Origin of the sequence: Pseudomonas oryzihabitans (genome assembly GCF_032027545.1) — a bacterium.
In the GTDB taxonomy this organism is placed as follows: Bacteria; Pseudomonadota; Gammaproteobacteria; order Pseudomonadales; family Pseudomonadaceae; genus Chryseomonas; species Chryseomonas oryzihabitans_F.
The window spans coordinates 57,672-281,025 of sequence record NZ_JAVSJB010000002.1; the positions used below are offsets into that span (position 1 = coordinate 57,672).

The following is a 223,354-nucleotide window of genomic DNA, read 5'->3' on the forward strand; positions in this document are numbered from 1 at the left end:
GGCCAGATCGCCCTGGCCCTGCCCGAATTGCTCTATGGCGGCGTGATCGCCGCGGGTATCGGCTACACCCTGCAGGTCTTCGCCCAGCGCGGCGCCATCGCCTCCCATGCAGCGGTGATCTTTTCCCTGGAAGCGGTGTTCGCCGCCTTCTTCGGCGCCTGGCTGCTGGGAGAATCCCTCAGCGGCCGCGGTTATCTGGGCTGTGCCCTGATGTTCGCCGGCATGTTGGCCGCGCAACTCTGGCCGCGGCAGGCGCCGGTTGAGGTCAAGCCGGTCAACTAGACCGCAGAGCCATCAGGTGCTGGCTGGCCGGACTGTCCACCGCCAGCGGCAGGTGGTGCTTGGCATCCAGATAGCGCTCGCTGAAGACGTCCAGATAGGCCTCCAGCAGGCGTCCGGCCGGCGCCTCTCCGGCCAGTTCCAGGCACAGCGCCGCCACCTCGGCGGTGCAGAGGTGCTCGCCCCGGGTGGAGCGTCGTAGCCGATAGCGCGACAGCGCCGAGGGCTGGAAGCTCAGCACCGGCAGGGCATCCAGATAGGGGCTCTTGCGGAACATCTTGCGCGCTTCGGTCCAGGTGGCATCCAGCAGCACGAACAGCGGCCGTTGGCCAGGCGCGAGCGGCAAGGTCTCAACCACCCGCTCGGACGCGGCGTACTCGCCCGGAAACACCAGCAGCGGCTGCCACTCGGGTTGCTCCAGCAATGTCGGCAGACGCGGATCGACGGCGGTACGGCTCCAGCCGAAGGCATGGGTGTCGGCCACCACGTCGGCAATCAGCCAGCCGGTGTTGCTCGGCTTGAGCGGCTCCACGTCATGCATCAGCAGACACATCCCGGCACGGGTCTGGCGTAGTGGACGCAGCTCGCACAGGCAATGACTCGGGGCCAGGCGGCAGTTCGGGCAACGCGCCATGCGTGAGCCCCGCGCGACGAAAGGCTTGATGCTGCGCGCCAGGCGCTCCTGGCGCAGGCGAGCCACGGCATGGAGGGAGGTATCTGAGGTCGGGGTCATGCCGGGCTCTTGGGCAAAAACGCAGTTTACCAGAGCGACCGGGATGCTCGCGGCGGCCAGGCAAGGTACCCTGCGCAGACGCCTTGCGAACCCCCGCCCGCGACCACGGTCGAAACGGGCTTCCCCACGCTGGAGAACACGATGCCTCGTTTTGCCCTGCTCGCCCTGACGCTCGCCCTGCCCTTCACCGCCCAGGCGGCCGAGTCGCTCAAGGACACTGAGCTCAACCAGATGCTGCGCAAGGTCGCCGCCGAGAGCAGCCAGGGTACGCCCCGCGCCATCAACGAAGACATCCTCGACCGTGGCTACACCGTGCAGGGCAAGCAACTGATCGACCACCTCAGCGTGCGCCCGGCCCATGCCGCCCGCATGCGCGAGAATCCGGCGACGGTCCGCGTCCAGCTCGCCGAAAGCGTCTGCCAGAACAACGGCTACCGTCAGTTGCTGGCTCGCGGCGCCACCCTGGTCTATGACTTCACCGAATACCAGACCAACAAGCCGATCATGGTCGAGCGCTTCCAGGCGGCCGACTGCGGCCTGGGCAAGTAACGGGAGTTCGCGTCATGACCGAAGACAGCGACGACAGCTACCTGGCCCGCCACGTGGAGCCCAGCGCCGCCGATCTCGGTCAGCGCCTCGACGAGTTGCTGGAGCACGCCCTGCCCGGCGGCAGCCCCAACCTTGGCCTGTACCGCGAGATGCTGGTGACGGTGGTGCGCATGGCGCAGACCAATCCGGCGCGCTGGGACGCCAAGATCATGCTGCAGACCCTGAAGGAGCTGGAGCAGGCCTTCCGCACCCTGGAACGCTTCCGCCGCCGACGCAAGGTCACGGTGTTCGGCTCGGCGCGTACCCGTATCGACCAGGCGTTGTATTCGCTCGCCCGCGAGCTGGGCAGCGCCCTGGCCCGCCGCGACATGATGGTCATCACCGGCGGCGGCGCCGGCATCATGGGCGCGGCCCACGAGGGCGCCGGACGCGAAGCCAGCCTCGGCTTCAACATCACCCTGCCCTTCGAGCAGCGGGCGAATCCGACCATCGAAGGCACGGATCACCTGCTGTCCTTCCACTTCTTCTATGTGCGCAAGCTGTTCTTCCTCAAGGAAGCCGATGCGCTGGTGCTCTGCCCCGGCGGCTTCGGCACCCTGGACGAGACCTTCGAGGTGCTCACCCTGATCCAGACCGGCAAGAGTCCGCTGGTACCCCTGGTGCTGCTGGACACGCCCGACGGTCACTTCTGGGACGACGCCCTGGCCTATCTGGAGCGCAACCTGCTCGATGAAGGCTACATCCTGCCCGCCGATCTCAAGCTGGTCCGCCTGGTACGTTCCGCCGAGGCGGCCGCTGCCGAGATCGAGCAGTTCTATGGCAACTACCACTCCACTCGCTGGCGTGACCAACGCTTCTACATCCGCCTGAAGCACGCGCTGACGCCCGCCTGCCTCGAACGTCTGGCCACGGCCTTCGCCGACCTCTGCCGCACCTCGGGCTTCACCCAGCTGGCACCAGGCGAAGGTGACCCCGACGAGGCGGAATTCGCCCACCTGACCCGTCTCACCTTCGACTTCCACGGTCGCCACTACGGCCGGCTGCGCGAACTGGTGGATGAACTCAATCGACCGGAACACTGGGTGGCCTGAAGCCGCGCACGGATTGGCGTCGAGCCTGGCGACGTCAACCCGTCTTACCACCCTGCCAGGCCTGGTCCTACCTCCTGGAGCTACATTCACGGTCGCGGCTGCCGTCCAGCCGAACGGGCCTGGCAGCCCTACCGCCGGCTCAATACCCGGTTGATCCCATCCATGGCATAGCCACGGTAGGCCAGGAAACGGCCTTGCTTGGCACGTTCCTTGGCATCGGCGGGTGGCGTACCGAACTTCTTGCGCCAGACGGCTTCCAGCTGTCCTTGCCAGTCCACGTCCGCTTCGCGCAGCGCCGCCTCTATCTGCTCCCGCTTCAGGCCGCGCTGGCCCAGTTCCTCGCGGATGCGCAGGGGGCCATAGCCGGCGCGGGCACGGCTGGTGATGTAGCTATCCAGATAGCGACTCTCGTCGAGCAAGCCATCTTCGGCCAGGCGATCCAGCACCGGACCGAGCAGACTCTCCTCGGCCCCGCGCCGCCGCAGCTTGCGCGACAGCTCTTCGCGCCCGTGCTCACGCCGCGCCAGCAGGTCCATGGCGGCCAGGCGGATGGCGGCGGTGGTGTCCAGTGGATTGCCCATGGTGGATCTTCCTTAGAGCCTGTTCAAAGGCTGCTGCGCGTCGGCCAAACTGCGTTAAAAATGGCCTGGAAGGCCAGCCCCGTCGGAATGCTCATTTACCACGCGTAAACTCCGCTTCCTCAGCCATTTTCGCCCTGTTTGGCTCTAGCTCGCGAGACTTTGAACAGGCTCCTATACGAAAACCCCCGCACGGGGCGGGGGTCGTCTCAAGCGTGGGTACGCGATCAGAAGTCGACGTCGGCGTCTTCTTCTTGCGCCACTTCGGCTTTCTGGTTGCTCGGCTGGCTCAGCAGCTTCTCCCGGATCGCCTTGTCCAAAGCGCCCTTGACCTCGGCATTGTCCTCCAGGAACTTGGCCGCGTTACCCTTGCCCTGGCCGATCTTGCTGCCCTGGTAGCTGTACCAGGCACCCGACTTCTCGATCAGCCCCAACTGCACGCCGAGGTCGATGATCTCGCCGTTCAGGTAGATACCCTTGCCGTAGAGGATCTGGAACTCGGCCTGGCGGAACGGCGGTGCTACCTTGTTCTTGACCACCTTGACGCGGGTTTCGCTACCGATCACCTCGTCGCCTTCCTTCACTGCGCCGATGCGGCGGATGTCCAGGCGGACCGAGGAGTAGAACTTCAGGGCGTTACCACCGGTGGTGGTCTCGGGGTTGCCGAACATCACGCCAATCTTCATACGGATCTGGTTGATGAAGATGACCAGGCAGTTGGCATTCTTGATGTTGCCGGTGATCTTGCGCAGCGCCTGGGACATCAGACGTGCCTGCAGGCCAACGTGCATGTCACCCATCTCGCCTTCGATCTCGGCCTTGGGTACCAGGGCCGCCACGGAGTCGACGATGATCACGTCGACCGCGTTGGAGCGCACCAGCATGTCGGTGATTTCCAGGGCCTGTTCGCCGGTGTCCGGCTGGGAGACCAGCAGGTCGTCGACATTGACGCCCAGCTTGCCGGCGTAGTCCGGGTCCAGCGCGTGCTCGGCGTCGACGAAGGCGCAAGTGGCGCCCTGCTTCTGGGCCTGGGCGATGACCGACAGGGTCAGGGTGGTCTTGCCCGAGGACTCGGGACCGTAGATCTCGACGATCCGGCCCTTGGGCAGGCCGCCGATGCCGAGGGCGATGTCCAGGCCCAGGGAGCCGGTGGAAATCGCCGGGATGGCCTGGCGCTCGTGATCGCCCATGCGCATCACGGTGCCCTTGCCGAATTGCTTTTCGATCTGTCCCAAGGCCGCGGCCAGGGCGCGCTTTTTGTTGTCGTCCATTAGATTCCTCTCGAAGAAAGAAGGGGCCAGACGGCCGTGGATAACTGTATAAGTGAACAGTATTAAACCATAGTCGCCACCCGGTTGCTACACCTGAGCGGCTTTTTCCTCATCCAGAAGCGCCAGCAAAACCTCCAGGGCGCGGACCTGGGTCTGATGGCGAACCGCCGCACGATCACCGGCAAAGACCTGCCGTTCGGTGCGCAGCTTTTCCCCGTCCACCCAAGCCAGCCAGACGGTGCCCACCGGTTTGCCCGGCACCGCGCCCCCGGGTCCGGCGATGCCACTGACGGCCACGGCGAAGCGGGCATTGGCGCGCCGTTGGGCGCCACGGGCCATGGCCGTCACTACCTCTTCGCTGACGGCACCGACCTGCTGGAACAGCGCGACCGGGACATCGAGTTGCGCCGTCTTCTGGCGATTGGAATAGGTCACGAAACCGGCCTCGAACCAGGCGGAGCTGCCCGCGATACGGGTGATCGCCTCGGCGATGCCGCCACCGGTGCAGGATTCGGCAGTGGCAACCTGGGCACCGGTGGCCTGCAGGGCTTCGCCCAGGCGGGTGGCGAGACTGTCGATGGCGTCCATCGGGACCTCTCTGGCATAGGCAGACATTAAGAAGGTGACCACCCCAGGCGAAGGGCTGCGGCGACCACTGGTCGGCAGGCACCTTAGACCGGCTTGCCCACCAAGGGCAGAAAAGATTTACTGAAACCGGTTTCAGGCACCTACAAAATTCTAACAGCGGTACGCCATGAACGACTTCTTTGCCCCCGTCACGCGCACCTCGCGCGCCACCATTGCCGAAGTGGCCGCCGCTGCCGGCGTATCCAAGGCCAGCGTGTCCCGCTACATCGGCGGTGACCGCCGCCTGCTGTCGGACGCCCTCGCCACCCGTATCGAGGCGGCCGTGGCCGCCCTGAATTTCCAGCCCAACCAGATGGCGCGCGGTCTCAAGCGCGGACGCAGTCGGCTGATCGGCATGCTGGTGGCCGACATGCTCAACCCCTACTCCACCGCGGTGATGCATGGCGTGGAAACCGCCTGCCGCCAGCAGGGCTATTCGCTGCTGGTGTGCAACACCGACCAGGATGCCCAGCAGGAGCCCCAGCAACTCGCCGCCCTGCAGTCCTACAGCATCGAAGGCCTGATCGTGAACACCTTCGGCCAGCATGCGGCCGATCTCCGACAACTGGGCAGCCGGCTGCCATTGGTGCTGCTGGATCGTGAATTGCCAGGGGTCGACGCCGATCTGGTCGGGCTGGATAACTACCAGGCCATCGCCACCGGGGTCGGGCATCTGCAGCAGCAGGGCTATCGCGACCTGCTGCTGGTGAGCGAACCCCTCGACGGCACCAGTTCCCGCGTCCAGCGTTTGACCGCTTTCGAAGCCCTGTTGATCGACCATCCCAGTTGCCGGGGTATCCATTGCACCAGTGCCGGCGATCCCCAGGCACTGCAGACCGCGCTCGCCGACTTCATCGCCAGACCCGGTCCGGGCCCCAAGGCTGTGCTCACCGCCAACGGCGTGGCCACCCTGGCGACCACCCTGGCCCTGCAGGCCCTGGGCGAGCCCCTGTTCGAGCGCCTTGGCCTGCTCGCCCTGGACGATCTGGACTGGTTTCCCCTGGTCGGCGGCGGCATCAGCGCCCTGGCCCAGCCGACCCATGCCCTGGGCGTGGCGGCCTTCGAGCGCCTGCAACGGCGAATCGACGGTGATCGCAGCGCGCCGGTCCGGCAGACCTTCGCCGCGGAACTATGCGTCCGTCGGTCCACTCATGCGCGGACCTGAGGCACCTTTCGCCCTTTTGCCCGTCTTTTTATGAAACCGGTTTCAGGAGAACAACAATGCCACCGGAGATAGCCATCACCACCTCGGCCTTTGGCGCCGACGTGGTCCGCTCCCAGGGCCAGGCTGCCTGGCTCGACCTCATTGCCGCCGCCGGTGCCTCCCACGTGGAGATTCGCGCGGAGCTGTTCGACGGCGAACCCGATTTCGACGCCCTGCGCGACGCCATCGCGGCCGCCGGCCTGGGCTGCGTGTATTCCGTACCGCAGGAGCTCTGGCCTGCCGCCGGCGCGACTTTGTCGCCACGTCTGCCCAATGCCCTGGAAGAAGCCCGGCGCCTGGGCGCCGATACCCTCAAGGTCTCGCTCGGTCACTATCGACCTGCCGCTGACCTCACAGCCCTGGCTGCCTTGCTGGCAGGCGATGGTCCGCGGTTGCTGGTGGAAAACGACCAGACCGCGCAGGGTGGCCGTCTCGAGCCCCTGCGCGCCTTCATCCAGGCCGCGCGGGTCGCGCAACTGCCGGTGGGGCTGACCTTCGACGTCGGCAACTGGCGCTGGCAGGAGGAGGACCCGCTGCAGGCCGCCCGCCTGCTCGGCGCGGACGTGCGCTATCTGCACTGCAAGGCGGTCCGCCGTCGTGCCGGCGGGCTGCATGCCGTACCGCCGGAAGCCACCGACCTGCTGGCCTGGCAGGGCCTGATGGGGTACTTCCCCGCAGGCCTCCGACGAGCCATCGAGTTTCCCCTGATGGGTGCCGATCTGCTTGCCGAAGCCCGCCGCCAGGTGGCGACGCTGCGCACCTTCGATAGCCAGCAGCAGGAGGTACGCCGCCATGGCTGACGTCGACATCCTCGCCTTCGGCGAAACCATGGCCATGTTCGTGGCCGAAACCCCGGGCGACCTGGCCAGCGTCGGCCACTTCGGCAAGCGCATCGCTGGTGCCGACAACAACGTAGCCATCGGCCTGAGTCGGCTGGGCTTCAAGGTCGCCTGGCTGTCCCGGGTCGGCAACGACTCCTTCGGCCGCTTCGTGCGCGCCAGTCTCGAAGCCGAGGGGCTGGACTGCACCCGGCTCAAGGTCGACCCCAGGCACCCCACCGGTTTCCAGCTCAAGTCCCGCGTCGCCGACGGCAGTGATCCCGTGGTCGAGTATTTCCGCCGTGGCTCCGCGGCCAGCCATCTCAACATCGACGACGACTACGATGCCGGCCTGCTCGCCGCGCGCCATCTGCATGCCACCGGCATTCCGCCCGCGCTGTCGCCCAGCGTGAGGGCCTTCAGCCGGCACCTGCTGGAAGCCATGCGCGGTGCCGGGCGCAGCATCTCCTTCGATCCCAATCTGCGGCCCTCGCTGTGGGACAGCGAAGCCCAGATGCGCCGAGAACTCAACGAACTCGCCAGCCTGGCTGACTGGGTACTGCCCGGCCTGGCCGAGGGTCGCCTGCTGACCGGCTACGACACCCCCGCCGACATCGCTGCCTTCTACCTCGACCGCGGCGCCCAGGCGGTGGCCATCAAGCTCGGCCCCGAGGGTGCCTATTGGCGAACCGGTACTTCCGACGGTGAGGTAGCCGGTGTTGCCGTGGCCGAGGTGGTCGACACCGTCGGTGCCGGCGATGGCTTCGCCACCGGCTTCGTCAGCGCCATGCTCGACGGCCTGGACGTGGCTGCCGCCGTCGCCCGCGGCAACTGGATCGGCGCCCGTGCCGTCCAGGTGGTCGGCGACATGGAAGGCCTGCCTTATCGCCACGAACTCCCCTGATCCACTCCACACCCTGACAAGAACAATCAAGCAGGTGATCCCATGAACGCTTCCCCTCTCGCTCCGCGCCGCTGGTGGTATCTGATGCCGGTGGTCTTCATCACCTACAGTCTGGCCTACCTCGACCGGGCCAACTACGGCTTCGCCGCCGCCTCGGGCATGGCCGACGACCTGGGCATCACCCCGGCGATGTCATCGCTGCTGGGGGCGCTGTTCTTCCTCGGCTACTTCTTCTTCCAGGTGCCCGGCGCCATCTACGCCGAGAAGCGCAGCGTCAAGCGGCTGATCTTCTGGAGCCTGATCGCCTGGGGCGGCCTGGCCACCCTGACCGGCCTGGTGCCCAACGTCACCCTGCTGATCGCCATCCGCTTCCTCCTGGGCGTGGTGGAAGCCGCAGTGATGCCGGCGATGCTGGTCTATCTCTGCCACTGGTTCACCAAGCGGGAACGCTCGCGGGCCAACACCTTCCTGATCCTCGGCAATCCGGTGACCATCCTCTGGATGTCGGTGGTCTCGGGCTATCTGATCCATGCCCTGGACTGGCGCTGGATGTTCATCATCGAAGGCCTGCCGGCGGTGATCTGGGCCTTCATCTGGTGGCGCCTGGCCGCCGAGCGACCCAAGGACGCCAACTGGCTCGACCAAGCGGAAAAGGCGCGCCTGGAAGCGGCCCTGAAAGCCGAACAACAGGGCATGAAGCCGGTGAAGAACTACGCCGAAGCCTTCCGCTCGCCCAAGGTCATCCTGCTGTCGCTGCAGTATTTCTGCTGGAGCATCGGCGTCTACGGCTTCGTCATCTGGCTGCCGTCGATCCTGCGCCAGGGCGCCCACCTGGACATCGTCCAGGCCGGCTGGCTGTCGTCCCTGCCCTATCTCGCTGCCGTGCTGGCCATGGTCGGCGTCTCCTGGGCCTCGGATCGCCTGCAGAACCGCAAGCTGTTCGTCTGGCCGCCGCTGCTGATCGCTGGCCTGGCCTTCCTCGGCTCCTTCGCCCTGGGCAGTCAGCACTTCTGGTGGTCCTACGCCCTGCTGGTGGTCGCCGGGGCCTGCATGTACGCCCCCTATGGCCCCTTCTTCGCCATCGTCCCGGAGATCCTGCCCGGCAATGTCGCCGGTGGCGCCATGGCGCTGATCAACAGCATGGGCGCCCTGGGCTCCTTCGCCGGCTCCTACCTGGTGGGCTATCTCAATGGCGTCACCGGCGGTCCCGGCGCCTCCTTCGGTTTCATGGGCGGCTCCTTGCTGGTGGCGGTGGTCCTGACCCTGTTGCTGCGCCAGCAGCCGGTCACCCGTACCGCGGCGCTCAATCCCGCCACCAGTCATTAAGAGGAATGCCACGCGCATGAAAAAGAAGGTGATCCACTACAAGGCCCTGTCCCCGGCCCTCACCGCGCGCCTGGAGGAAGCCTGCGACCTGGAGTATGTCGATCTCAAGGCGCCGGGCGGCGAAGCCCGGCTGCGCGAGCGCCTGCCCGAGGCCCAGGGCCTGCTCGGCTCCAGCTTCAAGCTGACGCCGGAGTTGCTGGACCTGGCACCCAGGCTGGAGGCCATCGCCAGCGTCTCGGTTGGCTTCGACAGCTACGACCTGCCCTATCTGGAACGCCGCGGCATCCTGCTCTGCAACACCCCGGACGTACTCACCGAAAGCGTGGCCGATGCCGCCTTCGCCCTGTTGCTGGCCACGGCGCGGCGCATCGTCGAGCTGGCCGACTGGGTGCGCGCCGGCCAATGGCAGGCCAGCCTCGGCGAGGCGCACTTCGGTTGCGACGTCCACGGCAAGACCCTCGGCCTGGTGGGCATGGGGCGCATCGGCCAGGCCATCGCCCGCCGCGCCTACCTGGGCTTCGGCATGCAGGTCACCTACACCGCCCATGCCGCCAAGCCCGCGGTGGACGAACGCTACGGCGCCCGTTTCCTGCCCCTGCCGGAATTGCTGGCGGGCTGCGATTTCCTCTGCGTCACCGTGCCCCTGAGCGAGGAGACTCACCACCTGCTGGGCGCCGCCGAACTGGCCCAACTGCCGGCCCACGCCATCCTGGTCAATGTCTCACGTGGGCCGGTGATCGACGAGACCGCATTGATCGCGGCCCTGCAGGAAGGGCGCCTGCGCGGCGCCGGACTGGACGTCTTCGACCGCGAACCGGTGGCGCCAGACTCACCGTTGTTGCAGTTGTCCAACGTGGTACCTACGCCGCACCTGGGCTCGGCGACCCACGAGACCCGTGAGGCCATGGCCCGCTGCGCGGTGGACAATTTGCTCGCGGCGCTGTCCGGCCAACGTCCGGCCAATCTGGTGAATCCCGAGGCCTGGAAGAAGGGCGAGTGAGTCTTGGCCGTCATTTATGGTCAGACAAGTAACATCCCCCACGGAGAACGCCCATGACCGCCTTCGACGATCCCCAAGCCTTCGTCAACCGCGTGCGCGAACAGGCCGCCGCTGCCGAGCGCACCGGTGACATTCCGCGCCTGCTGCAACTGGTCGACGAACTGGCGAACGCTTTCGAGCGCCAGGCGCAGAGCACCGCGCGCGACAACGCCGACGTCGCGCGGGCGGTGGAAGAATACGAACGCCACGAAGGTACCTGAGCGACCCGCGCCTTTCATTTACCTCTCAGGTTACGCGCAGGATCAGCGTCCCGAGGTCTAGGATTCCGTGCCCATCTTCACCCCCACCCTGCTCGGCCGGCTGCTGCAGCTGGCCCCGCGGGACGCCCCCGCGCCCCTGCGTTACCTCGGCGCCGCCCTGCTGATCGGCATGGCAGCGGCCATCCGCCTGAGCCTGGACATCGACAGCCTGCCCTATCTGCTGTTCATTCCCTTCATCATGGCAGCGGCCTTCTGGTTCGGCCTGGGTCCCGGGGTGTTCGCCACCCTCTTCGCGGTACTGCTGGCGGAGACGCTGTTCGTCAAGGCACCCGCCTACTTCGCCCTGTTTTCCGAGCGCTGGGTGTCCCATGCGCTGTTCGTCTTCGTCAACGTCGTCATGGCGGTGGTGTGCGCCGCCCAGCGCCGTAGTCTCGAATCCCTCTACCGCTTCGCCGACAGTCTCGATGAGCAGGTTACCTTACGGACTCGCCAACGCGACCTCATCTGGCAGGCCAGCCCCGACCTGCTCTGCACGGCGACCCCGGAAGGCAGGCTGCTCGACCTCAACCCGGCCTGGACCGCCACCCTCGGCTGGACGGCAGAAGAGCTGCGCCGCGAGCCGTTCATGGCCTTCATCCATGTCGAAGACCGCGAGCGCACCGAGGTCGCCGTGAATGGCCTGCTGGCCGGCGAGCCCCTGTTCGGCTTCGAGAATCGCTATCGCCACCGCATGGGCGGCTATCGCTGGTTATCCTGGAACGCCGTCCTGCAGGACGGCCTCATCTATGCCACGGTGCGCGAGGTCACCGCCATTCGCGAGCAGCAACAGGCCCTGCAACAGGCCGAGGAACAGTTGCGCCAGAGCCAGAAGATGGAGGCCGTGGGCCAACTTACCGGTGGCATCGCCCATGACTTCAACAACCTCCTGACCGGCGTGATCGGTAGCCTCGACCTGCTGTCCCTGCGTCTCGACCAGGGGCGTTTCACCGATCTGCAGCGCTACGCCAGCTCGGCCAAGGGCGCGGCGGAACGCGCCGCCGCTCTCACCCAGCGCCTGCTGGCCTTTTCCCGCCGCCAGGCCCTCGAACCCACCGCCACCCACGCCAACGACCTGGTACTGGGCATGGAAGACCTCATCCGGCGCGCGGTGGGTTCACACACCCAGATCCATACCGAACTGGCCGCGGATCTGCACCTCACCCTGTGCGATCCGCATCAACTGGAAAACGCCCTGCTCAATCTGTGCATCAACGCGCGCGATGCCATGCCAGGCGGCGGCCTGCTACGCATCGTCACCGCCAACCGCCGGCTGAACGAGGCCCAGGCGACCACCCTGGAGTTGCCGGCCGGCGACTACGTGACCCTGGCAGTGCTCGATAACGGGTCGGGTATGCCGCCCGAGGTGCTGGCGCGCGCCTTCGATCCCTTCTTCACCACCAAGCCGGTCGGCATGGGCACGGGCCTCGGCCTGTCGATGATCTATGGCTTCGCCAAGCAATCGGGCGGATTGGCACAACTCGCTTCGGTACCCGACGTGGGGACCACAGTCACCCTGTATCTCCCCCGTCTCGTGGCAGCACCAGTTGAGTCGGTCGAAACGCCTCCTCCAGCGACACCCCATCGCGCCTCCGGCCTGACGGTACTGGTGGTGGACGATGAACCCATGGTGCGCATGCTGGTGGACGAAGCACTGCGCGAGCACCACATCCAGACCCTGGAGGCGACCGATGCCGCTACCGCGCTGAGGGTACTGGAATCCACGACGCCACTGGACCTGCTGATCGCCGATGTGGGCCTGCCCGGTGGCCTGAACGGCTGCCAGCTGGCTGCCCTGGCCAGAGCCCGGCGCCCGGCCCTAGATATCCTGCTGATCAGCGGCTATGCCGAGACGCAGCTGCCTGGTGAATCTGCCGCCCTGACGGGCATCGAGGTGCTGACCAAGCCCTTCACCCTCGAGCGCCTGCTGGCCCAGATCGACCTGCTGCTGAGCAGACGCGGCAACCGGCCGCCCCGGTGAAACCCGCCGACTGAACGATCCGGGGCCGACAAAAGCCGCGAGTTATTGGACAATACCCGGCTATCCACTAGGCAACCGGATCGACCTACCCGCATGAGCGACCTCTCCGCGCACACGCCCATGATGCAGCAGTAGTTTTATCTAGTCGCTGGAGGTCGCTCTGCTGCTGGCTTCGCTCCGAAATCTGTCTAATCCGGTTTCGCCGATTTGGGCGAGTTTGACCCAGTATTGGCGCGGTTTCCCGAGTTTCAATTAGACAGCTTTTCCGCTCCTCCGGCGTTCTGCCGACACCTAATCCCCTACCGCTTTCCCTGCAGCCAGCTGACCTGGCTGCGCAGCCGATCAGCGTCCATCTTCTCGTCGATGGCCATCGCCCTGGCCGTGGCCAGCTCCTGGCGAAGGTGCTCGCTCTCCTTCTGGCAGATGTCCACCGCCAGCAGCAGCTCGTGATACTTCACGTCGATCTCTTCCAGCGCAGGCGCCGGGGCCCCATCACCTCCGCCGGCCATCCACTTCTGCACGCTTAGCTGCTTGAACCCTCGGATGATACGGACCTCGGTCCATAGCTCGTCGCGCTCGGCCAGGATGGTCAGAAGGTTCTGGCGAAGGCGCCTCATCACTCCGCGCATGATCTCGATCTCTTCGATGTAGAGATCGCGCTCGTTCCTGATCATCTCCAGGCTGTCCGGGTCGAAGTCGTCATTCCCGAAGCTGCCGAACTCGTCTTGTTCCATGGCGAAACCTGATACCTGTTTTTTTATACAGTATTCAGGTTGAGATGGGCCCACAAGATTGACAGCGACGAACGGTGTTCACTGGCAACTGGCCACTGCTGCCACCAGCTCCCGCTCGTAGCCGATCCGCTGCCGGCGCTCAGCCAACAGCGCGCGGACCTTCACCTCCAGGCTGTCCCCCTTGCGCAGCCCCGCCGCGGCCCAGGCCGGTACCACCGGCGCCTCCACCCGGCACGGCACCGGTACAGGCACCTCTACGCGCACCACGCGCGGCTCCAGCTCGGCAACGGGCTGGGCGCCGCATCCCGCCAGCGCGACCACCATTCCAACGATGATCCACCTCATAGGCCCAACTCCTTGTCGATGATGGCCGCGGCGGCTGCCGCCGGGTCGCCTCCGGTGCGTTCCTGCTGCAGGCGGTTGGCTGCCTGGTAGTCCTCGCCGGCTGCCTTGGCGGCCTGCTTCTGGAACGGCTCGGCGTCCTTGGCGCGCTTCTCGGCGGTCAGGCGGAGATCGGCTAGCGCCAGGTTCTGCTGCCCTACCTGCCCTTCCAGCGTGCTGCTAGTGGTGCGGCAGGACGCCAGGGTGCTGGCTGAGGACTCGACCTTGTCCTGCAGGTCCGTGACGATGGGCCGGTAGTGGCCGGCGGTGAGCCAGTAGGCAGTGCCGGCGCCGGCCAGCGCGCCCAGGGCGAGCAACACGACTGCGGCGACCGCGAGCACGGCCGTCCTGTACTGCTCGAACAGCGCGTTCACGCCAGCACCCCACCTGCACGCTGGTAGGCGGCCACCAGGGTCTCCAGTCGATGCTCCGGCTGGCCATAGCCGGCGCCAGGCAGGGACGCCCACAGGTTGCTCACCTTCCCCACCGCCAACTCGAAGCGGCCGGCGATGATGTCGGGCAGCGCCCGGCGCTCCTTAATCAGCTGGATGGCCCAGCGATCCTGGGCGACGGGGCCGAACGAGGTCAGGCGCAGCAGATCGCGATAGTGGGCCCAGTCCTTCAGCATGAACTGGTATCGGCCGGCGGCATTGCTCGTCAGGCCCTTGCTGTTGATGACCTTCGACTTGCGGCCATTAGCGAACGGGTGAGTCGAGTAGTCGGTGAAAATTTCGTCCTTGCCGTCAATGCCAGTCACAATCACGTCGTAGCCGTCGTCGCGGGTGGCCTTGCTGGTGGACGTCCCTTCCGAGCGCGCCAGCATGTCCAAGAAGGCGAGCACATTCCGGCCGCCAGCGGCAGCCTCATCAATTCGAGCCATGGTTTTCTCCGGGCACAAAAAAGCCCGCGCGGGGCGGGCTGGTGAACTACCGAATTTTCTTAGGTAGTTGGATCAGGTGGTGCTGGGCTCGGCCAGGGCTGGCAGCTCGGCCATGAAGGCATCCAGCGCCGGGATCTCTCGCTCGCCCGCCTTCACCTTGGCCAGCTCCTGGTAGGCGTAGGCCCAAACCAGAGATCGCCAGGCGCGGAACGCCTTGCCGTCGTCCTGGAACTTGGGAACGGCCGGCTCCTCGGCGTAGCTGATCGCCGTGGAGATAGAGTCATAGCCTCTAGCCCTGGCGGCGCCGTCCAGGTGCGCCTGAATCGCCGTCTCGAACGACGCCTGCAGCATCTCCTGGCTCACTGGCTCGGCGCTGAAGGCGGTGCCGTCGTACAGGTCGCCGATCTTCACGGTGTTCCGGCACAGCACCCACACCAGGCTCTCGTGGAATCTTCCCTTAGGGTTTTCAGTGGTTGTCTCGGCCACCCGGTCGTTCTCGATTCGCGCCCACATATCAGCACCACTCCACAAGAATCAAGCCTGGCGCACCCTGGCCACCGTTACGGGTTCCAGTGCTGCCATCGGGTGCAGACTCTGGGCCTATGCCGCCGCCAGCGCCGCCACAGCCGCGCGTGGTGGCGTTCTGACCGTTGGAGGAGTAGATGCCATTGGGGCCGCCGAAGCCGCCGCCATTCCCACCGATGTAGCGGGTCGTGTCGGTACCTCTAACGCCGCCCAGCCCCCCAGGGCCTGTACCCAGATTGATGTCGCCGCCGACGCCCACGCCGGAGTTTCCCGCCTGGCCGTACCCTAACGAGGTACCGCCAGTGGCGGAGCAGAACGAGCCGAACGAACTGGTTCCGCCATTACCACCCGCCCCACCGTCGCCCTGGTTCTTCACGCCGGCGGAGCCGCCCGCACCGATGGTGACAGCGATGCCCTGGCCAACCGTTGGGTTGTAGATGGTCTTGATCGCGATCCCACCTCCCCCACCACCGCCACCGGCATTCCCGGAGAGGGCGCCAGAGCCCCCAGCGCCACCACCAATGACCAAGACGCGTAGCATCTTGCAGCCCGTCGGAACCGTGAACGTGTCGTTGACAAGGTAGAGGGCCACGTTGCCTAGGGATCGCACGCCCAGGAACATCCTGTACAACTCTTCGAAGTTTAAGTTTACTTTGTCGAATGCAGTTTTGCCTGGGTCGCCACGATAAGTACCGTGGTCCGTGGTAGTGTCGATTATTTGCCGTGACATGCCTATTCCTCTGAGAAACAGAAAAAGCTACGCGCCATAAATGAGGGGAAATTGCAGTGAATTTGGCCGAGCCTGTTAAATAGTTTCCAGAGAGGCAAAGACCTGAGATTTATCTGCCGCGCGGTGACCAATAGAAAGCGAGCAACTGTTGTAACTCGTAACTCCGTTTACAACAGTTCGATATATCCCGCGCATGAAGTGACTAGCCAGGAAATAGAAACCAGTTGATGGCCAATTGGCGTTGAAGTGGTAGTAGTAGTTCTGTCCTACCCGTCCGCTCCCCACATAGCTCCAAGCCTGCGTGCCGCCGTAAAAACGAAAGAACTTGTACCCTGTATCGGCAAGCACTCGGCTGCTGGCATCCAGCACACGTAATCCCCAGCCGGCCCTTGCTGGCGGAAACGTTCCCGTAGCGATGTAGCGGCCCGAACGCGAAATCGCCGTTAGGTCGTAGGTGTTCCAGTTGAAGGTGAAGCCGGTCCAGTTTCCGGCCGATCCGGTATGCCTGAAATAGCTCAGGTAACCCGCGCCATCCAGATTGATCCATACCAGGGGCGGCTGACTGGTGGCGATGGGGGCGGGATAGGTGACGGAGCCGGAGGAGTCGACGATCCCCGTGGCCATGACATGGCACAGGCTATTGGTGTCATCGATGATCGTCTGGTCCTGGTCGCCGGTGAACAGGGCACCGAAGCTCATTTGAACCTCACTCGCTGAACGATTAGCACAGAGCTGGCACTACCGGCGTCGAATACCAGGCTGGTTCCGCTAAAGGTGTAGAACGGCACCCCGTTGTTCGAGGGGGTCTTCTCGTAGACGAAAACCATCTCCTTAGACGCATCGAAGCCGGCGCCCAGGTCATAGGTAGCCCCTGGGCCCGACACGGTGATCTCTGCGTAGCTCATGGTGCGTAGGGAGTTGGCGCCGCTATCGAAATAGACGGTGCCGCCTGCATCGCGAAGTTGAAGGCCGAAACTCATGCGCTCAGGTCTCCTAGCTGAACCCGGACAACCCCGTTGCCATCCCAGATCTTGATGGCTTGGGCGGTCTGCTGCATGCGGCCGCCGGCGCCCGCGCTGTTCATCGAGAACCCGCTGGTTTTGCTCAGCGACCAGAGCGGCGCACCATTCGTCCCCACCGCGGTGGATTGGATGGTGTCCCCGATCTTGGCGTTGGTGATGGTGCCGTCGCCGATGATCGCCACGTTGATGATGGTCTGGCCGTTCTGGATCAGAAACGGCGTCGTAGTCGTGCTTCCATCGGTATTGAGCACGGCGAACCGGGTCGCCATCACCAGTAACTGGCTAGTGACGTCACCGCCTGAGTAGTCGACGCCCAGGGCTATCCCCGCCGCATACCGTTGCCCATTTGCGGTGATCTCGGTCTTGATCGAGTAGGACGAGGAAATCTTAGTGGCCAGGCCGCTGAGCGAGTTGCCTTGCTGCACTATCGCCTGCTGCGCAACCTGCACCGCCGCCGTGTTGTCGCCGACGACGGATGTCAGGGTGTCAGTTCTGCGCGCCTGCGCGAAATTGTCATCGGCGGCGACCGACTGCACCGTGATGGTACCGGCGTAGACGTTGACATCCCCGGCGCCCCAGTCAGTGTCACCAGCCCCATCAGGGGTGATGCTAGCCACCAGCCCGCTGACGCTTTCGGCCTGCGCTTTCACCCGCCCATCAAGGTCGCTGATGCTCTGGGTGTTCTTGTTGACCTGGGCAGCTACGGCGCCGGCCTGGGCAATGCCCGCGCCTGCGTCCAGCCAGTTCGTCCCGGGCGGCGTCTCGTTGCCGTCGGTATCGCTGTCCCAGGCATAGAGGCGGCCGTCGGTGTAGACCACCGTCTGGCCCTTCTTGTAGGTGGCGTCGGCTTTCCACACCAGCGGCACCAGGGTTTCGGCAGCGCTGATCGGCGTGAGCAGATCTTGGCTCAGCTGGGTCTTGGTGATCTTCCCAGTCATCCCTTCCAGGTAGGCCGAGACGTCATTGCTGGTGGCGGTGCTGACCTTCAGGAAGTCGCTCACGCCATAGGCGTTGCGGGTCCGGACGAAATAGAAATAGTTGGTGTAGAACGCCAAGCCTGTGTGGGTGAAGCTCAGGCCCTGGCCCAGGTACGACGCCTGGGCAGCCGAGGCCGTGCTGCTGGTGCTGAACCAGTACTCGTAGGTGCCGCCGTTGAGTCCGTGAGTCGGGTTGCTCGGCACCAGGGTGATCTGGTCCAGGGTGGCGTAGACGGCCACGGCCTCTGGGATCGGCGGGCCGTTGATGCTGACGGTGATCGACACCTCGCCGGAACGCGCCAGCGGGCCTATGGCGGCCACGCTCATGGTGTAGTTGCCCGACTGCAGGTCGTTGAAAGAGATCTGCAACGAGTCGGCGGCCAAGGTCTTGGATTGCACGGCCTTGGTGCCCTGGCGGACGGTGACCACGTAGCCCTGGACGCTACCCTGAGCCGGCGGCGCCCACGACAGAACGCCCTGACTGACCTCCGCCTGGTCAGCCGGCGTCCAGGTCAGGTTGGTCGGCGAGCCGATTCCGCCGGTGGGCAGGCTGATGAAGCCGATCGGGTTGTAGGGCTGACCGACGGCATCGCCGAACATCTCGGCATCGTACTGGGCGACGTTGACCGTGCAGCCGCCGGTGGCGGTCATGGTCCAGTCCTGGACGATGAACTCGCCATCGATATTCAGGCTGGGCAGATAAACGCGCACCACCCGCCCGGGGCGGCAGTTGTAGCCATTGAAGTTCAGCGGGATCGACAGCGAGCCCCCGGCCCGGCGCCGGCGCAGCTCCATGTTGGCCAGGCGCTGCATCTGGTAGGGATCGGTCACGTAGGTGGACGACAGGGACTCCGCAGCCTCACCGCCGTCCTCGGTAACCCACTCCTCGACGCGGACCTCAGGGTAGTCGGTATCGGCCCAGGCCTGGGCGGGATCGACGAAGGTGCCGCGGATGATGTTGATGGCCGAGTCGTTGCTGACCTCGGTGGATCCGCTCACGGTGCCAATCACCATGTCCTCGGTGACGGTGAAGTCGTAGGGGCCGTAATAGGCGCCGACCTGCAGCGACCACTTGCCGCCCACGCGGATCAGTTGCCCGCCGCAGGCCTGCTCCAGCTTCTGCAGGACCTGGGTGCGCTGCTCGTCCGCGCCGATGACGCACGAGGTGCGATAGCGGGCGCTCGACGATCCGTCGGCATTGCTCACCGACTCATCGCAGACGTTGGCGCCGTCGGCGAAGGTGGAGAAGATGATCTCGTCGTCCGGCACGTTGCAGCGGTTGCGCAGGAACCAGAGCAGGTGCAGCGCGGTGTTGGGGCTGTATCCAGTCACGCCATTGCGCGGGTCGTAGATGTCGGTCCGGCCGCGCACGATGAAGCGCACATCGGGGATGCCCGAGGGGAAGCGCTCGGCGCTGTAGCGCAGGGACAGGCGCACGTAGCTCAGACCGCGGCCGATCTGGCTGTTCTTCCAGTCCGGACAGTTGGCCAGCAGGAAGGCATTTGGCTGGGTGGGGTTGATCACCACCTCGTAGCTGACCTGATCGCCGAACGCGCCGATGTCCTCCTCACCCAGCAGGATCTGGTCGACACCGGCAATGGCGCCCTCGGCCAGCACGTAGACCAGGTGCAGCCACTCGCCATCGCCCTGGTCGCCCTTCTGCTCCTGGGCCCAAGCCAGAAGGCCGCCGGTGCTCACCCGGCCGAGCAGATAGCGGCACGCCGCCTTGGAGCTGCGGACGGTCTGGGCGGAGGGCTCCTGTTGCGCAACCTTATCGGTATTGAGCTTGGCTTGCTGGTTGGCCGAGTACAGGGCCAGGCCGGCGCCAATGGCAGCGCCCCAGGGGCCACCGCTCATGAAGCCTACGACGGCGCCGACAGCAACCTGGGCGACCTTGCTGACTCCCTGCCCCATTACTCGACTCTCCAGGCTGCCTGCGGCGTGCACTCGACACGCGCGACCCCGCCCTCACAGGCGGACCAGTATTCGTTTGCCCAGCGCACGGCCACGCTAAGGCCGTTCGGGCCCTGGTAGGTCACCAGGTCGCCGCGGTGGATGAAGGCCGGATTGATCCGGGTGAAGTAGGCGTCCAGCACGCCCTCGACACTGCCGTGGCGTTTGATGATGGCCTTCTTGGCGCCGCGCTCGGTCTTGTACTTGCCGCGGTAGGCTTCGGCCGGGTCGACGCCGCATACCGCCAGGGCGCAGTCGGCGGCGAAGGTGCAGCAGTCAAATTCGCCCCATGAAAAAGGCCGCTCGGAGGCGGCCTTGATCGTCTTGCTCAGCTGTAGAGCCCAGTCGGGATGTCGCATAGCGCTACTCGTAAGTGAAGCTGGGTGCGTCCTTGGCGGCGCCCCAGTACAGCGGCCAGCTGGCAAGCTGTGCCACGGCGAAGAAGAAGCGATCGCCATCATGGCGCGCTCTGTGGCTCTCGTCCGTCCAGCGCTCGGTGCCGGTGCGGCTCCACTCGGCCATGCGGTCGATCAGGGTGACGGTGATCTTGTTGCCGTCCTCACCGTTGCCGCCGTAGGCGATCTGCGCGGCGTCCATGCGGCCGGAGAACAGTACGTCGGCGGCGTAGTTGCCCGACTCGTCCATCACGATGAACAGCAGGCGCGCCGGGCGGCCGCGGCAGCCCTTGATGGTTGTCGAGCTGAGGATGGCCGTGTCCAGACCGTTGAGCGTGAGCTCAATGCTCATCGGCGAGCTGCTGTTGCTGCTCTCTTGGCTCTGCCCTACCTCGCCGAACTTGCCCACGCCCTGGTAGGTGATGCCGTCAACCACCAGGTCGCCCAGGCCGGTATGGGCGTAGACCATGCCGTCGACGAAGTCGAGCTGGGCGGCGTAGACCGCGCGGAAGTTGCCCCGCGCGATGATGTCCACCACCGCCTGGCTGAAGGGGAAGCTGGTCGCCATCAGAAGGCCTCGCGGAACTGCAGGCTCAGGCTGGCCACCATGGGCTGCACGCTGGAGCTGTTGGTGTTGTCGACCCGGCGCATCTCTGAATAGGGATTGCGGTATTCCACGACAGCACCGGCGGCCAGAGCCTTGCGAATCGGCTTGTTGACGGTGACCGTGGCCTTGCCAGCCGAGTCGCTGGTGACGTCCTGCACCACCTCGAACATCTCGCCGGCCACAGTCAGGTAATCGCCCTGGCTGAAGACCCTCTTGCTGGCGGTCATGCCCTGCAGCTGAAGGAACGTGGCGAAGGCGGGGCCGGCAGCAACCACCGGGGCGCCGATGTCATCGGTGCGTTGGCGATCCCAGGCCGGCACACGGACGGTGCCGGTCATGCCGCGCAGCCGGCCGAGCATGGCGGTCAGCAGCCGGTGGCGGTCACGAGTCAGCCCAGAGAACGAGAGCTGGCACTGCCAGTAGTCGCCTGGGTAGCCCACCACCTGCTGCGCATTGGACAGCGTCGAGGTGAAGGCGCGGTTGTTGTAGACGCAGCCGAAGGTCATCTCGTTAGGCACGAGATCGGCGGGCCAATCGATAGCCATGGTTACTCCTGATTATCCGCGCCTGAGCATCTGCCGGGCCGGGCCGTTGCGGCTGAGGTCCTTCAGCACCAGCTGATAGCCCTGCTCAGCTGCTCTAGCTCCAGCCTTTTCGATCATCTGCACGGTTTGCGGGCTGACGTCGCCGTTGATATGGAAGGTCTGGCTGACACCGCCGACGTTCGTCGGGACAGACCCAGCCACGCCGGTACCGCCGCCGGCCAGGGCTTTCACGCCCAGCGACCCATCGGCAGCTCGGGTCAGCGGCATGATGGCCTCCGGACCAGCCTCACCCATCAGGCCAAGACCACCGCTGTGTGCGAAAGCGGTAGGAGTCGCCACCACCTGATTGGTAAAGGCTCCGCCATTCGCAAACTTCTGAATACCGTTTTCCCATGCTCCACCATTCGCTTGCGCAGCGCTAAATAGGGAAGAAAAGCCACCACCATAGGCGTTATAGGCGGCACTCAGACCGGAAACCAAGGCCTGCCTGACTTGGATCCGTATCAGGTCGGTTATTATGGAATTCGCCAGATCAGAAAATGACAACTTCCCCGTCTTAACGAAGTTCACAATTGCATCTTCAGCACCAGAAAATGCAGTTCTGAACAGGTCCTGAGTTTGTTTAGCTACGTTCTGGGCCTCTGAAACGTAGTTATTCCAAGCATCACCGGCGCCCTTCGTCCAGTCTTGGTTGAGCTGGTCAAGCTGCGAGTAGTAGGACTCATGACTTCTAAGAGCGTCGTTCAGGCCCGCCTGGATCTTCTCGACAGCAGCGCTGTACTGCTCACTCCCAAGAAGGTCTTTCGGCGTGGCCTTGTCCAGTTGCTCGCGATAGCGCTGAAATTCTCGATAGATCGACTTCTGCTGATTCAGGCGCTCTCGATACTGGTCGCCCATGCCGGCACCGCCTAACTGGCGGCCGTACTGCTCCTGCTGCGAGGCCAAGGAGTTGGCAATCGAAGCATCCAGCTGGGCTGCACGCTCCGTGAGCCTTTGCAGCTCCTGCTTCTGGGCGATCTCCTGTTCGATAGCGGCATTTTTCTGCAGCTGCGCTTTGATCTGGTCCCGGCTGGCTAACAGGCTCTGCTGATCGGCCGTCAGCGTCTGCTTGGTCTTCAGGTCAGCGATCTGCTGCTCGAACTGCACCAGCTTCTGCTGTGCGCCGGTCAGCTTGGTGGTGCTGGAAAGCTGCTCTTCCAGGCTGCTCTGCTGCTGACGCAGGGCCAGTAGAGTCCGCGTGGCTTCGTCGTCGGTGTAGGCCTTCGCCCGCGGGGCCGCCTTCTCTTTGTATTTGTCCTCAATACCAGCGCGTGCCGCAGCGTAATCGCGCTCGATCGCCGCGGTATCGACATTCGCTCCCTTCAGGGCCTGGATGCGTGCCTGGTCGAGCTTTTGAATCTCGAGCTTTTTCTTGCCTTCCTTGTCGAGGTTGGAGAGGTAACTCTGGTGGAGCGTGTTCACCGCCTGGATGGCGTTGCGCTCGGTTTCCGCAGACTCGCCCTGCGCCTTCGACTCGGCATTGGCCGCGTCTCTCTGCTTGATTAGCAGATCCAGCTTTGCCTGGTACGCCGTGTTGTCGTAGCCGCCGAGCTTCTGGCGCTTCTCGATGAATTCGCTGAGCTGGGTGATCTCCTGCTGCAGCGACTTCTCGCGCCCGATGTCGAGCATCGCATCCCAGGCCGACTTGGCTGTGCTGGTGATGCCTTTCCAGGCCACCTCGATGGTGCCGAGGTTCTCCTTGATGCCCTTGGCGCGCTCTTGAAGGGCACCGGCATAGGTTGCCTCGGCCAGGTTGGCGGCAGCCGTCTTATTGCCCTGCTCCTCCAGCGCCTGGATCTGCTGGTAAACCGCGGCGGTGAGGTAGTTGTACTGCTCGTTCAGCGCTGCTGAGGCCTTGGCAGGCTCGTCGGCCAGGCGCTTGAACTCGGCAACGGTGTCGGCCACGGCCTTCCCGGTAGCGGACTCCCAGGCCACGGCGGCGATCGCCATGTCCTTGAACTGATCGCTGGTCAGCGACCCGGTGGCCACCAGCTGCGCAAGAGCGTCGGCAGCGGCGCCGGTGGTGCCGGTCACGCCACTGACCTCTTTGGCCAGGTCCGCCATTTGCCCGGTGTTTTTCCCGGCCAGGTTGCCGGTGGAGACCAAGGACACACGGAAGGCGTCTTGCTCAGCACTTCCCTGCTTGTAAGCGAGCGCCAGCACCCCGGCGGCTGCCGCAAGCAGCGTGAACGGGTTGACCATGCCTGCGACGTACCCGCCCAGGGCGCGAGCCGCAGGCCCGATACCGCCGAACATGTCTTTAAGCTGGCCACCCTGCTGCAGCAGCACCTGCAGCGGCTGCTGGCCGGCCTGAAGGCTGACCACGATGTCGGTGAACTGGGCAGGCACGCCACGCAGTGCCGCGGCCTGGGCCTTAGCGCTCATGGTGTACTTTTCGTTCGCCCCAGCCGCGCCGGTCAGGCCGTCCCGCATGGCGTTGAGCTTGCCCAGATACTCGGCATAGTCATCAGCCGGCAGGCGGTTGGCTTTGCGATGGGCGGCCAGCTGCTGCTCCATCTTGTCCAGTTCGCCCAGGCGCCCCACCACCGGATCGATCCTGCCCAGCAGCTTTTCCAGGTCGTTCTGCTGCTTGGTGGTCTCGGTCTTGAACCGCTGCATGGAGCGCGAGGCACGGTCCATGCCCTGCTCGAAGCCGCCGGTCTTGGCGACCAGGTCAAGCGTCAAACTGCCGAGGGAGCGGGTTGCCATATTTTCTCCACCAATAAAAAACCCGCCGAAGCGGGTTTATTTCAACTAGCGCCAAGTGAGTTTAGAAACCCCTGTATAGCGTTTCTATCTTTATTCCCGTTCGCCTCGACCTTTCTTACTTGTCCGCCAGGCATAACGCTTTCCACCCACGGATATGCGACAACCCTTACATCATCCCCAACTTGCACTGGGACAAACTTCACTTTCATCTGAGGGGTAGTGCTATAGCTATTCGAAATAGCTATCTGTGTGAAAGATGCCTGAAGGCCATCAAGCTCCCTGGAGCAAACTATCTGGCCGGCTCCAGAATCTTCAATTTGAAGACCCTTATTGATACAGCCATTTATAATTTTGCTCCTTACGTCCGCTGTCGAGGCGGTTTTGAACATGCCTTCCGGGTACCCCGACTGCGTCTGCTTGCGGACAGCCTCCTGAGCACACCCTGTGAGAACCAGAGCCGCTAGGGCCAACGAGATAATGCGCATTTCTGACCTGCCTTCCATGTGATAACTAGCTCACAAACGGTAGACCAGCTACGAATTGTCTTACAAGTCACAGGCCATACCGGCGGCGTGATCCGCCGCCTAGGTGGTTCAGTGCCAGATTTCCCGCGCCCGCTCGACGGAGATGCTCGACCAGTCGTCCTGCTCCTGGGTCAGAGCCGACTCGTAGGGCATGAAAGCCTCCATCTCGACCTCGCCACCATGGATCCTGCTCAGCACCGTGGCCAGCATGGCGAAGCCGTGCTCCAAGCGATTGCCCAGGTTCAGGCTACCGCGCCGGCGGATGTAGGCGTACCAGTCCATCGCCTCGGCGTAGGTCAGCCGCTCCTTCGCCTCGAGGATCGTGCACCCGCCGATGCCGTGCAGCACAAGCTCGTGCCACACCTCATCGGCGGGGGTCAGTTTTTTGCTGCGCCCTTCCCGATGCCGTTGACCTCGTGCACCGCATTGAGCAGCGCGAAAGCCAGGTTCGGTTCGAGGTTCAGCGCGTCCTCGTAGGGGATCTGCTCGTCGCCCTGCTCACCCAGCAGCACGCATTCGCTGATCAGTTTGGCGTTGCGGCTGCGCTTGGCCACAGCGGCCTCGTCTTCACCCTCGGCCGGCGCGTAGAGCTTCTCGATCACGCCGAAGGACTGACGCTTCACCAGCACGGTGAACTCGTCGATCACCGGCTTTTCCTCGGCATCCAGCTGGCCGCGGTCCCACTGGATGGTCTTCTTCACCGGCGCCGCTTCGACAAAGGCGCCGGCGGCTTTCAGGTCTTTCAGCTTCATGGCGATTCCTTAGCTGGCGCTCTTGGGCGTCCAGGCGCCGGGGCCGGAGCGCTGGATGGTCAGAGCGGTGCTCACGATGGTGTTGGTGGCGAAATCGAACGGGAAGTCGGAGACGTAGCCGTCGAAGGTGAACCAGGTGCGGGCTGGCGGCAGGGTGAAGTCGCTGCCACCGCTGGCAACGGTCGGCGGAACGGTACCGTCCGAGAAGCCCACCGCGAACTTCAGATTGGCGTCGCTATCGTCGGCGGCGAGCTGCGCCAGGCGGACGTGGCTGGCCTTGGCCGGATCAGCCTGGACAGTGCCAGTGGCGCTGCCCGGAGTGCGCAGGCCTTTCATGAAGGTCCGGGCCTTGTCCTTCAGGGTGGTGGTGTCGATTTGATCGGCCGGCGAGCCACCGGGGTTGAAGGCGGTCAGGCCTTCGATCTCCAGCACGGTGTTGGCACCGGTGCCGCTGGCGGGCGGGACCAGGACATAGACCTGGGTTCCTTGGGTCTTGATGGACATGGAGCGTCTCCTGCGGGCATGAAAAAACCCGCCGGAGCGGGTCGAGGGGGTATTCGGTGAAAGGTCAGCGGAGCACAGTCCACTCGAGATCGAAGCTGACCCGATAATTCTTGGTGTCGCGGTCGCGGTTTTCGCCGTTGTAGGCCACCACATAAGCCACACCTTCCAGCGCGTCGCGCAGGGCGGTGGCGGCGGCGCGGGTGCTGGCAGCGGTGGTGCCGTAGACGTCCACCTGGGTGCGGAAGCCATCCACGTCCGGCTTGCCGGACAGGTAGTTCTCGGGGCTGCCGCTGATGACCTGCCATGCGGCATACGGCAGCGCGGTGCCCTCCTCGGCCTCGCCGAAGGGATAGACCCGAACAGGATCACTGCCCAGCAGCGCCTTGACCTCGGCGGATGCCGCCGCAGCCTTGAACAGAGGGGGAAACATCAGACCAACTCCTTGTTCAGCTCGTCGTCGAGCACATCGATGAAGGTCTGGATGACGTCCGGCACGTTGTTATCCAGCGCCGGCCGCATGAAGGGCCTGGCCCGCGAGCGCTCGGTGCCAAGCTCGACGAAGCGCCAGTAGGTGGGGTTCGGAGAGTTCTTGTCGTAGCGGGCGCCGCCCATGACGCCAACCCGCATCACGATCCCGCCCTCGCGCCTGCCCTTGATCGTGCCCTCACGGATCACGATGAAGTCGGCGATGTTCATCGGCGTTTCCGGGTCATCCTGCTGGTTGGCCCGGTCGACAGCCTCGTCGCGGACGATCTTCATCGCCGCCCGCGCGGCCCGGCGCACCGAAGACCGCTGAACCTTTTCGGGCAGCTGGGTCAGCCGCTCGATCGCATCGTCCACGCCCTTGAGGGTGAAGGTGATCATGGTCAGCCCTCGTCGAGTCCGCCCGAAACCATCAGGGTGAGGTACTCCCGCCCGGAGTTCTTGTCCGGCAGGACAGCCTCGATGTTGTAGATCACGCCGCGGTGCACAGCGCGCATGGCGGCGGTCACCCCAGCGCGGTACCGGATCACCATCCGGGCCGTGACCTCGTTCTGGGTGGCCTGGCCGGCGATGAACTCGCGGCCGCTCACCGGTTCTACGGAGCCCCGGATGGGCTTCGCCGTCAGGTTCGCCCAGCCGGTGATCATCTCGCCGGTTTCCGGGTCTTGGACCCTTCCCGGCTTCTGCAGGTTGATGCGGTGCCTAAGCCGTCCCGGTTCCATTGCCACCCTCCACCGGCAGCGGGCCGCCGTACCAGTTTCGGCAGCTGAAGAGCATGGCCTTGGCCGCCTTGTTCTCGTAGAGCTGGATCTCCGCCTGGCTGGATCGGTGCTCGTAGAAGTCGGTGAGCACCAGCAGCATGGCGGTAGCGACCTGGGCCGGCACCTGAGCGGGCACGGTCCAGGCCGGTTCATCGCAGAACCACAGGCACCAGCCCAAGGCCGCCGATGCGTACAGCAGGATCAGGGAGTCCTCGCTGTCGTCATCGCTGTCGATGACCAGGTGCTCGCGCATCCGCTCGATCGACACAAGGTCCGTGGGCTGGATGCTCATTGCGGGTCGTCCTTCTTCCGGGTGGCCGGCTTGGTCTTCACCTCGGGCTTGGCTTCGGTGGTGACTTCCTCGGCCAGTTCCATACCCACCAGGGCCTCGGCGACATCGTCGGCCACCGGGCGGGTCTCGCCCTGGTCGAAGTTGCCAGCGTGGTAGTGGGAGAACTGACGCAGAGCGCGAATCGTCTTCATGGCGGTACCGGGGCAGTTGCCTGCCCCGCCTCGTGTGATCAGCTGCCGGCCGGAGCCGCGAAGGTGCCCTTGATCTCGGCGGTCGGCCGGTAGTGGGCCAGCGCCAGGCGCTCTTCGCAGAGGATGGTCAGCATGTTCTTGACGAAGTTGTCGCGGTCCTCGCGGCTGACCTCGACGGTGGCGTCCATGCGGTCCCAGACCTGGGAGGCCAGGTCGAAGGCGCCGACAGTGAAGGTGCCCTGGGCCTGGGCCTTGGTGGCCACGACCGGCAGGCCCCACATCACGCGGGCGGCGAACGCTGCCGGGCCACCGAAGATGTAGCGGCCTTCGGCGTCCTTGAGCAGCGAGATGGCATGCCAGTCACGCGGGTTGAGGATGATGCCGGAGGCCTCGAACTCGGACTCGGTCACCTGGAAGATCGCGTGAGCGATCATGTCGGCGCGGGTGTCGCCGGTGGCGTTGAGGCCGGTGTCGTAGGCGGTGGCCACCTTGTTGATGCCGACCAGGTTGTCACCGGTGCCGTCGCCGTTGAGCAGCTGAACCTCTTCCGCCAGCGCCAGGCCGTACAGCAGACGATTGTTGACGTAGGACTCGAGCATCGGCGCATCTTCCATGATCTGGCGCGAAGCCTGGATCCAGTGGGCGATGGTCTTCACGTTGGCCGATTCTTTGGTGAAGGTCAGCTGCGACTCGGGCTTGAGGGTGCCTTCCGGCGCAATCGCCGCCGAGTTGGTGAAGACGTTCTCGCGCACATACTCCAGGGAGTTCGAGCTGATGCGGCCCTGGGCCAGGAGGTCGCGGATGGTCAGGCGACGCAGGCCCGGCATCAGGATGCCTGCATTGCGCTGGGGCTCGACCAGGGAACCGGCCGAGGCGGCGGTGCTACCCAGGGCCTTGTCGAAGGACTTCACGTCGACCTTGGCCGAGCGGCCGTCCCAGCCCTTCATGATGTCCGCAGCGGTGCGCTCGGCGAAGGACTTCTGGGTGGTCGGATCATCGATCTTATTGCCGGCCAGCTTCTGCTCCAGATCGAACAGGCGAGTGCCGGCCGCCTTGAGCTCTTCCTGGACGGTGGTCAGGTCGCCCTGCAGCTGCTTGCTGACAGCGCCGGTGGCCTGGATTTCGGTTTTCTGGGCGTCGAACAGCTCCTGCATGCGGGTCTGCGCGGTCTCGATCGCCTTTTGGATGACTGCCAAATCGGACATGGGGGGTTCCTCAGTTCACGGAGGGGAAGGTTTGAATGCGCTGCAAGAGCGCGGCGATTTCGTCGCCGCCTTCGGACTCGCTCCGAACTGCGGACTTGATGCGGGCGATGAACGCCTGCGCCTCGGATTTGGAGAGGCCAGCTGCATCTCGCAGCCAGTGCTCCGCGTCGCGAATGCTTTCGATGCCGTCCATGCTCTTGAGCGAGGCCACGGTGGCCTGCTCATTGGCCGGCATGGTGCAGATGCTGATTTCGCTCAGCCGGGAGACGTTCTTGAACGACATTCCGGTGGCGATGGGTTCGAAGTCACCCTTGGCGGCCAGGAACCCGACGGACATGCCCGCGACGGTGCCGTGCTGCATGGCGGCCTTCAGGGCCTCGGATTGAGGGTTGCCAGGGGTGAGCTCGCCGCGAGCCAGCAGGCCCTTGCTGTCCTCTTCCAGGTGCAGCCACTTGCCTACCGGGATCTCGTGGCGGCGGTGGTTGAAGAACATGGCCACCGAGCGGGTCTGGGATTTCAGCGCGTTAGCGAAGGCTCCCGGCTGGATCACGTCGCCATCGCTGTCGGTCACGCCGAAGACGCTGGCATAGCCTTCGAAGATGCCCTGGGCGCCATTGCCGGCGAACTTCACCCCGGCCAGTTCGAAGTCCAGGGTCTTGCAGATGTTGGGCATTGCAGCCTCCAGATAGATCAAACCCCGCTCGGGGCGGGGCTTGTTTGGCCAAGTTGGGTGATCGGCACGTTCTGCGATTGCCGGGTGGCGACGTCGCCGCCAGGCAGTGGCGGTCGGTTGTCGAGCCGCCGGCCCTCGTTGATGGTGAGCAGGCCGCTGTTGACCAGCTGGGTGAGGAACTGGGCCCGGGCCGTCGAATCGCCGCGCAGCAGGCCTTCCAGGTTGTGCTCGGCATGCAGTCGGCTGATGTCGGCGGGCTTCACTAGCCAGCGCCAGATAGCCTGCTCCCAGCGCACCAGGTACGGCGACAGGGTGTACTGCAGGAATCCCAGGTTCTGCTGCTCGATGCCGGAGCCCCAGCTGGTCGACTTCTCCACGTCACCCACCAGGTGGGGCGGCACGCCGAAGAAGCGCGCCAGCTCGCTGACCTGAAATTTCCGGGCGGCCATGGTCTCGGCGTCCTGCGGCGTCACGCCGATGGCCTGGGTGGTGAAGCCTGCCTCTAGGATCCAGAGCCGCTTCTTGACCGGGCCGCCGGCGATCTCCTTAAAGTTCTCCTCCAGCTGGTCGCGCTGCTGCTTCTTGAGCACGTCCGGGGTCATCAGCAACTGCGGCGACTTGGCGCCGTTGCCGTAGAAGTCGCGCTGCTGGTCTTCCATCGAGACCGCCACGCCGGCGGCGCGGGCCGCGAAGGCGATCGGCGACAGCCCCACCAGCCCGTTGAAGCCGAAGCCCTTCAGGTGGAAGATTTCGCGCTGGCTGAAGTTGGCGTACTCACTGTCTCGGCGGTAGCGGTAGACGACCTTCTTGCCCTCCAGCCGCACGTCCATGTTTGCCGACAGCAGCGGCAGCAGGGAGATGACGTCGCCGGCGCTATTGCGCTCGACCAGGGCATAGGCGTTGCCGTAGAAGCAGAGCTGCATGGTCATCGCCTCGCGAAACTCGACGGCGGTCATGAAGCTGTTCGGGCTGTAGCGCAACAGGCGCGCCAGCGGCTGGTCCAGGCCCACCTTGTGGCGGTCATCGCCCTTGGTCTCGAAGACATCCAGCGGCAGGCCGGCGGTCACGCTGGAAATCAGCCGGACGCAGGCGTAGACGGTGCTGATCTGCAGGGTTCGCTCATCGCTCACGACCGAGTCGCCCACCACTCCGGACGCGGAGATTGGGCCGGTCACGGAGCCTTTTTCCGGCGAAACCAGGCGCCCACCGACGAAGAAGCTCGCCATGCGCGCCCAGAAGGGGCTGCGGGTTCGCAGGTCGATGCTGTAGTCGGTGTCTGCCATTACGCGCTCAGGATATTGTCCAGGAAGGAATCGATGCTGCGGGGCTCGGCCGCTGCCGGCATTGCTCGCCCCACCGCCATGATCAGCGCCACGGCGCCGTCGATCTTGTTGTCGTTGCCCTGCTTGATCGGCCGGACGATGTCGTCGTTGCCAGGCACCGTCTTGCCGATCACGTTGGCGATACACCAGGTCATGATCGGATTGCCGTCGTGATGGAAGCGGCCAGACTCGATGGCGGCTTCCAGCTCCTTCATCGGATCCGACATGTGGGTGTAGTTCTGGACGATGGTGACCGGGGTCAGGCCCTCGTCATCGAGCTGGTGGCTCAGGTTCGTCGCGCCATGCGGGTCAATCGGGCACTCCAGCACCGGGGCGGCCAGGTTGGCCTCCTTGGCTTCCTCGAGGATCTCGCGATAGTCGATTTCCGCGCCCGGGGTGACCTGCAGGTGCCCGGTGTTGATCCAGGCCTGGAAGCGCTCGGCCATCCGCCGGTTGTCGTCGTTGAACGCCGTGTCTTCCGGCACCCAGAAGCCCGGGGCGACGCTGTAGTAGTGGATCCGGCCGTCGATTACGCGCCAGAACAGCCGGGCCATGGAGTTCATGTCCAGCTTTCGCGCTAGGTCGAAGCCCAGGATGCACTCCTGACCCTCGAATTGCTCCAGGGTCAGGCTCTTGTCCTCACAGGCCTTCCAGTTCTCGACGTTGAAGAAGCCCGCCTTCGCGCTCACCCAGAGGTTCAGGTGCTTCGTCTTGAAGGTGTTGGTGAAGCGCGCCGACCGGATCGCCCGCGCCAGCTGGCTCTCTAGGTACTCCTGGTAGACCGACACCCCCATGCAGGGGTTGGCCTTGGCCAGGTTCTTCGGGTCGGTCCAGTCGTCACCCTCGTCCAGCGTCCAGATCCAAGCGAACAGCTCAGGATCAGGCACCGAGCCTTCCAGCATTTCGATGGACTGGCGGCGCTTGTCGTAGCACGGGCCCTCGATGTTGGCGCCGGCGGTGGTGATGATGAACATCAGCGGCTGCCGGCGGGCGCCCATGCCGGTCAGCATGGTGTCGTACTGGGCCGAGCTGTCGTGCTCGTGAAATTCGTCGATGATCGCGCAGCTGGGCGACGCACCATCGCCGGGATTGCCGATCAGGGGTTCGAAGCGCGAGCCCTGGGCGGGCACGTTCATGTTCGAGGCGTTCACCTCGATCCCGGCCGCCTCGATCAGCATCGGCGAGCGCTTCACCATCAGCCTGGCCGGGCGGAAGACCTCCCAGGCCTGCTTCTCGGTGGTGGCGCCGCTGTACACCTCGGCGCCGAACTCGTTGTCTGCGACGAACATGCTGATCCCGACGCCCGCGGCGATCACCGACTTGCCGTTTTTCCGCGGCACCTCCCAGTAGCTCTCGCGGAAGCGCCTGTAGCCGTCCTTCTTGCGCAGCCAGCCGAAGGTGCAGGCCATGCCGAACAGCTGCCACGGCTCCAGGGTGATGAGCTGGCGCTTGAACGCCCACTCGCCCTTGGTGTGAGGCATCAGCTGCACCAGGCGCAGCTTCTTCTCCGCCTGGGCAGCGTCGAATTTGTAGGGAAAGCCCTTGCCGCGGCTTTCGGCAACGTCGTCGAAGTGCCGCTGGATCGCCAGGTGGATAAACCGGCACGCCGGCACCCTGCCCTTGAGGACAGACCGCGCCCACGCCATCGCCTTGTCGACGTTGGGTGTGGGGGTCTTGGCCATCAGGAACTCAGGAGGGAAGCGAACTCGTTGGTGGATTTCTGTTTGTTGCCGCCGATCAGGCGCGTCCGGCTGGCGGGATCGAGCCCAAGCAGCGAGCCGAAGGTCACCATCTGGCGCATGGTTTCGTTGGCGGCGGTCAGGGCCGGGTTCTTCATAGGGCCGCCCTGGGCGCCCTCCACCACTATGCCGTGGGTGTTGATCGATTCCTGCGCCAGGCGCCAGTTGCCATAGGCCGTGCAGAAGGCCTCGACGTTGTGAAGGTCGGTGAGCGCCAGCACGTTCTCGCGCAGCAGCTCGGGAATGATCATCTTCCACATGTCAGCCGCTCGGTCGTTCAGCCACTCGGGCGGATCAACGTTGGTGACCGTGGAGAACTGGGGTTCGGCCTTGTTCAAGGCCCGCTTGCCGGGGTTTCCGGCGAGCTGTTTCTTGGCCGTGGGCTTGGGCTTGCGACCTCGGCCAGCGACCGCCGCTGTGCCGCCCATGGCGCTACTCCTGAATTTTTAATTTCGCGGGCGTGAAAAATTGACTGGGCGGGCGGTCAGGAAGGCCATCGGCCCAGAGTTTTGACCCACCCCCTGGCCTTCCGCAGGACGCACCCTAGGACGCCAATCCGCGGCTGTCTGATGCCGTCTTGCGCTTATGGCACTCGTGGTTGATCGCACGCAGATTGCTGAGCGCATCGGTGCCGCCTGCCGCCTTCGGCACCTTGTGGTCTACCTCGTGTGCAGTGCGAACCCTGCCCAGCGATTGGCATTCTTCGCACTGGCAAAGGTACCCATCACGACGCAGCACCTTCTCCCTGAGCTTCTGCCAGCTGTAGCCGTAGCCTCTGGATGTGGTACTGCCCGCCGCGTCCTGCCGCCGCGCCCAGCCGCTGCTCTGGCTGGTGTGCTCATCGCAGTAGCCCCCAGCGTTGCGGGTCAGCGCGTTGCAGCCCCGGGCGCGGCATGGCTTGTTGGGTCGCAGCGCCATCAGAGAGGCTTTCCTGCCAGGTCAAAGCGCGGATTGCCGAGGTCGCCGCCCTCATCCTGCTGATCGGCCAGGTAGTCCACCATCTCGCGGTTGCTCTCGGCCAACAGCCTGTTGCTCTCGGCCAGCTCCAGCATCGCCTGTGTCTGGCGTGCCAGCGCGGCCATCAGCTCTTGGTGCTCGGTCATTTGCCATCCCATCCCAGCTGCTTGAGGTCGCCTTCCACGCGCTTGATCCGCTGGCTTATCAGGTCAAGCACCGGGCGGAGTGCTACAGCGTCCATCTCGTCATCTTGATAGCTGCCAATGACGGCGACACGGAAGCCACCCTTCCGCTCAGCATCGTCGTAAAGCTTCTTCAGCCGGTCGCGCTCGTGGAACAGCGCCAGGGCCGTCTTGATCTGCTGCTGATTCATCCCCTGCCCCTACGGCGTTCGCTGCCGTCCCAGCGCTCAAAGCCAGCCGGCCAGATCTTGGCGACGTTGCCGCGGGCCTGGACGACCAGCGCCAGGCTCAGGCCGTAGAATGCCGTGTTGTACCAGGACACCACCGGGAGATGGCTCTCCATGATGATCCGGGCGGTGATGCTCATGAACTGCATGCCAGTCGTGGCGCACAGGGCAAAGGCGATTACCGATACGCCCAGGCGATACCGTGAGTCAGGATCAGGTCGGTAGACGAATCCGATCATGATGAAGATGCCGGCGCAGAACAGCGCCTGCAGGATTGCGGCCATGGGTCAGCCCCCTTTGCCGAAGCGAATGCTGAACACCCACCGCAGGAAGCGCGGCATGGTGCCCGTTTCAACCCATTCGACCAGGCCGGCAAGGAAGACTACACAGACAGCGCCGCAAGCCATGGCCACAAGGCCGGTAGTTCTCGTCCATTCCTGCCCGATCGCCTCGGCGGCAGCGAAGTAGCCACCGATCCAGCCCACGAACAGGTAGCCCACACGCCGGAAGAACGGCATGTCCTTGGCGAACACCACGTAGAAGAAGGCACCGCCGAAGGCGCCGACCAGCGCAGCAGGATCAAGGTCGGGGAACACCGCACCCAGGCCCAGACTAGCGAACAAGCCGGCCAGCCCGATGCTCGTGGATGAGGGTTCGCCCATTGCGATACTCCAGAAATGCGAAAGGCCCGCCGAAGCGAGCCTTGAGAATTGACGCCCGTTGCCAGGCGGACCCGAGGGCCATGTGCCCCTGAGGGGCTGCCTACTGTCATCACGACGTTGGCGTTTGGATCAGGGGGCTGGTCCCGCTCCCAGCTCTGGGCCTCCGGCATCAGCCAGAGCATTCCCCTGAAACGAAAAAGCCCCGGCACTAGGCCAGGGCTTCGGAGTCGTCTGCATCTTCATCACGCGCAGAATCGACAAGATAGGGAAATAGTCGCTCAGCCGCTCACTTCCGTCAAGCAGCGATGTGAACCAGTAGCCCTTCCTCTTCGATGATGGCTTCGGCCCGACGCAGTGCCTGGGTCACCAGTTCCTCGCAGCGCTTGCCGATGCCACCTCGCCAGCGGCGCCGAGTCTGTTCGGGGCGGGCGTCAGGGTCCCAACCATTCATGTCGTAGAAGCGGGCATCAAGCACGATCATGTCGGTGGAGCGCTTCACGTACTCATCACGCTTCACCTCCTCGACGTCGATTTTCTCAACATGGCGATTCTCTTCGGCAAATCGCTTGGCGGCCCAATTGGATAGCGCCTTGAACTGCGCATCCTCTCTTGCTGACCGGCTCGCCAGCTCCTGCCCATTCGACACGGCCTTGCCCGGTAGCTTGGGGATTGCCCAGGCGGTGACGGCCTTAGAGACGAACAGCCGCGGCGCGGGTGACTCGACACGCGGGATCATGAAGCCGATGGCCTCGATCTTGCGCGCTTTGTGGGTGCTGTACTTGGCCACCAGCACCGCCCAGTCCAGAGGGGACAATTGGCGGTGCAGCCTGGCATGCAGCAGGCAATCCATGTCGCGCTGCTCCTGAGGACTCAGGCCGCTGCCACAGCGCGCCTCCGGGTAGCCGGCTTCGTACAGCTTCTGCCAAGCCTGCTTGCTGGTGTTGTCGATGGTCTCGGCGGACAGGCAGCGGACGACTGCGCTCAGGGTGTCGCGGTAATAGCTCATGGTCAGTCTCCGGTGTAATGCGAGAAGCCGGCGCCGCGGCGGTTGTTCTCTTGGGTCGGCTGCGTCCGCTGCAGAGTTGCTATCTGGTTCCGTAGGTCTCGAATCTTGCGTGCCAGCGTCAGGGCAACCTCGCCTTCAGGGATGGGCGATCCATCCGAAGCCAGGACCGCACCGGCTGCCAGGCACGAGGGGCATTCCCACTCGTAGCCCGTTATGCCGACGTAGGTGCCGGCACCGAAGCAGGCTGGGCACTGGACGGTCGGCTGCACCTGCTTCTTGAAGTCAGGCCCGTGCTTGCGCATTGGCCCTCCGGTCGATCTCCTTCTGGATCTCCTCGCGCTCGCCCAGGGCGCGTGACATGTCACGCTGGGCTTTCTCCTGGCCGGCGCGGTTGACGCTGCAGCTGTCCTTCCAGATGCGCCCACCCAGGCGGGAACCAGGGCGACGGGCCGACTGGTAGCCGCGGCAGGCCTGAGCGGCACTGGCCGCGTTCGTGTACAGCTCCTGCAGCACCATCCGGCGCCGGCGCAGGTCCTCATCGCTGGCGGTGGCCAGGCGCTTGGCGGCCAGGGCGTTCATCTCGGCGATCACCGCATCGGCGTCATCAGGCGCTGCCAGGCGAGCCTCGTCGTGGTGGCTCAAAAAGACGACCAGTGATTGGCCGAGGATCTGCCGGGCCAGGCCGGCCAGGTCGTGTGCTGGGTGGCTCATTGAATGACCTCCGTCTTGGGAAGGCGCATGTAGGCCCTGATGTGCTCCTCGGCGTCGTGCACTCCACGGCACACGATTGCCAGGTAGCCCTGGTCGTTCAGCAGCTGCAGGGTGGCCTCCTGATTCGCCGCTACGTCCGCATCCCGCGGAGGAGTCGCTTTGAACTCGATCCGCATGCCGTGCCAGCCGCCGCGGGGAATATCGATGTTGATATCCGGCATCCCCGCCCTCACGCCCTGGGCCTTGAGCTTCTTCGCCGTCAGCATGTGGCGGTCGCCGCCATTGGGGACGTGGTAGATCAGCTTCGAATCCTTCGGGTACTGGAGGTCGATCCAGCGGAACAGCGCGGCCTGCTCCTTGCCTTCCCAGTCGACCGGCTTCTTTTTCCGAGTGCGAGCCTCGCGCGGGGCGGCCCAGGACTTGAGGGCGGCGGTCATGCGGCACCCCTGATCGTCATCAGGCCGTCACGGATCCAGATAGCCTGAGTCTCGGCCAGAGCCCGGATGACATCGCGCTGATCCAGCTCGCCCTGGCGTCGGCCGTCCAGCAGGTCATGGCAGCAGCTGCAGGCAAACACAGCCATGTTGTCCGGGCTCTTCAGGCCCATGCCCTTCTGGCCGCAGGCGATGTGCGCCAGCACCGTCGTCTCGGGGTTGCCGTTGCAAACGCCTGGGATGCGCAGGGTGCAGTCCTGGCCGCGCGCGCTGTCGCGAAGTTTCTTGGATTGGACGCGGCTCACTGCTCGTCCCTCCGCCCCTGGATGTCGCCCAACATGTCGCCGAACGGGCGGCGCGGTGCCGGCGCCTCGCGCTTCACCGGACGGGCCAGCTCCTGCTCCCGGAAGTGCTGATAGGGCTCCGTGGCGATCAGCGAGGGATTACAACCGGTACCGCGACCAAAGCCCTTGTCGTATGCCAACTCCAGCTCTTCCTTGAACTGGGCTTCGGTGAACGATCTGGTCATGCTGCGGATTTCCTCAGGTCACGGATCTTTGCCCGGTATTGGGCCTTGATGGCTTGCAGGTCTTCGATGGTGTAGTGCTTGGCCTCATGGGGCCCTTCCAGCCACTCCACCTGGGCGGCGCCGAGCTTCTGCACCAGGGTGGCCCGGTAGTTCACGATGTCGCCGGACTTGTGGTTGTTGCAGGGTGCGCACTGCTTCCACACGTTGAGAGGTTCGAAGCGCAGCTCGGGGGCGCTGGCGACGGTGCGGTAGTGGCCGGCGTGGTACTGACCATCGTGGTGCCGGCCACAGCTGATACAGGGCTCTGCGGCGTCGCGCAGGCGGATCCACTGGTTGAAAATGGCCTGGGTCTCGCGCAGGTAGTCGGCCCTGGACTTCAGCCGTTGCTTGCGGACGCGGATCTCGCGGCGCTCCACCTGCTCGATGGCCTTGCGCTGCTTCCGCTTCTGGTTCTCGGCATGGGCCAATCCGCACTTCAGGCCACAGACCTTCTGCAGGCTGCGCACCGGGACGAACTCGACCTTGCAGACTGAGCACGCCTTGGGCTTTCGGGGCTTCGCCGTGGTCAGCGTCATGCGGCGATTCCCCAGTGGTCGGCGGTGGTGAATCTCACCTGGCGCTCAGCGGCGAATGCCTCCATCACCTCGAACATGTCGCTGAACCAGGCCTTGCTCTTCTGCCGGGTGGATACGCCCAGGACGACGAAGCCACCATCCAGGCCAGGGACAACCCGCTGCTGCTCGACCGAGGCACTGAACACGTGCTTCCAGTCCTCTTCGCTCAGGCGCTGGCCGTGCCATTCGATCTGGCGGGAGATGTCGCGGAGCATGGCCCACATGCGGCGGTTCTGGGCGTCGGTGCGGACCTCCTCACGCATCGACCAGGTCCAGCCGGCGGAGAGGTCAACGCGCTGCAGCAGAGCGATGGCGCGGGCGCGGTCGGCTTCGGTGCGGAGTGGGAATGCGGGACGGTTCATGGCTTGGCCTCCTGGTGGCGACGAACCGCCTCCATCTGGTGATCGACTCGTGCCTTCAGGTCATCGGTCACGCGCATGACCTCCTGGCGTCGCTGCAGCTCCTTGGCCTGGCGACCCTTCCTGAGGTCGTCGCGGATCTCGTTCAGCTTCGCCTTGACGTCCACGGTGGGAGTGCCGGCGTTGCCGGTGATCAGGCCAGCGATGGCGATCCCGTTGCCGGTGGGCGCGTCGTAGGCCAGGCGCTGGCGATGTTCCTGGGCGATGGCCGGGGTGATGCGCCCCATCCGCTCGGCCTGCTCGACCGCCTCGATGCGGCGCTGGGCGTCATAGCCGAGGGAAACCGACCAGGCGACGGGCATGGCTTCCGACCGGGCCTGCTGGACCAGGCGCTCGTAGGCGGACAGGAACGCCATCCGGGCGCCGACCTTGTCGCCTACCCGCAGGATCGGCAGCGCGGCCGAAAGGGCCTGCTGGATCTCCTGGGTGAGCACCACGGTGTCGAACTCATCGGTCGATGCCAGGGCGATGGACCAGGCCTCGTCCTTGCCCGGGCGGCCATCGGCGGCGTCGATGCGCTGAAGCACAGCGGCCAGGGTCAGGCGGCCAGTCAGTTCACGGCGGCAGGCCTTGAGCGCGGCGCTCACGACCGGCACTGGGTACTCGGCCAGGTCTTCGGCCATCATCTCGGCGGCATCGGGGGTGATGGTCTGGCCCAGCACCTCGGCGGTGGCCACGATGGCCAGGGCCAGCTGAGCGACATGCTCGGGGCTCATGCGGTCACAGGAAGTCATTCGCGCGGCGCTCCTCGCGGCTCAGGATGCGCTGGGCAGCCTCCTGGCCAGCGTTCAGGTTGGCTTGCTTGCGCTCCTGCTGCTGGGCAGTGGTCGCGTTCATCTGGCGGTTGGTGGCCCACTGGGTGTGATAGGCCTCGGCGCGAACCAGCAGGTCGCCGATGCTGTGGCAGCCGTTGATCAGGCGGGAGTCGTTGATACCGACGAAGTAGGCGGCGACGTGGTGGGCGATATCGGCGCCAAGGCGATCAACCAGCTGACCGATCTGGCCGGCGACCTTGGCGTTCCACACCGGCCAAGCCTGGTAGCGCTTGCGGTAGGCCATGGCGTAGTTGGCCCAGGCCTTGAACGTTTTGCAGGATTGGTCTTTCGGGCCAGGCATGTCGGCGGGGATGTCACACCGCGGCTGGTCGACCACCAGGGTCAGTGCGGCGGGTTGGGACTGCGCAGCGGGACCGGCCTGCAAAACCTGACTGGTACCCTGATTACTGGTTACCTGATTACTGGTTTCATGATTTGTCGGAGATTTTTCCGACCCTGCTCGGATTTTTTTCCGAGGTTGGGTCGGATTTTTTTCCGAGGTAGGTCGGATATTTTTCCGAGGTGCATCGGATATTTTTCCGACCTTCGCAGTGGTAGAGGTCGGATATTTTTCCGACCCATCCAGCTTGCGATTCCACTCCTTCCCCTTGCGGGTGATGCGCACCAGGGTGATGGTCGCGGTGTGGGAGATCTCGATCAAACCGATGGCGTCCAGCTGCTTCAGCAGGCGATACGCGGTGTCGGGCTTGTCGGTCAGGATCGGCAACTCCTCGATGATCTTCGCCTTGCTCAGGGCGTAGAACTCACCGTCGTCGGTGCGCATCATCCTGGCCCAGGACGGGCACTCGTAGACGAACGCGAACAGCAGGGCCTGCTGGGGGTTGAGCCCCCATTCGACCGACTTCGCCTGGTTGATCGTGATGGTGTACTGCATGATCAATCCCAGCCCAGGGGTCCCGGGCGCTTCTTCTCGGCCTTCAGGCCAATGCGTGCCATGGTTTCGAGCGCCGACAGGTAATCCGCCGTCACCACCACCGCGTCATCGGGGACAACGCGCAAACCAAGCAGCGCCAGGACCTTGGCCCAGCGCTGATACTCATCCTCGTTCCATCGAGAAACGGTGGACTCGCTGCAACCGACTTCCAGGGCGATCTGCTTCTGACTCACACGCGAAATCCGCTGCAAGATCAGCGTTTCGATCTCCCGTGCGATGTCATTCCTGCTGGCGCTTAATGCGAGTGTGCTCATGGTCAGGCCGCCGGAGCTTGGTCTTCGTGGCCCGGCTCCGGGAACACGTCAGACAGGTTGCACTTGGCGCCCAAGGCGTTGAGTCCGGCCACGATGCGGCGGCTCATGCTCAATCCGGGCGTGCGGCGGCCAGTCTCGTAGTGGGCGATAGCGCCTTGAGTGAGACCGACCTTCTTGGCGAGGGCGAGCTGGGTAATCCCAGACTTCTCGCGAACTTTCTTCAGGGTCGACATAGGGGTGATCTCCGGTTGGATACGGAGATATTACGTTCAGTAATTTTTATGAGCAAGGGATTATTACGGCATGTCGCTGGCAGAGCTGAATACAGCGCGTAATGTTGCGCCCATGGAAAAATGGAACGAGCTGGCCAAGGCCAGAATGAAAGAGCTGAAGCTCACTCAGGAGAAGCTGGCGGAGTCGCTCGGCGTCACGCAGGGAGCTATTGCTCACTGGATGAGCGGAAGGCGCGAGCCTGACCTCGCGACGATCAACGCCATCCTTACGAAGCTCGCCCTGCCTACCTTGCAGATTGCTCGCGAGTCGAGGCAGTCGAACATCGAGATAGTGCCGTCCGGCCGCCGCCAGATCGCCTACCCCGTCATCAGCATGATCGCCGCCGGCGAATGGGCTGAGGCCGTCGAGAGCCATCCGGTGGGCTTCGGTGATGAGTACCTGTCGACCGACTACGAAGGGTCCGGCATGTGCTTCTGGGCGAAGGTGAAGGGCGACTCGATGACTTCGAACTATGGGCCCAGCTTCCCAGATGGCAGCTACGTGCTGGTCGATACCGGCCTCGCCGCGACACCTGGCGCCCTGGTGGTGGCCAAGCGCGTCCAGGATGGCGAGGCGACCTTCAAGCGGCTCGTCGAGGACGCCGGCCGCCAGTACCTGCGCCCCCTCAACCCGGCCTTCGAGATGCTACCCATCGACGAAGAGACCCGGATCATCGGTGTGGTCAAGGAGATGAGGCAAAAGCTATGAGATATGCAGTGGCGGCGATGTTGATGGCTTTTTCGGCGGCAAGTCACGCGTTCACCGGCACGGAGATCACGGCTTGGGCTGTGAATGCCCAAAAGGAACCCAGGGGTTCAGACGCTATGGCTCTTTCAGCCTATGTCGCGGCTGTTGTGGACGGCCGGAACAACGTAGATTTCTGCCTTCCCTCGCATGCGACCTATCAAGACGCTATCAACCTGGTAAAGCCTTTCGCGATGGACTGGCCAGTGTATGCAACTGGCTCAGGCGCATGGTTGGTGACGAACGCGATAAGGACGAAGTACCCCTGCAACTGAAGCCATTCGTCGCTGACACTCCGCAAAGATGGCACCTTGCCGCCTCGCTAGCTATCGTAATACTGTATATGCGAACAGCGTCACAGGGAGCTAGCCATGCCGTCCACCGCACATCAAATGACCAGCTACGAGCTTCTCGTGGCTCGGACAAGCCTCATCCTGTCATCGCCCCGTGCGCAGATCCAGCGACAGGCGAGCATCGAGCGTCTGCATCATGAGACCGACGCTGACTGGGAGCGCTTCCTGGAAGAGTTGGGCGCTGAGCTGACCGTGACCACTACCCGCCGCGCTGATGGCGGAGTCGACGTCTCGTGGGAGACCCCCGCCATTTGATCCAACTACCCAGGTTTCCTTGGTAGTTCACCAGCCCGCCTAGTGCGGGCTTTTTTGCGCCTGGAGGTATTTTTATTACGAGACGTATTGACTCGTGTAATTACACAGCGTAATTTTAACCCACCGCCAGCCACGCTGGCCCGGCCAGACCACCGGCCCTGCTCTTTACACAACCTGGGACCCCCGCGAGCCGATCCGCCTTCTGGCGTACAGCGCGGGCTACAAGTTTCGGCTCCCGAGCTGGTGCGGATCACCAGCCATGCAGGCCCATGCGCTGCATGCAAACTCAGCCAGTCACCGCGACCGAGCCAGTAGCTCATAGCGGCAGTCGGGAGGACCCGCGACAGGGAAGGCTGAGGGAAATAGACGTTTTCTTCGATGCGCTTCGATGAGGCGCATCAGGGAAAACAACGGGAGATGTAAATGAATACGCCTACACGAGAAGAAGCAATCAGCGCCGAGATCAGCTCCTACGAAGCGATGCTCGCTCGGAAAGTCGAGATTCGGAAAGCTCTAGATGTAGCAATTTCTGAGCTTACCCAGGCCTACACAAACATTGTCGGTGCCAAGCAGATTTTTGAAGAGGTCAAGCGCGAAAACATTGAAGAACTTCGCCTGTATCGCCAAACGATTCGACGCGAAGCATCAGAAATCGCTCAGGCCTCTAACGAAATCAGGAATGCACTGAAGGGATCAACCATCGCTGATCTTCGCGAGTTTGTGTCGCTATGCGAGCGGATGAGCGCGCTTAAGGAGAAGGGCTTCAAGTTCCCTGCTACCGAATAAGAGCCACACCGATAGGACAACCCTATGGACCCCATGACCTACGCCCACAAGCTGGCCCGAGCCATGGGTCAGCGCTGGCGGGCCAGCACCCCCTTCCACTACCAGCAGGCCTTCCGGGTCTGCCTGCGTATCGCTAACAAGCGTCTCAACGTCGCCTAGGCATCCTTGCAGGCCTTCGCCGAGGGCCTGACGGTATGCTTCCCCAGCATCACCCCGCCAGCTACGGCTCACCCCTTCCACTGTCGGCCTTATTCCCGCGCTCCGGCGCACATTCGAGACCTTACCCATGACCCTCGCCATTCAGCATGAGCGGGCGCTCGAGTGCGCCCACGAGCATCTGCTGCAACTGCAGCACGACATCGACACGGCCAACCCCGACACGATGTTGGCCTACGCCACGCACTGCGACCTGGAGCTGGACCCGGCGCTGCCGGTGGCCCTGCTGGAAGCCCTGGCCGGGCTGAAGGCCAGCCAGTGGTGGGAGGCCTACATGCTGCTCAGCAGCGCCGCCCCTGCCCTGGCCGTTGAGCTGCGGCGCTGGCGCCAGCACGTGGATGCCCAATACACCCCCTTCTTCGACGATGAACTGCGGAACCGCCGCAAAGGAGCGCGAGCGCTATGAGAACGGATATCGAATGGATGCGTGAAAAGGCCACCTCGGTGCTAGACGCCGAAGTGCGCTGGCTCACCGAGTCGACCAACCCCCGCCCGCGGACGGACCACCTCCAAGGCCTAGTGCAGGCGTATTACGCCGTTAATCTGATCACTATCCGCCAGCTCAGCGACTACGAGCGCTTCATCCACACCATCGACCGTGATGCCACGCAGAAGATACGCGCCGCGGCCCTGAGCAAGCTTGGGAGAGCAGCATGAACGAACAATTCGACTACCACGCCAAGACTCCTCATGCATTCCCATTCAGCCAGGAAATGGCAGGCGGCCGGGTCGATAACCCGGGCATGGAGCTGCGGGACTACTTCGCGGCCAAGGCCATGCAGGGCTTCAGCGCCAGCTCCGACGAGCAACTGATCAAGAAGACCTTCGACGAGATCGCAAGCCTGGCATACCGGCAGGCTGACGCCATGTTGAAGGCCAGGGAGGTGCAATCGTGACCACCTCCCCCGTCCCCGCCATCACCGACGACCAGCTCGAAGAGCTGGCCGGGCGCCGCCTCGGCGACGTGCTGGCCCAGGTCATCCGCTACGGCCTGGACGCCCAGCCGTACCGCATGAGCCGCGAGCGCAATCCTCAGGGCGACATGCTCTGGATCATCAAGGTTCGGCGGCCAGCTCTGGCCACCCACGCCTAAACCCTCAACCAAACCTCAATCGGCTGCATGAGCGGCCAGGGACGCTATCGCCATGACAAACCAGCAGATCATCACCGTCGACGACATCAGCTCCGAGAACGCCGCCGCCATCTATGTGCAAGGCGGCCTGGCCCAGTTTGTCGAGCTAGCCCGCGCAGAGGTATCCAGCGAGGTACCCGACCTGAGCACCAGGAAAGGTCGCGAGCGCATCGCCAGCCTAGCCGCCAAGGTCAGTAAGTCGAAGGTCGCGGTCGAGAAGCCTGGCCGGGACTACCTGAAGCGGCTGAAGGAGATGCCCAAGGTCGTTGAGACCGAGCTGCGCGAGTTCGTCACGGCGATGGATGCCCTGCGCGATGAGACTCGGCGCCCGTTGACCGAATGGGAGCAGGCCGAGCAAGAACGCGTCCAACACCACGAGGAACGCATCGACTGGCTACGTAATCGTGACGACCTGCTAGCCGAGTTGGACGCCGAGCAAATCAGCGCACGGATCGCTGAGGTGGAAGCGGTCGCGCTGGGCGACCAGTGGGAGGAGTTCGAGGCGGAGGCGGCGCGGGTCAAGGACGCGATGCTGACCAAGCTGCGCACAGCTCTCATCGTCCGCGAGCGCTACGACCTTGAGCAGGCCGAACTCGCACGCCTCCGTCAGGAGCAGGTGGAGCGCGAGCAGCGTGAACGGGAGGAGCGTATCGCCCGTGAAGCAGCAGAGCGTGCCCAGCGTGAGGCCGAACATCGCGCCCAGGTCGAGCGTGAGGAGAGCATCCGCCGCGAGCAGCAGGCCCAGGCTGCGGCAGAGCGCCGCGAACTGGAGCTGAAGCTGCAGGCCGAGCAAGCCGAGCGGGAGCGAATGGCCGCCCAGCAGCGCGCCGACCAGGCGGAACGTGACGCTGCAGCACGCGCAGAGGCTGCAGCGCAGGCTGAACGCCAGCGCCAAGCCGATGAGCAGGCCCGCATCCAGCGTGAGGCAGCTGCTCGCGAAGCTGACAAGAAGCACAAGGCGAGCATCAACCGCACGGCCATGGAAGCCTTCATTGCTGGCGGGCTATCCGAAGAGTGCGCCAGGCAGGCGGTAACGCTGATCGCCAAACGCTCGATTCCCAACGTCCAGATTTCCTACTGAGGTTTCCATGAGCACTGCATTGACGCCGCTCCTCAACAAATTCGCCACCCGCTACGAGATGGGCACGACGCCTGAAGAGGTAGCAAACACCCTAAAGCAGACCTGCTTCAAGGGCCAGGTCAGCGACTCCCAGATGGTCGCCCTGCTGATTGTATCCGACCAGTACAAGCTCAACCCCTTCACGAAGGAGATATACGCCTTCCCGGACAAGAACAACGGCATCGTGCCGGTTGTGGGAGTCGACGGCTGGGCACGGATCATCAACGAGAACCCGCAGTTCGACGGCATGGAATTCTCGATGGATCCGCAGGGCACTGAGTGCACCTGCAAGATCTACCGCAAGGACCGCAGCCACCCGACCAGCGCGACCGAGTACATGTCCGAGTGCAAGCGCGGAACCCAGCCCTGGCAGTCCCACCCGCGGCGCATGCTTCGCCACAAGGCAATGATTCAATGCGCTCGCCTGGCCTTCGGCTTCGCTGGAATCTACGACCAGGACGAAGCCGAGCGCATCGTGGAGAAAGACCTGGGCACCGGTGAGCCAGTCGAAGAGATCACAGCCGAGCTACAGGCCATCCAAGCGGCCGAGAGCATGGATGAGCTGCAGGCAGCATTCACCGGGGCTTGGAAGACCTTCAAGACGAAGCGAGCCAGGGATGCCCTGACCACCGCCAAGGATCAGCGCAAAAAGCAGCTGCTCGATCAGCCTATCGACGCCGAGTACTCGGAGGTGCCGAATGGAACAGCGCAGTGATGAATGGTTCGCCGCCCGCCTGGGAAAGGTTACGGCTAGCAAGGTGAAGGACGTGATGGCGAAGGGGCGTGGCAGCGCGCCCTCTGCCACCCGGGCCAACTACATGATGATGCTGCTATGCGAGCGACTCACTGGCGTCCCGGGCGGCGAGGACCTGTCGCGCAAGCCGGCAGTACAGCGCGGCGTCGAGTTGGAGCCGGTCGCGCGCTCAGCCTACGAGGTCGATCAGGGCGTTATGACGATCGAGTCAGGGCTGATTGTTCATCCGCGGATGCCTGAGTTCGCAGCATCTCCCGATGGATTGGTTGGTGCAGATGGGCTTTTGGAGATCAAGTGCCCTAACACCGCCCAGCACATCTCGGTCATCCAATCCGGAAAGCATGACACGCAGTACGAGTGGCAGATGTTCGCTCAGATGGCCTGCTCCGGGCGTGAGTGGGTCGACTTCGTCAGCTTCGATGACCGCCTGCCAGAAGAGCTTCAGTACGCCAGATTCCGCCTGTACCGCGACGAGAAGCGCATTCTTGAGATGGAAGCGGAGATCCACGACTTCCTGGAAGAACTTGCCGAGCTGCAGGCCGACATGATTGAGCGCATGGGCAGGCAGTCAGCATGATCCGGATAGCCAACCCCTGCGGCGTCTCCCTCGATGAGCAGCAGGCCGCCCGAATCTACGACGTCACCGGTGCCTGGGCGCACGTTGAGCGCACGCAAGCCGCATAGGGATCCCACGTGCCCGCCTACTACAACGAAATCGAACCGTATGCGGCCGCGTGGCTGCGCACCCTAATTTCCGCCGGGCACATCGCGCCAGGCGACGTCGACGAGAGGGACATCCGCGATGTTCGACCAGACGACCTCAAGCCCTACACTCAGTGCCATTTCTTCGCCGGCATCGGGGTGTGGTCCTACGCTCTTCGCCGCGCCGGCTGGCCAGATGATCGACCTGTTTGGACCGGTTCCTGTCCTTGCCAACCTTTCTCCCAGGCAGGCGCGGGAGCTGGGTTTGATGACGAGCGGCACCTCTGGCCGGACTTCCATTGGCTCATCCGCGAGCGCCAGCCTCCAGTCGTCTTTGGAGAGCAGGTTGCGAGCAAAGACGCAGACCCTTGGATCGACCTTGTACAGGCTGACCTGGAAGCCATGGCGTACTCCTTCGGGGCCGTCCCGTTCCCGGCTGCGGGCGTCGGTGCTCCGAACATCCGCGATCGAGCCTACTGGGTGGCCCACCGCAACAGCGACCGACGCGCTTCGGCATCCAGGCTTCAGGTTCACAACCAGGAACATCACCCTGAACCACGCAGCCGTTCTAACCGGATGGGGAACACCGACGGCGAACGAATGCGGCGGAACAGCAGAGCGCTTCCTAGAGCGGAAGAGTCAGTTGGGCGGTCGGTGCGGGGTGAGCCTGACGCCTTTGAATCTCCAAGTGCAGCTGGCTGCCTGGCCAACACCAAACGCAGGAACGCCGCAGAGCCTCAGGGGATATGGACAGGACCCAGAGCGCCGCAAGGAGCAAGGGCATCAGATCAACCTCAAGGACGCGGTGCGCTACCTGATCCACGACCAGCCGGCCCGGCTAACGGCTTCTGGTCAGATGCTGACTGGCTCTTCTGCCGGGATGGCAAGTTCCGGCCAGTTGAACCCGGCACATTCCCGCTGGCTGATGGGGCTCCCGCCCGAGTGGGACGACTGCGCGCCTACGGCAACGCGATCAACGCGGAAGCGGCCATAGCCTTCATCCAGTCCGCAATGCCATCCCTGCCCTAACCCCTCCCCGCGCGCCACCCCCTGGTGCGCCGACCACAGGTATTGATCATGAACGACGAGAAATTCGAGCTGACCATCAGCGATCTGGCTGGGTCCGGCACCTATTACGCGGATATTGCTGACGAGCTGCGTGCCCGCGACACCGCCCAGCGCGAAGCCCTGGCGCGGGTGGAGGCGGAGCGGGATGCAGCGCTCGCCCATGGCAATCATCAGGTTGCCGGACGGGCCTGGGCAATGCAGGAGCGCGACACCACCCAGGCGCAGCTGGATGAGGCGGTGCAGTACCGGCTTCTACGCGTGGGCGAGATCATCCAGGCGACTGACGAGGTGCTGCGGGACGACTGCGTGACCTGGACGCCTATGGGAGAGGATCGACAGCTAGGTATCGGCTGGAAGTGGCACGAGGGGCTGATGCCAATGCGCCGCGCCAATGACGCCATGCCCGCCCAAGCCGACGAAGGGGGTGTGTGATGTGCAGACGCCCTTGCAAGCAGTGTCCTTTCCGCAAGGACTCGCCGCTGGCCTATGACGAGTTCGCCGATGAATGCTTGTCGGGCGGCCTGGAGCCAAGCTGTCATGCCGTGGTCGGCACCGATCACGTCTTCGACGAAGGCCCTGGCGTCACCGAGCAGAGCCGTTGCATCGGCCATGACCACTGGCGCGCCGGCGATGAAGGCTTCAGTCGGCCTCGGGTATTCGCGCAATGAAAGGCTCCATGTCCCGCTTCTCCTTCCAGCACTCCACATCCATCTGCGAAATCTGCAATCTTTGGGATAAGGATCGCAAGTCATGAGCAAACTAGTTTATGGCGTCGGAATTAACGATCTTGCCAGTGAAGAGGGAAAGACGGATTTCTATCGAAAATGGGTCCGCATGTTGGAGCGCTGCTATTCAGCCAAATACCTCGAAAAATACTCAAGCTATAAGGGCTGCTCGGTATGCGCTGAATGGCTGACCTTCTCCAACTTCAAAACATGGATGAAAGATCAGGATTATGAAGGCAAACATCTAGACAAGGACATCTTGATACCTGGCAATCGGATTTATTCGCCAGAGACATGCGCTTTCATTAGTTGTCAGCTAAATCTCTTCTTAATTGAAGGGGGTGCAAGAAGAGGTGAATATCCAATAGGCGTCGACTTTCGTAGAAAGATCAATAAGTTTCGCGCGCAGTGCAATGCCAGCGGCAACCGGAAGACTCTTGGTTATTTCGATACGGCTGAAGAGGCCCATGCTGCCTGGCTCGAATACAAGCTTTCCCAGGCTCGCATTCTCGCCGCTCAGCAGCCCGACCCACGCATAGCTGCTGCTCTGATAGCACGCTATGAAAACTACAAGGACTCTGCGGCCCGAGCGGCATGACCGCTGCTCGAAGATCCGCCAGCAGATGAACTCCTACGGAGACACCTCATGTCCCGACCAGCAATCCACAAAGCGCGCGTGATCGAAATGCTCCTGGCCGGCGTAGCTCCTCGGGAGATCATGCAGGTCACCGGCTGCTCCGAGTACACCGTCTTGAACTATCGCCGCCGGCTGAACCTTCCGCCGTTCAGCCAGGGCGGCCGGCCGCGCAAGACCGCCTGATCACCTACCCCTACCCCACACATGAACCTGCGCCCTGGCGCGGGATGAGGACTGTCATGTCTACGGAAAACGAAAGCTACGAAGCCCGCGTCGCCAGCACCTGCCAGAACCTTTCCTACCGGCTCAGCTACGAAGAGTCGCCGCTGGAGCGCGATCTAAAGCACGCCCTGGTGGAGGCTGCTCACGCTCTGGACAGCCACTCGGTCCGGATTAAACGGGAGGGAGCGCGCGTCGAGGTGGTCAATGCGCGCGGCAAGGCTCGTCAGCTGACCATCCGCGAACGCCTGGCGCGCCGGTTGCTGCGCGGCAATATGGAGATCCGGCCATGACCATCCTCGTACGGGAGCTGCGCGAGCGCGCCAGGCGAGCTACTCCAGGCCCCTGGGAGCTGCAGACCAGCAACAGCTGGCGGCGTATCGGTACCGCTGGAGGCCGGTTCGCCGATGGCGATGTCCTGGCACCGACCACTCACCGCGGCGACAACCACCCTGACCTGGCTGGACGCCAAGAGGATCTGGACTTCATCGTCGCGGCTGATCCAACCACCGTCCTGGCCCTGCTGGATGAGATCGACCGCCTACAACACTCACTCCATACCGCGAGCGCCAATCGAGACCATCTAGCTCGCGAGTTACGGCATGCATTGGATGAGCAGGATCGGCTCAAGGCGGAGAACGCGGAGCTGAAGGATGGCATGAACCGGATCATCTGCGAGACCGGGCTGGGTGACGTGGCGTTCGGCATCGCCTGCGAGGTGATGGGAGAGCTTGGCGTCCAGCAGGAACCAGAGGAGCAGCAGCCATGAAAGTTAAAGACATCTTCGAAGCTTTCATCCCGCGCAATGGGGCGATAGATGAGCGCGATGCTGACCATGAGGTGCGAATCGTGGTTCATGCCCCGGGAAGTATAGGCGGGACGCCTTCTGTGCCTCTTTCCAACCGCGGAATACAGGTCGGTTTCGACTGGGACCACGGCAAGCTTCTTCTATACCCCGAAGTGCCGCTCACGCGCCTCACGCCCGAAGATGTGGCGGCGATCCATGAGTCAGTCAAGAAGGGCCAATCCTGGCACGCATATCAAGCCCACAAAAAGACCAAGGAGAAGCACTCCGAGCAGTTACAGCAGTGCAAAGAGGAGATCGCCAGGCTGAAGGGGGAGAACGCGGAGCTGAAGGCGCAGGCAGGGAAAGCGGTGGGGCCGCTGACCCTTGGCATCCGCGGCAAAGCCTTCGACCCACCTGGCACCTGTCGCGCCTACACCTATGACGAGCAGCCGGACAACGTAGGAGCCTGGCGGCTTGGTGCGGCACTGGTAGAGGCGCACGCAGCGCCAGCGGGCGACCATATAGACGGTGGGCTCGGGCTTCTCAAGGAGCTCCAGCTGCGCGGCTACGGCGTCTTCGAAATGGACCAGACTATGACCAGGGAGCAGCCATGAGCGATTCGAGAGAGCAGTTTGAGGCGTGGGTTCGGGAAAACTGGCCCGAGCAATCGCTTGCCAGGTTCAGCACCGGCGAATACCAGGGCTTCACCGTTGACCACTGCTGGAATGCCTGGCAGGCATCGCGCCAGGCGCTGGTGGTGGAGCTGCCAAGCCGCTCGGACAGCAAGTACATGGAGTACTTCCCAGATGTTGAGGGTGGCGCCTTCAACGAACAAGCCTATCTGACTGATTTCCGCTCGGCTATCGAAGCCGCCGGCGTGAGGGTGAAGCCATGTTCCTGACTGAAGAAGAGGTGGCCGAGCTGACTGGCTACAAGCGAGCGCGGGATCAGGTGCGCTGGCTGGAGCGAGAGAGGTTCGGCTTTGTGATAGATGGGAACGGCCGGCCAAAGGTGCTGCGCGAGGTTGTGCTGGCGCGACTTGGGTCAGTGTCGTCAAAACGGAAGGAGCCGCAGCTGCGGCTGGCATGAGGGGATAGGAGAATGCGCCGACGCATGAAGGACCGGCACCTGCCGGCGTGCATGTACCAGAAGCACGGGGCCTACTACCTGGTGCGCAAGAACGTATGGACACGGCTCGGCGTGGACTACCAGGAAGCCCTGATCGCCTACGCTAAGGCGATGGACCCGAAGAGCCAGGGCGGGATGCCTGCGCTCATCGACAAGGTGCTGGAGCACATGACCCCGCGGCTAGCGGTGAACACGGTCAAGCAGTACCAGATCGCCGCGGCGAAGCTGAAGGAGACCTTCGCCGAGTTCGAGCCGCGCCAGGTGCTGCCGAAGCACGTCGCCCTGCTGAAGATGCACATGGCCGACACGCCGAACATGTGCAACCGGATCCTCTCGTTCCTGCGGGTGGTCTTCCAGCATGCCCTGGAGTGGCAGCTGGTTGACTCGAACCCCTGCGTGGGCATCAAGCGCCACGCCGAGAAGAAGCGCGAGCGCTATGTCACCGATGAGGAGTTCCACTGCATCCTGGCCGCGGCCGGGCCGAACATGCGGGTTATCTACGAGATGTGCTACCTGACCGGCCAGCGCATCAGTGACGTACTGGCCATCCGCCTGGCCGACATCTCGCCAGAGGGCATAGCCTTCAAGCAGCAGAAGACCGGCGCGCGCCTGGTGGTGCGAATGACGCCCGATCTACAGGCGGTGATTGATCGAGCCAAGGCGCTGCCGCGGCCTGTGCGCGGGCTGACCCTCTTCTGCACGGCTCGGGGCGGACGGCCGGTGAACTACCAGACCGTCAAGCAGATGTACCAGATCGCCTGCGACCGCGCCGGCGTGGCTGATGCCACCCTTCACGACCTGCGCGCCAAGGCGCTGACCGACACCAAGCGCCAGGGCAACGATGCCCAGAAGCTGGGTGGCCACACTGACCCCAAGATGACCGCGCGTTACATCCGCAACCGGGAAATCGACGTCGCAGAACCGCCTCGTATGCCGACAAAAGGCGCCTAAGTATTAGACAATAGGCCATTGTCAAATAGACGCCCTCTCCAGAAAGCCAGCAATGACCGATCTTTCCGCACACACCCCGATGATGCAGCAGTACCTCAGGATCAAGCAGCAGCATCCCGAGCAGCTGCTGTTCTATCGCATGGGCGATTTCTATGAGCTGTTCTACGACGACGCCCGGCGCGCGGCCAAGTTGCTCGACATCACCCTGACCGCCCGCGGCGCCTCGGCCGGCAAGTCCATCCCCATGGCCGGCATCCCCTTCCATTCCGCTGAGGGCTACCTGGCCAAGCTGGTCAAGCTCGGCGAGTCGGTGGTGATCTGCGAGCAGATCGGCGATCCGGCCACCAGCAAGGGCCCGGTGGAACGCCAGGTGGTGCGCATCATCACCCCCGGCACCGTCAGCGACGAGGCCCTGCTCGACGAGCGTCGCGATAACCTGCTGACCGCCGTGCTGGGCGACGAACGCCTGTTCGGCCTGGCCGTGCTGGACATCGCCAGCGGCCGCTTCACCGTGCAGGAACTGGCCGGCTGGGAGACCCTGCTGGCCGAGCTGGATCGTCTCAATCCGGCCGAACTGCTGATCCCCGACGACTGGCCCACCGGCCTGCCTGCCGAGAAGCGTCGCGGCGTACGCCGCCGGGCGCCCTGGGACTTCGATTGCGATTCGGCGCTCAAGAGCCTCTGCCAGCAGTTCGGCACCGGCGACCTCAAGGGCTTCGGCTGCGACAAGCTGGGCCTGGCCATCGGCGCGGCCGGCTGCCTGCTGGCCTACGCCAAGGAAACCCAGCGCACCGCCCTGCCGCACCTGCGCAGCCTCCGGCACGAGCGCCTGGACGATACCGTCATCCTCGACGGTGCCAGCCGCCGCAACCTGGAGCTGGACGTCAACCTGGCCGGTGGCCGTGACAACACCCTGCAATCGGTGGTGGACCGCTGCCAGACCGCCATGGGCAGCCGCCTGCTGACCCGCTGGCTGAATCGCCCGCTGCGCAACCGCGGCCTCATCGAGGCGCGCCAGGATGCCATCACCTGCCTGCTGGAAAGCTATCGCTTCGAGGCCCTGCAGCCGCAACTCAAGGACATCGGCGACCTGGAGCGCATCCTCGCCCGCATCGGCCTGCGCAACGCCCGCCCGCGCGATCTCGCCCGCCTGCGCGATGCCCTGGCCGCGCTGCCGGCGCTGCAGGAGGGGCTGACGCAGATGATCGCCCCGCACCTGCTCGACCTCGCCAGGAGCATCCAGACCTATCCCGAACTGGCCGCCACCCTGGCGCGCGCCATCATCGACAATCCGCCCGCGGTGATCCGCGATGGCGGCGTCATCAAGCGGGGCTACGACGCCGAGCTGGACGAGCTGCAGACCCTCAGCGAGAACGCCGGTCAGTTCCTCATGGACCTGGAGACCCGCGAAAAGGCCCGCACCGGCCTGCAGGGCCTCAAGGTCGGCTACAACCGCGTGCACGGCTACTTCATCGAGATCCCCAGCCGGCAGGCCGAATCGGCGCCGGCCGACTACATCCGCCGCCAGACTCTCAAGGGCGCCGAGCGCTTCATCACCCCGGAGCTCAAGGCCTTCGAAGACAAGGCGCTGTCGGCCCAGAGTCGCGCCCTGGCACGAGAAAAGGCGCTCTACGAAGCCCTGCTCGACGAACTCATCGGCCACCTGGCACCGCTGCAGGACAGCGCCGCCGCCCTGGCCGAACTGGACGTCCTGGCCAACTTCGCCGAACGCGCGCTCAACCTGGACCTGAACAAGCCGCGCTTCGTCGCGGAGCCCTGCCTGAAGATCGGCCAGGGTCGCCACCCAGTGGTGGAGCAGGTACTGGACACGCCCTTCGTCGCCAACGACGTCACCCTGGACAACGACACCCGCATGCTGGTGATCACCGGCCCGAACATGGGTGGTAAATCCACCTACATGCGCCAGACCGCGCTGATCGTGCTGCTGGCCCACGTTGGCAGCTTCGTCCCGGCCGCCAGTTGCGAGCTGTCCCTGGTGGATCGCATCTTCACCCGCATCGGCTCCAGCGACGACCTGGCCGGTGGTCGCTCCACCTTCATGGTGGAGATGAGCGAGACCGCCAACATCCTGCACAACGCCAGCGAACACAGCCTGGTGCTGATGGACGAGGTCGGCCGCGGCACCAGCACCTTCGACGGCCTGTCGCTGGCCTGGGCCGCCGCCGAGCAACTGGCGCGGCTGCGCGCCTGGACGCTGTTCGCTACCCACTACTTCGAGCTGACCGTGCTGCCGGAGGGCCAGCCGAGCGTGGCCAACGTCCACCTCAACGCCACCGAGCACAACGACCGCATCGTCTTTCTGCACCATGTGCTGCCCGGCCCGGCCAGCCAGAGCTATGGCCTGGCGGTGGCGCAACTGGCAGGCGTCCCGGAGGACGTCATCCTCCGTGCCCGCGAGCATCTCGCGCGCCTGGAAGCCGCCAGTTTCAACGGTGAGGTAGGAACGCCGCTGCCGGTGAGCGCCCCGCCCAGGGACCGCCCCCTGCAGGCCGATCTGTTCGCCAGCGCCGCTCATCCTCTCATCGAGGAACTGGAACGCGTGCAGCCGGACGACATCACACCCAGGAAAGCCCTGGAGCTTATCTACGAATGGAAAAAGCGTATCTGAGTTAACGGATACGAGGGTTCTGGCAATGCTGCTAGAATCCGCCGCCTTAGCCTGAGGAGAACGAGCAGATGACCTTCGTCGTCACTGACAACTGCATCAAATGCAAATATACCGACTGCGTGGAAGTCTGCCCCGTGGACTGCTTCTACGAAGGCCCCAACTTCCTGGTGATCCACCCGGACGAGTGCATCGACTGCGCCCTGTGCGAGCCCGAGTGCCCGGCCCAGGCGATCTTCTCGGAAGACGAGGTGCCCGCCGGCCAGGAAGCCTTCATCGAACTCAACAGTGAATTGGCCAACATCTGGCCGAACATCACCGAGAAGAAGGACGCCCTGCCCGATGCCGCGGAGTGGGATGGCAAACCCAACAAGCTCGCCCAACTCGAGCGCTAGGCCTCGTCTCCAAATTCCAGGCAATAAAAAGGGGGCGGATCGCTCCGCCCCCTTCGTCCCTGTCCCTGAATTCCTGTCACCGTCCTGGTGAACTTCGTCCTGAAGTGCTCCTGATCCGCATCCTGCCGATCCGTGTCGTCCCAGACACAAAGCCGATACTATCCTGATATCCGAGACTGGCAATCTGCCATGATAGGGTTCACCACCCCGTTCCGGTGTTTTGCCGGAAACAAAAAACCGTTATGCAGCAAGCACTTGGCTAATGGTCTTGCTGATCGAGCGGTGCTATCCCGCAGCTTCCCACGCCTCATGCTTACGCAGTCTGTAAGCCCTGACTTACAACAGCACGCAGAAAAAAGCCCGGAAAATCCGGGCTCCATTTGGCTGACATTCAGCTATCGACGATCAGAACAACGCATCGCTGCACAGCCCATTGCGTTCGAAGATCTCCCGTAGCCGCCTGAGCGCCTCGACCTGGATCTGCCGGACCCGTTCGCGGGTAAGCCCTATCTCCTGGCCCACCTCCTCCAGGGTACTGGCCTCGTGACCGCGCAGGCCGAAGCGGCGTACCACCACTTCGCGCTGCTTCTCCGGCAGCTCCAGCAGCCACTGATCTATGCTCTGGTTGAGGTCGGAGTCCTGCAGCAATTCACAAGGGTCGGTAGGTCTATCGTCGGTGAGGGTATCGAGTAGGGTCTTCTCGGAGTCCGGCCCCAGCACCATGTCCACCGAGCTGATGCGCTCGTTCAGGCCCATCACCCGCTTCACATCCGCCACCGGCTTCTCCAGCAGCGCCGCGATTTCCTCCGGGGAGGGTTCGTGGTCGAGCTTCTGGGTCAACTCCCGGGCGGCACGCAGGTGAAGATTCAATTCCTTCACCACATGGATCGGCAGGCGAATGGTGCGGGTCTGATTCATGATCGCCCGTTCGATGGTCTGTCGGATCCACCAGGTGGCATAGGTGGAGAATCTAAATCCCCGCTCCGGATCGAATTTCTCCACGGCGCGAATCAGGCCCAGGTTGCCTTCCTCGATCAGATCGAGCAGCGACAAGCCACGATTGATGTAGCGCCGGGCGATCTTCACCACCAAACGCAGGTTGCTTTCGATCATGCGCTTGCGCCCGGCAGGATCGCCGCGTTGCGCAAGGCGAGCGAAATGCACCTCTTCCGCAGGCGAAAGCAGTGGTGAGAAGCCAATTTCGTTGAGATAGAGCTGAGTGGCGTCCAGTGCCCGTCCGTAGTCGGCCAGCTTGGCCCCGCGGACGACCTGGTTGCCGCGCCCGGAGAGCGCCTTGGTCATGGCGGTATCGGCAGATTCCTCACCGAAGGGATTGGAATCGAGAAGCAGGACATCGTCGCCGAGGTCGAACTCGGTTTCCTGTTTGTTCTGGATCATCTTGAGTAACCCTTGCTCGTCTGTGCTTCGAGCCAGGGCGTATCGATACGTTGCCGATGCGCCATGACTCGCCCCCAAAGGACTGCGAGATCGAGTCGGCGCCTAGCGAATCAGCGATTGGGCAGGAACTGCAAGGGATCCACCGGTTTGCCCTGACGGCGGATCTCGAAATGGAGTTTGACCCGATCGGTACCGGTCGAACCCATCTCGGCAATCGTCTGCCCTATCTTGACACGCTCACCTTCCCGAACCAGCAACCTACGGTTGTGACCGTAGGCACTGACGTAGGTTTCGCTGTGTTTGACGATAACCAGTTCACCATATCCCCGTAGACCATTTCCCGCATAGACCACGGTGCCGTCGGCGGCGGCCATCACGGGCTGCCCTTCCTGGCCGGCGATGTCTATTCCCTTGTTCAGGCTGCTGCTGGCCCCGAAGCGACTGATCAAGGTACCTTTCGTCGGCCAGGCCCAGCCAGCGGCGGATTGGGGGACATCACGGGTGGGGGTCTGGGCCGGCGTCACCGGAGTCGGCGGCGGCGCAGCGGGCAGATTCGAGGTCACCACCGGAGTCGCAGCGGTGGGATTCGAGGTGACCGGCGGCGGGATAGGAACCGGGGTGGCAACCGGATTACCCGCTGCCGGAGCGGAAGCCACGGTCGCTGGACGCCGGATGATGCGGCTGGAGCTGCTGGCGGTGGCGGACGAACCGCTGCCGAAGCGGATGACCTGGCCGACGTGGATCACATAGGGCGCGCTAAGGCCATTCTGGGCCGCGAGGGCACGCCACTCCCAGCCATTACGGGAGGCGATGGAGAACAGGGTGTCACCGCGCTTGACCCTATATTGTCCGGAAGTGACCTGGGGCACGCCGCCGCGGCCATCGCCGCGTTCGACCACCGGCGCTCGCGAACCCGAGGTGGAGCAACCCGTCAGCAACAGCGCCACGAGCAACCCTGCCAGCCAAGCCGCTCGCCCTCGTCCTGGAAATCCTTGCGCTCGGGCCTTCACCCGTTCCTCCCGCCGTGTCTGATCTCGTACCGTCCGGTCATCCGGCCGGCCTCAGAACCTGTTCACGATCTGCTGCGCGTCGGCCAAACGGCGTTGAAAATGACTTCGGAATGCTCATTTACCCTTTGTAAACTCCGCTTCCTCAGCCATTTGATTCGCTGGCGCTCACCCTACGGGCCAGCCATTGGCTGTTACTCCCGTTGGTCGTTGCGCCTTGTTTGTCTCTCGCTCGCGAGAGCGTAAACAGGTTCTCGGGCGACCGCAGCCGTCTGGCTGCCTTGGAGCCTGGCGTACCGGTAACGTTCCCGGGTCTCTCACTGGGCCAGGGGCCCGTTGAGCAGCGGGACGAAACGCACCGCGTTGAGTTCGTGGCGCACGAAGCCATCGTCCTGCCGTACGATCAGCAAAAGCTTCTGCTCCTCGTCCACGCCGACCGGAATAACCAGTCGACCACCCGGAGCCAGCTGGTCCAGCAGCGCCTGGGGCACCTCGCGGGCCGCGGCGGTGACGATGATGCCATTGTAGGGTGCCAAGGCCGGCCAACCCTCCCAGCCATCGCCCCAGCGGAACACCACGTTGCGCAGATTGAGTTCGAGCAGGCGCTCCTTGGCCCGGTCCTGCAGCGACTGGATGCGCTCCACGGAAAATACCCGCTCCACGGTCTGCGCCAGGATGGCGGTCTGGTAGCCGGAACCGGTGCCTATCTCCATGACCTTGTCCAGCGGGCCGCCGGCGAGCAGCAGCTCGGTCATGCGCGCCACCATGAAGGGCTGGGAGATGGTCTGGTTGTGGCCGATGGGCAGCGCGGTATCCTCGTAGGCCCGATGGGCCAGGGCCTCGTCGACGAACAGGTGACGCGGCGTCCGGCGGATCACCTCCAGCACCTGGGCGTTGGACAATCCCTCCTCGTAGAGGCGCTGGATGAGCCGCTCCCGGGTGCGCTGGGACGTCATGCCGATGCCGTGTCTTTGCATATGCTCTTGCCCCTGATTCATGCCAGCAGCTCCGTGAGTGCCGCCAGACCGGCGAAGCCCTCGCGGAAGGTGCGATCGAACTGCAGTGGCGTGACCGACACATAGCCTTCCAGCACGGCATGGAAGTCGGTGCCCGGTCCGCCATCCACCGCATCACCCGATACCGAGATCCAGTAGCCCGCCTTGCCGCGTGGATTGATCTCCCGCACCGGCGGCTTGGCCTGGGCGCGATGGCCCAGGCGCGTCAGCTGCAGGCCCTTGATCTGATCCAGCGGCAGGTCCGGGATGTTGACGTTCAGGACGGTGCGCGGCGGCAGGTCGAAACGTTCGTGGACGGCGACGATGCGGGCGGCGACCTCCGCGGCCACCGCCATGTTGTCCGCACTGCGCGAGACCAGCGAGAAGGCGATGGCCGGACGGCTGAGGAAGCGCCCTTCCATGGCCGCGGCCACGGTACCGGAATAGAGGACGTCGTCGCCCAGGTTGGCGCCCAGGTTGATACCGGCCACCACCATGTCCGGCGTCTCCTCCAGCAGGCCGTTCAGGCCGAGATGGACGCAATCGGTAGGCGTGCCATTGACGCCCAGGTAGCCATTGGGCAAACGCTGCGGGTGCAGCGGCCGGTCCAGCGTCAGGGCACTGCTCACGCCGCTCATGTCATAGAGCGGCGCGACCACCTGGCACTCGTAGTCCGCACGGGCGGCGAGCGCGGCATGCAGCGCGGCGATACCGGGGGCCAGTACCCCATCGTCGTTGGCGATCAGAAGTCGCATGGATGTTCCGTCTGCCCTGCCTCGCCGAGCGTTACCAGCTCGCGAACCACTGCGGTGGCGAAACAGCCGGCCGGCAGGACGAATTCGAGTTGCAGAATGTCAGGAGCGGGATAATGCCACGTCAGGCCGCCGATGGGGAGGCGCAGGATGCGCCGTTCATGCGAGAGGCCGGCACCGGCCAGCCAGGCGGGCAGCTCTCCGGCAGCCTTCGCGACGTTCTGCTCCAGCGCGGCAGCCGGTCCCTGCACCGGCGACTCCCCCTGGCCCCACAGCGGCCCGGTGGGGTGCAGGTCGAGGGCTACCAGACGCGGGTCCGCCAGATCGGCGGCGGTCGCCGGGAAATGGCTGCGGCTGTCGGTGAAGGCCAGCAGGTCGCCCTCCAGGGCGCTGTTCCAGGAACCCGCGGTGACCCGCTGCGCCAGGACCTGATTGAACAGCCAGCTGCGCGCGGCGGACAGGGTCCGCGAACGGCGATTGCGCTGCTCCGGCAGACGCTGGTCACGGGCGCACTCTTGGGCATCGGCCAGGTTGCCGCCTTGATAGCCGAAGCGCTGTGGACCGAAGTAGTTGGGTACGCCCTGGGCAGCGATGGCCTGCAGCCGAGCCTCCAGCGCCGCTGGATCGCCCTGGAGTCCGGTCAGACGCAGACGAAAACCGTTGGCGGCATGGGCGCCACGCTGCAGCTTGCGGCGGTGCCGGCCCTGCTGGAGGATCACCAGCGTCTCGTCACAGGCCGCCGTGAGATCGGGATCGGTCTTGCCGGGCAGGTGCAGGCTGAACCACTGGCGGGTCAGCGCCTGGCGATCCTTGAGTCCGGCGTAGCTGATCGCCCGTTGCGGCACGCCAGCAGCCCGGGCCAGGCGACGCACGGCCTCTTCGGTATTGAGGCCCCGCTTCTCGACCCACAGCCAGAGGTGCTCGCCATCGCCGCTGAGCGGGATGTCCAGCACTTCGTCCACCTGGAAGTCCTCGGCGCTGGCCTTGAGGATCGCCTGGCCGCAAGGCGCGCCATGGGCACGCGGCCCGAGCAGTTGGTCTTCGGTCATAGTGGCAGCAGCAGGGCCACGGCGTGCACGGCGATCCCCTCTTCGCGCCCGACGAAACCCAGGCGCTCGGTGGTGGTGGCCTTGACGTTGACCTGGCCCAGCTCGACCTGCAGATCCTCGGCGATGGCCTGGCGCATGGCCTCGATGTGCGGCGCCATCTTCGGCGCCTGGGCAGCGATGGTGCCGTCGACGTTACCGACCTGCCAGCCCTGCTCCCGCACCAGGCCGACCACGTGGCGCAACAGTACCCGGCTGTCGGCGCCCTTGAAGCGCGGATCGGTGTCGGGGAAGTGCTTGCCGATGTCGCCCAGCGCTGCCGCGCCCAGCAGCGCATCGGCCAGGGCGTGCAGCAGGACGTCGCCGTCGGAGTGGGCGACCAGGCCATGGTGGTGGGGAATGCGAATGCCGCCGAGGGTGATGAAGTCGCCCTCGCCAAAGGCGTGAACGTCGAAACCGTGACCTATGCGCATGAAGAAAGACGCCCTGGAAAATGACAGGGCGTCGATTCTACCGGCTGGCAACGGCTCCCGTCGCCCTTAGGCTCTGTACCAAAAGTGCCTGCACTCGGTGATGCTTCGTTGAAAAACGCTTCGGAATGCTCATCTACCACTCGTAAACTCCGCTTCCTCAGCGTTTTGATTCGCTGGCGCTCACCCTTCGGGCCAGCCTTTGGCTGTTACTCCCGTTGGTCGTTGCGCCTCGCCTGACCTTCGCTCGGCGACTTTTCGTACAGAACCTATGGGGCAGACAGGGCCGCCGCATGGTGCCGCAGATGGTCATCGATGAAGCTGGCGACGAAGAAATAGCTGTGGTCATACCCCGGCTGCAGGCGCAGCTCCAGCGGGTGACCCGCGGCTTCCGCCGCCCGTTGCAGGGCCTGGGGCTTGAGCTGTTCGGCAAGGAAGCTATCCTGTTCGCCCTGGTCGACCAGCAGCGGCAGGCGCTCCTCGGCCTTGGCCAGCAGCGCGCAGGCATCCCACTGCGCCCAGCTGCTGCGGTCGTCGCCCAGATAGTTCGAGAAAGCCTTGTGGCCCCAGGGGCAATCCAACGGATTGACGATAGGCGAGAAGGCCGACACCGAGCGATAGCGTCCCGGATGGCGCAGGGCGCAGATCAGGGCGCCATGGCCGCCCATGGAGTGACCGCTGACGCCGCGGCGATCCGAGACCGGGAAGTTGGCCTCGATCAACGCCGGCAATTCCTCCACCACGTAGTCGTGCATGCGGTAGTGCTTGGCCCAGGGCTGTTGGGTGGCGTTGACGTAGAAGCCCGCCCCCAGGCCGAAATCCCAGGCCTTCTCGGGATCGTCCGGTACGCCTTCGCCGCGCGGACTGGTATCCGGCGCCACCAGCACCAGGCCCAGCTCGGCGGCCAGACGCTGGGCGCCGGCCTTCTGCATGAAGTTCTCGTCAGTGCAGGTCAGGCCCGACAGCCAGTAGAGCACCGGCAGGTCACTGCGCGCCTCCGCCTGGGGCGGCAGGTAGACGGCGAAGGTCATGTCGCAGTCGAGACTGCGGGCGCGATGGCGATAGCGCTTGTGCCAACCGCCGAAACTCTTGTTGCTGGAGAGCAGTTCGAGACTCATGGTCATCTCCCGTGCAGAGGGCGCCCAGGGGCGCCCTCGCAGTGATCAGTAATGGACGACGGTGCGGATGCTCTTGCCTTCGTGCATCAGCTCGAAGGCTTCATTGATCTGCTCCAGGCCCATGGTGTGGGTGATGAAGGTATCCAGCGGAATCTCGCCGCTCTGCGCCTTGCGCACATAGCCGGGCAATTCGCTACGACCCTTGACGCCACCGAAGGCGCTGCCGCGCCAGACGCGCCCGGTCACCAGCTGGAACGGGCGGGTGCTGATCTCCTGGCCGGCACCGGCCACGCCGATGATCACCGACTCGCCCCAGCCCTTGTGGCAGCACTCCAGCGCCGCACGCATCAGGTTGACGTTGCCGACGCACTCGAAGCTGTAGTCGACGCCGCCATCGGTCAGCTCGACGATGACTTCCTGGATCGGCTTCTGGTGATCCTTGGGATTGACGAAGTCGGTAGCGCCCAGTTCACGGGCGATGTCGAACTTGGACGGGTTGATGTCGATGGCGATGATGCGGCTGGCCTTGGCCATCTTGGCGCCGATGATGGCCGCCAGGCCGATGCCGCCCAGACCGAAGACGGCCACGGTCGCGCCCTCTTCCACCTTGGCGGTGTTGAGCACGGCGCCGATGCCAGTAGTGACGCCACAACCCAGCAGGCAGACCTTTTCCAGGGGTGCGTCCTGGGGAATCTTGGCCACCGAGACTTCCGGCAGCACCGTGTACTCGGAGAAGGTGGAGCAACCCATGTAGTGGTAGATCGGCTCGCCGTTGTAGGAGAAACGGGTGGTGCCGTCGGGCATCAGGCCCTTGCCCTGGGTGGCGCGCACCGAGCTGCACAGGTTGGTCTTGCCGGATTTGCAGAACTTGCACTGCCCGCATTCGGCCGTGTACAGCGGGATCACGTGATCGCCCACGGCGACCGAGGTCACGCCCTCGCCCACCGCCTCGACGATGCCACCGCCCTCGTGGCCGAGGATGCAGGGAAAGACACCCTCGGAGTCCTGGCCCGACAGGGTGTAGGCATCGGTATGGCAGACGCCGGTGGCGACGATGCGGATGAGCACCTCGCCGGCCTTGGGCGGCTCGACGTCCACTTCGACGATCTTCAGGGGCTCGTTGGGCGCGAAGGCTACGGCGGCGCGGGACTTGATCATGCTCGACTCCAGAAGGACGGAAAAACGAAGGAACCAGTTTAGACGCCAGAAACCCTGGAACAATCAGGCATACTGGAATTCATTTTTGCCATAGGGAAACAATGATGAGCTGGGAAGGCATCGATGAATTCGTCGCCGTGGCGAGCACCCTGCACTTCGGCCAGGCCGCCGATCGCCTGGGTACCTCGACCTCCCACGTCAGCCGCCAGGTCGCGCGCCTGGAAGAACGCCTGCAGGCCCGCCTGCTCTATCGCAGTACCCGCAGCGTGGCGCTCACCGAAGCCGGCCACACCTTTCTGCAACACTGCCGCCGACTACAGGAGGCCCGCGACGAGGCCCTGCGCGAGGTGAGCGATCTCTCCAGCCAGCCCAAGGGACTGATCCGCATGACCTGCGCCGTCACCTATGGCGAGCGTTTCGTCGTGCCCCTGGTCAACGACTTCCTCGCCCGTTATCCCGAGCTGAGCCTGGAACTGGATCTGACCAATCGCACGGTCGATCTCCTGCACGAAGGCTACGACCTGGCCATCCGCCTGGGGCGCCTGGCCGATTCGCGTCTGGTGGCGACCCGCCTGGCGCCACGGGAACTCTATCTGTGCGCCGCGCCGAGCTATCTGGAGCGCTTCGGCGCGCCCCACACCCTGTCCGAACTGAGTCGCCATCGCTGCCTGGTCGGCACCAGCGATATCTGGAGCTTTCGCGAAAACGACCGCGAGGTACTGCACCGCGTCCAGGCCGCCTGGCGCTGCAACAGCGGCCAGGCGGTACTGGACGCTGCCCTGCGTGGCTTCGGCCTGTGCCAGTTGCCGGACTACTACGTCCTGCCGCACCTGGCCCGTGGCGAGTTGCGTGCCCTGCTGGACAATCGCCAGCCACCCAATAGCGCGGTCTGGGCGCTCTATCCGCAACGGCGCTTCCTTTCGCCAAAGATACGGCTGCTGGTAGAGCACCTGAAACAGGAGCTGAGCAGCCAGCATCCACGCGGTCGCCACCCATCCGGAAGCTGAGCGCAGCGGAGGAACCGGGTCTTTCGACCGGTCTTCGAAAGGGGTATCGGACGCCGCGCCACCGCCGCTTCGGCAGCGGCGCGGCGTCTCTAGCAGCCGGAGGCCCCATGAACGACACCCTCGATCACTACGCACTCGCCGCCTGGATGAAGGCGGCGACCCCGCCCTGCCTGTCCCTCTATTTGCCCACCGAGCGCGCCTTTCCCCAGCGCGAGCAGAATGTCATCCGTTTCAAGAATCTGCTGCGCCAGGTGGAGGCGGAGCTAGGTGAACGCTTTCCCGAAGCGGATACCCCCGCCCTGCTGGCGCTCCTGACCGCCCTGATCGACGATGCCGACTTCTGGCGTCACCCGCGCGGTGGCCTGGTCATCCTGCGCGACCGCGATCATCTGCACCTGCTCAAGGTAGCCGGCGGTGTACCAGAGACGGCGATGGTCAATCACCACCTCCATTTGCAGCCGCTGCTGCAACTGGCCCAGGGGACTGATCGCTACCAGGTGCTCTGCCTGTCCCGTGATCACGCCCGCCTGTTCGAAGGCAGCCGCGCCAATCTGGTGGAGATCGAATTGGCCACCGGTGTGCCCCGGACCTTGGAAGAAGCCCTGGGTAGCGACCTGACCGCCGGTAACCAGCGCGGCCTGCCCCAGGGTTCTGGCCGGGCGGGCGAGCGCGGCGACGCCATGCAGCACAATGCCGGCGGCATCGGCAAACATGACGAACAGAACGCCGATCGAGAACGCTATTTCCTCGCCCTGGATCGCGCCCTCACCCGCGAGCACTCGCAGCCAAGCAAGCTGCCGCTACTACTCGCCGCCCTGCCGGAGCACCAGGCGGTCTTTCGCCGGATCAGCAACAATCCCCTGCTGTTGGCAGAAGGCCTGGTGGGCGATCCGGGTCCACTCGACAGTGAAGCCCTGAGACATAAGGCCTGGGCGGTCATGGCGCCGCGTCTGGATCGACGCCTGGCAGACCTGTTGGACACCTACGCCCAACGCCAGGGCCAGGGCCTGTCGTCGGATCGGCTGGATGAGATCGGCGGCGCCGTGCTGGACGCCCGGGTGGATACCCTGCTGGTGGAAGCCGAGCGACGCATTCCCGGTCATCTGGACGTCGACCGCCGCCTGCTGGTGCCTTCCGATCCAGCCGGCGCCAACACCGAGGACCTGTTGGACGAACTCAGTCTGCAGACCCTGCAACAGGGTGGGCAGGTGTTGGTGCTGCCGCGTGAGCGGATGCCGAGCAGGACCGGCGTCGCAGCCATCTATCGTTTCTAGGTAGGAGAACTGTCGGCGCCCGCCAGGGCATCGAGCTGCCAGCTGCGGCGGAGCCATTCCAGATCTTCCGGCCGGGTGATCTTGAGATTGTCCGGCCGGCCTTCCACCAGGCGCGGCGCCAGGCCCGCCCACTCCATGGCCGAGGCCTCGTCGGTCACCGCGACGCCAGCCGCGAGCGCATCGGCCAAGGCCCGGCTCAGCGGCCCGAGGCGGAACATCTGCGGCGTATAGGCCTGCCAGACCAGGCTGCGATCCAGGGTGGCAGCGACCCGGCCATCGGCGCCGGCGCGCTTGAGGGTGTCCCGCACCGGCACCGCCAGCAGTCCGCCCACGTCGTCGGCAGCCAGGCTGGCGAGCAGGCGATCGATATCACTGCGCTGCAGATTGGGCCGCGCGGCGTCGTGCACCAGCACCCAGGCATCGTCCGCTACCCCTTGCTCGGCCAGCAGCAAGAGCGCCGACAAGACCGAACCGGCCCGTTCGGCACCCCCTTCGGCGCGGCGAATGCGGGAATCCTGGGCGATGGGCAGCTGGGGCCACCAGGGATCGTCGCTGGCCAGTGCCACCACGATGCCCAGGGTGCCGGAATGCTCCAGAAAAGCCGCCAGGGTGTGCTCGATGACGCTACGACCGGCCAATTCGAGGTACTGCTTGGGCCGATCCGCGCGCATGCGCGAACCAACGCCCGCGGCCGGCAGGACGGCCCAGAACGAGGGTACAGGAGTCATCTATTTGGATTGCAGAAAGAGGGTTTCGCCCTGTTTGACCATGCCGAGTTCGTGGCGGGCACGCTCCTCGACGGTCTCCATGCCTTTCTTGAGCTCGACGACCTCGGCTTCGAGGATTTCGTTGCGCTCCAGCAGGCGCTTGTTCTCGCCGTTCTGGTCGGCGATCTGCTGCTTGAGTTCGCGAACCTGGGCGAAGCTGCCATCACCGATCCACAGGCGATACTGGAGACCGCCGAGCAGCAGGAGCAGGAAGGGAAACAGCCAGTAGGGACTTCGCATGGGAGGTAACGGATTCGCGGAGGGCGGATGCCGCTATGAGGCGGCGGCAAAGACGAAAACAGGATAGAAGCCCAGCTCTACGCTTGTAAACTGGGCATCTATCCTGTGGTTCGTCAGACGATTCAGGAGGCGACGAACCGAATCCTCGCCTCCACGCTCGCGCAGCCCTTAGCTACGGAACTCGGCACGGCCGCGGTAAGGCGCCTTGGCACCCAGTTGCTCTTCGATACGCAGCAGCTGGTTGTACTTGGAGACGCGATCGGAACGGCACAGCGAACCGGTCTTGATCTGGCCGGCGGCAGTGCCCACGGCCAGGTCGGCGATGGTGGAATCTTCGGTCTCGCCGCTGCGGTGGGAGATCACCGCGGTATAGCCGGCGGCCTTGGCCATCTGGATGGCTTCCAGGGTCTCGGTCAGGGAGCCGATCTGGTTGAACTTGATCAGGATCGAGTTACCGATGCCCTTCTCGATGCCTTCCTTGAGGATCTTGGTGTTGGTAACGAAGAGGTCGTCGCCGACCAGTTGCACCTTGCTGCCGATCTTGTCGGTCAGGGCTTTCCAACCGGCCCAGTCGGACTCGTCCATGCCGTCCTCGATGGAGATGATCGGGAACTGCTCGGTCAGGCCGGCCAGGTAGTCGGCGAAACCGTTGGCGTCGAAGGCCTTGCCTTCGCCGGACAGGTCGTACTTGCCGTCCTTGTAGAACTCGCTGGAGGCGCAGTCCAGGGCCAGGGTGACATCGGTGCCCAGCTGGTAGCCAGCCTTCTGTACGGCTTCGGCAATGGCGGCCAGGGCGTCGGCGTTGGAGGCCAGGTTCGGCGCGAAGCCGCCTTCGTCGCCCACGGAGGTGCTCAGGCCACGGGCCTTGAGCACGGCTTTCAGGTGATGGAAGATCTCGGCGCCCACGCGCAGGGCCTCGGCGAAGCTCTTGGCGCCGACCGGCTGGACCATGAATTCCTGGATATCGACGTTGTTGTCGGCATGCTCGCCGCCGTTGATGATGTTCATCATCGGTACCGGCATGGAGTACTGACCGGGGGTGCCGTTCAGGTTGGCGATATGGGCGTAGAGCGGCAGGTCCTGGTCTTCGGCAGCGGCCTTGGCGGCAGCCAGGGACACGGCCAGGATGGCGTTGGCGCCCAGCTTGGCCTTGTTGTCGGTGCCGTCCAGCTCGATCATGGCGCGGTCCAGCGCCTTCTGCTCGCTTGGGTCCTTGCCCAGCAGCAGGTCACGGATGGGGCCGTTGATGTTGCCCACGGCCTTCAGGACACCCTTGCCCAGGTAGCGGCTCTTGTCGCCGTCGCGCAGCTCCAGCGCCTCGCGCGAACCGGTGGACGCGCCGGACGGCGCGGTGGCGCGACCGACGATGCCATTGTCCAGGATCACATCCGCTTCAACGGTGGGGTTGCCGCGGGAATCCAGGACTTCACGTCCCTTGATGTCGACGATCTTAGCCATTTTTGTATCGATCTCCATGTTACCGGTCATTGACGGATCAGCCTTCGGCTGTGCCAAGGGCTTTTGGTTCAAGCCGCCACTACGAGCCTGTCCAAAATTTGCTACGCGTTGGCCAAACTGCGTTGAAAATGCCTTCGGAATGCTCATTTACCACTCGTAAACTCCGCTTCCTCAGACCTTTTCGCCTTGTTTGGCTCTAGCTCGCAAAATTTTGAACAGGCTCTCAGGCAGTTTCGATCGGCGTGAACGACTTCACCAGTTCGTCCAGCGCCTTGAGCTGGGCCAGGAAAGGCTCCAGCTTGTCCAGGCGCAGGGCACAGGGGCCGTCGCACTTGGCATGTTCGGGATCCGGATGGGCTTCGAGGAACAGACCGGCCAGGCCCTGGCTCATGCCGGCCTTGGCCAGGTCGGTGACCTGGGCGCGGCGGCCGCCAGCGGAATCGGCGCGTCCGCCCGGCATCTGCAGGGCATGCGTCACGTCGAAGAACACCGGGTAGCCGAAGCTCTTCATGATGCCGAAGCCGAGCATGTCAACCACCAGGTTGTTGTAGCCGAAGGAAGAGCCTCGCTCGCAGAGGATCAGCTGGTCGTTACCGGCTTCTTCGCACTTGGCGAGGATGTGCTTCATCTCCTGGGGCGCGAGGAACTGCGCCTTCTTGATGTTGATCACGGCGTCGGTCTTGGCCATGGCCACCACCAGGTCGGTCTGCCGCGAGAGGAAGGCCGGCAGCTGGATGATGTCGCACACCGCCGCCACCGGGGCGGCCTGGTAGGGCTCGTGGACGTCGGTGATCACCGGCATGCCGAAGGTCGCCTTGAGCTCTTCGAAGATGCGCAGGCCGGCTTCCATGCCCGGACCGCGGTAGCTGGTCACCGAGGAGCGGTTGGCCTTGTCGAAGCTGGCCTTGAAGACATAGGGGATGCCCAGCTTCTCGGTCACCTTGACGTATTGCTCGCACACCTGCATGGCCAGGTCGCGGGATTCCAGCACGTTCATGCCACCGAACAGCACGAAGGGCTTGTCGTTGGCGATCTCGATGTTGCCGACGCGGACGATCTTCTGCACGGTCATGCTCAATCCTTCTTGGCGTAACGCAGGGCGGCGTTGACGAAGCCGCTGAACAGCGGGTGGCCGTCACGCGGGGTGGAGGTGAACTCCGGGTGGAACTGGCAGGCGACGAACCAGGGATGATCCGGGGCCTCCACCACTTCCACCAGGGCGCCGTCGCCCGAGCGACCGGAGATCTTCAGGCCGGCGGCCTGGATCTGCGGCAGCAGGTTGTTATTGACCTCGTAGCGATGACGATGGCGCTCGACGATGACGTCCTGGCCATAGCAGTCGTGGACCAGGGTGCCACCGCTCAGCTGGCATTCCTGGGCGCCCAGGCGCATGGTGCCGCCCAGGTCGGAGCCCTCGGTACGAATCTCGGTGGCGCCGGTGGCATCCTGCCATTCGGTGATCAAGCCGACTACCGGGTGGCCGCTGGACTTGTCGAACTCGGTGGAGTTGGCGTCCTTCCAGCCCAGCACGTTACGGGCGAATTCGATGACCGCCACCTGCATGCCCAGGCAGATGCCGAGGTAGGGAATCTTGTTCTCGCGGGCGTACTGCACGGTGGCGATCTTGCCTTCCACGCCGCGCAGGCCGAAACCGCCGGGGACCAGGATGGCGTCGACGCCCTTGAGCAGGTGGGTACCCTGCTGCTCGATGTGCTCGGAATCGATGTAGCGCAGGTTGACCTTGGTGCGGCTCTGGATGCCGGCGTGGGTCATGGCTTCGATCAGCGACTTGTAGGCGTCGAGCAGCTCCATGTACTTGCCGACCATGGCGATGGTGACTTCCCGCTCGGGGTTGAGCTTGGCGTCCACCACGCGATCCCACTCGGACAGATCGGCCGGCTTGCACTCCAGACCGAAGCGTTCGACGACGAACTCGTCCAGGCCCTGGGCATGCAGCACGGAGGGAATGCGGTAGATGGTGTCGACGTCTTCCAGGGAAATAACCGCCCGCTCTTCGACGTTGGTGAAGAGCGCGATCTTGCGCCGGGACGAGCTATCGACGGTGTGGTCGGAACGGCAGATTAGCACATCGGGCTGCAGGCCGATGGAGCGCAGTTCCTTGACCGAATGCTGGGTCGGCTTGGTCTTGGTCTCGCCGGCAGTGGCGATGTAGGGGACCAGGGTCAGGTGCATCAGCATGGCCCGGCGGGCGCCGATCTCCACCCGCAGTTGGCGGATGGCTTCGAGGAAGGGCTGCGACTCGATGTCGCCGACGGTGCCGCCGATCTCCACCAGGGCCACGTCGGCATCGCCGGCACCCTTGATGATGCGGCGCTTGATCTCGTCGGTGATGTGCGGGATCACCTGCACGGTGGCGCCCAGGTAGTCGCCACGACGCTCCTTGCGCAGGACGTCCATGTAGATGCGGCCGGTGGTGAAGTTGTTGTTCTGGGTCACGGTGGTGCGGATGAACCGCTCGTAGTGGCCCAGGTCCAGGTCGGTCTCGGCGCCGTCATGGGTGACGAACACCTCACCGTGCTGGAAGGGACTCATGGTACCGGGGTCCACGTTGATGTACGGGTCCAGCTTGAGCATGGTGACCTTCAGCCCTCTCGCTTCCAGAATGGCGCCCAAGGAGGCCGAGGCGATGCCTTTCCCCAAAGAAGAAACAACACCGCCCGTGACGAAAATAAAGCGCGTCATGAAAATTCCTAGAATCTGCGTTGAGGCGGAGAGCCGCCGATGAAAGCGAGAGCGGTCGGCCTGGCGCCGGACCAATGCACACCGTCCACTCGGAGCGAGCGGAAAATGCGGTACAAGACGGGAGCGTAGTCTAGCCTAAAGGTCATGGCAGCTCAAACCCGGCCACACCGTCTGCGGGCTGCCACGCAAGCCGCCCGCCCCCTGGCAGGCCGTCCAGCCCTGCAAGATTGGCCACCGCCAGCAGTTCGTCGCCACGCCAGAGCAGCGGCAACCGCCCGCGCAGGAAGGTCGGCACACCGCGCTCGTTGAGCAGGCGCTTGAGATCACGACGACCACGCCCGGGTACGACCAGTTGCTCACCACCCTGGCGATAGGCGATCCGCCAGCCGGGTTGTGCGTCCTCGCCGACGAAGCGCAGCCGACCATTGCCGGCCAGGTCCAGAGTGGTTTCCTGCGTCCCGATCGCCAGAGGGCGCAGCCCGGCCTGCCAGGTATCGGGCACCCACCAGATCCGCCCTGCCCCGCGCCGCACCTCGCCCCCCTCCAGCCGCCAACAGGGATCGCTCGCCTCGTTGCCGTCACGCAGCGCCTGCCAGCTGACCCAGTGGGCGCTATCGGGCTGCCGCGTCAGGGGCGCCAGCCAGGTGCGCAGGAGATTGCGTTGGCGCGCTTCGCTCAGGCCCTGCAAGGGCGTCAGCGCCAGGCTGGGCAAAGGGACCCAGGCGAACGCCCGCTCGCCGACCTGGGCCTGCCGCAGATCGAGGCGCGCCAGTTCGCCCAACAACTCCTCGGCCTCGGCCAGGTGCCGGGCACTGCGGGCCATGACCCGATCGACGCCGGGCCAGCGATTGCGCAGCCGCGGCAGTATCTCGTGCCTCAGGTAGTTGCGATCCAGCCCGGTATCGACGTTGCTGGGATCTTCGATCCAGTCCAGCCCTTCGGCCTCCGCGTAAGCCAGCAGCGCGGCCCGTGGCTCGTCCAGCAAGGGACGCCAGAGGCGGCCCGCGGCCAGGGGGCGGGTCTCCGGCATGCCGGCCAGGCCCTTCACACCGGCTCCGCGCACCAGGCGCTGGAGCAACGTTTCCAGCTGGTCGTCACGATGCTGCCCCAGCAGCAGGCAGCCGCCGACCGGCAAGACCTCGGCGAAGGCAGCGTAGCGTGCCTCCCGGGCGGCGCGTTCGAGGCTGGCCATCTTGTCGGTACGGACGTGGCGGGTGGCGAGGGGTACGTCGAGCGCTGCACAGACTCGCCCGCAGTGCTCGACCCAGGCGTCCGCCTGAGGCTGCAAACCGTGGTGGACGTGCACCGCCTGCACTTCACCCGTCAGGCCTCGCTCGCGCAGCCGGACGAAGAGATGTAGCAGGACGGTGGAGTCGAGTCCGCCGGAGAAGCCCACCCGCCAGTGACGGGTAGCCGGCTGCCGCGCAAGGCGAAGATGCAGCCGGTCCAGCAGACTCATAGCAGCGGGATCAGGAGATGCCGTAGCTCATCAGGCGCTCGTAGCGACGCTCCAGCAGCGCCGGCACGTCATAGCCCTTGAGTTCGTCGAGTTGTTGCAGCAGCGCGGTGCGCAGGCTAGCGGCCATGGCCTGGGGATCACGATGGGCGCCACCCAGGGGCTCGTCGATCACCTGGTCGACGATATTCAGGCTCTTCAAGCGTTCGGCGGTGATACCCATGGCTTCTGCAGCCTCAGGGGCCTTCTCGGCGGTCTTCCAGAGGATAGAGGCACAACCTTCCGGCGAGATCACCGAATAGGTGGAGTGCTGCAGCATGTTGAGCTGGTCGCAGACACCGATGGCCAGGGCACCACCGGACCCCCCCTCGCCGATCACGGTGGCGATGATGGGGGTCTTCAGGCGCGCCATGACGCGCAGGTTCCAGGCGATGGCTTCGCTCTGGCCACGTTCCTCGGCATCGATGCCCGGATAGGCGCCGGGGGTGTCGATGAAGGTCAGGATCGGCATCTTGAAGCGCTCGGCCATTTCCATCAGGCGGCAGGCCTTGCGATAGCCTTCCGGACGCGGCATGCCGAAGTTGCGACGCACCTTCTCGCGCACTTCACGGCCCTTCTGGTGACCGATGATCATCACCGGACGGCCTTCCAGGCGGGCGATGCCACCGACGATGGCCGGATCGTCGGCGAAGTGGCGATCGCCGTGCAGCTCTTCGAAATCGGTGAAGAGATAGCCGATGTAGTCGAGGGTGTAGGGACGCAGCGGATGACGCGCCAGACGAGCCACCTGCCAGCTGGACAGGTCGCTGAAGATGTTCTTGGTGAGCGCCTGGCTCTTCTCCTGCAACCGGGCGATCTCGTCACTGATGTTCAGCGCATTGTCGTTACCGACCAGCCGAAGTTCTTCGATCTTGGCCTGGAGATCGGCGATGGGCTGTTCGAAATCGAGATAGTTCGGGTTCATGGGCATCCGTTTTGCGTTCTGCAAGCTAAAGGGAGAGCCAGGGGCCGGGGCGCATACCTTAAGGGATAGCGCGCAACAGGTCGAGACTGCGGCCGTACGAGACGGCCAGCCGACTCCTGACGGAAACGGGCAAGGAGCGCGCGTGGCGCTCCGCATCAACGATAGTTGAGAAAGACGTTCTCCCTGCCGAACTGGTCACGCAGGGTTTGAATCAGGCCGTCGGCCGGGTCGATCCGATAGTTCTCGCCGAACTGCAGCAGCGCCCGCGCGGTGGGCCCCTGGTAGTCGATGGTGACCGGACAGGCGCCACGGTGACGACCGCACAACTCGCCCAGCCAGCGCAGCCGATCCCCGGCCAGGGCTTCGCTGCGCACCGCGATCCTCAGGCTTTCCGCCAGGGCGGTACGGGCCTCCTCCAGGCCCAGCACTCGCTTGGCGCGCAGACGCAGGCCGCCGGAGAAGTCGTCCTGGCTGACTTCGCCCTCGACGATCACCAGGGCGTCGGTCTGCAGCAGCGCCTGGGCGGCGTTGAAGGCCTCGGCGAACAGCGAGGCCTCGATGCGCCCGGAACGGTCGTCCAGGGTGACGAAACCCATCTTGTCGCCGCGCTTGTTCTTCATCACTCGCAGGTTGACGATCAGCCCGGCCACGGTCTGGGTCTCGCGCGACGGCTTGAGATCGACGATGCGCTGGCGCGCTAGGCGGCGCACCTCGCCTTCGTATTCCTCGATGGGGTGACCGGTCAGGTACAGCCCCAGGGTCTCCTTCTCGCCGCGCAGGCGCTCCTTGAGATTGAGCTCCCGGGCCCGACGATGATTGACATAGACGTCGGCCTCGGGCTCGGCGAAGACGCCGCCGAAAAGATCCACGTGACCGCTATCGTGACTGCGCGCGGTCTGTTCCGCGGACGCGATGGCCTCTTCCATGGCCGCCAGCAGCACGGCGCGATTCTGGTCGATGGTGGCCTGGTAGGCCTTGATCTCGTCATGGTAATGCGGCCCCAGCCGATCCAGGGCGCCGGAACGGATCAGGGCTTCCAGGGTGCGCTTGTTGATGCGCTTGAGGTCGACCCGGGCGCAGAAATCGAAGAGGTCCTTGAACGGCCCCTCGGCACGCGCCTCGACGATGGCCTCCACCGGCCCCTCGCCCACGCCCTTGATGGCGCCGAGGCCATAGACGATGCGCCCGCCTTCGTTCACGGTGAACTTGAACTCGGAAATGTTCACGTCCGGCGTGTCGATGCGCAGCTTCATGTGGCGGCATTCCTCGATGAGGATTACCACCTTGTCGGTATTGTGCATATCCGCAGACAACACTGCCGCCATGAAGGGCGCCGGATAGTGGGTCTTCAACCAGGCGGTCTGGTAGGAGACCAGGCCATAGGCGGCCGAGTGCGACTTGTTGAAGCCGTAACCGGCGAATTTCTCCACCAGGTCGAAGATGTTGCCTGCCAGATCGGCATCGATGCCGTTGTTGGCGCAGCCTTCGATGAAACCGCCGCGCTGCTTGGCCATCTCCTCGGGCTTCTTCTTGCCCATGGCCCGACGCAGCATGTCCGCCTGGCCCAGGGTGTAACCACCCATGACCTGGGCGATCTGCATCACCTGTTCCTGGTAGAGGATGATACCGTAGGTCGGCGCCAGCACCGGCTTGAGACCTTCGTACTGGTAGTCCGGGTGCGGATAGGCCAGCTCGGCGCGACCGTGCTTGCGGTTGATGAAGTCGTCGACCATGCCCGATTGCAGCGGACCGGGACGGAACAGCGCCACCAGGGCGATGAGGTCTTCCAGGCAGTCCGGCTTGAGCTTCTTGATCAGCTCCTTCATGCCGCGGGATTCCAGCTGGAAGACGGCAGTGGTCTCGGCCTTCTGCAACAGGGCGTAGGTCGGCTTGTCGTCCAGCGGGATGAAGTCGATGTTGAGCGGCTCGCGCCCTTCCGCCACTTCCGTGCGGTTGATGGTTTCCAGCGCCCACTTGATGATGGTCAGGGTGCGCAGTCCGAGGAAGTCGAACTTGACCAGGCCGGCCTGCTCGACGTCGTCCTTGTCGAACTGGGTCACCAGGCCGTTGCCGTCCTCGTCACAGGCGATGGGCGAGAAATCGGTCAGCTTGGTCGGCGCGATCACCACGCCCCCGGCGTGCTTGCCGGTACCCCGGGTGATGCCCTCGAGCTTCAAGGCCATGTCCCAGATTTCCTTGGCGTCCTCGTCGGTCGCCAGGAAGTCGCGCAGCACCTCTTCCTGCTCGTAGGCCTTCTGCAGGGTCATGCCCACTTCGAAGGGGATCATCTTCGACAGGCGATCGGCCAGGCCGTAGGACTTGCCCTGCACCCGGGCCACGTCGCGCACCACCGCCTTGGCCGCCATGGTGCCGAAGGTGATGATCTGGCTCACCGCCTCGCGCCCGTACAGGTCGGCCACGTAGTCGATCACCCGGTCGCGACCATCCATGCAGAAGTCGACGTCGAAGTCGGGCATGGAGATCCGTTCGGGGTTGAGGAAGCGCTCGAACAGCAGGTCGTAGGCCAGTGGGTCGAGATCGGTGATCTTCAGTACATAGGCCACCAGGGAGCCGGCACCCGAGCCTCGGCCGGGGCCGACCGGCACGCCGTTGTTCTTCGCCCACTTGATGAAGTCCATCACGATGAGGAAGTAACCGGGGAAGCCCATCTGGATGATGATGTCGAGCTCGAAGTTGAGCCGGTCGACGTACTCCTGGCGCTTCTCCTCGTAGTTGGGCGTGGTCTCCCGCGGCCAGAGCACGGCCAGGCGTTCTTCCAGCCCCTCGAAGGACACGTGGCGCAGGTAGTCGTTGATGGTCATCCCGTTGGGAATCGGGAAGTTGGGCAGGAAGTACTTGCCCAGCTGGATCTCGATATTACAGCGCTTGGCGATCTCGACGGTGTTTTCCAGCGCCTCCGGCAGGTCGCTGAACAGCTCGGCCATCTCGGCCGCCGACTTCAGGTACTGCTGGTCGCTGTACTTGCGCTCGCGGCGAGGGTCGTCCAGCGGGCGACCTTCACCGATGCAGACGCGGGTCTCGTGGGCTTCGAAATCCTCGGGCTTGAGGAAGCGCACGTCATTGGTGGCCACCAGGGCACCGCCGCAGCGATCGGCCAGGGCCACGGCGGCATGCAGATGCTCCTCGTCCCCGGCTCTTTCGGTGCGCTGGACCTCCAGGTAGAAGCGATCCTGGAAGACTGCCTGCCATTCCGCGAACAGCCGATCGGCCAGGGCCAGATCACCTTCGAGCAGCGCCAGGCCGATCTCCCCTTCCTTGGCCCCGGACAGGGCGATCAGGCCCTCGCTCGCCTCCTTCACCCAGTCACGCTGGATGATGATCTGTCCTTCGCGCTGGCCTTCCTGGAAGCCGCGCGACAGCAGTTCGGTGAGGTTGCGATAGCCCTTGGCGTTCATCACCAGGAGGGACATGCGGGTCAGGGGCGCATCGCTGTCCAGGCCGGCGAGCCAGATATCCGCCCCGGCGATGGGCTTGATACCCGCGCCCATGGCGGCCTTGTAGAACTTGACCAGCGAACAGAGGTTGCCCTGATCGGTCACGGCGACCGCCGGCATGCCGGCCGCTTCGGCGGCCTTGACCAGCCCCTTCACCCGCACGATCCCGTCGACCAGGGAATATTCCGTGTGCAGACGCAGGTGGACGAAGGATGCGGACATGGCAGAGACCCCTTGATGCGTGAGGCGCGAGATTGTACCGGATAGTCGAGCCTGGGCTGGTCTGAAAAGTAGTCGAGCGACGGTCAGGCTAGGCAAAAACCCATGAGGAAGCGGAGTTTACGAATGGTAAATGCGCATTCCGATCAGACTGGCGACCCAGCGGATTCTAAACGCTGCATGACCGGGCACAGGCACTTTTCAGACAAAAGCCCAGGGGCAGACCGCTGCGACGGCTGTCAGTAGGTCGCGACGATCTGGGTCGAGGCCTGGGTCTCGAGCGCCAGCCAGGCGTCCCGCACCGGCGCGAAGGAACGGCGGTGGATGGGTGTCGGCCCCAGGCGCCGGAGGGCGTCCAGATGCTCGGCCGTGGGATAGCCCTTGTGGCCGGCCAGGCCATAGCCGGGATAGAGCGTATCCAGCACCTGCATTTCGCGGTCGCGGCTCACCTTGGCCAGGATCGAGGCGGCGGCGATCGCCGGTACCTGGCTGTCACCCTTCACCACTGGCGCGCTGGGCACGGCCAGCTTGGGACAGCGATTGCCGTCGATCAGGGCCAGCCGCGGCTGTACCTGGAGGCCTTCCACCGCGCGCTGCATGGCCAGCATGGTGGCGTGCAGGATGTTCAGCTGGTCGATCTCGGCGACCTCGGCCCGGGCGACGCACCAGGCCAGGGCCTTCTCCTGGATCTCCTCGAACAGCGCCTCGCGCCGACCCAGCGACAGCTTCTTCGAGTCGTTCAAGCCAAGGATGGGCCGACCCGGATCGAGGATGACCGCCGCCGTCACCACGGCGCCACAGAGCGGGCCACGGCCCACTTCATCGACCCCGGCGACCAGCGCCTCCACCAGGTTGAAATCCAGGCCCATCTGCATCAGCCGCGCTCCCGCAAGAGCGCCAGCACGGCGCTGGCGGCCTGCACCGACGCATCGCGCCTGAGGCTGTGGTGGATGGCAGCGAAACTGTCGGTCTGCTGCTCCGGCCGCTCCAGCAATGGCAGCAGCTCAGCCACCAGGCGTTCCGGCGTCGCCTCGTGCTGGATCAGCTCTGGTACCAGCTTGCGCCCAGCCAGCAGGTTCGGCAGGGAAATGTAGGGGCTCTTAACCAGTTGCTTGAGGATCAGATAGGTCAAGGGTGCCACCCGATAGGCGACCACCATGGGTCGCTTGAACAGCAACGTTTCCAGGGTCGCGGTGCCCGAGGCGATCAGCACGCCATCGCAGGCGGCCAACACCTCGTGGGAACGACCATCGGTCAACAGCAGCGGCAGCGTTGGCCGCCCTTCCAGCAACAGCTCCACTTGCGCCCGCCGTGCGGCATTGGCACAGGGCAGCACGAAGCGCGTGTCGGGACGCTTGGCCAACAAGAGCGCAGCAGCATCCAGGAACAGTGCACCCAGGCGCCCGACCTCGCCACCGCGACTACCGGGCAGCAGGGCGATAACCTGCCCCTCTTCCGGCAGTCCCAGGGACTGCCGGGCCGCCAGGCGATCGCTGTCGAGGGGAATGGTATCGGCCAATGGATGACCGACGAAGCGCACCGGCACCTGTTGCTCTTCGTAGAAGCGGGCTTCGAAGGGGAACAGGGTCAGCATCAGGTCGCAGCCGTCGCGGATCTTCAGCACCCGCTTCTGCCGCCAGGCCCAGACCGAAGGACTCACGTAGTGCACGGCGGGTATCCCGGCACGATGCAACTGGGCCTCGATCTCCAGGACGAAATCCGGGGCATCGATGCCGATGAAGACGTCCGGCCGGGCCTCGAGCAACTGGGCGATGAGCGCCTTGCGGCGACCGAGCAATTCCCGCAGCCGGCCGAGCACCTCGACCAGCCCCATGACCGCCAGGCGCTCCATGGGAAACTCGGACACCAGGCCCTCGGCCTCCATCCGCGGTCCGCCGACGCCCATGAATTCGATGTGCGGATGCTGCGCGCGCAACGCCTGCATGAGACCAGCGCCCAGCAGATCACCCGACGCCTCTCCTGCCACCAGCGCCACCCGCAGGGGACGCTGGGCGAACTCAGCGGGTGATGCCACGCGTGGCACTCAGGATGGAATCGCGGAACACCGCCACCTCGGGAAATTGCTGGGCCATCGGCTCCAGCTCGCGCAGGGCTTCGTCGACGGTCAGGCCTTGGCGGTAGACCACCTTGTAGCAGCGCCGCAGCGTCTGGATGGCCTCGGTCGAGAAGCCGCGCCGACGCATGCCTTCGAAGTTCATGCTGCGCGCTTCGGCCGGATTGCCGAACACCGTCACGTAGGCCGGTACGTCCTTGCCGATCGCGGTACCCATGCCCGAAAAGCTGTGGGCGCCGATGCGGCAGAACTGATGCACCAGGGTATAGCCGGACAGGATCGCCCAGTCGTCCACATGCACGTGTCCGGCAAGTGCGGTGTTGTTGACCAGGATGCAATGGTTGCCGATCACGCTATCGTGACCGATATGCACATAGGCCATCAGCAGGTTGTGGTCACCGATGGTGGTCTCTTCGCGATCCTGCACCGTCCCGCGGTGGATGGTGACCCCTTCGCGGATGACGTTGTGATCGCCGATACGCAGGCGCGTCGGCTCACCCCGGTACTTGAGATCGGGGGTGTCTTCGCCAATCGAGGAAAACTGGTAAATCCGGTTGTGACAACCAATGACGGTCGGCCCCTTGAGGATGACGTGCGGACCTATGACGGTCCCCTCGCCTATCTCGACGTCCGGCCCGATGATCGACCAGGGGCCGACCTGGACATCGGCGGCGAGCCGTGCCTGGGGGTCGACGATAGCCCTGGAGTCGATCAACGTCATAGCTTGCGTTCCGCGCAGATGATTTCGGCCGAGCAGACGGGCTTGTCGTCCACGCTGGCCTGGCATTCGAACTTCCAGATGCCACGCTTGGTGCTGAGGAAACGGGCTTCGAGGACCAGTTGGTCGCCCGGCGTCACCGGCTGGCGAAACCGCAGCTTATCCGATCCGACGAAGTAGTACAGGGTGCCATCGGCGGGTGAGGAATTCATCATCTTGAAGCCCAGCACGCCAGCGGCCTGGGCCATCGCCTCGACGATGAGCACGCCCGGCATGATGGGGTGCTGCGGGAAATGGCCGGTGAAGAACGGCTCGTTGATGCTGACGTTCTTGTAGGCGCGAATGCGCTTGGCTTCGATATCCAGCTCCGTCACGCGATCCACTAACAAAAAGGGATAGCGGTGCGGGAGATATTCACGGATCTCGTTGATGTCCATCATGGTCGGGGAAGGCCTGTTCAAAAAGGGGAAACATCCGATGCGCAATCAAGCATCAGAAGCAGCGTCATCCCGCGAGGTCACGGTGGCAACGATTTTTTCCAGATGTTGCAGACGGCGAGCCATGTCGTCGAGGTGGCGAATACGCGCCGCACTCTTCTTCCATTCCCCGGCCGGCTGCATGGCCGTACCGGAGGAATAGGCGCCTGGCTCGGTGATGGAGCGGGTCACCATGGTCATGCCGGTGACGAAGACGTTGTCGCACACCTCGATGTGACCGACCATGCCCACGCCACCGGCGATGGTGCAATGCTTGCCGATCTTGGTGCTGCCGGAAATGCCGACGCAGGCGGCCATGGCGGTGTGCTCACCGACCTGGACGTTGTGCGCGATCATGATCTGGTTATCCAGCTTGACGCCGTCGCTGATGACGGTGTTGGCCAGGGCGCCCCGATCGATGGTGGTATTGGCACCGATCTCGACATCATCACCGATCAAGACCCCACCCAGCTGGGCGATCTTCTGCCACTGGCCGCGCTCGTTGGCGAAACCGAAGCCTTCGGCCCCGATCACGGCTCCCGACTGCACCACGACGCGCTCGCCGAGGACCACGTCGTGATAGAGGGTGACCCGCGGCGCCAGCCAGCTGTCGGCGCCGATGACGCTCCGGGCACCCACTACGCAGTGGGCACCCAGGCTGACGCCGGCCCCGATCCGTGCCTGCGCCTCGATCACCACATAGGGGCCGATGGCTGCGCTTGGATCGACGACGGCATCCGCCGCGACCACGGCCGTGGGATGGATGCCAGCCGCACTACGCGGCTTGCGGTCGAACAAGTGGGACAACCGCGCGTAGGCGAGATAGGGATTGGCCAGGATCAGGGCGTCGCCGGCATAGCCGTCGGCGTCCTTTTCCGACAACAGCACCGCAGCGGCCCGGGTATCGGTCAGGTAGCGGCGGTACTGCGGATTGGCGAGAAAACTCAACTGGTCGGGACCGGCTTCCGGCAGGGTGGCCAGGCCGGTCACGACGCGCTCGGGCGATCCACGCAACTCCGCGGTCAACTGGCGGCTTTCCAGCCACTGCGCCAGTTCGCCCAGCGTGAAAGTCGTATGGCTCATCAACGACCTGCGTTCATCCGCTCGATCACCTGGCGGGTGATGTCGTACTGCGGCTTCACGTCGACCACGGCGCCACGTTCGAGCACCAGATCGTAATCACCCTTCTTCAGCACCTCTTCCACGGCCTTGTCCAGGCGCGGCTTGAGCAGCTTCAGCATGTCGCGATCGGAGGCAGCCTTGGCGTCGTTGAGTTCCTTGGACTGGAACTGGAAGTCGCGCGCCTTCTGACGGAAGTCATTCTCCAGACGGGTACGCTCGGCCTCGGCCATCTTGTCGCCACCCTTGTTCAGCCGATCCTGGATGTCCTTGGCGGAGCTTTCCAGGCCCTTGAGCTTGTTCAACTGGGGACCGAACTTCTTCTCGGAATCGACCGCGTACTTCTTGGCGGCGTCCGATTCCAGCAGGGCCATCTGATAGTTGAGGACCGCGATCTTGGTGTCGGCGAATACCGGAGCAGCGACGAGAACGGCAGCGAACAAGGCGTAACGGGTGTACTTGTGCACAGTTGACTCCTGCGTGAAGCGCAAAGATGTAGCCTGGGTCAGAACGTCTGACCCAGCGAGAACTGGAAGACCTGCGGATCGGAATTGCCCGGCTTCTTCACCGGCACACCGAGGCTGAAACTCAGCGGACCCAGGGCAGTTACCCAGGTCAGGCCAACGCCGACCGAGCTCGCCATGTTCGAGAAGCTGACGTCGCCGCAATTCTGCGTGGTGCTCAAATAGCACTTGGTGCTGAACACGTTACCCACGTCCCAGAACAGCACGGTACGCAAGGACTTCTGATCCTTCACGAAGGGCAGCGGGAAGAGATATTCCACGCCGCCGGTGATGAGCACGTTGCCACCGAAGGCTTCGGACTTGTCGCGATCGCGGTAGCCCTGGCCCTGGGCGCCATAGGTCGGCGGATTCCCCGGCGGCGTGGTGCGTGGGCCCAGGCTGCTGTCTTCGAAGCCGCGCACGGAGTTGAAACCACCGGCGTAGTAGTTCTCGTAGAACGGCAGGCCATCGGTGCTGCCATAGCCGTCGCCATAACCCAGCTCGGTATGGAAACGCAGTGCCGTGTTGTCGGTGAGCGGGGTGAACAGCTGGCCGCGATAGTCGAGCTTGTAGAAGCTCAGGTCGCTGCCGGGGATGGTGATCTGCCCGGTCAAGTTCTGCGAGGCGCCACGGGTGGGCAGCACGCCGCGGTTCAGCGTCGAACTCGACCAACCGATGCTGGCCTTGAAGTTGGTGAAGTCCTTGCCTTCGCGCTGGACGAAATCGTAGATCTCGTCAGCACTGTAGGTGCCCGGGTTGATCTCGTCGTTCTGTACGCTCAGACCATAGGTCAGGCGCGAGGTCTCGCTGATCGGGTAACCCAGGGTGACACCGGTACCCAGGCTGTTGATCGAGTAGTAGGAGACGTCACTGTCGTACAGTTTGCTGTAGTCAGTGCTGCGATAGAAGATGTTGTAGCCCAGGCTCACGCCGTCGGGCGTGAAGTAGGGATCGGTGAAGCTGAAGTTGTAGCGGCTCTGGTACTGGGAACGGGTCAGACCGATGCTGACCTGGTTGCCGGTACCCAGGAAGTTGTTCTGGCTGATGGAACCACCGAGGATCAGACCGGCGCTCTGGGCGAAGCCGATGCTGGCGGTGATGGAGCCGGAAGGTTGTTCCTCGACGTTGTAGTTCACGTCGACCATGTCGTCGGTGCCGGGCACCTGAGGCGTCTCGACCTTGACTTCCTTGAAGTAGCCCAGGCGTTCCAGGCGAGTCTTGGACTGGTCGATGAGGTAGGTCGATGCCCAACCGCCCTCCATCTGCCGCATCTCGCGACGCAGCACCTCGTCCTCGGTCTTGGTGTTGCCGCGGAAGTTGATGCGATTGACGTAGGCGCGCTTGCCCGGATCGACCACGTAGGTCAGGGACACGCTGTGATCGTCGTCGTGGGGCTCGGGCAGACCGTTGACGTTGGCGAAGGTGTAACCCTCGTTGCCCAGGCGGCGAGTGATCAGGTCCGAGGTAGTGGTCATCACCTTGCGCGAGAAGACCTGGCCCGGCTGGACCAGCATCAGCTTGCGCAGCTCTTCTTCCGGCACCTTGAGGTCACCGGAAAGCTTCACCTCGCGAACGGTGTACTTCTGCCCTTCGTTGACGTTGACCGTGATGTAGACGTGCTTCTTGTCGGGCGTGATGGACACCTGGGTCGAGGTGATGTCCATGTTGATGTAGCCGCGGTCGAGGTAGTAGGAGCGCAGTCGCTCCAGGTCACCCGACAGCTTTTCCCGGGAGTACTTGTCATCGTTACGGAAAAACGACAGCCAGTTGCTCGGCTTGAGCTCGAACAGCGAGGTCAGATCGTCCTCGGGGAAGACCGTATTGCCCACCACGTTGACGTGGGAGATGGTCGCCACCTCGCCCTCGTTGATGGTGATCTTCAACTGCACGCGGTTGCGTGGCTGAGGCACCACCTCGGTGTCGATGCTGGCGGAATAACGACCCTGGGCGACGTACTGGCGCAGCAGCTCGTTGCGGACACCTTCCAGCGTGGCGCGCTGGAAGATCTCGCCCTCGGCGAGGCCGGCCTGCTTGAGGCCCTTCATCAGGTCATCGGTGGAAATCGCCTTGTTCCCTTCCAGGGTGATGCTGGAAATGGACGGACGCTCGACGACGTTGACCACCAGGACGTTGCCGTCACGACCCAACTGGATGTCCTGGAAGAAACCGGTGCGGAACAGCGACCGGGAGGCCTCGGCCAGCTTGTTGTCGTCGACGGCCTCGCCTACGTTCAATGGCAGGGCACCGAAGACGCTGCCGGACGATACACGTTGCAGTCCGTTGACGCGGATATCGGAGATAGTGAAGGACTCGGCGTGTACCTCGCCGATCATCAGCGCGGCTATTACCGCAGGTAGCAGCAGGCGTTTCATGAGTCCCTTTTATTCCAACTGGCAAATAAAGAATCTGCCGCACTGGGCGGCAGATTCGGCAATCAGCAGAGTGTCAGAGGCGACCGAGGTCATTGACCAAGGCCAGCAGCATCACACCCACGACGAGGCTAATACCGATCTGCATGCCCCAGGTCTGCACGCGCTCGGACAAGGGCCGCCCGCGAATCCACTCGACGAAGTAGAACACCAGGTGACCACCGTCGAGCACGGGGATCGGCAACAGATTCAGAACCCCCAGGCTTATGCTCAAGTACGCCAGGAAATTGAGAAAATCCCCCAGGCCCGACTGAGCGGAAGCGCCCGCCACTTTAGCAATGGTTATCGGCCCGCTCAAGTTTTTTACCGACAGCTCTCCCAAGAGCATCTTCTTCAGGGAAACCAGCGTCAGCACGCTCATCTGCCAGGTACGGGCAACACCCTCGCCCACAGCTGCCACAGGCCCATAGCTGATTTCGCGAACCATTTCCGCAGGCCACTTGACCGGGGCAACACCGGCACCGAGGTAGCCTGCCTCTGCGGTATCGACCCGCCGCGCGCCCAGGCGCAAGGAGACATCGCGCTGTTGGCCCTGGCGCTCGTAGGTCAGTTTGATCTGACGATTGGGATGAGCCCTTACCCACTCCACGGCCTGCTGCCAATCGTCGATGGCCACGCCGTCCAGGGCGACCAGCCGATCGCCGGCCTGCAAACCGGCCGCCTGGGCAGGACCCGCCGGATCGAGTTCGGCGAAGACCGCCGGCATGCGGGGCCGCCAGGGTCGCAGCCCCAGGGCCTGGATGGGGTCCGGATCCTCGGCGCCACGCAGCCAGGACTGCAGTTCGATGATGCTATGCTGCTCCGCCGTGGTGCCAGGAAGGAGGTAGTTCAGCCGCAGCGGCCCGCTCTCGCCCAGCCGATCGACCAGCCGCAGATTGACCGCCGCCCAACTGTCCACGGGCTCATCGTCGACCGCGGTCAATTCGGCACCGACCGGGATACCGGCCTGGGCCGCCGGCGTGCCGGCAACGACCGAACCCACCACCGGACGCGGCTGCTGGGAACCCAGCATGGCCAGCAACCAGAAGAACAGGATGGCCAGCAGGAAGTTGGCAATGGGCCCGGCGGCGACGATGGCGATACGCTGGCGAACGGTCTTACGATTGAAGGCGGCGTGCTGCTCTTCTGGCGGGACCGGCGCCTCGCGTTCGTCCAGCATCTTGACGTAGCCACCCAGGGGAATGGCCGCGACCACGAATTCGGTGCCGTGACGGTCGTGCCAGCGCAGCAGGGGCTTGCCGAAGCCTACCGAGAAGCGCAGCACCTTGACGCCGCAGCGCCGCGCCGTCCAGAAGTGGCCATACTCATGGATGGTCACCAGGACGCCGAGGGCGACCAGGGTTCCCAGAATCGTGTACAGGATGGACATTGGCTGCCTCCGCTACCTCAGTGTGCAGATTCTGCGGACTCGCGGACCGGGTGTCGAGGCGCCGGATCAGCGACTCGACAGCCAGGCCTGCGCCAACCGCCGAGCGGTGGCGTCGGCCGCGAAGACCACGTCAAGATTGTCCGCCGGGCACGGTGCCGTGCGCTGGAGCACCGATTCGATCAGCCGCGGGATGTCGGTGAAGCCCAACCGACCTGCGAGGAAGGCCTCGACGGCGACCTCGTTGGCCGCGTTGAGCGTCGCCGGCAAACAGCCGCCCGCCTGGGCTGCCTCGCGCGCCAGCCGCAGGCAGGGAAAGCGCTCTTCATCGGGTCGTTCGAACTCGAGCCGGCCGATCTCGAACAGATCGAGCGCCGCAACGCCCGAGATTATGCGCTCCGGCCAGGCCAGCGCATGGGCAATGGGCGTACGCATGTCGGGATTGCCCAGTTGAGCCAGCACCGAGCCGTCCACGTAGTCCACCAGGGAGTGGATGACACTCTGGGGATGGATGACCACCTCGACCTGCGCTGGGGTGGCATCGAACAACCAGCAGGCCTCGATCAGTTCGAGTCCCTTGTTCATCAGGGTCGCGGAATCCACCGAGATCTTGCGCCCCATGGACCACTTGGGATGGGCGCAGGCCTGATCGGGGGTGACATCCCGCAATAGCTCGGCAGGCGTCTGGCGGAAGGGGCCACCCGAGGCGGTCAACAGGATGCGACGCACTCCCTTGGCGGCCAGACCCGGTGAGGCCGGATCGGCCAGGCATTGGAAGATGGCATTGTGCTCGCTGTCGATCGGCAGCAGCGTCGCGCCGCTGGCGCGCACGGCATCGATGAACAGCGCGCCGCTCATGACCAGCGCTTCCTTGTTGGCGAGCAGTACCCGCTTGCCGGCCTTGACCGCCGCCAGCGTGGGCTTGAGGCCCGCTGCACCGACGATCGCCGCCATGACGGTATCGACCTGCGGGTGGGCGGCGATGGCCTCCAACCCGGACTCGCCGACGAGGATGTCGGGCAAGGCGTCGGCCGCCTGGAGCAGGCCCTGCAATCGCTCGGCGGAAGCCTCATCCGGCACCGCGACGCAACGCGGGCGAAAACGGCGGCAGAGTTCGGCCAGTTCATTCAACCGGCGATGGCCGCTGAGGGCGAAGATCTCGTACCGCTCCGGATGCTGTGCCACCACATCCAGGGTACTGGCGCCGATGGACCCGGTGGCGCCAAGGACGCACAGGCGCTGGAGGCTCACTGCACACCCCAGCCAGCCCACCAGAGCAGTAACGCGAACAGCGGTACCGCGGCCGTCAGGCTGTCGATGCGATCCAGCACCCCGCCATGCCCCGGCAGCAGCTGGCTGCTGTCCTTGAGTCCGGCCTGGCGCTTGAACATGCTTTCGGTGAGATCACCGACGACGGAAATGAGCACCACGCAGGCGGCACCGATGAGCGCCTGCAGCAGATCGCCCAGCCCCCAACCCCGGACCAGCCCGAGCACCAGGGTCGCGATCAGCGCAGCGGCCAGGCCACCATAGAGGCCTTCCCAGCTCTTGCCGGGGCTCACGGCCGGCGCCAACTTGCGCCTGCCAAAGGCCCGCCCGGAGAAATAGGCGAAGATGTCGGCCAGCCAGACCAGCATCATCACTTCGAGAATCAGCAGGTTGCCGCCCGGTGCCGCCTTGAGCAACATCAGGCCCTGCCAGGCCGGGACCAGCACCACCAGCCCGATGAGCAGCCGCCGCCAGGGCGCCTGCCAGGTGCGAGCGCTGTCCGGATAGGTCAGCACCAGCACGGTCGCGTACAGCCACCAGGCGAGGCTGATGAACAGCAGTCCATGAGCACCCGCGGGAAGCGTCCAGCACACCAACAGCGCCAGCGCGACGATGGCGGCATAGGCACAGCGCAGGGGCTGCGCCTCGAGACCGGCCAGGCGGGCCCACTCCCAGGCACCCAGTACCACCACTGCACCGATGAAGAGCGCGAACGCCGCCCCTTCCAGCCAGAAAAACCCGGCCAGGGCGATGGGCAACAGCACCATCGCCGTGATAACTCGCTGTTTCAGCATTAGGCGCGTAGCTCCGCTTCCACCTGTTCGCAGGTCCGGCCGAAACGCCGCTGGCGAGTGGCGAAGTCGGCCAGCGCTGCCTGCATGGCTTCGTGCTTGAAGTCCGGCCAGAAGAGGTCGGAAAAATACAGCTCGGCGTAGGCGATCTGCCAGAGCAGGAAGTTGCTGACCCGCCGCTCGCCACCGGTACGGATGCACAGATCGGGCAATGGCAGGTCAGCGGTCGCGAGACATCCCTGCAGCAACTCCGGCGTGATGTCCGCCGGCTGCAGGCCACCCTGCTGAACCTGCAGCGCCAGTTGCTGGGCAGCCTGGGTGATGTCCCACTGGCCGCCGTAGTTGGCGGCGATCTGCAATACGAAGCGAGTATGATGGGCCGTGAGCGCCTCGACTTCCGCCATGGCGGCCTGCAGCTCCGGGTGGAACAGCGAGCGGTCGCCGATGATGCGCAGGCGGATGCCGTTCTGATGCAGCTTCTTGGCTTCCCGGCGCAAGGCGGACAGGAACAGCTCCATCAGGGCGCCGACCTCGTCGGCCGGGCGCCGCCAGTTCTCGCTGGAAAAGGCGAACAGCGTCAGCACCTCGACGCCCGCGTCACCGCAGACCTCGATGACCGCCCGCACGGCATCGACCCCGGCCTTGTGACCGGCGACACCGGGCAGCAGCCGACGGCGCGCCCAGCGATTGTTCCCGTCCATGATGATCGCCACGTGACGCGGCACCACCTTGCCTGGCTTGCTCATGCCCATGCTACGTCCCAATCGTTGTCAAACGGCCATCAGGTCGGCTTCTTTGGCCTCCAGAGCCTTGTCCACCTCGGCGACGTACTTGTCCGTCAGCTTCTGGACTTCGTCCTGCGCACGGCGGTCTTCGTCCTCGCTGATTTCCTTTTCCTTGAGCAGGTCCTTGAGCTGGGCCAGGGCATCGCGACGGATGTTGCGCACCGACACGCGCGCCTGCTCGGCTTCGGCACGGGCCTGCTTGGTGTAACCCTTGCGGGTTTCCTCGGTCAGCGCCGGCATCGGCACGCGGATGGTGGTGCCAGCGGTTGCCGGATTCAGCCCCAGGTCCGAGGTCATGATGGCCTTTTCCACGGCCTGGATCATGCTCTTGTCGAACACGCTCAGCGCCAGGGTGCGCGAGTCCTCGACGGTGACGTTGGCCACCTGGCGCAGCGGCGTATCGCTGCCGTAGTAGGAGACCATGACGCTATCCAAGATGCTTGGATGGGCACGTCCGGTACGGATCTTGGCAAAGGTGTGACCCAGGGCTTCCAGGGTCTTGGTCATGCGCGCCTGCGCGTCCTTCTTGATCTCGTCGATCATGCTGCTCCCTCCTCGATCAGGGTACCCTCGCCGCCACCCACTACGATGTTGAGCAGGGCACCGGGCTTGTTCATGTTGAAGACCCGCAGGGGCATGCTGTGGTCACGGCAGAGACAGATGGCCGTGAGATCCATGACGCCCAGTTTGCGGTCGAGCACCTCGTCGTAGGTGAGACGCTCGAATTTTTCGGCATTGGGATCCTTGAAGGGATCCGCCGTGTATACACCATCCACCTTGGTGGCCTTGAGCACCAGGTCCGCCTCCACCTCGATCGCCCGCAGACAGGCGGCGGAGTCGGTGGTGAAGAAGGGGTTACCAGTACCCGCGGAGAAGATGACGACCTCGCCATCCTTCAGCTGGCGCAGCGCCTTGCGGCGGTCGTACTGGTCGGTCACGCCGACCATGGAGATCGCGGACATCACCGTCGCGGGAATATTGGAGCGTTCCAGGGCATCACGCATGGCCAGGGCATTCATCACCGTGGCCAGCATGCCCATGTGGTCGCCGGTGACGCGATCCATGCCAGCGGCGGACAGGGCCGCGCCGCGGAACAGGTTGCCACCGCCGATCACCAGGCCGACCTGGACACCGATACCCACCAGTTGCCCGATCTCCAGCGACATGCGGTCCAGCACCTTCGGGTCGATCCCGAAGTCTTCACTTCCCATCAGGGCTTCGCCACTGAGCTTCAGCAGAATACGCTTGTAACGGGGTTGGCGACCACTCATCTGCTGTGCCATTCACTCTCTCCTGTGGCGATGAACATGTGCGGGGGTTTTGATCCAGCGATAGGAAAGCGCAACCGCAGTTGCGTTCACTCCAATCGGCAAAAAACTCCTTGGGAGGCAAGAAACTAGACGTGCCTTCCAATTTGACAAAGAGGCCGCGCGCTCGAAGCGGGCGGCCTCCTGGTCATCAGCAGATGCCGATCTTACTGCTTGCTGGCAGCCAGCTGGGCAGCGACTTCGGCAGCGAAGTCAACTTCGGCCTTCTCGATGCCTTCACCCACTTCGTAGCGCACGAAGGAGACGATCTCGGCACCGGCCTTCTTGGCCAACTCGCCGACCTTGACTTCCGGATCCTTGATGAAAGGCTGCTCGACCAGGCTGGCTTCGGCCAGGAACTTGTTGATGCGACCCTTGACCATGTTCTCCACGATGTTTTCCGGCTTGCCGGCGATCTTGTCGGCGTTCAGCGCCAGGAAGATTTCCTTTTCCTTGGCGATGGCATCTTCGGAAACCTGGGAGGGGTTCAGGAACTGGGGGTTGCTCGCCGCGACGTGCATGGCGATTTCCTTGGCCAGTTCGGCGGTGCCACCCTGCAGGGTGACGACCACACCGATGCGGTGACCGTGCAGGTAGGCGCCAACCACATCACCTTCGACACGGGTCAGGCGACGGATGTTGACGTTCTCGCCGCACTTGGCGACCAAGGCTTCACGAGCGCCTTCCTGAGCGGCGATCAGCGGAGCGGCATCGCTCATCTTCTCGGCGAAGGCCTTGTCCAGGCTGGCGGCGACGAAGCCTTTGAAGTCGTCCTGCAGAGCCAGGAAATCGGTCTGGGAGTTGACTTCGATGATGACGGCAGCCTTGTGGTCATCGGCGACCTTGACCGCGATGGAGCCTTCGGCAGCCACGTTACCGGCTTTCTTGGCGGCCTTGATGGCGCCAGCGGCACGCATGTCGTCGATGGCCTTCTCGATGTCGCCACCGGCAGCGGCCAGGGCCTTCTTGCAATCCATCATGCCTTGGCCGGTACGCTCGCGCAGTTCTTTGACCAGGGCTGCAGTGATTTCTGCCATGTTTGAAATCCTCTTGAAACGGTTTCGAGGTCACTCCGCACGATGACGGAGCCAATGAAACGCTAGTAGGCAAAAAGGGGGCTAGGCCCCCTTCTCGCACGTCGAACCGCTCGACCCCAAGGTCGAAATGCTCAGCCCTCGACGGCTTCGGCAGCGGGTTCTTCGACGAATTGCTCGTTGGCACCGCCGTTGCTACCACCACGGATCACGGCATCGGCAACGCTGCTCAGGTACAGAGTAACGGCGCGGAAGGCGTCATCGTTGCCGGGGATGACGTAGTCCACGCCTTCCGGGCTGCTGTTGGTATCGACGACGCCGATGACCGGGATGCCCAGCTTGTTGGCTTCGGTGATGGCGATGCGCTCGTGGTCAACGTCGATCACGAACAGGGCATCCGGCAGACCGCCCATATCCTTGATACCACCCAGGCTGCGCTCGAGCTTCTCGAGGTCGCGGGTGCGCATCAGGGCTTCTTTCTTGGTCAGCTTGTCGAAAGTACCGTCCTGGGACTGAACTTCCAGATCACGCAGACGCTTGATCGAGGCACGGATGGTCTTGTAGTTGGTCAGCATGCCGCCCAACCAGCGATGATCGACGAAGGGCTGACCGCAACGGGCGGCTTCTTCGCGAACGATCTTGCCGGCAGCACGCTTGGTGCCGACGAACAGGATCTTGTTCTTGCCGGACGCCAGGCGCTCAACGAAGGTCAGGGCCTCGTTGAACATCGGCAGGGTCTTTTCGAGGTTGATGATGTGGATCTTGTTACGCGCACCGAAGATGTACTTGCCCATCTTCGGGTTCCAGTAACGGGTTTGGTGGCCGAAATGCACGCCGGCTTTCAGCATGTCACGCATGGAGACTTGAGACATTAGATGTTCCTCGTAGTCGGGTTGGGCCTCCACGCATCCCAATGACCAACTTCCTCGCGGAAGCACCCAGGTCATCGTGTCGATGCGTGTGTGGGGTTAGGAGCGCATATAAAGGGGCTGAGCCCCGAAAAAGCGCGCGACTTTATATCACGACTCGCCTCATACCACCAGCGGCGATTGCCGACTGCCGGACGCAACCAATGCCGCGGCTGGCACAGCGCGGCCGCCAGACCTGATAGAATAGCGGATCGAAAGCTAACGCCCGGCGTGATACCTAGAGATTTCCGATGACCGTCATCCTGAAGACCCCTGAAGACATCGCCAAGATGCGCGTCGCCGGCCAGTTGGCCGCCGAGGTGCTGGAAATGCTGGACGAGCATGTACGTCCCGGCATCACCACCGAGGAACTGGATCGCCTGGCTCACGACTATATCGTCAACGTGCAGCAGGCCATCCCCGCCCCGCTGAACTACAAGGGCTATCCCAAATCCATCTGCACCTCGCTGAATCACGTGGTCTGCCACGGCATTCCCAATGACAAGCCGCTCAAGAGCGGCGACATCATGAACGTGGACATCACCGTGATCAAAGACGGCTACCACGGCGACACCAGCAAGATGTACCTGGTGGGCGACGTACCCGAGTGGGCCGACCGCCTTTGCCAGGTCACCCAGGAGTGCCTCTACAAGGGCATCTCCCTGGTCCGTCCAGGCGCGCGCCTCGGCGACATCGGCGAGATCATCCAGAAGCACGCCGAGAAGAACGGCTTCTCGGTGGTGCGCGAATACTGTGGCCACGGCATCGGCAAGGGCTTCCACGAGGAGCCGCAGGTGGTGCACTACGGGCGCGCCGGCACGGGCCTGGAGCTGCAGGCCGGGATGATCTTCACCATCGAGCCGATGATCAACCAGGGGCGCTACGAGACCCGCCTGTTGGGCGATGGCTGGACCGCCATCACCAAGGATCGCAAGCTGTCCGCGCAGTGGGAGCACACGGTGCTGGTCACCGAGCAGGGGTACGAGATCCTGACCCTGAGAAAGGACGAAACCTTTCCCCGCGTTTCTGCGTGAGGTGAGCGCGCCATGCCCCAGGTCGATTCGGAGCTGTTCGACGCCGGCCAGTTTCAGGCTGAGCTTTCACTGAAAGCCAGCCCTATCGCGGCCTTCAAGAAATTCATCCGTTCCGCGAACGCCACCCTCGATGAGCGCTTCCTGGCGGGCCGCAGCGTGCGGCGGCTGGTCGAGGATCGTGCCTGGTTCATCGACCAGATGCTGGCCGCGGCCTGGAATCGCTTCGACTGGCCGGGCGACGGCATCGCCTTGCTTGCCGTCGGTGGTTACGGCCGGGGTGAATTGCATCCGCACTCCGATATCGACCTGCTGATCCTGCTGGCCGAGGAGGAGCAGGAGCGCTTCCGTGACTCCATCGAAGGCTTCCTGACCCTCCTGTGGGACGTCGGCTTGGCCGTCGGGCAGAGCGTGAGATCCTTGCGTGAATGCACGACCGAAGCCCTGGCCGATCTGACGGTGATCACCAACCTGATGGAAAGCCGCACCCTGGCCGGCCCCGAGCAGCTGCGGCAGGCGATGCTGGCCGCCACCAGCGTGGAGCACCTCTGGCCCGGTCGCGCCTTCTATCTGGCCAAGCGCGCCGAGCAGAGCGCGCGCCATGCCAAGTACAACGACACCGAATACAACCTCGAGCCCAACGTCAAGGGCTCGCCCGGCGGCCTGCGCGACATCCAGACAATACTGTGGATCGCTCGTCGCCAGTTCGGCACCCTCAACCTGCAGGCCCTGGTCGGCCAGGGTTTCCTGACCGAGAGCGAGTGCAGCCTGCTGATCTCGGCCCAGGAATACCTGTGGAAGGTGCGCTATGCCCTGCATATGCTGGCGGGGCGGCCGGAGGACCGACTGCTGTTCGACCACCAGCGGCGGATCGCCAACCTGCTCGGCTACGAGGACAACGATGCCAAGCTGGCGGTGGAGCGCTTCATGCAGAAGTACTACCGCGTGGTGATGGACGTCTCCCAGCTGAGCGACGTGGTGATGCAGCACTTCGAGGAAGTGAACCTGCGCGACGAGCAGGCGCCCAACGCGGTGACCCCGCTCAACAACAGATTCCAGATACGTAACGGCTACCTCGAGGTAATCCATCCGCAGGTTTTCCTGCGTACGCCGTTCGCCCTGATGGAGCTGTTCGTCCTGCTGGCGCAGAATCCCGAGATCAAGGGCCCCAGCGCCGGCACCATCCGCCTGCTGCGCGACAGCCGCCATCTGATCGATGACGCCTTCCGCCAGGACATCCGCAACACCAGTCTGTTCATCGAGCTGCTCAAGAGCGAATCCGGCATCCATCGCAACCTGCGGCGGATGAATCGCTATGGACTGCTGGGACTCTACCTGCCCGAATTCGGCCAGATCGTCGGCCAGATGCAGCACGACCTCTTCCACATCTATACGGTCGACGCCCACACGCTCAACCTCATCAAGCACCTGCGCAAGATGAGCTACGACGTGCTGGTCGAAAAGTATCCGCTGGCGACCCGGGTGATCCACAAGCTGCCCAAGCCCGAGCTGATCTACATCGCCGGGCTCTATCACGACATCGCCAAGGGGCGCGGCGGCGACCACTCGGAGCTCGGTGCCGAAGATGTGGAAGCCTTCGGTCGTCGCCATCAGTTGCCCGACTGGGACACCCGCCTGGTCAGCTGGCTGGTGCGCAACCACCTGGTGATGTCGACCACCGCCCAGCGCAAGGACCTGTCCGATCCACAGGTGATCCACGATTTCGCCCTCACCGTCGGCGATCACACGCACCTGGACTATCTGTACGTCCTGACCGTGGCCGACATCACCGCGACCAATCCCTCGCTGTGGAACTCCTGGCGCGCCACCCTGCTTCGCCAGCTCTACACCGAGACCAAGCGCGCCCTACGTCGCGGCCTGGAGAACCCGGTCAATCGCGAGGAGCAGATCCGCAGCACCCAGCAGTCGGCCCTGGATACCCTGATGCGCCGTGGCATCGATGCGGATGATGCCGAGCAGCTGTGGTCGCAGTTGGGCGATGCCTACTTCCTGCGCCACACCGCCCTGGACGTCGCCTGGCATACCGAGGCCATCCTCGGCCATGGCGATGTGACCGAGCCACTGGTGCTGATCCGGGAGACCACCCAGCGCGACTCCGAAGGCGGCACCCAGATCTTCATCTATGCCGCCGACCAGCATGACTTCTTCGCGGTGACCGTGGCGGTGATGGACCAGCTCAACCTGAATATTCAGGATGCGCGCATCATCACCTCCACCAGCCAGTTCACCCTGGACACCTACATCGTGCTGGACACCGATGGCGGCTCCATCGGCAACAATCCCGCCCGTATCGCGCAGATTCGCGCTGGCCTGATCGAAGCGCTGAAGCACCCCGAGGAATACCCGAGCATCATAAACCGGCGCGTCACGCGGCAGCTCAAGCATTTCGCCTTCTCCCCCCAGGTGAACATCTATACCGAGACCGCCCGCTCGGCCAGCCTGATCGAGCTGACGGCGCCGGACCGACCCGGCCTGCTGGCCCGGGTGGGACGCATCTTCCTGGACTTCGACCTTTCGGTACTCAATGCCAAGATCGCCACCCTTGGCGAGCGCGTGGAGGACGTCTTCTACGTCACCGACGCGAACGGCCGACCACTGTCGGACCCGCAACTGTGCACCGCCCTGCAACAGGCGCTGATCAAGCAGTTGAGCGAGCCGGACAGCCAGGTACCGCTCTCCCGCATCAGCATCTAGCGCCTCGAACGAAGGACCACCCGACGATGAACCCCACCCTCGACCTGCTGCATCCCTACCCGTTCGAGAAGCTCCGCGCCCTGCTCGCCGGCGTCACCCCACCGGCCTCGATCAGAGCCATCCCGCTGTCGATCGGCGAGCCCAAGCATCCGGCGCCCGCCTTCGTCGCCGAAGCGCTGACGGCGAATCTGGATCAGTTGGCGGTCTATCCCACCACCCTTGGCATCGCCGACCTGCGCGAGGCCATCGCGTCATGGGCCAGCCAGCGTTTCGCCGTCCCGGTGGACTGGCTCGACCCGGCGCGCCACGTGCTGCCGGTGACCGGCACCCGGGAAGCGCTGTTTTCCTTCACCCAGGCGGTGGTGGATCGCAGCAAGGGCGGCCTGGTACTGAGCCCCAATCCCTTCTACCAGATCTATGAAGGGGCCGCCCTGCTGGCCGGCGCCGAGCCCTACTACCTGCCCTGCCTGGCGGACAACGGCTTCAACCCCGACTTCGACAGCGTGCCGGATGACGTCTGGCAGCGCTGCCAGCTCCTGTTCCTCTGCTCCCCCGGCAACCCCACCGGCGCCTTGCTGCCCCTGGAGACACAGAAGAAGCTCATCGCCCTGGCCGATCGCCACGACTTCGTCATCGCCGCCGACGAATGCTACAGCGAACTCTATTTCGACGAAGGCAACCCGCCGCCTGGGCTGCTCACCGCCTGCGCCGAATTGGGTCGCAGCGATTTCGCCCGCTGCGTGGTCTTCCATAGCCTGTCCAAGCGTTCCAACCTGCCAGGCATGAGATCGGGCTTCGTCGCTGGCGATGCCGCCATCCTCAAGCGCTTCCTGCTGTATCGCACCTACCACGGCTGCGCCATGCCGGTGCAGGTACAGAAGGCCAGCGCCGTGGCCTGGCGCGACGAAGCCCATGTGCGCGAGAACCGCGAACTCTACCGGCAGAAATTCGCTGCCGTGCTGGATATCCTGCAGGGCAGCCTGGAAGTGTCCCTGCCCGATGGCGGCTTCTATCTCTGGGCGAAGACCCCGGGCGATGACGAAAGCTTCGCCCGCGAGCTGTTCGCCACCGAGCATGTCACGGTCGTGCCAGGCTCCTACCTGTCGCGCGAAGTGGCTGGCACCAATCCCGGCGCCGGTCGGGTGCGAATGGCCCTGGTCGCCCCCCTGGCCGAGTGCGTGGAAGCAGCGGAGCGTATCCGCCGCTTCTGCCGCCGCTAGCGATTGCCCTGATCGCGCATCAGCGCGGTCTCCTGGATGTCCAGCTCGCGCAGGAATTCGTTGACCACCAGGTCGTCGATCACCCCGGCGATACGCAGCCGATAGAGTTCGCGGCGCTGGGCGCGAATGGCGAGCAGGCGCAGCTCGCCATCCAGGCTATCCCTCAGGCGAGCCAGGGAACGGGCATCCTCGCTGTCATCGGCGGAACTCAGCTCGTCGCGGAACTCGGCGATGATGCCGGCCTTGATCTCGGCCTGCAGCGCCGCCCGCGCCGGCTCGTCGGCATCGTTCGATTCCACGTCTTCCAGCGCTGCGATGGCGGCCCGGGCGGCGCTGATTCGCACCTCGCAACGCTCCCGCTCCAACAGGTCGTTGGACTGCTCCGGCAAGCGCGCCAGCAGCAGCGGAATACCGATGCTCGCCACCACCAGTGACAGCAGGATCACGCCCGCGGCGATGAACACCAGGATGTCGCGCAGGGGAAAGGGCGCGCCATCCGAGAGCATCAGCGGCAGCGACAGCACACCGGCCAGGGTCACGGCGCCGCGTACCCCGCTGAGCGAGGCGATGGCGGCGATCAGGCGTGGATCGCCCGCAATGGTGATGGAGCCGCTGCCAGGCTGGGTCAGGTGCCAATAGCCGAGGATGACCCCGAAGCGAATGGCCATGATCACCCCGTAGGCACCCAGCACATAGAGCGTCAGCCAGCCCGCGGCCGGCCAGAGCGCCTGGGAGGCCGGCAGCGCGGCCGCCAGGATGTCGGGCAGTTGTAGACCCAGGATCAGGAACACCAGGCCGTTGAAAGCGAACTCCACCAGCCCCCAGACGCTGTGGTTGAGCAGGCGGGTGGCGGTCTGCCGCGGCAGCAGGTCGACCCGACTCTGCATCATGCCGGCGGCCACCGCGGAGAGGATGCCCGAGACGCCCAGGCGTTCCGCCAATACATAGGCGGCGAACGGCAGCAGCAGCATGAAGACCACATGGGGCGCGGCATCGCTCCAGCCGCGGCTGATCACCATCCAGGCCCGGGCCCGCCCCACCAGCCAACTGAGCACGGCGCCCACCAAGGCACCACCCACCGCGACGACGACGAAATTCAGGCTGGCCTCGCTCAACGAGAAGACGCCGGTCAGGGCCGCGGCTACGGCGAACTTGAAGGTCACCAGGCCGGAGGCATCGTTGAGCAGCGCCTCGCCCTGGATGACGTGCAGCAGCGAGCTGGGCAGCCGTCCGCGGACGATGCTGGACACTGCCACGGCATCGGTGGGCGAGAGCACCGCTGCCAGGGCGAAGGCCACTGCCCAGGGCAGTTTGAGCATCCAGTGCAGGAACCAGCCGGCGCCCAGGACGGTGAGGAACACCAGGCCGAAGGCAAGGACTAAGATGGGCCGCCGCAGCCGCCAGAATTCCCGCTTGGGCATGCGCCAGCCATCGGAGAACAGCAGTGGCGGGATGAACAGCAACAGGAACAACTCGGGGTCCAGGGCGACATGCAGCCCTAGGGTGGGCCAGGCGAGCAAGGCACCGGCCACCACCTGGATCAGGGGGAGCGGAATGGGAATGAGGTGGGCGCTGAGGCGGGTAGCACCCACCATCAGCAGCAGGATCAAGGCGGTATAGAGAATCTGCACGGCTGTCTCGCGGTCAGGGTACCGGTGGCGGTACCTAATACAGGAGATGCGCCCCGGGGCCACGGGGACACGTCGACCTCGAGTTGTTGGGACTGATCTTCCCTCATTTGGTTTTACCCAAACTTTACCCGAACCGGCCTAGGCGTTTCGCCGCCATTGCGGTCTGATAGACATGCCCGGTTTCATTTCCCCGGGTCGCAGGAGAATGATCATGCTACGTCGCATCACTCAAGTCGTGGTGCTCGCCAGTTGCCTCGCCCTCGCTGGCCAGGCGTCCGCCCATGGCCGTGGCGCCGGGCCTGCCTTTCTCGGCGCAGTGGTCGGCGCGGTGGTCGGTGGCGCCATCGTTTCCAATTCCTACGCCCGGGAGCCGGTCTATGTCCAGGGACCGCCCCCGCCACCCCCGCCGCGCGTGGTCTACTACGAGCCGGCGCCGGTCTATGAATACCGCGTAGTGGAGCCGCGCCCCGTGTACTACGGTCCGCCGCCCGGCGCCTATTACTACGGCCCGCCGCGCTGGTAAGCACTCAATAAAAAACCCGCCATCTGGCGGGTTTTTTATTGCCTGACCGACCTAGATCACCTGGCGGCGGCGCAGGACGTCGAGGATCTGCTGGACGCCCTCCTCTACCGACAGCTGCTCGGTATCGATCACCAGATCAGCGTCTTCCGGCGCATCGTAGGCGAAGGAGATGCCAGGAATGTTATCGCCCCCTGCAGCATAGAGCCCCTGCGGATCACGCTCGGCGCAGGCGGTTGGCGACGCCTTGACGTGCACGGTCAACAGGCGCTCGGCACCGATCAGTACCTGGGCCTGGGCCCGGCCTTCAGCATCCGGGGCGACGAAGGCGGCCAGGGCGATCAGACCCGCCTCGTTGAACTGCCGGGCCACCTGGGCGGCACGCAACCAATTCTCGCGACGACCGGCGCGATCCTGCGGCAGCCCCTTGTTCAGGTCATGGCGCAGATTCTGACCGTCCAGCACGAAGACCGCACGACCGGCATCGAACAGCCGGCGCTCCAGAGCATAGGCCAGAGTGGTCTTGCCGGCACCGGAGAGACCGGTGAAGAGCACGGTACTGGGCTGCTGGCCGAAACGTGCAGCCCGTTCGCTGGTGCCAACGTGCAGCTGGTGCGCGCCCTGGCCATGCCCACCCGTGCCTACCGGCTCGGCGATGATCATGCCGGCACCGACGGTGCCATTGGTCAAGCGGTCGATAACGATGAAGGCGCCGGTGGTGCGGTTGACGCCGTAGCCATCCAGGGCGATGGAGGCATCCAGGGCCACCCTGACCCGGGCGATCTCGTTGAGCTTGAGTTCGCTGGCGGCGCCGTGCTCCAAGGTGTTGACGTCCACCGTATGGACGATGCTCGGCAGCGAACCGGGCACGTAGCTGGTGGCGCGCTTGATGTCGTACTTCTTGCCCGGCCGCATGGGCTCCTCGGCCATCCACACCAGCATGGCTTCGAAGCCGTCGGTCACCTGGGGACGGTTGTCGGCGTGCACCAGAACATCGCCGCGGGAGATGTCGATCTCGTCCTCTAGCGTCAGGGTCACCGCCTGGCCAGGGCCGGCCTGTTCCAGTTCACCGTCGTAGGTGACGATGGACTTGACCCGGCTGCCCTTGCCCGAGGGCAGGACCACCACCGCATCGCCCTTGGTGACCACGCCCGAGGCCAGGGTCCCGGCGAAGCCGCGGAAGTTGAGGTTGGGACGATTGACGTACTGCACCGGAAAGCGCAGGTCGTCCAGATTACGATCCGCGGCGATTTCCACGGTCTCGAGGATTTCCATCAGCGGCTTGCCGCTGTACCAGGGCGTCTGCTCGCTGCGATTCACCACGTTGTCGCCCTTGAGCGCCGACATGGGCACGAAATGGATGTCCTTGGCGCTCAGGTCGATGCGCTGGGCGAAGGCCAGGTAGTCGTCCTTGATGCGCTCGAACACGGCTTCGTCGAAACCCAGCAGGTCCATCTTGTTGACGGCGACCACGATGTGCTTGATGCCCAGCAGCGAGGCGATGTAGCTGTGGCGGCGGGTCTGGGTCTGGATGCCGTAGCGGGCATCGACCAGGATGATCGCCAGGTCGCAGGTGGAAGCCCCGGTGGCCATGTTGCGGGTGTACTGCTCATGGCCGGGGGTGTCGGCGATGATGAACTTGCGCTTGGCGGTGGAGAAGTAGCGGTAGGCCACGTCGATGGTGATGCCCTGCTCGCGCTCGGCCTGCAGGCCGTCCACCAGCAGCGCCAGGTCGACCTCCTCGCCGGTGGTGCCCACCTTCTTGGAATCGCGGGTGATGGCTTCCAGATGATCCTCGTAGATCATCTTGGAGTCGTGCAGCAGACGCCCGATCAGGGTGCTCTTGCCGTCGTCGACGTTGCCGCAGGTGAGGAAGCGCAGCAGCTCCTTGCGTTCGTGCTGCGCGAGGTAGGCCAGGATGTCCTGGCCGATCAGATCGGATTGGTGCGACATCTTAGAAATACCCCTGACGTTTCTTCTCTTCCATGGACCCGGCGCCATCGTGGTCGATGACCCGGCCCTGGCGTTCGGAGGTGCGGGTGAGCAGCATCTCCTGGATGATGTCCGTCAGCGTGGTCGCCTGGGACTCCACCGCGCCGGTCAGGGGGTAGCAGCCAAGGGTACGGAAGCGCACCTGGCGCTTGTGGATGCGCGCCTTCTCCTCGGGCGAGAGGTGCTCGAGGATACGGTCGTCGTCGATCATGAGCAGGGTGCCGTTCTTCTCGATCACCTCGCGCTCGGCGGCGAAGTACAGCGGCACGATCGGGATGCCTTCGAGGTAGATGTACTGCCAGATGTCCAGCTCGGTCCAGTTGGACAGCGGGAACACCCGGATCGACTCGCCCTTGTTGGTCTTGCCGTTGTAGATGTTCCACAACTCGGGACGCTGGTTCTTCGGGTCCCAGCGGTGCTTGCTGTCGCGGAAGGAGTAGACGCGCTCCTTGGCACGGGACTTCTCTTCGTCGCGGCGGGCACCACCGAAGGCGGCGTCGAAACCGTACTTGTCCAGCGCCTGCTTGAGGCCCTGGGTCTTCATGATGTCGGTGTGCTTGGCGCTGCCATGGGTGAAGGGATTGATACCCTGGGCGACCCCTTCCGGATTCTTGTGCACCAGCAGGTCGAGGCCCATGTCGGCGACCATGCGGTCGCGGAATTCGTACATGGCCTGGAATTTCCAGCCGGTGTCCACGTGGAGTACCGGGAATGGCAGCTTGCCGGGAAAGAAGGCCTTGCGGGCCAGGTGCAGCATCACGGCCGAGTCCTTGCCGATGGAATACAGCATGACCGGATTGTCGAACTCGGCGGCCACTTCACGGATGATGTGGATGCTTTCCGCCTCAAGTTGTTTGAGGTGCGTCTGTTTGTCGAGCATGGCTACTCACGATTGCAGAAAGGTGGCCTAAGAGGTGTCCGTTGCGGCATCCAGTTGCCTGGATGCATCCGGACGGGGCGGGCCGTGGACGAACCTCAACCTTACCATAGGCTACGGTTATGGCTTGCCGACCCATTTAGAACCAGAAGTTCTATGCTTATGACGCTCAGGCGGGGTTGTCGCAGTCGATGAAGCGATGCTCTATCCCCAGTTGCGCCGCCAGGTAGTCGCCCAGCGCCTGCACGCCATAGCGCTCCGTCGCATGGTGGCCGGCGGCGAAGAAGCTCACGCCGTTCTCCCGGGCGCTGTGTACCGTCTGCTCGGAGACCTCGCCGGTCAGGTAGGCGTCCACGCCGGCGGCGATGGCCTGGTCGATGTAACCCTGGGCACCGCCGGTACACCAGGCCAGCCGCCGGATCGACCGCCCCCCGTCGACCACCAGGGGGGCGCGCTGCAGGACCGTGGCGACCTGGCGGGCGAAGGCCTCGGCGGACAGCGGCTGGGCCAGCTCGCCCTGCCAGATCAGATTCTTGGCATCGCCCGGTAGTGGCTCGATCTGCTGCAGCCCGAGACGCCGCCCCAGCTGGACATTGTTGCCCACCTCGACATGGACATCCAGCGGCAGGTGGTAGGCCAGCAGGCTGATATCGTGGCTGAGCAGCGTCTTGATCCGCCGGTGCTTCATGCCGATGATCCGGGCATCCTCGTTTTTCCAGAAATAGCCGTGATGCACCAGGATGGCATCGGCCCCGGCGGCTACGGCGGCGTCCAGCAGTTGCTGGGAGGCGGTCACGCCAGTGACCAGCAGCCGGATCGGGGCACGGCCCTGGACCTGCAGGCCATTGGGGCAATAATCCTGGATGCGGGCGCTCTCCAGGTAGCGATCGGCAGTCATCACCAGTTCATCAAGGGACAGGGTCACGCGCGGATACCTCCTCGTCGAGGGCGTCGCGCCGGGTTCCCAGGGCCGCGCCGCTCCTTATAATGCCCGCCAGCTTATCCGCCATGTCCCGGGCGGACAAATTCAAGGATGTGACCGATGTACAAGGCTTTGCGGTATCTCGGCTGGCCCGTGGTGTGCGGCGTGCTGGTGGCGATCCTGATCATCCAGCGCTATCCACAGTGGCTGGGCCTGCCCGCCAGTCAGGCGCGGCTCGAATCCGCTCAACCATCCTCCGGTGCCCGCCAGCAGGGACCGGTCTCCTATGCCGACGCGGCCAGTCGCGCCGCGCCGGCCGTGGTGTCCCTGCGCTCGACCAAGGCCGTCAAACGCCCGCAATCCGACTCGGCAAAACCCGAGCGCCCCGGCGCGGCCAAGCCCGCCGAAGAGCTCAGTCTCGGTTCGGCCGTGCTGATGAGCCACGACGGCTACCTGCTGACCAACAACCACGTGACGCTGGACGCCGAGTCCATCGTGGTGGCCCTGGCCGACGGTCGCCAGACCCTGGCCAAGCTGATCGGCAACGACCCGGCCACGGATCTCGCGGTACTCAAGATCGACCTGCCCAACCTGCCGGCCATTTCGGTGGGTGACTCCACCGCCATCCGCATCGGCGACGTGGTGCTGGCCATCGGCAACCCCTTCGGCGTCGGCCAGACCGTGACCATGGGCATCATCAGCGCCACCGGGCGTAATCAGCTGGGCCTCAACACCTACGAGGATTTCATCCAGACCGACGCGGCGATCAACCTGGGCAATTCGGGCGGTGCCCTGGTGGATGCCAACGGCAACCTGATCGGCATCAACACCGCCATCCTCTCCGGTGGTTCCCAGGGCATCGGCTTCGCCATCCCGATCAAGCTGGCGCTGGACGTCATGCAGTCGATCATCCAGCACGGCCAGGTCATCCGCGGCTGGCTGGGCGTGGCGGTGGAGGTCATCACACCCGAGTTGGTGAAGACCTACGGGCTCAAGGTCGATCAGGGCATCGTGGTGACCGACATCGACCCGGAGGGACCGGCGCACAAGGCCGGTCTGCGTTCGGGTGACGTGCTGTTGCGGCTAGCGGGTCAGCCGGTGAAGGACGGGCGCCTGGCGATGAACCAGATCGCCCGCAAGCAACCGGGTGACAGCATCGCCATCGAGGTGCTGCGCCAGGACAAGACCCTGCAGCTCAAGGCCGGCGTTGGCCTGCGCCCGCTCATGGAGAAGGCGCGCTAGCCGCGCGCTACTTTTACAAAGTATCGAGGGCCGCGATCAGCGCCTGGTTCTGCACCGGGGTGCCGATGGTGATACGCAGGAAATCGGCGATGCGCTCCGGGCGGCTGAAGTGGCGGACGATGACGCCGTGCTCGCGCAGCCCCGCCGCCAGCGCCGCACCACCCTTCTGCACGTGGCGGGCGAAGATGAAGTTGGCGGCCGAGGGCAGCACCTCGAAGCCGCGCTCCAGCAGCGCGCTCACCAGCCCTTCCCGACTCTCGATCACCTGGCGGCAGGTCTCGTCGAAATAGGCGCGATCCTCGAAGGCGGCCACCGCACCGGCCAGGGCGAGGCGGTCCAGGGGGTAGGAGTTGAAGCTGTTCTTGATCCGCTCCAGCGCTTCCATCAAAGGTGCCTGCCCCATCGCCAGGCCCACGCGCAAACCGGCCAGGGAACGCGACTTGGACAGCGTCTGGGTCACCACCAGGTTGGGATGGCGGCCGATCAGAGCGACCGCCGATTCGGCACCGAAGTCGACATAGGCCTCGTCCACCACCACCACGGAACTGGGATTGCCAGCCAGAACGCGCTCGATGGCGTCCAGCGCCAGGGCGCTACCGGTGGGCGCATTGGGATTGGGGAAGATGATGCCACCATTGGGCTGCAGATAGTCTTCCGGGACGATCTGGAAATCCTCGTCCAGCGCCGGCGTCTCGAAGGCTATGTCGTAGAGACCGCAGTACACCGGATAGAAGCTGTAGCTGATGTCCGGGAAGAGGATCGGCCGGCCGTGGCCGAACAGGCCCAGGAAGATGTGCGCCAGGACTTCGTCCGAACCGTTGCCGACGAAGACCTGGTCGCTCTGGATACCGTAGTAGCGGGCGACGGCGTCCTTGAGCGCCTGGCCGTTGGGATCGGGATAGAGGCGCAGGTCGTCGGTCGCCGCGGCACGGATGGCCTCCAACGCCCGCGGCGAGGGGCCGTAGGGATTTTCGTTGGTGTTGAGCTTGACCAGGTTGGTCAGCTTGGGCTGCTCACCCGGCACATAGGGCACCAGGTTCTTGACGAAGGGACTCCAGAGTTCGCTCATGCTCACTGCTCCTCTTGAATGCGGTATTCGGCGCTGCGGGCGTGGGCGGTCAAGGACTCGCCACGCGCCAGTACCGAAGCGACTCGACCCAGCGCCGAGGCGCCGCTGGCCGAGCAGTGGATGATCGACGAGCGCTTCTGGAAGTCGTACACACCCAGGGGCGAGGAGAAGCGCGCGGTACCCGAGGTGGGCAGCACGTGGTTCGGGCCGGCGCAATAGTCGCCCAGGGCCTCGGCGGTGTAGCGCCCCATGAAGATGGCACCGGCATGGCGGATCCTGGGTAGCCATTGCTCTGGCTCGGCGACGGACAGCTCCAGGTGCTCGGGGGCGATGCGATTGGCCACCTCGATGGCCTGGGCCATGTCGGTGACCTGGATCAGGGCACCGCGGCCTTCCAGGGAGGCGCGGATGATGTCGGCGCGCTCCATCTCCGGCAGCAGCCGGGCGATGCTGGCCGCCACGGCGTCGAGGAAGGCGGCGTCCGGGCTGACCAGGATGGCCTGGGCGTCTTCGTCGTGCTCGGCCTGGGAAAACAGGTCCATGGCGATCCAGTCGGGATCGGTCTGGCCGTCGCAGACCACCAGGATTTCGGATGGGCCGGCGATCATGTCGATGCCGACCTTGCCGAAGACATGGCGCTTGGCGGTGGCGACATAGATGTTGCCGGGACCGACGATCTTGTCCACCGGCGGTACGCTCTCGGTGCCATAGGCCAGGGCGGCCACGGCCTGGGCGCCACCGATGGTGAAGACGCGGTCGACGCCGGCCAGGGCGGCGGCCGCCAGCACCAGCTCGTTGACCTCGCCGCGCGGCGTAGGCACCACCATGACCACCTCGGGTACACCGGCGACCTTGGCCGGGATGGCGTTCATCAGTACCGAGGAGGGATAGGAGGCCTTGCCGCCGGGTACATAGAGACCAGCACGATCCAGCGGAGTGACCTGCTGGCCGAGCACGGTACCGTCGGCTTCTTGGTATTGCCAGGAGTCCTGGCGCTGCTTCTCGTGATAGCGGCGGACTCGCTCGGCTGCGGCCTCCAGTGCGATGCGCTGCTCCGGCGTGATGCGGGTCAGGGCTTCTTCGAGGCGCGCGCGCGGCAGGATGAGATCGCTCATGACCGTCGCCTGGACGCCGTCGAAGCGGCGGGTGTATTCGAGCAGCGCGGCGTCGCCCTGATGGCGCACGTCGGCGATGATCGCCAGGACCCGCTGATTGATATCGGCGTCGGACACCCCTTCCCAGCTCAGCAGATGATCCAGATGCTCGGCGAAATCCGGAGCGGCGGCGACGAGTCGGCGGATGGCGAGCGGAGCGGTCATGGCGGGTCCTCTTCAGGATGAGCGAAAGGGGCGCCCGAGAGTAACAGCCGGCTCCGTGTGGGCGCCCGACAATTTGGCTATGGCACGGATAGGCGAAGCTGGAGGGACCAAATCAGCCTGGGCCGGATTCAGTATGCCGGCCAGGACTCAGGCTCTCAGGCGCCGCGCGCCTCGACGGCGTGGCGCAGAGTCTCGATGAGGGCCTGGATGCGGCCATGCTGCATCTTCATCGAGGCCTTGTTGACGATCAAGCGCGAGCTGATGTGGGCGATCAGCTCCTGGGGTTCGAGACCATTCGCCTTGAGGGTGTTGCCGGTGTCGACCACGTCGATGATCTTGTCGGCCAGCCCCACCAGCGGTGCCAGCTCCATGGAGCCGTACAGCTTGATGATGTCGACCTGGCGACCCTGCTCGGCATAGTAGCGCTTGGCGACGTTGACGAACTTGGTCGCCACCCGCAGCCGGCCACGTGGCACCGGAGCACCCACGGCACCCGCGGTCATCAGCTTACAGCGGGCAATGCGCAGGTCCAGGGGCTCGTAGAGACCATCGCCACCGTACTCCATCAGCACGTCCTTGCCGGCCACCCCCAGGTCCGCGGCGCCATGCTCCACGTAGGTGGGCACGTCGGTGGCGCGGACGATGAGCAGACGCACATCCTCCTGGGTGGTCGGGATGATGAGCTTGCGGCTCTTGTCCGGATTCTCGGTCGGCGCGATCCCCGCCGCCGCCAGCAGCGGCAGGGTGTCGTCGAGGATACGGCCCTTGGACAGGGCGATGGTCAGCATCGGAGGTCCTTACTTGGGCGTACGGCGGATCTTGGCGCCGAGCAGCTGGAATTTCTCCTCGATGCATTCGTAGCCGCGGTCGATGTGGTAGATGCGATCGATCAGGGTATCGCCCTCTGCCACCAGGGCCGCGATGACCAGGCTCGCCGAGGCGCGCAGGTCGGTCGCCATGACCGGGGCGGCCTTGAGGCTGGGCACACCGGTGACGATGGCGGCATTGCCTTCGATGACGATGTTGGCGCCCATGCGCACCATCTCGTGCACGTGCATGAAGCGGTTCTCGAAGATGGTTTCCACCACGGTACCGGTGCCTTCGGCGACGGCGTTCATGGAAATGAACTGCGCCTGCATGTCGGTGGGGAACGCCGGGTAAGGCGCCGTGCGGATGTTCACCGCGCGGGGGCGATTGCCCTTCATGTCCAGTTCGATCCAGTTGCTGCCGGTGGCGATGTGGGCACCTGCCTCTTCCAGCTTGGCCAGCACGGCTTCGAGAATGGTCGGATCGGTGTCCTTGAGCTTGACGCGACCGCGGGTAGCCGCAGCGGCCACCAGGTAGCTGCCGGTCTCGATGCGGTCGGGGAGCACTGAGTAGGTGGCGCCGCCGAGGCGCTCGACGCCTTCCACGGTAATGGTATCGGTGCCAGCGCCCTTGATGTTGGCACCCATGGCGATCAGGCAGTTGGCCAGATCCACCACTTCGGGCTCACGGGCGGCGTTCTGGATGACGCTGCGACCCTTGGCCAGGGTGGCGGCCATCAGCACGTTCTCGGTACCGGTCACGCTGACGGTATCGAAATAGTAGTGGGCACCGCGCAGACCGCCGGCCGGGGCCTTGGCCTTGATGTAGCCGCCTTCGACGGTGATCTTCGCGCCCATGGCTTCCAGGCCGCGCAGGTGCAGGTCGACCGGACGCGAACCGATGGCGCAACCGCCGGGCAAGGCGACTTCCGCTTCGCCGAAACGGGCGACCATCGGACCCAGTACCAGGATGGAGGCACGCATGGTCTTGACCAGTTCGTAAGGCGCGACCAGCGTCTTGATGCTGGAGGCATCGACCTCGACATTGAGCTTCTCGCCAATGATGGGCTGGACGCCCATGCGGCCGAACAGCTCGATCATGGTGGTGATGTCATGCAGGTGCGGCAGGTTGGCGACGGTCACCGGGGTATCGGCGAGCAGGGTCGCAGCCAGGATCGGCAGGGCGGAGTTCTTGGCCCCGGAAATGCGAATTTCACCGTTCAGGCTATTGCCGCCGGTAATGATCAGTTTGTCCATAGCGAGTTCTCGGCGCTGCGAATCAGGCGCGTTCGGCCCAGGCGGCGCGGGTGAAGAATTTCATGGTGACAGCGTGGATGCTGCCATCGGCGATCTGCGGCTGGAGATGGGAGTAGACCTGCTGCTGACGCTTGACCGGGCTGAGGGCCTGGAGCTCGTCGCTGATCAGGTAGAGCTGGAAGTTGCAGCCCTCGCCTTCCACTTCGACCTGGGTATCGGCCAGTTTCGCCTCCAGGAGGCTTTTGACTTCTTGGGCCTGCATGGCGGCACCTCGGCAATCTAGTACAGCCGGCGATCATACAAAAAAACCGGCTGTACGGCGACTGCAATGACCGTCAGGCGTGAGCCTGGTCCGCGAGGGGGAGCAACTCCAGAGCATCCGAGACATCGGCGATCTGCCGTAGCTCGGAGGGCAGGTTGGCGATAGTGAGGGACCGACCCGCGGCCTGGGCATCACGCACCCAGGCCAGCAGCAGCGCCAGGCCGGCGCTGTTGGAGTGCTCGACTCCCGCGCAGTCCAGTACCAGCGGACCGCTGCACTGCCCGATCAGCGCCCCACCCTGCTCGCGCAGGGTCGGCACATTAGCGTGATCGAGGACGCCCGACAGTTGCAGTCGGGCGCCTTCGCCGGTGATGGCGGCGCGGCTCACGAACCAACCTTGGCCTTCTGGGCCTCGGGAGAATCCTTGGCCTTGGCCACGGTGCCCGCCCAGTTGTCGATGGTCTTGTTCAGGTCGCCGTTGTTGTCCTGCATTGCCTGGGCGAACTGGTCACGGAACAGCTTGCCAAGGTTCAGGCCGTTGATGATGACGTTGCGTACCTTCCAATCATCACCCTGCTTGACCATGCTGTACTGCACCGGATACACGGCGCCGTTGTTGCCCTTGACCTCCATGCCGACGCTGGTGCGGTCGGGGCCGTCGGACGGGCCTTCCGGCAGCACGCGGATACCCTGGTTGTTGTATTCCAGCAGAGCGTTGCCATAGAACTGCATCAGGCTGCGCTTGAAGTTTTCCTGGAAGCGCGCCATCTGCTCGGGGGTGGCACCGCGGCTGTAGCGCACGGTCATGATGCTGCGGGAGATCCCCTCGGCGTCCACCACCGGACCGAGGATGCCGTTGAGCGATTCGTAGAAGGCTTCGGGGTTACTGCGGTACTTGTCGCGATTGGCCTGGAGGTCCGACAGCAGGGTATTGGTGGTCTGCTGGATCACGTCGTGGGCCGAGGGCGCCGCCTGGGAGACCAGGGGCAGCAGGGCCAGGATCGCGATCACTCCGTGACGAATTAGCTTGAGCATGGAAAAGCCTCTCATCATTTATTGGCGGAAGAGTCTTTATTGACCGAGTTGAGCAGGAATTTGCCGATCAGATCCTCGAGAACCAGCGAGGATTGTGTGTCACGAATGGTCGAGCCGTCCTTGAGTACCTGCTCGTCGCCACCGACGCTGATGCCAATGTACTTCTCGCCGAGCAGGCCGGCGGTCAGGATCGAGGCGATGGAGTCGGTCGGCAGGTTGTCCACCTGCTGGTCGATCTGCATGGTGACCCGGCCGCGGTAGCTGTTGCGGTCGAGGTCGATGGCGGTGACCTTGCCGATGGTCACGCCCGACAGCGTCACCCGCGATCTCACAGTGAGACCGGCGATGTTGTCGAAGTAGGCATAGACCTTGTAGGTGTCGCGATGGTCGCTCATCGTCAGACCGCTTACCCGCAGCGCCAGCAGCAGCAGTGCGAGCACGCCGGCCAGCAGGAAGAGTCCGACACCGATTTCCTGGGTGCGGGTTTGCATCAGAGATCTCCAAACATCAGGGCGGTAAGAATGAAGTCGAGGCCGAGCACGGCGAGCGACGCATAGACGACGGTACGGGTAGTGGCGCGACCGATGCCTTCGGAAGTCGGCTCGCAGTCATACCCCTGGAAGACGGCGACCCAGGTCACCACGAAGGCGAACACCAGGCTCTTGATCACGCCATTGAGCACATCGCTGAGCATCACGCTGTTCTGCATGGTGGCCCAGAAGGAGCCGTCGTAGACGCCGAGCCAGTCGATGGCGACCATGGCGGCGCCCCAGATGCCCACCACGCTGAACATGGCGGCCAGCAGCGGCATGGAGATGAAGCCGGCCCAGAAGCGCGGCGCGACGATGTACTTGAGCGGGTCCACGCCGATCATTTCCAGGCTGGACAGCTGCTCGGTGGATTTCATGTTGCCGATCTCGGCGGTCAGGGCGGAGCCTGCCCGGCCGGCGAACAACAAGGCGGTCACCACCGGGCCGAGTTCGCGCAGCAGGGTCAGGGCGACCATCTGTCCCACGGCCTGCTCGGAGCCGTACTTGACCAGGATGTTGTAGCCCTGCAGGGCTATCACCATGCCGATGAAGAAGCCTGAAACCACGATGATCGGCAGCGACAGCACCCCTACCGAATAGAGCTGCTTGCCCAGCAGTTGCAGGCCGCTGCCTGCGCCACCGCGGCCGAATACCGCCAATACCAGCACGATCACCGAGCGGCCGATGGCCGCCACGACGTCCAGCCCGGCGCGGCCCAGCCGACGAATCCGCTCCATGGCGGAGACCTTACGCATCAGTGTTTCCCCAGCAAGGCATCGCGCAGATCCGGCGCGGCGAAGTGGAAGGGTACCGGGCCATCGGGGATGCCCTGCATGAACTGGCGCACCCGTGGATCCGGGGATTCGCGCAGTTCCTTCGGCGTGCCCTGCCCCAGCACCTTGGTATCACCCACCACATAGAGGTAGTCGGCGATGCTGGCGGTCTCGGCCAGGTCGTGGGAGACCACGATACTGGTCAGGCCCAGGGCCTGGTTGAGCAGGCGGATCAGCCGCACCAGCACGCCCATGGCGATGGGATCCTGACCGACGAAGGGCTCGTCGTACATGAGGATCTGCGGGTCCAGGGCGATGGCGCGTGCCAGGGCGACCCGGCGCTTCATGCCGCCGGAGAGCTCGTCCGGCATCAATTCGACGGCACCGCGCAGACCTACGGCCTGCAACTTGAGCAGGACGATGTCGCGGATCATTTCCTCGGGCAGCTTGGTGTGCACGCGCAAGGGGAAGGCCACGTTCTCGAAGACGTCGAGATCGGTGAACAGCGCACCGCTCTGGAACAGCACTCCCATTTGCCGGCGCATCTCGAACAGTTCGCCGCGGGATAGCTGCGGCAGGTTGGCGCCATTGACCCAGATCTCGCCGGCGCTCGGCCGCAATTGGGCGGCGATCAACCGCAGCAAGGTGGTCTTGCCACTGCCGGACGGCCCCATGATCCCGGTGACCTTGCCCCGCGGGATGCGGATATCGACCCGGTCGTAGATGAGACGCGTGCCGCGTTTGAAGGAAACGCCCTTCAACTCCACGGCGTACGGGCTATCGACGGTCATCGAAACTCCTAAGGTTCAACTCTGTGCAAGGAGACGTCGCTCCGCTGCGTCAGGGCACGCCTTGCTCGCTGGCGACGGCCCGTGAAAAAAGGCGGCACTATAGCATTCGTCTGTCGATACCCTCGACCTGAGCTGACATTGCTGCCGGTCGCGGCTTTGCGCATATAATTTCCGATTATTCCGTCACCTGCCTTCTGACCCATGTCCGACTCAATAGATTTCATCGCATCCGCCAAGCGCACCATAGAGGTAGAGCGAGCGGCGGTGGCCGCCCTCGGCGAACGCGTCGACGCGACCTTCTCCCAAGCCTGTCGCCTGCTGCTGGAATGCCGAGGCCGCATTGTCGTGCTGGGCATGGGCAAGTCCGGTCATGTCGGCAACAAGATCGCCGCCACCCTGGCCAGCACCGGCAGCCCGGCCTTCTTCGTCCACCCGGCCGAAGCCAGCCATGGCGACATGGGCATGATCACCCGTGACGACGTCATCATCGCCATCTCGCAGTCGGGTACCTCGAGCGAGATCCTCACCCTGCTGCCGCTGATCAAGCGGCTGGGCGTGCCCCTGGTCAGTTTCGCCGGCAACGCCGTCTCCCCGCTGGCCAAGGCCGCCGACGTGAACCTGGACACCAGCGTCGCCACCGAGGCCTGCCCGCTCAACCTGGCGCCGACCTCCTCCACCACCGTCGCCCTGGTCCTGGGCGATGCCCTGGCCATCGCCCTGCTGGAAGCCCGCGGCTTCACTGCCGAGGATTTCGCCTTCTCCCATCCAGGCGGCGCCCTGGGGCGGCGGCTGCTGCTCAAGGTCGAGAATGTCATGCATGCCGGCGCCGACCTGCCACGGGTGAGCGAGGACACCCTGGTGTCCGATGCGTTGCTGGAGATGTCGCGCAAGGGCCTGGGCATGACCAGTGTGATCGGTACCGATGGCCGACTGGCCGGCATCTTCACCGATGGCGACCTGCGTCGGGCGCTGGATCGCGGCATCGACGTGCGTACCACGCCCATCGCAACCGTCATGACCCGTGGTGGTCGAACGGCCAGGGCGCAGATGCTCGCCGCCGAAGCGCTCAAGATCATGGAAGAGTACAAGATCAACGCCCTGGTGGTGGTCGACGAGGACCGGCGACCGATCGGCGCCCTCAACATGGGCGACCTGCTACGCGCCGGGGTGCTGTAGGCCGGGTTATACTGAACGGCCGCTGTGCTCGAAAAACGTGTTCAACCGCCGCCACCTTGCGCGGCCCACTACAGGTAGCCTCATGTTTGGCAGTTTGCGCCGCCCCGTGCTGTTGGTCCTGATCGCCGCCGCGCTCATCGCGATCGGCTACTGGAACATCCTGCCGCAGCGCTTCGTCGACGCCCCGTCCTCGACGAATCCGCAAGACAACGCCATCGATGGCTATGCGCTCAATACGCGGACGATTCAGTATCGCCTGGACGGCAAGGTGCAATACGAACTCAAGGCCGAGCGCAGCGAACACGTCAAGGCCACCGACGTCACCCTGGTGACTCGCCCCGACATGCTGGCCTTCCGCGGGACCGACTTTCCCTGGCATATCCGCAGCGCCCGGGCCGAAGTGGCGCCTGGCGGCAGCCAGGCAGAGCTGATCGACGACGTGCGCGTGGAGCGAACCGATGAGAAAGGCCGCCCGGTGGTGCTGACCACTACTCGTATGACGGTCTTTCCCGACAAACAATATGCGCAAACAGAGCAAGCCGTTAGAATCGACGCTGCCAATGGGGTGACGACGGCCAAAGGCATGAAAGCTTATCTAGAAGACGGCAGAATGCTCCTGCTGTCCAACGTAAGAGGCCAGTATGAGGTTCGTTAAAACCCTCCCCTTTCTGTTCACCCTCGGCGCTACCCTGGGCAGTGCCGCGGCTTGGGCCCTGCCGACCGATCGCAACCAGCCGATTCGCGTGCAGGCCGACAGTGCCGAACTCGATGACAAGCAGGGCGTGGCCGTGTATCGCGGTGACGTGGTCATCACCCAGGGCAGCATGAAGATCACCGGCAACACCGTGACCTTGACCCAGGACAACCAGGGCAACATCAAGGTCGCCACCGCCGTGGGCAAGCCGGCGTACTACGAGCAGAAGCCCTCGGCGGACAAGGACATCGTCAAGGCCTATGGTCTGACGATCCAATACTTCGCCCAGGAAAACCGCATCATCCTGATCGACCAGGCCAAGGTGGTCCAGCAGGGCAACACCTTCGAAGGCGAGAAGATCGTCTACGACACCCAGCGCCAGATCGTGAATGCCGGCCGCGCCAACGGCAGCAAGGTCACCACGCCGCGGCCGCGGATCGACATGGTCATCCAGCCCAAGGACCAGCAGCCGGGGCAGGGACAATGACGGTAACGCTCAAAGCCCAGCATCTGGCCAAGAGCTACAAGGGTCGTCAGGTCGTCCGCGACGTCAGCCTCAGCATCGACAGCGGCCAGATCGTCGGCCTGCTCGGCCCCAACGGCGCCGGCAAGACCACCTGCTTCTACATGATCGTCGGCCTGGTCAAGGCCGATCAGGGCCGGGTGCTGATCGACGACCAGGACGTCACCGCCCTGCCCATGCACGGCCGGGCCCGCGCCGGGATCGGTTATCTGCCGCAGGAAGCCTCGATTTTCCGCAAGCTGACCGTGGCCGACAACATCCTCGGCATCCTCGAAACCCGCAAGGACCTGGACAAGGCCGGGCGGCTGCGCGAGCTGGAAGGCCTGCTGCAGGAATTCCACATCACCCACATCCGTGACAACCGTGGCATGAGCCTGTCCGGTGGCGAACGCCGCCGTGTCGAGATCGCCCGCGCGCTGGCCACGGCGCCCAAGTTCATCCTGCTGGACGAACCCTTCGCCGGCGTGGACCCCATCTCGGTGGGTGACATCAAGCAGATCATCCGCCACCTCAAGGCCAAGGGCATCGGCGTCCTCATCACCGACCACAACGTCCGGGAAACCCTGACCATCTGCGAGACAGCCTACATCGTCAACGACGGCCAGCTCATCGCCGAAGGCACCGCCGAGGAAGTCCTCGCCAACGACCTGGTGAAGGAAGTCTACCTGGGCCACGAATTCCGCCTCTAGGCAAACAGGGCAAAACAAGGCATATAATTTGCTAACGCTCGCAGGTTTCGCGAGGTTCGGTGGCGCTGTTCGCGTCGGTAGACAAGGTGTAATTCCGCAGCCATGAAACCATCGCTAGTCCTCAAGATGGGCCAGCAGCTGACGATGACGCCGCAGCTGCAACAAGCCATTCGTTTGCTCCAGCTCTCCACGCTCGATCTGCAGCAGGAAATCCAGGAAGCCCTGGAATCCAATCCAATGCTCGAGCGCCAGGAGGAAGGCGAAGACTTCGACCAGAGCGAACCCCTGAGCGAAAGCGATGAACTGGCCAACCCCGGCAGCGCCGAGATCAACTTCAAGGAGACGTCGGTCGCCACCAGCGAGATGGCCGACGAGCCCTCCGACTGGAGCGATCGCATCCCCAGCGAATTGCCGGTGGATACCGCCTGGGAAGACATCTACCAGACCAGCGCCAGCAGCCTGCCGAGCAACGACGACGACGAGTGGGACTTCACCACCCGCACCTCGGCCGGCGAGAGCCTGCAGACCCACCTGCTCTGGCAACTCAACCTGGCGCCCATGTCGGACGTTGATCGCCTGGTCGCCCTGGCCATCATCGACGGCATCGACACCGACGGCTACCTGCAGGAGAGCCTGGAGGACATCCACGCCTCCCTCGACCCGGAACTGGAGGTCGATCTCGACGAGGTCGAGGTGGTGCTGCGTCGCGTCCAGCAGTTCGAGCCCGCCGGGGTCGCCGCGCGCAACCTGCGCGAGTGCCTGCTGATCCAGCTGGCCCAGCTGCCGGCCACCCTCCCCCTGCTGGGTGAAGCCAAGCGCCTGGTCGGCGACTACCTGGATCTGCTCGGCAGCCGTGACTACGCGCAGCTGATGCGGCGCATGAAGATCAAGGAAGAGGAACTCAAGCCGGTCATCGAGCTGATCCAGACCCTGCATCCGCGACCGGGCTCCCAGATCGAATCCGGCGAGGCCGAATACGTGGTGCCGGACGTCATCGTCCGCAAGCACAACGAGCGCTGGCTGGTGGAACTCAACCAGGAAGCGGTGCCGCGCCTGCGGGTGAATCCCCAGTACGCCGGCTTCGTCAAACGCGCCGACAGCAGCGCCGACAACACCTACATGCGCAACCAGCTGCAGGAAGCGCGCTGGTTCATCAAGAGCCTGCAGAGCCGCAACGAGACCCTGATGAAGGTGGCGACCCAGATCGTCGAGCACCAGCGCGGTTTCCTCGAATACGGCGAAGAGGCCATGAAGCCGCTGGTCCTGCACGACATCGCCGAGGCGGTGGGCATGCACGAGTCGACAATCTCGCGGGTGACCACGCAGAAATTCATGCACACCCCGCGTGGCATCTACGAACTCAAGTACTTCTTCTCCAGCCACGTCAGCACCGCCGAGGGGGGCGAATGCTCCTCCACCGCCATCCGCGCGATCATCAAGAAACTGGTGGCGGCGGAAAACGCGAAAAAGCCGTTGAGTGACAGCAAGATCGCTGGTTTACTGGAATCGCAAGGTATCCAAGTCGCTCGTCGCACGGTGGCTAAGTACCGGGAATCCTTGGGTATCGCTCCCTCCAGCGAACGCAAGCGTCTGATCTGACGTCTCCTGGTCGCGACCGTAGCCGAGCGCCCCTTGTCCTGTCGGCGAGCAGCTTCGCCGACACAGCCCGGCAATAAGGAGAAGCGGTATGCAAGTCAACATCAGTGGCCATCAGCTTGAAGTGACAGACGCCCTGCGTGACTACATCGGCGAGAAACTCGCCCGCCTCGAAAGACACTTCGACCGGATCACCAACGTCCAGGTCATTCTCGAAGTCGACAAGCTCAAGCAGAAAGCCGAAGCCACTCTCCACGTCGCCGGCGCCGCCGTGGTCGCCAACTCCGAGCATGACGACATGTATGCCGCCATCGATCTCCTGGCCGACAAGCTCGACCGCCAACTGATTAAACACAAGGAAAAATCGATCGAACGTCAGCAGGGCGTAGGCATCCGCTGAGGCTTTGATCGCCGCTTTATGATCAGACTCGAAAACATCCTGACCCCCGGTCGCACCCAGACGGGTGCGCCGGGAGGCAGCAAAGCAGCCGTACTGGAACGCATCGCCGAACTGGCCGCGCAGGAACTGCCCGGCCACGATGCCCAGCACATCTATGATTGCCTGATGGCCCGTGAACGCCTGGGCTCCACCGGCTTCGGCAACGGCATCGCCATCCCCCATTGCCGCCTGGCCGGCCTGCAGCAACCCCTTTGCGTGCTGTTCCATCTGCAACACCCGGTGGATTTCGATTCCCTGGATGGTGCCCCGGTGGATCTGGTGTTCGTCCTGCTGGTGCCCGAAGCCGCCACCGAGCAACACCTTACCCTGTTGCGCCAGATCGCCGGTATCCTGGATCGCGCGGACATCCGCGACCGGCTGCGCAAGGCCAAGGACAGCCAGGCGCTCTATCAGATCGTCGTCGAGGCCCAGAGCGGACACTGACATGCACCTCATCATCGTGAGCGGACGTTCCGGATCGGGCAAGAGTACGGCGCTCAACGTGCTTGAGGACAATGGCTTCTACTGCATCGACAACCTGCCGGCGAGCCTGTTGCCCGATCTCGCCCACCATGCTCTGACCGACATGGAGCGACCACAACCCAAGGTCGCCTTGTCCATCGATGCACGCAATCTCCCGAGTCAGTTGCAACGCTTTCCCGAACTGCTCGAACAGGTGCGCAGTCGCAACATCCGCTGCGATATTCTCTATCTCGACGCCGACGACCAGACGCTGCTCAAGCGCTTTTCCGAGACACGTCGTCGGCATCCGCTGTCCAACCAGGAAAGATCCCTGGCGGAAGCCATCCAGGATGAGCAGGTGCTGTTGTCGCCCATCGCCGACCTGTCCGACCTGAAGATCGACACCACCCACCTGAATCTCTATCAGCTGCGCGACATGCTCAAGCTGCGCCTGCTCAACGCGCCGGAGCCCGGTACCGCCTACCTGGTGGAGTCCTTTGGCTTCAAGCGAGGCCTGCCGGTGGATGCGGACATGGTGTTCGACGTGCGCTTCCTGCCCAATCCCTACTGGAAACCGGAACTGCGCGACTTTTCCGGTCTGGACGCCCAGGTGCGGGAATATCTCGAGCAACAGCCCGAGGTAGAGACCCTGTACAATGACATCCGCGATTACCTGGTGAAGTGGCTGCCGCGTTTCGCGGCCAACAACAGGTCCTATGTGACCGTCGCCATTGGCTGTACCGGTGGCCATCACCGCTCGGTCTACCTGGCCGACCGCCTGGGTCGCGAACTCAAAGACCTGCTCAAGAACGTCCAGATCCGTCATCGCGATCTCTGACGCCCGTTTTTCGCTTCGACAAGGACAGACTCAATGCCTGCCCAACAGATCACCATCATCAACAAGCTGGGCCTGCATGCCCGCGCGGCCGCCAAGTTCGTCGGCGTGGCCGGACGCTTTCCCGCCAGCGTGCGGGTAGGCCGCAGTGGCGAGCCGCCGGTCGATGGCAAGAGCATCATGGCAGTCATGATGCTGGCCGCCGGCAAGGGTACGGTGCTGCAGCTGGAAACGGAGGGCGAGCAAAGCGACGAAGCCATGCGCGCCCTGGTCGAGCTGATCAACAACTACTTCGACGAAGGTGAATGACCGGTATCCGTAACCAGGCCCTGACGTTCATCCATGAAAAAGCCGCCCTAGGGCGGCTTTTTCTATTGCACGTCGACTCAGGCGTTCAGCGCCGCTTCGTAGCGACGGGACACTTCCGGCCAGTTGATGACGTTGAAGAAGGCGCCGATGTACTCGGGACGACGGTTCTGGTAGCGCAGGTAGTAGGCGTGCTCCCAGACGTCCAGGCCGAGGATCGGGGTGTTGCCGGTCATCAGCGGGCTGTCCTGGTTACCGGTGCTTTCCACCACCAGCTTCTTGGCGGGGGTGACGCTCAGCCAGGCCCAGCCGCTGCCGAAGCGGGTCAGGGCAGCCTTGGTGAAGGCTTCCTTGAAGGCGTCGAAGCCGCCCAACTGGGACTCGATGGCCTCGGCCAGGGCGCCCTCGGGCTTGCCACCGGCGTTGGGGGCCATCACGGTCCAGAACAGGCTGTGGTTGGCATGGCCGCCACCGTTGTTCTGCACGGCGCCACGCTTGTCCTGGGGCAGCTTGTCCAGCTGACGAACCACTTCTTCAGCCGGCAGGTTGGCGAACTCGGTGCCTTCCAGCGCAGCATTCAGGTTGTTGATGTAGGTCTGGTGGTGCTTGGTGTGGTGGATTTCCATGGTCTGGGCATCGACGTGCGGTTCCAGCGCGTCGTAGGCGTAGGGCAGCTGAGGCAGAGTGTGCGACATACGGATTGTCTCCATGGTGGCTTTGGTATGGACCCGTCGCGGCGAGGCGACGGGAAGTACGGCTGGTGCGCAGTAGCGCCCCGACTGACCGTAGGCCCGTTCGGTCAAAGGATCCGACCGAACGGGCTATGTCCTAGTGCATTGCTAGGATACTAACGAGTATCGGGGTGAGCTGTCTCGAATTCGACCGGATTTTCTCACGGCGGCTCCCCGGATGTCGTTTTCAGCTCCCGGCCAGGGTCATGCCCTCGATCAGCACCGAGCCGGTCCGCAGGCTGCCTCGACGCTCCACGTCGCTGCCGACGGCGACGATCTGGCGGAACATGTCCCCCAGCCGACCGGCAATGGTGACCTCCTGGACCGGGAACTGGATCTCGCCGTTCTCGATCCAGAAGCCACCCGCACCGCGGGAATAGTCGCCAGTGACCAGGTTGGTGCCCTGCCCCATCATTTCCGTGACCAGGAAGCCCGTGCCCATCTGGCGGATCAGCTCGGCCTGGTCGGCGGCGCCGTGGCTGACGTGCAGGTTGTGCACACCGCCAGCGTTGGCGGTGCTCTGCATGCCCAGCTTGCGCGCGGAGTAGCTGCCGAGCACATAGGACACCAGTTGGCCGTTCTCGACGAAGGGCTTGGCATAGGTGGCCAGGCCCTCGCCATCGAAGGCCGCGCTACCCAGGGCGCGTGGCAGGTGGGGTCTTTCGTCCAGGGTCAGCCAAGCGGGAAACAGCTGTTGCCCCAGGGCGCCTTCGAGGAAGGAGGACTTGCGATAGAGGTTGCCGCCAGAAATGGCGGCGAGGAAGGTACCGAATAGCCCAGCAGCCATCTCCGGGGAGAACAGCACCGGCACCTTGGCGGTGGGCACCGGCCGTGCGCCCAGGCGGCTCACGGCACGCTCGGCGGCGCGGCGACCGATCTCTTCGGCGCTCAGCAATTGGCTACCGACGCGATTGACGTCATAGTAGTAGTCGCGCTGCATGGCCTCGCCGCTGCCGGCGATCATCACGCAGCTCAGGCTGTGGCGGGTACTGGCATAGCCGCCGACGAAACCGTGGCTGTTGCCGTACACCCGGCACCCCTGGTGGGTGTTGAAGGTGGTGCCGTCGGCATTGCCGATGCGACTGTCGGCGGCATAAGCCGCCGCTTCGCAGGCCAGCGCCTGCTCGATGGCCTGCTCCGGGGTGATGTCCCAGGGATGATAGAGGTCGAGATCGGGCAACTCGCCGCGCGCCATCAGCTCGGCGTCGGCCAGCCCCGCGCAGGGGTCTTCCGAGGTGTGCTTGGCGATGGCCAGGGCTGCCGCCACCGTCTCGCGGATCGCCTCCGGACCAGTGGCGGAGGTGCTGGCCGAGCCCTTGCGCTGGCCCACGTAAAGGGTGATGCCGAAGCCCTGGTCGCGGTTGAACTCGACCGTCTCCACCTCGCCCTTGCGGACGGAGGTGGACAGCCCCTGGTCGACCGAGACGGCCACCTCGCCAGCGCTGGCGCCCTGGCGGCGGGCTTCGGCGAGGATAACCTCGACCTGCTCGCGCAATTCGGGAAGCGCGGCGGGACCCACGGCAGCGTTGCGATTCATGACGTTCTCCTTACGGACGGCGCCGGCCAGGCCGGACAACCGTGCGGCAACTCGTTATGATGGCGCCCATTCTTAGCTGGACCCCATAGTTCATGGTTGATTCTTACGACGACGACGCGCCGCTGGGCGAAAAGAGCAAGACGCAGGTCAAGCGCGAGCTGCATGCGCTGCAGGACCTCGGTGAACGCCTGGCTGGCCTGCCGGCCGAGCAACTGGACCGCCTGCCACTGACCGATCCGCTGCGCAAGGCGCTGGCGGAAGCGCCCAAGCACAAGACGCACATCGCGCGCAAACGGCATGTGCAGTACCTGGGCAAGCTGATGCGCGACCAGGACCTGGAAGCCATCCTGGCGCTGGCCGACCAGATGGACAGCTCGACCCGGCAGTACAACGAGCGCTTCCACGCCCTGGAGCGCTGGCGCGACCGCCTGATCGCCGAGGGCGACGCGGCGCTGGAGGCCTTCGTGGCGCTGTACCCGGAGACCGACCGCCAGCACCTGCGCGGCTTGGTGCGCCATGCCCAGCACGAGGCGGCGCACAACAAGCCGCCCGCTGCCGCGCGCAAGGTCTTCAAGTACATCCGCACCCTCGACGAGACCCAGCGCGGCCTGCGCTAGGTTTTCGTTGGCTCTGGCCACGGCCGGCATCGGCATCAGGCGCCGGTGCCGCCCACGGTGATGGCGTCGATCTTCAGCGTCGGCTGACCCACGCCCACCGGCAGCGACTGGCCGTCCTTGCCGCAGGTGCCCACCCCGGCATCCAGGGCCAGGTCGTTGCCGACCATGGATACCCGGTTCATGACCTCGGGCCCGTTGCCGATCAGGGTGGCGCCCTTCACCGGGCGACCCAGTTTGCCGTTCTCGATCAGGTAGGCCTCGTTGGTGGTGAAGACGAACTTGCCGCTGGTGATGTCCACCTGGCCGCCACCCAGACTGGCGCAATAGATGCCCTTTTCCACCGAGGCGATGATCTCGGCCGGATCGCTCTGGCCGGCGAGCATGTAGGTGTTGGTCATGCGCGGCATCGGCAGGTGGGCGTAGGATTCGCGCCGGCCGTTGCCGGTGGGCGCCACGCCCATCAGCCGGGCGTTGAGCTTGTCCTGCATGTAACCCTTGAGGATGCCGTTCTCGATCAGCACGTTGTAGCCACTGGGGGTGCCCTCGTCGTCGATGGACAGCGAGCCACGCCGATCCGGCAGGGTTCCGTCGTCGACGATGGTGCATAGCGAGGAGGCCACCTGGCGACCGAGCTGGCCGCTGTAGTTGGAGCTGCCCTTGCGGTTGAAGTCGCCTTCCAAGCCGTGGCCGACCGCCTCGTGCAGCAGTACGCCGGACCAACCGGCGCCCAGCACCACCGGCAGGGTACCGGCCGGGGCCGCGGTGGCTTCCAGATTGACCAGTGCCTGGCGCACGGCTTCGCGGGCATAGCCGAGGGCGCGGTCGTCGACCTGGAAATAGCGGTAGTCGCTGCGTCCACCGCCGCCGCTGTTGCCGCGCTCGCGGCGGCCGTTCTGCTCGACGATGACGCTCACCCCCAGGCGTACCAGGGGGCGCACGTCGGCGGCCAGGGTGCCGTCGACGGCGGCCACCAGGGTCCGCTCCCAGACGCCGGCCAGGCTGATGGTGACCTGCTGGATGCGCGGATCGAGGGCGCGGGTGGCCTCGTCCAGTTGCTGCAGGAAGGCGACCTTGCTGGCGCGATCCAGCACATCGAGTGGGTTGTCCTGGCCATAGAGACGCTGCGTCGGCTCCACCGCACGGAACGCCTGGACGCGGCCCTCAGCGCCGCTGCGGGAAATGGACCGCGCGGCCTGGGCGGCGAGGTCCAGGGCTTCGCCGGTGATGGCGTTGCTGTAGGCGAAGCCGGTCTTCTCGCCGGATAGCGCCCGCACCCCGACGCCTTGGTCGAGGTGGAAGCCGCCTTCCTTGACGATGCCGTCTTCCAGTAGCCAGGACTCGGAGACGATGCTCTGGAAGTAGAGATCGGCGGCGTCGATACCGGGACCGGCCAGGCGCTGCAGCACCGGTTGCAGATCGTCGACGGCCAGTCCGCCGGGGCTCAGCAGGGCCGAGCCGACGCTCGTCAGGTAATCATTCATGGAAACTCCAGACGACGCCAGGAGGCGTCGGAACGATGAAAGGGGTGCACCTAGTCGCTAGCCTACGCGCGGCGAGTCCGGGTCTCTGATGCAAATGACCAATGGCCGTCATTGGCGTTCAGCCATTCAGGCGCCGGCCAGGCGCGCGGGCGCGAAGCGGCGGTGTTGTTGCAGCGGCATCCGGCGACGCAGGTCGGCCTGGCGCTCGGCATCCCGCTCGATGAGCAGGACCGCCTCGCCACCGGCCTGCACGGCGAGCACCTCGCCCCAGGGGTCCACCGCCATGGCATGGCCCCAGGTGGTACGGCCATTGGCATGCACGCCGCCCTGGGCAGCGCCCAGCAGGTAGCTCTGGGTCTCCACCGCGCGGGCGCGCAGCAGCAACTCCCAGTGCGCCTGGCCGGTGGGTACGGTGAAGGCCGAGGGTGCACTGATCAGCTCCGCCCCGGCGGTGCGCAGGGCGCCGTAGAGTTCGGGGAAGCGCAGATCGTAGCAGACGGTCATGCCCAGGCGGCCGACCGGGGTGTCGACCACGGTGAGGGTCTCGCCGGCCGCATAGTGATCGGATTCGCGATAGCTGCCCTGGCCATCGCTGACGTCGGCATCGAACAGGTGCAGCTTGTCGTAGCGAGCGACGCGGCGGCCCTGGTCGTCGAACAGCAGGGAACAGGCGCAGGGCTTGCCCTGCTGCACGCCGTCGGGCAGCAATGGCAGGGTGCCGGCCAGCAGCCACAAACCCCGCTCGCGTGCCTGGCGGGCGAGCCAGGGCAGGATTTCACCCTCGCCGCACGCCTCCGCCCGGGCCAGTTCGGCGGGGGCCGGGTGACCGATGGCGACGAAGTTCTCCGGCAATACCGCCAGTTGGGCACCGGCATTGGCGGCGCGTTCGAGCAAGCGCTCGGCGACCCGTAGATTGGCCGCCACCGCGGGACCGCTGACCATCTGCAGGATGGCTATGGACATGCGCACTCTCCGGACAGGAGCGTCCATCCTAGGCGGCAGCGCGGCGGTAGGGCAATGCTCAATCGCGCTTGCCCGTGGTCATGGTCGGATTCTGCCAGGGTCCCTCGATGTGGTAGTTGATGCTGGCCATGCGGGTGAGGCGATCGCCGATCAGCCGGTCGACGATGAACAAGGCCCCGCCGATGGCCGGCGCACCGGCGATCAGGGCAGCCAGCGGTAGCGAGTTGCTCACCGGCAGGCCGACCTTGAGATCGGCATCGACGCGGTTGCTGGCCATGTCGAGCAGGCCCTGCAGGCTCATCTCGGCGCCTGGACCACTCAGGGTGATGGGCTTGCGGGTACGGAAGGCGCCCTGCTGGGCATCGAGCACCCCGGTGATGCTGTCGTAGCTCAACCCCTTGCCGAACAGATCGGAGAAGTCCAGGCGCAGCCGACGGCGGATGGATTCGAAATTGAGCAGGCCGAAGATGCGCAGCGCCGAGGCGGTACCCTCCACCTGCTGCAGTTGGCCATTGTTGAAGCGGGCGTCGAGGCTGCCGTTGAGGCGGGCCAGGGCGACGTAGGCCGGTGAGCCGGGCCAATCGACCCGGGCATCCAGGCGGAAGTCGCGGCTGGTCACGCTGGAGGCGAAGTTCCAGCCCAGCAGGATGTCGGCGATGTTGCCGCCGGAAAGGCGACCTTGGTAATAACTGCGGGTCGCCCCGGGTGCGCCCTCCCAGCGCAGGGCGCCCTGTACCTTGAGGCCACGCAGGTCCAGGTCCAGGGCGTTGAAGTTGGCCCCGGAAGGCGATGGCCTGAGTTGCAGGCGCTGGGCACCGACCAGCCGACCCCCCAGCTCCAGGCGGTCGATGACCAGGTTCAGCGCCGGTAGCTTGCGCGGATCGACGTCGGCCAACGGATCAGGACGCGGCACATCACTGGCCACGGAAGGATCGGCCGGGGTCTGGGGGATGCGCAGCTGCTGCAGGTTGACGTCGATCGGCTGCCCGGTCTGCCGCGGGATACGCACCTGGCCGGTGACCGCCTGGCTGGTCAGCCCGAGCTGCCAGGCGCTGTCCTGGGGTTCATAGGTGAGACGCAGGTCGTCGATCTCCTGGCCGAAGGCGAGGAAGCGGCCGAAGGTGAGATCGCCCCGTCCGAGACTGGAGACATCGGGTCGGTTGCCAGCGCCCTGCCCGCCGCCACCGCCGTCGCCGACCGGTGGCGCGAGGTAGCGCTGATAGACGCCCTGCCAGGCGCTGAGGTCGAATTCCGCGAGACGTCCGCGCAGGTCGTAGCCGGCGTTGGCGGGGAGATTGGCGGTGCCGCCGCCCAGGACGATCTCGCCGCGGCCCTTGGCGACGGCGGCGGGATCGAGCAGCAGCACGGCATCGGCGACGCCCTTGTAGGTCGCCTCGACCCGGCGCTCGCCGTCGTTGAGGGCCAGGCTGAAGAAGCCTTCCCGCGCCTCGTCGGCGCCCTTGCCGAAGGGAGCCGGCAGATCGATGCTCACTCCGCGCAGATCGGAGGTGACGGCCAGCTCGCTGTGGTCGGCCAGGGTCAGCCCCAGGCGATAGCCCAGCAGCCCCCGCGCCGGCAGCGGCCGATCGCCGCTGCCCAACCAGCGCGCCAGTTGGTCCACGTCCACCCGGCCGTCCAGCACCAGCCGGGTACGGGGGGCATCGGGCTTGCCTTCCGCCAGGGCCTGTCCGCGGAGCGGCTGGTCGAAGGCGCGGGCCTGGATGTCCGGCGCGCTGAGGCCGCTGCGAGTGTCGTAGCGGAAGGCGCCGCGGATGTCGGTGAGAATCAGCTTGGGGTCCGCCAGTTCCAGGCGCGCCTTGTCCGCGGTCAGGTCCACCACCACCACCGGCGGCTGGGCCTTGGCCAGGGGAATGTCCAGGCTCAGGCCGCTGTCGGCGAGCGCCCCCTCCCCCTTCCAGCCGGCGAACACCTTGGCGGTCGGCAGGGGCGCTTCCTGGAGGATCTTCAGGCCATCGCGCACGCTGCTGTCGAGCCGGGCAGTGAGCTTGAGGTGCGGTGCGCTGCCGTCATGCAGCAGCGGGATGAATGCCTCGACGTCCCGTACCCGGGTATCGAGGATGCGCCCTTCCGGGACCTGGACCTTGACCCCGTCGTTTTCGATGAAGACATCGCCCCGGGCCTGGCGCAGGGCCGGCCAGCCCGGCTGGTAGGCCAGCTGGGCATCGTGCACGCGGAAGAACAGGCTCATGGTGCGGGAATGCGCCGGCGAGCCGTGGCGCAGGGAGCCCTGGTACTGGTAGATGGCCTCGTCGATCCGGCCGCCGACGATGGCGGTGCTCAGCCACTGGGCGAGTTCCGGACTGAAGTCCGCCGCCGGCAGGCGGGTGGGCAGGTACTTGCGGGTGTAGCTGGCGTCACCGTCCTTGAGACCGACGCGCAGGTCCATGTAGCTGTCCACCTCCGGATGCCGGCCGAGCTGGATGTGCAGGTCGCCACTGGCCGTGCCTTCCGGCCCGGTGACCTGCATCAGGGCGCTACCCAGAGTGAAGCGCTGGTCGTCGAGACTCCAGGTCAGGCGCGCCTTGGCGGTACGGTAGCGCCAGGGCTCGGGGAAGAGATCGGCCAGGTGCAACATGAAGTCCGAGGTGTCCAGACGCAGCTCGCCGCCGCCCAGGCTGCCGCTCAGGCTGCCGGTGATGCCATCCGCGGCGGGCGCCCCCCGATAGGCGGCGAAGCCCAGCCGCTCGACGTTGGTGGCATAGGTCAGACGCTCCGCCAACGGTTTCTGCGGATAGAGATCGGCATTGAGATTGCGCAGCTGGCCATGGGGGGCCAGCGCCTGCACGGCCTGGGCGACCGGTGCGGGCAAGGGCGCGAGATCCTTGGCCAGGCGCGCGGCCTGGGCGAGATCGAGCTGGTCACCGCGCACCTGCAGGTGCTGGGCGGCGCTGTCGTAGACCAGGCCGAAGCGCCCTTCCAGCGGCTGGCCATCGAGCCGGGACTTGAGCGCCAGGGCTACCTGCTGAGGGGCCGCGGTACCGTCCTGGGCCACGTCCAGCTGCAGCGCCTCCAAGCGCACCGGGGCGCGCTCGGCGTAGGCCAGGGTCAAGTCGGCAGCGCGCAATTGCAGGCGCGAGCGCTGCAGGCGCCCCTCGGCCCAGTCGAACCAGAGCTCGCCTTCCGCCTGCGCCCGGCGGAGCTGCCACTGCTGCAGCAATTCCGCCGGGACCCAGCGCGACCAGTCGCTGGCCGGCAAGCTGACATAGCCCCGCAGGGCACTGGCACGCCAGTCCTGGGGCCGTGGCGAGGCGTCTAGGTACGCGGCCACCGTGCCGCCATCAGGTAGCCGGAAGCGCGTCGCCAACGCCAGGGAGCCGTTCAGTTGACGACTCAGGCTGGCCTCGACATACCTCAGGGTGACCGGCGATCCCTGCCGTGGAATCAGGCTGAGCTGGCTGTCCAGCAGACTGGCATGGTCCAGGCGGGCCAGGGCGTCGAGCACCGGCGCGGGATCGAAGGGTTTGGCGTCCGGTTGCCGCGGGGGCAGCCCACGCAATTGCCAGTGGCCCTGGGCATCCTCCTGCAGGACCAGGTGGACGCCATCGATCTGCACGGACCTCAGGCGCAGTTGCCGATGCCAGAGGCTGGCGAAGACATCCGGGACCACCTTCAGGTGATCGAGCTGTACCGCGCTATCGCCACGGCCGAGGGTGAGGTCGCGCAGCACCAGCACCGGATTCCACACGGCCCAATGACCTTCGAGGCGACCCAGGCGTACCGGCTCATCCAGGGCGGTCGCGGCGCGTGCCTCGACCTCGTTGCGATACTCGCCGACCCAGGGCATGAGCAGGCGGCCCAGTCCGACGTAGAGCGTCAACAGGGCGAGCAGGGTCAACGCCAGGATCAGCGTGCCGCGCTTGAGCAGAGACATCACCGGACAGCCCTAGAGCAGCACGACATCGTACTGCTCCTGGGAGTACATGGTCTCCACCTGGAATTTGACGGTACGGCCGATGAAGGCCTCGAGATCGGCAACGTTGCCCGACTCCTCGTCCAGCAGTCGATCCACCACCTTCTGGTTGGCCAGCACCAGATAGGAATTGGCCTGGTAGGCCCGAGCCTCGCGCAGGATCTCGCGGAAGATCTCGTAGCAGATGGTCTCGGCGGTACGCAGGATGCCGCGCCCCTGGCAGTTGGCGCAGGGTTCGCAGAGCACCTGGGAGAGACTCTCGCGGGTGCGCTTGCGGGTCATCTGCAGGAGACCCAGCTCGGTGATGCCGATGATGTTGGTCTTGGCGTGGTCGCGTTCGAGCTGCTTTTCCAGGGTGCGGATCACCTGGCGCTGGTGCTCTTCGTCTTCCATGTCGATGAAGTCGATGATGATGATGCCGCCCAGGTTGCGCAGCCGCAGCTGGCGGGCGATGGCGGTGGCCGCCTCCAGGTTGGTCTTGAAGATGGTCTCTTCCAGATTGCGATGGCCGACGAAGGCGCCGGTGTTGACGTCGATGGTGGTCATCGCCTCGGTGGGGTCGATCACCAGATAGCCGCCCGACTTGAGCAGTACCTTGCGCTCCAGGGCCTTCTGGATCTCGTCTTCCACGCCATAGAGGTCGAAGATCGGCCGCTCGCCCGGATAGTGCTCCAGGCGCGAGGCCACCTCGGGCATCAGCTCCTCGACGAACTGGCCGATGCGCTGGAAGTTCTCCCGGCTGTCGACACGGATCTTCTCGGTGCGTGGCCCCACCAAATCGCGCAGGGCGCGCAGGGCCAAGGTCAGGTCCTCATAGATGGGCACCGGCACCGGTCCCTGGAGATTGCTGGAGATCTGCTGCCAGAGCCGGCGCAGGTAGCGGATGTCGGCCAGGATGTCTTCCTCGCGCGCCGCCTCGGCGGCGGTACGCAGGATGAAGCCACCCTCCTGCTCGATCCCCTCGCTCTCCACGCAGCGCGCCATGATCGCCTTGAGGCGCTCGCGCTCGGCCTCGTCCTCGATCTTCAGCGAGATCCCGACATGGGCGGTGCGCGGCATGTAGACCAGGTAACGCGAGGGGATCGACAGATGGGTGGTGAGCCGGGCGCCCTTGGTGCCTATGGGGTCCTTGGTGACTTGCACCACTAGGGTCTGCCCCTCGCGCACCAGGGCATTGATGCTTTCCACCGCCGCGCCTTCGCGCTGGGAGATCTCCGCGGCATGGATGAAGGCCGCCCGGGCCAGGCCGATGTCGACGAAGGCCGCCTGCATGCCCGGCAGCACCCGCACCACGCGCCCGCGGTAGATGTTGCCGACGATGCCCCGGCGCAGGGTGCGTTCGACGTGCACTTCCTGCAGTACACCGTTTTCCACGACGGCGACACGGGACTCCATGGGAGTGATGTTGATGAGGATCTCTTCGCTCATGGAGGACTCTTGGCGTCGTGGGAAGGCGGATGGCAGACCGAGGCGCGGGGCGCGTCAGGGCTGGGCAGTGGTCAGTCCGAGATACCGCCAACAAGGGATGGCGAAAGCGCTCAGCAGTTCCGCGGTTTCGCACAGCGGCAGCCCTACCACGGCGCTGTAGCTGCCCTGCAGCCCGCGCACGAAGACCGCACCGGCGCCCTGGATGCCGTAGCCACCCGCCTTGTCCGCCGGCTCACCGGTATCCCAGTAGCGCTCGGCTTCCCCGGGCAGCAAGGGGCGGAATTCCACCTCCGTCGCCACCACGCGACTCAGGCAACGCGCGCCATCGGCGACGGCCACGCCGGTCACCACCCGATGCCGGCGGCCACCGAGCGCCGCGAGCATGGCCAGGGCCTCGGCACGGTCGTGGGGCTTGCCGAGCAGGCGGTCATCCAGCACCACGCAGGTATCGGCGCCCAGCACGCAGGCGTCCGCTGCAGCGGCCAGTACCTGCCGCCCCATGGCTGCCTTGGCCCGGGCCAGGCGCTCGACATAGGCTTCCGCTCCCTCGTCCGGATGGGGCGTTTCGTCCACCGCCGCGGCGACTCTCTCGAAGGCAACGCCGATCTGTTCGAGCAGTTCGGCACGCCGTGGCGAAGCGGAAGCAAGGTAGAGCTGGGGCATCGACGACGACCAGACGACAGGAAGATGACGGGAGCATGCCAGCCCGACGCGGGTGAAACCAGTTCAGTTGACACCGAATCTGCGGCGCAGCCCACGAAGCAGCATGTAGATCCACGGCCAGAGCAAGGCGCTGACCAGGGAGGGGGTGAGGAAGACCAGCGTCGGCGGCCGGCTGCCGGCCAGGGCGTTGAGCCACAGCGCCAGGAGCTGGGCGATGCCGTAGACCACCAGCAGCACGAAGCTCTGCTGCCAGATCGGGAAGGCGCGCAGACGCTGCGCCAGGGAGCGGACCAGAAACACCACCAGGCTCAGGACCAGCGCCGTCTGCCCCAGCAGGTTGCCGTAGAGCACGTCTTCGGCGATCCCCATGATCCAGGCGGTGAACAGGCCGACGCGGTGCGGCAGGGTCAGGGTCCAGAAGGTCAGCAGCATCGCCAGCCACAACGGGCGGCCGATCTCCATGAATTCCGGCATGGGTACCACGGACAGCAGCAGCCCGACCAACAGGGTGAGCCAGATCACCCACCCGTTGTGGCCGATGCGCAGCGCCATCAGCGATCCCCCTCGTCGGGCAATTCCGGAGCCGGCTGCTGGCTCGCGGCAGGCAGCGGGGGCACCCGCTTCTGGGGCTGGGTGGGGGTGGCTGCCGACTGGCCATGCGCCGGCGGCTTGGCCGGGGTACTCGGATGGGCAGCCGTACCCGTGGCGTTCGCCGGGGGCTTGGACGGCGCCGCCTGACGTCCATGGGTGGCATCGCCCGGCGTCGCGGCCGGGGCTCCAGCAGCGGGTGCACCGGCCGCCGCCGGTTGCGCGGCCGAGGCGCCCGCCGGTGGCGGATTGGTCGCCGCGGCCGGACGCTGGGCGGCATGGCGATCGGCGGCCTCCTGGGCCTCGGCAGCGTCGTTGGCGCGCTGCTCGGGAGTACGGGTATCGCTGAACACCAGCAGCATGTAGCGACTGCGATTGAGCTTGGCGGTGGGAATGGCGCGGACCACGGCGAAGGGCTGCCCGGAGTCGTGGATCACCTTGGATACGGTGGCCACCGGGTAGCCGGCGGGGAAGCGCTGGCCCAGGCCGGAGCTCACCAGCAGGTCGCCTTCCTTGATGTCGGCGGTGTCGGCCACGTAGCGCAATTCCAGGCGCTCAGGGTTGCCGGTACCGGCGGCGATGGCGCGCAGGCCGTTGCGATTGACCTGGACCGGGATGCTGTGGGTGACGTCGGTGAGCAACAGGACGCGTGCCGAGTAGGGCATCACCTCCACCACCTGCCCCATCAGGCCGCTGGCGTCGAGCACCGGCTGGCCGACGAAGACGCCGTCCTTCGCGCCCTTGTCGATGATGATGCGATGGGTATAGGGATTGGGATCGACCCCGATCAGCTCGCCCACCAGCACCTTGTCGTCCACCAGGGCGGCGGAATTGAGCAATTCGCGCAGGCGCACGTTCTGCTCGGTGAGGGCGGCGAGTTTTTGCAGGCGGCGTTGCAGCAGCAGTTGTTCGGCCTTGAGTCTTTCGTTCTCCGCCATCAGTTCGCTGCGGCTGGAGAATTGATCGCTGACAACTTCCCAGGCGCGCAGGGGAAAGCCCGCCACCTCGTAGAGGGGCGAGAGTACCAGCGCCAGCTCGCTACGCACGGGTTTCAGATAGTCGAAACGCGCGTCGGTGACCATGACACCCACCGAAAGGGCGGCCAGGATCAACAGACGAATGCCCAGCGCCGGGCCTTTGCTGAAAATCGGCTTGATGGTGAGTTCCTCGCAGAACGCGCCCGACGATCCGGCCACCCAGGGCGACCGGATCGGGGCCTGTAGCCTGGAACTGCCTTATTCGGTGGACAGCAGGTCCATGGCGTGGCGATCCATCATTTCCAGCGCCTTGCCGCCGCCCCGGGCCACGCAGGTCAGCGGGTCCTCGGCGACGATCACCGGCAGACCGGTTTCCAGCGCCAGCAGCTTGTCCAGATCACGCAGCAGGGCGCCGCCACCGGTCAGCACCAGGCCACGCTCGGCGATGTCGGAGGCCAGCTCCGGCGGCGACTGCTCCAGGCAGCTCTTGACCGCCTGGACGATGGTAGCCAGGGATTCCTGCATGGCTTCGAGCACCTCGTTGGAATTGAGGGTGAAGCTGCGCGGCACGCCTTCGGCCAGGTTGCGGCCACGGACATCGATCTCGCGGACCTCGCCGCCCGGATAGGCGGTACCGATTTCCTGCTTGATGCGCTCGGCGGTGGATTCGCCGATCAGGCTGCCGTAGTTGCGGCGCACATAGGTGACGATGGCCTCGTCGAAGCGATCACCGCCGACGCGGACCGACTCGGCGTAGACCACGCCGTTCAGCGAAATCAGTGCGATCTCGGTGGTGCCGCCACCGATGTCGACGACCATGGAACCATGGGCTTCCTCGACCGGCAGACCGGCACCGATGGCCGCAGCCATCGGCTCTTCGATGAGGAAAACCTCGCGGGCACCGGCACCCAGCGCGGATTCGCGAATGGCGCGGCGCTCGACCTGGGTCGACTTGCAGGGCACGCAGATCAGCACTCGCGGACTGGGCTGCAGGAAGCTGTTCTCGTGCACCTTGTTGATGAAGTATTGCAGCATCTTCTCGCAAACGCTGAAGTCGGCGATGACGCCGTCCTTCATCGGGCGGATGGCGGCGATGTTGCCCGGGGTACGGCCCAGCATGCGCTTGGCGTCGGTACCGACGGCGACCACGCTTTTCTGGTTGCTGTTGCCGTGGGTACGAATGGCGACCACCGACGGCTCGTTCAGCACGATGCCGCGCTCGCGGACGTAAATCAGAGTGTTGGCGGTCCCCAGGTCGATCGACAGATCGCTGGAAAACATGCCACGCAATTTCTTGAACATGAGGTGACCCTAGGCGGTGACGAGCAGGCACGCGACAGGACAAACGTGCGGGTAAAAAAGTGCGGCAGACTCTAACAATCGCAGGGATTTAGGGCAAGGCGCCGATGTGCTAGATTGAGAGCTTTTCCGGGCCATTAAGCCCTCGTTCAACGCGGCGCCCGACCCGCCCTGCCCGTCTCCTGCATACGCGGCCGCCACCCGGGTCACGCCGCCTTCCTGCTGGAGAAGCCGATGGCGCTCGAACGCACCGACGTCGAAAAGATCGCTCACCTGGCCCGTCTGGGCCTCGACGAAGCGGATCTCGCCGCTACCACCGCCACCCTCAACGACATTCTCGGCCTCGTGGATCTCATGCAGGCCGTGGACACCGCGGGCGTCGAACCCCTCGCCCACCCACTGGAAGCCACCCAGCGCCTGCGCGCCGACCAGGCCACCGAAAGCGATCGACGCGACGCCTACCAGGCCATCGCCCCCGCCGTGGAAGCAGGGCTCTACCTGGTACCCAAGGTGATCGAGTGAGACACGACATGCATCAGTTGACCCTGACCGAGATCGCCGCCGCCCTGGCCGCGAAGGATTTTTCCGCCGAAGAACTGACCCGCGACCTGCTGGCCCGGATCGAGCGCCTCGATCCGCAGCTCAATAGCTTCATCACCGTGACCGCCGACCAGGCGCTGGCCCAGGCGCGCGCCGCCGATGCCCGCCGTGCCGCCGGCGAGAACGGCGCCCTGCTCGGCGCGCCCCTCGCTCACAAGGACCTGTTCTGCACCGAGGGCGTGCTGACCAGCTGCGGCTCGAAGATCCTCACCGGTTTCAAGGCGCCCTACGACGCCACCGTGGTGGCAAAGCTGGCCGCCGCCGGCACCGTCACCCTCGGCAAGCTGAACATGGACGAATTCGCCATGGGCTCAGCCAACGAATCCAGCCACTACGGCCCGGTGAAGAATCCCTGGGATGTCACCCGGGTGCCGGGCGGCTCCTCCGGTGGCTCCGCCGCGGCCGTGGCCGCGCGCCTCCTGCCCGCCGCCACCGGCACCGACACCGGCGGCTCGATCCGCCAGCCGGCGGCCCTGACCAACCTCACAGGTCTCAAGCCCACCTACGGCCGCGTCTCACGCTGGGGCATGATCGCCTATGCCTCCAGTCTCGATCAGGGCGGTCCGCTGGCGCGCACCGCCGAGGACTGCGCCCTGCTGCTGCAGGCCATGGCCGGCTTCGATCCCAAGGACTCCACCAGCGTCGACCAGCCGGTGGACGACTACCGCGCCGCCCTGCGGCAGCCGCTGGCCGGCCTGCGCATCGGCCTGCCCAGGGAATACTTCGGCGCCGGGCTCGATGCCCGCATCGGCGAGAAGGTGCTGGCCGTGGTCGAGGAGCTGAAGCAGCTCGGCGCCACCGTCAAGGACATCTCCCTGCCCACTCTGCAGCACGCGATCCCGGCCTACTACGTCATCGCCCCGGCCGAAGCCAGTTCCAACCTGTCGCGTTTCGACGGGGTGCGCTTCGGCTATCGCTGCGAGAATCCGGTCAACCTGGAGGACCTCTACAAGAGATCCCGCGGCGAAGGCTTCGGCGCCGAGGTGAAGCGCCGCATCATGGTCGGCACCTATGCCCTGTCGGCCGGCTACTACGACGCCTACTACCTCAAGGCCCAGCGCGTCCGCCGGCTGATCAAGAACGACTTCGTCACGGCCTTCGCCGAGGTCGACGTCATCCTCGGCCCGACCACGCCGAACCTGGCCTGGAAACTCGGCGAGAAGAGCAACGACCCGGTCTCGGCCTATCTCGAAGACCTCTACACCATCGCCGCCAACCTCGCCGGCATCCCCGGCCTGTCCATGCCGGCCGGTTTCATCGACGGCCTGCCGGTAGGCGTGCAACTGCTCGGCAACTATTTCCAGGAAGGCCGCCTGCTGAACGTCGCCCACCAGTACCAACAGGTCAGCGACTGGCACCGCCAGGCGCCGAGCGGCTTCTGAGGAAGGATCAAGACATGCAATGGGAAACCGTGATCGGGCTTGAGATCCACGCTCAGCTCAGCACCCAATCGAAGATTTTCTCCGGCAGCGCCACCAGTTTCGGCGCCGAGCCCAACGCCCACGCCAGCCTGATCGACCTTGGCATGCCCGGTACCCTACCGGTGCTTAACGCCGAGGCCGTGCGCATGGCCTGCAAGTTCGGCCTGGCCATCGACGCCGAGATCGCCGAGCGCAACGTCTTCGCGCGCAAGAACTACTTCTACCCGGACCTGCCCAAGGGCTACCAGACCAGCCAGATGGACCACCCCATCGTCGGCAAGGGCCACCTGGACATCACCCTGGAAGACGGCACCGTCAAGCGCATCGGCATCACCCGCGCGCACCTGGAAGAAGACGCCGGCAAGAGCCTGCACGAAGACTTCCACGGCATGAGCGGCATCGACCTGAACCGCGCCGGCACGCCGCTGCTGGAGATCGTCTCCGAACCGGACATCCGCAGCGCCAAGGAAGCCGTGGCCTACGTCAAGGCCATCCATGCCCTGGTGCGCTACCTGGGCATCTGCGACGGCAACATGGCCGAGGGCTCGCTGCGTTGCGACTGCAACGTCTCGGTGCGCCCCAAGGGCCAGGAGGCCTTCGGCACCCGCGCCGAGATCAAGAACGTCAACTCCTTCCGCTTCATCGAGAAGGCGATCAACCACGAGGTGCAGCGCCAGATCGAGCTCATCGAGGACGGTGGCAAGGTGGTCCAGGAAACCCGCCTGTACGATCCGAACAAGGACGAGACCCGCTCCATGCGGAGCAAGGAAGAAGCCAACGACTACCGTTACTTCCCCTGCCCCGACTTGTTGCCGGTGGTGATCGAGCCGGCCTTCCTCGAAGAGGTACGCAGCCAGCTGCCCGAGCTGCCGACGCAGAAGCGCGACCGTTTCCAGAGCGAGTACGGCCTGTCGGTCTACGATGCCAGCGTGCTGTCCGCCAGCCGCGAACTGGCCGACTACTTCGAGGAAGTCCAACGCGTCAGCGGCGATGCCAAGCTGGCGGCCAACTGGGTGATGGGCGAACTATCCAGCCTGCTCAACAAGGATGGCCTGGAGATCGGCCAGTCGCCAGTGAGTGCAGCCCAGCTGGGTGGCCTGATCCTGCGCATCAAGGACGACACCATCTCCGGGAAGCTCGCCAAGATGGTGTTCGAGGCGCTGGCGGCCGGCGAAGGCGCCAGCGCCGATGCCGTCATCGAAGCCAAGGGCCTCAAGCAGGTCACCGACAGCGGCGCCATCGAGGCCATGCTGGACGAGGTCCTCGCCGCCAACGCTGCCCAGGTCGAGCAATATCGCGCCAGCGACGAAGCCAAGCGCGGCAAGATGTTCGGCTTCTTCGTCGGCCAGGCGATGAAGGCCTCCAAGGGCAAGGCCAACCCCGGCCAGGTCAACCAGTTGCTCAAGCAGAAACTGGAAGGCTGACGGCTGTCGCACAGGGCTCGGTGCAGGGCTGACAGCTTTGCTCCGAGCCCTTAAGCTGCTGCCGGTCGTTTTGCCAGGAGGCATCGAGATGCATCGGATCCACCGCGCCGGACTGCTGTCGCTGGTCCTGCTGTTCGCCGGTTGTGCCAGCCAGGAAAGCTTCCCGCCTACCCTGTCCCCCAGCGCTGCCCACGATTACCAGGACACGGGCCTCGCGTCCTTCTACTCCAAGTGGCACGCCGGACGCCGCACCGCCAGCGGCGAGAAGTACGACCCCGCCGCCTTCACCGCCGCCCATCGCACCCTGCCCTTCGGCACCCGCGTCCAGGTCACCAACCTCGACAATGGCCGCAGCGTGGTGGTTCGCATCAACGATCGTGGCCCGACCATACGCCGCCGCGTGATCGATCTCTCGCGCAGCGCCGCCGACCGCCTCGACATGGTGGCCGACGGGACGGCCAAGGTCAGCATCCGCAGCCTGGATTGATCAGCGCAGGCCTGCCTGGCCTGAACAAGGCGGGGCGTAGGCCCAGAGGGCACGGGGTGGTGTGGCGGCCAGTTGCCTGGCGACGCTCGCATAGCGCGGATCGAGCAGAGTCGCCGACCAATACAGCGCCTTGGCGCCCGCCGGGTCCCAGACGCCGCTGAAACCGGACAGGCCCGCCGCAGCACGCTGGGCATCGAAGCGTACCTGCGAATGGCGGAACTCCTCGTGCTGGCGCTGCCCCAGGGCAAAGGGCAATAGCCAGTCGAGCGCCGCCGCCAGGGTTTGCCCGTCGGCACCCGGCAGCCGTAACCAGTCCTCACCCTGCCCCTGGGCCACCGCCGCGGCCAGCACAAGGGGTTCGAGGTCATAGACGACATAGTGCAGGGCATCGCGCTCGGCGAAGTCGCGCACCTCGCCATCGGGGCGGAGGTTGGCCGACAACTGGGCGACGAAGGCCGCCCGGGCCCGGGCGAACAGCGCCGGATCAGCCAGGGCGCTGGCGGCCAGCGTCACCAGCTTGATCCTGTGGCTCTGCCAATTGTTGCTCCAGACGCCCTTGTCATCGCCACGGTGTGCCTCCATTCGCTGCAGATAGCCCAGCGCCAGCTGCTGGATGAAGGCACGGGTACGCTGGGCCGTCGGCGCGGGAAGGTCTGCTGCGGTGAGGCGATAGGCGACGATGAGATGGGCGAGGTTCGTCTCGTCTATCGGGTCGAAGCTCGGTCGATAGCGCTGTACCCAGGCATCGAGGTAGGTCGCCAAGCGTGCTAGGGCCGCGGCGTCGTGGGTGTCCCGCCAGGCCAGGGCGAGATCGAGCAGATAGCCGAAATCCCGTACGGCCGCGGCGGACTCATCGTGGATGCCCGTGTGGGGCAAGGTCCCCTCGGTATGGATGACCGCCAACGCCTGGGGCTCCGATGCGGGCGGATGGGCCACCGCCCGGGTCAGCGCGGCGACCGAAGGTGGCCGGGCCGCCAGGCAGGTGGTGCTACCCGGGTTGGCGGCGAGGGCGAGAAACAGGATGGCAGCGGTCAAGGCGAGAATCCCCCGTATGGACGTCGACCCGGGACCGGCGCGGCCGCCCCCTGCCCCACCCGCGGATTTGTCGGAGTGGGCGCCCAGCCTGTCAGGAGGGCCTTAGAGCCTGCTCAAAGGCTCGCGAGCTAGAGACAAACAAGGCGAAAATGGCTGAGGAAGCGGAGTTTACAAGTAGTAAATGAGCATTCCGAAGCCCTTTTCAACGCCGTTTGGCCGACGCGCAGCAGACTTTGAACAGGCTCTTAGGCGCGACTTAAGGCAGGGATCGCCTGCGATTCACCCTGGACGACAAGCAGCCCGTGATCAGGGCACTGATCACGGGCTGCTTGGTCGAGGCGCTATCGGCGGCGCTCGCGAGCGCCCAGGCTCACTGGGGACCGAGCTTGTCCATGAGCGCGGCCAGGCGCTCGTATTCGTCCTGCTTGAGGTCGGTCAGCGGCGTCCGTACCGGACCCGCATCGTAGCCGGCGATCTTGGCGCCCGCCTTGACGATGCTGACGGCGTAGCCGGCGCAACGGTTGCGGATTTCCAGGTAGGGCAGGAAGAAGTCGTCGATCAGCTTGCCGACGGCCTCGTGGTCGTCACGGGCGATGGCTTCGTAGAACTGCACGGCGGTCTTGGGAATGAAGTTGAACACGGCCGAGGAATAGACCGGTACGCCCAGCGCCTTGTAGGCCGCGGCGTAGACTTCCGCGGTGGGCAGGCCGCCCAGGTAGCTGAAGCGATCGCCCAGGCGGCGGCGGATCGCGACCATCAGCTCGATGTCGCCCAGGCCGTCCTTGTAGCCGATCAGGTTCGGGCAGCGCTCGGCCAGTTGCTCCAGGTGATGGGGCTGCAGGCGGCAGACATTGCGGTTGTAGACCACCACGCCGATCTTCACCGACTTGCACACGGCTTCGACATGGGCGGCCACGCCATCCTGGCTGGCTTCGGTCAGGTAGTGCGGCAGCAGCAGCAGGCCCTTGGCGCCGAGGCGCTCGGCTTCCTGGGCATAGGCGATGGCCTGGCGAGTGGAGCCGCCGACGCCGGCGAGGATGGGCACGCTACCCTGGCAGGTGTCCACGGCGGTCTTGATGATACCGCGGTATTCGCTGGCTTCCAGGGAGAAGAACTCACCGGTACCACCCGCGGCGAACAGGGCGGTGGCGCCATAGGGGGCCAGCCACTCCAGGCGCTTGGCGTAGGTGTCGGCACGGAAGTCGCCGTTGGCATCGAAATCGGTCAGCGGGAAGGACAGCAGACCGGAGGAGAGGACGTGTTTGAGTTCTTGTGGGGTCATCTGGAATGCCTCGGCATGGATTGTACGGAGGTGCGGTCAATCCGCGACCTGTTGTAAGTCATCGTACAACCTATTCCAAGGGAGCGGCAACCCTTCCATGAAAAAAGTCCCGCGGGCGGCTTGGCCGCCCTTCCTTAGACCTGTTCCGCCTGTCGTTCCATTTCCGCATGGGCGCGGCGCAGCCGCTCGCGGCTGTTGCTCAGGTGCAGGCGCATGGCCGAACCGGCGGCTTCCGCATCCCCAGCCTCGATGGCCTGGACGATGGCCTCGTGCTCGGCATCCAGACGCTGCTGGTAGCGCTGCTGATCGTCATGGGCCAGGTAGGCGGAATTCAGCCGGGTACGGGGAATGAGCACCGCGCCCAGGTAGCCCATGATGTCGCTGAAGTAGCGATTGCCGGTGGAGCGGGCGATCAGCAGGTGGAGTTCCAGATCGGCGCTCACGGCGCTGTCGGGCTGCTCGACGCCGGCGCGCATGGTCTCCAGCAGGTCCCACATCTGCTGCAGCTGCTCGGCCGAGCGCCGTTGCGCCGCAAGGCCCGCCGCCTCCACCTCCAGACTGATGCGCAGTTCGAGCACCGCTAGGACATCCTTGAGGGTGGTGATGGTGGCCGGATCGATGGGCAGTACCGCCGCGACCCGCTCCAGTACGAAGGTACCGATGCCGTGACGCGTCTCCACGTAGCCTCCTGCCTGCAACCGGGAGATGGCTTCGCGGACCACGGTACGACTCACGCCCTGGGCCTGCATGATGGCCGACTCCGTGGGGAGCTTGTCCCCCGGCTGGAACTGGCCGTCGCCGATCTGCTGGATCAGTACCGCGACCACCTCCTCTGCCAGGCTGCGGGGTCTTTTACGGGGGCGGGGAAGGGTTGGTGCAGTCATAGGCTAGCGTACCGATTGAAGTGATACTTTCATCATAGCACCCGCCTCTCGCCGAACGCCCCAACTAGACCGCTCAGTCCGTATCAGGACAAGTCATCCACTGCTCTGGCCCGCAGCTCTTGGTCCTCCAACAACAGGTGCCGCTGGTGATAGGCGCGCAGGCTCGGGCGATGACCGACACTGACCAGGGTCAGCCCCGGATTCTCGGCCAGCAGCCGCTGGTAGAGCGCCCGCTCGTCCGCTTCGCTCAGCGCGGAGCTGGCCTCGTCGAGGAACAGCCAATCCGGCGCATAGAGCAGCGCCCGCGCCAGGGCCACGCGCTGTTGTTCGCCGGGCGACAGGGTGCGTTCCCAATGGCGGCTCTCGTCCAGGTGCTCGACCAGATGCGCCAGGCGACACTGCTGCAGCACCTCGGTCAGGCGCTGGTCGGTGTAGGCCTCCACCGGCTGCGGGTAGGCCAGCGCCTCGCGCAGGGTGCCGATGGGCAGATAGGGTTGTTGCGGCAGGAACAGCTGACGCCCAGCGGGTACGGCGATACCGCCCTGCCCTTGCCGCCAGAGTCCGGCCAGGGCGCGCAGCAGGGTGCTCTTGCCGCTGCCCGAGGCACCTTCGATCAGCAGGTGCTCGCCACGGGCGATGCGCAGGTCGGTGGGGTGCAGCAGCAGGCGGCCGGCGGCGCCCAGGGTGAGGCCTTCCAGGACCAGGTCGCCATCGCTGGTGCGGGGTACCAGGATGTCGGTCTCCTTGCCGAATTCGGCCATGGTCTCGCGGAAGGTGAGCAGGCGATCGGAGATGGCGCGCCAGGATGCCAGGCTGACGTAGGCGTCGACGAACCAGCTGAGACTTTCCTGGACGTTGCCGAAGGCCGAGTTGATCTGCATCAGGTCGCCCAGCTGGATCTTGCCCGAGAAGTAGCGCGGCGCCGCCAGGACGAAGCCGGCGATGATGGCGATCTGGCTGTAGCCGGCGGTGAAGAAGGTCAGCCGCTTGGTGTAGTTCATCACCAGGTGGTAGTTGCCCCAGACGTAGCCGAAGCGATCCAGCAGGCGCCGGTGCTCGTTGGCCTCGCCGCGAAACAGGGCGACGCTCTCGGCCTTCTCGCGGACGCGGATCAAGCCGAAGCGCAGGTCCGCCTCGTAGCGTTGCTGCTGGTTGTACAGGCCGATCAGCCGGCGACCGATGAGGTGGGTCAGCCAGGTGCCGATGGTGGCGTAGATCAGTGCCGCCCAGAACATATAGGCCGGGATGGTGATGCCGAACAGGGTGATGTCGCCGGAGAGGCCGAACAGGATGACGCTGAAGGACACCAGGCTGACCACGGTCCGGATGAAGCCCAGTCCCAGGCTCAGCGTGGTTTCGGCGAAGTCGCGGATGTCCTCGGTCAGGCGCTGGTCGGGGTTGTCGGCACCGCCTTCGCGTTCGAGCTGGTAGTAGTTGCGGTCGGACAGCCAGAGGCCGAAGTGCTTTTCGGTCAGCCAGCGGCGCCAGTTGATGGTCAGCGCCTGGGTCAGGTAGAGCCGGTAGACGGCCAGCAGGATGGCGGTGGCGGCCAGGCCGCAGAAGTACAGCATCAGCCGGATGAAGGCGGCCAGATCGCGATTCTGCAGGGCATCGTAGAAATAGCGATACCAGGTGTTCAGGGCGACCGACAGGCCGACCCCCGCCAGGGACAGGGCGATCACCACCCCAAGCAGGAGCCAGGCCTTGCCTTTCTCTTCGCTGCGCCAGTAGGGGGTGATCAAGGCCCAGACACGGGCGAGGAAATGTCCACGGGAGGCCCCATAGACGGAGGGTACGGGTACGGCGGATTCGGACATGCTCGGACTCTCAAGGACTGCACAACGAGACGCCTGCACAGCCTATGCCGGAATGCCTGAATGAATTCTGACTGAAACAATGTAACAGTTTGCCGCCCACGGCACGGTGGGCGATGGCGAGAAGGAAGAGCCTGTTCAAAGTCGCGCGAGCTGGAGCCAAACAAGGCGCAACGACCAACGGCAGTAACAGCCAACGGCTGGCCCGCAGGGTGAGCGCCAGCGAATCAAGGACCCGAGGAAGTGGATCGGACCCGCGCTCGGGTTTACAAGCGGTAAATGAGCATTGCAACGGGGCCGCCCAGCCGGGCTGGCGACCCAGGGTCTTTTCAACGCTGGTTGGCCGACGCGCAGCCGACTTTGAAGAGGTTCTCAGCGGCGTACCGGGCGCTTCTGCAGCTTGCGCTGCAGGGTACGGCGGTGCATGCCCAGGGCCCGGGCAGTGGCCGAGATGTTGCCTTCGTGCTCGGCCAGTACCCGCTGGATGTGTTCCCACTGCAGGCGGTCCACCGACATGGGATTGTCCGGTACCAGGGTGTCGAGATCGGCGTGCTGGGCCAGCAGGGCCGCCAGGACGTCGTCGGCATCGGCGGGCTTGCACAGGTAGTTGGTGGCACCGCGCTTGATGGCCTCCACCGCGGTGGCGATGCTGGAATAGCCGGTGAGGATCACCACGCGCATCTCCGGGTGCAGTTCCAGCAGCTGGGGCAGCAGCACCAGGCCCGAATCGCCTTCCATCTTGAGGTCGAGCACGGCGTAGTCCGGCAGGTCCTCCTTGGCCAGCTGCAGGCCTTCCTCGGCGCTGTCGGCGATGGACACGCGCAGGCCACGGCGGTCCATGGCGCGGGCCATGACGCGGGTGAAGGTGGGATCGTCATCGACCAGCAGGATGTGGGGCTGGTCGTCGAAACCGCTGTTGAGTTCGTCAGTCATGCAAGTCTCCAGGCATTCACGCCAGGGCGTAGTGCCGCGGCAGGCGCAATTCGGTCAGGGTGCCGCCTTCTTCGTGATTGTAGAGCTTCACCGTACCGCCGGCACGAGTGACGCTGGCCTGGCTGAGGAAGAGGCCCAGACCGAAGCCCTTGCCCTTGGTGGTGAAAAAGGGTTTGCCGAGTTGTTCGGCGATGGCCAGGGGTACGCCGGCACCGTGGTCGCGGATCGACAGGCACAGCTCCCGGGCGTCCCAGTGCAGCCGGATGCCGAGGTTCTCCGGGCAGGCGTCGGCAGCGTTGTTGAGTAGATTCAGCAGTGCCTGGGTAAGTTCGACCGGCGGCGTCAACCGCGGCGGCGCGCCGAGACTGGCCACCTCGAAGCTGTAGGTGGCCTCCGGACGCATCAGGTGCCAGCGATCCATGGTCGCTTCCAGCCATTCCACGACGGTCTGCTCCTGCACCGTCTGGCGGCGATCGGCCTCGGCGGCGCGTACCAGCTGCTGCAGGGTTTGCTTGCACTGGCCGACCTGGGTCTGCAACAACTTGAGGTCTTCGCTCAGGGTCGGCTGGCCCGCGTATTCCTGCTGCAGTTCCTTGAGCAACACGCTCATGGTGGACAGCGGCGTGCCCAGCTCGTGGGCGGCGCCCGCGGCCTGGGTGGCCACGGCCAGCAGCTGCTGATCGCGCATGGCCTGCTCGCGGCGCTGGGCCTGCAGGCTCTCCTGCTCCCGCAGGGCAGCCGCCATCCGCGCCACGAACAGGGTGATGACCGCCGCCGAGAGGGCGAAGCTCAGCCACATGCCGTAGCTCAGCACCGCGCCGTCGTTGGCCACCAGCAGGTGCAGCGGCTGGTAGGACAGCAGCATCAGCGAGAAGACCGTCAGGGTCAGGGCGGCGAGGACCAGGGTGTAGAGCCAGGGCAGCGTCGCCGCGGCGATGGTCAGGGGTACCAGGTAATAGGAGGCGAAGGGGTTGGTCGGGCCGCCGGCGAAATAGAGCAGCGCGCTGTGGATGGCCAGGTCGCAACCCAGGTGCGCGGCGTATTCCTGCTCGGTGACCGGCCAGGAGCGGGTCAGCCGCAGCGCGGCGAACAGGCAGAGCACCGCCGAGACGCCGAGGGTGATGGCCAGGGCGGTCCAGGGCAGCTCGACGATGCCGGAGAGTCGGGCGATCCCCACCGAGCCGGCCTGGGCGGCCAGCACCAGCACGCGGATGAGGACCAGGCGCCCGAGATTCTGGCGATTGGCGGACAACCATTGAACGGGCAAGGAGAACATGCGAGGTTCCAGGCGCAGGAAACGATCGAGACGGTCGTCGCCAGCGGCGCGCGCCCGTCGGAGCAGACTCGTCATTATAGCGAGCGCCATCCGCCCTCGACCGCCGACGCGGCAAAGCGACGCACCATCGGCCGGCCCTGCGGTCCCAGAGCTTGTGCAACACCACTAGGAGAACACCATGACCTTCCCGCTTCGCCCCCTCGTCCTCGGCGCCGCCCTGTTCAGCGCTGTCCTGGCCACCGGCGTCCAGGCCGACGAGCCGCGCTACAACCAGATCAGCCTGAGGGCCGAGGTCAGCCGCGAAGTGCCGCGCGATCGCATGCAGGTCATGCTCTATACCGAAAGTCAGGGCCAGGACCCGGCGGCGCTGGCCAACGAGACCAGCAAGACGCTGAACGCGGCCCTGGAGCAGGCGCGCAAGGTGGCGGGCGTGACCGTTTCCCTGGGCAACCGCAACACCTATCCGATCTACGAGGACCAGGGCCGGGCCATCAATGGCTGGCGCGAGCGCGGTGAAGTACGGCTGGAAAGCGCGGATTTCGCTGCCCTGTCCAAGTTGACCGGCGAGTTGCTCGGCAGCCTGAAGATGGGCAACCTGCAATTCACCATCGCCGATGGCACCCGCAAGCAGCAGGAGGATGCCCTGTTCAAGGACGCCGTGGCCGCCTTCAAGGCCCGCGCCCAACTGGCGACCGAGGCCCTGGGCGGCACCGGCTACCGCATCGTCAACCTGGACCTGGGCACCAGCGGCGTGCCCCAGCCGCTGCCGATGCTGCGCATGTCGGCGATGAAGGCCGCCAGTGATGCCGTGACTCCGGATGTAGCGCCTGGTACCACTACGGTTGAAGTCACCGCCGGAGGGACCATCGAAGTACAAATGCCCTGATCTAGTGCAGAAAAGTAACAGCACTGCCTCTGCGCGCACTTTTGGTGCGCACAGAGACCCTGCCTAGGCAAACCTTCTTACACCTTTGCGACATCTGTTTTTCGTTTGGCTCTTCTCGCGGCAATAGCTTCGCCAGGCGCTACAGATGGGCACAGGCTGTGCATGTGGGCCTATCTGTCCACAAGACATCGGCAATTCGTTTCGCAACGCCACACCCGGTTGCGCCGTCCCCGACATGAGGTCTCCATGCACAAGAACGTACTCGCTGCCCTTTTCGCCTCCGGTCTGCTGGCCGGGGCACCCCTGGCCCAGGCGGCCAACCTAGTGTTCTGCTCGGAAGGCAGCCCGGCCGGTTTCGATCCGGCGCAATACACCACCGGTACAGACTGGGATGCCTCAGCGGAGACCGTATTCAACGAACTGGTCCAGTTCGAGCGCGGCGGTACCCAGGTAAAGCCGGGCCTAGCCGAGAGCTGGGACATCAGCCCCGATAGCAAGACCTACACCTTCCACCTGCGTCAGGGGGTGAAATTCCACACCACCGACTACTTCAAGCCCACCCGCGACTTCAATGCCGACGACGTGGTCTTCACCTTCCAGCGCATGCTGGACAAGAACAATCCGTTCCGTAAGGCCTATCCGACCGAATTCCCCTACTTCACCGACATGGGCCTGGACAAGAACATTGCCAAGGTCGAGAAGGTCGACGAGCACACCGTACGCTTCACCCTGAACGACGTCGACGCAGCCTTCCTGCAGAACGTGGCCATGCCCTTCGCGGTGATTCTCTCCGCCGAGTACGCCGACCAGTTGCTCAAGCAGGGCAAGGCCGCCGAGATCAATCAGAAGCCCATCGGTACCGGCCCCTTCGTCTTCAACCGCTACCAGAAGGACGCGGTGATCCGCTTCAAGGCCAACCCCAGCTACTGGGACAAAGAAGACGGCCCCAAGGTGGACAACCTGATCTTCTCCATCAATACCGATCCCTCGGTACGGATGCAGAAGCTCAAGGCCGGCGAGTGCCAGATCACCGCCTACCCTCGACCGGCGGATCTGGAAGGCCTGAAGAAGGATCCCAACCTGCAAATGCCCTCGCAGCCTGGTTTCAACGAAGGCTGGCTGGGCTTCAACGTCAAGCACGCGCCGCTGGACAAGGTCGAGGTGCGCCAAGCGTTGGATATGGCCATCAACAAGAAGGCCATTATCGATACCGTCTACCAGGGGGCTGGCCAGGAGGCTGTCAACGCCATGCCGCCGACCCAATGGTCCTATGACACCTCGATCAAGGCAGTGCCCTACGATCCAGCCAAGGCCAAGGCCATGCTGGAAAAGGCTGGCGTCAAGGAAGGCACCGAGATCACCCTCTGGGCCATGCCGGTGCAGCGCCCCTACAACCCCAATGCGCGGCTGATGGCCGAGATGATCCAGCAGGACTGGTCCAAGGTCGGCGTCAAGGCCAAGATCGTCAGCTATGAATGGGGCGAGTACATCAAGCGTGCCCACAACGGTGAACACGACAGCCTGTTGATCGGCTGGAGCGGCGACAATGGTGATCCAGACAACTGGCTGGGCACCAACTTCGGTTGCGACGCGGTCGGCGGCAACAACTTCTCCATGTGGTGCTACAAGCCCTATGAGGATCTGATCCAGGCCGCCAAGCGCACCACCGACCAGGCCAAACGCACCGAGCTCTACCAGCAGGCCCAGAAGGTCATCATGGAGCAGCGCCCTCTGGCGCCCATCGCCCATTCGACCCTCTATATGCCCATGCGCAAAGAGGTCCAGGGCTTCAAGATCAGCCCCTTCGGACTGAACCAGTTCTACGGCGTCAGCGTCAGCAAGTGAAGCCTGTTGGTCAGGGTCGGGAGCCAGGCTCCCGGCCTTGGCCGTTCATTTGACTGATGGAGTGAACCCCCATGCGCCTTCCCTACGCCTACTCCCTGTTGGCGGCGAGCCTGCTCGCCTGTACTCCGCTCGCCCAGGCGGCGAGCAATCTCGTCTACTGCTCGGAAGCCAGCCCCGCCGGTTTCGATCCGGCGCAGTACACCTCGGGCACCGAGTTCGATGCCTCGGCCGAGACGGTCTTCAATCGCCTGGTACAGTTCCAGCGCGGCGGCACCACCCTGGAACCGGGTCTGGCGACCCGCTGGGAGGTGAGTGCCGATGGCAAGACCTATACCTTCCACCTGCGCCAGGGCGTGAAGTTCCACACCACCGATTACTTCAAACCCACGCGCGACTTCAACGCCGACGACGTGGTCTTCACCTTCCAGCGCATGCTGGACAAGGACCAGCCATTCCGGAAGGCCTACCCCACCGAATTCCCCTACTTCACCGACATGGGGCTGGACCAGAACATCGTCAAGGTGGCCAAGGTCGACGACCACACCGTGGTCTTCACCCTGAAACAGGTGGACGCCGCCTTCGCCGCCGACCTGGCCATGAGCTTCGCCTCCATCCAATCGGCCGAGTACGCCGGGCTGTTGCTCAAACAGGGCAAGCCGGAATTGCTCAACCAGCAACCCATAGGTACCGGGCCCTTCGTCTTCAGCCGTTACCAGAAGGATGCGGTGATCCGCTACAAGGCCAACCACGACTATTGGAAGCCCGAGGACGTCAAGCTCGACAACCTGATCTTCGCCATCACCCCCGATGCCGCCACCCGCCTGCAGAAGCTCAAGGCCAACGAGTGCCAGGTCAGCGGCTATGCGCGTCCTGCGGACCTGGTGGAGATGAAGCAGGATCCCCATCTCAAGGTGCTGCAGCAGCCAGGCTTCAACGTCGGCTTCCTCGCCTACAACGTCCAGCATCCGCCGCTGGACAAGCCCGAGGTGCGCCGCGCCCTGGACATGGCCATCAACAAGCAGGCCATCGTCGACACCGTGTTCCAGGGGGCCGGCCAGGTAGCGCAGAACGTGATCCCACCGAACCAGTGGTCCTACGACAAGCGCATCAAGGGTGCGCCCTACGATCCGGAAAAGGCCCGCGCGCTGCTCAAGCAGGCCGGGGTCAAGGACGGCACCGAGATCGCCCTCTGGGCCATGACGGTACAGCGCGCCTCCAACCCCAACGCCCGCCAGTCGGCGCAGATGATCCAGCAGGATTGGGCCAAGGTCGGCATCAAGGCCAAGATCGTCAGCTACGAATGGGGCGAGTACATCAAGAGAGCCAAGGCCGGCGAACACGATGTGCTGACCTACGGCTGGACCGGCGACAACGGCGATCCGGACAACTGGCTCGGCGTGCTCTACGGCTGCAGCGCCATCGGCGGCAGCAACTATGCGCGCTGGTGCGACCAGGACTACGACGCCCTGATCCGGAAGGCCAAGACCAGCAACGATCGCGCCGAGCGCACCCGCCTCTACGAGCAGGCGCAGCAGATCATCCGCCAGCAGATGCCGGTGAGTCCCATGGCCCATTCGGTGGTGTCCCAGCCCATGCGCCAGGAGGTGCAGGGCTTCAAGATCAATCCCTTCGGCGTCACCGGTTTCTATGGCGTAAGCCTCGACCGCTGACCCTGTCCGGCCCGCCCGGCGGGCCTTTCACGAGGAGCCTTTCGTGTCCAAGCCACTCTTTTCCCTATCGCTCGCCGCCCTGCTCTGCCTGACCGCCAATGCGGCCTTCGCCCGTCCCCTGGTGGTCTGCACCGAGGCCAACCCGGAAGGCTTCGATCCGGGGCGCTACACCTCGGGCTACACCTTCAACGCCTCGGCTACGCCGCTCTATAACCGCCTGGTGGAATTCAAGCAGGGCAGCGCCGAGCTGGAACCCGGCCTGGCGGAAAGCTGGGAGGTATCCCCGGATGGCCTGCAGTACACCTTCGCGCTGCGCCAGGGGGTGAAATTCCACACCACCGAGTACTTCAAGCCCACCCGCGACCTCAACGCCGACGACGTGGTGTTCAGCTTCGAGCGCATGCTCGACAAGAACAACCCCTGGTACAACCTCTCGCCCAGCGGCTACCCCTACGCCGCGGCCATGGAGATGGGCACCCTGATCAAGTCCATCGAGAAGGTGGACGACCAGCACGTGCGCTTCACCCTCAACCAGCCCGAGGCGCCCTTCCTCGCCGACCTGGCCATGGCTTTCGGTTCGATCCTGTCCAAGGAGTACGCCGACAGCCTGCTGGCCAGCAAGAAGACCGACGACATCAACCAGAAGCCCATCGGCACCGGTCCCTTCGTCTTCCAGCGCTACGCCAAGGATTCCAATACCCGCTACAAGGTCAACCCGGACTACTTCGGCAAGAAGCCGCAGATGGATGGCCTGGTGCTGGCGGTGACTCTGGACCCCAATGTGCGCATCCAGCGGGTGCGCAACAACGAGTGCCAGATCGGCCTGACGGTCAAGCCGCAGGATGTGCCGATGCTGAAACAGGACAAGAGCCTCAAGCTGGCCCAGGTGGAAAGCCAGACCACCTCCTACCTGGCGCTGAACACCAGGCACAAGCCGCTGAGCGACGTGCGGGTGCGCCAGGCCATCGCCATGGCCTTCGACCAGCAGAACTACCTGAAGACGGTGTTCGGCGAAGGCGGTGCCAAGGCCGCGATCAACCCCTACCCCTCTTCGCTGCTGGGCTACGCCAAGGACATCAAGCCCTGGCCGCATGACGTGGAGAAGGCCAAGGCCCTGCTCAAGGAAGCCGGCTATGCCGATGGCTTCACCCTCAAGTACTACATCAGCACCGGTAGCGGCCCGGGTGGCAGCCCGGCGCTGGTGGCCCAGCTGATCCAGGGCGACCTGGCCAAGATCGGTATCAAGGCCGAGATCACCCAGTTCGAATGGGGTGAGTTCATGAAGCGCACCAAGGCCGGCGAACACGACCTGATGATGGCGAGCTGGACCGGCGACAACGGTGATCCGGACAACTTCCTCACCAACAATTTGAGTTGCTCGGCGGCGGAAAGCGGCGAGAACCGCTCGTTCTGGTGCGACAAAGCCTTCAACGACGCCATCGAAAAGGCCAAGCGCATCAACGATCCGGCCCAGCGCGCTGCGCTCTACGAGCAGGCCCAGCAGATCTTCCACCAGCAGATGCCGTGGATTCCGCTGGCGCATCCGCTGTTCACCGACGTCCTGCAACCCAAGGTGCAGGGCTACGTCCAGAGTCCGCTGGGGGTCTATGACTTCTCCACGGTGACCCTCGACTGACCGGCGCCTGACGCCGCACCGAACCGGGCCCGGGCGGCCCGGCCTCCGCTGCCTTCCCGATGCGTGCCGTTTCTCGGCGCGGCGGGTTCGGCTGGCCGAAAAATGCCCAGACAACCAGAAAACACGATCGCTTTGGAGCACAACCGATGACCAACGTCCACCGTGGCGGCCTCGCCCTCTCCCTGTTGACCCTGGCCCTGGCCGCCCACGCCCAGTCCCCGGCGCCGACCGATCCCAGCTACGCCAATGAAGTCCAGACCCTGCCCAACGTGCAGAAGCCGGTGAAGGGTCAGGAAGGTGCCAAGGGCTTTCTCGCCGATGACAGCCTGACCCTGACCACGCGCAACTTCTTCTCCCGCGAGACCAGCTCAGATCCCATCTTCAGCTACGGAAAGAACGGCACCCGGGTCCGTACCCACTCCCGCAACACCTGGGTCCAGGCCACGGCGCTCAAGTACAGTTCCGGCTACACCCAGGGCACCGTGGGCTTCGGTATCGACGTGGCCGGCTACCAGGCCACCAACCTGGAGCGCGGCAAGGGTGAAATTGGCGGCGGCGGCAACCGCACCCTGGCCAATGCCGACGGTGAGGGCCATGCCGAGTGGTCCAAGCTGGGCATCGCCAATGCACGGATGCGGATATCCAACACCGAGCTCAAGGTCGGCCGCTTCATGCTCGACACCCCGGTGATCAGCTACAACGACAACCGCCCCTTCCCCTCCAGCTTCGATGGCCTGGCCTTCACCAGCGACGAGTGGGACAACCTCTCGCTGCAGGGCGGCACCTTCACCCGGGTGAGCCCGCGAACCGGCGCCGGCGACGAAAAGTGGACCACCGAGTACGGCACCCGCGAAGTCACCGCCGATCGCCTGAGCTTCCTCGGCGGCAACTACAAATTGCCCCAGGGCTGGGAGGTCAGCGTCTATGGCGCCAACTTCGAGGACGTCTGGAACCAGTACTTCCTGAGCCTGACCCAGTCCGGTGGCAACCTGGACACCTTTGCCTGGAAGGCGGTGGCCAACGCCTATCGCACCCTCGACGCCGGCAGCGCCAAGGCCGGCGACATCGACAACACCGCTTGGAGCCTGGCGTTCACCGGCAGCCACCAGGCCCACAGCCTGACCCTGGCCTATCAGCAGATCGACGGCAACGAGTACTTCGACTACGCCCACGAGACGGCGGCCATCTACCTGGCCAACTCCCTGGTCTCGGACTACAACGGCCCCAACGAGAAGTCGCTGCAGATCCGTTACGAAACTGACTGGAGCTATTTCGGCGTGCCCGGCCTGAGCACCGGTATCTGGTACGCCAAGGGCTGGGACATCGACGGCACCCACTACGATGCCGGCGCCGGCAAGTACGCCAACTATGCCGAGGTCCTGCAGCAGGATGGCGAGAAGCACCACGAGATCGGCCTGATCACCACCTACAAGGTGCAGCAGGGCGCCCTCAAGGACAGCCGCTTCCGCCTGCTGCTGACCGATCACCGCGCCAGCCAGAACCAGGTCGACGGCAACGTCAAGGAACTGCGCCTGGTCTCCACCCTGCCGTTCAACCTACTGTGATGGCCAGGTCCGGCAGATTCAGCGAAGCGCCCGGCATCTGGCCGGGATCGCGTCGCGAACACCGGCGAAGCCCGGGCTATGTCGAGGATGTCGACAGCGCGGGCGACGTGGTAACCTGCCGGGCTTGCAGCGCCGTTCCAGAGCGCTCTTCGACAGTTTCAGTAGGACCGAACGAGGCGCCTTCAGCAGGCGTCGCTCGTGCAGCGCCAGGATGGCGCCTTCAGGGATGAATGGAGACCCACAAGGTCTCATCCAAAAACGCGGCCGGGCAGGTACCCGCGCCGTCTTGATCAGCCTCAAGAGGAGATACCCCCTCCGATGCTCGCCTTCATCGCCCGTCGCTTCGGGCTGCTGATACCGACGTTCTTCGGCGTCACCCTGTTGACCTTCGCCCTGATCCGCCTCATCCCCGGCGATCCGGTGGAGGTCATGATGGGCGAACGCCGCGTCGATCCGCAGATGCATGCCGAAGCCATGCACCGCCTGGGTCTCGACAAGCCCCTGTACCAGCAGTACTTCGACTACATCGGCAATCTCGCCCAGGGCAACCTCGGCGAATCCCTGCGCAGTCGCGTCGGGGTCTGGGACGAGTTCCTGACCCTGTTCCCGGCCACCCTGGAACTCTCGGTGGCGGCCATGCTGTTCGCCACGGTGTTCGGCGTGCTGGCCGGCATCCTCGCCGCCCTGAGGCGCGGCACCACGGTGGACCACGGGGTGATGGGCGTGGCCCTGACTGGCTACTCGATGCCGATCTTCTGGTGGGGCCTGCTGCTGATCATGCTGTTCTCGGTACAACTTGGCTGGACCCCGGTCTCCGGCCGTCTGGACCTGCTCTACGACATCCCGCCGCGCACCGGCTTCATGCTCATCGACACCCTGCTCTCCGACGAGCCCGGCGCCTTCCTGGATGCGCTCAAGCACCTGATCCTGCCGGCCATCGTGGTGGGCACCATCCCCCTGGCGGTGATCGCCCGCATGACCCGCTCGGCCATGCTCGAGGTGCTGCGTGAGGACTACGTCCGCACGGCCCGGGCCAAGGGCCTGTCGCCCAAGCGGGTGGTCTTCGTCCATGCCCTGCGCAACGCCCTGATCCCGGTGCTGACGGTGCTCGGCCTGCAGGTGGGCAGCCTGCTCTCCGGCGCGGTGCTGACCGAAACCATCTTCTCCTGGCCCGGCATCGGCAAGTGGCTGATCGAGGCCATCGGCGCCCGGGACTACCCGGTGGTGCAGAACGGCATCCTGCTGATCGCCACCCTGGTCATCCTGGTCAATTTCGTCGTGGACATCCTCTACGGCCTGGTCAACCCGCGCATCCGCCACCAGCGTTGATGCGCCCGCACGGACAGAGCCTATGACAACGGTAAACACCCCGGCCGCTCAAGACCCGAGCGCCCTCTACCCCTCTCCCTTCAAGGAGTTCTGGCATGCCTTCGCCCGCAACAAGGGCGCCCTGGGCGGACTGATCTTCATGGTCATCGTGGTCTTCTGCGCACTCTTCGCGCCCTGGGTCGCGCCCCATGCGCCCAGCGAGCAGTTCCGCGACTTCATGCTCACCCCCCCGCTATGGCTGGAAGGCGGCACCCGTCAGTTCCTTCTGGGGACCGACGAACTCGGCCGCGACATCCTCAGCCGGTTGATCCACGGCGCCCGGCTGTCGCTGCTGATCGGTCTCGCCTCGGTGGTCTTCTCGCTGATCCCGGGCATCCTGCTCGGGCTGGTCGCCGGCTTCTCGCCCAATCGCGCGGGCCCGGTGATCATGCGCCTGATGGACATCATGCTGGCGCTGCCCTCGCTGCTGCTGGCCGTAGCCATCGTCGCCATCCTCGGCCCAGGCCTGATCAACACCGTGGTGGCCATCGCCGTGGTCTCGCTGCCCTCCTACGTACGCCTGACCCGCGCCGCGGTGATGGGCGAGCTGCATCGCGACTACGTCACCGCCTCGCGGCTGGCCGGCGCCGGCACCCTGCGGCTGATGTTCGTCAGCGTGCTGCCCAACTGCATGGCGCCGCTGATCGTCCAGGCCACCCTGAGCTTTTCCTCGGCGATCCTCGATGCCGCCGCCCTGGGCTTCCTCGGCCTTGGCGTGCAGCCACCCACCCCCGAGTGGGGCACCATGCTGGCCTCGGCCCGCGACTACATCGAGCGCGCCTGGTGGGTGGTGACCCTGCCGGGCCTCGCCATCCTCTTCACCGTGCTGGCCATCAACCTGATGGGCGACGGCCTGCGCGATGCCCTCGATCCGCGTCTGAAGGTGCAGTCATGAGCCTCCTCGAAATCCAGAACCTCTCGGTGCGCTTCGGCGGCACCGACGCCCCGCCGGTGGTGGAAGGCCTCGATCTCACGGTGGATCAGGGCGAGATCGTCGCCATCGTCGGAGAGTCCGGCTCCGGCAAGTCGGTGACCATGATGGCCGTGATGGGCCTGGTCGATCATCCTGGTCGCATCACCGCCGACCGGCTGCACTTCGACGGTCAGGACCTGCTCAGCCTCAAGGGCCGCCGTCGGCGCCACCTGATCGGCAAGGAGCTGTCGATGGTCTTCCAGGACCCGATGACGGCGCTCAATCCCAGCTATACCGTGGGCTTCCAGCTGGAAGAGGTGATCCGCCAGCACCTCGGTCTCAAGGGCGCCGCCGCCCGCCAGCGCGCCCTGCAACTGCTGGAGAAGGTGGAGATCCCGGCGGCCGCCAGCCGCCTGGGCGCCTATCCGCACCAGCTGTCCGGCGGCATGAGCCAGCGCGTGGCCATCGCCATGGCCATCGCCGCCGAGCCGCGCCTGCTGATCGCCGACGAACCCACCACTGCCCTGGACGTGACCATCCAGGCGCAGATCATGGAACTGCTGGTCAATCTGCAGCGCGACGAGGGCATGGGCCTGATCCTCATCACCCATGACCTCGCCGTGGTGGCCGAGACCGCCCAGCGCGTGGTGGTGATGTATGCCGGCCAGGCGGTGGAGAAAGGCGTGGTGCCGACCCTGTTCGACGCCCCCGCCCACCCCTACACCGAAGCCCTGCTGGCGGCCATTCCCGAGCACAGCCAGACGGACCGCCTGCACACCCTGCCGGGCATCGTCCCCGGTCGCTATGACCGTCCCGCCGGCTGTCTGCTCAGCCCGCGCTGCCCCTATGTACAGCCGCGCTGCCAGGAGAGGCCGGCGTTGGAACCCTACGACCGCGGCGCGGTGCGCTGCTTCTTCCCGCGCAATGTCAGCCCGGGCGAGGCGCCCAAGGTGCTGCCCGAACATCAACGACCCAGCCAGTTGCCGGAGGATCGCCATGGCGCCGTCTGAAGCCACCGTCCTCGCTAGCCCCGCTACCCAGGGGAGCGTCCTCGAAGCCCGGAACCTGACCCGGCACTACCAGCTCTCCCGCGGCCTGTTCAAGGACAGCGCCACGGTCAAGGCGCTTAACGGCGTCTCCTTCGATCTCCAGGCCGGGCGCACCCTGGCCGTGGTGGGTGAATCCGGCTGTGGCAAGTCCACCCTGGCCCGCGCCCTGACCCTGATCGAACAGCCCACCGCCGGCAGTCTGCTGATCGGCGGCCAGGACGTCGCCCAGGCCGACGCTGCCCGGCGCAAGGCACTGCGCCGCGAGGTGCAGATGGTGTTCCAGAACCCCTACGCCTCGCTCAATCCGCGGCGCAAGATCGGCGACCAGTTGGCCGAGCCGCTGCAGATCAACACCGACCTCTCCCGCGGCGAAAGACGCGAGAAGGTGCAGGCGATGATGCAGCAGGTGGGTCTGCGGCCCGAGCACTACCAGCGCTATCCACACATGTTCTCCGGCGGCCAGCGCCAGCGCATCGCCGTGGCCCGCGCCATGATGCTGCAACCCAGGGTGCTGGTGGCGGACGAGCCGACCTCGGCGCTGGACGTGTCCATCCAGGCGCAGGTGCTCAACCTGTTCATGGACCTGCAGCAGCAGTACCGCACGGCCTATGTGTTCATCTCCCACAACCTCTCGGTGGTGCGTCACATCGCCGACGAGGTGATGGTGATGTACCTCGGCTGCATCGTCGAGAAGACCAGCCGCGACCTGCTGTTCGAGCGGCCGCTGCATCCCTACACCCAGATGCTGCTGTCAGCCACCCCGAGCCTGCACCCGGACCCGAGCAAGCCGCGCATCCGCATCCAGGGCGAACTGCCCAATCCGCTGGACCCGCCACCCGGGTGCGTCTTCCACCGTCGCTGCCCCTATGCCACGGAGAAGTGCAAGACCGAGGTGCCGGCCCTGCGCAACGTGGAAGCCCGCCAGGTGGCCTGTCACTATGCGGAGAACTTTCTCTAGCTGGAAGCTAATCGCGGCCATGGCCGCGCTAGGTTGCCCGGTGGATGAGGCTGTGTCGTCAGGCCGTAGTGTGGAAAACGGCGCAGCCTTTTCCACGGGGAGTTCGCCGCTAGAGTTTCCCTCACCCCAGCCCTTTCCCGGAGGGAGAGGGGGCGCTTCGAGCGGACATTCGTCTTGGGTGGCTCAGGCGATAAGACAGTTGCTCCTACAGGGTGTATCAGGACCGTAGGAGTGGCCGCATCGGCGGACCGCCATGGCCGCGATGGAGCCATTGAAGCCAGCACCATCCTCGAAGCCCAAAACCACGCCTGTTATCTTTGGGCGTCGCCCCGCTTTTGGACTCTGCCATGCACATCCGCCCCTTCCAGCCCGCCGATACCGAGGCCGTGGTCAGCCTCTGGCAGACCTGCGGCCTGACCCGCCCCTGGAACGATCCCTATCGCGACATCGAGCGCAAGCTCGCCGAGCAGCCGGAGCTGTTCCTGGTGGGCGAGGTGGACGGCACCCTCATGGCCAGCGCCATGGTCGGCAATGACGGCCATCGCGGCTGGCTCTATTACCTGGCGGTGGCACCGGCGCATCGACGCCAGGGCCATGCCCGGCGCCTGATGGAAACCGCCGAACGCCTGCTGATCGAACGAGGCTGCCCCAAGCTGCACCTGATGGTGCGTCGCGAGAACACCGCGGTGGCCGGCTTCTATGCCGCCCTGGGCTACACCGAGGTGGAGGCCGTTACCTTGGGCAAACGGCTGATCGTTGATGATTAGCGTGGATGAGGAGGCAGCCTTGCTCGCCGCTGAAACCCTAGTGCCAATGGAAAACACTGTGTAGTTTTCCACGCTACAGACGCTCGGCTACGCGTAGGGTGGGTAACGGCGCAGCCTTACCCACATGGGGCTTTCCTTCCCAGTGGAAAACGCTCCGCGGTTTTCCACGCTACGGAGCCACCTTACCGAGGTAACAACCCCACCCGCGGCCCCGGATGCTTGCGGACCTCGGCGTAGGGCACCAGGGTGCCGCCGGGTTCGTCGCAGTTGCGGGCGGCGCGGAAGAAGGTCGGGCCGAGGTAGAGGCCCTCGGGCGTCAGGTACCAGGGGGCGAATTGCCAGACGTCGGCGCTGCGGTAGTCGCAGCCGTCGCCAGGGGCCGGGGCCTGCATCAATTCGGGATACAGGCGAATGAACAGCCGTATCACCCAGGGTGCCAGGGACTTTGCCCGGTAGTCCGCCAGGACCTGGGAATAGCGATCTTCCGCCACGGGCCGAATCGGCTTGCCGTGACCCAGCCAAAGGAAATCCTCCAGCGCCAGCTCCTGGCCGGTCTTGAGGTCCAGGGTCAGGGGCGCACTGCCGAAATCCGGATGGGCGGCGCCGCTGCAGCTGTACTGGCTGAACAGGTTGACGCTGAGCACCCGCTCGGTGAGCAATTGGGGCGTCACCGTCAGGCTATGGTCGCCATCGCTGCCGACGCAGCTCAGATGGGCATCCACCTCCGCCCAGAGTCGCTCGCGCAGCGCAGCATTGGCCGTCTCGCTGGCGCCTGCCACGGTGAACAGCCGCATGCCCGAGACCGGCTCGCGCCACCAGCGCAGCTCGCGGCCCATGAAGGCCTGGCGCTCGCCTTGTTCCAGCTTGAGCCCCTGCAGGCGACGGAATTCGTAGGGATCGTCCTGGCGCAGTTTCTGCCGATAGCCATCCAGGGCGGTGGCCGGCTCCAACTGCAGGGGGGCCAGGGCGATGGGCAGGGTCTTGCCGTCGCCGCTCCAAATGCCGGTCCAGCGACCGTCCTTCCCGCGCGTCAGCGACCAGCTTGCCTTGGGGCCGTCCTGCCAGGGCGCGCCTTCCTCCAATTTCAGCTGGTCACCCGACTGCGCCGGACCGCTCAGCCGCAGATCACGTCGGTAGCGGTCGTAGAAATAGCGACCATAGGCTTCGTCACCCGCCGCCGTGTCGACGTCCACCACCACGACGGCCTTGCCGAGGGTCCCTTCCAGCAGCAGTTTTTCCGCATGGGCACTGCCGGTGAACGTGATCAGCGCCAACCACAGCGCGCAAAGGCGAACGCTCATAGGGTCTCCAGTTTTGCCTCGATGGCCTCAGGGTAGAGCAGCGGCGTCAGGCTGTCCTCTACAGGCGTCGCTCACCCATGGGAGAATGAGCCTTTTCCGCGAATCCTCGGACGCCCATGGACCTCCCCGCCCTGCTCTCCCGCCTGCACACCATCCGCGACGCCAACGCCTGGCGGCGTTACCACAACCCCAAGAACCTGGCGATGGCCGCCAGCGTCGAGATGGCCGAGCTGGTGGAGATCTTCCAGTGGAAGAGCGACGCCGAGGCGCGCGAACTGAGCGCTGCCGAGCGCGAACATGCCGGCCAGGAGATCGCCGACGTGCTGCTCTATCTGCTGCAACTGGGCAGCGAACTGGGGCTGGACGTGGAGCAGGCGGTACTGGCCAAGCTGGCCGACAACGAAAGGCGCTTCCTGCCATGAGCGATACCTTCTTCGACGACCGTGCCACCCGCTTCGCCGCCAACATCTATGGCGGCACCAAGGGCGCCATTCGCCTCGCCGTGCTGCAGGCGGACCTCGCCGAGGTGCTGCCGCAACGCCCGCTGCGGGTGCTGGACATAGGTGCCGGCCTCGGCCACATGAGTCTCTGGCTGGCCCGGCAGGGTCACGCCGTGACCCTGGCCGAACCCTCGGCCCCCATGTTCGCTGGCGCCCAGGAGGCCTTCGCCGCTGCCGGCTTGACCGCCGACTGGCTGGCGCTGCCCTGGCAGGAGTTGCCCGGCTTCGCCGAACCCTTCGACCTGGTGCTCTGCCACGCCGTGCTGGAATGGCTGGAGACGCCCACGGCGATCCTGCCCACGCTGCACCGCTGCCTGGCCCAGGGCGGCTGGCTGTCCCTGGCCTTCTACAACCGCGATGCCCTGATCTATCGCAACCTGCTCAAGGGGCATTTCCGCAAGCTCAGGCGCGGCCACTACGCCGGTGAAGGGCGCGGCCTCACCCCGCAACAGCCCCTCGATCCGCGCGAGGTGGAGACCTGGCTGGCGCCGCAGTGGCAGATCCAGGCACGCAGCGGCGTGCGCGTCTTCCACGACTACATGCCAGCGGATTTCCAGTCCCGTGCCGACGCCGAGGAACTGGTGGCCATGGAGCTGGCCCATCGGCGCCATCCGGTCTTCGCTGGCCTGGGGCGCTACCTGCATTGGCTCTGCCAGGCTAAGGCAGGATAGCGCCGGGCACGGTATGCTCTGGCCAGGCACTCCGTCGAGGAAGAGGTCATGCGTCGCCCCCTGTTCTGCCTGTCGCTCGCGCTGTTCACCCTGGCCGGTTGCCAGAGTCCCAATCCCTACGTCGCCAGCAGCCTGCCGGAGGCCTCCGCGCCGGTGCTGCCGCAGCAGGATCCGGCGGCCTATCCGGTGGCGCTCACCGACTGGAGTCGCTACCGGACCTGGACCTGGGCGCCCGGTGCCGCGGTGGTCAGTGGAGGCCTGGATGGCCAGACCGTACAGCAGGTGGTAGCGGACGGCCTCGACCAGCGTGGCCTGCGACCAGCCGTCGGCGGCACCCGCGCCGACCTGCAGGTACGCGCCCGCCTCACCCAGCAGCAGCGCAGCGAGCAGTACACCGACTATTACGACACCAACTATGGCTACGGTGGCTACGGCCCCTATGGCTACGGCCCCGGCTACGGCGCCACGGTTGGCCAGGCGCGCACCCGTACCCGCACCTACGTGGTCGACGTGCTGGAGGTGGAACTGCTGGACCCCGCCACCGGCCGCCTGCTCTGGCATTCGTCCGCCGAGCAGGCCGCGGGCGGCAGCAGCGGCGAACGCGCCCGTGCCCTGAGGGACACCACCCAGCGGCTGCTGGCCAACTATCCGCCACGCTGACGGGGGATAAGTCGTCCTTAAGCCAGTCCAAGCAGACTGACCACCTCATCGTCGAGGCCTGCCCATGAAACGCTGCCTGCTCCTACTTTCGGTCCTGCTGCTCGCCGCCTGCGCCGAGCGGGGGCCAAACAATCTGGACTACGATGCCAGCCGCGATTTCGCCGCCTATCGCAGCTGGAGCTGGGCCGATCCGGCGATCGAGTACCGCCCCAACGATCCGCGCATCCGCAGCGATCTCACCGAGCAGCGCCTGCGCGATGCGGTCAGCGGCGGCCTCGATCAGCGCGGGCTGCGCCCTGCCGCGGCCGGCACCCGGCCGGACCTGAAGATCAAGCTCTATGTGATCCTCGACCAGCGCCAGCAGAGCTACAGCTACGCCGATCCCTACTGGGGCGGTGGCTGGGGCGGCCCCTGGGGTCCTGGCTGGGGCCCTGGTCCCTGGGGACCCGGCTACGTGCGCACCCAGACCGTCAGCTATCCGGTGATGACGGTGCAGCTCGACATGCTCGACGGTCGCGACGGCAAGCTGGTCTGGCGCGCCAGCGAAGAGCGCCTGGCGGACGACCAGAACGCCACGCCCGCCCAGCGCAACGCCGCCTTCGGCCGCCTGGTCAACGAGTTGCTGACCGCCTACCCGCCGCACCGCTGAGCGCAACGACCGTCCGGGGAATCGCCACCGCCCCTGGTCAGAAGGCCAGGGGACGTAGGACGTAGGGCCAGGGATAATGACCGCTGGCCAGGTCAGCCTCTCGACCCTTTCCGGCAGCCGTCCGAGCACCTGACCGTCGTCCTTCCGCCCCCAGGTCTCGCATGTCGTCAACTCCCGTCGCCACCCGCCGCAGCCACAACCTCCTGCTGCGGCTATTTCCGGCCATCTGCGCCCTGCCGATCCTGCTCGGCCTGGGCTGCTACCTGCTGATCAAGACCGCCACCAGCCAGGATGCCGACGTCCAGCAACGCGCCCAGACCTACATCGCCCGTACTCTGGCCCAGGTGCAGAACGAGATCGGCCACAACATCATCAACTACGCCAAGTGGGGCGAGGCCTACAAGCACCTGCATCTGAGCGTGGACCTGTTCTGGGCCAACGACGAGCGCAACGTCGGCGACATTCCCTACGAGCTCTATGGCTACAACGGCGTGTTCGTCCTGAACCCCGAGGATCGCACCGTCTATGCGGTGATCGACGGCGTGCCTACGCAGCGTCCCGCCGAGCAATGGCTGCAGGGCGACCTGACCGAACTGCTGGCGGCGACGCGCGATCACCCCGGGGAAACCGACAGCGTGGTACGCCTGTTCGGCGTCGCCGGGGTACCCGCGCTGGTCGCCGCAGCGACCATCACGCCCGGTGCCAGCTCCAGCGTCTCCGCCGAGGCCGGGACGCCGTCGGTGATGCTGTTCGTCAACGTCCTCGATCCGGTCAAGCTGGACCACCTGAGCGATACCTACGGCCTGCCGGCGCTGCAGCCTTCGCCGACGCCCCTGGAAGGCTTCGAGTCCATGCACCTGCTGGACTCCCCCTGGCTGCTCAACTGGCGGCCGCCGCAGCCCGGTGCCCACCTCTTGCGCCAGACCCTGCCGGTGTTTCTCGCCGGGGTGCTGATGCTGGCCCTGGTGCTGGCGCTGTTGATTCGCCACGCCCTGAGTTCGGCCCGCCAGCTCGACCAGCAGTTCGATGCCCTGGTCGCCAGCCAGGCGGAACTGACCCGCAGCGAAAGACGCTTTCGCGACCTCGCCGAGGCCGCCTCCGACTGGCTCTGGGAGGTCGATACCGAAGGCCGGATCTCCTACCTGTCCGAGCGCTTCGCCCGGGTCACCGGCAATACCCCGCACAGCTGGCTGGGCCGCTCCCTGGCCGAGCTGTTCAGCCCCGAGACGACCACCCTGGCCGCCTGGCTCGCCGCCAGCACCCAGCGCAGCGATGAGCGCGAAGTGCTGCGCTGCCACTATCGCGACCGCCTGGGCCAGCCCCGCGTCTGCGAGATCACCGCCCGGCCGCTGCCCCAGGGCAATGGCTACCGCGGCACCGCCAGCGACATCACCGCCGCGGTCACCGCCCAGGCGGAAATCGAGCACCTGTCCCTGCACGACAGCCTGACGGGCCTCTCCAACCGCCTGCATCTGCAGCAATTCCTTGCCGGTCAGCTCATGGAGACGGCGGCCCCCCTCACCCTGCTCAGCCTCGACCTGGACCGCTTCAAGCCGATCAACGACAGTCTCGGGCACGCCGCCGGCGACCACGTGCTGCAGAAGGTCGCCCAGCGCCTGCAGACCAACCTGCGTCCCGGGGGGCTGGTGGCCCGCATCGGTGGCGACGAATTCATCGTGGTCCTGCTGGGCGCCCTGGAAACGGAGGTGATCGAGCAGATCTGCGCGCGCCTGGTGGCGGCCCTGAACCAGCCCATCGTCCTGGAAGAGCAGACCGTCAGCGTCGGCACCAGCATCGGCATCGCCCAGGCCCCCAGCCAGGCCAGCCAGGCCGAAGAATTGCTGCGGCTGGCCGACATCGCGCTCTACCAGGCCAAGGCCGCGGGACGTAACGGCTGGTGCTTCTACGCTTCGGCGATGGACGCCCAGCTCAGCCAGCGCCGCCAACTGGAACAGGAGCTGCGCCTGGCCATGGAGCAGGCCCGCGACCAGCTGCGCCTGCACTTCCTGCCGTACCGGGCCAATCGCGACGGCGACCTGCTGGGCTTCGAGGCCCAGGTGTTCTGGGCGCATCCGACCCGCGGTCTGCTGCCTCCCGCCGCCTTCCTGCCGCTGGCCGAGGACAGCGGCCTCAGCCTCCCCTTGGGTAGCTGGCTGCTGGACCAGGCTTGCCGCGCGGCGGCGACCTGGCCCGCCGGACTCAAGGTCGGGGTGCGGCTGTCGACCCGCCAGTTCAATGGCCGTGCACCACTGGCGGACGGCGTCGCCCAGGCCCTGCAGGACAGCGGTCTTACGCCCGCGCGGCTGGAACTCCAGGTCAGCGAAGCGACGTTACAAGACGATACCGAAGCACGGCTCGGGCAACTGGCAGCGCTCAAGGGGCTGGGCGTGCGCCTGAGCCTGGCGGACTTCGCGGGGGGCTGCGCCGCACTCGCCCAGGTGCGCCGCCTGCCAATGGACGGCGTGCGCCTCGACCCGGGCCGACTGCCACCCGACGAGAACGGCTCGGCCGATCCGACCATCGTCCGCTCGCTGGCCATCCTCGGGCGGTCGCTGGGCGTAGACGTGGTCATCGAAGGGCTGACGGCAACGCAGCGGGAGTGGCTAGACGACCTGCCCTGCGACGAGGTCCAGGACGACATCGCCCTGGCCGCCAGCGAGCTGGCGCCGCTACTGGCCCGCGTGGCGCCTCCCGTCTAGCCTTGCGTCAGAGGCGCTCCAGCCAACCGAGGTCGCCGCCCCGCGTCGGCACCGGATAACAGCCGTAGGGGGCATAGCCATGGGTGCAAACCGGATCGGCGAGCTGCAGCGGCTCCGGCGGCGACCGCGTCAACCAGCCATCCAGCACGGCGAGCGCGAGCAACAGGGCGATGAAGAGCACGGAGCAAATGGTTCTTGTCGTACGCATGGTGACCTCCTGCGGGGCATGGCGACAGTCCGACGGACAATGCCCTGCCTCTGCAGTATCGACCCACCGCGGCTGCTCCGCCGCCCCGGACGGACACCATTCGCGCAATGCTGCACTACCGCTGGTGCAACAGTTACCTCTGCGGACGCAGGGCTTCCCGGACCAGGCTGCGCGGCCGCCCTCCCCACCAGCCCATTCCCCGCTCCCCTGGGAGAGGACGAGGATGAGGGCAATCCGACCGCCTCGCTGATCAGTCCCGGACAAGGCTCGGCCGTTGTCCAGGCCACAACAGAAACAACATCGCTACACCGAACCATCCCTTCTCCTCCCGGGAGAGCGCCAGGATGAGAGCAATCCGACCGCCTCGCTGATCGGTCCCGGACAAGGCTCCGCCGTTGTCCAGGCTACGGCACTCAGGCCTTCGCTCCCTACCGTCCCCTCGCCCTCCGGGAGAGGGTTGGGGTGAGGGTAGATCCGTCTCAGGCGATCTCCACCTGGTCTCCGTTCAGCCGCACCGCCCAGGTGGGCAGCGCCTGCTCGGGATACTCCAGGCAGCCGCCGTCGCTCAGGCGGAAATGCTGCTTGTACAGCGGCGAGGCGATCACCAGGTCGTCGCCCAACTGGCCGACGATGCCGCGGCCGATGACATTGGCGCCGGACTTGGGATCGCGGTTGCCCACGGCGAAGACCTTCTGCGCGGTGTCGGGCAGGTAGAACAGCGCCACCTGCTCACCGTCGTGCAGGGCCACCACGCCGGATTGGGGCACCAGGTCGGCCAGGCTGCACAGCGGGCGCCAGGCAGGCTGCGGGGCGCGTGCGGTATTGGTCTGGGTCATGAGTCAAGCCTCCTCGGTGACGGCGATGAGCTGAAGCTCGCCATGGCGCGCCGGCCGGCGCTGGCCGCGCTCCTTGACGAAGTGGATGTCCGGATCGCCGCCGCGCTCATTGACGAAGGTGCGGAAGCGCTTGAGCTTGTCGGGATCGTTCAGGGCATTGGCCCATTCGCACTCGTAGCGATCCACTACCAGCTGCATCTGGGCTTCCAGCTCGGCACCCAGGCCCAGGCTGTCGTCGATGATCACCTGCTTGAGGTAGTCCAGCCCGCCTTCCAGGGACTCGCGCCACACCGAGGTGCGCTGCAGGCGGTCGGCGGTGCGTATGTAGAACATCAGCAGGCGGTCGATGTAGCGGATCAGCGTTTCGTCATCCAGGTCGGTGGCGAACAGCTCGGCGTGGCGCGGGCGCATGCCACCGTTGCCGCAGACATAGAGGTTCCAGCCGTTCTCGGTGGCGATCACGCCGATGTCCTTGCTCTGCGCCTCGGCGCATTCACGGGTGCAGCCGCTGACGGCGAACTTGAGCTTGTGCGGCGAACGCAGGCCCTTGTAGCGGTGCTCGATGTCGAGCGCCATCTTGACGCTGTCCTGCACCCCGTAGCGGCACCAGGTGCTGCCCACGCAGCTCTTCACCGTACGAGTCGACTTGCCGTAGGCATGGCCGGTCTCGAAGCCGGCGGCGATCAGTTCGCCCCAGATGTCCGGCAGTTCGTGCAACTGGGCGCCGAACAGGTCGATGCGCTGGCCGCCGGTGATCTTGGTGTAGAGGTCGTATTTCTTCGCCACCTGGCCGATGGCGATCAGGCCTTCCGGGGTGATCTCGCCGCCCGGGATGCGCGGTACCACCGAGTAGGTACCGTTCTTCTGCATGTTGGCCATGAAGGTGTCGTTGGTGTCCTGCAGAGGCACCAGGTGCGGATCGGTGATGGAGCCGTTCCAGCAGGACGCCAGGATGGAGCCCACCGCCGGCTTGCAGATGTCGCAGCCGTGGTGACCGCGGCCATGGCGCGCCAGCAGTTCGTCGAAACTCTCGATACCTTCCACGCGCACCAGGTGATAGAGCTCCTGACGGGTATGGGCGAAGTGCTCGCAGAGGCTCTTGTCGACCGCCACGCCGCGGGCGATCAGCTCGTGCTCGAACACCTGCTTGACCAGCGCGGCGCAGCCACCGCAACCGGTACCGGCCTTGGTGCAACTCTTGATACCGGCGAGGTCGGTGCAGCCGGCGTCGATGGCGGCGCACACCGCGCCCTTGGTGACGTTGTGGCAGGAGCAGAGGGTCGCGGTGGCCGGCAGGGCATCGGCACCCAGGGTGGGGGCGCCCTCGCCCACCGGCATGATCAGGCTGGCCGGGTCCTGGGGCAGCGGGATGCCGTTCTGGGCGTATTGCAGCAGGGTGTCGTAGTAGCTGTTGTCACCCACCAGCACGGCGCCGAGGACGTGCTTGCCATCGGCGGAGACCACCAGGCGGCGGTAGCTGGCGCTGGCCTCGTCGATGTAGCGATAGCTGCGCGCACCCGGGGTAGCGCCGTGGGCATCGCCGATGGAGCCCACGTCCACGCCCAGCAGCTTGAGCTTGGTGGACATGTCGGCGCCAGTGAAGGGAGTGCTCTGGCCGTGGCAGAGTTCGGCGGCCACCAGGCGCGCCATCTGGTAGCCCGGGGCGACCAGGCCGAAGATGCTGCCGTTCCAGGCCGCGCACTCGCCGATGGCATGGATGGCGGGGTCGCTGGTCAGGCAGAGGTTGTCCACCGCCACCCCGCCACGAGGGCCGAGTTCCAGGCCGCAGCCGCGGGCCAGGGCGTCCTGGGGACGGATGCCGGCGGAAAACAGGATGAGGTCGGTCTCGAGGAAATCCTCGCCGGCGAAGTTCATGCGGTAGCGATACTCGCTGCCGGCGGTGATGTTCTGGGTGGCCTTGGACAGGTGCACGCCCACGCCGAGGTCTTCGATACGCTGCTTGAGCGCGGCGCCGCCGAGATCGTCCAGCTGCACCGGCATCAGGCGTGGGGCGAATTCCACCACATGGGCTTCCAGGCCCAGGGACTTCAGCGCATTGGCCGCTTCCAGACCGAGCAGGCCACCGCCCACCACCACGCCACGGCGGGCCTTGGTGGCGGCCAGGCGGATGGTGTCCAGGTCGTCGAGGGTCCGGTAGACCAGCCGCGAATCACCCTCGGCCCCTTCGATGGGCGGCACGAACGGGTAGGAGCCGGTGGCCAGCACCAGGCGCTCGTAACCGAAGGCGCCGTCGGCGGTCAGCACCTCGCGCCGCTCACGGTCGATGGCGGTCACCGCGCAGCCCAGGTGCAGTACCAGGCCGGGCACGGCATAGAGACCGGCTTCGCTCATGGCCAGGGATTCGGCGTCGCGACCGGCGAAGTATTCGGAGAGGTGCACACGGTCATAGGCACGCTGGCGCTCTTCGCCGAAAACGTGGATCTCGTAGTGGTCCAGGGCACCGGCCGCCAGCAGTTGCTCGACGAGGTGATGGCCGACCATGCCGTTGCCGACGACGATCAGGCGTTCTTTGCGGGTCACGATGCTGTTCATGGAGGCTATCCCCCGGCCGAGGCCAATCAGGTTGATTCGCGGCAATAAAAAAAGGCGCCTGAAACCTTGCGGTCTCAGGCGCCTTTGCCTGTTCTCTGTAAGGAGGAGCGCTTGGCGCTGCTCCGTGCCCGTTGCCTGCAGTGGCAGTCGATCGCCGTTGATCGACCGGGCGACCCGAATTGGCGGGTCTGCCATGGCTCCTGCATCGGCTGTGCCAGTTCCGCTGGAGGTCGTGAAAACCCCCGGCTGGCGCGGCCTGTAGCCACTGTAGGCAAGGAAATGCCGCGCAAGGCCTGGCCGCCAGGTGGAACCAGAACGGTGCAGGACCGGGCCCGCCTGCCCCGTCGCGGCGCACCTGACAGGCAGTGGGCGAGCCCCTCGCCCGCGTCGTCCAGCCCGGGCGAAGCCAGGACTGAAGCGCTTCCTACCGCCCGCCGAAGCGAACTGGCGCGGGCCTTGCTAAATCTCGCCCAGGGGTTGGTCAACGCTGATCGCTCCCTTTCACGACAAAGGCGCCGTGTTCGCTTCCCGCCAAGGGAGAGCGACCGGCGCCTTTTTGCTTTCCGTGCCTTTGCTTTCGGTATCAGGGGACCCTTGCCATGACCACCACCCACCTCAAGAGCGTCTGCCCCTATTGCGGCGTCGGCTGCGGGATCGTCATGCAGGTGGAAGATGGCCGGGTCACCAAGGTCAGCGGCGATCGCGACCACCCCGCCAATCGCGGCCGCCTCTGCACCAAGGGCAGCACCAGCCACCAGGCGCTGGTGGACAGTGGCCGCATGGAGCACGCCTATATCAGGGGCGACCGCTCCCACGAACCGGTGCAGACCGGCATGGACCAGGCCATCGCCGCCACCGCCGAGCGGTTGCGCGCCATCCTCGAGCGCGATGGGCCCGACGCCATCGCCTTCTATGTGTCGGGGCAAATGTCGCTGGAGGCCCAATACCTGGCGAGCAAGCTGGCGCGCGGCTGCATCGGCACCAACCAGCTCGAATCCAACTCCCGGCTGTGCATGGCCAGCGCCGGCACCGGCTACAAGCTGTCCCTCGGTGCCGACGGTCCGCCCGGTTCCTACGACGACTTCGACCGCGCCGACCTCTTCCTGGTCAGCGGCGCCAACATGGCCGACTGCCACCCCATCCTCTTCCTGCGCCTGCTGGACAGGGTCAAGAGCGGCGCCAAGCTGATCGTCATCGATCCGCGGCGCACCGCCACCGCCGAGAAGGCCGATCTGTTCCTGCAACTACGGGCGGGCACCGATCTGCTGCTGCTCAACGGCCTGCTGCATCTGCTGCACGCCGAGGGCTATGTCGACGAAGCCTTCATCGCCGCACACACCGAGGGGTGGGCGGCCATGCCCGCCTTTCTCGCCGACTACCCCCCGGCGCGCGTCGCCGCGGAGACCGGCCTGGTCGAGGCGGACATCCGTACCGCCGCGCGCTGGATCGGCGAAGCCGGCGAATGGACCAGCCTCTGGACCATGGGGCTGAACCAGAGCACCCACGGCACCTGGAGCACCAACGCCCTGTGCAACCTACACCTGGCCACCGGCAAGATCTGCCGGCCGGGCAGCGGCCCCTTCTCCCTCACCGGCCAGCCGAACGCCATGGGCGGACGCGAGATGGGCTACATGGGCCCCGGCCTGCCCGGCCAGCGCAGCGTGCTGTCCGCCGCCGACCGCGCCTTCGTCGAGCAAGCCTGGGGCGTGCCGGAAGGCACCCTGCACACCCGCCTGGGCCAGGGCACCGTCGCCCTGTTCGAGGATCTGGCCGCCGGCACCGTCAAGGCCTGCTGGATCATCTGCACCAACCCGGTGGCCAGTGTGGCCAATCGTGCCAGCGTCATCCGCGGGCTCCAGGCCGCCGAGCTGGTGATCACCCAGGATGCCTTCCTCGATACCGAGACCAACAGGTACGCCGACATCCTCTTGCCCGGCGCCCTCTGGGCCGAGGCGGATGGCGTGCTGATCAACTCCGAGCGCAACCTGACCCTGGCGCCCCAGGCCGTCAATCCGCCCGGCGAGGCCCGTGCCGACTGGCGGATCATCGCCGACGTCGCCTGTGCCATGGGTTATGGCGAGCACTTCGCCTACAGCTCGGCCGCCGAGGTGTTCGAGGAAATCAAGCAATTCCACAATCCGCAGACCGGCTACGACATCCGCGGCGCCAGCCATGCCCGCCTGCGCGAGACCCCGCTGCAATGGCCCTGTCCCTGCGTGGAAAGCACCCCGCGCCAACCGATCCGCTACCGCAACGACGGCCGCAGCCAGACCCTGCGCCTGGACGAATCCGGCGAGCCGACCGTGCTCAATTTCGCCACCGCCAGCGGCAAGGCGCAGTTCTTCGCCCGCCCCCACCTGGACCCGGCGGAATTGCCCGATGCCGACTACCCCTTCGTGCTCAACACCGGTCGCCTGCAGCACCAGTGGCATACCCTGACCAAGACCGGCAAGATCGCCACCCTCAATCGCCTCAATCCGGCCCCCTTCGTCGAAGTGCATCCCCAGGACGCCCAGGCGCTGGGCCTCACGGATGGCGACCGCCTGGAAATCACCTCCCGCCGCGGTCGCGCCGTGCTGCCGGTGACCCTCAGCGACCGCGTGCAACCTGGCAACTGTTTCGCCCCCTTCCACTGGGCCGACGTGTATGGCCAGGACCTGGCCATCAACGCCGTCACCAGCGATGCCATCGACCCACTCTCCCAGCAGCCGGAACTCAAGGTCTGCGCCGTACGCCTGACCCGTGTCGCCACCATCCCGCACCACCAGCTCCCCACCGACGAACCCGCCCTGGAGGCGTCTCGCATGCCCGCCCTCGACCGCCTGGGCGAGCTCACGGGCGCGACGACCGCCGTGCGACCCCAGCTCAGCGCCACCGAGCGCACCTACCTGGCCGGTTTCCTGGACGGCCTGCGCGACGGTGGTATCCAGGGTGTGCCCTGCCTGCCCGCCCAGGCACCCCTGGCCGCCGACACCCGCCTCTGGCTCGATGGCCTGCTCGCCGGACTGTTCAGTCGCCTGCCACAAACCCCGATTGAAACCCTGGCACCTGCCAAGCCGGCCGACCTGGTGGTGCTCTGGGCCTCCCAGACCGGCAGCGCCGAAGCCCTGGCCGAACGCTGCGCCACGCGGCTGCGCGAAGCGGGGCTGGCGGTGGAACTGCACGATATGGCCACCTACGCCGTGGAGCGCCTGGCCGGAACGCGCCGCGCCCTGCTGGTCAGCAGCACCTTTGGCGACGGCGAGGCGCCGGACAATGGCCAGAGTTTCTGGCAAGGCCTCAGCCGCCTCGACACCTCGCTCGCCAACCTGGACTACGCCGTCCTGGCCCTGGGCGACTCCACCTACGATCAATTCTGCGGCCATGGCCAGCGCCTCGACGCCCGCCTGGCCGAACTTGGCGCCCGTCGCCTGTGCGCCCGGCTCGAGTGCGACGCCGACGGCCACGACCGCGCCGACGCCTGGCTGACCGGGCTGCACAGGCAACTGGCACCCACCGCGACCAGCTCCCCGGCTGCCAGCACCGCCACGCCAGCTCGCCCTGCCGCGCGGCCGGCGCGGCTGGTGATCAACCAGAGACTCAACAGCGCCGGCTCCAACAAGGAAGTCAGGCTGTTCGGCTTCGAAAGCGAACACCCCCTGGACTACCAGGCCGGCGACGCCCTCAGCGTCCGGGCGCGCAACTGCCCCGAGTTGGTGGAGGAAATCCTGACCCTGGCCGGACTCGACGGAGAGCAATCCGTTAGCGTGCCCAAGGTCGGCGAGCTGCCCTTGCGCCAGGCGCTGGCCGAGCACTACGAGATCGCCCGGCCCAGCCACGAAACCCTGGCCCTGGTGGCCGAACGCAGCGGCCACGCCGACTGCCGTGCCCTGCTGGCCGCCCGCGACGAACTCAAGGCCTGGCTCTGGGGCCGGCAACTGGCCGACGTCCTGGCCAGCTTCCCCGCTCGCCTCGACGGCGAGGAACTGCTCGCCAGCCTCAAGCGCCTGCAGCCGCGCCTCTATTCCATCGCCTCCAGCCCGCTGGCCCATGCCGGCCAGGTGCACCTCACCGTGTCGGCGGTACGCTACGGCGCGCGCAAGGGCGTGGCCTCCACCTTCCTCGCCGACCGCCTGCAGGACGCTACCACCGACGTCCATATCCAGCCGTCGCGCCACTTCCGCCTGCCGGAACAGGGCGACGTGCCGCTGATCATGATCGGCCCCGGCACTGGCATCGCGCCCTTCCGCGGCTTTCTCCACGAACGCCGCGCCCGTGGCGACAACGGCCGCAACTGGCTGTTCTTCGGCGAACAGCACGCCGCCCACGACTTCTACTACCGCGACGAGCTGGAGGCCTTCCAGCACGACGGCACCCTGGACGAACTCAGTCTGGCCTTCTCTCGCGACCAGGCCGAGAAGATCTATGTCCAGGATCGGCTACGCGAACGCGGCGCCGAGGTCTGGCGCTGGCTGCAGGACGGTGCCCGCGTCTATATCTGCGGCGATGCCAGCCGCATGGCCAAGGACGTTGACCAGGCCCTGCGCCAGGTGGTGGCGACCCACGGCCAGCTCGGCGACGAAGCCGCCGCCGAATACCTGCGTGTGATGAGCGAGCAGAAGCGCTATCTGAAGGATGTGTATTGAGTGGGGCTTGCCGGCCTGAGCCAGCCGCTCACTCGATGAAGGTCAGCCCCTGCTGCACCGGTAGGACGGGCGCCACCATACGCAGATGCTCGCGCAACCCGGCGAGGGCATCATGGGCTTCGCTGCGCCGGGGCCAGACCAGGTAGTAGCTCAGGCCCGAGCGCACCACAGCGCGATTGGCGAACACCAGTTGCCCGCTGGCGATCTGCTCCTGGACCAGCGACAGATCGCCAATCGCCACGCCATAGCCCTGGACTGCAGCCGAAATCCCCGCATCCAGGGTTTCGAATCGCTTGCCCGCGTGCCAGTTCACCTCGGCCAGCCGGCCGATCCTATCCAGCCAGAGGCGCCAGTCGCGGCAGTCGTGGGACGCATGCAACAGGCCGTCGCCGCTGAAGATCGGGTCCCTGCCATCGCAGGCGCTTTGATAGCGCGGCGCGCAGACCGGCACCAGCCACTCATCGAACAGCCGGACGCAGTCGCAATCGCCGGGGAATTCGCCGTCGGCCAGCAGCACCGCGCAGTCATAGGGCTCGGTGCGGAAATCGACGAAATCGATGTCCATCCACACGCTGGTCAGCTGCACGCGATTCTCCCCCGTCGCCACCCGATGCGCCTCGATGGCACCCATCAGCCAGCGCATCGTCAGGGTGGAGGGTGCCTTCAGCCGTAGGCAGCCGCGACCGCTGCGCACCAGATCGCAGACGCCCTGCATGTCGGCGAAGGCCGAGCTCAGGTCCTTCGCCAGGATCAGCCCGGTCGGCGTCAGCTTGAGGTTGGGCCCCTTGCGCTCGAACAGCAGGCAGCCCAGGTCCTGCTCCAGGGTCTTGATATGGCGACTGATCGCACTCTGGGTGATGTTCAATTCCTTCGCCGCACGGGTGAAGGAGAGTTGCCGGGACGCACTGTCGAAAGCACGCAACGCATAGAGCGGCGGAAGGCGGGACATCCCTGGTCCTCGATGATGAGTCTGAATCATCCTTTCTCCGAGTTTTATCCGTTTTTTCCGCTGCGTCCAGCACCGGATGATGGCCGTCCTTGACGCCCCGGAGCGTCATGACTGCCAAAGCTCATCGAGACACAGCATGTATTTGGGATCAGTCTCCTTCGACGCCCTGCTGGACCAGGCCATCCGTCATGGCGAGCTCTCGGCCGCTGCCATCGCCGACCTGCTGCATTTCCGCCTCTTCGGTAATCCCCAGGGCTTCCTGCTGCTGCCGGATCAGGATATCGGCGACGTCCCGCCCACGCCCGCGGACCGGGCCAACCTCGCCAAGCCGGACTACCGCAGCGAGCTCCTGCTGTTGCAGGCCACGGCTCTGCTGGGTGATCCCGTCGGCTATCCACAGGAGAGCGACGGCAGCCTGATCAACAACTTCTTTCCCCAGGCCGCCAAGGCCCGGCAGCCCTCTTCGGACAGCTTCGACACCGAACTCGAACTGCATACCGAGAATGCCTTCCACGAGGTACCGCCGGACTTCCTCGCGCTGCTCTGCCTGAGAGGCGCACCCCAGGACGACGCCGTTACCTACATCGCCTCGGTGGACCGGATGCTCGAGGTGATAGACGCCGACACCACCGACCTGCTGTTCCAGGAACCCTTCAACTTCCTCTCCGACTACTGCCTGCACGAGAAGAACTGTCGGATCGACCTGGGCCGGCACCGCCCGATCCTCTATGGCCAACCCACCAGGCCCTACCTGAGGTTCGACCCGCACTTCATGCTCGCCCGCTCGGCACGGATGCAGCGGCTGATCGAGGAAATCAAGGAAATCGCCTGGAGCGTCGCCCAGCCGGTACGGCTCGCCGCCGGAGACTTGCTGATCATCGACAATCGCCGCGCGGTCCACGCCCGCAGCGCCTTCCAGGCGCAGTTCGATGGCCAGGACCGCTGGATCCAGCGTACCTTCGCTATCTGCCACCAACGGCAGTTGATCGGCGAGACGGGTGAATCCTCGCGGATCATCGGTCTGAGACCGCCAGGGCCATGAGCGAGTACCTCGGCTTCGCCATCACGGTGTTCCTGCTGATCTCCTCGCCAGGCCCCATCGTCGCCCTGGTCGTCGCCGACGGGCGCCATGCCTTTCCCTGGTGGACCATCCTGGGCGGCCTGCTCTCCGCCCAGGTCCTGCTGGTACTGGCCCTGACCCTGATCCACCTGGCCATCGGCATCAGCCCCACACTGTTGTTGGCCGGCCAGATCCTCGGCGGTCTCTATCTGCTCTGGCTGGGCGTGCGGCTGTTCCAGGCGCCGGCCGACGATTCACCGGGCGCCCGGCGTGGCAGCTTCGGCCGCGCGCTGCTGGTGGGTCTCTCCAATCCCAAGGACATCCTCTTCCTGGTGGCCTTCCTGCCGGCGTTCATCTCCCTGCAGGCGCCGCTCGCCCAGCAGGCCCCGCTGCTGCTGGCGATCTGGGCCGCCATCGACCTGCTGGTGCTGCTCGCCTATGGCCATTTGGCAGGACAGATGCGCCGGCTGGCTCGCCTGGGTCGGCTCACCCACCACCTACCCAGCGTCGCCCTCTGCCTGATCGGCCTGGCATCAGTCGGTGTGGGGCTGCGTGCCCTTTCTTTGAGCTAGGTCCGCGTACATCGGCGCTCAAGACAGGCGCCAGATGACCTCGTCCTTCAAGGTAGCCCGGATGGCCCCCTACCCAGCCAGCGCTGCTGGATCGCAGACCTGGAAGATCAAATCGGCTAGGTCTTGATTAGCCATCTAGGCCCCCTTGGCCGGCGACCGCAACACTGCCAAGCTGGACTCGACCGCCACCACCGATCCTGACCCCATGCTCACCAAACACCTGAACTGGGACGACCTGCGCATCTTTCTCGAACTGGCTCGCGCCGGTAGCCTGGCCCGGGCGGCCAAGCGCTTGAAGATCGACCAATCAACCGTCAGCCGGCGCCTGGCGCACCTGGAACAGGCCCTTGGCGCCAGCCTGTTCGAGCGCACGCCCAAGGGCCTACAGCTCAACACCCTGGGTCACCAGGTACTGGCCGCCACCGATCCGATGGACAGCGCCTATGCCGCCGCGCTGGCGAGCCTCGGCGGCCAGGCACGGGAGGCTGCCGGGCCGGTGCGCATCGGCACCATGGAAGGCATCGCCTCGCTCTATCTCACCCAGCACCTGCCACGCTTCAGCCAGAGCCATCCGCGCATCACCCTGGAACTGGTCACCTCCACCCAGCAACTGCACGTCACCCGTCGTGAAGCCGACATATTCCTGAGCTTCTTCCAACCCAGCGGCAGTGGCCTGGACGTGGAGCACCTGGGCCGCTTCGCCCTGCACCTCTATGCCTCGCCCACCTACCTGGCCCGCCTGGGCGAGCCGCGCACGGTGGCGGAACTGGGTGCCCACGAGTTCGTTGGCTACATCGATGATCTGGTGCAGATCGAGGCGGTCCGCTGGCTGGAAGAGGCCGTCCCCGAGGCCCAGACGGTATTCCAGTCCAGCAGCATGCTGGCGCAGATGTTCGCCGCGGCGGCCGGGAGCGGCCTGGTGCTGTTGCCCGAATTCGCCGGCGCCGGGCGCTTTGGCTTGCAGCGCCTGCTCGCCCAGGAGGTGGAGGTGCGCCGCGACCTCTGGCTGAGCGTGCACCACGACCTGCGCTACGCGCCGCGCATCAAGGCCGTGGTGGGCTTTCTCCAGCAGCTATTCGCCAACGATCCGCTCTACGCCTATTGAGGGCCAGGGACTCGGCGCGCCGCTCTCGTCCTGCCAGCGCACCGGTTGGTGCCGACGGCGCTCCACTTGCAGGTCGAAGATGTCGAAGCGGTTGTAGTAGCCGACCACGTCATGGAATTGCTTGGGCTCGATGCAACGATTGAGGTCGAGATCGGCGTAGAGGATGCCTTCCTCGTTTTGCAGCATCCCGCCGATCTGGCTGCCGGTGGGATCGAGGAACAGCGTCGCGCCGCGCGGCGTTTCATCGAGGATCGGCGCCACCGCTGGATCGCGGGCCAAGAGGAATTCGCGCATGCCCGCATCCAGGTAGCCGGCGCAGAGGATACCGAAGGCCTTGGCCTCGAACGAATGGGCGCCCGCGCGGATGCGATTGGCCGCCACGTTGTCGAAGTTGCCGCCGCCCGCCGGTGGGCGCGTCGGCCACAGCGCCGGCCAGCAGGAGATATGCAGCTGCTCACCCTGGGCCATCAAGGCATAGCGCGCCAGGGGATTGGTGTTTTCCCCGCAGATCAGGGCGCCGATCCGGCCGATGCGGGTATCGGCTACCCGCAGGCCGGCGCCATCGCCGGCGGCCCATACCAGTTTCTCGTAGAAGGTCGGCACCAGCTTGCGGTGGTGCACCAGTACGTCCCCCTCGTCGCCGATCAATAGATTGCTGTTCCAGACACAGCCCGCGCTCACCTCGCTGCGCTCGCTGAAACCCAGGGAGACGAACACCCCGCGACGCTTGGCCTCGGCGCGGATCGCGGCCAGCTCAGGCCCGGCGGGATAGAGGCTGTTGTGCACCATGGCCTCGAACAGATCATGGTTGAGCAGGGGCGACCACAGCGCCGCCCAGATGGGAAAGGCTGGGATGTAGGATTCGGGAAAGACCACCAGGTCGGCGCCGTTGGCCGCGGCCTCGCGGATCAGGTCGATGGCCTTGGCGGTGGTGGCGGTTTTATCCAGGAATACCGGCGCGACGTGGCACGCCGCCGCCTTGAGCGATGCAAGAGAGGTCATGGCAGAGCCCTTCTACGGAGGAATGGACCGGGCGACACGCGTCGCCCGGCAGCGTCAGTGGGCGACCGGGCTGTCGATGCCCAGGCCGGTGTGCTGGCGCACCTGCATCTCGGCCCAGCGCCCTTCGCTGAGCGGATCACGGCGCAGGAGTGACACCAGGATCACCAGCAGGAAACCCAGCGGAATGGAGATCAACCCCGGATTGCGCAGGCTGATCAGCGGCTGGGCCAGGCCCACCAGACTGGTCGCATCCGGGGCGATGCCCGCCACGGTCTGCCGGGCCTGGGTCTGGCTGGCTTCCAGGGCGGCGCGTTCGGCACCGACCGGCAAGGCATCCAGCCGCTGTTGCAGTTGAACCACGCGCTGCTCCGCGGCCACCCGCACGGCCTGGGGATAGGTCATGTTCGGCGAGACCAACACCAGGACCACCGCCGCGAGGGTGCCGCCGATCACGCCGGCCAACACTCCGGCGGTGGTGCAGCGCCGCCAGTAGAGGGTCAGCAACAGCGCCGGCAAATTGGCCGAGGCCGCCACCGCATAGGCCAACCCCACCAGATGGGCGACGTTCTGCCCCTTGGCCAGGATGCTCAGCACGATGGCGAGCAGGCCCACCGCCACAGTGGCCAACCGAGCGGCCACCAGTTGCTCGCGCTCGCTGACCTGGCCACCGCGCACGGCCCCTACGTAGATGTCGTGGGCCAGCGCCGAGGCTGCGGCCAGGGCCAGCCCGGCCACCACCGCGACGATGGTGGCGAAGGCCACGGCGGCGACGAAGGCCAGCAGGAAGTTGCCCAGCAGACTCTCGGCGCCACCGCCAAGGAATTGCGCCAGCAGGGGCGCGGCCAGGTTGCCGCCCTTGTCGAAGCCGGCGATGGTCGCCGAGCCGACGTAATAGGCGGCGGCGAAGCCGATACCGATGATGAATAGATGGCAGACGCCGATGGCCAGCATCGCCCAGAGCACCGAGCTACGCGCCCGCTCGGCATCGCTCACGGTAAAGAATCTCATCAGCACGTGGGGCATGGCGGCAGTCCCCAGCACCAGGGCCAGACCCAGCGAAAATTGCTCCACGGGATTCTTCAGGTAGAGGCCCGGCTCGAAGAAGGCGCGCGTGCCCTCCTGCCCCGGTACTAGGCCTCCCAGGTAGCTGCGTAGCGCCGGGTCGGCGGCCAGGGTGCCAAGAAAGGTGGGGATGCGAAAGCCGAACGGTGCCCAGGCCAGGGCCACCAACAGGAAGCAAGTGGAGATCAGCAAGACCGCCTTGATCAACTGCACCCAGGTGGTCGCCAGCATGCCGCCGAAGAACACGTAGATCAGCATCAGCGTTCCGACCAGCACCACGGACCACTCGAAAGGCACCCCGATCAACGCCTTGATGATCACCGCACCGCCCACCACCTGGGGGATCAGGTAACAGATGGCCACCACCACGCTGGACAGCGCCCCGGCGCTCTTGGCCGCCCGGAAACCGTTGCGAAAGGCCAGCACGTCACCCAGGGTATAGCGCCCCAGGTTGCGACAGGGCTCGGCCACCAGCAACAGCACCGGGACGAAGCCAACGAAGAAGCCCACCACATAGAGGATGCCGTCGAAGCCATAGAGAGCGATCAACCCCGAGACGCCGAGGAAGGCCGCCGCGGACAGGTAGTCCCCGGCGATGGCCAGGCCGTTCTGCCGGCCGCTGATCCCGCCGCCGGCGGTATAGAAGGCGCTCGCCGAACGATTCTGGCGCGCCGCCCAGGCGGTGACCAGTAGCGTCAGCAACAGGATGGCGCCGAAGACGCTGAAGGTCAGGGTGCGATAGTCGGCGCTTACCACGGCGTCGGCAGCCGAGGCCGAAGGTGCCAGTGCCCAGAGCGCCAACAGCACCACCCCGGCGCCAAGGGGATGACGACTCATGGTGCCACCTCCGGCAGATAACGCTGGCGGACTGTCTGCAAGCGGGCGTCGAGGGTGCGGGTACCGCGCAGGTAGGCCAGCGCCAGCAGGCCGCCCACGGGATACTGCGACAGTGCGAAGACCAGGCCGACATTCAGCTCGCCCACCAGGCTGTGCTGGAACAACGGCTTGAGCAGCGAGGCGCCCAGCGGCAAGGCGAAGTAGTACAAGGCCGCGATCACCAGGAGCGCCGTGACCAGTCGCGCCTTGGCACGCGTGGTAGCGACGAACTCCGTGTCACGGCTGATGAGTTCCCAGGGGATAGCGGAAGGGGTGGACATGATCCGTACTCCAGACGACGAAGGACGGCAGGGGGTAAGGGTCGCGAGCGACCAGACCACGATGGCGTTTGCAAACGCTCTAGGGCAGGACAACGTCCCCAGCATAAGGCCAATGGCCAGCCGGCCTGAGCGGTAATCGCGAAACGCCCCTTGCAGATTTGCAAGGGGCAGCGCGGGCCAGGGCGGCCCATGCCAGAAGTGGCGGAAGGCAGTGGGAGTCGAACCCACCCGGGAACGGCTGCCGTCCCCAACCGGGTTTGAAGCCCGGCCACGCCACCGGGCGTGATTGCCTTCCTCTGTCACGCTAGTCCTCGGCGGCGCGGGCCCAGGCGCTGTCCGGGCGGACCCGGCGTCCGTCGCCGTAGCGTCGGGTGAAGCCGATGCGATCCAGGCAGTCGAGGATCTGGATACTGCGCTTGCGACCGATGCCCAGGGCATCGCGGAAGGCCGCGGCGCGAATGATCCCCGCTTCGCGCTCTAGGCGCAATGCCTCACCAGCCGCGGCTTCCAGGCTCGCCTGGGGATAGAAGAGATCCTTGACCACCTGGGTCAGTTCCCCCAACCGCGCCAGCTTGCGCAGCAGCAGCCGCACCTCGGCCTCGGGCTGGCCGAGGGCCTTGGCGAGATCCCGGGTCCAGGGCGGATCGAAGCGTTCGACCGTAAGCAACGGCCAGAGCCGGGTCTTGAGCCTTTCCTCGGCCTCGGTGAGACGCACCTGGTGGTCGGGCAGGTGCAGCCAGGGACCGCTGCTCTGCAGGCGCCCCTCCGCCAGGGCCGTCTCCAGCAAGGCCAGATAGACCGGCCGCTCCAGGTCCGGCGCGGCGATCCGGCGCAGACGATCACGGTCGGGGCCCAGCTCGTCGGGCTGTTCCTGGTGGAAAGTCGCCAGCGCCGTGCTCAGGCGTTCGAGGGCGGCCCGCCAGAGGGGCGTGGCGAACAGCCGGGGACCGACCCGGGTGTCGATTCTCAGGGTATCCGCCGGCAACTGCCAGTCGTCTTCGGGTCGATTGAACTGGCGCGCCAGCAGGCGCGGATCGAGGCCACCCTCGGCCTGGGCCAACAGTTCGGGCAGGGCTTGTTCCAGGCCGCCGCGGGAGAGCGCCTGGAGTTGCGCCAGGCGTTGTGGCGTGCGGCGATGGCGCGCCGGGGCGAAGGGATCGAGCAGTCGCGCGCCGCCCAGGGTGCGCTGGGCGGACTGGTCGCGCAGTACCAGGTGATCGCCATGCACGCCGTGCAGCGGCGCATTGAGCACCAGCTGGGCCAGGGCCGTGGCACCCGGGGCGAGGCTGTCGCCTGCCAGCAGGGCCACCCGGCCAGTGAGGTCCTGGGCGCCGAGGTGGACGTGCACCGGCGTCCAGTGCGCCAGGTGGCGCGTCTCGCCGGGCAGCAGGCGCAGCTCCACATCGATGCGGGTAGTAGGGGCATGCAGCACCTCGGCTACCAGCCAGTCACCCCGGGCGAGGCTGTCGGTGCTCAGGCGCTCGCCCGCCAGATTGAGGGAGACGCGCTGCCCGGCACGCGCCTGTTCGGCCGCGCGATTCTGGGCATGCAGCCCCCGCACCCGCAGGCGTTGGCCGCGCGGCGTGAGGATGAGTTCGTCGCCTACCGCCACCTGACCGGCGAAGGCGGTGCCGGTGACCACCACCCCGGCCCCGGCGACGCTGAACACCCGGTCCACCGCCAGGCGAAAACCGCCACGGGCATTGCGCGCGCGCGCCTTCCCCAAGGCGGCGAGCAAGGCCGCGCGCAGGGCCGGAATGCCTTCGCCGCTGGGGCTGGCGACCGGATAGAGCGAGGCCCCGGCGAAGGGGCCGGCGGCGAGCAGCGCGGTGACGTCCTCGTGCACCTCGGCCAGCCGTTCGGCGCTCACCCGGTCGGCCTTGGTCAGGGCTACCAGCGCCCGCGGGATGCCGAGCAGTTCGAGGATCGCCAGGTGCTCGCGGGTCTGGGGCATGACGCCGTCGTCGGCGGCCACCACCAGCAGGGCCAGGTCCAGGCCGCTGGCGCCGGCCAGCATGTTGTGCACGAAACGCTCGTGGCCGGGCACATCGATGAAGCCGGTGAGCTGGCCGTCGCCCAGGTCGGCATAGACGTAGCCCAGGTCAATGGTGATGCCGCGGGCCTGCTCTTCGCGACGACGGTCACCGGCGACCCCGGTGAGGGCCTGGATCAGCGCGGTCTTGCCATGATCGATGTGACCGGCGGTACCGATGATCATGGGCAGGGTACCGGGCGGGAAAACAGGAACGTCATGGCGGCTCCAGGCGGCAGGCAGGGCCCCAGGGTAGCGGCGCCCGGCGGTGACGCCTAGCCGTTGCGCTCGCGCAGAAAGGCCACGAAGGCCCGCAGGGGCGCCGGCGGCTGGCGGCGATCCGCATAGTAGAGCCGCGGACCGGGAAAGGGGGTGGACCATTCCGCCAGGACCTCCACCAGCCGTCCATCGGCCAGGGGTTCGCGCAGATAGTCGGCGAAGGAACAGATCAGGCCGACACCCTCGAGCGCAGCCTGCAGCTCCAGATCCAGCGCCGAAGCCAGCAGGCGACCGCCCGGGTGAATGTTGATCACCTCGCTGCCGCGCTCGAAGCTCCATTGCGCCACCAGACCGCTGGCGAAGCGATGGCCGATGCAGGAATGCCGAACCAGGTCACCCGGATGGGTCGGTACGCCGTGGCGCGCCAGGTAGTCGGGGGTGGCGGCCACGGCGAATCTCTGGGTGGCAGGGCCCAGCAGCACGCTGACCATGTCGCCTTCCAGATGCTCGTCGTAGCGCACGCCGGCGTCGAAACCCGCGGCGAGCACATCGATCAGCCGGTCGTCGGCCACCACTTCCAGGCGGATGCCAGGATGGCGGGCGAGGAAGGGGCCGATCAGCGGCGGCAGGAGCACGCGGGCGACGATGGTGGGCACGTTGAGCCTCAGGTTGCCGACCGGACTCTCGCCCTCGGCGTTGATGGCGTCCAGCGCCCCCTGCACCTCGCGAAGCGCCGGGGTCAGGCGCTCCAGCAGCCGCTGGCCGGCATCGGTGGGCGTCACGCTGCGGGTGGTACGGTGCAGCAGGCGGACGTCCAGTTCACGCTCCAGCCGGCGCACGGCGTCGCTCAGGGAAGAGGCCGCCACTCCGCGGGCATAGGCCGCGCCACGAAAACTGCGGGCCTCGGCCACGGCAGCGAAGGCCGCCAGGTCGTCCAGATTCATCGCGCCACCTATCGTACGAAAAGGCGAACAGGCTGTTGTGTCGAGGTCGGATTATCGCACGCTGCATCCACGGCTAGAGTGAGGTCTCGTTCACTTCAGGAGGAATTCCTCATGCAACAGCGTCGTCTGGGCCGCCAGGGCCCGCAGGTATCGACCCTCGGTCTGGGCTGCATGGGCATGTCCGACCTCTATGGTCCCGCCGATCGCGGCGAGGCCATCGCCACCGTCCACGCCGCCCTTGAGCAGGGCGTCACCCTGTTCGACACCGGCGACTTCTATGGCATGGGCCACAACGAGTTGCTACTGGGCGAAGCCCTGCGCGGCCGCCGCGACCAGGCACTGATCAGTGTCAAGTTCGGCGCCCTGCGCGGGCCGGGTGGCGAGTGGCTGGGCTACGACACCCGCCCGGCAGCGATCAAGAACTTCGTCGCCTACAGCCTCAAGCGCCTCGGCGTGGACCACATCGATATCTATCGCCCGGCCCGGCTGGATCGCCAGGTGCCCATCGAAGACACCATGGGCGCTCTTGCCGAGCTGGTGCAGGCCGGCTACGTGCGCCACGTCGGCCTGTCGGAAGTGGGCGCCGACACCCTGAAGCGCGCGGCCGCGGTGCATCCGGTGTGCGACCTGCAAATCGAGTACTCGCTGGTCTCGCGCGGCATCGAAGCCGAGATCCTGCCGACCTGTCGCGACCTGGGCATCGGCATCACCGCCTATGGCGTGCTGTCCCGCGGCCTGCTCAGCGGTCACTGGCGCCAGCCCGCCGGCGACAGCGACTTCCGCGGCCACAGCCCGCGCTTCCAGCCGGGTAACGTCGAGCACAACCTGGCGCTGGTGGCGGAGCTGCGCCGCTTCGCCGAAGCCAGGGGCACCACGCCCGCCCGGCTGGCGATAGCCTGGGTCGCCGCCCAGGGCGAGGATATCGTGCCCCTGGTCGGCGCCCGTCGGCGCGACCAGCTCGCCGAATCCCTCGGCGCACGGGAGGTGACCCTCAGCGCCGCGGACCGCGCCGAACTGGAACGGCTGCTGCCACCAGGCGCGATGGTCGGAGACCGCTACGGCGAGCACCAGTTGCGCGACCTCGACAGCGAGCGCTGATCGCCGCCCATCATTCGCCCGCCCGCCTCTTGCGGGCGGGCGTCTTGCTAGTCCGCCGCGCGCTCGGCCGGACGCTCCTGCATCAGCACCCAGGGCGCCACCACCACCGCCCACAGCGCCACCTCGGGCGCCTCCAGCCGGCGCAGGGCCCGGGCCTCGTCGACCTTGGCCAGTTGCCCGGCTTGCAGCCAGGCCCCGACGCGGGCGGCATCGTCCTGGGTCACGGCGATGGCCGCCTCGATCAGGTCCAGCTCCGGCGCCACCTCCAGCAGCACGCCCCGTGCAAAATGCGGTTGCAATTCTTCCCAGCCAATGGCGGCGGTCTGCCCGAGCAGGGTGGCGTAGAGCGTGGCGTGATCGGTCATGGTGCGGGTCTCGCGAAAAGGGCGGATTCTACCGGCCCCCTCCCCGCTTGCCGAGCGCCCGGACACGCGGCATCCATGGCCGACGAGTTGTCATGGCCAGCTTTCCAAGAGGAACGGACGGTGATTAAACTGCGCAGCGCGTCATAACGAACAAAATCGGCACACTTTCGCGTCCAACTGCCTCATTAAAAAAGCATTCCGAGTGGAGCACTCATGAAAAAGGCAACTCTGCGTTTCTCCCGCCTGGTCGCGGCCCTGGCCCTCGCCGGCATGGCCAGCCACACCCTGGCAGCCGACACCCTGAAGATCGGCCTGGCCGGCCCCAAGACCGGTCCGGTCGCCCAGTACGGTGACATGGAGTTCATCGGTGCCCAGATGGCCATCGAGCAGATCAACAAGGCCGGTGGCGTCAAGGGCAAGCAACTCGAAGGCGTGGTCTACGACGACGCCTGCGATCCCAAGCAGGCCGTGGCGGTTGCCAACAAGATCGTCAACGATGGCGTCAAGTTCGTCGTCGGTCACCTCTGCTCCAGCTCCACCCAGCCCGCCTCCGACATCTACGAGGACGAAGGCATCCTGATGGTGACCCCGGCGGCCACCAGCCCCGACATCACCAACCGTGGCTACAAGCTGATCTTCCGCACCATCGGCCTGGACAACATGCAGGGCCCGACCGCCGGCAAGTTCATCGTCGAGCACGTCAAGCCGAAGATCGTCGCCGTCATCCACGACAAGCAGCAGTACGGTGAAGGCATCGCCACCGCGGTCAAGCAGACCCTGGACAAGGCGGGCGTCAAGGTCGCCGTGTTCGAAGGCATCAACTCCGGCGACAAGGACTTCTCCTCGCTGATCGCCAAGCTCAAGCAGGCCAACGTGGACTTCGTCTACTACGGCGGCTACCACCCCGAGCTGGGCCTGATCCTGCGTCAGTCCGCCGAGAAGGGCCTGACCGCCAAGTTCATGGGTCCGGAAGGTGTGGGCAACAGCTCCATTTCCGCCATCGCCGGCAAGGCCTCCGAAGGCCTGCTGGTCACCCTGCCGCGCTCCTTCGACCAGGATCCCAAGAACCAGGCCCTGGTGCAGGCGTTCAAGGACAAGAAGCAGGATCCGAGCGGTCCCTTCGTGTTCCCCTCCTACGCCGCCGTGCAGGTCATCGCCGAAGGCATCGAGAAGGCCGGCGACGAGAAGCCCGAGGACGTGGCCAAGGCGTTGCGCAGCAACACCTTCAACACCCCCACCGGCGAACTGGCGTTCGACGAGAAGGGCGACCTGAAGAACTTCGAGTTCGTCGTCTACGAATGGCACGCCGACGGCACCAAGACCGAAGCCAAGTAAGCCCTACCTGTGACACCGAAGCCCACCGCCAACGGCGGTGGGCTTCGTTTATCCGCCTCCATCCGAGGCCTGGGACCCGCACCAGAAGTGCTCATCGGTCCCCTGGAGACACCCATGCCCGAGTTCTACCACTACCTGCAACAGCTGGTGAACGGCCTCACGGTCGGCAGCACCTATGCCCTGATCGCCATCGGCTACACCATGGTCTACGGCATCATCGGCATGATCAACTTCGCCCACGGCGAGGTGTACATGATCGGCTCCTACGTGGCCTTCATCGCCATCGCCGGTCTCGCCATGCTGGGCATCCACAGCCTGCCCATCGTCATGCTCGCCGCCTTCGCCGCTAGCATCGTCATCGCGAGCGCCTATGGCTACAGCATCGAACGCATCGCCTATCGCCCCCTGCGCGGCGGTAACCGGCTGATCCCGCTGATCTCGGCGATCGGCATGTCGATCTTCCTGCAGAACTGGGTGCTGCTGGCCCAGGATTCCAAGGACAAGTCGATCCCCAACCTGCTGCCCGGTAATTTCATCATCGGCACCGACGCCATGAACGGCGTGGTGATCTCCTACGTGCAGGTGCTCATCTTCATCGTCACCCTGCTCACCATGCTCGGCCTGACCTGGTTCATCTCCCGCTCCCGCCTGGGCCGCGCCTGCCGCGCCTGCGCCGAGGACATCAAGATGGCCAACCTGCTGGGCATCAACACCAACGGCATCATCGCCCTGACCTTCGTCATCGGCGCCACCCTGGCTGCCGTGGCCGCGGTGCTGCTGGGCATCCAGTACGGCGTGATCAACCCGAGCCTGGGCTTCCTGGCCGGGATCAAGGCCTTCACCGCGGCGGTACTCGGCGGCATCGGCAGCATTCCCGGCGCCATGCTCGGCGGCCTGGTGCTGGGCGTGGCCGAGGCCTTCGGCGCCGACGTCTTCGGCGACCAGTACAAGGACGTGGTGGCCTTCAGCCTGCTGGTGCTGGTGCTGCTGTTCCGCCCCACCGGCATCCTCGGTCGCCCGGAGGTGGAAAAGGTATGACTGCCCGTCTGCGAACCGCCTTCTTCAGCGCCTTGCTGGTGCTGGCCGTCGCCTATCCCATCCTCGGCCTCAAGCTGGAAACCGTCGGCGTCAACCTCGAGGTGCACGGCGCCACGCCTCGTACCCTCTGGACCGTGGCCCTGGCCGCGGTGCTGATGTTCGTCTGGCAGCTGGTACGTGACCCGCTCACCGCCGGCTGGCGCCGCAGTGGCGGCATCCAGCTGCCGCAGACCGGCCTGGGCACCAAGCTCACCGAACCCAAGACCCAGCGCTGGGTGATCCTCGCCCTGGTCCTGGTCGCCCTGGTCTGGCCGTTCTTCGGCTCACGTGGCGCGGTGGACATCGCTACCCTGATCCTCATCTACGTGATGCTCGGCCTCGGCCTGAACATCGTGGTGGGCCTGGCCGGCCTGCTGGATCTGGGCTATGTCGGCTTCTACGCCGTCGGCGCCTACACCTACGCCATGCTCTCCCACTACTACGGTTTCGGTTTCTGGGTATGCCTGCCCATCGCCGGCGGCATGGCGGCGCTGTTCGGCTTCCTGCTCGGCTTCCCGGTGCTGCGGCTGCGCGGCGACTACCTGGCCATCGTCACCCTGGGCTTCGGCGAGATCATCCGCATCCTCCTGCGCAACCTCACCGAATGGACCGGTGGTCCCAACGGCATCAGCGGCATCGAGAAGCCGACCCTGTTCGGCCTGACCTTCGAACGCCGCGCGCCGGAAGGCATGACGCCCTTCCACGAGTATTTCGGCATCCCCTACAACTCGGAATACAAGGTGGTCTTCCTCTACCTGATCGCCTTGCTGCTGGTGCTGTTGACCCTGTTCGTGATCAACCGCCTGCTGCGCATGCCCATCGGCCGCGCCTGGGAAGCCCTGCGCGAAGACGAGATCGCCTGCCGCGCCCTGGGCCTGAACCCGACGCTGATCAAGCTCTCGGCCTTCACCCTGGGCGCCTGCTTCGCCGGGTTCGCCGGTAGCTTCTTCGCTGCCCGCCAGGGCCTGGTCTCGCCGGAATCCTTCACCTTCATCGAATCGGCCATCATCCTGGCCATCGTGGTGCTGGGCGGCATGGGTTCCCAGCTCGGCGTGATCCTCGCGGCCATCGTGATGATCCTCTTGCCGGAGCTGATGCGCGAGTTCAGCGAATACCGCATGTTGATGTTCGGCCTGCTGATGGTCGTGATGATGATCTGGCGTCCGCAAGGCCTGCTCCCGATGCAACGCCCGCACCTGGAGTTGCGCAAATGAGCCAAGCCCTTCTCGACGTCACCGGCCTGTCCATGAGGTTCGGCGGCCTGCTGGCCGTCAACGGCGTCAACATCCGCGTGGAACAGGGCCAGGTGGTCTCCCTGATCGGTCCCAACGGCGCCGGCAAGACCACGGTATTCAACTGCCTGACCGGCTTCTACCGCCCCACCGGCGGTGAGATCCTGCTGAACGGCGAGGCCATCCAGGGCCTGCCGGGACACAGGATCGCCCGCAAGGGAGTGGTGCGCACCTTCCAGAACGTCCGCCTGTTCAAGGAAATGACCGCGGTGGAAAACCTGCTGGTCGCCCAGCACCGCCACCTCAACACCGGCTTCCTGGCCGGCCTGTTCAAGACCCCGGCCTTTCGCAAGAGCGAGGCCGAGGCCATGGAATACGCGCGCTTCTGGCTGGAGCAGGTCAACCTCAGCGAGTTCGCCAACCGTAACGCCGGCAACCTCGCCTACGGCCAGCAGCGGCGCCTGGAAATCGCCCGCTGCATGATGACCCGTCCGCAGATCCTCATGCTCGACGAGCCGGCCGCCGGCCTCAACCCGCGCGAGACCGAGGACCTCAAGGCGCTCATCGCCCTGCTGCGTGCCGAGCATGGCGTAACGGTGCTCTTGATCGAGCACGACATGCACCTGGTGATGAGCATTTCCGACCACATCGTGGTGATCAACCAGGGCACCCCCCTGGCCGACGGGACGCCGGAGCAGATCCGCAACAATCCCGACGTGATCAAGGCCTACCTGGGCGAATCCTGATGGAGACCTCCATGCTGCAGTTCGACAACGTCTCCACCTTCTACGGCAAGATCCAGGCCCTGCATGGCGTCAGCGTGCAGGTGAACCGGGGCGAGATCGTCACCCTGATCGGCGCCAACGGCGCTGGCAAGTCCACCCTACTGATGACCCTCTGTGGCTCCCCCCGCGCCCACAGCGGCAGCATCCGCTACGAAGGCGAGGAACTGGTCGGCCAGGAAACCGCGCAGATCATGCGCAAGGGCATCGCCGTGGTGCCGGAAGGCCGCCGGGTGTTCGCCCGCCTGACCGTGGAAGAGAACCTGGCCATGGGTGGCTTCTTCACCGAGAAGAACGCCTACGAGCGCCAGCTGGACAAGGTCCTCGGCCTCTTCCCGCGGCTCAAGGAGCGCTATGCGCAGCGCGCCGGCACCATGTCCGGCGGCGAGCAGCAGATGCTCGCCATCGGCCGGGCGATGATGAGCGAGCCGCGCCTGCTGCTGCTCGACGAACCGTCGCTGGGCCTGGCGCCCATCATCATCCAGCAGATCTTCGAGATCATCGAACAGCTGCGCCAGGATGGGGTGACGGTGTTCCTGGTCGAGCAGAACGCCAACCAGGCGCTCAAGCTGGCCGACCGCGGCTACGTGCTGGAGAACGGGCGGATCGTCATGCAGGACAGCGGCGCCGAGCTGCTGGCCAACCCGGACGTACGCAAGGCGTATCTGGGCGGTTGAGTCTTTGGTTCCAATCGCGGCCATGGCGGTTCGCCGATGCGACCGCTCCTACAGTGGCACAACCTGTAGGAGCGGCCCATGGCCGCGATCTTCCTGACTACCCCAACGCCTCCGGCTACGCTCGGACCAGCGACGTAGCGTGGAAAACGGCGCAGCCTTTTCCACTGGGGACTTCGTGGCAAAGGGCGCCCTCTACCCCAACGCCTCCAGCCGCTGCCGACTGCGCTCGAACCAATCGCTCAGCGCCTCCGCCACCACCCGTGTGCGCCTGGGCAATCCGCTCTGGTAGGGATGCACCAGGAACAGCGGCTGGCTGGGCGTGCGCCATTCCTTGAGCAACCAGACCAGCGCCCCGTTGGCCAATTCCTCGTGGACCATGAAGGATGGCAGCCGGGCGATGCCCTGCCCCGCCAGGGCCGCCTGCTTGAGCAGGCTGTAGTGGTTGCAGGCCAGGCTGGGCGCCACCCGGACACGACTGAGTCGATGCTCCCGGTGATAGAGCCAGACATCGCCCTCGACATAGTGGTTGTTCACCAGGCAGTGGTGCTCGAGCAGCGCCTCGGGACGGTCCGGTGAAGGGCGATCCTGCAGATACCCAGGCGCGGCGCAGGTCACCTCCTGCATGGCGAATAGCGGGCGGGCCACCAGGCGCTCGTCCGGCTCTACCCGCGCGCGGATGGCCAGGTCGAAGCCCTCCGCCACCAGGTCGCGATAACCGTTGTCCAGCACCAGGTCCAGCTGGATGGCGGGGTGGGCGGCACGACAGGCCAGCAGCACCTCGAAGAAGGTATAGCCGAGGGACACCGGTACGGTCAGGCGGACCTGCCCAGCCGCCTCCTCGCGCAGCCGGGCTACGCTCTGCAGCGCCCGTTCGCGTTGCCGTACCAGGGCCTGGGCTTCGGGCAACAGGGCCCGGCCAGCCGTGGTGGGATCGAGCCGGCGGGTGGTGCGGTGCAACAGGGTGGTTTCCAGGCGCGACTCCAGCGCCCGGATGCGCTTCGACAACTGACCCTTGCTGCACCCGAGTCGCTCGGCCGCGCGGGTGAAACTACCGCTCTCGCACAGGATGGCGAAGGCGGCGAGATCGGCGAAGTCGTCCTGCATCGTTTCCTCCTGGAAACACTGGATTGCCAATTAGATAATTTATCAGATCAATGCCGCCTTCTAGGCTGGAGGCTCCCTTCCTTTCACGGAGTCATCGTCATGAAAATCGTCCTCGTTGGAGCCAGTGGCACTCTGGGCAGCGCCATCGCCACTCGTCTCGGCCGTCGGCACGACCTCATCCGGGTCGGTCGCCAATCCGGTGATCTGCAGGTGGACATCACCCAGCCGAACGCCATCCGTGCCCTCTTCGCCAAGATCGGCCGTTTCGACGCCCTGGTCAGCGCCGTGGGCTCGGTGACCTTCGCCCCCTTCGTAGAGATGACCCCCGAGGCCTATCAGACCGGCCTGCAGGACAAGCTCATGGGCCAGGTCAACCTGGTGCTGCTGGGCCAGGCCCAGGCCGCCGACGGGGCATCCTTCACGCTCACCAGTGGCATCGTCAGCGAACATCCCATCCGCCAGGGCAGCTCGGCGGCCATGGTCAATGCGGCACTGGAGGGCTTCGTCCGCGGTGCCGCCATCGAACTGCCACGCGGCCAGCGCTTGAACGTGGTCAGCCCCACCGTGGTGGAGGAGTCGGTGGAACACTACGGCGACTTCTTCCTCGGCTTCGAGGCCATCCCCGTCGATGCCGCGGCGCGCGCCTACGAACGCAGTGTCGAAGGCGCCGAAACCGGCAAGACGTATCGCGTCTGGTAAGTCCTTGAGCTCGCGGCGCTGTCTGAGTAACGTGTGCCCACCTCAGTCGGAGTCCTGCGATGTCAGCGCCGCGTTCCATCCTTCCCCTCGCCCTGCTCGGCCTACTCGGCGGCTGCAGTCTGTTCCAGAGCGACGACACGCCCCGCGCGCCGGGTGGCGAGCGTCTGCAAGGCGATCTGCGCTGGAGCGGCGATCAGTTGCTGTTCCGTCCCTGTCGCGAACAGCGCTTCTTCGACGTCACCGACGCCAACAACACCGCCATCCTGCGCGATGCCCACGAGCTGGCGGCCGATAGTGGCGCCGCCTCGCTGTTCGCCGACCTGCGCGGCCAGCTGAAGTCCGGGGGCCGCGACGGCGCCCAGGGCATCTTCGCCGTCACCGATGTCTACCGCGTGCAATACACCGGCCCCGGCTGCAGCGATCCCAACTTCAAGCGTACGGCGATGAGCGCCGGCGGCCATGGCCCGGACTGGAGCGTCCAGGTCAGCAACCAGGGCATGCTGGTCAGCACCGGCGGCGAACAGCGGCGCGCCCTGCCTTACCTGCAGGAAGAGCTGCCTGGCGGCATGCGGGCGCTGTCCACCGAGGCCAATGGCGAAAAGGTCGAACTGTGGATCAGTCCGCGCCGCTGCGTGGATGGCCGTACCGGCACCGTGCAGTCGCTGCAGGCCGAACTGCGCATCAACGGCGAGACCTGGCAAGGCTGCGCCTTCTACGGAGGCGCGGGCAATCCCGGCTAGCCGGCGGCTTTTCGCGCCAATAGCGCGATCCCCTTGGCATCTCCCTCTTTACGTTCAGCGGCGCGAGCGCCGGCGGGCTAGTCTGGCCGCGCCGTGGCATCACGCGTTATGTTCACCCGTCAGTCGTGTCGATCCGCGAGGCGAAGGCACAGGAAGGCTCATCCAGCCAGGGTCCAGGCATGCATCCATCGTCATCGTCACGTAGCGCGCTGCCGCGTCGCCGGGGGCTCACCCTCATCCTGCGGCTGTTCCCGGCCCTGTGCCTGTTGCTGCTGGGCCTCATCGGCCTGGGCTGCTACCTGCTGGTGGACAATGCCGTGCGCCAGGACGCCAGCGTCGCCGAGCATACCGCACGCACCGTCAGCCGCACCTTCACCCGCCTCGACGAGGAGGTGGCACGCAACCTCATCGACTACAGCAAATGGGAAGAGGCCTATCGCCGCCTCCACCAGACGCTGGATCAGGAGTGGGCCTTCGAGGAGAACAACCTCGGTCCGTCGCTGTTCAAGGTCTATGGGTACGAAGGGGTCCTGGTATACGACGGCCAGGACCAGCCCCGCTATCGCCTGCTCAACGGCGAACTCGCCGAACCGACCGCCCCTTGGCTGGAGGGCAACATCGCCGGCCTGCTGGCGGCCGCCCGTAGCGCGGACGCCCGCGACGGCAGCGTTTCCGGCATCCTCAGCGTGGCCGGCGTGCCAGCCCTGGTCGCCGCCGCCGCCATCACCCCCGGCGACCAGGCAAGCGACCGTGCAACGGACTCGCCGCTGTCGGTGCTGGTCTTCGTCGACCTGCTGAGCCCGGCCAAGCTGGCCGAACTCAGCGCGGCCAACGGCCTGCCGCCCCTGAGCGCGACCACCACGCCCGCTGAAGGCCGTGCCAGCTGGCAATTGCCGGGTTCCAGCTTCCAGCTGACCTGGCGGCCACTACGCCCCGGCCTGTGGCTGATGCAGCAGACCCTGCCGCTGTTCGGCGGTGGCGTGCTGATCCTGCTGCTGGGCCTGGTCTGGCTGCTGCGCCAGGCGCTGACGTCGGCACGGCAGCTGGATGCCCAGTACGACGACCTGCTGGCCAGTCGCAGCGAACTGGCCATCGGCGAACGGCGTTTTCGCGACATCGCCGAGGCCACCTCGGACTGGCTCTGGGAAGTGGACGCCGAGCTGCGCCTGGTCTACGTCTCGGAGCGCTTCGCCGAGGTCACCGGCGAAGCCGCGGAGCTCTGGCTGGGCCGGCCGCTCGCCGAATTGCTGACCCCCCATGCCGACACCCTCGCCCACTGGCTGGCCGGGCACCATCACGAACGCAAGCCGCGACCGCCGCTGATCTGCCACTACCTGGACGGCACCGGCCGCGAAAGAACCTGCCGTGTGGCCGCCCGGGCGATTCCCGAGGGCGGCTACCGGGGCACCGTCACCGACCTCACCGACGAGATCGAGGCCCTGGCCCAGGTCCAGCACCTGTCCTGGCACGATCCCCTGACCGGCCTACCCAATCGCCATCGCCTGCACCAGTTCCTGGCGACCCATCTGGAGGGCCCGGAGCCCCAGCCCCTGGCCCTGCTCAGCCTGGACCTGGATCGTTTCAAGACGGTCAACGACGCCCTCGGTCATGCAGCCGGCGACCAGGTGCTGCAAGAGGCGGCGCAGCGACTGCGACAGAACGTGACCGCCAGCGACCTGGTGGCGCGCCTGGGTGGCGACGAATTCTGCGTGGTGCTCGGCGGCGAACGCGGGCCGGGGGCCATCGCCGACCTGTGTCGACGGCTGGTGGAACAGCTGCGCCAGCCCTTCCGGCTCGGCGAGCAGCGGGTGTTCATCGGCAGCAGCATCGGCGTCGCCCTGGCCCCACGGGATACCGGTATCCCCGCCGAGCTGTTGCGCCTGGCCGACATCGCCCTCTACCAGGCCAAGATCTCCGGCCGCGGCACCTGGCGTTTCCACGAGCCGGCCATGAACGACGAGGTGCTGCAGCGCCGCCAGTTGGAGCAGGATCTGCGCCAGGCGCTGCGCGACGATCAGCTCAGCCTCTACTACCAACCCCGGCGGCGGCTGGCCGACGGTGCCCTCAGCGGCTTCGAGGCCTTGGTGCGCTGGGAACACCCGACCCAAGGCCTGCTGGAACCCCTGGACTTTCTTGCCCTGGCCGAGGATGCCGGCCTGGCGCAGCGGCTCGGCCAGTGGGTGCTGGAAACCGCTTGCCACGATGCCCAGGGCTGGCCGGAACACCTCTCGGTATCGGTGAATCTGTCGCCCCAGCAATTCCACGCCAACGAAGACCCGGTGCAGAGCGTGGCCGAGGTGCTCTATCGCAGCGGCCTGCCGCCCCGGCGCCTGGAGCTGGAGCTGACCGAACGCACCCTGCTCGATCCGGCGGCGGACATCTCCAACACCCTGGCCGCGCTCAAGGGCCTGGGCGTGCGCCTGTGCCTGGACGACTTCGGTTCCGGGCTCTGCTCCCTGGCCTATCTGCGCCGCTACCCGCTGGACGGCATCCGCATCGACCGCAGCCTGATCGAGAAGCGCGACCGCGCCCCGGAAGACTGCGCCCTGGTGCGTGCCCTCATCGACCTGGGTCGCTCCCTGGGCCTGACGGTTACGCTCAAGGGCGTGGAAGACGCCGACCACCTGCGCCTGCTGCAGCGCCTGCCAGCGGACGAGATCCAGGGCTTTCATTGCGGCCAACCGCTACCGGCGAATCGCCTGGGTGTCTGGCTGGAAGAGCCGGCCCCGGTACAGCCCTAGTGTGGTGTTTCAGAAGTTCGTGCAAGAATTGGCGAGTGATTTTGGTTCGGTTCGGCGCTCCGACTGAGCTAGGCGCTGCGACGAGTCATAGCAGGGCTATGGCGAGGAGCGGCAACGCCGCTCAGGGGCCAAAAGCGCCGCCAAAATTGTGTAGTTAACGTCTGAAACATCACACTAGCGTTCGGCCATCACGTTGCCCTCGCCGCTCGCCCCGCGCCGCTGGTTGCGGTCGTCACGGGGGGTGACGCCGAAGAAGTTGCGGTAGGCGCTGGAGAAGTGCGGGCCCGAGGAAAAGCCGCAGGACAGCCCGATCTGGATGATGGACTTGCTGGTCTGGGTGAGCATCTTGCGTGCCCGGTTCAGCCGCAGTTCCAGGTAATACTGGCTGGGCACCCGCGCCAGGTACTGCTTGAAGATACGCTCCAGCTGCCGCCGCGACACGCAGACGTGCTGGGCGATCTCGTCGGTGGTGAGCGGTTCCTCGATGTTGGCTTCCATCAGCATCACCGCCTGGGTCAACTTGGGATGGCTCGAGCCCAGGCGATTCTTCAGCGGAATACGCTGCCGCTCGCTGCCTTCACGCAGGCGCTCGACGATCAGTTCCTCAGCGATGGCGCCGGCCTGTTCGGCGTCGCGGTCACGGCCGATCATGGCCAGCAGCAGATCGAGAATGGCCAGGCCGCCGCAGGCGGTCAAGCGGTCGCGGTCCCATTCGTAGAGATGGTGGGTGGCGATGACCTTGGGATGCTGCTCGCTGAATTCCTCCAGCCAGCGCCAGTGCACGGCGGCGCGATGGCCGTCGAGCAGACCCAGCTGGGCCAGCACCTGCACGCCCGCGGAAAAGCCGCCCATGACCACGCCGGCACGGGCGTTCTGGCGCAGGGCGGCGGCCAGGGGCGGCGGCAAGGCGCGCGGTGGCTCGTCGGCCAGCACGAACAAGCGATCCAGCCGCTCCAGCTGGCCCTCCCAGTGGCCACCCGGCAGGCGCGGCTGCAAGTCGCTGGCGACTTGCAGAAAACGCACCTCGTAGGGCGTATCGCCCGAATGGCGAGCGGCGAGTTCCAGCGCTTCCTCGACCAGGCCCACGGTCAGCGGACGGACGTCGGGCCAAAGCAGAAAGGCGATGCGGGTGGTCATCTAACGTCTGGCTTCCTGTCGAGAGCGGCGATGGCGGACCGATCCAGGGACCGCGCACCGGAAGACCCTTGTGGGGTGGAGGGCATGGTACGCCGGCGCGTTGCCCCTGTCCCGGCCTTTGCGCCGGTGGCGGATCGACGTGCCCGCCGACCCGCCGGCTGGCGCGATTCTAGACCCAGCCAGGCGGTGGCGGCTTTTACCCTGGCGACAACTCCTTACAGGAGCGGCGCGCCCAAAAAGAAACCGCCCGCTACCTAAGGGTAGCGGGCGGCTCGGGGCGATAAGAGCCTGTTCAAAGTCTGCTGCGCGTCGGCCAAACCGCGTTGAAAATGGCTTCGGAATGCTCATTTACCACTCGTAAACTCCGCTTCCTCAGCCATTTTCGCCTTGTTTTGCTCTAGCTCGCGAGACGTTGAAAAGGCTCTAAGAGATCAGGCGACGGCCTGGTTCATCTGCTTGTGGGTACCGACCAAGTGCTGGACCACCCCCGGATCGGCCAGGGTGGAGATGTCGCCCAGGGCGTCGTATTCGCCCACGGCGATCTTGCGCAGGATACGCCGCATGATCTTGCCGGAGCGGGTCTTCGGCAGGCCTGGCGCCCATTGGATGACGTCGGGCGTAGCGATGGGGCCGATCTCCTTGCGCACCCACTGCTTGAGTTCCTGACGCAAGGCCTCGCTGCCCTCCTCGCCCTGGTTGAGGGTGACGTAGACGTAGATGCCCTGGCCCTTGAGGTCGTGGGGCATGCCCACCACCGCGGCCTCGGCCACCTTGGGATGGGCCACCAGGGCGCTCTCGATCTCGGCGGTACCCATGCGGTGACCGGAGACGTTGAGCACGTCGTCGACGCGGCCGGTGATCCAGTAGTAACCGTCCTCGTCGCGCCGGGCGCCGTCGCCGGTGAAGTACATGCCCTTGAAGGTCTTGAAATAGGTGTCGACGAAGCGGTCATGGTCGCCATAGATGGAGCGCGACTGGCCCGGCCAGGAATCGAGGATCACCAGATTGCCTTCCACGGCGCCGTCGAGCAGATTGCCTTCGTTGTCCACCAACGCCGGCTGGACGCCGAAGAAGGGCCGGGTCGCGGAACCGGGCTTCTGGCCGATGGCGCCCGGCAGCGGGCTGATGAGGATGCCGCCGGTCTCGGTCTGCCACCAGGTGTCGACGATGGGGCAGCGCTCCTGACCCACGGTCTTGTAGTACCAGTGCCAGGCTTCGGGGTTGATGGGCTCGCCTACCGAACCGAGCAGGCGCAGGCTGCTACCGTCGATGCCGCGCATGGCGGCGTCGCCCTGGGCCATCATGGCGCGGATGGCGGTGGGCGCGGTGTAGAGGATATTGACCTTATGCTTGTCCACTACCTGCCCCATGCGGGTCACGTCCGGGTAGTTGGGCACACCCTCGAACAGCAGGGTGGTGGCGCCATTGGCCAGGGGGCCATAGACGATGTAGCTGTGGCCGGTGATCCAGCCGACGTCGGCGGTGCACCAGTAGACCTCACCGGGCCGATAGTCGAAGACCCGCTCGTGGGTCAGGGCGGCATAGGTCAGGTAGCCGCCGGTGGTGTGCAGGATGCCCTTGGGCTTGCCGGTGGAACCGGAGGTATAGAGGATGAACAGCGGCGCCTCGGCGGACATCTCCTTGGGCTCGCAGTGCTCCGGGGCCACCGAGGTGATGTCCTCGTACCAGACGTCGCGATGGCGATTCCAGACGATGTCGGCGCCGGTGCGCTTGCAGACGATCACCTTGCGCACCGAGTAGGTGGCCGGATTGGTCAGGGCCTCGTCGACGTTGGCCTTGAGTGGGATCTTGCGGCCGCCGCGCACGCCCTCGTCGGCGGTGATCACCAGCTTGGACTGGCAGTCGCTGATGCGGCCGGCCAGGGATTCGGGCGAGAAGCCGCCGAACACCACCGAGTGCACGGCGCCGATGCGGGCACAGGCCAGCATGGCCACTACCGCCTCGGGGATCATCGGCATGTAGATGGTCACCACGTCGCCGCGGTGGATGTCCTGGCCGCGCAGGGCGTTGGCCAGTTGGCAGACCTCGCGGTGCAGCTCGCGATAGGTGATGTGGCGGCTGTCGGCGGGATCGTCGCCTTCCCAGATGATGGCGGTCTGGTCGCCACGGGTTTCCAGGTGCCGATCCAGGCAGTTGTAGGAGGCGTTCAGGGTGCCGTCGGCGAACCACTGGATATCGACGCGATGGTCGTCGAAGGACGTCTGCTTGACCCGGCTGAAGGGCTTGATCCAATCCAGGCGCTGGGCCTGCTCGCGCCAGAAGCCATCGGGGTTGAGGATGGACTGCTGGTACAGGCGACGATAGGTGACCTCGTCGGTCAGGGTCCGGGAAGCGACTTCCGCGCGGACCGGGTAAAAGGCGGCACTCATGGGACGATCTCCTCGGCGGGAAACTGTTGTTCTTGTTGTCGTCCGTTGTACGGCGCGTACCCGCTTCGAGCCATTCGACCATGGTCGGACGGGACGCCGGGAGTTGACTGGCGGGTCTGCTACCCTGGGCGCCTCACCCTCTATGCCCGCCGGAGCATCCATGGCCGATCTCGCCCACTCCCATTGCGTTCCCTGCCGTTCCAACGAACCCGCGCTGAGCGAGGCCGCCAGCGCCGAGCTGCTCAAGGCGGTCCCCGGCTGGACCCTGGTGGAACGCGAGGGCATTCCCCGCCTGGAGCGACGCTATGCCTTCGGCAACTTTCTGGAGGCCCTGGACTTCACCAACAGGGTCGGTCGGGAAGCCCAGGACGAAGACCATCACCCGGCCCTGCTCACCGAGTGGGGCGGCGTGACGGTGAGCTGGTGGACCCACAACATCGGCGGCCTGCACCGCAACGACTTCATCATGGCGGCGCGCACCGATGCCGTCGCCCTGGCCGCCCAGGCCTAAGATTCTGCTCAACGTCTCGCGAGCGAGACGACGGGGCCGCCCAGGCGGGGCTGGCGACCCAGGCCATTCTCAACGCCTCTTGGCCGACGCACAGCAGACCTCTTATCGCGGCCATGGGCCGCTCCTACGGGATAGATCGGTGCCTGTAGGAGCGGCCCATGGCCGCGATAAGGACAGTTGCGCCTACAATCAGAACATCATCGTAGAAGCATAGGCATCGCCATGATCGCTAAAGCCTGAGGAGGCGGATCGAACCCGCGCTCGGATTTACGAGTGGTAAACGAGCATGGCGACGGAGCCTCCCAGGCGAGGCTGGCGACCCAGGCCATTTTCAACGCCGTTTGGCCGACGCGCAGCAGACGTTGAACAGGCTCTACGCCTCAAGCGCTGGCCTCGACCAGCCCCGCAGCATGCACGAAGCACAGCTTGTTGCCCTCTGGATCGCGGCAATAGGCGGCGTAGAAGTCCGCGCCGTAGCCGGGGCGCACCCCGGGCGCCCCTTCGTCGCTGCCGCCCAGTTGCAGGGCGCGGTGCCAGGCCGCCTCCACGGCCGCCGGCGTAGGCGCGGCAAAGCTCACCTGGACGCCATTGCCCCAAGAGGCCGGCAGGCCGTTGAACGGCAGTTGCACATAGAATTGCGGCCATGCCCGCCCCGGGCGCTGCCAGCCGCAACCGGGCGGGCCGCCGTCGTCTTCCAGCGGCATCCGCACCAGACCGAGTTCGTGCAAAACGCTGTCATAGAATCCAATCAGGCGCTCCAGATCGCGCGCGCCTACCTGTACATGGCTGAACATGGGCTCTCTCCCGCTTGCAGGGGCCATCAGGCCACGGTAGACCAGTCCGCCGCGGCTGCCTATCGGCTCGACAAGCCTGGTTCGGACGGTTAGCGTGGCGGCCTTTACCTTTGACGACATGCCCATGAATCTGCGCAACCTCCCCCGCCTGACCAAGATCGGTCTGGTCTTCTTCATCCTCGGCCTGCTGGGCGTGGCCTTCGCCCTCTACGGTCTCTACCAGGGGCCCCGCCCTGCCGACCCCGGCGCGATCCGCAGCCTGCTGTTCGCGGCGGGGCTGCAGTTGACCGGCTACGTACTGCTCAACCGCAACCGCTTCCGCTTCATGTTCGGCCGGCGCAAGGACTGAGGATGGCTATCGACTGGTCCTGCCGCGCCGCCCAGGCGCTGACCACCGCCGAACTCTATGCCGCCCTGGTGCTGCGCGCGCGGGTCTTCGTGGTGGAGCAGCAATGCATCTATCCGGATGCCGACGGCCTGGACCTGGCGGCAGACGTCTGGCACCTGTTCGGCTGGCAGGAGGGCGCCTTGCATGCCTACCTGCGGCTGCTTGGTAAAGTGCGCGACGAGGTGGTGATCGGCCGGGTGATCGTCGCTCCGGAAGGTCGCGGCAGCGGTCTTGGTCATCGGTTGCTGGAGGAAGCCCTGCGCGCCTGCGCCGAGCGTTGGCCGGGGCGTCCGCAGTTCCTTTCCGCCCAGGCCCATCTGCAGGCCTACTATGGCCGTTACGGCTTCACGTCCTGCTCGGCGGTGTACGACGAGGATGGCATTCCCCATATCGATATGCGTCGCACGGCCAGCTAACGCCGCCGCAGCGGGTCGAGCAGCGGCTTGAGCCCGTTATGGTCGATCTCCTGCATCAGCGCCAGCAACCGGCCCAGTTCGCCCGCCGGAAAGCCACTGCGGGCGAACCAATTGAGGTAGTGACCCGGCAGGTCGGCCAGCAGCCGGCCGGCGTACTTGCCATAGGGCATGGTCCAGGTCACCAGGGCTTCCAGATCCGCGGATTGCATCGCTTGTCTCCTTCGAACGGCGTGGCGATTATGCCATGCCGGCTCGGGTTACTCGTCGGCCCGGAGGAGCGCCAAGCGGCCCTCGCGATCCCAGCAACATCAGACCAGCAGAGGATTCAAGCATGAACACTGTGTCCCGGCCGCTGGCCGCCGTCACCGGCGCCTCCAGCGGCATCGGCTTCGAACTGGCCAAGCAGCTGGCGCGCCATGGCCACGACCTGCTGCTGGTCTCCCGCGGCGATGGCCTCGACGCCGCCGAACGGGAATTGCGCGCCCTGGGGGTCAAGGTCTGGAGCCATGCCGCCGACCTGCGGACGGCGGTGGGCGTGGAGGAAACCTATCGCTTCCTCCGGCGCCAGGGCCGTCCGCTGGACGTACTGGTGCTCAATGCCGGAGTCGGCCTGGGCGGCGCCTTCGTCGGCCAGACGCGCCTGGAAGAGGAGCTGGCGCTGATCCAGCTCAACGTCATGTCCACCGTGCACCTGGCCAAGCTGGTGCTGCCGGAAATGGTGGCAGCCGGTCGCGGGCGGGTGCTCTTCACCTCCTCCATCTCGGCGACGGCTCCCATTCCCTTCGAAGCCGTGTACGGTGCCTCCAAGGCCTTCATCAACTCCTTCGCCTTCGCCGTGCGCAACGAACTCAAGGACAGCGGCGTGACCCTTACGGTGCTCATGCCCGGCCAGACGGACACCAATTTCTTCCATCGGGCCGGCGAGGACGACACCAGCGTCGGCGCCGGCCCGAAGAACGACCCGGCGCAGGTGGCTGCCCAGGGCTACGCAGCCCTGATGCAGGGGCTGGATCACGTCTATGGAGGCGGCCCCGAGGTGCAGCATGAAGGCGAGGTGCTCAATCGGATCGAGAGCGAGGCCGAGCAGGCCGAACGCCATCGCGCCTGGTCAGAGCCTGGATCGGCGGATCGCGACAATTGAAACGACCCTGACCATCGGGGTGCCGCGTTACACCGGCACCCTGGCTCACGGAAGTTTCAGCCTTACTGTTGGTCTTATTTAGAACAGTTGATCTAGATCGAACCTTTCGATACCGGCATTAAACTTCCGAGACCTCTCCAACCTGGAACCAGGGTCCTTGACAAGCGCTTTAAAAGGCCAGTCGTCATTTCTCCGCAACGCTTTAATAAAAGTTGTAAATGGCAATAACCGACGCCCCACCCATCTCCCTACCGTATAGTTCTCTCCACCTGTCCTAGCCAGGCTTGTCGCGAACTTCCTTCCAGCACGCTGTTGACGAGCCAATCCGAAGTCGTACCTCAGGTTTGGAAGATGAATCGATTCATCTTCCAAGACCAAAGCGTTTTTCCGACAGAATAATAACGCCATTAAATTGCCGACTCAAAAACCAACTAATAACACCCATTCAACAAATGACCGATCAGGGTCTATTTACGCACTCCCATCGGACCGAACGTTTCAGACCTCGTGTTTTTTGAAACAGTATTTTTAAGGAATACCGTGTTGGCCGAGGAGTGGAAGATGTCCCTACGTGATCTGAAAATAGGCAATCGTGCTTTATTGTGTTTCACCAGCTTCGCCGTGCTGCTGATCTGTATCGGCAGCTTCAGCCTGGTACAGATCGGCAAGCTGCGCGACAGCGAGCAGCAGGTCGAGCAGAACACCTTGCCCAGCGTCATGCAGGCGGCCTTCCTGGAATCCACCATCCTGCGCATTCGCCTGGAAACCCTGAGATTCATCAGCACCTCGGACCCCGACCTGAGCCACAAGACCGAGGCGCTGCTCAAGCAGGAGCGCGAGGCCTTCGTCCAGGGCGTCAGCGACTACCAGAAGCTGGTCAGCGCCGAAAGCGAGCGCCGGGCCTACCAGGAGCTGCTTCAACTTGTCGGGCCCTGGCGCAGCGCCTTGGACGAGGTGCTACGGCAATCGGAGAGCAATGGCATGCAGGCGGCCCAGGCGGTGGTGACCCAGAGCTTCCGTCCGCTCAGCGAGCCGTTGCTGGCCAAGGTCCAGGCCCTGATCAAGGCCAACCACGAAGAGGCCGCCCTGGTCGGGCATGAGGCGACCACGCTCTATCATGAGAGCCTGACCTATGTCATCGCCAGCATGGTCCTGGCCCTGGTGATGACCCTGCTCATCGCCTGGCGCTTCACCCAGAGCCTGGTGGTGCCGGTGCGGCGCAGCATGGCGGTGGCCGAGAGCATCGCCGATGGCGACCTGCTGCAGTCTTGGCAGGATGAAGGCCGCGACGAGATCCATCAACTGAGCCTGAGCTTCGAGCGGATGCGCCTGAACCTGGTGCAGACCCTGCAACAGATCAGCGATTCCGCCATCCAGCTGTCTTCCGCCGCGACCGAGATGCACGCCGTGACCGAGGACGCCAACCGTGGGCTCAACCAGCAGAACCAGGAGATCGAACAGGCCGCCACCGCCGTCAACCAGATGACCGCCGCCGTGGAAGAAGTGGCTCGCAATGCGGAGAGCACCTCGAGCGAAGCCCGCAGTTCCGACCTGGCCTCGCGCCAGGGCAAGGCCAGCGTCGAGCAGACCGTGCAGGCCATCGAGGCCCTCAATGGCAACGTGGTCGACAGCAGCGACCGCATCCAGCAACTGGCCAATGACGTCGGCAACATCACCAAGGTCCTGGAGGTGATCCGCGGGGTCGCCGAACAGACCAACCTGCTGGCGCTCAACGCCGCCATCGAAGCCGCTCGCGCCGGCGATGCCGGCCGCGGTTTCGCCGTGGTGGCCGACGAGGTGCGGGCCTTGGCGCAGCGTACCCAGCAGTCGACCCAGGAGATCGAGGCCGTCATCGGCCAGGTCCAGCGCGGCAGCAGCGAGGCGGTCAACACCATGAACGCCACCGCCAGCCTGGCCCAGCGTACCCTGGCCCTCGCCCGAGACTCCGACCAGTCGCTGGCGGTCATCACCGGCGCGGTCACCGGCATCACCGAGCGCACCACCCTGATCGCCACCGCCGCCGAGGAACAGGCCCACGTTGCCCGGGAAGTCGACCGGGCCCTGGTCACCATCCGCGATCTCTCGGTGCAGAGCGCCGCCGGCGCCAGCCAGACCGCCACGGCCAGCAGCCAACTCTCGCAACTGGCGGTGCAGATGAATCAGCTGGTGGGACGCTTCAAGGTCGCCTGACGCAAGCGACACAGAGCGAACGGCCCGGCTCCCTGCCGGACAGTCGCTCGGTCGCTCCGCTCAGGACACTCAATTGATCGGCTTGGCCCCCGGCGCGTCGCACTTGGCGAACTTGCCCTTGGCATCCTTGCACTGCACGGCCTTGGTCTTGGCGGCCGCGCATTTCACGAACTTGCCCTGGGCATCCCGACAGGGCGCCGCCTGGACGGTGGCGGATGCGAAGAGGGTCAGGGTCAAGGCAGCAAACAGGGCTTTCAGCATGGCGATCACCTCCAGGGCCGGGAATGGCCAATCGAAGCGTAGCTCGGGGGTGGCAGCTCTGCCATGGGGAACACGGGATCCGTGGGAGCGGCTCATGCGCATCGCTTGGGAGATCGCGGCCGTGGCGGCCCGCCGATGCAGCCACTCCTACAACGGCGGGATGCTTCCGTAGGAGCGGCCCATGGCCGCGATAAGACAGTGGTTCCTACCGATACCTCGACCTCATCCGCTGTTTCTCGTGAGAAAGAATTACGCCCTGACAGCCTGCCGGCCTTTGAGCGGCCGACTGTACCGCCCGATCTGCACCCCACTGCCCCTCACCCAAGGCTCCGATAATCGCCAAGATGCCCATTCACCAACTGTCGTGAGAAAACCCATGCGCACCCTGGGCCTGTTGGGCGGTATGAGCTGGGAGAGTTCGGCGCAGTACTATCGCCTCGTCAATGAAGAAGTCCGCCGCCGGCTGGGCGGCAGCCATTCGGCGGCCTGCCTGCTGCTGTCGGTGGATTTCGCCGAGATCGCAAAGCTTCAGCATGCGGGCGACTGGGCCACGCTGGGTCGGCAACTGGGTGGGGCAGGACGGCAGTTGGCGGCGGGTGGCGCCGAGGGCCTGGTGCTCTGTACCAATACCATGCATTGCCTGGCCGCGGAGATCGAAGCGGCCAGTGGGCTAGCGCTGCTGCACATCGCCGATCCCACGGGAGCGGCAATCCGCGCCCGGGGACTGAAGACCATCGGCCTGTTGGGGACGGCCTTCACCATGGAGCAGGCCTTCTACCGGGAACGACTGGCGCAACGCTTCGACCTGGAGGTGCTGACGCCCGCCCCCGTGCAGCGCCAGGTCGTGCATCGCATCATCTATGAAGAACTGGTGCGCGGCGACGTCCGGCCGGCCTCGCGGGACGCCTATCGCAGGGTCATCGCCGAGCTGGTCGCCCAGGGCGCCGAAGGCATCGTGCTCGGCTGTACCGAGATCATGCTGCTGGTGGACCAGAGCGACAGTGCGGTGCCGCTGTTCGACACCACCACCCTGCACGCCCTGGCCGCCGTGGACTGGGCGCTCAGCTAGCCCTGTAGGCGCCGCGCGACCTCGGCCAGCAGCGGGCGTGCGTCCAGGGTGCGCTGCTGGCACTCCTCGGCCAGCGCCACCAGGTCCGCCGCGACCGGCTCGCTGCAACGGGCCAGCCACTCCTCCAGCAGGATGCCGAAGGCGCGACTCTCGAAGCGCTGCAGGCGCGCGGCCTGGCGGGTATCATCGGGTAGCAGCGAAGCACCCCCGAAGTCGCCGAGCAGGCAGCGCGCCCCGCCGTCCCAGAGGATGTTGTGGGCATAGAAGTCGCCATGCACCAGGCCGCGGGCGTGCAGATGCGCCAGGGCACTGGCCATGCCGCCAGCCATCCCCTGCACCGCAGCGGCGCCGAAGCGGGTGTCCTCCTGATAGACGTCGCGGCTGCAGGTGGTGAAGCTGGGCGGACCGGCCAGGTTGCCGAAGGCCGGCTCCACCAGTTCCAGCACCAGACCGCTACGCTGTTCGGGATGCTCGGCTAGGTCGCCGAGAGCGCCGATCAGCCAGGGATGGGTGCCGGCGCTGAGGCTGGCGGCGCTTTCGCTTTCTGGGGTACCGTCGCTGGTCATGCTGCCCTTGAACAGCTTGACCGCCACCTCCCGCACTCCGCTGGGCGATTGCCAGCGCGCCTGGTGGATGATGCCGGACGCGCCCTCGCCCAGCCGTTCACCGAGCACCAGATCGTTCCAGGCGATGCGCTGCTGGCGCGCCGCCTGGGCCCGCACCGCCTGCTCACGGGCGGCGCCCAGCGGGTTGTCGCCGTAGGCCAGCCAGGTCAGGCGGGGCAGGTCGAGGATGGCCGGCGGCAGCGCCGTGAAGCGATTGGCCGACAACCGCAGCAGCTCCAGCTGGTGCAGATCGGCCATGGACGCCGGCAGGGCTTCCAGCCGGTTGCCGGCCAGCATCAGCTTTTGCAAGGCGGGCCGCTCACCCAGGGCGGCGGGCACCTCGGCGATGCGATTGTCGGTAAGGATCAGCCAGCGCAGCCGCGGCGGCAAGGCCGCGGCGCTCACCCGCTCCAGTGCGCAGGCCTTGAAGCCGATCATCTCCAGGTTGGGCATTGTGCCCAGCACCTCGGGCAACTCGCTGAAGGGATTGCTCGAGCAGAACAGGATACGCAGCCGGTGCAGTCGACCGAGGTCGGCAGGCAGACTGCGCAGTCGATTGCCCGACAGGTCGAGGATCTCGAGGCTGTCGGCCAGGGCATAGATCTCCTCTGGAAACTCGGTCAGGTCGGCGCGCAGGGTCAGGCGCGTGGCCCCGGCCAGTTCGCCGGCGCGCAGCCGGGCTAGGGTATCCGTCATGGGAAAGCGACTCTCACTGTCTGGGAAGAACCGGGATCAGGCCGGCGATGGCGCGGACGTCAGGCTAGTGTTTCAGATGTTCGCACAAGAATTGGCGAGTGACCTCTCGGTCGCTTCGGCGGCCTGTTGGACCAGGTGCCGCGACGACTCATGGCCGGGCCATGGCGAGGAGTGGCAACACCGCCAAGGTCGACAAGCGCCGCCCACTTGTGCAGTAAACTGCTGATGCACCACACTAGCACGACTGACTTCTGGCGGCGGCCTCCATGCGGCAGAATGAGCGTCACTCCAGCTTCTGGAATAGCTCGCCGTGACCAGCGTCGCGCCGACGAATCGGCCACCTGCTCGGACGCACAGGCCATCTGGGACAGACACGTCGAGCAGGGTTTCATCGATGTCGAACAGGCAGTTGACGGCAGGAATTCCAGGCAGGCTGCGCTCGCGCCCGCTGGCGCACGCGACCTCTACCCGTGCCTGGGTTCACGGGGTTGCCAAGCGCAACGACGCAGCTAAAGTCCTCGGGGTGCCTGCCGACATTCTCAGGCAAGCGGCCTCTTCCGACGCCGCCCCGCTCGGCTTGGATGGCAACCCCTCCCACAGGAGACCCGTTGCTCGTACAAGGCTCGTCGACATCCCCGAGATCGCCTGATGGTCGCTGCCCCGCCCAACGAAGATGACCGCCTGAACGCCCTGCACGCCCTGGAGCTCCTCGACTCGGCGCCAGCGGAGGAATTTGATCGCCTCTGCGAGCTGGTCGCCAGCAGCTTCAACGTGCCGACCGCGCTGATCAGCCTGGTGGATCGCGACCGCCAGTGGTTCAAGGCCCGGGTCGGCTTCGAGTTGGCGCAGATGCCGGTGGAAGATGCCTTCTGCGCCCATACCATCCAGAGCGCGGATGGCCGCCTGGAGATCAACGATGCCCGCTGCGATGCGCGCTTCAGCCACAATCCGCTGGTGATACGGGCACCGCACGTGCGCTTCTATGCCGGCTCCTCGCTGGTCACCGAGGGGGGCTATGCCATCGGCAGTCTCTGCATCCTCGATAACCAGCCACGCGAGCTGAATTCGGCGGAGCGCAAGCGGCTGGACGACTTCGCCGCCCAGGTGATGCGTCTCATCGCCCTACGCCAGCACCTGCGCCGCCGCGATCCGGTCAGTGGCCTGCCCAACCGCCAGCAGTTCCAGGCCGATGTCGCCCAGCTGGCCGAGCTCCATCCGGGCGAGGTGCGCCTGCTGGTGCTGGTGGACCCACTGGATACCCGGTGGAAGGAACAACTGATCCTGGCCCAGGGCATGTGGCCGTTCGAGACCTTCCTGCGCTGCCTGGCGCTGCGCCTGTGCGAGGCCCTGAGCGGGCGCGCCAAGGTCTATCACGTGGACACCAAGAGATTCGCCTTCCTGCTGCCGGCGGACTGCGACTACCCACCGCTGCTGGATAGCCTGATCGCCCAGTTGCGCGCCCCGGTGCAGGCCGACCAGATCCCTATCGATCCACCGGTGAAGGCCGGCGTGGTGCCCTTCACCCTGAGCCCCGACGACGTACGCGACCTGCTGCGCAAGGGGATGGTAGCGGTCGACCAGGCGGCCCTGGGCCCGCGCTACTGGGGCACCTACGAGCGACCGCAGGACGAGGCCTTCCAGCGAATCTTCCAGCTGGTCCGGCAAATCCCCGAAGCCCTCGAGCGCGGTGACTTCAGCCTGGCGTTCCAGCCGCGCCTGGCGCTGCCCGGAGGCGCGCTGCGCAGCGCCGAGGCCCTGCTGCGCTGGACCCATCCGCAGCTCGGCCCCATCGCGCCCGGCGACTTCATCCCGGCGATCGAGAAGACCGCGCTGATCCACACCGTCACCCGCTGGGTGGTCCGCACCGCCATCGCCCAGCTGGCGCGCTGGGGCAGTCGCTATACCGGCAGGCTGTCGCTCAACCTGTCGCCGCGCGACTTCGACGAGGGCGATCTGGTCGAGCTGCTGCGCGAGACCTGCCAGCAACAGGGTGTGCTCCCGCAGCGACTGGAAATGGAAATCACCGAAGACACCTGGTTGCGCCGCAATCCGGGGGCCATCGCCCAACTGCACGAGTTGCGGTCCCTGGGGGTGGAGATCGCCATCGACGACTTCGGCAGCGGCTACAGCAACTTCGCCTACCTCTATGAACTGCCGATCACCAGTGTCAAGCTCGACCGTTCGCTGCTCCACGACCTGCCCACCGATCCGCGCAAGCAGGAAGTGATCAGGGCGCTGCTGACGCTGATCGGCAAGCTGGGCTATCGCCGGGTCGCCGAGGGGATCGAGACGGAAGAGGTACTGACCTTCCTGCAGGACGCCGGTTGCGACGAAGTGCAGGGCTATCTGCTGGCCCGCCCCATGGCGCTCCCCGCCTTCGAAGCCTGGTACGACGCGCGGCGCTGATCGACGTCATTTGACTGACAAATTCACTTCAGCCTCTACACTGGTTCGTGTCGTAGTATCCCAGGAGTGAGGACATGAGGGCTTCGAGTACCGAGTTGTTGGATGTCGTCGGCCTGGACACGGGAGATCTGAGCAGCCAAGGCTGCATCGACAAGGTGCTGCACGCGCTACGCACCCATCTGGACATGGACGTGGCCTTCCTCGCCGAATTCCGCGAGCAGGATCGCGTATTCCGTAACGTCGACGCCGAGCCAGGGGCACCGCTCAAGGCCGGTGACGCCCTGCCGCTCAGCCAGGGCTATTGCCAGCAGGTGGTCAAGGGCCACCTGCCCGAATTCATCCCCGACACCCGTGCCCTGGGCGCCACGCGCCTGATCCCGGAAACCCGCAGCGTGCCCATCGGGGCGCACCTGAGCGTGCCCGTGCGCCTGAACGACGGCGAATTGTTCGGCACTTTCTGCTGCTTCAAGTACCAGCCCGATCCCACCCTGAGCCCCCGTGACCTGGAGCTGGTGCGCACCTTCGCCGAACTGGTGGCCGATCGGCTCAGCCTGGACGTCTCCAGTCGGCGCGGCCAGGTGGAGATGCGCCAGCGCATCCAGGGTGCCGTGGCTGCGCACCAGCCGAGCATCGTCTACCAGCCGATCTACTACCTGGCGGACCTGCGCATCGCCGGCTGGGAGTCGTTGTCGCGCTTCCACTGCCCGCCGCAGCGCAGCCCCGACCTGTGGTTCTCCGAAGCCAGCGCGGTGGGCCTCGGCGACGAACTCGAAGAGAGCGCCATGCGTTATGCCCTGCAAGGTCTGCAGCGCCTGCCGGGCGATACCTACCTGACCATGAACTGCTCGCCGCAGACCATCCTCGGCGGTCGCCTGCCGGCGCTGCTGGCCGGTACCGCCCCCGGACGGCTGGTGCTGGAGATCACCGAGCATGCCGAGGTGGACGACTACGACACCCTGCATGCCCAGTTGCAGCCATTGCGCGCCCAGGGCGTACGCCTGGCCGTCGACGATGCCGGCGCCGGCTATGCGAGCCTGAGGCACATCCTCCGGCTGCGACCGGACATGATCAAACTGGACATGAGCCTGGTGCGCGACATCGACCACGACGCCGAGCGCCGGGCGCTGGCCTCGGCGATCATCGCCTTCGCCCGGGAAACCGGCAAGGAGGTCATCGCCGAAGGGGTGGAGACCCTGGCCGAACTCCACGCCTTGAAAGCCTTGAATGTCGACAAGGTACAGGGCAACCTGCTGAGCAGGCCGCTACCCCGTGACGAGGCGCTGCGGCTGCCGCGCCATCGGCAGCTCGAAACGCTCTGAACAGAACGTGGCGAACGCACGGTCGGCGACCTTCAAGTTGCCGAACGTGCGGTCGATATGCCTGGAGTGAGTCTCGCCCCAACCGCCCAGGCCCCGCGCTCGGTCGATCATTGCCTTTCGCAGGAGTTATCGGTGCGTTCCATCCTGGTCATCGAAGACAGCCCCATGGTCCTCAAGATCCTGGCGCACCTCTTTCGTCAGCAGCGCGACTTCGAGCCGGTGTTCTGCGCCACCCTGGCCGAAGCCGAGGTGATGCTGGAGACCTCGGGCGGCCTGTTCTTCGCCGCCCTGGTGGACCTCAACCTGCCCGATGCACCCAATGGCGAGAGCGTCGACCTGGTGCTGCGTTATCGACTGCCCTGCATCGTGCTCAGTGGCTCCTACGACGAACGTCGGCGCGACGACCTGCTGACCAAGGGCGTGGTCGATTACGTGCTCAAGGAGAGCCAATACTCGTACGAATTTGCCTTTCGCCTGCTGCGCCGGCTGGAGAGCAATACCGGGGTGAAGATCCTCATCGCTGAGGATTCCGACGCCACCCGCAACTACATTCGTCACGTACTGACGCCCCACCGCTATCAGTTGCTGGACGCCCGTGACGGCAATGAGGCCTTGCGTCTGCTGCAGGAGCAGCCCGACATCGACCTGCTGGTGGTCGACCACAGCATGCCCGGCATCAGTGGCTTCGAACTGGTGCAGATGCTACGGCAGAAGCTGCGCCGCAACGATCTCTGCATCATCGGCCTCTCGGCCGACGAGAAGGGCTCGCTCAGCGCCAAGTTCATCAAGCAGGGCGCGGACGACTTCCTCCGGAAACCCTTCTGTCCCGAAGAACTCAACTGCCGCGTGGTGTCCACCCTGGAGCGCCGGGATCTGCTGCGCGCCCTGACCCATGCCGCCCAGTACGATTCCCTGACCGGACTGCGCAATCGCCGCTCTTTCCAGGACCAGGCGCTGGAATGGTTTCGCCAGGCCGAGCGAGAGGGTCAGTCGCTGAGCGTGGCCATGCTCGACCTGGATCACTTCAAGCGCATCAACGACGAACACGGCCATGCCAGCGGCGACAGCGCCCTGGTGGTGTTCTCCCAGGCCCTGCTGCGTACCCTGCCCCAGGACCTCACCGGACGCCTGGGCGGCGAGGAATTCGCCCTGGTCAGCCGCCTGCCGCCGGAGCAGTTGCTGCAGGCGCTGGACCTGCTGCGCCGCTACTGCCAGGCACAGGTCTACGCGCCCGGCGCACCTCCGCTGTCGTTCAGCGCCGGGGTCTTCGCCGGGGTGCCGGACGACCTGGAAGGCTTTCTCCATGAGGCCGATCGCCGCCTCTACCAGGCCAAGCACCAGGGTCGCGGGCGTACCTGCCTGACGCTCGACGCCGACTGAGCGCCACCGCGGGTTGGCACGTTACACCGCAAGACATATGATGTCATATGATTGTCCTCCAGCAGTCGGCGGCCTGCCGTGGTGGATGATCTGCGCCTTGCCCACAATAACAATCAAGGACTCGCTTCATGACCGATGCCTTCCCGGGCCTTGCCCGACCGCTATCCCGTCGCCGCCTGCTCCAGCATGGCCTCGTCTGCGGCACGGCGCTCGCCCTGCCCGCTCTCGCGCGAGCCGCCGAACCCCTCAGCCAGCGTTACCCCGATCCCCTGATCGAGATCCTCGACGACCGCTTCCTGGAACTGCGCCTCTTCAATGCCAGCGTCGAACGCCTGGCCACTGGCCTGCGTTGGGCCGAAGGCCCGGTCTGGATCGGTGACGGCAACTACCTGCTGATGAGCGATATCCCCAACAACCGCATCGTGCGCTGGGACGAGGTGAGCGGCCGACTGGACACCTATCGTGCCCAGGCCAACTTCGCCAATGGCCTGACCCGCGACCGCCAGGGCCGGTTGATCGCCTGCGAAGGCTCAACCACTCACGGCCTGGGGCGACGGATCACCCGCACCGAGCATGATGGGCGCCTCACGGTGCTGGCCGATGCCTTCGAGGGCAAGCCGTTCAATTCGCCCAACGACGTGGTGGTCAAGCGCGATGGCTCCATCTGGTTCAGCGATCCGCCGTTCCAGGCCAACAGCGACTACGAAGGCCACCGGGTCAAGACCGAACAGCCCGATGGGGTCTATCGCATCGATGGCGAGAGCCTGGTGGTGACGCGGGTGATCGACGAGCTCAACGGCCCCAACGGCCTGGCCTTCTCGCCGGACGAGAAGTTGCTCTACGTGGTGGAAGGCCGCGCCAAGCCCAATCGCCTGGTGTGGGCCTATGGCGTCCAGGACGATGGCAGCCTGGGGGAACGGCGCAAGCACATCGAGGCGCTGGAGTACGGCGCCCTGGACGGCATCAAGTGCGACGTGGCGGGCAATCTCTGGTGCGGCTGGGGCAGCAGCGGCGCGCCGGCGGCCAAGCCCGAGGCCCTCGACGGGGTGCGGGTCTTCGATCCGAGCGGCAAGGCACTGGGCCATGTCCACCTACCGGAGCGCTGCCCGAACCTGTGCTTCGGCGGAGCGGAAGGCAACCGGCTGTTCATGGCCGGCTCCCACTCGCTGTACAGCCTCTACGTCAATATCCGCGGCGCCGGGCTGTAGGTTCGGGAGGAAGGTCGAGGAGCGAAGCTCAGGCGAGGCCCCGGTTGACATGGCATCGCCGAGCCCGGCCGGCCAGCCGTCAGCGGGATTCCGGCGGCGAGCGTTCGGCCAGCACGGCCAGGGAGTCGAGCACCTTGTCCAGGGCGTAGGCCGCCTCGAAGCGCGCCAGGTTTTGCGTGAGATCGGCCAGGCTGGTGGTGATTCCCAGCCAGTTGCCCAGGCCGATCTGGCGCGCCGCCTCGGGTAGTGAACAGCCACCGCCGCGTCGCTCCAGCCAGGCCAGCACCAGCTCGGGTGGGGTATCGGCTTCCAGGCCGAGAGTACGCAGCAGGCGCAGCGCCTTGGCCTGCTCGCGCGGCGGAATGCGCAGACTGGGCGCAGGGTTGGGTTGGTCGACGACGAGCGTCAACCCGGACCCGGAAGGGAAATCGGCCATCTGGACCTCTAGGGACTACACCAGAACCGGACGGCGCAAGGCCGCTGCATGTCGCCATGGTAGGCCAATAGTCTGGCTAAGTGCCATCCCCTCCCTTGATCCTCGTCCGCCAGGCGCCACCGTTCGGCGACGACTGCCGCCGTCAGCCTTTGGCACGGCTCAGGCAGCGCTGCCAGCGCTCCTCGACCCGTTGGGCGAACCAGGCGGTAGTGAGGTTACGGGTGATCTTGGGACTTTCCAGGGTGATGCCCGGCAGCACGGCGCGTGGCAGCGTCCGTCCGGCCTTGCGCTCGGCCAGGGCATAGACCTTGGCGTAGAGATCGGTCTCGGCGAACTCCGCCGAAGCGCCCGCTTCCAGGTCGTGGCGAATGGCGATGTCGCTCATGCCCAGGGCCGGCGCCAGGCGGTTCACTGCCCGCTCGGTCTCGCCCATGGCCCGCGAGCCCGGCACCACCAGATCGCCGTCCAGCGCCAGCTTCACTCCGGCGGCTCGACTCACCGCGCTCTGGAAGGCGGCGTTGCGACTGGCGTACCAGCCGGCGTTGAAATCGGCGAAGCGGTACAGCGGCGAGGGATAGTCGACGGGATAGCCGAGCAGGTGCGCGGTGCCGAAGTAGAGACCACCGCGACGGCTGAACACCTCATGGCGGATGGAGCCCTGCCGGTCATAGGGATAGTCGCGGGCGTGGGCCTCGGCGAACTCGATGCTGACCTGCATGGGACCGCCGGTGCGCACCGGATTGAAGCGGCCGAACAGCTGGCCGCCCAGCGGCACCATGGCGATGAAGTCCTCGAAGATCAGGCTCAGTTCGCGCTCGGTGTGCGCGCCGTCCAGGCGCTCGACGTAGGTCTTGCCGGTGGGAGACTGGAGATTGAGTGCCGCACGCACCAGCAGTGGAGGCACATAGGCCCGAGCCGCGCGCCGGTCGATCTCCTCACGCGCGATGCGACCGAGGCCCGGTACCGGTGGATCGACTCGGTAGGTGGACTCCTGCTCCACCACCGCCAGCACGGCGCACAGATTCTCGGTCGAAGGATCGAGGCGCTGGGCGCTGAAGGCACTCTGGATGTCAGCGGCCCAACCCTGGCGATCCGCCACGCTGGTTGGTAGCAAGCGCAGGAGTTCGGCACGGACCTCGGTCGGGGAACGCTGTGGACCTTGCGAGGTGGGTGTCAGGCTACAGCCCGCCAGCAGCACCGCCGCCAGGAGCGCGGGCCCGCGCCAGGCGCGAGGTGACAAAGAGATCGAAAACGGCAAGCGGGCAACGGACGACACGGCGATTCCTTGGAAAACGTCTGGCCGCTTTGACCACGTTCCGCAGGAAACGACCGATCGGCCGGGGTTATAACCAGTAGTCATATGCTTGTAACGGATTCATTCAACAACCGGGATTCAGCCAGTGGGCACCAGCGGCAAGTCCGACTAAAATAGTCGGACTTTAGTTCGAAGCTACTGGAAAGATGATGCAGCAGACCTCCACCCTCTCCGCACCCCGCCTGCCTTGGCCCGCACTCTGGGCAGCGCTGCTGCTCGCCCTGGGCATGGTCTTCGTCGGCCAGACCGTGGGTAGCCGCCAGGCGCTCCTGCTGCTGGTCGGCGGTGCCCTGGGCTTGACGCTCTACCATGCGGCCTTCGGCTTCACCTCGGCCTGGCGGGTATTCATCCGCGACCGCCGCGGCGCTGGCCTGCGTGCCCAGATGATGATGCTGGCCATCGCGGTGCTGCTGTTCTTCCCGGCGCTGGGCGCCGGCAGCCTGCTCGGCGAGGTGGTGCGGGGCAACGTCTCGCCGTTGTCCACCTCGGTGGTGATCGGCGCCTTCCTGTTCGGCATCGGCATGCAACTGGGCGGGGGCTGCGCCTCCGGCACCCTCTTCACCGTGGGTGGCGGCAATGCGCGGATGCTGGTGACCCTACTGTTCTTCATCATCGGCTCGGTGGTCGCCACCCATCATCTGGGCTGGTGGTTCGCCCTGCCCAGCCTGCCGCCCACCTCGCTGGTGACCAGCCTGGGCGTACTGCCCGGCATCCTGGTCAGCCTAGCGGCCTTCGCCCTGATCGCCTGGATCTCGGTGGTACTGGAGCGGCGGCGCCATGGCCAGCTGGAAGCCAGGCTGCCCGGAGAACACCAGGGTGTGGCGCGGCTATTGCGCGGCCACTGGCCGCTGGTCTGGGGCGCCATCGCCCTGGCGCTGCTCAACTTCGCAACCCTGGCCCTGGCCGGTCGCCCCTGGGGCATCACCTCGGCCTTCGCGCTGTGGGGCGCCAAGGGTGCGGGGCTGCTGGGGCTGGACGTCTCCGGCTGGGCTTTCTGGCAGCAACCAACCAATGCCAAGGCGCTGGCCGAGCCGTTCTGGTTCGACGTCACCAGCGTGATGAACCTCGGCATCGTGCTCGGTGCCCTGGTCGCGGCGGGCCTGGCGGGTCGCTTCGCTCCCAGCCTGCGCATCCCCGCGCGCTCACTGGTGGCGGCGGTCATCGGCGGCCTGCTGCTCGGCTACGGCGCGCGCCTGGCCTACGGTTGCAACATCGGCGCCTACTTCAGCGGCATCGCCTCGGGCAGCCTGCACGGCTGGCTGTGGCTGGTGGCGGCCTTCGCCGGCAACGGTGTTGGCGTACGGCTGCGCCCGCTGTTCTTCCCCAGCGAGCGCCGCGTGGAACGCCTGACTGGTTGCTAGACCGGCAACGGCTGGCGACCGGCCGGCAAGGCGCCCGGTCGCTCCTGCATGGTCACCACGCCGTACTGGGGCGCACCATGGAAGGTCTTGAGCGCCTGCATGACGAACAGCAAGGCCGAGGTGCCCTGGTATTCGAAGAGTCCTTGCAGCGGCCAGATGACCATGAAGGCGAGGAACACCGCCAGGGTGAACTCCAGATCCCGCGACAGCTTGCGGGCCACCAGGTAGTGGACGGCGAGCCCGATGGGAATGACCAGGATCGACAGGAAGCCGAAGCGGAACACGGTGCCGAAGATGCCGACGTCGGAGAGGAAGAAGTAGTCGCCGAAGATCGGCTTGAAGCCGTCGTTCCACATCAGGCTGAGGCTACCGCTGGGTAGGCCGTTGTACAGCTGCAGGTGATTGATGATCTGGGAGATGGTGTTCTCCCGGACGTTGTCGGTGGGCCCTTCCTGCACCGAGCGCGCATAGAAATCCAGGTTGAAGCCCAGGGTTTCCAGCAGGTGCGGATAGAGGATCAGCGGCGCGATGGCGATGGCCCCGAACAACGCCGGGCCGATCAGCCGGGCGCGCAGCGCCAGGATGGTGAACACCATGCAGACGATGATCAGCTGGCGGGTCTGCAGCACCACCACGATGGTGGCCAGGAAGAACAACGCCAGCGCCCCGTTGCGCAGCTTGGGCCGCAACTGGCCGTCGAGGAAGGAACGCCCGCGACCGGCGAAGTAGATGCAGATGAAGTAGCCGAAGAAGATGGCACCCGCGCCAGTCGACGCTCGTCCAGGCCGACTGAGGTCCTTCACCTCCTCGCGCAGGTCGGGGAGCATCTTGAAATAGGACAGCCAGCACAGCAGCGCCGAAAGCAGGCCGACCAGGATGATCAGGTTCTCGAACTGGGCGGCGGTCAGCCGCTTGGCCAGGTACAGCACCAGGAAGGCACTGAAGCAGTAGAGCACCCGCCGCTCCTCGATGAGGCCGTAGACCAGCGGCTGGCCCCAGAACAGCTGGGCGAACACCGCCGGCAGGCCGCAGAACACCACCGTCGAAAACAGACAGAAGGCCATCAGCAGGCGGTAGTCGCGCTGCGGCCGATGCCAGGTGCTCAGGGTGAAGAGCGCGAAGAACCCCAGGCAAATCGCCAGGTACAGCTCACCCACGTAGCGGATGCCCACCGGGTTGGTGGGACTCTGCTCGAACACGCCGAACTGCAGGACCATCAGGCCACCCAGGGCCAGAAAACTCAGTCTATTGATCAGCGAACCCGGCATTCCCGGTCTCCTCGTGGCAACGTCATGGATGAAAAGGTCATTGCTGGCGCCAATCGCCCTCCACCTTGGCGTAGGTCAGCTGGCGGCCGTCCGCCAGGATCAGGCGGGCGCGGGTGTATTCCGGCAGATCGACGCGGAAGTCTCGCCCTTCCAGATAGAGGCCGGCGCAGGCACCCTGCTCGCCGCGGTAGTCCAGCGGCTGGCGCTGCAGCTCATGGATGCTGCGGTGGAACAGCAGGCTGCCGTAGCCGCGCACCGTCATGTCGGTGGAGATCAGGGTGCAACCCAGGTCTACCTGCCCACGCACCAGACTGGCCAGCGCCTGGTTCTGCCGGTCGATGGCGCCCCAGCCGGCGTAGGCGGCCAGGTCGCTGCGATAGGTCTGGGCATTCTGCACCGCGGCCACCAGCAGCAGGCCGGCGAGCAGGGCACGGCCGCCCCCGTTGAGCACGCGGAAGGCCAGGACGATCACCAGGGCGGCCGGGAAGATGAACTTGAGGCGGTCGAAGGAGAATTGGGTGGCGTGCTGCAGCAGCAGCAGGTTTTCCAGTAGCGGCACACTGGCGGCGACCAGCAGCAGGACCGTGCTGCGCGGCCAGTTCAGGCGGCGCCGCTGCCACAGCAACACGCCGCCGGCGATGGCCACTGCCGCGAGGAACAGGCCGAACGACAGGCCATAGCCGGCGAAGAAATCGGCCAGATGGGCGTTGTTCGGGCTGCGGGCGAGAAAGCGGCGGGCGAAGGCCTTGAGGGTCGGCAGCAGGCCGGCGGCCAGGCTGTAGTGCAGCAGGATCAGCAAGCCGGCCAGCGCGGTGGCGAAAGCCAGCCGCCAGGCCAGGCGCTGGCCGTCCGGCAGGTGCCGGCGCTGCAACCAGAGCAACGCGGCCAGGCCACCGCCGAACACGTAGCCGGTCCACTCGGTCAGGGCGCCGAAGCAGACCAGGGCGGCCAGCAGCCAGCCGAGGCGTGTCCGATGGCGGCCCGTGGGGGCCTCGAGGTAGTGGAAGAAGGTCAGCAGCCCAGCCAGCAGCAGCACCTGGTAGAAACTCTGGACCCAGTACAGCAGCCCCTGGGAGAGCAGCGCCTCACGACTGAACACGGCCAGCAGGCAACCCAGGGTCGCCGCGGTGGCAGCCAGGGCACGACTGGCCGCGTTGCGCCTCAGCACCAGGTACAGCAGGCGGAACAGCAGCAGCGCCGTCAAGGCACCGAGGGCGGCGTTGAACAGCGCGAGATTGTGCAACGAGGGCGGCAGGCCCGCCGCCTTCAGCCCCAGGTAGGGCGCGAGAAAACCGTAGCTGCTGAAGCTGGTGTAGACGTAGTCGCCCGTGCGAGTGGGAATGGTAGCGCCCCAGGACACCTGCTTGTCATGGCTGCCGCCCAGGGTCACGGTGGGGAGCCACCAGTGCTGAGCGACGCCGGACTCGTCCAGTGCGTTGAGACTGAGCACCACGTGGTAGCTGGCCTCGAGATTCTGGGCGCCAACGCCATCGCGGAAATCCGGCAACCGCCAGAGCAGCGCGGCCAGCAGCAGCAGGCCGACCGCCAGGCCGCCCAGCCAGAAGGGTAACCGCCGGGCCTGGACGCCGGTATGGGTGACGCCGGATAACACGCTCATCGTTCCTGTCTCCTGACAGCCGTGCAGTCGAGAACGCCGTCCAGGGCAGTGAAGAACCAGGACGCCGCCATCCGCGGGCCTGGTACAACCGGTGCAAAACCGCCCACGCCGGCCATAGGCCACACAAGCGGGTAACCGGGCTTCAACCGCTGACTACATTCAGGAAGCCGTACAGAGACGTCATCGCCGGGATGACGCGGAACGCGCAGACCCGTCCACCATCACGACGGTGAACGGCTAGAAGCAGCCCCACGATCCGGTACGTGGAATCGTCGGTCGTTGGGGACTACGTCATGTCGCGAAGAAGACTGCCTTAGCACCTTGACGCTGCCAAGACGGCAGGCGTCTCGTTCTGCACGGGCAGTCACACTTTTGGCCTTTGCTTTCGCTTAGAGTCGAAGTGGCACCCAGCCGGTAAGGCGCGGATGCCCGATCTAGCGCCTGGCGTTCCACCAGGTGCGAAGATGCGAATCCCGTTTCGCCACCTTCCGACGCGTGCATTGCGCGTGTCCTCTTGCGACGGATGTCCCTCCTGAACTCGCCCAAGGCCCGACCCTGCATGGACATGTCGCACCAGGCTCTACCCGCTGCCCCTGCCGCCGCGGACATAGGTTTCGCCCGCTATTGCGCGGCCCTCTGGCGTCACCGCCGCAGCCTGCTCGCCTGGGTGGGGGTCTGCACCCTGGCCGGGGCGGCCTATGCCCAGTTCGCCGCGCCGCGCTACCAGGCGGTGGCGACGGTGCAGATCGAGTACCAGCGCGGCATCGTGCGGCTGGACGAGGCGGACAACGGCCGCCCCCTGCCGCCGCCGGAAGCCATCACCGAGATGCAGTTGCTGACCTCGCGACGCGTAGTGGGCGAGGTGGTGGATGCCCTGGGACTGGACCTGAGCGTCACGCCGCGGCGCCTGCCGCTGCTCGGCGATTGGCTGGCTCGCCGCCACGAGGCTGGCAGCGCCGACATCGCCACCGCGCGCTTCGGCCTCGGCCACTACGGCTGGGGAGGCGAGCGCCTCAGGATCGCCAGCCTGACGGTGCCCGATGCACTCTACGGCCAACCGCTGACTCTCCGGGCGGAGGCGCCGGATCGCTTCGTGCTCAGCGATGCCCAGGGGACGCAAGTGCTGGAGGGCCACCTGGGCCAGCCGGCCAGCGCCGGCGCCCTGCGCCTGGACATCGCCCAGTTGCGCGCCTATCCGGGTACCGAGTTCATCCTGGTCAAGCAACGCCGCGAGGTGGCCGTCCAGGCGCTGCAGGAGCGCCTCAACGTCAGCGAGCGCGGCAAGCGCTCCGGCATCCTGTCGATCCAGTTGCAGGACAGCGATCCCGGGCGCGCGCAGCGGATCCTGCAGGGCATCGTCGAGGCCTACGTCCGCCAGGATGTCGCCCGCAACGCCGACGAATCCACCCAGCAACTGGCCTTCCTGCGCCACGAACTGCCGCAGGTGAGCCAGCGTCTGACCGATGGGCGCCAGGCCCTGGATGCCTACCAGCGCCGCCAGGGCTCCATCGCCATCGGCGAAGAGGCGCGCAGCCTGTTGCGCCAGGCGGTGGACCTCGATGCGCAGCTTTCGGCCCTGGAGGTGGAGCGCCTGGGCCTGGCCCTGCGCTTCACCCCCACCCATCCGCTCTACCAGGCACTGCTGGCCCGGCGCCAGGTGCTGAACCAGCAGCACCAGGTGCTGCAACGCCGGCTCGGCAAGCTGCCGGAGACCCAGCAGGAACTGCTGCGGCGGCAACGCGAGGTGGAAGCGGCGGACAAGCTCTATGCCCTGATGAGCAAGCGCATCCAGGAACTGTCGGTGGTCCACGCCGGCACGGTGAGCGACGTCCGCATCATCGACGATGCCTATGTGCAGACCGCCCCGGTTTATCCCAAGAAGCCGCTGCTGGTGCTCAGCGCCCTGCTCTTCGGCTGCCTGGCCGGTGGCGCCTGGGTCTATCTGCGCGCCAGCCTGGAACGCGGGGTCGAGGACGCCGACGCCCTGGAGCGCCTGGGCCTGCCGCTGCTGGCGCCACTGCCGCTGGCCACGCGCCGCGAGCTAGGTGGCTGGCAGACGTCATCCGACTCCAGCTACCAGGAGGCGCTGCGCACCCTGCGTACCAGTCTCGCCTTCACCCGCACCGAGGCCCGCAATGACCTGCTGCTGATCACCAGCGCCAGCCCGGCCGCCGGCAAGTCGACGGTGGCCCTGCAACTGGCCCGGGTACTGGCGGAGGGGGGAACGCGGGTCCTCCTGGTGGACGCCGATCTGCGTCGTGGACGGCTGCACCGGCGCCTGCAACTGCCCCGCCGGCCGGGACTGGCCGATGTGCTGGCTGGCCTGGCGACCGCCGAAGAGGCGATCCAGCCCACCGGCCTGCCCGAGCTGGACTGCCTGGTGGGCGGCACCCGGCCACCCAATCCGGCCGAATTGCTGATGAGCCCGCGCTGCACCGAACTGCTGCGCGAGTTGCAGCACCACTACGACCTGATCATCCTCGACACCCCCCCGGTACTGGCGGTGACCGATGCGGTGCTGCTGGCCGCCCAGGCCGGCACCTCGCTGCTGGTGACCCGCCATGGCTGCAACACCGCCAAGGAGATCGAGGCCACGCAGCGACAGTTCGCCCACAGCGGCCTGGTGCTGCAGGGTGCCGTACTCAACGCCGTGCCCCCGGCACCCTTCGCCCGCGGCACGCTGGGCGTCCTGACCGGCTGAGCACGGTAATTACCCGAACGCCACGCGGGTTCACCCCGTGATGGCGTCTTGCCACATTTTGTCATGAAAGCTCAACACAGAGTCTCTAGGCTGGCTTGACCTCCCGAACGGATTCGAACTGATGTCGTCCGCTCCCCTGCAAGCCTCCCGCGCCGCCTCGCGTCCCAGCCAGCGCTGCGCCATCGATCTGTGCACCTCCTGGCCGGCGGTCGAGGCCGAGCACACCAACGCCATGGTCATGGACCTGTTCAACGAGAGGCGCGAGATCACCAGTCTCGCGGTGATCGAGAACGACCGGCCGATCGGCCTCATCAACCGCGACATCTTCCTCTCGCAGATGAGCAAGCCGTACCACCGGGAAGTCTACGACCGCAAGAGCTGCATCGCCTTCATGGACAAGGAGCCCCTGGTGGTGGACGCCAGGCTGTCCATCGAGGAGCTGACCCGACGGACCGTCGAGGTGGGCGAGAAGGCCCTGGCCGATGGCTTCATCGTCACCCGCGAGGGACGTTTCGCCGGTCTCGGCCTGGGTGTGCAACTGATGCGCATCGTCGCTGACCTGCAGGCCGAGAAGAATCGCCAGATCATGTACAGCATCGAGTACGCCAGCGTGATCCAGCGGGCCATGCTGCGCAGCTCCCGCGAGGCCCTGGCGATCATGGAGCAGGACGCCACCCTGGTCTGGCAGCCGCGCGACGTGGTCGGCGGCGACTTCTATCACTTCGCCCAGTACCAGGACGGCTGGTTCGGCGCCATCGCCGACTGCACCGGCCACGGCGTGCCGGGTGCCTTCATGACCATGATCGCCTCCGCCTCCCTGACCCAGGCGCTGCAACAGCTGGGGCCGCGCGATCCGTCCGCCCTGCTGGCGGCGGTCAACGTCAGCGTCAAGGCCATGCTCGGCCAATCCGGGGATCTGTCCGAATCCAATGACGGCCTGGACATCGCCTGCTTCTGGGTGGATCGGCGCGACCATCTGCTGACCTATGCCGGCGCGCGCCTGGCACTCCATGTGCTGCCGCCCGACGACGCCACGGTGCTGACCCTGGCACCGCTGCGCATCGGCCTCGGCTACGCCGACAGCCCCACCGACCAGAGCTGGCAGGCCACCACCCTGCCCCTGCAACCGGGCAGCCTGCTGTTCGCCACCACCGACGGCCTGGTCGATCAGATCGGCGGCCCGCGGCGGACCTCCTTCGGCAAACGGCGCGCCCTGAGCCGGCTGGTCGACTCGCGACACTTGCCTACCGCAGAGCTCTGCCGGCAGCTCAGCGAGGACCTCGCCACCTGGCAAGGCGACGAGACTCGCCGGGACGACCTCACCTTCCTCTGCATTCGCGTGGCTTCGCTGACATGATGAAATCCTTCGCTCAGGACGGCGCCTTCCTCGAGATCGCCCAGCAGCAACACGTCATCTTCTATCACCTGGGTTACTTCTCCCATGGCATCGTCGCCGCCATGGCCGAGGTGGTGAAGCTGCAACTGGAATTCGAGGGGGTCAACGGCACCACTCGGCGCAAGCTGTTCTCCTCCTTCATCGAATTGTCACAGAACGTCCTGCATTATTCGGCGGATGCGTTGCCCACGGAGCCTCCCGAAGACGCCAAGCTGGGGCAGGGCTCGGTCTGTATCTCCCGCCAGGACGGCCATTACCAGATGCTCTGTGCCAATCCCATCGCCAGCGACAAGGTGGACGCCCTGCGGGACCGCCTGGAGCCGCTGCGCAGCATGTCGCTGGAGCAGATCAAGCAGGCCTATCGTGAATCCCTGCGCGCCGAGACCCCAGCCGACAGCAAGGGCGCCGGGCTCGGCTTCCTGACCATGGCCCGGGATGCCAGCGCACCGCTGGAATTCGCCTTCCATCCTTCCACGCAGAACGCGGGCATCACCCTGTTCTGCCTGAAAGCCACCATCTGATCAGGGCCAACCTCGTATGGACACCGTGTTCATCGCTCCCACGCCCACGTCGCCGGAAGTGGATTTCCGCTTCGCCGAAGACGTGCTCTGGCTCAAGGGAGAATCCTTTCCCGAGAATGCCGCCGCCTTCTACCTGCCGGTGATCGAACGCCTGCGCGCCTATCTGGAGCAGCGACACGGCGCTACCATCCTGGTGCACGTCGCCCTGGCCTATTTCAACAGCTCCAGCACCAAGATGCTGTTCACCCTGTTCGATGCCCTCGACCAGGCGGCCCAGGCCGGCAACGTCGTCGAGTTGCACTGGTACTACGACGCCGAGGACGAGACCATCCAGGAATTCGGTGAAGAGCTGCGGCTGGACTTCGAGGCCCTGGTGTTCGTCGAACACCCCGAGCTGCCGGCATGACCGCCAGTGCCAAGCGCTGCAGCCCGGTCGGCGTCGGGCCCGACCTGTTCGAGCAGGAAGCCGCGGTGCTGCAGGCGGCCCGTGCCCTGTACGCGAACGGCGACGGCTCGAGCGAGAGCTACCGGGCAGCGCTGGGCGAGCTGAGCCTGCACTTCGAGCGGCTCATGCGCGAGACGCGCCGCCTGATCGCCCGCAGCGACCGCGCCGAGCGGGAGATGAACGCCCTCAACCAGCAGTTGCAGGCCCTCACCCAACAGCTGGAATACCGGGCCAGCCACGACGCCCTTACCGGGGTGTTCAACCGGGGCGCGGTGATCGAGCATGCCGGTGGCATTCTGCGCCAGTCCGGCGGCGCCATGATCGTGCTGGACATCGATCACTTCAAACGCATCAACGATGAATTCGGCCATCCGGCGGGGGACACGGTCATCCAGGCCATCGCCCGCTGCCTGCAGGAGATCGTCCAGGAACCGGCCATTGTCGGCCGGGTGGGCGGCGAGGAATTCACCGTGCTGCTGCCGGCCTGCGAGCCTGGCGAGGCCCTGGTCGTGGCCGAGCGCCTGCGCCAGCGCATCGCCACGGACACGGCCGGACCGGCACCCGTGACCGCCAGCTTCGGCATCAGCCTGAACACCCCGGGCACCGCCTTCGACATCGCCTACAGCCTGGCCGACGCCGCCCTCTACCAGGCCAAGCGTGACGGCCGCAATCGCGTGATCCTGGCCAACTAGACGCCGGATCGCCCAGGGTCCTCAAGGCCTGGCGCATCCTCGCCCCCCAGACAAAACCGCCGCTGCCCCGGCGAGGGTGCAGCGGCGGCTGGATAGCTACCGGTCAGGTCAGGATTGTTTCCAGTCCGGATAGCGACGCTTGTCCGGTGCCGGCGGGAAGTATTGGTACAGCCAGGTCTCGCTCAGAGCGCGGTCCTGGGTCCGGATGAAGGCGCGCATCGCCACCGGCTCGGTGCTGTCGCTGGTGGGATACCAGTCGAAGATGACCCGGTAGCCACCGATCTCGTCGATCTTCAGCACGTGGAAATCCTGCACCTTGCCGTCCGAAACGGTCACCACCGGCTCGATACCGGTACCCTCGGGCAGGAACGACAGACCGCCGCCGTTGAAGTCCAGGGCGAAGCGCCGTGCCCAGACCTTGGGCCAGTGCTCGCCCGGCGCCCAGCCCTCGGGGAAGCCGCCGATGCCGGAGCGGGTGGCATAGACGCGTGCCAACGGCGTGCTCACCGGCGGCAGCGCGCTCCAGTGCAGCTTGTAGCCGTAGTGCAGCGACTTGCCGGCGGTGATGGTCTCCGCCGGGGCCCAGAAGGCCACGATGTTGTCCAGGGTCTCGCCGGTGGTGGGGATCTCCAGCAGCTGGATGGCACCCTCGCCCCAGGCGGTGGTGGGCTCGACCCACAGGCTCGGCCGGCGGTCGTAACGCACCATGACGTCCTGGTAGCTCTCGAATTCATGATCGGTCTGCACCAGGCCGAAGCCCTTGGGACTGTCGTCCTTGAAGGCGTTGAACTGCA

General features: G+C 65.6%; 231 protein-coding genes, 1 tRNA gene and 1 pseudogene (2 of these 233 only partly in view). 101 read left to right on the plus strand and 132 right to left on the minus strand.

What is annotated here, in order from left to right:
* A protein-coding gene (locus RND78_RS02680; protein WP_312725863.1) for a DMT family transporter crosses the window boundary here: on the plus strand, positions 1-282 show its final stretch. It extends 615 nt beyond the left edge of the window; the window shows 282 of its 897 coding nt (coding positions 616-897); its start codon lies off the left edge, out of view; it ends in the stop codon at positions 280-282.
* Here the strand turns inward: RND78_RS02680 and RND78_RS02685 are convergent.
* A complete protein-coding gene (locus RND78_RS02685; RefSeq protein WP_312725865.1) occupies positions 275-1,012 on the minus strand; it encodes a tRNA-uridine aminocarboxypropyltransferase in 738 nt (245 codons plus the stop codon). The two genes, RND78_RS02680 and RND78_RS02685, sit on opposite strands and share 8 nt — an antisense overlap.
* A gap of 141 nt (positions 1,013-1,153) precedes the next feature.
* On the opposite strand from RND78_RS02685, the gene RND78_RS02690 reads away from it, so the two are divergent.
* Positions 1,154-1,561 carry a quorum-sensing-regulated virulence factor family protein gene (locus RND78_RS02690; protein ID WP_312725867.1) on the plus strand — a complete coding sequence of 136 codons (408 nt, stop codon included), beginning with the start codon at positions 1,154-1,156 and terminating at the stop codon, positions 1,559-1,561.
* 14 nt (positions 1,562-1,575) lie between these two features.
* Complete coding sequence (locus RND78_RS02695; RefSeq protein ID WP_312725869.1) at positions 1,576-2,652, plus strand: TIGR00730 family Rossman fold protein; 1,077 nt, start codon at positions 1,576-1,578, stop codon at positions 2,650-2,652.
* Positions 2,653-2,780: 128 nt separating this feature from the next.
* Here RND78_RS02695 and recX read toward each other — a convergent pair whose 3' ends face one another.
* From recX to RND78_RS02710, 3 genes are all read right to left on the minus strand, one after another.
* Complete coding sequence (recX, locus tag RND78_RS02700; RefSeq protein ID WP_312725870.1) at positions 2,781-3,233, minus strand: recombination regulator RecX; 453 nt, start codon at positions 3,231-3,233, stop codon at positions 2,781-2,783.
* Positions 3,234-3,457: 224 nt separating this feature from the next.
* Complete coding sequence (gene recA / locus RND78_RS02705) at positions 3,458-4,501, minus strand: recombinase RecA (RefSeq protein WP_059226543.1); 1,044 nt, start codon at positions 4,499-4,501, stop codon at positions 3,458-3,460.
* Between the two features lie 87 nt (positions 4,502-4,588).
* Complete coding sequence (locus RND78_RS02710; protein ID WP_312725872.1) at positions 4,589-5,089, minus strand: CinA family protein; 501 nt, start codon at positions 5,087-5,089, stop codon at positions 4,589-4,591.
* Between the two features lie 166 nt (positions 5,090-5,255).
* Here RND78_RS02710 and RND78_RS02715 point away from each other — a divergent pair, with 166 nt between their 5' ends.
* The 7 genes from RND78_RS02715 to RND78_RS02745 all read left to right on the plus strand — a co-directional run bounded on the left by RND78_RS02715 (position 5,256) and on the right by RND78_RS02745 (position 12,657).
* Positions 5,256-6,293: a substrate-binding domain-containing protein gene (locus RND78_RS02715; protein WP_312725874.1), complete on the plus strand. Its 1,038-nt coding sequence runs from the start codon at positions 5,256-5,258 to the stop codon at positions 6,291-6,293.
* Between the two features lie 56 nt (positions 6,294-6,349).
* Positions 6,350-7,132: a TIM barrel protein gene (locus RND78_RS02720; protein WP_312725876.1), complete on the plus strand. Its 783-nt coding sequence runs from the start codon at positions 6,350-6,352 to the stop codon at positions 7,130-7,132.
* Positions 7,125-8,054: a sugar kinase gene (locus tag RND78_RS02725; protein ID WP_312725877.1), complete on the plus strand. Its 930-nt coding sequence runs from the start codon at positions 7,125-7,127 to the stop codon at positions 8,052-8,054. Before RND78_RS02720 ends, RND78_RS02725 begins: the two co-directional genes overlap by 8 nt.
* Positions 8,055-8,096: 42 nt before the next feature.
* Complete coding sequence (locus RND78_RS02730; RefSeq protein ID WP_312725880.1) at positions 8,097-9,380, plus strand: MFS transporter; 1,284 nt, start codon at positions 8,097-8,099, stop codon at positions 9,378-9,380.
* Between the two features lie 16 nt (positions 9,381-9,396).
* Positions 9,397-10,380, plus strand: coding sequence for a D-glycerate dehydrogenase (locus RND78_RS02735; protein ID WP_312725882.1), 984 nt, complete (start codon positions 9,397-9,399; stop codon positions 10,378-10,380).
* A 53-nt stretch (positions 10,381-10,433) separates the two neighbouring features.
* Complete coding sequence (locus RND78_RS02740) at positions 10,434-10,640, plus strand: hypothetical protein (protein WP_312725883.1); 207 nt, start codon at positions 10,434-10,436, stop codon at positions 10,638-10,640.
* Positions 10,641-10,707: 67 nt separating this feature from the next.
* Positions 10,708-12,657 carry an ATP-binding protein gene (locus RND78_RS02745; protein WP_312725885.1) on the plus strand — a complete coding sequence of 650 codons (1,950 nt, stop codon included), beginning with the start codon at positions 10,708-10,710 and terminating at the stop codon, positions 12,655-12,657.
* A 299-nt stretch (positions 12,658-12,956) separates the two neighbouring features.
* Here the strand turns inward: RND78_RS02745 and RND78_RS02750 are convergent, their stop codons facing one another.
* From RND78_RS02750 to RND78_RS02960, 43 genes are all read right to left on the minus strand, one after another.
* Complete coding sequence (locus tag RND78_RS02750) at positions 12,957-13,391, minus strand: hypothetical protein (protein WP_312725888.1); 435 nt, start codon at positions 13,389-13,391, stop codon at positions 12,957-12,959.
* Positions 13,392-13,469: 78 nt separating this feature from the next.
* Positions 13,470-13,736, minus strand: a complete 267-nt coding sequence (locus tag RND78_RS02755) for a hypothetical protein (protein WP_312725889.1) — start codon at positions 13,734-13,736, stop codon at positions 13,470-13,472.
* On the minus strand, positions 13,733-14,146 hold the full coding sequence (locus tag RND78_RS02760; RefSeq protein WP_312725891.1) for a hypothetical protein: 414 nt from the start codon (positions 14,144-14,146) through the stop codon (positions 13,733-13,735). Before RND78_RS02760 ends, RND78_RS02755 begins: the two co-directional genes overlap by 4 nt.
* A complete protein-coding gene (locus RND78_RS02765; protein ID WP_312725892.1) occupies positions 14,143-14,652 on the minus strand; it encodes a glycoside hydrolase family 104 protein in 510 nt (169 codons plus the stop codon). The genes RND78_RS02760 and RND78_RS02765 overlap by 4 nt, the downstream gene beginning before the upstream one ends.
* A gap of 72 nt (positions 14,653-14,724) precedes the next feature.
* Positions 14,725-15,165, minus strand: a complete 441-nt coding sequence (locus RND78_RS02770) for a hypothetical protein (RefSeq protein WP_312725894.1) — start codon at positions 15,163-15,165, stop codon at positions 14,725-14,727.
* Between the two features lies 1 nt (position 15,166).
* The gene (locus RND78_RS02775) at positions 15,167-15,907 is read right to left on the minus strand and encodes a hypothetical protein (RefSeq protein WP_312725896.1); all 741 of its coding nucleotides are present in this window, start codon (positions 15,905-15,907) and stop codon (positions 15,167-15,169) included.
* Between the two features lie 75 nt (positions 15,908-15,982).
* Positions 15,983-16,606 (minus strand): hypothetical protein, encoded by a 624-nt coding sequence (locus RND78_RS02780; RefSeq protein WP_312725898.1) that lies wholly within the window; start codon positions 16,604-16,606, stop codon positions 15,983-15,985.
* A complete protein-coding gene (locus RND78_RS02785; protein WP_312725901.1) occupies positions 16,603-16,887 on the minus strand; it encodes a hypothetical protein in 285 nt (94 codons plus the stop codon). The genes RND78_RS02780 and RND78_RS02785 overlap by 4 nt, the downstream gene beginning before the upstream one ends.
* Entirely contained in the window at positions 16,884-19,820 is a 2,937-nt protein-coding gene (locus tag RND78_RS02790) for a DUF1983 domain-containing protein (RefSeq protein WP_312725903.1), read from the minus strand. Before RND78_RS02790 ends, RND78_RS02785 begins: the two co-directional genes overlap by 4 nt.
* Positions 19,820-20,218, minus strand: a complete 399-nt coding sequence (locus RND78_RS02795) for a DUF6950 family protein (protein WP_312725905.1) — start codon at positions 20,216-20,218, stop codon at positions 19,820-19,822. The genes RND78_RS02790 and RND78_RS02795 overlap by 1 nt, the downstream gene beginning before the upstream one ends.
* Positions 20,219-20,222: 4 nt before the next feature.
* Complete coding sequence (locus RND78_RS02800) at positions 20,223-20,822, minus strand: hypothetical protein (RefSeq protein ID WP_312725907.1); 600 nt, start codon at positions 20,820-20,822, stop codon at positions 20,223-20,225.
* Complete coding sequence (locus RND78_RS02805; protein ID WP_312725909.1) at positions 20,822-21,406, minus strand: hypothetical protein; 585 nt, start codon at positions 21,404-21,406, stop codon at positions 20,822-20,824. Before RND78_RS02805 ends, RND78_RS02800 begins: the two co-directional genes overlap by 1 nt.
* A gap of 12 nt (positions 21,407-21,418) precedes the next feature.
* Positions 21,419-24,154 carry a phage tail tape measure protein gene (locus tag RND78_RS02810; protein WP_312725911.1) on the minus strand — a complete coding sequence of 912 codons (2,736 nt, stop codon included), beginning with the start codon at positions 24,152-24,154 and terminating at the stop codon, positions 21,419-21,421.
* Between the two features lie 593 nt (positions 24,155-24,747).
* Positions 24,748-25,041 carry a hypothetical protein gene (locus RND78_RS02815; protein ID WP_312725912.1) on the minus strand — a complete coding sequence of 98 codons (294 nt, stop codon included), beginning with the start codon at positions 25,039-25,041 and terminating at the stop codon, positions 24,748-24,750.
* A 14-nt stretch (positions 25,042-25,055) separates the two neighbouring features.
* Positions 25,056-25,430 carry a phage tail assembly chaperone family protein, TAC gene (locus tag RND78_RS02820; protein WP_312725914.1) on the minus strand — a complete coding sequence of 125 codons (375 nt, stop codon included), beginning with the start codon at positions 25,428-25,430 and terminating at the stop codon, positions 25,056-25,058.
* Positions 25,431-25,439: 9 nt separating this feature from the next.
* Entirely contained in the window at positions 25,440-25,934 is a 495-nt protein-coding gene (locus RND78_RS02825; protein WP_312725915.1) for a phage tail tube protein, read from the minus strand.
* Between the two features lie 64 nt (positions 25,935-25,998).
* On the minus strand, positions 25,999-26,364 hold the full coding sequence (locus tag RND78_RS02830; RefSeq protein WP_312725917.1) for a DUF3168 domain-containing protein: 366 nt from the start codon (positions 26,362-26,364) through the stop codon (positions 25,999-26,001).
* Positions 26,364-26,798, minus strand: a complete 435-nt coding sequence (locus RND78_RS02835; RefSeq protein ID WP_081320912.1) for an HK97-gp10 family putative phage morphogenesis protein — start codon at positions 26,796-26,798, stop codon at positions 26,364-26,366. The genes RND78_RS02830 and RND78_RS02835 overlap by 1 nt, the downstream gene beginning before the upstream one ends.
* A gap of 2 nt (positions 26,799-26,800) precedes the next feature.
* Complete coding sequence (locus RND78_RS02840) at positions 26,801-27,139, minus strand: phage head closure protein (RefSeq protein ID WP_312725920.1); 339 nt, start codon at positions 27,137-27,139, stop codon at positions 26,801-26,803.
* On the minus strand, positions 27,120-27,470 hold the full coding sequence (locus RND78_RS02845; protein WP_312725921.1) for a head-tail connector protein: 351 nt from the start codon (positions 27,468-27,470) through the stop codon (positions 27,120-27,122). Before RND78_RS02845 ends, RND78_RS02840 begins: the two co-directional genes overlap by 20 nt.
* The gene (locus RND78_RS02850; protein ID WP_312725923.1) at positions 27,467-27,661 is read right to left on the minus strand and encodes a hypothetical protein; all 195 of its coding nucleotides are present in this window, start codon (positions 27,659-27,661) and stop codon (positions 27,467-27,469) included. The genes RND78_RS02845 and RND78_RS02850 overlap by 4 nt, the downstream gene beginning before the upstream one ends.
* A gap of 38 nt (positions 27,662-27,699) precedes the next feature.
* The gene (locus RND78_RS02855; RefSeq protein WP_312725924.1) at positions 27,700-28,866 is read right to left on the minus strand and encodes a phage major capsid protein; all 1,167 of its coding nucleotides are present in this window, start codon (positions 28,864-28,866) and stop codon (positions 27,700-27,702) included.
* 10 nt (positions 28,867-28,876) lie between these two features.
* Entirely contained in the window at positions 28,877-29,539 is a 663-nt protein-coding gene (locus tag RND78_RS02860; RefSeq protein WP_312725925.1) for an HK97 family phage prohead protease, read from the minus strand.
* 17 nt (positions 29,540-29,556) lie between these two features.
* Entirely contained in the window at positions 29,557-30,822 is a 1,266-nt protein-coding gene (locus RND78_RS02865) for a phage portal protein (RefSeq protein ID WP_312725926.1), read from the minus strand.
* Positions 30,822-32,543, minus strand: coding sequence for a terminase large subunit (locus RND78_RS02870; protein WP_312725927.1), 1,722 nt, complete (start codon positions 32,541-32,543; stop codon positions 30,822-30,824). The genes RND78_RS02865 and RND78_RS02870 overlap by 1 nt, the downstream gene beginning before the upstream one ends.
* Complete coding sequence (locus RND78_RS02875) at positions 32,543-33,028, minus strand: phage terminase small subunit P27 family (RefSeq protein WP_312725929.1); 486 nt, start codon at positions 33,026-33,028, stop codon at positions 32,543-32,545. The genes RND78_RS02870 and RND78_RS02875 overlap by 1 nt, the downstream gene beginning before the upstream one ends.
* Before the next feature lie 115 nt (positions 33,029-33,143).
* Positions 33,144-33,518 (minus strand): HNH endonuclease, encoded by a 375-nt coding sequence (locus RND78_RS02880; protein ID WP_312725930.1) that lies wholly within the window; start codon positions 33,516-33,518, stop codon positions 33,144-33,146.
* The gene (locus tag RND78_RS02885; RefSeq protein ID WP_312725931.1) at positions 33,518-33,703 is read right to left on the minus strand and encodes a hypothetical protein; all 186 of its coding nucleotides are present in this window, start codon (positions 33,701-33,703) and stop codon (positions 33,518-33,520) included. The genes RND78_RS02880 and RND78_RS02885 overlap by 1 nt, the downstream gene beginning before the upstream one ends.
* Positions 33,700-33,930 (minus strand): hypothetical protein, encoded by a 231-nt coding sequence (locus tag RND78_RS02890; protein ID WP_312725932.1) that lies wholly within the window; start codon positions 33,928-33,930, stop codon positions 33,700-33,702. The genes RND78_RS02885 and RND78_RS02890 overlap by 4 nt, the downstream gene beginning before the upstream one ends.
* Positions 33,927-34,250 carry a phage holin family protein gene (locus RND78_RS02895; protein WP_312725933.1) on the minus strand — a complete coding sequence of 108 codons (324 nt, stop codon included), beginning with the start codon at positions 34,248-34,250 and terminating at the stop codon, positions 33,927-33,929. The genes RND78_RS02890 and RND78_RS02895 overlap by 4 nt, the downstream gene beginning before the upstream one ends.
* Before the next feature lie 3 nt (positions 34,251-34,253).
* Positions 34,254-34,628: a putative holin gene (locus tag RND78_RS02900; protein ID WP_312725934.1), complete on the minus strand. Its 375-nt coding sequence runs from the start codon at positions 34,626-34,628 to the stop codon at positions 34,254-34,256.
* 295 nt (positions 34,629-34,923) lie between these two features.
* Positions 34,924-35,634 carry a hypothetical protein gene (locus RND78_RS02905; RefSeq protein WP_312725936.1) on the minus strand — a complete coding sequence of 237 codons (711 nt, stop codon included), beginning with the start codon at positions 35,632-35,634 and terminating at the stop codon, positions 34,924-34,926.
* Positions 35,635-35,636: 2 nt separating this feature from the next.
* Positions 35,637-35,936: a hypothetical protein gene (locus tag RND78_RS02910; RefSeq protein WP_312725939.1), complete on the minus strand. Its 300-nt coding sequence runs from the start codon at positions 35,934-35,936 to the stop codon at positions 35,637-35,639.
* Positions 35,917-36,345: a hypothetical protein gene (locus tag RND78_RS02915; RefSeq protein ID WP_312725940.1), complete on the minus strand. Its 429-nt coding sequence runs from the start codon at positions 36,343-36,345 to the stop codon at positions 35,917-35,919. Before RND78_RS02915 ends, RND78_RS02910 begins: the two co-directional genes overlap by 20 nt.
* Entirely contained in the window at positions 36,342-36,782 is a 441-nt protein-coding gene (locus RND78_RS02920) for a VRR-NUC domain-containing protein (RefSeq protein WP_312725941.1), read from the minus strand. Before RND78_RS02920 ends, RND78_RS02915 begins: the two co-directional genes overlap by 4 nt.
* Positions 36,779-37,084, minus strand: a complete 306-nt coding sequence (locus RND78_RS02925) for a nuclease domain-containing protein (RefSeq protein WP_312725943.1) — start codon at positions 37,082-37,084, stop codon at positions 36,779-36,781. The genes RND78_RS02920 and RND78_RS02925 overlap by 4 nt, the downstream gene beginning before the upstream one ends.
* Positions 37,081-37,308, minus strand: a complete 228-nt coding sequence (locus tag RND78_RS02930; RefSeq protein ID WP_312725944.1) for a hypothetical protein — start codon at positions 37,306-37,308, stop codon at positions 37,081-37,083. Before RND78_RS02930 ends, RND78_RS02925 begins: the two co-directional genes overlap by 4 nt.
* Positions 37,305-37,883 (minus strand): recombination protein NinG, encoded by a 579-nt coding sequence (locus tag RND78_RS02935; protein WP_312725945.1) that lies wholly within the window; start codon positions 37,881-37,883, stop codon positions 37,305-37,307. The genes RND78_RS02930 and RND78_RS02935 overlap by 4 nt, the downstream gene beginning before the upstream one ends.
* A complete protein-coding gene (locus RND78_RS02940) occupies positions 37,880-38,284 on the minus strand; it encodes a recombination protein NinB (protein ID WP_312725947.1) in 405 nt (134 codons plus the stop codon). The genes RND78_RS02935 and RND78_RS02940 overlap by 4 nt, the downstream gene beginning before the upstream one ends.
* Entirely contained in the window at positions 38,281-39,075 is a 795-nt protein-coding gene (locus RND78_RS02945; protein ID WP_312725948.1) for a hypothetical protein, read from the minus strand. The genes RND78_RS02940 and RND78_RS02945 overlap by 4 nt, the downstream gene beginning before the upstream one ends.
* Entirely contained in the window at positions 39,062-40,051 is a 990-nt protein-coding gene (locus RND78_RS02950; protein ID WP_312725949.1) for a phage replication protein, read from the minus strand. The genes RND78_RS02945 and RND78_RS02950 overlap by 14 nt, the downstream gene beginning before the upstream one ends.
* Before the next feature lie 2 nt (positions 40,052-40,053).
* Positions 40,054-40,365, minus strand: a complete 312-nt coding sequence (locus RND78_RS02955; RefSeq protein ID WP_312725950.1) for a CII family transcriptional regulator — start codon at positions 40,363-40,365, stop codon at positions 40,054-40,056.
* Between the two features lie 2 nt (positions 40,366-40,367).
* Positions 40,368-40,598, minus strand: coding sequence for a helix-turn-helix transcriptional regulator (locus RND78_RS02960; RefSeq protein WP_312725951.1), 231 nt, complete (start codon positions 40,596-40,598; stop codon positions 40,368-40,370).
* A gap of 70 nt (positions 40,599-40,668) precedes the next feature.
* Between RND78_RS02960 and RND78_RS02965 the strand changes: the two genes are divergently transcribed.
* From RND78_RS02965 to fdxA, 25 genes are all read left to right on the plus strand, one after another.
* Positions 40,669-41,346: a S24 family peptidase gene (locus tag RND78_RS02965; RefSeq protein WP_312725952.1), complete on the plus strand. Its 678-nt coding sequence runs from the start codon at positions 40,669-40,671 to the stop codon at positions 41,344-41,346.
* Between the two features lie 23 nt (positions 41,347-41,369).
* Entirely contained in the window at positions 41,370-41,657 is a 288-nt protein-coding gene (locus tag RND78_RS28145) for a Rap1a/Tai family immunity protein (RefSeq protein WP_409457016.1), read from the plus strand.
* A gap of 96 nt (positions 41,658-41,753) precedes the next feature.
* Positions 41,754-41,990 carry a DUF1654 domain-containing protein gene (locus RND78_RS02970; protein WP_312725953.1) on the plus strand — a complete coding sequence of 79 codons (237 nt, stop codon included), beginning with the start codon at positions 41,754-41,756 and terminating at the stop codon, positions 41,988-41,990.
* Between the two features lie 423 nt (positions 41,991-42,413).
* Entirely contained in the window at positions 42,414-42,776 is a 363-nt protein-coding gene (locus RND78_RS02975) for a hypothetical protein (protein ID WP_312725954.1), read from the plus strand.
* A 24-nt stretch (positions 42,777-42,800) separates the two neighbouring features.
* Positions 42,801-42,935 carry a hypothetical protein gene (locus tag RND78_RS02980; protein ID WP_312725955.1) on the plus strand — a complete coding sequence of 45 codons (135 nt, stop codon included), beginning with the start codon at positions 42,801-42,803 and terminating at the stop codon, positions 42,933-42,935.
* A gap of 127 nt (positions 42,936-43,062) precedes the next feature.
* Entirely contained in the window at positions 43,063-43,398 is a 336-nt protein-coding gene (locus RND78_RS02985) for a hypothetical protein (RefSeq protein ID WP_312725956.1), read from the plus strand.
* Entirely contained in the window at positions 43,395-43,649 is a 255-nt protein-coding gene (locus tag RND78_RS02990) for a hypothetical protein (RefSeq protein WP_312725957.1), read from the plus strand. The genes RND78_RS02985 and RND78_RS02990 overlap by 4 nt, the downstream gene beginning before the upstream one ends.
* Complete coding sequence (locus RND78_RS02995; RefSeq protein ID WP_312725958.1) at positions 43,646-43,888, plus strand: hypothetical protein; 243 nt, start codon at positions 43,646-43,648, stop codon at positions 43,886-43,888. Before RND78_RS02990 ends, RND78_RS02995 begins: the two co-directional genes overlap by 4 nt.
* A complete protein-coding gene (locus RND78_RS03000; RefSeq protein WP_312725959.1) occupies positions 43,885-44,085 on the plus strand; it encodes a hypothetical protein in 201 nt (66 codons plus the stop codon). The genes RND78_RS02995 and RND78_RS03000 overlap by 4 nt, the downstream gene beginning before the upstream one ends.
* Before the next feature lie 52 nt (positions 44,086-44,137).
* A complete protein-coding gene (locus RND78_RS03005) occupies positions 44,138-45,205 on the plus strand; it encodes a hypothetical protein (RefSeq protein WP_312725960.1) in 1,068 nt (355 codons plus the stop codon).
* A gap of 7 nt (positions 45,206-45,212) precedes the next feature.
* Positions 45,213-45,959, plus strand: coding sequence for a phage recombination protein Bet (gene bet / locus RND78_RS03010; protein ID WP_312725961.1), 747 nt, complete (start codon positions 45,213-45,215; stop codon positions 45,957-45,959).
* Complete coding sequence (locus RND78_RS03015) at positions 45,943-46,575, plus strand: lambda-exonuclease family protein (protein ID WP_312725962.1); 633 nt, start codon at positions 45,943-45,945, stop codon at positions 46,573-46,575. Before bet ends, RND78_RS03015 begins: the two co-directional genes overlap by 17 nt.
* A gap of 284 nt (positions 46,576-46,859) precedes the next feature.
* Entirely contained in the window at positions 46,860-47,729 is an 870-nt protein-coding gene (locus tag RND78_RS03020; protein ID WP_312726542.1) for a DNA cytosine methyltransferase, read from the plus strand.
* 48 nt (positions 47,730-47,777) lie between these two features.
* On the plus strand, positions 47,778-48,200 hold the full coding sequence (locus RND78_RS03025) for a hypothetical protein (protein WP_312725963.1): 423 nt from the start codon (positions 47,778-47,780) through the stop codon (positions 48,198-48,200).
* Positions 48,200-48,436: a hypothetical protein gene (locus RND78_RS03030; protein ID WP_312725964.1), complete on the plus strand. Its 237-nt coding sequence runs from the start codon at positions 48,200-48,202 to the stop codon at positions 48,434-48,436. Before RND78_RS03025 ends, RND78_RS03030 begins: the two co-directional genes overlap by 1 nt.
* Before the next feature lie 82 nt (positions 48,437-48,518).
* Positions 48,519-49,091: a hypothetical protein gene (locus RND78_RS03035; protein ID WP_312725966.1), complete on the plus strand. Its 573-nt coding sequence runs from the start codon at positions 48,519-48,521 to the stop codon at positions 49,089-49,091.
* A gap of 48 nt (positions 49,092-49,139) precedes the next feature.
* Positions 49,140-49,313 carry a helix-turn-helix domain-containing protein gene (locus RND78_RS03040; RefSeq protein ID WP_312725968.1) on the plus strand — a complete coding sequence of 58 codons (174 nt, stop codon included), beginning with the start codon at positions 49,140-49,142 and terminating at the stop codon, positions 49,311-49,313.
* Between the two features lie 56 nt (positions 49,314-49,369).
* Positions 49,370-49,642: a hypothetical protein gene (locus tag RND78_RS03045; RefSeq protein WP_312725969.1), complete on the plus strand. Its 273-nt coding sequence runs from the start codon at positions 49,370-49,372 to the stop codon at positions 49,640-49,642.
* Positions 49,639-50,118 (plus strand): ead/Ea22-like family protein, encoded by a 480-nt coding sequence (locus RND78_RS03050; RefSeq protein ID WP_312725971.1) that lies wholly within the window; start codon positions 49,639-49,641, stop codon positions 50,116-50,118. Before RND78_RS03045 ends, RND78_RS03050 begins: the two co-directional genes overlap by 4 nt.
* On the plus strand, positions 50,115-50,750 hold the full coding sequence (locus RND78_RS03055) for a hypothetical protein (RefSeq protein ID WP_312725972.1): 636 nt from the start codon (positions 50,115-50,117) through the stop codon (positions 50,748-50,750). The genes RND78_RS03050 and RND78_RS03055 overlap by 4 nt, the downstream gene beginning before the upstream one ends.
* The gene (locus tag RND78_RS03060; protein WP_312725973.1) at positions 50,747-51,037 is read left to right on the plus strand and encodes a hypothetical protein; all 291 of its coding nucleotides are present in this window, start codon (positions 50,747-50,749) and stop codon (positions 51,035-51,037) included. Before RND78_RS03055 ends, RND78_RS03060 begins: the two co-directional genes overlap by 4 nt.
* A complete protein-coding gene (locus tag RND78_RS03065; RefSeq protein ID WP_093250225.1) occupies positions 51,028-51,225 on the plus strand; it encodes a DUF4224 domain-containing protein in 198 nt (65 codons plus the stop codon). The genes RND78_RS03060 and RND78_RS03065 overlap by 10 nt, the downstream gene beginning before the upstream one ends.
* Before the next feature lie 12 nt (positions 51,226-51,237).
* A complete protein-coding gene (locus RND78_RS03070) occupies positions 51,238-52,215 on the plus strand; it encodes a tyrosine-type recombinase/integrase (protein ID WP_312725977.1) in 978 nt (325 codons plus the stop codon).
* Between the two features lie 52 nt (positions 52,216-52,267).
* The gene (gene mutS / locus RND78_RS03075) at positions 52,268-54,844 is read left to right on the plus strand and encodes a DNA mismatch repair protein MutS (RefSeq protein WP_312725979.1); all 2,577 of its coding nucleotides are present in this window, start codon (positions 52,268-52,270) and stop codon (positions 54,842-54,844) included.
* 68 nt (positions 54,845-54,912) lie between these two features.
* Positions 54,913-55,236 carry a ferredoxin FdxA gene (gene fdxA / locus RND78_RS03080; protein ID WP_059226533.1) on the plus strand — a complete coding sequence of 108 codons (324 nt, stop codon included), beginning with the start codon at positions 54,913-54,915 and terminating at the stop codon, positions 55,234-55,236.
* A gap of 405 nt (positions 55,237-55,641) precedes the next feature.
* Here the strand turns inward: fdxA and rpoS are convergent, their stop codons facing one another.
* The 8 genes from rpoS to RND78_RS03120 all read right to left on the minus strand — a co-directional run bounded on the left by rpoS (position 55,642) and on the right by RND78_RS03120 (position 63,180).
* On the minus strand, positions 55,642-56,634 hold the full coding sequence (rpoS, locus tag RND78_RS03085) for an RNA polymerase sigma factor RpoS (RefSeq protein ID WP_312725981.1): 993 nt from the start codon (positions 56,632-56,634) through the stop codon (positions 55,642-55,644).
* A 110-nt stretch (positions 56,635-56,744) separates the two neighbouring features.
* Entirely contained in the window at positions 56,745-57,587 is an 843-nt protein-coding gene (locus RND78_RS03090; protein ID WP_409457011.1) for a peptidoglycan DD-metalloendopeptidase family protein, read from the minus strand.
* Between the two features lie 371 nt (positions 57,588-57,958).
* The gene (locus RND78_RS03095; RefSeq protein ID WP_167371488.1) at positions 57,959-58,597 is read right to left on the minus strand and encodes a protein-L-isoaspartate(D-aspartate) O-methyltransferase; all 639 of its coding nucleotides are present in this window, start codon (positions 58,595-58,597) and stop codon (positions 57,959-57,961) included.
* A 38-nt stretch (positions 58,598-58,635) separates the two neighbouring features.
* Entirely contained in the window at positions 58,636-59,391 is a 756-nt protein-coding gene (gene surE, locus RND78_RS03100) for a 5'/3'-nucleotidase SurE (protein ID WP_312725982.1), read from the minus strand.
* The gene (truD, locus tag RND78_RS03105; RefSeq protein WP_312725984.1) at positions 59,379-60,437 is read right to left on the minus strand and encodes a tRNA pseudouridine(13) synthase TruD; all 1,059 of its coding nucleotides are present in this window, start codon (positions 60,435-60,437) and stop codon (positions 59,379-59,381) included. Before truD ends, surE begins: the two co-directional genes overlap by 13 nt.
* The gene (gene ispF / locus RND78_RS03110; RefSeq protein WP_017639034.1) at positions 60,434-60,907 is read right to left on the minus strand and encodes a 2-C-methyl-D-erythritol 2,4-cyclodiphosphate synthase; all 474 of its coding nucleotides are present in this window, start codon (positions 60,905-60,907) and stop codon (positions 60,434-60,436) included. Before ispF ends, truD begins: the two co-directional genes overlap by 4 nt.
* 266 nt (positions 60,908-61,173) lie before the next feature.
* Positions 61,174-62,028, minus strand: coding sequence for an S-formylglutathione hydrolase (fghA, locus tag RND78_RS03115; protein ID WP_312725985.1), 855 nt, complete (start codon positions 62,026-62,028; stop codon positions 61,174-61,176).
* A 39-nt stretch (positions 62,029-62,067) separates the two neighbouring features.
* Positions 62,068-63,180: an S-(hydroxymethyl)glutathione dehydrogenase/class III alcohol dehydrogenase gene (locus tag RND78_RS03120; protein ID WP_312725986.1), complete on the minus strand. Its 1,113-nt coding sequence runs from the start codon at positions 63,178-63,180 to the stop codon at positions 62,068-62,070.
* A 101-nt stretch (positions 63,181-63,281) separates the two neighbouring features.
* Between RND78_RS03120 and RND78_RS03125 the strand changes: the two genes are divergently transcribed.
* Positions 63,282-64,187 carry a LysR substrate-binding domain-containing protein gene (locus RND78_RS03125; protein ID WP_312725988.1) on the plus strand — a complete coding sequence of 302 codons (906 nt, stop codon included), beginning with the start codon at positions 63,282-63,284 and terminating at the stop codon, positions 64,185-64,187.
* 107 nt (positions 64,188-64,294) lie between these two features.
* On the plus strand, positions 64,295-65,461 hold the full coding sequence (locus RND78_RS03130) for a hypothetical protein (protein ID WP_312725989.1): 1,167 nt from the start codon (positions 64,295-64,297) through the stop codon (positions 65,459-65,461).
* Here the strand turns inward: RND78_RS03130 and ispD are convergent.
* The 23 genes from ispD to rpsB all read right to left on the minus strand — a co-directional run bounded on the left by ispD (position 65,458) and on the right by rpsB (position 91,466).
* Positions 65,458-66,189, minus strand: coding sequence for a 2-C-methyl-D-erythritol 4-phosphate cytidylyltransferase (ispD, locus tag RND78_RS03135; protein WP_312725991.1), 732 nt, complete (start codon positions 66,187-66,189; stop codon positions 65,458-65,460). The two genes, RND78_RS03130 and ispD, sit on opposite strands and share 4 nt — an antisense overlap.
* Positions 66,190-66,468 carry a septum formation initiator family protein gene (locus RND78_RS03140; RefSeq protein ID WP_312725992.1) on the minus strand — a complete coding sequence of 93 codons (279 nt, stop codon included), beginning with the start codon at positions 66,466-66,468 and terminating at the stop codon, positions 66,190-66,192.
* Positions 66,469-66,636: 168 nt separating this feature from the next.
* Positions 66,637-67,926 (minus strand): phosphopyruvate hydratase, encoded by a 1,290-nt coding sequence (eno, locus tag RND78_RS03145; RefSeq protein WP_312725994.1) that lies wholly within the window; start codon positions 67,924-67,926, stop codon positions 66,637-66,639.
* 223 nt (positions 67,927-68,149) lie between these two features.
* Positions 68,150-68,998 carry a 3-deoxy-8-phosphooctulonate synthase gene (gene kdsA / locus RND78_RS03150; protein WP_042136053.1) on the minus strand — a complete coding sequence of 283 codons (849 nt, stop codon included), beginning with the start codon at positions 68,996-68,998 and terminating at the stop codon, positions 68,150-68,152.
* Between the two features lie 2 nt (positions 68,999-69,000).
* Positions 69,001-70,629: a CTP synthase gene (locus tag RND78_RS03155; RefSeq protein WP_312725995.1), complete on the minus strand. Its 1,629-nt coding sequence runs from the start codon at positions 70,627-70,629 to the stop codon at positions 69,001-69,003.
* Positions 70,630-70,771: 142 nt separating this feature from the next.
* On the minus strand, positions 70,772-72,088 hold the full coding sequence (gene tilS, locus RND78_RS03160; protein ID WP_312725996.1) for a tRNA lysidine(34) synthetase TilS: 1,317 nt from the start codon (positions 72,086-72,088) through the stop codon (positions 70,772-70,774).
* A gap of 10 nt (positions 72,089-72,098) precedes the next feature.
* Positions 72,099-73,049: an acetyl-CoA carboxylase carboxyltransferase subunit alpha gene (locus tag RND78_RS03165; RefSeq protein WP_312725998.1), complete on the minus strand. Its 951-nt coding sequence runs from the start codon at positions 73,047-73,049 to the stop codon at positions 72,099-72,101.
* A gap of 155 nt (positions 73,050-73,204) precedes the next feature.
* Positions 73,205-76,726, minus strand: a complete 3,522-nt coding sequence (gene dnaE / locus RND78_RS03170; protein ID WP_312725999.1) for a DNA polymerase III subunit alpha — start codon at positions 76,724-76,726, stop codon at positions 73,205-73,207.
* 236 nt (positions 76,727-76,962) lie between these two features.
* Positions 76,963-77,598, minus strand: coding sequence for a ribonuclease HII (rnhB, locus tag RND78_RS03175; protein WP_312726001.1), 636 nt, complete (start codon positions 77,596-77,598; stop codon positions 76,963-76,965).
* A complete protein-coding gene (gene lpxB / locus RND78_RS03180) occupies positions 77,598-78,725 on the minus strand; it encodes a lipid-A-disaccharide synthase (RefSeq protein WP_312726546.1) in 1,128 nt (375 codons plus the stop codon). Before lpxB ends, rnhB begins: the two co-directional genes overlap by 1 nt.
* Before the next feature lie 16 nt (positions 78,726-78,741).
* Positions 78,742-79,518 (minus strand): acyl-ACP--UDP-N-acetylglucosamine O-acyltransferase, encoded by a 777-nt coding sequence (gene lpxA / locus RND78_RS03185; protein WP_312726002.1) that lies wholly within the window; start codon positions 79,516-79,518, stop codon positions 78,742-78,744.
* A complete protein-coding gene (gene fabZ, locus RND78_RS03190) occupies positions 79,515-79,955 on the minus strand; it encodes a 3-hydroxyacyl-ACP dehydratase FabZ (RefSeq protein ID WP_059226515.1) in 441 nt (146 codons plus the stop codon). The genes lpxA and fabZ overlap by 4 nt, the downstream gene beginning before the upstream one ends.
* Positions 79,956-80,000: 45 nt before the next feature.
* On the minus strand, positions 80,001-81,077 hold the full coding sequence (gene lpxD / locus RND78_RS03195; protein ID WP_312726005.1) for a UDP-3-O-(3-hydroxymyristoyl)glucosamine N-acyltransferase: 1,077 nt from the start codon (positions 81,075-81,077) through the stop codon (positions 80,001-80,003).
* Positions 81,074-81,577 (minus strand): OmpH family outer membrane protein, encoded by a 504-nt coding sequence (locus RND78_RS03200; RefSeq protein ID WP_312726006.1) that lies wholly within the window; start codon positions 81,575-81,577, stop codon positions 81,074-81,076. The genes lpxD and RND78_RS03200 overlap by 4 nt, the downstream gene beginning before the upstream one ends.
* A gap of 38 nt (positions 81,578-81,615) precedes the next feature.
* Positions 81,616-83,985 (minus strand): outer membrane protein assembly factor BamA, encoded by a 2,370-nt coding sequence (gene bamA / locus RND78_RS03205; RefSeq protein ID WP_312726008.1) that lies wholly within the window; start codon positions 83,983-83,985, stop codon positions 81,616-81,618.
* Positions 83,986-84,058: 73 nt separating this feature from the next.
* Entirely contained in the window at positions 84,059-85,411 is a 1,353-nt protein-coding gene (rseP, locus tag RND78_RS03210) for a sigma E protease regulator RseP (protein WP_312726010.1), read from the minus strand.
* A 66-nt stretch (positions 85,412-85,477) separates the two neighbouring features.
* On the minus strand, positions 85,478-86,659 hold the full coding sequence (gene ispC / locus RND78_RS03215; RefSeq protein WP_312726012.1) for a 1-deoxy-D-xylulose-5-phosphate reductoisomerase: 1,182 nt from the start codon (positions 86,657-86,659) through the stop codon (positions 85,478-85,480).
* Positions 86,656-87,471: a phosphatidate cytidylyltransferase gene (locus RND78_RS03220; protein ID WP_312726014.1), complete on the minus strand. Its 816-nt coding sequence runs from the start codon at positions 87,469-87,471 to the stop codon at positions 86,656-86,658. The genes ispC and RND78_RS03220 overlap by 4 nt, the downstream gene beginning before the upstream one ends.
* Positions 87,471-88,220: a polyprenyl diphosphate synthase gene (gene uppS / locus RND78_RS03225; protein ID WP_312726015.1), complete on the minus strand. Its 750-nt coding sequence runs from the start codon at positions 88,218-88,220 to the stop codon at positions 87,471-87,473. Before uppS ends, RND78_RS03220 begins: the two co-directional genes overlap by 1 nt.
* 18 nt (positions 88,221-88,238) lie before the next feature.
* A complete protein-coding gene (gene frr, locus RND78_RS03230; protein ID WP_058761983.1) occupies positions 88,239-88,796 on the minus strand; it encodes a ribosome recycling factor in 558 nt (185 codons plus the stop codon).
* The gene (gene pyrH / locus RND78_RS03235) at positions 88,793-89,536 is read right to left on the minus strand and encodes a UMP kinase (protein WP_007159492.1); all 744 of its coding nucleotides are present in this window, start codon (positions 89,534-89,536) and stop codon (positions 88,793-88,795) included. The genes frr and pyrH overlap by 4 nt, the downstream gene beginning before the upstream one ends.
* Before the next feature lie 191 nt (positions 89,537-89,727).
* A complete protein-coding gene (gene tsf / locus RND78_RS03240; RefSeq protein WP_295463584.1) occupies positions 89,728-90,597 on the minus strand; it encodes a translation elongation factor Ts in 870 nt (289 codons plus the stop codon).
* Between the two features lie 131 nt (positions 90,598-90,728).
* A complete protein-coding gene (gene rpsB / locus RND78_RS03245; protein WP_312726021.1) occupies positions 90,729-91,466 on the minus strand; it encodes a 30S ribosomal protein S2 in 738 nt (245 codons plus the stop codon).
* Between the two features lie 287 nt (positions 91,467-91,753).
* Here rpsB and map point away from each other — a divergent pair, with 287 nt between their 5' ends.
* The 3 genes from map to dapC are packed head-to-tail and all read left to right on the plus strand — an operon-like array spanning position 91,754 to position 96,468.
* Positions 91,754-92,536 carry a type I methionyl aminopeptidase gene (gene map / locus RND78_RS03250; RefSeq protein WP_312726023.1) on the plus strand — a complete coding sequence of 261 codons (783 nt, stop codon included), beginning with the start codon at positions 91,754-91,756 and terminating at the stop codon, positions 92,534-92,536.
* Positions 92,537-92,548: 12 nt separating this feature from the next.
* Positions 92,549-95,248, plus strand: a complete 2,700-nt coding sequence (locus RND78_RS03255; protein WP_312726025.1) for a [protein-PII] uridylyltransferase — start codon at positions 92,549-92,551, stop codon at positions 95,246-95,248.
* A gap of 26 nt (positions 95,249-95,274) precedes the next feature.
* Positions 95,275-96,468, plus strand: a complete 1,194-nt coding sequence (dapC, locus tag RND78_RS03260; RefSeq protein WP_312726027.1) for a succinyldiaminopimelate transaminase — start codon at positions 95,275-95,277, stop codon at positions 96,466-96,468.
* Here the strand turns inward: dapC and RND78_RS03265 are convergent.
* Positions 96,465-98,099, minus strand: coding sequence for a Na+/H+ antiporter (locus tag RND78_RS03265; protein WP_312726028.1), 1,635 nt, complete (start codon positions 98,097-98,099; stop codon positions 96,465-96,467). The genes dapC and RND78_RS03265 overlap by 4 nt on opposite strands.
* Positions 98,100-98,310: 211 nt before the next feature.
* On the opposite strand from RND78_RS03265, the gene RND78_RS03270 reads away from it, so the two are divergent.
* A complete protein-coding gene (locus RND78_RS03270) occupies positions 98,311-98,622 on the plus strand; it encodes a hypothetical protein (RefSeq protein ID WP_312726030.1) in 312 nt (103 codons plus the stop codon).
* 51 nt (positions 98,623-98,673) lie between these two features.
* Here the strand turns inward: RND78_RS03270 and cysN are convergent, their stop codons facing one another.
* The 3 genes from cysN to RND78_RS03285 form a co-directional block, all read right to left on the minus strand.
* The gene (gene cysN, locus RND78_RS03275) at positions 98,674-100,572 is read right to left on the minus strand and encodes a sulfate adenylyltransferase subunit CysN (RefSeq protein ID WP_312726031.1); all 1,899 of its coding nucleotides are present in this window, start codon (positions 100,570-100,572) and stop codon (positions 98,674-98,676) included.
* Position 100,573: 1 nt separating this feature from the next.
* Positions 100,574-101,491: a sulfate adenylyltransferase subunit CysD gene (gene cysD / locus RND78_RS03280; RefSeq protein WP_007159501.1), complete on the minus strand. Its 918-nt coding sequence runs from the start codon at positions 101,489-101,491 to the stop codon at positions 100,574-100,576.
* A gap of 166 nt (positions 101,492-101,657) precedes the next feature.
* Positions 101,658-102,413 carry a Nif3-like dinuclear metal center hexameric protein gene (locus RND78_RS03285; protein WP_312726033.1) on the minus strand — a complete coding sequence of 252 codons (756 nt, stop codon included), beginning with the start codon at positions 102,411-102,413 and terminating at the stop codon, positions 101,658-101,660.
* 117 nt (positions 102,414-102,530) lie between these two features.
* Here RND78_RS03285 and RND78_RS03290 point away from each other — a divergent pair, with 117 nt between their 5' ends.
* Positions 102,531-103,652, plus strand: coding sequence for a trypsin-like peptidase domain-containing protein (locus RND78_RS03290; protein ID WP_312726034.1), 1,122 nt, complete (start codon positions 102,531-102,533; stop codon positions 103,650-103,652).
* 13 nt (positions 103,653-103,665) lie between these two features.
* Here RND78_RS03290 and hisC read toward each other — a convergent pair whose 3' ends face one another.
* From hisC to RND78_RS03340, 10 genes are all read right to left on the minus strand, one after another.
* Positions 103,666-104,721, minus strand: coding sequence for a histidinol-phosphate transaminase (gene hisC, locus RND78_RS03295; RefSeq protein WP_312726036.1), 1,056 nt, complete (start codon positions 104,719-104,721; stop codon positions 103,666-103,668).
* Between the two features lie 2 nt (positions 104,722-104,723).
* Positions 104,724-106,040: a histidinol dehydrogenase gene (gene hisD, locus RND78_RS03300; RefSeq protein WP_312726038.1), complete on the minus strand. Its 1,317-nt coding sequence runs from the start codon at positions 106,038-106,040 to the stop codon at positions 104,724-104,726.
* Between the two features lie 155 nt (positions 106,041-106,195).
* Positions 106,196-106,828, minus strand: a complete 633-nt coding sequence (hisG, locus tag RND78_RS03305) for an ATP phosphoribosyltransferase (protein ID WP_312726040.1) — start codon at positions 106,826-106,828, stop codon at positions 106,196-106,198.
* Positions 106,829-106,837: 9 nt separating this feature from the next.
* Positions 106,838-108,103 carry a UDP-N-acetylglucosamine 1-carboxyvinyltransferase gene (murA, locus tag RND78_RS03310; RefSeq protein ID WP_312726041.1) on the minus strand — a complete coding sequence of 422 codons (1,266 nt, stop codon included), beginning with the start codon at positions 108,101-108,103 and terminating at the stop codon, positions 106,838-106,840.
* 22 nt (positions 108,104-108,125) lie between these two features.
* Positions 108,126-108,365, minus strand: a complete 240-nt coding sequence (locus RND78_RS03315) for a BolA family protein (protein ID WP_007159508.1) — start codon at positions 108,363-108,365, stop codon at positions 108,126-108,128.
* Between the two features lie 73 nt (positions 108,366-108,438).
* The gene (locus RND78_RS03320) at positions 108,439-108,753 is read right to left on the minus strand and encodes an STAS domain-containing protein (protein ID WP_312726043.1); all 315 of its coding nucleotides are present in this window, start codon (positions 108,751-108,753) and stop codon (positions 108,439-108,441) included.
* Positions 108,750-109,400: an ABC transporter substrate-binding protein gene (locus RND78_RS03325; protein WP_312726044.1), complete on the minus strand. Its 651-nt coding sequence runs from the start codon at positions 109,398-109,400 to the stop codon at positions 108,750-108,752. Before RND78_RS03325 ends, RND78_RS03320 begins: the two co-directional genes overlap by 4 nt.
* 14 nt (positions 109,401-109,414) lie before the next feature.
* The gene (gene mlaD, locus RND78_RS03330; RefSeq protein WP_059226491.1) at positions 109,415-109,891 is read right to left on the minus strand and encodes an outer membrane lipid asymmetry maintenance protein MlaD; all 477 of its coding nucleotides are present in this window, start codon (positions 109,889-109,891) and stop codon (positions 109,415-109,417) included.
* Positions 109,891-110,685 carry a lipid asymmetry maintenance ABC transporter permease subunit MlaE gene (mlaE, locus tag RND78_RS03335; RefSeq protein ID WP_312726046.1) on the minus strand — a complete coding sequence of 265 codons (795 nt, stop codon included), beginning with the start codon at positions 110,683-110,685 and terminating at the stop codon, positions 109,891-109,893. The genes mlaD and mlaE overlap by 1 nt, the downstream gene beginning before the upstream one ends.
* Positions 110,685-111,494 (minus strand): ATP-binding cassette domain-containing protein, encoded by an 810-nt coding sequence (locus RND78_RS03340; RefSeq protein ID WP_312726048.1) that lies wholly within the window; start codon positions 111,492-111,494, stop codon positions 110,685-110,687. The genes mlaE and RND78_RS03340 overlap by 1 nt, the downstream gene beginning before the upstream one ends.
* Before the next feature lie 201 nt (positions 111,495-111,695).
* On the opposite strand from RND78_RS03340, the gene RND78_RS03345 reads away from it, so the two are divergent.
* The 9 genes from RND78_RS03345 to RND78_RS03385 all read left to right on the plus strand — a co-directional run bounded on the left by RND78_RS03345 (position 111,696) and on the right by RND78_RS03385 (position 118,217).
* Complete coding sequence (locus RND78_RS03345) at positions 111,696-112,670, plus strand: KpsF/GutQ family sugar-phosphate isomerase (RefSeq protein WP_312726050.1); 975 nt, start codon at positions 111,696-111,698, stop codon at positions 112,668-112,670.
* 82 nt (positions 112,671-112,752) lie between these two features.
* Positions 112,753-113,325, plus strand: a complete 573-nt coding sequence (lptC, locus tag RND78_RS03350) for an LPS export ABC transporter periplasmic protein LptC (RefSeq protein ID WP_312726051.1) — start codon at positions 112,753-112,755, stop codon at positions 113,323-113,325.
* A complete protein-coding gene (lptA, locus tag RND78_RS03355; protein WP_059226486.1) occupies positions 113,312-113,851 on the plus strand; it encodes a lipopolysaccharide transport periplasmic protein LptA in 540 nt (179 codons plus the stop codon). Before lptC ends, lptA begins: the two co-directional genes overlap by 14 nt.
* Positions 113,848-114,576, plus strand: a complete 729-nt coding sequence (gene lptB / locus RND78_RS03360; protein WP_312726054.1) for an LPS export ABC transporter ATP-binding protein — start codon at positions 113,848-113,850, stop codon at positions 114,574-114,576. The genes lptA and lptB overlap by 4 nt, the downstream gene beginning before the upstream one ends.
* Before the next feature lie 102 nt (positions 114,577-114,678).
* The gene (locus tag RND78_RS03365; RefSeq protein WP_312726055.1) at positions 114,679-116,175 is read left to right on the plus strand and encodes an RNA polymerase factor sigma-54; all 1,497 of its coding nucleotides are present in this window, start codon (positions 114,679-114,681) and stop codon (positions 116,173-116,175) included.
* Between the two features lie 88 nt (positions 116,176-116,263).
* Complete coding sequence (gene hpf / locus RND78_RS03370) at positions 116,264-116,572, plus strand: ribosome hibernation-promoting factor, HPF/YfiA family (RefSeq protein ID WP_312726058.1); 309 nt, start codon at positions 116,264-116,266, stop codon at positions 116,570-116,572.
* Between the two features lie 18 nt (positions 116,573-116,590).
* Positions 116,591-117,055, plus strand: a complete 465-nt coding sequence (gene ptsN, locus RND78_RS03375; protein ID WP_295463539.1) for a PTS IIA-like nitrogen regulatory protein PtsN — start codon at positions 116,591-116,593, stop codon at positions 117,053-117,055.
* Between the two features lies 1 nt (position 117,056).
* The gene (gene rapZ / locus RND78_RS03380) at positions 117,057-117,911 is read left to right on the plus strand and encodes an RNase adapter RapZ (protein ID WP_312726063.1); all 855 of its coding nucleotides are present in this window, start codon (positions 117,057-117,059) and stop codon (positions 117,909-117,911) included.
* A 33-nt stretch (positions 117,912-117,944) separates the two neighbouring features.
* Positions 117,945-118,217, plus strand: coding sequence for an HPr family phosphocarrier protein (locus RND78_RS03385; RefSeq protein ID WP_295463536.1), 273 nt, complete (start codon positions 117,945-117,947; stop codon positions 118,215-118,217).
* Positions 118,218-118,294: 77 nt separating this feature from the next.
* On the opposite strand, the gene RND78_RS03390 is transcribed toward RND78_RS03385, so the two are convergent.
* Both RND78_RS03390 and pmbA read right to left on the minus strand, forming a co-directional pair.
* Positions 118,295-118,909: a superoxide dismutase gene (locus RND78_RS03390; RefSeq protein WP_058760135.1), complete on the minus strand. Its 615-nt coding sequence runs from the start codon at positions 118,907-118,909 to the stop codon at positions 118,295-118,297.
* A 223-nt stretch (positions 118,910-119,132) separates the two neighbouring features.
* On the minus strand, positions 119,133-120,482 hold the full coding sequence (pmbA, locus tag RND78_RS03395; RefSeq protein WP_312726070.1) for a metalloprotease PmbA: 1,350 nt from the start codon (positions 120,480-120,482) through the stop codon (positions 119,133-119,135).
* A gap of 92 nt (positions 120,483-120,574) precedes the next feature.
* Here pmbA and yjgA point away from each other — a divergent pair, with 92 nt between their 5' ends.
* Complete coding sequence (yjgA, locus tag RND78_RS03400) at positions 120,575-121,099, plus strand: ribosome biogenesis factor YjgA (protein ID WP_312726071.1); 525 nt, start codon at positions 120,575-120,577, stop codon at positions 121,097-121,099.
* 35 nt (positions 121,100-121,134) lie between these two features.
* On the opposite strand, the gene tldD is transcribed toward yjgA, so the two are convergent.
* The 8 genes from tldD to mreB form a co-directional block, all read right to left on the minus strand.
* The gene (gene tldD, locus RND78_RS03405) at positions 121,135-122,580 is read right to left on the minus strand and encodes a metalloprotease TldD (RefSeq protein WP_312726072.1); all 1,446 of its coding nucleotides are present in this window, start codon (positions 122,578-122,580) and stop codon (positions 121,135-121,137) included.
* A gap of 126 nt (positions 122,581-122,706) precedes the next feature.
* Positions 122,707-123,543, minus strand: a complete 837-nt coding sequence (locus RND78_RS03410; protein WP_312726074.1) for a carbon-nitrogen hydrolase family protein — start codon at positions 123,541-123,543, stop codon at positions 122,707-122,709.
* Between the two features lie 58 nt (positions 123,544-123,601).
* Complete coding sequence (locus RND78_RS03415; RefSeq protein WP_312726076.1) at positions 123,602-127,435, minus strand: YhdP family protein; 3,834 nt, start codon at positions 127,433-127,435, stop codon at positions 123,602-123,604.
* Positions 127,436-127,447: 12 nt separating this feature from the next.
* Complete coding sequence (gene rng, locus RND78_RS03420; protein WP_312726077.1) at positions 127,448-128,902, minus strand: ribonuclease G; 1,455 nt, start codon at positions 128,900-128,902, stop codon at positions 127,448-127,450.
* 54 nt (positions 128,903-128,956) lie between these two features.
* Positions 128,957-129,565, minus strand: coding sequence for a nucleoside triphosphate pyrophosphatase (locus RND78_RS03425; RefSeq protein ID WP_312726079.1), 609 nt, complete (start codon positions 129,563-129,565; stop codon positions 128,957-128,959).
* Between the two features lie 63 nt (positions 129,566-129,628).
* A complete protein-coding gene (mreD, locus tag RND78_RS03430; protein WP_312726080.1) occupies positions 129,629-130,117 on the minus strand; it encodes a rod shape-determining protein MreD in 489 nt (162 codons plus the stop codon).
* Positions 130,117-131,262, minus strand: coding sequence for a rod shape-determining protein MreC (mreC, locus tag RND78_RS03435; RefSeq protein WP_409457017.1), 1,146 nt, complete (start codon positions 131,260-131,262; stop codon positions 130,117-130,119). Before mreC ends, mreD begins: the two co-directional genes overlap by 1 nt.
* Positions 131,263-131,388: 126 nt before the next feature.
* Complete coding sequence (gene mreB / locus RND78_RS03440) at positions 131,389-132,432, minus strand: rod shape-determining protein MreB (protein WP_312726081.1); 1,044 nt, start codon at positions 132,430-132,432, stop codon at positions 131,389-131,391.
* A gap of 231 nt (positions 132,433-132,663) precedes the next feature.
* Between mreB and gatC the strand changes: the two genes are divergently transcribed.
* The 4 genes from gatC to RND78_RS03460 all read left to right on the plus strand — a co-directional run bounded on the left by gatC (position 132,664) and on the right by RND78_RS03460 (position 136,361).
* Complete coding sequence (gene gatC / locus RND78_RS03445; RefSeq protein ID WP_312726083.1) at positions 132,664-132,951, plus strand: Asp-tRNA(Asn)/Glu-tRNA(Gln) amidotransferase subunit GatC; 288 nt, start codon at positions 132,664-132,666, stop codon at positions 132,949-132,951.
* 8 nt (positions 132,952-132,959) lie between these two features.
* Positions 132,960-134,411 (plus strand): Asp-tRNA(Asn)/Glu-tRNA(Gln) amidotransferase subunit GatA, encoded by a 1,452-nt coding sequence (gene gatA / locus RND78_RS03450; protein ID WP_312726085.1) that lies wholly within the window; start codon positions 132,960-132,962, stop codon positions 134,409-134,411.
* A gap of 14 nt (positions 134,412-134,425) precedes the next feature.
* On the plus strand, positions 134,426-135,874 hold the full coding sequence (gene gatB / locus RND78_RS03455; RefSeq protein WP_312726086.1) for an Asp-tRNA(Asn)/Glu-tRNA(Gln) amidotransferase subunit GatB: 1,449 nt from the start codon (positions 134,426-134,428) through the stop codon (positions 135,872-135,874).
* An 88-nt stretch (positions 135,875-135,962) separates the two neighbouring features.
* Positions 135,963-136,361 carry a septal ring lytic transglycosylase RlpA family protein gene (locus tag RND78_RS03460; RefSeq protein WP_312726089.1) on the plus strand — a complete coding sequence of 133 codons (399 nt, stop codon included), beginning with the start codon at positions 135,963-135,965 and terminating at the stop codon, positions 136,359-136,361.
* On the opposite strand, the gene RND78_RS03465 is transcribed toward RND78_RS03460, so the two are convergent.
* The 6 genes from RND78_RS03465 to RND78_RS03490 all read right to left on the minus strand — a co-directional run bounded on the left by RND78_RS03465 (position 136,362) and on the right by RND78_RS03490 (position 143,585).
* Positions 136,362-137,396, minus strand: coding sequence for an alginate lyase family protein (locus RND78_RS03465; protein ID WP_312726091.1), 1,035 nt, complete (start codon positions 137,394-137,396; stop codon positions 136,362-136,364).
* A gap of 370 nt (positions 137,397-137,766) precedes the next feature.
* Entirely contained in the window at positions 137,767-138,678 is a 912-nt protein-coding gene (gene kdgD / locus RND78_RS03470) for a 5-dehydro-4-deoxyglucarate dehydratase (protein ID WP_312726093.1), read from the minus strand.
* Positions 138,679-138,812: 134 nt separating this feature from the next.
* The gene (locus RND78_RS03475) at positions 138,813-139,562 is read right to left on the minus strand and encodes a FadR/GntR family transcriptional regulator (RefSeq protein WP_312726096.1); all 750 of its coding nucleotides are present in this window, start codon (positions 139,560-139,562) and stop codon (positions 138,813-138,815) included.
* An 83-nt stretch (positions 139,563-139,645) separates the two neighbouring features.
* The gene (locus RND78_RS03480; RefSeq protein WP_312726097.1) at positions 139,646-141,379 is read right to left on the minus strand and encodes an ABC transporter ATP-binding protein/permease; all 1,734 of its coding nucleotides are present in this window, start codon (positions 141,377-141,379) and stop codon (positions 139,646-139,648) included.
* Between the two features lie 369 nt (positions 141,380-141,748).
* Positions 141,749-142,309, minus strand: coding sequence for a response regulator transcription factor (locus RND78_RS03485; protein ID WP_059226461.1), 561 nt, complete (start codon positions 142,307-142,309; stop codon positions 141,749-141,751).
* Between the two features lie 16 nt (positions 142,310-142,325).
* Positions 142,326-143,585 (minus strand): ATP-binding protein, encoded by a 1,260-nt coding sequence (locus tag RND78_RS03490; protein WP_312726102.1) that lies wholly within the window; start codon positions 143,583-143,585, stop codon positions 142,326-142,328.
* A 178-nt stretch (positions 143,586-143,763) separates the two neighbouring features.
* Between RND78_RS03490 and RND78_RS03495 the strand changes: the two genes are divergently transcribed.
* The 10 genes from RND78_RS03495 (at position 143,764) to RND78_RS03540 (ending at position 156,242) form a co-directional block, all read left to right on the plus strand.
* Positions 143,764-144,471 carry an SIMPL domain-containing protein gene (locus RND78_RS03495; RefSeq protein WP_312726105.1) on the plus strand — a complete coding sequence of 236 codons (708 nt, stop codon included), beginning with the start codon at positions 143,764-143,766 and terminating at the stop codon, positions 144,469-144,471.
* Positions 144,472-144,717: 246 nt separating this feature from the next.
* Positions 144,718-146,316, plus strand: coding sequence for an ABC transporter substrate-binding protein (locus tag RND78_RS03500; protein WP_312726108.1), 1,599 nt, complete (start codon positions 144,718-144,720; stop codon positions 146,314-146,316).
* Between the two features lie 71 nt (positions 146,317-146,387).
* Entirely contained in the window at positions 146,388-147,986 is a 1,599-nt protein-coding gene (locus RND78_RS03505) for an ABC transporter substrate-binding protein (protein ID WP_312726111.1), read from the plus strand.
* 43 nt (positions 147,987-148,029) lie between these two features.
* Positions 148,030-149,622: an ABC transporter substrate-binding protein gene (locus RND78_RS03510; RefSeq protein WP_409457012.1), complete on the plus strand. Its 1,593-nt coding sequence runs from the start codon at positions 148,030-148,032 to the stop codon at positions 149,620-149,622.
* A 146-nt stretch (positions 149,623-149,768) separates the two neighbouring features.
* Positions 149,769-151,187 (plus strand): OprD family outer membrane porin, encoded by a 1,419-nt coding sequence (locus RND78_RS03515; RefSeq protein ID WP_312726113.1) that lies wholly within the window; start codon positions 149,769-149,771, stop codon positions 151,185-151,187.
* Positions 151,188-151,505: 318 nt separating this feature from the next.
* Positions 151,506-152,516: an ABC transporter permease subunit gene (locus tag RND78_RS03520; RefSeq protein ID WP_312726116.1), complete on the plus strand. Its 1,011-nt coding sequence runs from the start codon at positions 151,506-151,508 to the stop codon at positions 152,514-152,516.
* A gap of 22 nt (positions 152,517-152,538) precedes the next feature.
* A complete protein-coding gene (locus tag RND78_RS03525; RefSeq protein ID WP_312726118.1) occupies positions 152,539-153,450 on the plus strand; it encodes an ABC transporter permease subunit in 912 nt (303 codons plus the stop codon).
* A complete protein-coding gene (locus tag RND78_RS03530) occupies positions 153,447-154,478 on the plus strand; it encodes an ABC transporter ATP-binding protein (RefSeq protein WP_312726120.1) in 1,032 nt (343 codons plus the stop codon). Before RND78_RS03525 ends, RND78_RS03530 begins: the two co-directional genes overlap by 4 nt.
* Positions 154,465-155,475 carry a peptide ABC transporter ATP-binding protein gene (locus tag RND78_RS03535; RefSeq protein WP_312726123.1) on the plus strand — a complete coding sequence of 337 codons (1,011 nt, stop codon included), beginning with the start codon at positions 154,465-154,467 and terminating at the stop codon, positions 155,473-155,475. Before RND78_RS03530 ends, RND78_RS03535 begins: the two co-directional genes overlap by 14 nt.
* 347 nt (positions 155,476-155,822) lie before the next feature.
* The gene (locus tag RND78_RS03540) at positions 155,823-156,242 is read left to right on the plus strand and encodes a GNAT family acetyltransferase (RefSeq protein WP_312726125.1); all 420 of its coding nucleotides are present in this window, start codon (positions 155,823-155,825) and stop codon (positions 156,240-156,242) included.
* Positions 156,243-156,424: 182 nt separating this feature from the next.
* On the opposite strand, the gene RND78_RS03545 is transcribed toward RND78_RS03540, so the two are convergent.
* Positions 156,425-157,543, minus strand: coding sequence for a hypothetical protein (locus RND78_RS03545; RefSeq protein ID WP_312726128.1), 1,119 nt, complete (start codon positions 157,541-157,543; stop codon positions 156,425-156,427).
* A 116-nt stretch (positions 157,544-157,659) separates the two neighbouring features.
* Here RND78_RS03545 and RND78_RS03550 point away from each other — a divergent pair, with 116 nt between their 5' ends.
* The 5 genes from RND78_RS03550 to RND78_RS03570 all read left to right on the plus strand — a co-directional run bounded on the left by RND78_RS03550 (position 157,660) and on the right by RND78_RS03570 (position 162,722).
* On the plus strand, positions 157,660-157,965 hold the full coding sequence (locus RND78_RS03550; protein WP_312726131.1) for a nucleotide pyrophosphohydrolase: 306 nt from the start codon (positions 157,660-157,662) through the stop codon (positions 157,963-157,965).
* Complete coding sequence (locus RND78_RS03555; RefSeq protein ID WP_312726133.1) at positions 157,962-158,714, plus strand: methyltransferase domain-containing protein; 753 nt, start codon at positions 157,962-157,964, stop codon at positions 158,712-158,714. The genes RND78_RS03550 and RND78_RS03555 overlap by 4 nt, the downstream gene beginning before the upstream one ends.
* A 48-nt stretch (positions 158,715-158,762) precedes the next feature.
* On the plus strand, positions 158,763-159,374 hold the full coding sequence (locus RND78_RS03560) for a DUF4136 domain-containing protein (RefSeq protein ID WP_312726135.1): 612 nt from the start codon (positions 158,763-158,765) through the stop codon (positions 159,372-159,374).
* A gap of 64 nt (positions 159,375-159,438) precedes the next feature.
* Positions 159,439-160,023 (plus strand): DUF4136 domain-containing protein, encoded by a 585-nt coding sequence (locus RND78_RS03565; protein WP_295516795.1) that lies wholly within the window; start codon positions 159,439-159,441, stop codon positions 160,021-160,023.
* Between the two features lie 161 nt (positions 160,024-160,184).
* Complete coding sequence (locus RND78_RS03570) at positions 160,185-162,722, plus strand: diguanylate cyclase domain-containing protein (protein ID WP_312726140.1); 2,538 nt, start codon at positions 160,185-160,187, stop codon at positions 162,720-162,722.
* 7 nt (positions 162,723-162,729) lie between these two features.
* Here the strand turns inward: RND78_RS03570 and RND78_RS03575 are convergent, their stop codons facing one another.
* From RND78_RS03575 to nirB, 3 genes are all read right to left on the minus strand, one after another.
* Positions 162,730-162,930 (minus strand): hypothetical protein, encoded by a 201-nt coding sequence (locus tag RND78_RS03575; RefSeq protein ID WP_312726141.1) that lies wholly within the window; start codon positions 162,928-162,930, stop codon positions 162,730-162,732.
* 479 nt (positions 162,931-163,409) lie between these two features.
* Complete coding sequence (gene nirD / locus RND78_RS03580) at positions 163,410-163,766, minus strand: nitrite reductase small subunit NirD (RefSeq protein WP_312726142.1); 357 nt, start codon at positions 163,764-163,766, stop codon at positions 163,410-163,412.
* 3 nt (positions 163,767-163,769) lie between these two features.
* The gene (nirB, locus tag RND78_RS03585; RefSeq protein WP_312726144.1) at positions 163,770-166,319 is read right to left on the minus strand and encodes a nitrite reductase large subunit NirB; all 2,550 of its coding nucleotides are present in this window, start codon (positions 166,317-166,319) and stop codon (positions 163,770-163,772) included.
* 599 nt (positions 166,320-166,918) lie between these two features.
* Here nirB and RND78_RS03590 point away from each other — a divergent pair.
* A complete protein-coding gene (locus RND78_RS03590; RefSeq protein ID WP_312726145.1) occupies positions 166,919-170,944 on the plus strand; it encodes a bifunctional nitrate reductase/sulfite reductase flavoprotein subunit alpha in 4,026 nt (1,341 codons plus the stop codon).
* 28 nt (positions 170,945-170,972) lie between these two features.
* Here RND78_RS03590 and RND78_RS03595 read toward each other — a convergent pair whose 3' ends face one another.
* Positions 170,973-171,893, minus strand: a complete 921-nt coding sequence (locus RND78_RS03595) for a LysR substrate-binding domain-containing protein (protein WP_312726147.1) — start codon at positions 171,891-171,893, stop codon at positions 170,973-170,975.
* Positions 171,894-172,029: 136 nt separating this feature from the next.
* Here RND78_RS03595 and RND78_RS03600 point away from each other — a divergent pair, with 136 nt between their 5' ends.
* From RND78_RS03600 to RND78_RS03610, 3 genes are all read left to right on the plus strand, one after another.
* On the plus strand, positions 172,030-172,935 hold the full coding sequence (locus RND78_RS03600; RefSeq protein WP_312726148.1) for a TauD/TfdA family dioxygenase: 906 nt from the start codon (positions 172,030-172,032) through the stop codon (positions 172,933-172,935).
* Positions 172,932-173,525, plus strand: a complete 594-nt coding sequence (locus RND78_RS03605) for a LysE family translocator (protein WP_312726150.1) — start codon at positions 172,932-172,934, stop codon at positions 173,523-173,525. The genes RND78_RS03600 and RND78_RS03605 overlap by 4 nt, the downstream gene beginning before the upstream one ends.
* Before the next feature lie 205 nt (positions 173,526-173,730).
* Positions 173,731-174,630, plus strand: a complete 900-nt coding sequence (locus RND78_RS03610) for a LysR family transcriptional regulator (protein WP_312726151.1) — start codon at positions 173,731-173,733, stop codon at positions 174,628-174,630.
* Here the strand turns inward: RND78_RS03610 and RND78_RS03615 are convergent.
* From RND78_RS03615 to RND78_RS03640, 6 genes are all read right to left on the minus strand, one after another.
* Positions 174,598-175,632, minus strand: a complete 1,035-nt coding sequence (locus RND78_RS03615) for a carbon-nitrogen hydrolase family protein (protein WP_312726152.1) — start codon at positions 175,630-175,632, stop codon at positions 174,598-174,600. The genes RND78_RS03610 and RND78_RS03615 overlap by 33 nt on opposite strands.
* Before the next feature lie 54 nt (positions 175,633-175,686).
* Entirely contained in the window at positions 175,687-177,531 is a 1,845-nt protein-coding gene (locus RND78_RS03620; protein WP_312726153.1) for a cation acetate symporter, read from the minus strand.
* Positions 177,528-177,851 (minus strand): DUF485 domain-containing protein, encoded by a 324-nt coding sequence (locus RND78_RS03625; RefSeq protein WP_312726154.1) that lies wholly within the window; start codon positions 177,849-177,851, stop codon positions 177,528-177,530. The genes RND78_RS03620 and RND78_RS03625 overlap by 4 nt, the downstream gene beginning before the upstream one ends.
* Before the next feature lie 199 nt (positions 177,852-178,050).
* Positions 178,051-178,146, minus strand: a tRNA-Sec gene (locus RND78_RS03630).
* Between the two features lie 9 nt (positions 178,147-178,155).
* Positions 178,156-180,069, minus strand: a complete 1,914-nt coding sequence (gene selB, locus RND78_RS03635; RefSeq protein ID WP_312726155.1) for a selenocysteine-specific translation elongation factor — start codon at positions 180,067-180,069, stop codon at positions 178,156-178,158.
* A gap of 89 nt (positions 180,070-180,158) precedes the next feature.
* Positions 180,159-181,046, minus strand: a complete 888-nt coding sequence (locus RND78_RS03640; protein WP_312726156.1) for a LysR substrate-binding domain-containing protein — start codon at positions 181,044-181,046, stop codon at positions 180,159-180,161.
* A 111-nt stretch (positions 181,047-181,157) separates the two neighbouring features.
* On the opposite strand from RND78_RS03640, the gene RND78_RS03645 reads away from it, so the two are divergent.
* Positions 181,158-182,144 (plus strand): aldo/keto reductase, encoded by a 987-nt coding sequence (locus RND78_RS03645; protein WP_312726158.1) that lies wholly within the window; start codon positions 181,158-181,160, stop codon positions 182,142-182,144.
* Positions 182,145-182,191: 47 nt separating this feature from the next.
* On the opposite strand, the gene RND78_RS03650 is transcribed toward RND78_RS03645, so the two are convergent.
* On the minus strand, positions 182,192-182,509 hold the full coding sequence (locus RND78_RS03650; protein ID WP_295463443.1) for a DUF2288 domain-containing protein: 318 nt from the start codon (positions 182,507-182,509) through the stop codon (positions 182,192-182,194).
* Between the two features lie 213 nt (positions 182,510-182,722).
* Here RND78_RS03650 and RND78_RS03655 point away from each other — a divergent pair, with 213 nt between their 5' ends.
* The 5 genes from RND78_RS03655 to RND78_RS03675 all read left to right on the plus strand — a co-directional run bounded on the left by RND78_RS03655 (position 182,723) and on the right by RND78_RS03675 (position 187,612).
* Entirely contained in the window at positions 182,723-183,844 is a 1,122-nt protein-coding gene (locus RND78_RS03655; RefSeq protein WP_312726161.1) for a branched-chain amino acid ABC transporter substrate-binding protein, read from the plus strand.
* Positions 183,845-183,958: 114 nt separating this feature from the next.
* Complete coding sequence (livH, locus tag RND78_RS03660) at positions 183,959-184,882, plus strand: high-affinity branched-chain amino acid ABC transporter permease LivH (RefSeq protein ID WP_059226430.1); 924 nt, start codon at positions 183,959-183,961, stop codon at positions 184,880-184,882.
* A complete protein-coding gene (locus tag RND78_RS03665) occupies positions 184,879-186,135 on the plus strand; it encodes a high-affinity branched-chain amino acid ABC transporter permease LivM (protein WP_312726163.1) in 1,257 nt (418 codons plus the stop codon). The genes livH and RND78_RS03665 overlap by 4 nt, the downstream gene beginning before the upstream one ends.
* Positions 186,132-186,899: a high-affinity branched-chain amino acid ABC transporter ATP-binding protein LivG gene (livG, locus tag RND78_RS03670; protein ID WP_312726164.1), complete on the plus strand. Its 768-nt coding sequence runs from the start codon at positions 186,132-186,134 to the stop codon at positions 186,897-186,899. The genes RND78_RS03665 and livG overlap by 4 nt, the downstream gene beginning before the upstream one ends.
* A gap of 11 nt (positions 186,900-186,910) precedes the next feature.
* Positions 186,911-187,612 carry an ABC transporter ATP-binding protein gene (locus tag RND78_RS03675; RefSeq protein ID WP_312726165.1) on the plus strand — a complete coding sequence of 234 codons (702 nt, stop codon included), beginning with the start codon at positions 186,911-186,913 and terminating at the stop codon, positions 187,610-187,612.
* A gap of 192 nt (positions 187,613-187,804) precedes the next feature.
* On the opposite strand, the gene RND78_RS03680 is transcribed toward RND78_RS03675, so the two are convergent.
* A complete protein-coding gene (locus RND78_RS03680; RefSeq protein WP_312726166.1) occupies positions 187,805-188,716 on the minus strand; it encodes a LysR family transcriptional regulator in 912 nt (303 codons plus the stop codon).
* Between the two features lie 99 nt (positions 188,717-188,815).
* Between RND78_RS03680 and RND78_RS03685 the strand changes: the two genes are divergently transcribed.
* From RND78_RS03685 to RND78_RS03695, 3 genes are all read left to right on the plus strand, one after another.
* Positions 188,816-189,415, plus strand: a complete 600-nt coding sequence (locus RND78_RS03685; protein ID WP_312726167.1) for a short chain dehydrogenase — start codon at positions 188,816-188,818, stop codon at positions 189,413-189,415.
* Positions 189,416-189,474: 59 nt separating this feature from the next.
* Positions 189,475-190,155: a hypothetical protein gene (locus RND78_RS03690; protein WP_312726169.1), complete on the plus strand. Its 681-nt coding sequence runs from the start codon at positions 189,475-189,477 to the stop codon at positions 190,153-190,155.
* Between the two features lie 179 nt (positions 190,156-190,334).
* Positions 190,335-192,896 carry an EAL domain-containing protein gene (locus RND78_RS03695; RefSeq protein WP_312726171.1) on the plus strand — a complete coding sequence of 854 codons (2,562 nt, stop codon included), beginning with the start codon at positions 190,335-190,337 and terminating at the stop codon, positions 192,894-192,896.
* 174 nt (positions 192,897-193,070) lie between these two features.
* Here the strand turns inward: RND78_RS03695 and RND78_RS03700 are convergent, their stop codons facing one another.
* Together RND78_RS03700 and acs are read right to left on the minus strand one after the other, a co-directional pair.
* Complete coding sequence (locus RND78_RS03700; RefSeq protein WP_312726173.1) at positions 193,071-194,033, minus strand: GlxA family transcriptional regulator; 963 nt, start codon at positions 194,031-194,033, stop codon at positions 193,071-193,073.
* 431 nt (positions 194,034-194,464) lie between these two features.
* Complete coding sequence (acs, locus tag RND78_RS03705) at positions 194,465-196,423, minus strand: acetate--CoA ligase (protein ID WP_312726174.1); 1,959 nt, start codon at positions 196,421-196,423, stop codon at positions 194,465-194,467.
* 160 nt (positions 196,424-196,583) lie between these two features.
* Between acs and RND78_RS03710 the strand changes: the two genes are divergently transcribed.
* Entirely contained in the window at positions 196,584-196,934 is a 351-nt protein-coding gene (locus tag RND78_RS03710) for a 4a-hydroxytetrahydrobiopterin dehydratase (protein ID WP_059226420.1), read from the plus strand.
* Positions 196,935-197,314: 380 nt separating this feature from the next.
* On the opposite strand, the gene RND78_RS03715 is transcribed toward RND78_RS03710, so the two are convergent.
* A complete protein-coding gene (locus RND78_RS03715) occupies positions 197,315-197,728 on the minus strand; it encodes a VOC family protein (protein WP_059226419.1) in 414 nt (137 codons plus the stop codon).
* Between the two features lie 124 nt (positions 197,729-197,852).
* Here RND78_RS03715 and RND78_RS03720 point away from each other — a divergent pair, with 124 nt between their 5' ends.
* Together RND78_RS03720 and RND78_RS03725 are read left to right on the plus strand one after the other, a co-directional pair.
* Complete coding sequence (locus tag RND78_RS03720) at positions 197,853-198,077, plus strand: hypothetical protein (protein WP_059226418.1); 225 nt, start codon at positions 197,853-197,855, stop codon at positions 198,075-198,077.
* 2 nt (positions 198,078-198,079) lie between these two features.
* Positions 198,080-198,532 carry a GNAT family N-acetyltransferase gene (locus RND78_RS03725; RefSeq protein ID WP_312726175.1) on the plus strand — a complete coding sequence of 151 codons (453 nt, stop codon included), beginning with the start codon at positions 198,080-198,082 and terminating at the stop codon, positions 198,530-198,532.
* On the opposite strand, the gene RND78_RS03730 is transcribed toward RND78_RS03725, so the two are convergent.
* Positions 198,529-198,741, minus strand: a complete 213-nt coding sequence (locus tag RND78_RS03730; RefSeq protein WP_312726176.1) for a DUF3820 family protein — start codon at positions 198,739-198,741, stop codon at positions 198,529-198,531. The two genes, RND78_RS03725 and RND78_RS03730, sit on opposite strands and share 4 nt — an antisense overlap.
* Before the next feature lie 122 nt (positions 198,742-198,863).
* Between RND78_RS03730 and RND78_RS03735 the strand changes: the two genes are divergently transcribed.
* From RND78_RS03735 to RND78_RS28155, 3 genes and pseudogenes are all read left to right on the plus strand, one after another.
* The gene (locus RND78_RS03735; RefSeq protein ID WP_312726177.1) at positions 198,864-199,673 is read left to right on the plus strand and encodes an SDR family NAD(P)-dependent oxidoreductase; all 810 of its coding nucleotides are present in this window, start codon (positions 198,864-198,866) and stop codon (positions 199,671-199,673) included.
* A 561-nt stretch (positions 199,674-200,234) separates the two neighbouring features.
* A pseudogene (locus RND78_RS28150) lies at positions 200,235-201,002 on the plus strand (MCP four helix bundle domain-containing protein); the annotation flags it as partial.
* Between the two features lie 153 nt (positions 201,003-201,155).
* Positions 201,156-201,863 (plus strand): methyl-accepting chemotaxis protein, encoded by a 708-nt coding sequence (locus tag RND78_RS28155; protein WP_409457018.1) that lies wholly within the window; start codon positions 201,156-201,158, stop codon positions 201,861-201,863.
* A 69-nt stretch (positions 201,864-201,932) separates the two neighbouring features.
* Here RND78_RS28155 and RND78_RS03745 read toward each other — a convergent pair whose 3' ends face one another.
* Positions 201,933-202,220, minus strand: coding sequence for a hypothetical protein (locus tag RND78_RS03745; protein WP_312726179.1), 288 nt, complete (start codon positions 202,218-202,220; stop codon positions 201,933-201,935).
* A gap of 280 nt (positions 202,221-202,500) precedes the next feature.
* On the opposite strand from RND78_RS03745, the gene RND78_RS03750 reads away from it, so the two are divergent.
* A complete protein-coding gene (locus RND78_RS03750) occupies positions 202,501-203,193 on the plus strand; it encodes an aspartate/glutamate racemase family protein (protein ID WP_312726180.1) in 693 nt (230 codons plus the stop codon).
* Here the strand turns inward: RND78_RS03750 and RND78_RS03755 are convergent.
* Positions 203,190-204,494 (minus strand): leucine-rich repeat-containing protein kinase family protein, encoded by a 1,305-nt coding sequence (locus tag RND78_RS03755; RefSeq protein ID WP_312726181.1) that lies wholly within the window; start codon positions 204,492-204,494, stop codon positions 203,190-203,192. The genes RND78_RS03750 and RND78_RS03755 overlap by 4 nt on opposite strands.
* 648 nt (positions 204,495-205,142) lie before the next feature.
* On the opposite strand from RND78_RS03755, the gene RND78_RS03760 reads away from it, so the two are divergent.
* The 4 genes from RND78_RS03760 (at position 205,143) to RND78_RS03775 (ending at position 210,807) form a co-directional block, all read left to right on the plus strand.
* Positions 205,143-206,900 (plus strand): EAL domain-containing protein, encoded by a 1,758-nt coding sequence (locus RND78_RS03760; protein ID WP_312726183.1) that lies wholly within the window; start codon positions 205,143-205,145, stop codon positions 206,898-206,900.
* A gap of 74 nt (positions 206,901-206,974) precedes the next feature.
* A complete protein-coding gene (locus tag RND78_RS03765; protein WP_312726185.1) occupies positions 206,975-208,219 on the plus strand; it encodes an EAL domain-containing protein in 1,245 nt (414 codons plus the stop codon).
* Positions 208,220-208,351: 132 nt separating this feature from the next.
* Entirely contained in the window at positions 208,352-209,599 is a 1,248-nt protein-coding gene (locus RND78_RS03770; RefSeq protein ID WP_312726187.1) for a diguanylate cyclase, read from the plus strand.
* Between the two features lie 128 nt (positions 209,600-209,727).
* Positions 209,728-210,807 (plus strand): SMP-30/gluconolactonase/LRE family protein, encoded by a 1,080-nt coding sequence (locus RND78_RS03775; protein ID WP_312726189.1) that lies wholly within the window; start codon positions 209,728-209,730, stop codon positions 210,805-210,807.
* Positions 210,808-210,886: 79 nt separating this feature from the next.
* On the opposite strand, the gene RND78_RS03780 is transcribed toward RND78_RS03775, so the two are convergent.
* Complete coding sequence (locus RND78_RS03780) at positions 210,887-211,243, minus strand: hypothetical protein (protein WP_312726191.1); 357 nt, start codon at positions 211,241-211,243, stop codon at positions 210,887-210,889.
* A 142-nt stretch (positions 211,244-211,385) separates the two neighbouring features.
* On the minus strand, positions 211,386-212,483 hold the full coding sequence (locus RND78_RS03785; RefSeq protein WP_409457019.1) for a DUF1615 domain-containing protein: 1,098 nt from the start codon (positions 212,481-212,483) through the stop codon (positions 211,386-211,388).
* 224 nt (positions 212,484-212,707) lie between these two features.
* On the opposite strand from RND78_RS03785, the gene RND78_RS03790 reads away from it, so the two are divergent.
* Entirely contained in the window at positions 212,708-213,919 is a 1,212-nt protein-coding gene (locus RND78_RS03790) for a YeeE/YedE family protein (protein WP_312726193.1), read from the plus strand.
* Here the strand turns inward: RND78_RS03790 and RND78_RS03795 are convergent.
* Both RND78_RS03795 and RND78_RS03800 read right to left on the minus strand, forming a co-directional pair.
* Positions 213,916-215,187 carry a hypothetical protein gene (locus tag RND78_RS03795; protein WP_312726195.1) on the minus strand — a complete coding sequence of 424 codons (1,272 nt, stop codon included), beginning with the start codon at positions 215,185-215,187 and terminating at the stop codon, positions 213,916-213,918. The genes RND78_RS03790 and RND78_RS03795 overlap by 4 nt on opposite strands.
* A 37-nt stretch (positions 215,188-215,224) precedes the next feature.
* Complete coding sequence (locus RND78_RS03800) at positions 215,225-216,805, minus strand: hypothetical protein (protein WP_312726197.1); 1,581 nt, start codon at positions 216,803-216,805, stop codon at positions 215,225-215,227.
* Between the two features lie 559 nt (positions 216,806-217,364).
* Here RND78_RS03800 and RND78_RS03805 point away from each other — a divergent pair.
* The 5 genes from RND78_RS03805 (at position 217,365) to RND78_RS03825 (ending at position 222,560) form a co-directional block, all read left to right on the plus strand.
* The gene (locus tag RND78_RS03805; RefSeq protein ID WP_312726199.1) at positions 217,365-219,506 is read left to right on the plus strand and encodes a polysaccharide biosynthesis tyrosine autokinase; all 2,142 of its coding nucleotides are present in this window, start codon (positions 217,365-217,367) and stop codon (positions 219,504-219,506) included.
* Positions 219,507-219,627: 121 nt separating this feature from the next.
* Positions 219,628-220,863 (plus strand): SpoIIE family protein phosphatase, encoded by a 1,236-nt coding sequence (locus RND78_RS03810; protein ID WP_312726202.1) that lies wholly within the window; start codon positions 219,628-219,630, stop codon positions 220,861-220,863.
* Positions 220,860-221,423, plus strand: coding sequence for a SiaB family protein kinase (locus RND78_RS03815; protein ID WP_312726203.1), 564 nt, complete (start codon positions 220,860-220,862; stop codon positions 221,421-221,423). Before RND78_RS03810 ends, RND78_RS03815 begins: the two co-directional genes overlap by 4 nt.
* 16 nt (positions 221,424-221,439) lie before the next feature.
* Positions 221,440-221,829: a DUF1987 domain-containing protein gene (locus RND78_RS03820; protein WP_059226400.1), complete on the plus strand. Its 390-nt coding sequence runs from the start codon at positions 221,440-221,442 to the stop codon at positions 221,827-221,829.
* Entirely contained in the window at positions 221,826-222,560 is a 735-nt protein-coding gene (locus RND78_RS03825) for a GGDEF domain-containing protein (protein ID WP_312726209.1), read from the plus strand. Before RND78_RS03820 ends, RND78_RS03825 begins: the two co-directional genes overlap by 4 nt.
* 108 nt (positions 222,561-222,668) lie before the next feature.
* Here the strand turns inward: RND78_RS03825 and RND78_RS03830 are convergent, their stop codons facing one another.
* Positions 222,669-223,354, minus strand: partial view of a glucan biosynthesis protein D gene (locus tag RND78_RS03830; RefSeq protein ID WP_312726211.1) — the 3' end only. 949 nt of this gene lie beyond the right edge of the window; only the last 686 of its 1,635 coding nucleotides appear in the window; its start codon lies beyond the right edge, outside the window; its stop codon occupies positions 222,669-222,671.

Bases quoted from the DNA above. Each gene is read 5' to 3' on its own strand.
- RND78_RS03765 (WP_312726185.1), top strand. From the start codon at position 206,975: ATGAGGGCTTCGAGTACCGAGTTGTTGGATGTCGTCGGCCTGGACACG.
- RND78_RS03820 (WP_059226400.1), top strand. From the start codon at position 221,440: ATGGACACCGTGTTCATCGCTCCCACGCCCACGTCGCCGGAAGTGGAT.
- recA (WP_059226543.1), bottom strand. From the start codon at position 4,501: ATGGACGACAACAAAAAGCGCGCCCTGGCCGCGGCCTTGGGACAGATC.
- RND78_RS03340 (WP_312726048.1), bottom strand. From the start codon at position 111,494: ATGACCGTCGATAGCCCGTACGCCGTGGAGTTGAAGGGCGTTTCCTTC.
- livG (WP_312726164.1), top strand. From the start codon at position 186,132: ATGAGCCAAGCCCTTCTCGACGTCACCGGCCTGTCCATGAGGTTCGGC.
- RND78_RS02920 (WP_312725941.1), bottom strand. From the start codon at position 36,782: ATGACCGCCGCCCTCAAGTCCTGGGCCGCCCCGCGCGAGGCTCGCACT.
- mreD (WP_312726080.1), bottom strand. From the start codon at position 130,117: ATGGCGCTGCGCATCGGCCACAACGGGTGGGTGATCTGGCTCACCCTG.
- RND78_RS03810 (WP_312726202.1), top strand. From the start codon at position 219,628: ATGTCGTCCGCTCCCCTGCAAGCCTCCCGCGCCGCCTCGCGTCCCAGC.
- RND78_RS03410 (WP_312726074.1), bottom strand. From the start codon at position 123,543: ATGTCCATAGCCATCCTGCAGATGGTCAGCGGTCCCGCGGTGGCGGCC.
- RND78_RS02840 (WP_312725920.1), bottom strand. From the start codon at position 27,139: ATGGAACCGGGACGGCTTAGGCACCGCATCAACCTGCAGAAGCCGGGA.
- RND78_RS02885 (WP_312725931.1), bottom strand. From the start codon at position 33,703: ATGACCGAGCACCAAGAGCTGATGGCCGCGCTGGCACGCCAGACACAG.
- RND78_RS03685 (WP_312726167.1), top strand. From the start codon at position 188,816: ATGAAAATCGTCCTCGTTGGAGCCAGTGGCACTCTGGGCAGCGCCATC.
- RND78_RS03795 (WP_312726195.1), bottom strand. From the start codon at position 215,187: ATGCCGGGTTCGCTGATCAATAGACTGAGTTTTCTGGCCCTGGGTGGC.
- RND78_RS03555 (WP_312726133.1), top strand. From the start codon at position 157,962: ATGAGCGATACCTTCTTCGACGACCGTGCCACCCGCTTCGCCGCCAAC.
- RND78_RS02810 (WP_312725911.1), bottom strand. From the start codon at position 24,154: ATGGCAACCCGCTCCCTCGGCAGTTTGACGCTTGACCTGGTCGCCAAG.
- mutS (WP_312725979.1), top strand. From the start codon at position 52,268: ATGACCGATCTTTCCGCACACACCCCGATGATGCAGCAGTACCTCAGG.
- RND78_RS03155 (WP_312725995.1), bottom strand. From the start codon at position 70,629: ATGACGCGCTTTATTTTCGTCACGGGCGGTGTTGTTTCTTCTTTGGGG.
- RND78_RS02690 (WP_312725867.1), top strand. From the start codon at position 1,154: ATGCCTCGTTTTGCCCTGCTCGCCCTGACGCTCGCCCTGCCCTTCACC.
- RND78_RS03325 (WP_312726044.1), bottom strand. From the start codon at position 109,400: ATGCTCAAGCTAATTCGTCACGGAGTGATCGCGATCCTGGCCCTGCTG.
- RND78_RS03475 (WP_312726096.1), bottom strand. From the start codon at position 139,562: ATGACTGCACCAACCCTTCCCCGCCCCCGTAAAAGACCCCGCAGCCTG.
- RND78_RS03485 (WP_059226461.1), bottom strand. From the start codon at position 142,309: ATGACTGACGAACTCAACAGCGGTTTCGACGACCAGCCCCACATCCTG.
- RND78_RS03415 (WP_312726076.1), bottom strand. From the start codon at position 127,435: ATGTCTCTGCTCAAGCGCGGCACGCTGATCCTGGCGTTGACCCTGCTC.
- RND78_RS03690 (WP_312726169.1), top strand. From the start codon at position 189,475: ATGTCAGCGCCGCGTTCCATCCTTCCCCTCGCCCTGCTCGGCCTACTC.
- RND78_RS02715 (WP_312725874.1), top strand. From the start codon at position 5,256: ATGAACGACTTCTTTGCCCCCGTCACGCGCACCTCGCGCGCCACCATT.
- RND78_RS02735 (WP_312725882.1), top strand. From the start codon at position 9,397: ATGAAAAAGAAGGTGATCCACTACAAGGCCCTGTCCCCGGCCCTCACC.
- RND78_RS03680 (WP_312726166.1), bottom strand. From the start codon at position 188,716: ATGCAGGACGACTTCGCCGATCTCGCCGCCTTCGCCATCCTGTGCGAG.
- RND78_RS02890 (WP_312725932.1), bottom strand. From the start codon at position 33,930: ATGAATCAGCAGCAGATCAAGACGGCCCTGGCGCTGTTCCACGAGCGC.
- RND78_RS02770 (WP_312725894.1), bottom strand. From the start codon at position 15,165: ATGTGGGCGCGAATCGAGAACGACCGGGTGGCCGAGACAACCACTGAA.
- RND78_RS02710 (WP_312725872.1), bottom strand. From the start codon at position 5,089: ATGGACGCCATCGACAGTCTCGCCACCCGCCTGGGCGAAGCCCTGCAG.
- RND78_RS03390 (WP_058760135.1), bottom strand. From the start codon at position 118,909: ATGTCGCACACTCTGCCTCAGCTGCCCTACGCCTACGACGCGCTGGAA.
- RND78_RS02795 (WP_312725905.1), bottom strand. From the start codon at position 20,218: ATGCGACATCCCGACTGGGCTCTACAGCTGAGCAAGACGATCAAGGCC.
- RND78_RS02780 (WP_312725898.1), bottom strand. From the start codon at position 16,606: ATGAGCTTCGGTGCCCTGTTCACCGGCGACCAGGACCAGACGATCATC.
- RND78_RS03825 (WP_312726209.1), top strand. From the start codon at position 221,826: ATGACCGCCAGTGCCAAGCGCTGCAGCCCGGTCGGCGTCGGGCCCGAC.
- RND78_RS03610 (WP_312726151.1), top strand. From the start codon at position 173,731: ATGCTCACCAAACACCTGAACTGGGACGACCTGCGCATCTTTCTCGAA.
- RND78_RS02870 (WP_312725927.1), bottom strand. From the start codon at position 32,543: ATGGCCAAGACCCCCACACCCAACGTCGACAAGGCGATGGCGTGGGCG.
- RND78_RS03745 (WP_312726179.1), bottom strand. From the start codon at position 202,220: ATGAGCCGCTCCCACGGATCCCGTGTTCCCCATGGCAGAGCTGCCACC.
- RND78_RS03365 (WP_312726055.1), top strand. From the start codon at position 114,679: ATGAAACCATCGCTAGTCCTCAAGATGGGCCAGCAGCTGACGATGACG.
- RND78_RS03065 (WP_093250225.1), top strand. From the start codon at position 51,028: ATGTTCCTGACTGAAGAAGAGGTGGCCGAGCTGACTGGCTACAAGCGA.
- RND78_RS03120 (WP_312725986.1), bottom strand. From the start codon at position 63,180: ATGATCAAGTCCCGCGCCGCCGTAGCCTTCGCGCCCAACGAGCCCCTG.
- uppS (WP_312726015.1), bottom strand. From the start codon at position 88,220: ATGGGCATGAGCAAGCCAGGCAAGGTGGTGCCGCGTCACGTGGCGATC.
- fdxA (WP_059226533.1), top strand. From the start codon at position 54,913: ATGACCTTCGTCGTCACTGACAACTGCATCAAATGCAAATATACCGAC.
- RND78_RS03560 (WP_312726135.1), top strand. From the start codon at position 158,763: ATGCGTCGCCCCCTGTTCTGCCTGTCGCTCGCGCTGTTCACCCTGGCC.
- RND78_RS03605 (WP_312726150.1), top strand. From the start codon at position 172,932: ATGAGCGAGTACCTCGGCTTCGCCATCACGGTGTTCCTGCTGATCTCC.
- RND78_RS03270 (WP_312726030.1), top strand. From the start codon at position 98,311: ATGCTACGTCGCATCACTCAAGTCGTGGTGCTCGCCAGTTGCCTCGCC.
- RND78_RS03220 (WP_312726014.1), bottom strand. From the start codon at position 87,471: ATGCTGAAACAGCGAGTTATCACGGCGATGGTGCTGTTGCCCATCGCC.
- RND78_RS02850 (WP_312725923.1), bottom strand. From the start codon at position 27,661: ATGAAGACGATTCGCGCTCTGCGTCAGTTCTCCCACTACCACGCTGGC.
- RND78_RS02910 (WP_312725939.1), bottom strand. From the start codon at position 35,936: ATGCGCAAGCACGGGCCTGACTTCAAGAAGCAGGTGCAGCCGACCGTC.
- RND78_RS02790 (WP_312725903.1), bottom strand. From the start codon at position 19,820: ATGGGGCAGGGAGTCAGCAAGGTCGCCCAGGTTGCTGTCGGCGCCGTC.
- bamA (WP_312726008.1), bottom strand. From the start codon at position 83,985: ATGAAACGCCTGCTGCTACCTGCGGTAATAGCCGCGCTGATGATCGGC.
- ispF (WP_017639034.1), bottom strand. From the start codon at position 60,907: ATGCGCATAGGTCACGGTTTCGACGTTCACGCCTTTGGCGAGGGCGAC.
- RND78_RS02880 (WP_312725930.1), bottom strand. From the start codon at position 33,518: ATGGCGCTGCGACCCAACAAGCCATGCCGCGCCCGGGGCTGCAACGCG.
- RND78_RS03045 (WP_312725969.1), top strand. From the start codon at position 49,370: ATGTCTACGGAAAACGAAAGCTACGAAGCCCGCGTCGCCAGCACCTGC.
- RND78_RS03495 (WP_312726105.1), top strand. From the start codon at position 143,764: ATGACCTTCCCGCTTCGCCCCCTCGTCCTCGGCGCCGCCCTGTTCAGC.
- fghA (WP_312725985.1), bottom strand. From the start codon at position 62,028: ATGACCATGAGTCTCGAACTGCTCTCCAGCAACAAGAGTTTCGGCGGT.
- rapZ (WP_312726063.1), top strand. From the start codon at position 117,057: ATGCACCTCATCATCGTGAGCGGACGTTCCGGATCGGGCAAGAGTACG.
- RND78_RS02935 (WP_312725945.1), bottom strand. From the start codon at position 37,883: ATGACGCTGACCACGGCGAAGCCCCGAAAGCCCAAGGCGTGCTCAGTC.
- RND78_RS03035 (WP_312725966.1), top strand. From the start codon at position 48,519: ATGAGCAAACTAGTTTATGGCGTCGGAATTAACGATCTTGCCAGTGAA.
- RND78_RS02895 (WP_312725933.1), bottom strand. From the start codon at position 34,250: ATGGCCGCAATCCTGCAGGCGCTGTTCTGCGCCGGCATCTTCATCATG.
- RND78_RS03125 (WP_312725988.1), top strand. From the start codon at position 63,282: ATGATGAGCTGGGAAGGCATCGATGAATTCGTCGCCGTGGCGAGCACC.
- mlaD (WP_059226491.1), bottom strand. From the start codon at position 109,891: ATGCAAACCCGCACCCAGGAAATCGGTGTCGGACTCTTCCTGCTGGCC.
- acs (WP_312726174.1), bottom strand. From the start codon at position 196,423: ATGAGTGCCGCCTTTTACCCGGTCCGCGCGGAAGTCGCTTCCCGGACC.
- RND78_RS02740 (WP_312725883.1), top strand. From the start codon at position 10,434: ATGACCGCCTTCGACGATCCCCAAGCCTTCGTCAACCGCGTGCGCGAA.
- surE (WP_312725982.1), bottom strand. From the start codon at position 59,391: ATGCGACTTCTGATCGCCAACGACGATGGGGTACTGGCCCCCGGTATC.
- ispD (WP_312725991.1), bottom strand. From the start codon at position 66,189: ATGACTCCTGTACCCTCGTTCTGGGCCGTCCTGCCGGCCGCGGGCGTT.
- kdgD (WP_312726093.1), bottom strand. From the start codon at position 138,678: ATGACCCCACAAGAACTCAAACACGTCCTCTCCTCCGGTCTGCTGTCC.
- RND78_RS03040 (WP_312725968.1), top strand. From the start codon at position 49,140: ATGTCCCGACCAGCAATCCACAAAGCGCGCGTGATCGAAATGCTCCTG.
- RND78_RS02990 (WP_312725957.1), top strand. From the start codon at position 43,395: ATGAGAACGGATATCGAATGGATGCGTGAAAAGGCCACCTCGGTGCTA.
- RND78_RS03700 (WP_312726173.1), bottom strand. From the start codon at position 194,033: ATGACCACCCGCATCGCCTTTCTGCTTTGGCCCGACGTCCGTCCGCTG.
- RND78_RS02785 (WP_312725901.1), bottom strand. From the start codon at position 16,887: ATGAGTTTCGGCCTTCAACTTCGCGATGCAGGCGGCACCGTCTATTTC.
- RND78_RS03345 (WP_312726050.1), top strand. From the start codon at position 111,696: ATGTCCGACTCAATAGATTTCATCGCATCCGCCAAGCGCACCATAGAG.
- RND78_RS02995 (WP_312725958.1), top strand. From the start codon at position 43,646: ATGAACGAACAATTCGACTACCACGCCAAGACTCCTCATGCATTCCCA.
- livH (WP_059226430.1), top strand. From the start codon at position 183,959: ATGCCCGAGTTCTACCACTACCTGCAACAGCTGGTGAACGGCCTCACG.
- lptA (WP_059226486.1), top strand. From the start codon at position 113,312: ATGAGGTTCGTTAAAACCCTCCCCTTTCTGTTCACCCTCGGCGCTACC.
- RND78_RS02955 (WP_312725950.1), bottom strand. From the start codon at position 40,365: ATGAGCACACTCGCATTAAGCGCCAGCAGGAATGACATCGCACGGGAG.
- RND78_RS03715 (WP_059226419.1), bottom strand. From the start codon at position 197,728: ATGTTCAGCCATGTACAGGTAGGCGCGCGCGATCTGGAGCGCCTGATT.
- RND78_RS03595 (WP_312726147.1), bottom strand. From the start codon at position 171,893: ATGTCCCGCCTTCCGCCGCTCTATGCGTTGCGTGCTTTCGACAGTGCG.
- RND78_RS03530 (WP_312726120.1), top strand. From the start codon at position 153,447: ATGAGCCTCCTCGAAATCCAGAACCTCTCGGTGCGCTTCGGCGGCACC.
- RND78_RS02930 (WP_312725944.1), bottom strand. From the start codon at position 37,308: ATGACCAGATCGTTCACCGAAGCCCAGTTCAAGGAAGAGCTGGAGTTG.
- RND78_RS03515 (WP_312726113.1), top strand. From the start codon at position 149,769: ATGACCAACGTCCACCGTGGCGGCCTCGCCCTCTCCCTGTTGACCCTG.
- lptC (WP_312726051.1), top strand. From the start codon at position 112,753: ATGTTTGGCAGTTTGCGCCGCCCCGTGCTGTTGGTCCTGATCGCCGCC.
- RND78_RS02975 (WP_312725954.1), top strand. From the start codon at position 42,414: ATGAATACGCCTACACGAGAAGAAGCAATCAGCGCCGAGATCAGCTCC.
- RND78_RS28155 (WP_409457018.1), top strand. From the start codon at position 201,156: ATGACCGCCGCCGTGGAAGAAGTGGCTCGCAATGCGGAGAGCACCTCG.
- hpf (WP_312726058.1), top strand. From the start codon at position 116,264: ATGCAAGTCAACATCAGTGGCCATCAGCTTGAAGTGACAGACGCCCTG.
- RND78_RS02970 (WP_312725953.1), top strand. From the start codon at position 41,754: ATGCCGTCCACCGCACATCAAATGACCAGCTACGAGCTTCTCGTGGCT.
- eno (WP_312725994.1), bottom strand. From the start codon at position 67,926: ATGGCTAAGATCGTCGACATCAAGGGACGTGAAGTCCTGGATTCCCGC.
- RND78_RS02900 (WP_312725934.1), bottom strand. From the start codon at position 34,628: ATGGGCGAACCCTCATCCACGAGCATCGGGCTGGCCGGCTTGTTCGCT.
- RND78_RS03650 (WP_295463443.1), bottom strand. From the start codon at position 182,509: ATGACCGATCACGCCACGCTCTACGCCACCCTGCTCGGGCAGACCGCC.
- RND78_RS03480 (WP_312726097.1), bottom strand. From the start codon at position 141,379: ATGTCCGAATCCGCCGTACCCGTACCCTCCGTCTATGGGGCCTCCCGT.
- nirB (WP_312726144.1), bottom strand. From the start codon at position 166,319: ATGAACAGCATCGTGACCCGCAAAGAACGCCTGATCGTCGTCGGCAAC.
- RND78_RS03625 (WP_312726154.1), bottom strand. From the start codon at position 177,851: ATGTCCACCCCTTCCGCTATCCCCTGGGAACTCATCAGCCGTGACACG.
- RND78_RS03095 (WP_167371488.1), bottom strand. From the start codon at position 58,597: ATGACGTCCCAGCGCACCCGGGAGCGGCTCATCCAGCGCCTCTACGAG.
- gatC (WP_312726083.1), top strand. From the start codon at position 132,664: ATGGCGCTCGAACGCACCGACGTCGAAAAGATCGCTCACCTGGCCCGT.
- rpoS (WP_312725981.1), bottom strand. From the start codon at position 56,634: ATGATCCAGAACAAACAGGAAACCGAGTTCGACCTCGGCGACGATGTC.
- truD (WP_312725984.1), bottom strand. From the start codon at position 60,437: ATGACCGAAGACCAACTGCTCGGGCCGCGTGCCCATGGCGCGCCTTGC.
- RND78_RS03645 (WP_312726158.1), top strand. From the start codon at position 181,158: ATGCAACAGCGTCGTCTGGGCCGCCAGGGCCCGCAGGTATCGACCCTC.
- RND78_RS02820 (WP_312725914.1), bottom strand. From the start codon at position 25,430: ATGAAGCTGAAAGACCTGAAAGCCGCCGGCGCCTTTGTCGAAGCGGCG.
- RND78_RS02805 (WP_312725909.1), bottom strand. From the start codon at position 21,406: ATGGCTATCGATTGGCCCGCCGATCTCGTGCCTAACGAGATGACCTTC.
- RND78_RS03030 (WP_312725964.1), top strand. From the start codon at position 48,200: ATGTGCAGACGCCCTTGCAAGCAGTGTCCTTTCCGCAAGGACTCGCCG.
- cysN (WP_312726031.1), bottom strand. From the start codon at position 100,572: ATGTCGCACCAATCCGATCTGATCGGCCAGGACATCCTGGCCTACCTC.
- kdsA (WP_042136053.1), bottom strand. From the start codon at position 68,998: ATGACCGTGCAGAAGATCGTCCGCGTCGGCAACATCGAGATCGCCAAC.
- RND78_RS02775 (WP_312725896.1), bottom strand. From the start codon at position 15,907: ATGTCACGGCAAATAATCGACACTACCACGGACCACGGTACTTATCGT.
- RND78_RS02855 (WP_312725924.1), bottom strand. From the start codon at position 28,866: ATGTCCGATTTGGCAGTCATCCAAAAGGCGATCGAGACCGCGCAGACC.
- RND78_RS28145 (WP_409457016.1), top strand. From the start codon at position 41,370: ATGGCTTTTTCGGCGGCAAGTCACGCGTTCACCGGCACGGAGATCACG.
- rpsB (WP_312726021.1), bottom strand. From the start codon at position 91,466: ATGTCTCAAGTCTCCATGCGTGACATGCTGAAAGCCGGCGTGCATTTC.
- RND78_RS02720 (WP_312725876.1), top strand. From the start codon at position 6,350: ATGCCACCGGAGATAGCCATCACCACCTCGGCCTTTGGCGCCGACGTG.
- RND78_RS03735 (WP_312726177.1), top strand. From the start codon at position 198,864: ATGAACACTGTGTCCCGGCCGCTGGCCGCCGTCACCGGCGCCTCCAGC.
- rnhB (WP_312726001.1), bottom strand. From the start codon at position 77,598: ATGCAGATGGGCCTGGATTTCAACCTGGTGGAGGCGCTGGTCGCCGGG.
- RND78_RS03545 (WP_312726128.1), bottom strand. From the start codon at position 157,543: ATGAGCGTTCGCCTTTGCGCGCTGTGGTTGGCGCTGATCACGTTCACC.
- RND78_RS02755 (WP_312725889.1), bottom strand. From the start codon at position 13,736: ATGAGGTGGATCATCGTTGGAATGGTGGTCGCGCTGGCGGGATGCGGC.
- RND78_RS03255 (WP_312726025.1), top strand. From the start codon at position 92,549: ATGCCCCAGGTCGATTCGGAGCTGTTCGACGCCGGCCAGTTTCAGGCT.
- RND78_RS02825 (WP_312725915.1), bottom strand. From the start codon at position 25,934: ATGTCCATCAAGACCCAAGGAACCCAGGTCTATGTCCTGGTCCCGCCC.
- RND78_RS03620 (WP_312726153.1), bottom strand. From the start codon at position 177,531: ATGAGTCGTCATCCCCTTGGCGCCGGGGTGGTGCTGTTGGCGCTCTGG.
- pmbA (WP_312726070.1), bottom strand. From the start codon at position 120,482: ATGAATCGCAACGCTGCCGTGGGTCCCGCCGCGCTTCCCGAATTGCGC.
- RND78_RS02945 (WP_312725948.1), bottom strand. From the start codon at position 39,075: ATGACTTCCTGTGACCGCATGAGCCCCGAGCATGTCGCTCAGCTGGCC.
- RND78_RS02860 (WP_312725925.1), bottom strand. From the start codon at position 29,539: ATGCCCAACATCTGCAAGACCCTGGACTTCGAACTGGCCGGGGTGAAG.
- RND78_RS03165 (WP_312725998.1), bottom strand. From the start codon at position 73,049: ATGAACCCGAACTATCTCGATTTCGAACAGCCCATCGCCGATCTCCAG.
- RND78_RS03655 (WP_312726161.1), top strand. From the start codon at position 182,723: ATGAAAAAGGCAACTCTGCGTTTCTCCCGCCTGGTCGCGGCCCTGGCC.
- RND78_RS03290 (WP_312726034.1), top strand. From the start codon at position 102,531: ATGTACAAGGCTTTGCGGTATCTCGGCTGGCCCGTGGTGTGCGGCGTG.
- RND78_RS03385 (WP_295463536.1), top strand. From the start codon at position 117,945: ATGCCTGCCCAACAGATCACCATCATCAACAAGCTGGGCCTGCATGCC.
- RND78_RS03500 (WP_312726108.1), top strand. From the start codon at position 144,718: ATGCACAAGAACGTACTCGCTGCCCTTTTCGCCTCCGGTCTGCTGGCC.
- RND78_RS03070 (WP_312725977.1), top strand. From the start codon at position 51,238: ATGCGCCGACGCATGAAGGACCGGCACCTGCCGGCGTGCATGTACCAG.
- RND78_RS03615 (WP_312726152.1), bottom strand. From the start codon at position 175,632: ATGACCTCTCTTGCATCGCTCAAGGCGGCGGCGTGCCACGTCGCGCCG.
- selB (WP_312726155.1), bottom strand. From the start codon at position 180,069: ATGATCATCGGTACCGCCGGTCACATCGATCATGGCAAGACCGCGCTG.
- RND78_RS02765 (WP_312725892.1), bottom strand. From the start codon at position 14,652: ATGGCTCGAATTGATGAGGCTGCCGCTGGCGGCCGGAATGTGCTCGCC.
- RND78_RS03805 (WP_312726199.1), top strand. From the start codon at position 217,365: ATGGACATGTCGCACCAGGCTCTACCCGCTGCCCCTGCCGCCGCGGAC.
- RND78_RS03525 (WP_312726118.1), top strand. From the start codon at position 152,539: ATGACAACGGTAAACACCCCGGCCGCTCAAGACCCGAGCGCCCTCTAC.
- tilS (WP_312725996.1), bottom strand. From the start codon at position 72,088: ATGAGTCTGCTGGACCGGCTGCATCTTCGCCTTGCGCGGCAGCCGGCT.
- RND78_RS02835 (WP_081320912.1), bottom strand. From the start codon at position 26,798: ATGATCACCTTCACCCTCAAGGGCGTGGACGATGCGATCGAGCGGCTG.
- murA (WP_312726041.1), bottom strand. From the start codon at position 108,103: ATGGACAAACTGATCATTACCGGCGGCAATAGCCTGAACGGTGAAATT.
- hisC (WP_312726036.1), bottom strand. From the start codon at position 104,721: ATGAGCGAACTCTGGAGTCCCTTCGTCAAGAACCTGGTGCCCTATGTG.
- nirD (WP_312726142.1), bottom strand. From the start codon at position 163,766: ATGACCCAGACCAATACCGCACGCGCCCCGCAGCCTGCCTGGCGCCCG.
- dapC (WP_312726027.1), top strand. From the start codon at position 95,275: ATGAACCCCACCCTCGACCTGCTGCATCCCTACCCGTTCGAGAAGCTC.
- RND78_RS03055 (WP_312725972.1), top strand. From the start codon at position 50,115: ATGAAAGTTAAAGACATCTTCGAAGCTTTCATCCCGCGCAATGGGGCG.
- RND78_RS03720 (WP_059226418.1), top strand. From the start codon at position 197,853: ATGAATCTGCGCAACCTCCCCCGCCTGACCAAGATCGGTCTGGTCTTC.
- RND78_RS02875 (WP_312725929.1), bottom strand. From the start codon at position 33,028: ATGGGCGGCACAGCGGCGGTCGCTGGCCGAGGTCGCAAGCCCAAGCCC.
- hisG (WP_312726040.1), bottom strand. From the start codon at position 106,828: ATGCTGACCATCGCCCTGTCCAAGGGCCGTATCCTCGACGACACCCTG.
- dnaE (WP_312725999.1), bottom strand. From the start codon at position 76,726: ATGTCCGCATCCTTCGTCCACCTGCGTCTGCACACGGAATATTCCCTG.
- RND78_RS03505 (WP_312726111.1), top strand. From the start codon at position 146,388: ATGCGCCTTCCCTACGCCTACTCCCTGTTGGCGGCGAGCCTGCTCGCC.
- RND78_RS03775 (WP_312726189.1), top strand. From the start codon at position 209,728: ATGACCGATGCCTTCCCGGGCCTTGCCCGACCGCTATCCCGTCGCCGC.
- rng (WP_312726077.1), bottom strand. From the start codon at position 128,902: ATGAGCGAAGAGATCCTCATCAACATCACTCCCATGGAGTCCCGTGTC.
- gatA (WP_312726085.1), top strand. From the start codon at position 132,960: ATGCATCAGTTGACCCTGACCGAGATCGCCGCCGCCCTGGCCGCGAAG.
- RND78_RS02940 (WP_312725947.1), bottom strand. From the start codon at position 38,284: ATGAACCGTCCCGCATTCCCACTCCGCACCGAAGCCGACCGCGCCCGC.
- RND78_RS03490 (WP_312726102.1), bottom strand. From the start codon at position 143,585: ATGTTCTCCTTGCCCGTTCAATGGTTGTCCGCCAATCGCCAGAATCTC.
- RND78_RS02830 (WP_312725917.1), bottom strand. From the start codon at position 26,364: ATGTTTCCCCCTCTGTTCAAGGCTGCGGCGGCATCCGCCGAGGTCAAG.
- RND78_RS03725 (WP_312726175.1), top strand. From the start codon at position 198,080: ATGGCTATCGACTGGTCCTGCCGCGCCGCCCAGGCGCTGACCACCGCC.
- mlaE (WP_312726046.1), bottom strand. From the start codon at position 110,685: ATGCGTAAGGTCTCCGCCATGGAGCGGATTCGTCGGCTGGGCCGCGCC.
- gatB (WP_312726086.1), top strand. From the start codon at position 134,426: ATGCAATGGGAAACCGTGATCGGGCTTGAGATCCACGCTCAGCTCAGC.
- RND78_RS02950 (WP_312725949.1), bottom strand. From the start codon at position 40,051: ATGCAGTACACCATCACGATCAACCAGGCGAAGTCGGTCGAATGGGGG.
- RND78_RS03665 (WP_312726163.1), top strand. From the start codon at position 184,879: ATGACTGCCCGTCTGCGAACCGCCTTCTTCAGCGCCTTGCTGGTGCTG.
- lptB (WP_312726054.1), top strand. From the start codon at position 113,848: ATGACGGTAACGCTCAAAGCCCAGCATCTGGCCAAGAGCTACAAGGGT.
- lpxA (WP_312726002.1), bottom strand. From the start codon at position 79,518: ATGACGTTGATCGACTCCAGGGCTATCGTCGACCCCCAGGCACGGCTC.
- RND78_RS02730 (WP_312725880.1), top strand. From the start codon at position 8,097: ATGAACGCTTCCCCTCTCGCTCCGCGCCGCTGGTGGTATCTGATGCCG.
- RND78_RS03575 (WP_312726141.1), bottom strand. From the start codon at position 162,930: ATGCGTACGACAAGAACCATTTGCTCCGTGCTCTTCATCGCCCTGTTG.
- RND78_RS03730 (WP_312726176.1), bottom strand. From the start codon at position 198,741: ATGCAATCCGCGGATCTGGAAGCCCTGGTGACCTGGACCATGCCCTAT.
- RND78_RS03025 (WP_312725963.1), top strand. From the start codon at position 47,778: ATGAACGACGAGAAATTCGAGCTGACCATCAGCGATCTGGCTGGGTCC.
- RND78_RS03130 (WP_312725989.1), top strand. From the start codon at position 64,295: ATGAACGACACCCTCGATCACTACGCACTCGCCGCCTGGATGAAGGCG.
- RND78_RS02800 (WP_312725907.1), bottom strand. From the start codon at position 20,822: ATGGCGACCAGCTTCCCCTTCAGCCAGGCGGTGGTGGACATCATCGCG.
- RND78_RS03005 (WP_312725960.1), top strand. From the start codon at position 44,138: ATGACAAACCAGCAGATCATCACCGTCGACGACATCAGCTCCGAGAAC.
- tldD (WP_312726072.1), bottom strand. From the start codon at position 122,580: ATGAATGATTACCTGACGAGCGTCGGCTCGGCCCTGCTGAGCCCCGGC.
- RND78_RS02905 (WP_312725936.1), bottom strand. From the start codon at position 35,634: ATGAGCTATTACCGCGACACCCTGAGCGCAGTCGTCCGCTGCCTGTCC.
- RND78_RS03695 (WP_312726171.1), top strand. From the start codon at position 190,335: ATGCATCCATCGTCATCGTCACGTAGCGCGCTGCCGCGTCGCCGGGGG.
- pyrH (WP_007159492.1), bottom strand. From the start codon at position 89,536: ATGGCACAGCAGATGAGTGGTCGCCAACCCCGTTACAAGCGTATTCTG.
- mreB (WP_312726081.1), bottom strand. From the start codon at position 132,432: ATGTTCAAGAAATTGCGTGGCATGTTTTCCAGCGATCTGTCGATCGAC.
- map (WP_312726023.1), top strand. From the start codon at position 91,754: ATGACCGTCATCCTGAAGACCCCTGAAGACATCGCCAAGATGCGCGTC.
- RND78_RS02960 (WP_312725951.1), bottom strand. From the start codon at position 40,598: ATGTCGACCCTGAAGAAAGTTCGCGAGAAGTCTGGGATTACCCAGCTC.
- frr (WP_058761983.1), bottom strand. From the start codon at position 88,796: ATGATCGACGAGATCAAGAAGGACGCGCAGGCGCGCATGACCAAGACC.
- RND78_RS02725 (WP_312725877.1), top strand. From the start codon at position 7,125: ATGGCTGACGTCGACATCCTCGCCTTCGGCGAAACCATGGCCATGTTC.
- RND78_RS02865 (WP_312725926.1), bottom strand. From the start codon at position 30,822: ATGGCAGACACCGACTACAGCATCGACCTGCGAACCCGCAGCCCCTTC.
- RND78_RS03640 (WP_312726156.1), bottom strand. From the start codon at position 181,046: ATGAATCTGGACGACCTGGCGGCCTTCGCTGCCGTGGCCGAGGCCCGC.
- RND78_RS02915 (WP_312725940.1), bottom strand. From the start codon at position 36,345: ATGAGCCACCCAGCACACGACCTGGCCGGCCTGGCCCGGCAGATCCTC.
- RND78_RS03460 (WP_312726089.1), top strand. From the start codon at position 135,963: ATGCATCGGATCCACCGCGCCGGACTGCTGTCGCTGGTCCTGCTGTTC.
- RND78_RS03140 (WP_312725992.1), bottom strand. From the start codon at position 66,468: ATGCGAAGTCCCTACTGGCTGTTTCCCTTCCTGCTCCTGCTGCTCGGC.
- RND78_RS02985 (WP_312725956.1), top strand. From the start codon at position 43,063: ATGACCCTCGCCATTCAGCATGAGCGGGCGCTCGAGTGCGCCCACGAG.
- RND78_RS03060 (WP_312725973.1), top strand. From the start codon at position 50,747: ATGAGCGATTCGAGAGAGCAGTTTGAGGCGTGGGTTCGGGAAAACTGG.
- RND78_RS03750 (WP_312726180.1), top strand. From the start codon at position 202,501: ATGCGCACCCTGGGCCTGTTGGGCGGTATGAGCTGGGAGAGTTCGGCG.
- RND78_RS03755 (WP_312726181.1), bottom strand. From the start codon at position 204,494: ATGACGGATACCCTAGCCCGGCTGCGCGCCGGCGAACTGGCCGGGGCC.
- bet (WP_312725961.1), top strand. From the start codon at position 45,213: ATGAGCACTGCATTGACGCCGCTCCTCAACAAATTCGCCACCCGCTAC.
- RND78_RS02685 (WP_312725865.1), bottom strand. From the start codon at position 1,012: ATGACCCCGACCTCAGATACCTCCCTCCATGCCGTGGCTCGCCTGCGC.
- RND78_RS02980 (WP_312725955.1), top strand. From the start codon at position 42,801: ATGGACCCCATGACCTACGCCCACAAGCTGGCCCGAGCCATGGGTCAG.
- RND78_RS02750 (WP_312725888.1), bottom strand. From the start codon at position 13,391: ATGGAACAAGACGAGTTCGGCAGCTTCGGGAATGACGACTTCGACCCG.
- RND78_RS03550 (WP_312726131.1), top strand. From the start codon at position 157,660: ATGGACCTCCCCGCCCTGCTCTCCCGCCTGCACACCATCCGCGACGCC.
- yjgA (WP_312726071.1), top strand. From the start codon at position 120,575: ATGGTTGATTCTTACGACGACGACGCGCCGCTGGGCGAAAAGAGCAAG.
- RND78_RS03540 (WP_312726125.1), top strand. From the start codon at position 155,823: ATGCACATCCGCCCCTTCCAGCCCGCCGATACCGAGGCCGTGGTCAGC.
- RND78_RS02695 (WP_312725869.1), top strand. From the start codon at position 1,576: ATGACCGAAGACAGCGACGACAGCTACCTGGCCCGCCACGTGGAGCCC.
- RND78_RS03790 (WP_312726193.1), top strand. From the start codon at position 212,708: ATGCAGCAGACCTCCACCCTCTCCGCACCCCGCCTGCCTTGGCCCGCA.
- RND78_RS03565 (WP_295516795.1), top strand. From the start codon at position 159,439: ATGAAACGCTGCCTGCTCCTACTTTCGGTCCTGCTGCTCGCCGCCTGC.
- RND78_RS03600 (WP_312726148.1), top strand. From the start codon at position 172,030: ATGTATTTGGGATCAGTCTCCTTCGACGCCCTGCTGGACCAGGCCATC.
- RND78_RS03780 (WP_312726191.1), bottom strand. From the start codon at position 211,243: ATGGCCGATTTCCCTTCCGGGTCCGGGTTGACGCTCGTCGTCGACCAA.
- RND78_RS03520 (WP_312726116.1), top strand. From the start codon at position 151,506: ATGCTCGCCTTCATCGCCCGTCGCTTCGGGCTGCTGATACCGACGTTC.
- rseP (WP_312726010.1), bottom strand. From the start codon at position 85,411: ATGTCCATCCTGTACACGATTCTGGGAACCCTGGTCGCCCTCGGCGTC.
- cysD (WP_007159501.1), bottom strand. From the start codon at position 101,491: ATGCTCGACAAACAGACGCACCTCAAACAACTTGAGGCGGAAAGCATC.
- RND78_RS02845 (WP_312725921.1), bottom strand. From the start codon at position 27,470: ATGAGCATCCAGCCCACGGACCTTGTGTCGATCGAGCGGATGCGCGAG.
- RND78_RS03590 (WP_312726145.1), top strand. From the start codon at position 166,919: ATGACCACCACCCACCTCAAGAGCGTCTGCCCCTATTGCGGCGTCGGC.
- RND78_RS03710 (WP_059226420.1), top strand. From the start codon at position 196,584: ATGGCCGATCTCGCCCACTCCCATTGCGTTCCCTGCCGTTCCAACGAA.
- RND78_RS03800 (WP_312726197.1), bottom strand. From the start codon at position 216,805: ATGAGCGTGTTATCCGGCGTCACCCATACCGGCGTCCAGGCCCGGCGG.
- RND78_RS03015 (WP_312725962.1), top strand. From the start codon at position 45,943: ATGGAACAGCGCAGTGATGAATGGTTCGCCGCCCGCCTGGGAAAGGTT.
- RND78_RS03570 (WP_312726140.1), top strand. From the start codon at position 160,185: ATGTCGTCAACTCCCGTCGCCACCCGCCGCAGCCACAACCTCCTGCTG.
- fabZ (WP_059226515.1), bottom strand. From the start codon at position 79,955: ATGATGGACATCAACGAGATCCGTGAATATCTCCCGCACCGCTATCCC.
- RND78_RS03815 (WP_312726203.1), top strand. From the start codon at position 220,860: ATGATGAAATCCTTCGCTCAGGACGGCGCCTTCCTCGAGATCGCCCAG.
- RND78_RS03675 (WP_312726165.1), top strand. From the start codon at position 186,911: ATGCTGCAGTTCGACAACGTCTCCACCTTCTACGGCAAGATCCAGGCC.
- RND78_RS03050 (WP_312725971.1), top strand. From the start codon at position 49,639: ATGACCATCCTCGTACGGGAGCTGCGCGAGCGCGCCAGGCGAGCTACT.
- ptsN (WP_295463539.1), top strand. From the start codon at position 116,591: ATGATCAGACTCGAAAACATCCTGACCCCCGGTCGCACCCAGACGGGT.
- RND78_RS03535 (WP_312726123.1), top strand. From the start codon at position 154,465: ATGGCGCCGTCTGAAGCCACCGTCCTCGCTAGCCCCGCTACCCAGGGG.
- tsf (WP_295463584.1), bottom strand. From the start codon at position 90,597: ATGGCAGAAATCACTGCAGCCCTGGTCAAAGAACTGCGCGAGCGTACC.
- recX (WP_312725870.1), bottom strand. From the start codon at position 3,233: ATGGGCAATCCACTGGACACCACCGCCGCCATCCGCCTGGCCGCCATG.
- RND78_RS03315 (WP_007159508.1), bottom strand. From the start codon at position 108,365: ATGCAGGCCCAAGAAGTCAAAAGCCTCCTGGAGGCGAAACTGGCCGAT.
- hisD (WP_312726038.1), bottom strand. From the start codon at position 106,040: ATGACCGCTCCGCTCGCCATCCGCCGACTCGTCGCCGCCGCTCCGGAT.
- RND78_RS02965 (WP_312725952.1), top strand. From the start codon at position 40,669: ATGTCGCTGGCAGAGCTGAATACAGCGCGTAATGTTGCGCCCATGGAA.
- RND78_RS03760 (WP_312726183.1), top strand. From the start codon at position 205,143: ATGGTCGCTGCCCCGCCCAACGAAGATGACCGCCTGAACGCCCTGCAC.
- RND78_RS03425 (WP_312726079.1), bottom strand. From the start codon at position 129,565: ATGCCCCAGCTCTACCTTGCTTCCGCTTCGCCACGGCGTGCCGAACTG.